This is a genomic window from Bacillus tianshenii (assembly GCA_020524525.2).
Classification (GTDB): Bacteria; Bacillota; Bacilli; order Bacillales; family Bacillaceae_N; genus Bacillus_AV.
Map to the genome: position 1 here is coordinate 518,630 of CP129018.1, position 230,686 is coordinate 749,315.

The 230,686-nt window shown below is 42.4% G+C and carries 244 protein-coding genes, 1 pseudogene and 5 riboswitches (2 of these 250 cut by a window edge); of the genes and pseudogenes, 175 read left to right on the forward strand and 70 right to left on the reverse strand.

From position 1 onward, the window contains the following. Both LC040_02540 and LC040_02545 read left to right on the forward strand, forming a co-directional pair. Positions 1-2,797, forward strand: partial view of a dynamin family protein gene (locus LC040_02540; protein ID WLR51803.1) — the 3' portion only. Its footprint begins 1,064 nt before the window's first position; 2,797 of the gene's 3,861 nt are visible here — the last part of the coding sequence; its start codon lies off the left edge, out of view; the stop codon is at positions 2,795-2,797. Between the two features lie 75 nt (positions 2,798-2,872). Then, positions 2,873-3,157 (forward strand): hypothetical protein, encoded by a 285-nt coding sequence (locus LC040_02545; GenBank protein ID WLR51804.1) that lies wholly within the window; start codon positions 2,873-2,875, stop codon positions 3,155-3,157. Positions 3,158-3,208: 51 nt separating this feature from the next. Here the strand turns inward: LC040_02545 and LC040_02550 are convergent, their stop codons facing one another. After that, a complete protein-coding gene (locus LC040_02550; GenBank protein ID WLR51805.1) occupies positions 3,209-3,970 on the reverse strand; it encodes a PRC-barrel domain-containing protein in 762 nt (253 codons plus the stop codon). A gap of 303 nt (positions 3,971-4,273) precedes the next feature. On the opposite strand from LC040_02550, the gene LC040_02555 reads away from it, so the two are divergent. The 3 genes from LC040_02555 (at position 4,274) to LC040_02565 (ending at position 8,361) form a co-directional block, all read left to right on the forward strand. Continuing rightward, positions 4,274-5,668 carry a DUF4910 domain-containing protein gene (locus LC040_02555; protein ID WLR51806.1) on the forward strand — a complete coding sequence of 465 codons (1,395 nt, stop codon included), beginning with the start codon at positions 4,274-4,276 and terminating at the stop codon, positions 5,666-5,668. A gap of 134 nt (positions 5,669-5,802) precedes the next feature. After that, on the forward strand, positions 5,803-5,970 hold the full coding sequence (locus tag LC040_02560) for a hypothetical protein (protein WLR51807.1): 168 nt from the start codon (positions 5,803-5,805) through the stop codon (positions 5,968-5,970). 627 nt (positions 5,971-6,597) lie between these two features. After that, positions 6,598-8,361 (forward strand): methyl-accepting chemotaxis protein, encoded by a 1,764-nt coding sequence (locus tag LC040_02565; GenBank protein WLR51808.1) that lies wholly within the window; start codon positions 6,598-6,600, stop codon positions 8,359-8,361. Between the two features lie 599 nt (positions 8,362-8,960). Here the strand turns inward: LC040_02565 and LC040_02570 are convergent. From LC040_02570 to LC040_02585, 4 genes are all read right to left on the reverse strand, one after another. Continuing rightward, entirely contained in the window at positions 8,961-9,101 is a 141-nt protein-coding gene (locus LC040_02570; GenBank protein ID WLR51809.1) for a YjcZ family sporulation protein, read from the reverse strand. Positions 9,102-9,158: 57 nt separating this feature from the next. Continuing rightward, the gene (locus LC040_02575; GenBank protein WLR51810.1) at positions 9,159-9,248 is read right to left on the reverse strand and encodes a YjcZ family sporulation protein; all 90 of its coding nucleotides are present in this window, start codon (positions 9,246-9,248) and stop codon (positions 9,159-9,161) included. Positions 9,249-9,389: 141 nt separating this feature from the next. Next, a complete protein-coding gene (locus LC040_02580) occupies positions 9,390-9,740 on the reverse strand; it encodes a DUF3905 domain-containing protein (protein ID WLR51811.1) in 351 nt (116 codons plus the stop codon). Between the two features lie 36 nt (positions 9,741-9,776). Continuing rightward, positions 9,777-9,956 (reverse strand): hypothetical protein, encoded by a 180-nt coding sequence (locus LC040_02585; protein WLR51812.1) that lies wholly within the window; start codon positions 9,954-9,956, stop codon positions 9,777-9,779. A gap of 135 nt (positions 9,957-10,091) precedes the next feature. Here LC040_02585 and LC040_02590 point away from each other — a divergent pair, with 135 nt between their 5' ends. From LC040_02590 to LC040_02605, 4 genes are read left to right on the forward strand one after another with little or no spacing between them, the layout of a single operon-like run. Beyond that, positions 10,092-10,274 (forward strand): hypothetical protein, encoded by a 183-nt coding sequence (locus tag LC040_02590; GenBank protein WLR51813.1) that lies wholly within the window; start codon positions 10,092-10,094, stop codon positions 10,272-10,274. Further along, positions 10,271-10,417 (forward strand): hypothetical protein, encoded by a 147-nt coding sequence (locus LC040_02595; GenBank protein ID WLR51814.1) that lies wholly within the window; start codon positions 10,271-10,273, stop codon positions 10,415-10,417. The genes LC040_02590 and LC040_02595 overlap by 4 nt, the downstream gene beginning before the upstream one ends. Further along, entirely contained in the window at positions 10,410-10,577 is a 168-nt protein-coding gene (locus LC040_02600; GenBank protein ID WLR51815.1) for a hypothetical protein, read from the forward strand. The genes LC040_02595 and LC040_02600 overlap by 8 nt, the downstream gene beginning before the upstream one ends. A gap of 11 nt (positions 10,578-10,588) precedes the next feature. Continuing rightward, a complete protein-coding gene (locus LC040_02605) occupies positions 10,589-10,789 on the forward strand; it encodes a hypothetical protein (protein ID WLR51816.1) in 201 nt (66 codons plus the stop codon). 39 nt (positions 10,790-10,828) lie between these two features. On the opposite strand, the gene LC040_02610 is transcribed toward LC040_02605, so the two are convergent. Continuing rightward, positions 10,829-12,598 (reverse strand): DUF4080 domain-containing protein, encoded by a 1,770-nt coding sequence (locus tag LC040_02610; protein WLR51817.1) that lies wholly within the window; start codon positions 12,596-12,598, stop codon positions 10,829-10,831. 167 nt (positions 12,599-12,765) lie between these two features. Between LC040_02610 and eutH the strand changes: the two genes are divergently transcribed. Together eutH and LC040_02620 are read left to right on the forward strand one after the other, a co-directional pair. Then, on the forward strand, positions 12,766-13,878 hold the full coding sequence (gene eutH, locus LC040_02615) for an ethanolamine utilization protein EutH (GenBank protein ID WLR51818.1): 1,113 nt from the start codon (positions 12,766-12,768) through the stop codon (positions 13,876-13,878). 161 nt (positions 13,879-14,039) lie between these two features. After that, positions 14,040-15,098, forward strand: coding sequence for a stalk domain-containing protein (locus LC040_02620; protein WLR51819.1), 1,059 nt, complete (start codon positions 14,040-14,042; stop codon positions 15,096-15,098). Between the two features lie 41 nt (positions 15,099-15,139). Here the strand turns inward: LC040_02620 and LC040_02625 are convergent, their stop codons facing one another. Continuing rightward, positions 15,140-16,927, reverse strand: a complete 1,788-nt coding sequence (locus tag LC040_02625; GenBank protein WLR53176.1) for an L-lactate permease — start codon at positions 16,925-16,927, stop codon at positions 15,140-15,142. Between the two features lie 554 nt (positions 16,928-17,481). On the opposite strand from LC040_02625, the gene LC040_02630 reads away from it, so the two are divergent. Then, positions 17,482-18,210 carry a FadR/GntR family transcriptional regulator gene (locus LC040_02630; protein WLR51820.1) on the forward strand — a complete coding sequence of 243 codons (729 nt, stop codon included), beginning with the start codon at positions 17,482-17,484 and terminating at the stop codon, positions 18,208-18,210. Between the two features lie 166 nt (positions 18,211-18,376). On the opposite strand, the gene LC040_02635 is transcribed toward LC040_02630, so the two are convergent. Then, a complete protein-coding gene (locus LC040_02635) occupies positions 18,377-18,877 on the reverse strand; it encodes a GNAT family N-acetyltransferase (protein ID WLR51821.1) in 501 nt (166 codons plus the stop codon). 241 nt (positions 18,878-19,118) lie between these two features. On the opposite strand from LC040_02635, the gene LC040_02640 reads away from it, so the two are divergent. The 6 genes from LC040_02640 to LC040_02665 all read left to right on the forward strand — a co-directional run bounded on the left by LC040_02640 (position 19,119) and on the right by LC040_02665 (position 26,159). Then, the gene (locus LC040_02640) at positions 19,119-19,835 is read left to right on the forward strand and encodes a (Fe-S)-binding protein (protein ID WLR51822.1); all 717 of its coding nucleotides are present in this window, start codon (positions 19,119-19,121) and stop codon (positions 19,833-19,835) included. A 20-nt stretch (positions 19,836-19,855) separates the two neighbouring features. Next, the gene (locus tag LC040_02645) at positions 19,856-21,286 is read left to right on the forward strand and encodes a LutB/LldF family L-lactate oxidation iron-sulfur protein (GenBank protein WLR51823.1); all 1,431 of its coding nucleotides are present in this window, start codon (positions 19,856-19,858) and stop codon (positions 21,284-21,286) included. Beyond that, on the forward strand, positions 21,286-22,005 hold the full coding sequence (locus LC040_02650; GenBank protein ID WLR51824.1) for a lactate utilization protein C: 720 nt from the start codon (positions 21,286-21,288) through the stop codon (positions 22,003-22,005). Before LC040_02645 ends, LC040_02650 begins: the two co-directional genes overlap by 1 nt. Positions 22,006-22,158: 153 nt before the next feature. Continuing rightward, entirely contained in the window at positions 22,159-23,304 is a 1,146-nt protein-coding gene (locus tag LC040_02655; protein ID WLR51825.1) for a sugar diacid recognition domain-containing protein, read from the forward strand. 123 nt (positions 23,305-23,427) lie between these two features. After that, on the forward strand, positions 23,428-24,837 hold the full coding sequence (gene glcD / locus LC040_02660) for a glycolate oxidase subunit GlcD (GenBank protein ID WLR51826.1): 1,410 nt from the start codon (positions 23,428-23,430) through the stop codon (positions 24,835-24,837). Continuing rightward, a complete protein-coding gene (locus LC040_02665) occupies positions 24,834-26,159 on the forward strand; it encodes a (Fe-S)-binding protein (protein WLR51827.1) in 1,326 nt (441 codons plus the stop codon). Before glcD ends, LC040_02665 begins: the two co-directional genes overlap by 4 nt. Before the next feature lie 181 nt (positions 26,160-26,340). Here the strand turns inward: LC040_02665 and LC040_02670 are convergent, their stop codons facing one another. Both LC040_02670 and LC040_02675 read right to left on the reverse strand, forming a co-directional pair. Continuing rightward, positions 26,341-26,586 (reverse strand): hypothetical protein, encoded by a 246-nt coding sequence (locus tag LC040_02670; GenBank protein WLR51828.1) that lies wholly within the window; start codon positions 26,584-26,586, stop codon positions 26,341-26,343. Positions 26,587-26,656: 70 nt separating this feature from the next. Continuing rightward, positions 26,657-27,367, reverse strand: coding sequence for a class I SAM-dependent methyltransferase (locus LC040_02675; GenBank protein ID WLR51829.1), 711 nt, complete (start codon positions 27,365-27,367; stop codon positions 26,657-26,659). 96 nt (positions 27,368-27,463) lie between these two features. On the opposite strand from LC040_02675, the gene LC040_02680 reads away from it, so the two are divergent. Continuing rightward, entirely contained in the window at positions 27,464-29,200 is a 1,737-nt protein-coding gene (locus LC040_02680) for a globin-coupled sensor protein (protein ID WLR51830.1), read from the forward strand. 663 nt (positions 29,201-29,863) lie between these two features. Here LC040_02680 and LC040_02685 read toward each other — a convergent pair. Both LC040_02685 and LC040_02690 read right to left on the reverse strand, forming a co-directional pair. Next, entirely contained in the window at positions 29,864-30,004 is a 141-nt protein-coding gene (locus LC040_02685) for a hypothetical protein (GenBank protein WLR51831.1), read from the reverse strand. An 83-nt stretch (positions 30,005-30,087) separates the two neighbouring features. After that, entirely contained in the window at positions 30,088-32,157 is a 2,070-nt protein-coding gene (locus LC040_02690) for a methyl-accepting chemotaxis protein (protein ID WLR51832.1), read from the reverse strand. 218 nt (positions 32,158-32,375) lie between these two features. Here LC040_02690 and LC040_02695 point away from each other — a divergent pair, with 218 nt between their 5' ends. Further along, entirely contained in the window at positions 32,376-33,119 is a 744-nt protein-coding gene (locus LC040_02695) for a glucose 1-dehydrogenase (protein ID WLR51833.1), read from the forward strand. A gap of 731 nt (positions 33,120-33,850) precedes the next feature. Here the strand turns inward: LC040_02695 and LC040_02700 are convergent. From LC040_02700 to LC040_02715, 4 genes are all read right to left on the reverse strand, one after another. After that, positions 33,851-34,051, reverse strand: coding sequence for a hypothetical protein (locus LC040_02700; GenBank protein ID WLR51834.1), 201 nt, complete (start codon positions 34,049-34,051; stop codon positions 33,851-33,853). A 36-nt stretch (positions 34,052-34,087) separates the two neighbouring features. Next, on the reverse strand, positions 34,088-34,831 hold the full coding sequence (locus LC040_02705; protein WLR51835.1) for a sulfite exporter TauE/SafE family protein: 744 nt from the start codon (positions 34,829-34,831) through the stop codon (positions 34,088-34,090). Between the two features lie 161 nt (positions 34,832-34,992). After that, positions 34,993-36,948 carry an EAL domain-containing protein gene (locus tag LC040_02710; protein WLR51836.1) on the reverse strand — a complete coding sequence of 652 codons (1,956 nt, stop codon included), beginning with the start codon at positions 36,946-36,948 and terminating at the stop codon, positions 34,993-34,995. A 286-nt stretch (positions 36,949-37,234) separates the two neighbouring features. Further along, complete coding sequence (locus LC040_02715) at positions 37,235-37,429, reverse strand: hypothetical protein (protein ID WLR51837.1); 195 nt, start codon at positions 37,427-37,429, stop codon at positions 37,235-37,237. A 369-nt stretch (positions 37,430-37,798) separates the two neighbouring features. Between LC040_02715 and LC040_02720 the strand changes: the two genes are divergently transcribed. The 3 genes from LC040_02720 to LC040_02730 all read left to right on the forward strand — a co-directional run bounded on the left by LC040_02720 (position 37,799) and on the right by LC040_02730 (position 40,457). After that, entirely contained in the window at positions 37,799-38,377 is a 579-nt protein-coding gene (locus tag LC040_02720; protein ID WLR51838.1) for a PilZ domain-containing protein, read from the forward strand. A gap of 46 nt (positions 38,378-38,423) precedes the next feature. Next, complete coding sequence (locus tag LC040_02725) at positions 38,424-39,803, forward strand: S41 family peptidase (GenBank protein WLR51839.1); 1,380 nt, start codon at positions 38,424-38,426, stop codon at positions 39,801-39,803. Positions 39,804-40,232: 429 nt separating this feature from the next. Further along, positions 40,233-40,457: a Nif11-like leader peptide family natural product precursor gene (locus LC040_02730; GenBank protein WLR51840.1), complete on the forward strand. Its 225-nt coding sequence runs from the start codon at positions 40,233-40,235 to the stop codon at positions 40,455-40,457. Positions 40,458-40,537: 80 nt separating this feature from the next. On the opposite strand, the gene LC040_02735 is transcribed toward LC040_02730, so the two are convergent. Beyond that, on the reverse strand, positions 40,538-40,690 hold the full coding sequence (locus LC040_02735; protein WLR51841.1) for a hypothetical protein: 153 nt from the start codon (positions 40,688-40,690) through the stop codon (positions 40,538-40,540). A gap of 198 nt (positions 40,691-40,888) precedes the next feature. Here LC040_02735 and LC040_02740 point away from each other — a divergent pair, with 198 nt between their 5' ends. Then, a complete protein-coding gene (locus LC040_02740; protein ID WLR51842.1) occupies positions 40,889-41,527 on the forward strand; it encodes a YitT family protein in 639 nt (212 codons plus the stop codon). A gap of 12 nt (positions 41,528-41,539) precedes the next feature. Here the strand turns inward: LC040_02740 and LC040_02745 are convergent, their stop codons facing one another. From LC040_02745 to LC040_02765, 5 genes are all read right to left on the reverse strand, one after another. Further along, positions 41,540-41,695 (reverse strand): hypothetical protein, encoded by a 156-nt coding sequence (locus LC040_02745; GenBank protein ID WLR51843.1) that lies wholly within the window; start codon positions 41,693-41,695, stop codon positions 41,540-41,542. 37 nt (positions 41,696-41,732) lie between these two features. Continuing rightward, a complete protein-coding gene (gene ligD / locus LC040_02750; GenBank protein ID WLR51844.1) occupies positions 41,733-42,419 on the reverse strand; it encodes a non-homologous end-joining DNA ligase in 687 nt (228 codons plus the stop codon). 12 nt (positions 42,420-42,431) lie between these two features. Beyond that, positions 42,432-43,373, reverse strand: a complete 942-nt coding sequence (gene ligD, locus LC040_02755) for a non-homologous end-joining DNA ligase (protein ID WLR51845.1) — start codon at positions 43,371-43,373, stop codon at positions 42,432-42,434. 14 nt (positions 43,374-43,387) lie between these two features. Next, positions 43,388-44,236, reverse strand: coding sequence for a Ku protein (locus tag LC040_02760; protein ID WLR51846.1), 849 nt, complete (start codon positions 44,234-44,236; stop codon positions 43,388-43,390). 86 nt (positions 44,237-44,322) lie between these two features. Further along, on the reverse strand, positions 44,323-44,646 hold the full coding sequence (locus LC040_02765) for a thioredoxin family protein (GenBank protein ID WLR51847.1): 324 nt from the start codon (positions 44,644-44,646) through the stop codon (positions 44,323-44,325). A gap of 135 nt (positions 44,647-44,781) precedes the next feature. Here LC040_02765 and LC040_02770 point away from each other — a divergent pair, with 135 nt between their 5' ends. The 5 genes from LC040_02770 (at position 44,782) to LC040_02790 (ending at position 47,628) form a co-directional block, all read left to right on the forward strand. Then, positions 44,782-44,967: a hypothetical protein gene (locus LC040_02770; GenBank protein ID WLR51848.1), complete on the forward strand. Its 186-nt coding sequence runs from the start codon at positions 44,782-44,784 to the stop codon at positions 44,965-44,967. Positions 44,968-44,979: 12 nt separating this feature from the next. Next, positions 44,980-45,540: an FAD-dependent oxidoreductase gene (locus LC040_02775; GenBank protein WLR51849.1), complete on the forward strand. Its 561-nt coding sequence runs from the start codon at positions 44,980-44,982 to the stop codon at positions 45,538-45,540. Between the two features lie 63 nt (positions 45,541-45,603). Beyond that, the gene (locus tag LC040_02780) at positions 45,604-45,882 is read left to right on the forward strand and encodes a YrhK family protein (protein ID WLR51850.1); all 279 of its coding nucleotides are present in this window, start codon (positions 45,604-45,606) and stop codon (positions 45,880-45,882) included. Positions 45,883-46,007: 125 nt separating this feature from the next. Further along, positions 46,008-46,457, forward strand: coding sequence for a MarR family transcriptional regulator (locus LC040_02785; protein WLR51851.1), 450 nt, complete (start codon positions 46,008-46,010; stop codon positions 46,455-46,457). Beyond that, complete coding sequence (locus LC040_02790; protein ID WLR51852.1) at positions 46,438-47,628, forward strand: MFS transporter; 1,191 nt, start codon at positions 46,438-46,440, stop codon at positions 47,626-47,628. The genes LC040_02785 and LC040_02790 overlap by 20 nt, the downstream gene beginning before the upstream one ends. 25 nt (positions 47,629-47,653) lie before the next feature. On the opposite strand, the gene LC040_02795 is transcribed toward LC040_02790, so the two are convergent. Beyond that, entirely contained in the window at positions 47,654-48,415 is a 762-nt protein-coding gene (locus tag LC040_02795) for a FixH family protein (protein ID WLR51853.1), read from the reverse strand. A gap of 85 nt (positions 48,416-48,500) precedes the next feature. Next, positions 48,501-48,875, reverse strand: a complete 375-nt coding sequence (locus LC040_02800; GenBank protein WLR51854.1) for a hypothetical protein — start codon at positions 48,873-48,875, stop codon at positions 48,501-48,503. Between the two features lie 108 nt (positions 48,876-48,983). Between LC040_02800 and LC040_02805 the strand changes: the two genes are divergently transcribed. From LC040_02805 to LC040_02830, 6 genes are all read left to right on the forward strand, one after another. Further along, positions 48,984-49,724 (forward strand): DUF4230 domain-containing protein, encoded by a 741-nt coding sequence (locus LC040_02805; GenBank protein ID WLR51855.1) that lies wholly within the window; start codon positions 48,984-48,986, stop codon positions 49,722-49,724. Between the two features lie 157 nt (positions 49,725-49,881). Further along, entirely contained in the window at positions 49,882-51,246 is a 1,365-nt protein-coding gene (locus tag LC040_02810) for a HAMP domain-containing methyl-accepting chemotaxis protein (protein ID WLR51856.1), read from the forward strand. Between the two features lie 20 nt (positions 51,247-51,266). Continuing rightward, complete coding sequence (locus LC040_02815; protein ID WLR51857.1) at positions 51,267-51,569, forward strand: STAS domain-containing protein; 303 nt, start codon at positions 51,267-51,269, stop codon at positions 51,567-51,569. 123 nt (positions 51,570-51,692) lie between these two features. Then, the gene (locus tag LC040_02820; GenBank protein ID WLR51858.1) at positions 51,693-53,132 is read left to right on the forward strand and encodes a PAS domain-containing protein; all 1,440 of its coding nucleotides are present in this window, start codon (positions 51,693-51,695) and stop codon (positions 53,130-53,132) included. Continuing rightward, positions 53,129-53,569, forward strand: a complete 441-nt coding sequence (locus tag LC040_02825) for an ATP-binding protein (GenBank protein ID WLR51859.1) — start codon at positions 53,129-53,131, stop codon at positions 53,567-53,569. The genes LC040_02820 and LC040_02825 overlap by 4 nt, the downstream gene beginning before the upstream one ends. A 17-nt stretch (positions 53,570-53,586) precedes the next feature. Then, positions 53,587-53,778 carry a hypothetical protein gene (locus LC040_02830; GenBank protein ID WLR51860.1) on the forward strand — a complete coding sequence of 64 codons (192 nt, stop codon included), beginning with the start codon at positions 53,587-53,589 and terminating at the stop codon, positions 53,776-53,778. A gap of 292 nt (positions 53,779-54,070) precedes the next feature. On the opposite strand, the gene LC040_02835 is transcribed toward LC040_02830, so the two are convergent. After that, positions 54,071-55,204, reverse strand: coding sequence for an alcohol dehydrogenase catalytic domain-containing protein (locus tag LC040_02835; GenBank protein ID WLR51861.1), 1,134 nt, complete (start codon positions 55,202-55,204; stop codon positions 54,071-54,073). 159 nt (positions 55,205-55,363) lie between these two features. Here LC040_02835 and LC040_02840 point away from each other — a divergent pair, with 159 nt between their 5' ends. The 9 genes from LC040_02840 (at position 55,364) to LC040_02880 (ending at position 66,401) form a co-directional block, all read left to right on the forward strand. Next, a complete protein-coding gene (locus LC040_02840; protein WLR51862.1) occupies positions 55,364-56,374 on the forward strand; it encodes a zinc-binding alcohol dehydrogenase family protein in 1,011 nt (336 codons plus the stop codon). A 163-nt stretch (positions 56,375-56,537) separates the two neighbouring features. After that, positions 56,538-56,969 carry a hypothetical protein gene (locus tag LC040_02845; GenBank protein WLR51863.1) on the forward strand — a complete coding sequence of 144 codons (432 nt, stop codon included), beginning with the start codon at positions 56,538-56,540 and terminating at the stop codon, positions 56,967-56,969. Positions 56,970-57,730: 761 nt separating this feature from the next. Beyond that, entirely contained in the window at positions 57,731-58,156 is a 426-nt protein-coding gene (locus LC040_02850; protein WLR51864.1) for a hypothetical protein, read from the forward strand. A gap of 106 nt (positions 58,157-58,262) precedes the next feature. Beyond that, positions 58,263-63,347, forward strand: coding sequence for a DNRLRE domain-containing protein (locus LC040_02855; protein WLR51865.1), 5,085 nt, complete (start codon positions 58,263-58,265; stop codon positions 63,345-63,347). A gap of 523 nt (positions 63,348-63,870) precedes the next feature. Next, entirely contained in the window at positions 63,871-64,125 is a 255-nt protein-coding gene (locus LC040_02860; protein ID WLR51866.1) for a hypothetical protein, read from the forward strand. Between the two features lie 36 nt (positions 64,126-64,161). Next, entirely contained in the window at positions 64,162-64,695 is a 534-nt protein-coding gene (locus LC040_02865) for a hypothetical protein (protein WLR51867.1), read from the forward strand. A gap of 53 nt (positions 64,696-64,748) precedes the next feature. Beyond that, entirely contained in the window at positions 64,749-65,075 is a 327-nt protein-coding gene (locus LC040_02870) for a hypothetical protein (GenBank protein WLR51868.1), read from the forward strand. 64 nt (positions 65,076-65,139) lie between these two features. Further along, the gene (locus tag LC040_02875; GenBank protein ID WLR51869.1) at positions 65,140-65,400 is read left to right on the forward strand and encodes a hypothetical protein; all 261 of its coding nucleotides are present in this window, start codon (positions 65,140-65,142) and stop codon (positions 65,398-65,400) included. A 140-nt stretch (positions 65,401-65,540) separates the two neighbouring features. Then, on the forward strand, positions 65,541-66,401 hold the full coding sequence (locus tag LC040_02880) for an Rpn family recombination-promoting nuclease/putative transposase (GenBank protein WLR51870.1): 861 nt from the start codon (positions 65,541-65,543) through the stop codon (positions 66,399-66,401). Positions 66,402-66,501: 100 nt separating this feature from the next. Here LC040_02880 and LC040_02885 read toward each other — a convergent pair whose 3' ends face one another. Both LC040_02885 and LC040_02890 read right to left on the reverse strand, forming a co-directional pair. Further along, on the reverse strand, positions 66,502-67,251 hold the full coding sequence (locus LC040_02885) for an AAA family ATPase (GenBank protein ID WLR51871.1): 750 nt from the start codon (positions 67,249-67,251) through the stop codon (positions 66,502-66,504). Between the two features lie 13 nt (positions 67,252-67,264). Then, entirely contained in the window at positions 67,265-67,669 is a 405-nt protein-coding gene (locus tag LC040_02890) for a DUF4830 domain-containing protein (GenBank protein ID WLR51872.1), read from the reverse strand. A 73-nt stretch (positions 67,670-67,742) separates the two neighbouring features. Here LC040_02890 and LC040_02895 point away from each other — a divergent pair, with 73 nt between their 5' ends. Beyond that, complete coding sequence (locus LC040_02895) at positions 67,743-68,099, forward strand: hypothetical protein (GenBank protein WLR51873.1); 357 nt, start codon at positions 67,743-67,745, stop codon at positions 68,097-68,099. A 75-nt stretch (positions 68,100-68,174) separates the two neighbouring features. Here LC040_02895 and LC040_02900 read toward each other — a convergent pair whose 3' ends face one another. After that, positions 68,175-69,455, reverse strand: coding sequence for an acetylornithine deacetylase (locus LC040_02900; GenBank protein ID WLR51874.1), 1,281 nt, complete (start codon positions 69,453-69,455; stop codon positions 68,175-68,177). Positions 69,456-69,535: 80 nt separating this feature from the next. Next, a riboswitch (TPP riboswitch) is annotated at positions 69,536-69,636 on the reverse strand. A gap of 96 nt (positions 69,637-69,732) precedes the next feature. On the opposite strand from LC040_02900, the gene LC040_02905 reads away from it, so the two are divergent. From LC040_02905 to LC040_02915, 3 genes are all read left to right on the forward strand, one after another. Beyond that, positions 69,733-69,918: a hypothetical protein gene (locus tag LC040_02905; GenBank protein WLR51875.1), complete on the forward strand. Its 186-nt coding sequence runs from the start codon at positions 69,733-69,735 to the stop codon at positions 69,916-69,918. Positions 69,919-70,018: 100 nt separating this feature from the next. Beyond that, the gene (locus LC040_02910; protein WLR51876.1) at positions 70,019-71,941 is read left to right on the forward strand and encodes a 3'-5' exonuclease; all 1,923 of its coding nucleotides are present in this window, start codon (positions 70,019-70,021) and stop codon (positions 71,939-71,941) included. 47 nt (positions 71,942-71,988) lie between these two features. Then, on the forward strand, positions 71,989-74,895 hold the full coding sequence (locus LC040_02915; GenBank protein WLR51877.1) for a DEAD/DEAH box helicase: 2,907 nt from the start codon (positions 71,989-71,991) through the stop codon (positions 74,893-74,895). A 60-nt stretch (positions 74,896-74,955) separates the two neighbouring features. On the opposite strand, the gene LC040_02920 is transcribed toward LC040_02915, so the two are convergent. Continuing rightward, entirely contained in the window at positions 74,956-75,345 is a 390-nt protein-coding gene (locus LC040_02920) for a (deoxy)nucleoside triphosphate pyrophosphohydrolase (protein WLR51878.1), read from the reverse strand. A gap of 135 nt (positions 75,346-75,480) precedes the next feature. On the opposite strand from LC040_02920, the gene LC040_02925 reads away from it, so the two are divergent. Continuing rightward, complete coding sequence (locus LC040_02925; protein WLR51879.1) at positions 75,481-76,035, forward strand: hypothetical protein; 555 nt, start codon at positions 75,481-75,483, stop codon at positions 76,033-76,035. A gap of 85 nt (positions 76,036-76,120) precedes the next feature. Continuing rightward, on the forward strand, positions 76,121-76,645 hold the full coding sequence (locus tag LC040_02930; protein ID WLR51880.1) for a fructose-bisphosphate aldolase: 525 nt from the start codon (positions 76,121-76,123) through the stop codon (positions 76,643-76,645). Between the two features lie 95 nt (positions 76,646-76,740). Here LC040_02930 and LC040_02935 read toward each other — a convergent pair whose 3' ends face one another. Then, on the reverse strand, positions 76,741-77,973 hold the full coding sequence (locus LC040_02935) for a hypothetical protein (GenBank protein ID WLR51881.1): 1,233 nt from the start codon (positions 77,971-77,973) through the stop codon (positions 76,741-76,743). Between the two features lie 188 nt (positions 77,974-78,161). Here LC040_02935 and LC040_02940 point away from each other — a divergent pair, with 188 nt between their 5' ends. The 25 genes from LC040_02940 to LC040_03060 all read left to right on the forward strand — a co-directional run bounded on the left by LC040_02940 (position 78,162) and on the right by LC040_03060 (position 96,924). Beyond that, entirely contained in the window at positions 78,162-78,641 is a 480-nt protein-coding gene (locus tag LC040_02940; GenBank protein ID WLR51882.1) for a hypothetical protein, read from the forward strand. A gap of 264 nt (positions 78,642-78,905) precedes the next feature. Further along, positions 78,906-79,040 (forward strand): hypothetical protein, encoded by a 135-nt coding sequence (locus tag LC040_02945; protein WLR51883.1) that lies wholly within the window; start codon positions 78,906-78,908, stop codon positions 79,038-79,040. Between the two features lie 306 nt (positions 79,041-79,346). Then, entirely contained in the window at positions 79,347-79,634 is a 288-nt protein-coding gene (locus LC040_02950) for a nucleotidyltransferase family protein (GenBank protein WLR51884.1), read from the forward strand. After that, positions 79,631-79,963 (forward strand): DUF86 domain-containing protein, encoded by a 333-nt coding sequence (locus LC040_02955; GenBank protein ID WLR51885.1) that lies wholly within the window; start codon positions 79,631-79,633, stop codon positions 79,961-79,963. Before LC040_02950 ends, LC040_02955 begins: the two co-directional genes overlap by 4 nt. A 475-nt stretch (positions 79,964-80,438) precedes the next feature. After that, positions 80,439-80,747 carry a PadR family transcriptional regulator gene (locus tag LC040_02960; protein ID WLR51886.1) on the forward strand — a complete coding sequence of 103 codons (309 nt, stop codon included), beginning with the start codon at positions 80,439-80,441 and terminating at the stop codon, positions 80,745-80,747. 14 nt (positions 80,748-80,761) lie between these two features. Further along, positions 80,762-81,961, forward strand: a complete 1,200-nt coding sequence (chrA, locus tag LC040_02965) for a chromate efflux transporter (GenBank protein WLR51887.1) — start codon at positions 80,762-80,764, stop codon at positions 81,959-81,961. A gap of 144 nt (positions 81,962-82,105) precedes the next feature. Next, positions 82,106-82,372, forward strand: coding sequence for a type II toxin-antitoxin system RelE/ParE family toxin (locus tag LC040_02970; protein WLR51888.1), 267 nt, complete (start codon positions 82,106-82,108; stop codon positions 82,370-82,372). After that, positions 82,369-82,674 (forward strand): helix-turn-helix transcriptional regulator, encoded by a 306-nt coding sequence (locus LC040_02975; protein WLR51889.1) that lies wholly within the window; start codon positions 82,369-82,371, stop codon positions 82,672-82,674. Before LC040_02970 ends, LC040_02975 begins: the two co-directional genes overlap by 4 nt. A gap of 759 nt (positions 82,675-83,433) precedes the next feature. Beyond that, complete coding sequence (locus LC040_02980) at positions 83,434-83,748, forward strand: hypothetical protein (GenBank protein ID WLR51890.1); 315 nt, start codon at positions 83,434-83,436, stop codon at positions 83,746-83,748. 347 nt (positions 83,749-84,095) lie between these two features. Next, a complete protein-coding gene (locus LC040_02985; GenBank protein WLR51891.1) occupies positions 84,096-84,323 on the forward strand; it encodes a helix-turn-helix transcriptional regulator in 228 nt (75 codons plus the stop codon). Positions 84,324-84,325: 2 nt separating this feature from the next. Continuing rightward, positions 84,326-84,619, forward strand: coding sequence for a hypothetical protein (locus LC040_02990; GenBank protein ID WLR51892.1), 294 nt, complete (start codon positions 84,326-84,328; stop codon positions 84,617-84,619). A 204-nt stretch (positions 84,620-84,823) separates the two neighbouring features. Next, positions 84,824-86,077 (forward strand): flagellar filament capping protein FliD, encoded by a 1,254-nt coding sequence (gene fliD / locus LC040_02995; protein WLR51893.1) that lies wholly within the window; start codon positions 84,824-84,826, stop codon positions 86,075-86,077. A 106-nt stretch (positions 86,078-86,183) separates the two neighbouring features. Then, entirely contained in the window at positions 86,184-86,525 is a 342-nt protein-coding gene (locus LC040_03000; protein WLR51894.1) for a nucleotidyltransferase domain-containing protein, read from the forward strand. Then, positions 86,480-86,893 carry an HI0074 family nucleotidyltransferase substrate-binding subunit gene (locus LC040_03005; protein WLR51895.1) on the forward strand — a complete coding sequence of 138 codons (414 nt, stop codon included), beginning with the start codon at positions 86,480-86,482 and terminating at the stop codon, positions 86,891-86,893. The genes LC040_03000 and LC040_03005 overlap by 46 nt, the downstream gene beginning before the upstream one ends. A 145-nt stretch (positions 86,894-87,038) precedes the next feature. After that, on the forward strand, positions 87,039-87,722 hold the full coding sequence (locus LC040_03010) for a phosphatase PAP2 family protein (GenBank protein WLR51896.1): 684 nt from the start codon (positions 87,039-87,041) through the stop codon (positions 87,720-87,722). 89 nt (positions 87,723-87,811) lie between these two features. Next, positions 87,812-88,354: a GNAT family protein gene (locus LC040_03015; GenBank protein WLR51897.1), complete on the forward strand. Its 543-nt coding sequence runs from the start codon at positions 87,812-87,814 to the stop codon at positions 88,352-88,354. A gap of 108 nt (positions 88,355-88,462) precedes the next feature. After that, entirely contained in the window at positions 88,463-89,554 is a 1,092-nt protein-coding gene (locus LC040_03020; GenBank protein WLR51898.1) for a glycosyl hydrolase family 8, read from the forward strand. Next, positions 89,538-90,389 (forward strand): diguanylate cyclase, encoded by an 852-nt coding sequence (locus LC040_03025; protein WLR51899.1) that lies wholly within the window; start codon positions 89,538-89,540, stop codon positions 90,387-90,389. Before LC040_03020 ends, LC040_03025 begins: the two co-directional genes overlap by 17 nt. Next, positions 90,352-91,923 carry a hypothetical protein gene (locus LC040_03030; GenBank protein WLR51900.1) on the forward strand — a complete coding sequence of 524 codons (1,572 nt, stop codon included), beginning with the start codon at positions 90,352-90,354 and terminating at the stop codon, positions 91,921-91,923. The genes LC040_03025 and LC040_03030 overlap by 38 nt, the downstream gene beginning before the upstream one ends. After that, positions 91,913-93,163 (forward strand): glycosyltransferase, encoded by a 1,251-nt coding sequence (locus LC040_03035; GenBank protein ID WLR51901.1) that lies wholly within the window; start codon positions 91,913-91,915, stop codon positions 93,161-93,163. Before LC040_03030 ends, LC040_03035 begins: the two co-directional genes overlap by 11 nt. Positions 93,164-93,210: 47 nt before the next feature. Next, positions 93,211-95,559 (forward strand): cellulose biosynthesis cyclic di-GMP-binding regulatory protein BcsB, encoded by a 2,349-nt coding sequence (locus LC040_03040; protein ID WLR51902.1) that lies wholly within the window; start codon positions 93,211-93,213, stop codon positions 95,557-95,559. Positions 95,560-95,685: 126 nt separating this feature from the next. Next, complete coding sequence (locus LC040_03045; protein ID WLR51903.1) at positions 95,686-95,934, forward strand: YuzF family protein; 249 nt, start codon at positions 95,686-95,688, stop codon at positions 95,932-95,934. Between the two features lie 106 nt (positions 95,935-96,040). Beyond that, a complete protein-coding gene (locus LC040_03050; protein WLR51904.1) occupies positions 96,041-96,382 on the forward strand; it encodes a zinc ribbon domain-containing protein YjdM in 342 nt (113 codons plus the stop codon). 136 nt (positions 96,383-96,518) lie between these two features. Further along, a complete protein-coding gene (locus LC040_03055; protein ID WLR51905.1) occupies positions 96,519-96,698 on the forward strand; it encodes a hypothetical protein in 180 nt (59 codons plus the stop codon). Positions 96,699-96,720: 22 nt separating this feature from the next. Then, a complete protein-coding gene (locus tag LC040_03060; protein WLR51906.1) occupies positions 96,721-96,924 on the forward strand; it encodes a hypothetical protein in 204 nt (67 codons plus the stop codon). 71 nt (positions 96,925-96,995) lie between these two features. Here the strand turns inward: LC040_03060 and LC040_03065 are convergent, their stop codons facing one another. The 4 genes from LC040_03065 to tnpA form a co-directional block, all read right to left on the reverse strand. Then, entirely contained in the window at positions 96,996-97,322 is a 327-nt protein-coding gene (locus LC040_03065) for a type II toxin-antitoxin system PemK/MazF family toxin (GenBank protein ID WLR51907.1), read from the reverse strand. After that, positions 97,322-97,606 (reverse strand): AbrB/MazE/SpoVT family DNA-binding domain-containing protein, encoded by a 285-nt coding sequence (locus LC040_03070; GenBank protein ID WLR51908.1) that lies wholly within the window; start codon positions 97,604-97,606, stop codon positions 97,322-97,324. Before LC040_03070 ends, LC040_03065 begins: the two co-directional genes overlap by 1 nt. Before the next feature lie 418 nt (positions 97,607-98,024). Next, entirely contained in the window at positions 98,025-99,476 is a 1,452-nt protein-coding gene (locus tag LC040_03075) for a transposase (GenBank protein WLR51909.1), read from the reverse strand. Positions 99,477-99,491: 15 nt separating this feature from the next. Then, positions 99,492-99,887, reverse strand: coding sequence for an IS200/IS605 family transposase (tnpA, locus tag LC040_03080; GenBank protein ID WLR51910.1), 396 nt, complete (start codon positions 99,885-99,887; stop codon positions 99,492-99,494). Positions 99,888-100,439: 552 nt separating this feature from the next. Here tnpA and LC040_03085 point away from each other — a divergent pair. The 12 genes from LC040_03085 to LC040_03140 all read left to right on the forward strand — a co-directional run bounded on the left by LC040_03085 (position 100,440) and on the right by LC040_03140 (position 112,576). Next, the gene (locus LC040_03085) at positions 100,440-100,565 is read left to right on the forward strand and encodes a hypothetical protein (protein WLR51911.1); all 126 of its coding nucleotides are present in this window, start codon (positions 100,440-100,442) and stop codon (positions 100,563-100,565) included. A gap of 126 nt (positions 100,566-100,691) precedes the next feature. Further along, a riboswitch (cobalamin riboswitch) is annotated at positions 100,692-100,892 on the forward strand. A gap of 179 nt (positions 100,893-101,071) precedes the next feature. After that, on the forward strand, positions 101,072-105,733 hold the full coding sequence (locus LC040_03090; GenBank protein ID WLR51912.1) for a DUF4430 domain-containing protein: 4,662 nt from the start codon (positions 101,072-101,074) through the stop codon (positions 105,731-105,733). A 64-nt stretch (positions 105,734-105,797) separates the two neighbouring features. Then, positions 105,798-106,580, forward strand: a complete 783-nt coding sequence (locus tag LC040_03095) for a DUF4430 domain-containing protein (protein ID WLR51913.1) — start codon at positions 105,798-105,800, stop codon at positions 106,578-106,580. Next, positions 106,580-107,458 carry an energy-coupling factor transporter transmembrane component T gene (locus LC040_03100; protein ID WLR51914.1) on the forward strand — a complete coding sequence of 293 codons (879 nt, stop codon included), beginning with the start codon at positions 106,580-106,582 and terminating at the stop codon, positions 107,456-107,458. Before LC040_03095 ends, LC040_03100 begins: the two co-directional genes overlap by 1 nt. Then, positions 107,440-109,098: an energy-coupling factor transporter ATPase gene (locus LC040_03105; protein WLR51915.1), complete on the forward strand. Its 1,659-nt coding sequence runs from the start codon at positions 107,440-107,442 to the stop codon at positions 109,096-109,098. The genes LC040_03100 and LC040_03105 overlap by 19 nt, the downstream gene beginning before the upstream one ends. A 44-nt stretch (positions 109,099-109,142) precedes the next feature. Further along, entirely contained in the window at positions 109,143-109,763 is a 621-nt protein-coding gene (locus LC040_03110; GenBank protein WLR53177.1) for an ECF transporter S component, read from the forward strand. A gap of 245 nt (positions 109,764-110,008) precedes the next feature. Then, a complete protein-coding gene (locus LC040_03115; GenBank protein WLR51916.1) occupies positions 110,009-110,536 on the forward strand; it encodes a hypothetical protein in 528 nt (175 codons plus the stop codon). 175 nt (positions 110,537-110,711) lie between these two features. Then, positions 110,712-110,948 carry a hypothetical protein gene (locus tag LC040_03120; protein ID WLR51917.1) on the forward strand — a complete coding sequence of 79 codons (237 nt, stop codon included), beginning with the start codon at positions 110,712-110,714 and terminating at the stop codon, positions 110,946-110,948. A gap of 73 nt (positions 110,949-111,021) precedes the next feature. Then, the gene (locus LC040_03125; protein ID WLR51918.1) at positions 111,022-111,225 is read left to right on the forward strand and encodes a hypothetical protein; all 204 of its coding nucleotides are present in this window, start codon (positions 111,022-111,024) and stop codon (positions 111,223-111,225) included. Positions 111,226-111,435: 210 nt separating this feature from the next. Next, positions 111,436-111,741 carry a nucleotidyltransferase family protein gene (locus LC040_03130; GenBank protein WLR51919.1) on the forward strand — a complete coding sequence of 102 codons (306 nt, stop codon included), beginning with the start codon at positions 111,436-111,438 and terminating at the stop codon, positions 111,739-111,741. A gap of 285 nt (positions 111,742-112,026) precedes the next feature. Continuing rightward, entirely contained in the window at positions 112,027-112,200 is a 174-nt protein-coding gene (locus LC040_03135) for a peptide-methionine (S)-S-oxide reductase (protein ID WLR51920.1), read from the forward strand. Continuing rightward, positions 112,154-112,576, forward strand: coding sequence for a peptide-methionine (S)-S-oxide reductase (locus LC040_03140; protein ID WLR51921.1), 423 nt, complete (start codon positions 112,154-112,156; stop codon positions 112,574-112,576). Before LC040_03135 ends, LC040_03140 begins: the two co-directional genes overlap by 47 nt. Before the next feature lie 58 nt (positions 112,577-112,634). Here the strand turns inward: LC040_03140 and LC040_03145 are convergent, their stop codons facing one another. From LC040_03145 to LC040_03160, 4 genes are all read right to left on the reverse strand, one after another. Next, positions 112,635-113,537, reverse strand: a complete 903-nt coding sequence (locus tag LC040_03145) for an alpha/beta hydrolase (GenBank protein ID WLR51922.1) — start codon at positions 113,535-113,537, stop codon at positions 112,635-112,637. 85 nt (positions 113,538-113,622) lie between these two features. Further along, the gene (locus LC040_03150; protein ID WLR51923.1) at positions 113,623-114,822 is read right to left on the reverse strand and encodes an iron-containing alcohol dehydrogenase; all 1,200 of its coding nucleotides are present in this window, start codon (positions 114,820-114,822) and stop codon (positions 113,623-113,625) included. Positions 114,823-115,008: 186 nt separating this feature from the next. Beyond that, on the reverse strand, positions 115,009-115,215 hold the full coding sequence (locus tag LC040_03155; GenBank protein WLR51924.1) for a YjcZ family sporulation protein: 207 nt from the start codon (positions 115,213-115,215) through the stop codon (positions 115,009-115,011). Positions 115,216-115,311: 96 nt separating this feature from the next. Then, the gene (locus tag LC040_03160; protein ID WLR51925.1) at positions 115,312-116,160 is read right to left on the reverse strand and encodes a protein-glutamine gamma-glutamyltransferase; all 849 of its coding nucleotides are present in this window, start codon (positions 116,158-116,160) and stop codon (positions 115,312-115,314) included. Between the two features lie 154 nt (positions 116,161-116,314). Between LC040_03160 and LC040_03165 the strand changes: the two genes are divergently transcribed. The 5 genes from LC040_03165 to LC040_03185 all read left to right on the forward strand — a co-directional run bounded on the left by LC040_03165 (position 116,315) and on the right by LC040_03185 (position 119,054). Continuing rightward, positions 116,315-116,746: a hypothetical protein gene (locus tag LC040_03165; GenBank protein WLR51926.1), complete on the forward strand. Its 432-nt coding sequence runs from the start codon at positions 116,315-116,317 to the stop codon at positions 116,744-116,746. A 101-nt stretch (positions 116,747-116,847) separates the two neighbouring features. Beyond that, positions 116,848-117,102 (forward strand): hypothetical protein, encoded by a 255-nt coding sequence (locus tag LC040_03170; GenBank protein WLR51927.1) that lies wholly within the window; start codon positions 116,848-116,850, stop codon positions 117,100-117,102. A 270-nt stretch (positions 117,103-117,372) separates the two neighbouring features. After that, positions 117,373-117,864 carry a hypothetical protein gene (locus LC040_03175; protein WLR51928.1) on the forward strand — a complete coding sequence of 164 codons (492 nt, stop codon included), beginning with the start codon at positions 117,373-117,375 and terminating at the stop codon, positions 117,862-117,864. 95 nt (positions 117,865-117,959) lie between these two features. After that, entirely contained in the window at positions 117,960-118,526 is a 567-nt protein-coding gene (locus LC040_03180) for a LysM peptidoglycan-binding domain-containing protein (GenBank protein ID WLR51929.1), read from the forward strand. 360 nt (positions 118,527-118,886) lie between these two features. Continuing rightward, a complete protein-coding gene (locus LC040_03185) occupies positions 118,887-119,054 on the forward strand; it encodes a hypothetical protein (GenBank protein ID WLR51930.1) in 168 nt (55 codons plus the stop codon). A 380-nt stretch (positions 119,055-119,434) separates the two neighbouring features. Here LC040_03185 and LC040_03190 read toward each other — a convergent pair whose 3' ends face one another. After that, positions 119,435-119,590: a ribbon-helix-helix domain-containing protein gene (locus tag LC040_03190; protein ID WLR51931.1), complete on the reverse strand. Its 156-nt coding sequence runs from the start codon at positions 119,588-119,590 to the stop codon at positions 119,435-119,437. Positions 119,591-119,678: 88 nt separating this feature from the next. Here LC040_03190 and tnpB point away from each other — a divergent pair. From tnpB to LC040_03205, 3 genes and pseudogenes are all read left to right on the forward strand, one after another. Further along, positions 119,679-120,798, forward strand: a pseudogene (gene tnpB / locus LC040_03195) (IS200/IS605 family element RNA-guided endonuclease TnpB). Between the two features lie 703 nt (positions 120,799-121,501). Then, positions 121,502-121,975, forward strand: coding sequence for an Lrp/AsnC family transcriptional regulator (locus LC040_03200; protein ID WLR51932.1), 474 nt, complete (start codon positions 121,502-121,504; stop codon positions 121,973-121,975). Between the two features lie 94 nt (positions 121,976-122,069). Continuing rightward, positions 122,070-122,264: a cysteine-rich CWC family protein gene (locus tag LC040_03205; protein WLR51933.1), complete on the forward strand. Its 195-nt coding sequence runs from the start codon at positions 122,070-122,072 to the stop codon at positions 122,262-122,264. Positions 122,265-122,296: 32 nt separating this feature from the next. Here LC040_03205 and LC040_03210 read toward each other — a convergent pair whose 3' ends face one another. The 3 genes from LC040_03210 to LC040_03220 all read right to left on the reverse strand — a co-directional run bounded on the left by LC040_03210 (position 122,297) and on the right by LC040_03220 (position 125,074). Next, positions 122,297-123,490 carry a cytochrome P450 gene (locus tag LC040_03210; GenBank protein WLR51934.1) on the reverse strand — a complete coding sequence of 398 codons (1,194 nt, stop codon included), beginning with the start codon at positions 123,488-123,490 and terminating at the stop codon, positions 122,297-122,299. A gap of 139 nt (positions 123,491-123,629) precedes the next feature. Beyond that, a complete protein-coding gene (locus tag LC040_03215; protein ID WLR51935.1) occupies positions 123,630-124,022 on the reverse strand; it encodes an SET domain-containing protein in 393 nt (130 codons plus the stop codon). Positions 124,023-124,120: 98 nt separating this feature from the next. After that, on the reverse strand, positions 124,121-125,074 hold the full coding sequence (locus tag LC040_03220; protein ID WLR51936.1) for a DUF3992 domain-containing protein: 954 nt from the start codon (positions 125,072-125,074) through the stop codon (positions 124,121-124,123). Between the two features lie 234 nt (positions 125,075-125,308). On the opposite strand from LC040_03220, the gene LC040_03225 reads away from it, so the two are divergent. Further along, a complete protein-coding gene (locus tag LC040_03225) occupies positions 125,309-125,722 on the forward strand; it encodes a hypothetical protein (protein ID WLR51937.1) in 414 nt (137 codons plus the stop codon). Between the two features lie 20 nt (positions 125,723-125,742). Then, complete coding sequence (locus tag LC040_03230; protein ID WLR51938.1) at positions 125,743-126,150, forward strand: hypothetical protein; 408 nt, start codon at positions 125,743-125,745, stop codon at positions 126,148-126,150. A 55-nt stretch (positions 126,151-126,205) separates the two neighbouring features. On the opposite strand, the gene LC040_03235 is transcribed toward LC040_03230, so the two are convergent. Continuing rightward, complete coding sequence (locus LC040_03235; protein WLR51939.1) at positions 126,206-126,895, reverse strand: DUF421 domain-containing protein; 690 nt, start codon at positions 126,893-126,895, stop codon at positions 126,206-126,208. Between the two features lie 122 nt (positions 126,896-127,017). Here LC040_03235 and LC040_03240 point away from each other — a divergent pair, with 122 nt between their 5' ends. From LC040_03240 to LC040_03265, 6 genes are all read left to right on the forward strand, one after another. Next, on the forward strand, positions 127,018-127,551 hold the full coding sequence (locus LC040_03240) for a DUF3189 family protein (GenBank protein WLR51940.1): 534 nt from the start codon (positions 127,018-127,020) through the stop codon (positions 127,549-127,551). A gap of 67 nt (positions 127,552-127,618) precedes the next feature. Further along, a complete protein-coding gene (locus LC040_03245) occupies positions 127,619-127,930 on the forward strand; it encodes a hypothetical protein (protein ID WLR51941.1) in 312 nt (103 codons plus the stop codon). 178 nt (positions 127,931-128,108) lie between these two features. Then, a complete protein-coding gene (locus LC040_03250; protein ID WLR53178.1) occupies positions 128,109-128,612 on the forward strand; it encodes a M15 family metallopeptidase in 504 nt (167 codons plus the stop codon). Between the two features lie 36 nt (positions 128,613-128,648). After that, positions 128,649-129,149 carry a DUF2243 domain-containing protein gene (locus tag LC040_03255; protein ID WLR51942.1) on the forward strand — a complete coding sequence of 167 codons (501 nt, stop codon included), beginning with the start codon at positions 128,649-128,651 and terminating at the stop codon, positions 129,147-129,149. Then, entirely contained in the window at positions 129,142-129,927 is a 786-nt protein-coding gene (locus LC040_03260) for a cytochrome c oxidase assembly protein (GenBank protein ID WLR51943.1), read from the forward strand. The genes LC040_03255 and LC040_03260 overlap by 8 nt, the downstream gene beginning before the upstream one ends. A gap of 58 nt (positions 129,928-129,985) precedes the next feature. After that, on the forward strand, positions 129,986-130,240 hold the full coding sequence (locus LC040_03265) for a hypothetical protein (GenBank protein WLR51944.1): 255 nt from the start codon (positions 129,986-129,988) through the stop codon (positions 130,238-130,240). A gap of 64 nt (positions 130,241-130,304) precedes the next feature. On the opposite strand, the gene LC040_03270 is transcribed toward LC040_03265, so the two are convergent. Both LC040_03270 and LC040_03275 read right to left on the reverse strand, forming a co-directional pair. Beyond that, complete coding sequence (locus tag LC040_03270; protein WLR51945.1) at positions 130,305-132,182, reverse strand: methyl-accepting chemotaxis protein; 1,878 nt, start codon at positions 132,180-132,182, stop codon at positions 130,305-130,307. Beyond that, positions 132,091-132,408 carry a hypothetical protein gene (locus tag LC040_03275; GenBank protein WLR51946.1) on the reverse strand — a complete coding sequence of 106 codons (318 nt, stop codon included), beginning with the start codon at positions 132,406-132,408 and terminating at the stop codon, positions 132,091-132,093. The genes LC040_03270 and LC040_03275 overlap by 92 nt, the downstream gene beginning before the upstream one ends. A 268-nt stretch (positions 132,409-132,676) precedes the next feature. On the opposite strand from LC040_03275, the gene LC040_03280 reads away from it, so the two are divergent. The 3 genes from LC040_03280 to LC040_03290 are packed head-to-tail and all read left to right on the forward strand — an operon-like array spanning position 132,677 to position 136,507. Beyond that, the gene (locus LC040_03280) at positions 132,677-134,230 is read left to right on the forward strand and encodes a spore germination protein (protein ID WLR51947.1); all 1,554 of its coding nucleotides are present in this window, start codon (positions 132,677-132,679) and stop codon (positions 134,228-134,230) included. A gap of 20 nt (positions 134,231-134,250) precedes the next feature. Then, a complete protein-coding gene (locus LC040_03285) occupies positions 134,251-135,351 on the forward strand; it encodes an endospore germination permease (GenBank protein WLR51948.1) in 1,101 nt (366 codons plus the stop codon). Next, the gene (locus LC040_03290) at positions 135,341-136,507 is read left to right on the forward strand and encodes a Ger(x)C family spore germination protein (protein WLR51949.1); all 1,167 of its coding nucleotides are present in this window, start codon (positions 135,341-135,343) and stop codon (positions 136,505-136,507) included. Before LC040_03285 ends, LC040_03290 begins: the two co-directional genes overlap by 11 nt. 257 nt (positions 136,508-136,764) lie before the next feature. On the opposite strand, the gene LC040_03295 is transcribed toward LC040_03290, so the two are convergent. Further along, positions 136,765-137,151: a hypothetical protein gene (locus tag LC040_03295; protein WLR51950.1), complete on the reverse strand. Its 387-nt coding sequence runs from the start codon at positions 137,149-137,151 to the stop codon at positions 136,765-136,767. Between the two features lie 163 nt (positions 137,152-137,314). Here LC040_03295 and LC040_03300 point away from each other — a divergent pair, with 163 nt between their 5' ends. Continuing rightward, a complete protein-coding gene (locus LC040_03300) occupies positions 137,315-137,881 on the forward strand; it encodes a YdcF family protein (protein WLR51951.1) in 567 nt (188 codons plus the stop codon). A 34-nt stretch (positions 137,882-137,915) separates the two neighbouring features. On the opposite strand, the gene metC is transcribed toward LC040_03300, so the two are convergent. Together metC and LC040_03310 are read right to left on the reverse strand one after the other, a co-directional pair. Continuing rightward, entirely contained in the window at positions 137,916-139,085 is a 1,170-nt protein-coding gene (gene metC, locus LC040_03305) for a cystathionine beta-lyase (GenBank protein WLR51952.1), read from the reverse strand. Next, positions 139,078-140,202 (reverse strand): methionine biosynthesis PLP-dependent protein, encoded by a 1,125-nt coding sequence (locus LC040_03310; GenBank protein WLR53179.1) that lies wholly within the window; start codon positions 140,200-140,202, stop codon positions 139,078-139,080. Before LC040_03310 ends, metC begins: the two co-directional genes overlap by 8 nt. Before the next feature lie 82 nt (positions 140,203-140,284). Beyond that, positions 140,285-140,393: riboswitch (SAM riboswitch) on the reverse strand. Between the two features lie 199 nt (positions 140,394-140,592). Between LC040_03310 and LC040_03315 the strand changes: the two genes are divergently transcribed. Next, the gene (locus LC040_03315) at positions 140,593-140,973 is read left to right on the forward strand and encodes a cbb3-type cytochrome c oxidase subunit I (GenBank protein ID WLR51953.1); all 381 of its coding nucleotides are present in this window, start codon (positions 140,593-140,595) and stop codon (positions 140,971-140,973) included. A 46-nt stretch (positions 140,974-141,019) separates the two neighbouring features. Here the strand turns inward: LC040_03315 and LC040_03320 are convergent, their stop codons facing one another. Beyond that, a complete protein-coding gene (locus LC040_03320) occupies positions 141,020-142,699 on the reverse strand; it encodes a stalk domain-containing protein (GenBank protein ID WLR51954.1) in 1,680 nt (559 codons plus the stop codon). A 223-nt stretch (positions 142,700-142,922) separates the two neighbouring features. Between LC040_03320 and LC040_03325 the strand changes: the two genes are divergently transcribed. From LC040_03325 to LC040_03340, 4 genes are all read left to right on the forward strand, one after another. Next, a complete protein-coding gene (locus tag LC040_03325; protein WLR51955.1) occupies positions 142,923-144,683 on the forward strand; it encodes a methyl-accepting chemotaxis protein in 1,761 nt (586 codons plus the stop codon). Between the two features lie 166 nt (positions 144,684-144,849). After that, positions 144,850-145,842: a potassium channel protein gene (locus LC040_03330; GenBank protein ID WLR51956.1), complete on the forward strand. Its 993-nt coding sequence runs from the start codon at positions 144,850-144,852 to the stop codon at positions 145,840-145,842. 36 nt (positions 145,843-145,878) lie between these two features. Beyond that, on the forward strand, positions 145,879-147,258 hold the full coding sequence (locus LC040_03335) for a TrkH family potassium uptake protein (protein ID WLR51957.1): 1,380 nt from the start codon (positions 145,879-145,881) through the stop codon (positions 147,256-147,258). A gap of 386 nt (positions 147,259-147,644) precedes the next feature. Next, entirely contained in the window at positions 147,645-148,145 is a 501-nt protein-coding gene (locus LC040_03340; GenBank protein WLR51958.1) for a TraR/DksA C4-type zinc finger protein, read from the forward strand. A gap of 43 nt (positions 148,146-148,188) precedes the next feature. Here LC040_03340 and LC040_03345 read toward each other — a convergent pair whose 3' ends face one another. The 3 genes from LC040_03345 to LC040_03355 form a co-directional block, all read right to left on the reverse strand. Next, positions 148,189-148,905, reverse strand: a complete 717-nt coding sequence (locus LC040_03345) for a PAS domain S-box protein (GenBank protein WLR51959.1) — start codon at positions 148,903-148,905, stop codon at positions 148,189-148,191. 153 nt (positions 148,906-149,058) lie between these two features. Then, the gene (locus tag LC040_03350) at positions 149,059-149,844 is read right to left on the reverse strand and encodes an ABC transporter ATP-binding protein (GenBank protein WLR51960.1); all 786 of its coding nucleotides are present in this window, start codon (positions 149,842-149,844) and stop codon (positions 149,059-149,061) included. Positions 149,845-149,937: 93 nt separating this feature from the next. Next, positions 149,938-151,821, reverse strand: a complete 1,884-nt coding sequence (locus tag LC040_03355) for a diguanylate cyclase (protein WLR51961.1) — start codon at positions 151,819-151,821, stop codon at positions 149,938-149,940. Between the two features lie 278 nt (positions 151,822-152,099). Here LC040_03355 and LC040_03360 point away from each other — a divergent pair, with 278 nt between their 5' ends. From LC040_03360 to LC040_03370, 3 genes are all read left to right on the forward strand, one after another. After that, on the forward strand, positions 152,100-152,927 hold the full coding sequence (locus tag LC040_03360) for a YitT family protein (GenBank protein ID WLR51962.1): 828 nt from the start codon (positions 152,100-152,102) through the stop codon (positions 152,925-152,927). Positions 152,928-153,072: 145 nt separating this feature from the next. Then, the gene (locus tag LC040_03365) at positions 153,073-154,848 is read left to right on the forward strand and encodes an ATP-binding protein (GenBank protein ID WLR51963.1); all 1,776 of its coding nucleotides are present in this window, start codon (positions 153,073-153,075) and stop codon (positions 154,846-154,848) included. A 73-nt stretch (positions 154,849-154,921) separates the two neighbouring features. Then, complete coding sequence (locus LC040_03370) at positions 154,922-155,623, forward strand: DUF421 domain-containing protein (protein ID WLR51964.1); 702 nt, start codon at positions 154,922-154,924, stop codon at positions 155,621-155,623. Positions 155,624-155,670: 47 nt separating this feature from the next. Here LC040_03370 and LC040_03375 read toward each other — a convergent pair whose 3' ends face one another. Continuing rightward, the gene (locus LC040_03375) at positions 155,671-156,471 is read right to left on the reverse strand and encodes a carbon-nitrogen family hydrolase (GenBank protein ID WLR51965.1); all 801 of its coding nucleotides are present in this window, start codon (positions 156,469-156,471) and stop codon (positions 155,671-155,673) included. Between the two features lie 103 nt (positions 156,472-156,574). On the opposite strand from LC040_03375, the gene LC040_03380 reads away from it, so the two are divergent. From LC040_03380 to LC040_03400, 5 genes are all read left to right on the forward strand, one after another. After that, positions 156,575-157,753 (forward strand): aminotransferase class I/II-fold pyridoxal phosphate-dependent enzyme, encoded by a 1,179-nt coding sequence (locus LC040_03380; GenBank protein ID WLR51966.1) that lies wholly within the window; start codon positions 156,575-156,577, stop codon positions 157,751-157,753. Between the two features lie 200 nt (positions 157,754-157,953). After that, a complete protein-coding gene (locus tag LC040_03385; protein ID WLR51967.1) occupies positions 157,954-158,088 on the forward strand; it encodes a hypothetical protein in 135 nt (44 codons plus the stop codon). Between the two features lie 114 nt (positions 158,089-158,202). Further along, entirely contained in the window at positions 158,203-158,421 is a 219-nt protein-coding gene (locus LC040_03390) for a DUF1659 domain-containing protein (protein ID WLR51968.1), read from the forward strand. Positions 158,422-158,467: 46 nt separating this feature from the next. Further along, the gene (locus LC040_03395; protein ID WLR51969.1) at positions 158,468-158,683 is read left to right on the forward strand and encodes a DUF2922 domain-containing protein; all 216 of its coding nucleotides are present in this window, start codon (positions 158,468-158,470) and stop codon (positions 158,681-158,683) included. Between the two features lie 552 nt (positions 158,684-159,235). Continuing rightward, a complete protein-coding gene (locus LC040_03400) occupies positions 159,236-159,403 on the forward strand; it encodes a YvrJ family protein (GenBank protein WLR53180.1) in 168 nt (55 codons plus the stop codon). Between the two features lie 48 nt (positions 159,404-159,451). Here LC040_03400 and LC040_03405 read toward each other — a convergent pair whose 3' ends face one another. After that, a complete protein-coding gene (locus LC040_03405; GenBank protein WLR51970.1) occupies positions 159,452-160,171 on the reverse strand; it encodes an EAL domain-containing protein in 720 nt (239 codons plus the stop codon). Between the two features lie 217 nt (positions 160,172-160,388). Here LC040_03405 and LC040_03410 point away from each other — a divergent pair, with 217 nt between their 5' ends. Beyond that, positions 160,389-161,228 carry a helix-turn-helix domain-containing protein gene (locus LC040_03410; GenBank protein ID WLR51971.1) on the forward strand — a complete coding sequence of 280 codons (840 nt, stop codon included), beginning with the start codon at positions 160,389-160,391 and terminating at the stop codon, positions 161,226-161,228. Between the two features lie 29 nt (positions 161,229-161,257). Here LC040_03410 and LC040_03415 read toward each other — a convergent pair whose 3' ends face one another. The 3 genes from LC040_03415 to LC040_03425 all read right to left on the reverse strand — a co-directional run bounded on the left by LC040_03415 (position 161,258) and on the right by LC040_03425 (position 164,066). After that, a complete protein-coding gene (locus LC040_03415; GenBank protein WLR51972.1) occupies positions 161,258-161,932 on the reverse strand; it encodes a methionine ABC transporter permease in 675 nt (224 codons plus the stop codon). After that, complete coding sequence (locus LC040_03420; GenBank protein WLR51973.1) at positions 161,904-162,944, reverse strand: methionine ABC transporter ATP-binding protein; 1,041 nt, start codon at positions 162,942-162,944, stop codon at positions 161,904-161,906. Before LC040_03420 ends, LC040_03415 begins: the two co-directional genes overlap by 29 nt. Before the next feature lie 303 nt (positions 162,945-163,247). After that, a complete protein-coding gene (locus LC040_03425) occupies positions 163,248-164,066 on the reverse strand; it encodes a MetQ/NlpA family ABC transporter substrate-binding protein (GenBank protein ID WLR51974.1) in 819 nt (272 codons plus the stop codon). A gap of 149 nt (positions 164,067-164,215) precedes the next feature. After that, a riboswitch (SAM riboswitch) is annotated at positions 164,216-164,327 on the reverse strand. A 225-nt stretch (positions 164,328-164,552) separates the two neighbouring features. Between LC040_03425 and LC040_03430 the strand changes: the two genes are divergently transcribed. The 8 genes from LC040_03430 to LC040_03465 all read left to right on the forward strand — a co-directional run bounded on the left by LC040_03430 (position 164,553) and on the right by LC040_03465 (position 175,129). Further along, positions 164,553-166,736, forward strand: coding sequence for a PAS domain S-box protein (locus LC040_03430; GenBank protein WLR51975.1), 2,184 nt, complete (start codon positions 164,553-164,555; stop codon positions 166,734-166,736). An 80-nt stretch (positions 166,737-166,816) separates the two neighbouring features. After that, positions 166,817-167,584 (forward strand): DUF3050 domain-containing protein, encoded by a 768-nt coding sequence (locus tag LC040_03435; GenBank protein WLR51976.1) that lies wholly within the window; start codon positions 166,817-166,819, stop codon positions 167,582-167,584. Between the two features lie 117 nt (positions 167,585-167,701). After that, positions 167,702-168,562, forward strand: a complete 861-nt coding sequence (locus LC040_03440; GenBank protein WLR51977.1) for a LysM peptidoglycan-binding domain-containing protein — start codon at positions 167,702-167,704, stop codon at positions 168,560-168,562. 79 nt (positions 168,563-168,641) lie between these two features. Beyond that, entirely contained in the window at positions 168,642-169,868 is a 1,227-nt protein-coding gene (locus tag LC040_03445) for an FAD-dependent oxidoreductase (GenBank protein WLR51978.1), read from the forward strand. Positions 169,869-169,976: 108 nt separating this feature from the next. Then, complete coding sequence (locus LC040_03450; GenBank protein WLR51979.1) at positions 169,977-171,293, forward strand: HTH domain-containing protein; 1,317 nt, start codon at positions 169,977-169,979, stop codon at positions 171,291-171,293. A 138-nt stretch (positions 171,294-171,431) separates the two neighbouring features. Beyond that, on the forward strand, positions 171,432-172,850 hold the full coding sequence (locus LC040_03455; GenBank protein WLR51980.1) for a YfcC family protein: 1,419 nt from the start codon (positions 171,432-171,434) through the stop codon (positions 172,848-172,850). 21 nt (positions 172,851-172,871) lie between these two features. Continuing rightward, a complete protein-coding gene (locus LC040_03460; protein ID WLR51981.1) occupies positions 172,872-174,017 on the forward strand; it encodes an amidohydrolase in 1,146 nt (381 codons plus the stop codon). Between the two features lie 2 nt (positions 174,018-174,019). Then, complete coding sequence (locus LC040_03465; protein ID WLR51982.1) at positions 174,020-175,129, forward strand: dipeptide epimerase; 1,110 nt, start codon at positions 174,020-174,022, stop codon at positions 175,127-175,129. A 490-nt stretch (positions 175,130-175,619) separates the two neighbouring features. Here LC040_03465 and LC040_03470 read toward each other — a convergent pair whose 3' ends face one another. Beyond that, on the reverse strand, positions 175,620-175,973 hold the full coding sequence (locus LC040_03470; GenBank protein ID WLR51983.1) for a DUF4870 domain-containing protein: 354 nt from the start codon (positions 175,971-175,973) through the stop codon (positions 175,620-175,622). Positions 175,974-176,109: 136 nt separating this feature from the next. Continuing rightward, positions 176,110-176,264: riboswitch (cyclic di-AMP (ydaO/yuaA leader) on the forward strand. Positions 176,265-176,365: 101 nt separating this feature from the next. On the opposite strand from LC040_03470, the gene LC040_03475 reads away from it, so the two are divergent. The 3 genes from LC040_03475 (at position 176,366) to LC040_03485 (ending at position 180,359) form a co-directional block, all read left to right on the forward strand. Next, the gene (locus LC040_03475) at positions 176,366-177,685 is read left to right on the forward strand and encodes a TrkH family potassium uptake protein (GenBank protein ID WLR51984.1); all 1,320 of its coding nucleotides are present in this window, start codon (positions 176,366-176,368) and stop codon (positions 177,683-177,685) included. A gap of 420 nt (positions 177,686-178,105) precedes the next feature. Then, on the forward strand, positions 178,106-178,237 hold the full coding sequence (locus LC040_03480) for a hypothetical protein (protein ID WLR51985.1): 132 nt from the start codon (positions 178,106-178,108) through the stop codon (positions 178,235-178,237). Between the two features lie 961 nt (positions 178,238-179,198). Continuing rightward, the gene (locus tag LC040_03485) at positions 179,199-180,359 is read left to right on the forward strand and encodes an aminotransferase A (protein WLR51986.1); all 1,161 of its coding nucleotides are present in this window, start codon (positions 179,199-179,201) and stop codon (positions 180,357-180,359) included. Positions 180,360-180,401: 42 nt separating this feature from the next. Here the strand turns inward: LC040_03485 and LC040_03490 are convergent, their stop codons facing one another. Together LC040_03490 and LC040_03495 are read right to left on the reverse strand one after the other, a co-directional pair. Continuing rightward, complete coding sequence (locus LC040_03490) at positions 180,402-181,034, reverse strand: YppG family protein (protein ID WLR51987.1); 633 nt, start codon at positions 181,032-181,034, stop codon at positions 180,402-180,404. 156 nt (positions 181,035-181,190) lie between these two features. Continuing rightward, positions 181,191-181,769 carry a histidine phosphatase family protein gene (locus LC040_03495; GenBank protein WLR51988.1) on the reverse strand — a complete coding sequence of 193 codons (579 nt, stop codon included), beginning with the start codon at positions 181,767-181,769 and terminating at the stop codon, positions 181,191-181,193. 199 nt (positions 181,770-181,968) lie between these two features. Between LC040_03495 and LC040_03500 the strand changes: the two genes are divergently transcribed. The 10 genes from LC040_03500 (at position 181,969) to LC040_03545 (ending at position 192,230) form a co-directional block, all read left to right on the forward strand. After that, on the forward strand, positions 181,969-183,372 hold the full coding sequence (locus LC040_03500) for an FMN-binding glutamate synthase family protein (GenBank protein ID WLR51989.1): 1,404 nt from the start codon (positions 181,969-181,971) through the stop codon (positions 183,370-183,372). A gap of 21 nt (positions 183,373-183,393) precedes the next feature. After that, a complete protein-coding gene (locus LC040_03505) occupies positions 183,394-184,932 on the forward strand; it encodes a spore germination protein (protein ID WLR51990.1) in 1,539 nt (512 codons plus the stop codon). Further along, positions 184,929-186,038, forward strand: a complete 1,110-nt coding sequence (locus tag LC040_03510) for a GerAB/ArcD/ProY family transporter (protein ID WLR51991.1) — start codon at positions 184,929-184,931, stop codon at positions 186,036-186,038. The genes LC040_03505 and LC040_03510 overlap by 4 nt, the downstream gene beginning before the upstream one ends. Beyond that, positions 186,035-187,177 carry a Ger(x)C family spore germination protein gene (locus tag LC040_03515; protein WLR51992.1) on the forward strand — a complete coding sequence of 381 codons (1,143 nt, stop codon included), beginning with the start codon at positions 186,035-186,037 and terminating at the stop codon, positions 187,175-187,177. The genes LC040_03510 and LC040_03515 overlap by 4 nt, the downstream gene beginning before the upstream one ends. Before the next feature lie 80 nt (positions 187,178-187,257). Beyond that, positions 187,258-187,695: a MarR family transcriptional regulator gene (locus LC040_03520; protein ID WLR51993.1), complete on the forward strand. Its 438-nt coding sequence runs from the start codon at positions 187,258-187,260 to the stop codon at positions 187,693-187,695. 143 nt (positions 187,696-187,838) lie between these two features. Next, positions 187,839-188,546, forward strand: coding sequence for a pirin family protein (locus LC040_03525; GenBank protein ID WLR51994.1), 708 nt, complete (start codon positions 187,839-187,841; stop codon positions 188,544-188,546). A gap of 121 nt (positions 188,547-188,667) precedes the next feature. After that, on the forward strand, positions 188,668-189,294 hold the full coding sequence (locus tag LC040_03530; protein WLR51995.1) for an FMN-dependent NADH-azoreductase: 627 nt from the start codon (positions 188,668-188,670) through the stop codon (positions 189,292-189,294). 137 nt (positions 189,295-189,431) lie between these two features. Continuing rightward, positions 189,432-190,454, forward strand: coding sequence for an LLM class flavin-dependent oxidoreductase (locus LC040_03535; GenBank protein WLR51996.1), 1,023 nt, complete (start codon positions 189,432-189,434; stop codon positions 190,452-190,454). After that, complete coding sequence (locus tag LC040_03540) at positions 190,454-191,095, forward strand: SDR family oxidoreductase (GenBank protein WLR51997.1); 642 nt, start codon at positions 190,454-190,456, stop codon at positions 191,093-191,095. Before LC040_03535 ends, LC040_03540 begins: the two co-directional genes overlap by 1 nt. A gap of 61 nt (positions 191,096-191,156) precedes the next feature. Beyond that, positions 191,157-192,230 (forward strand): mechanosensitive ion channel family protein, encoded by a 1,074-nt coding sequence (locus LC040_03545; GenBank protein ID WLR51998.1) that lies wholly within the window; start codon positions 191,157-191,159, stop codon positions 192,228-192,230. A gap of 179 nt (positions 192,231-192,409) precedes the next feature. Here the strand turns inward: LC040_03545 and LC040_03550 are convergent, their stop codons facing one another. The 3 genes from LC040_03550 to LC040_03560 form a co-directional block, all read right to left on the reverse strand. Further along, positions 192,410-192,895, reverse strand: a complete 486-nt coding sequence (locus LC040_03550; GenBank protein WLR51999.1) for a sigma-70 family RNA polymerase sigma factor — start codon at positions 192,893-192,895, stop codon at positions 192,410-192,412. A gap of 363 nt (positions 192,896-193,258) precedes the next feature. Next, positions 193,259-193,378 carry a DUF6254 family protein gene (locus LC040_03555; GenBank protein ID WLR52000.1) on the reverse strand — a complete coding sequence of 40 codons (120 nt, stop codon included), beginning with the start codon at positions 193,376-193,378 and terminating at the stop codon, positions 193,259-193,261. Positions 193,379-193,435: 57 nt separating this feature from the next. Then, the gene (locus LC040_03560) at positions 193,436-193,765 is read right to left on the reverse strand and encodes a YolD-like family protein (GenBank protein WLR52001.1); all 330 of its coding nucleotides are present in this window, start codon (positions 193,763-193,765) and stop codon (positions 193,436-193,438) included. Positions 193,766-193,963: 198 nt separating this feature from the next. On the opposite strand from LC040_03560, the gene LC040_03565 reads away from it, so the two are divergent. After that, on the forward strand, positions 193,964-194,425 hold the full coding sequence (locus tag LC040_03565) for a hypothetical protein (protein ID WLR52002.1): 462 nt from the start codon (positions 193,964-193,966) through the stop codon (positions 194,423-194,425). A gap of 144 nt (positions 194,426-194,569) precedes the next feature. On the opposite strand, the gene LC040_03570 is transcribed toward LC040_03565, so the two are convergent. The 3 genes from LC040_03570 to LC040_03580 all read right to left on the reverse strand — a co-directional run bounded on the left by LC040_03570 (position 194,570) and on the right by LC040_03580 (position 197,704). Continuing rightward, entirely contained in the window at positions 194,570-194,806 is a 237-nt protein-coding gene (locus tag LC040_03570) for a hypothetical protein (protein WLR52003.1), read from the reverse strand. A 431-nt stretch (positions 194,807-195,237) separates the two neighbouring features. Further along, on the reverse strand, positions 195,238-197,340 hold the full coding sequence (locus LC040_03575) for a heavy metal translocating P-type ATPase (protein WLR52004.1): 2,103 nt from the start codon (positions 197,338-197,340) through the stop codon (positions 195,238-195,240). Further along, entirely contained in the window at positions 197,330-197,704 is a 375-nt protein-coding gene (locus LC040_03580) for a metalloregulator ArsR/SmtB family transcription factor (protein ID WLR52005.1), read from the reverse strand. The genes LC040_03575 and LC040_03580 overlap by 11 nt, the downstream gene beginning before the upstream one ends. 324 nt (positions 197,705-198,028) lie before the next feature. On the opposite strand from LC040_03580, the gene LC040_03585 reads away from it, so the two are divergent. Beyond that, positions 198,029-198,568, forward strand: coding sequence for a PilZ domain-containing protein (locus LC040_03585; protein ID WLR52006.1), 540 nt, complete (start codon positions 198,029-198,031; stop codon positions 198,566-198,568). 657 nt (positions 198,569-199,225) lie between these two features. On the opposite strand, the gene LC040_03590 is transcribed toward LC040_03585, so the two are convergent. Then, positions 199,226-199,528 carry a hypothetical protein gene (locus LC040_03590; protein WLR52007.1) on the reverse strand — a complete coding sequence of 101 codons (303 nt, stop codon included), beginning with the start codon at positions 199,526-199,528 and terminating at the stop codon, positions 199,226-199,228. A gap of 418 nt (positions 199,529-199,946) precedes the next feature. On the opposite strand from LC040_03590, the gene LC040_03595 reads away from it, so the two are divergent. From LC040_03595 to LC040_03655, 13 genes are all read left to right on the forward strand, one after another. Next, complete coding sequence (locus LC040_03595; GenBank protein WLR52008.1) at positions 199,947-200,150, forward strand: hypothetical protein; 204 nt, start codon at positions 199,947-199,949, stop codon at positions 200,148-200,150. Positions 200,151-200,375: 225 nt separating this feature from the next. Then, a complete protein-coding gene (locus LC040_03600; GenBank protein ID WLR52009.1) occupies positions 200,376-201,197 on the forward strand; it encodes an electron transfer flavoprotein subunit beta/FixA family protein in 822 nt (273 codons plus the stop codon). Continuing rightward, the gene (locus tag LC040_03605) at positions 201,194-202,219 is read left to right on the forward strand and encodes an electron transfer flavoprotein subunit alpha/FixB family protein (protein ID WLR52010.1); all 1,026 of its coding nucleotides are present in this window, start codon (positions 201,194-201,196) and stop codon (positions 202,217-202,219) included. The genes LC040_03600 and LC040_03605 overlap by 4 nt, the downstream gene beginning before the upstream one ends. Beyond that, on the forward strand, positions 202,212-203,507 hold the full coding sequence (locus LC040_03610; GenBank protein WLR52011.1) for an FAD-dependent oxidoreductase: 1,296 nt from the start codon (positions 202,212-202,214) through the stop codon (positions 203,505-203,507). The genes LC040_03605 and LC040_03610 overlap by 8 nt, the downstream gene beginning before the upstream one ends. Further along, the gene (locus LC040_03615) at positions 203,507-203,800 is read left to right on the forward strand and encodes a 4Fe-4S dicluster domain-containing protein (protein WLR52012.1); all 294 of its coding nucleotides are present in this window, start codon (positions 203,507-203,509) and stop codon (positions 203,798-203,800) included. The genes LC040_03610 and LC040_03615 overlap by 1 nt, the downstream gene beginning before the upstream one ends. A 259-nt stretch (positions 203,801-204,059) precedes the next feature. Then, positions 204,060-204,236, forward strand: coding sequence for a hypothetical protein (locus LC040_03620; protein WLR52013.1), 177 nt, complete (start codon positions 204,060-204,062; stop codon positions 204,234-204,236). After that, positions 204,236-204,760 (forward strand): hypothetical protein, encoded by a 525-nt coding sequence (locus LC040_03625; protein WLR52014.1) that lies wholly within the window; start codon positions 204,236-204,238, stop codon positions 204,758-204,760. The genes LC040_03620 and LC040_03625 overlap by 1 nt, the downstream gene beginning before the upstream one ends. Before the next feature lie 287 nt (positions 204,761-205,047). Further along, positions 205,048-205,242, forward strand: a complete 195-nt coding sequence (locus LC040_03630; GenBank protein WLR52015.1) for a hypothetical protein — start codon at positions 205,048-205,050, stop codon at positions 205,240-205,242. After that, complete coding sequence (locus LC040_03635; GenBank protein ID WLR52016.1) at positions 205,235-206,869, forward strand: solute carrier family 26 protein; 1,635 nt, start codon at positions 205,235-205,237, stop codon at positions 206,867-206,869. The genes LC040_03630 and LC040_03635 overlap by 8 nt, the downstream gene beginning before the upstream one ends. 15 nt (positions 206,870-206,884) lie before the next feature. Continuing rightward, complete coding sequence (locus LC040_03640) at positions 206,885-207,439, forward strand: carbonic anhydrase (protein WLR52017.1); 555 nt, start codon at positions 206,885-206,887, stop codon at positions 207,437-207,439. A 333-nt stretch (positions 207,440-207,772) separates the two neighbouring features. Next, complete coding sequence (locus tag LC040_03645) at positions 207,773-208,345, forward strand: sulfurtransferase TusA family protein (GenBank protein WLR52018.1); 573 nt, start codon at positions 207,773-207,775, stop codon at positions 208,343-208,345. Positions 208,346-208,360: 15 nt separating this feature from the next. After that, on the forward strand, positions 208,361-208,750 hold the full coding sequence (locus tag LC040_03650) for a DsrE/DsrF/DrsH-like family protein (protein ID WLR52019.1): 390 nt from the start codon (positions 208,361-208,363) through the stop codon (positions 208,748-208,750). A 16-nt stretch (positions 208,751-208,766) separates the two neighbouring features. Then, positions 208,767-209,903, forward strand: coding sequence for an MBL fold metallo-hydrolase (locus LC040_03655; GenBank protein ID WLR52020.1), 1,137 nt, complete (start codon positions 208,767-208,769; stop codon positions 209,901-209,903). A 44-nt stretch (positions 209,904-209,947) separates the two neighbouring features. Here the strand turns inward: LC040_03655 and LC040_03660 are convergent, their stop codons facing one another. Further along, the gene (locus LC040_03660) at positions 209,948-210,622 is read right to left on the reverse strand and encodes a stalk domain-containing protein (protein WLR52021.1); all 675 of its coding nucleotides are present in this window, start codon (positions 210,620-210,622) and stop codon (positions 209,948-209,950) included. Between the two features lie 246 nt (positions 210,623-210,868). Between LC040_03660 and LC040_03665 the strand changes: the two genes are divergently transcribed. Next, entirely contained in the window at positions 210,869-211,588 is a 720-nt protein-coding gene (locus tag LC040_03665) for a YebC/PmpR family DNA-binding transcriptional regulator (GenBank protein ID WLR52022.1), read from the forward strand. Positions 211,589-211,662: 74 nt separating this feature from the next. Here the strand turns inward: LC040_03665 and LC040_03670 are convergent, their stop codons facing one another. Further along, positions 211,663-212,061 carry a DUF1259 domain-containing protein gene (locus LC040_03670; protein WLR52023.1) on the reverse strand — a complete coding sequence of 133 codons (399 nt, stop codon included), beginning with the start codon at positions 212,059-212,061 and terminating at the stop codon, positions 211,663-211,665. Between the two features lie 196 nt (positions 212,062-212,257). On the opposite strand from LC040_03670, the gene LC040_03675 reads away from it, so the two are divergent. From LC040_03675 to LC040_03730, 12 genes are all read left to right on the forward strand, one after another. After that, positions 212,258-212,725 carry a DUF4362 domain-containing protein gene (locus LC040_03675; protein WLR52024.1) on the forward strand — a complete coding sequence of 156 codons (468 nt, stop codon included), beginning with the start codon at positions 212,258-212,260 and terminating at the stop codon, positions 212,723-212,725. Between the two features lie 399 nt (positions 212,726-213,124). Next, the gene (locus LC040_03680; protein WLR52025.1) at positions 213,125-214,222 is read left to right on the forward strand and encodes an ABC transporter ATP-binding protein; all 1,098 of its coding nucleotides are present in this window, start codon (positions 213,125-213,127) and stop codon (positions 214,220-214,222) included. Positions 214,223-214,266: 44 nt separating this feature from the next. Continuing rightward, complete coding sequence (locus LC040_03685) at positions 214,267-215,340, forward strand: ABC transporter substrate-binding protein (GenBank protein ID WLR52026.1); 1,074 nt, start codon at positions 214,267-214,269, stop codon at positions 215,338-215,340. Between the two features lie 33 nt (positions 215,341-215,373). Beyond that, the gene (locus LC040_03690) at positions 215,374-216,363 is read left to right on the forward strand and encodes an ABC transporter permease (protein WLR52027.1); all 990 of its coding nucleotides are present in this window, start codon (positions 215,374-215,376) and stop codon (positions 216,361-216,363) included. After that, a complete protein-coding gene (locus LC040_03695) occupies positions 216,284-217,066 on the forward strand; it encodes an ABC transporter permease (GenBank protein WLR52028.1) in 783 nt (260 codons plus the stop codon). Before LC040_03690 ends, LC040_03695 begins: the two co-directional genes overlap by 80 nt. A gap of 292 nt (positions 217,067-217,358) precedes the next feature. Further along, positions 217,359-218,666 (forward strand): 4-aminobutyrate--2-oxoglutarate transaminase, encoded by a 1,308-nt coding sequence (gene gabT, locus LC040_03700; protein ID WLR53181.1) that lies wholly within the window; start codon positions 217,359-217,361, stop codon positions 218,664-218,666. Further along, complete coding sequence (locus LC040_03705) at positions 218,663-220,138, forward strand: aldehyde dehydrogenase family protein (GenBank protein WLR52029.1); 1,476 nt, start codon at positions 218,663-218,665, stop codon at positions 220,136-220,138. Before gabT ends, LC040_03705 begins: the two co-directional genes overlap by 4 nt. A gap of 132 nt (positions 220,139-220,270) precedes the next feature. After that, positions 220,271-221,458 carry a CaiB/BaiF CoA-transferase family protein gene (locus LC040_03710; GenBank protein ID WLR52030.1) on the forward strand — a complete coding sequence of 396 codons (1,188 nt, stop codon included), beginning with the start codon at positions 220,271-220,273 and terminating at the stop codon, positions 221,456-221,458. A gap of 12 nt (positions 221,459-221,470) precedes the next feature. Then, positions 221,471-222,685: an acyl-CoA dehydrogenase family protein gene (locus LC040_03715; GenBank protein WLR52031.1), complete on the forward strand. Its 1,215-nt coding sequence runs from the start codon at positions 221,471-221,473 to the stop codon at positions 222,683-222,685. A gap of 508 nt (positions 222,686-223,193) precedes the next feature. Next, positions 223,194-223,532 (forward strand): DUF3870 domain-containing protein, encoded by a 339-nt coding sequence (locus tag LC040_03720; GenBank protein ID WLR52032.1) that lies wholly within the window; start codon positions 223,194-223,196, stop codon positions 223,530-223,532. Between the two features lie 191 nt (positions 223,533-223,723). Next, on the forward strand, positions 223,724-225,130 hold the full coding sequence (locus tag LC040_03725) for an FAD-linked oxidase C-terminal domain-containing protein (protein ID WLR52033.1): 1,407 nt from the start codon (positions 223,724-223,726) through the stop codon (positions 225,128-225,130). Further along, entirely contained in the window at positions 225,123-226,442 is a 1,320-nt protein-coding gene (locus LC040_03730) for a (Fe-S)-binding protein (GenBank protein WLR52034.1), read from the forward strand. Before LC040_03725 ends, LC040_03730 begins: the two co-directional genes overlap by 8 nt. A gap of 54 nt (positions 226,443-226,496) precedes the next feature. On the opposite strand, the gene LC040_03735 is transcribed toward LC040_03730, so the two are convergent. Continuing rightward, positions 226,497-227,309 carry a phytoene/squalene synthase family protein gene (locus LC040_03735; protein WLR52035.1) on the reverse strand — a complete coding sequence of 271 codons (813 nt, stop codon included), beginning with the start codon at positions 227,307-227,309 and terminating at the stop codon, positions 226,497-226,499. A 320-nt stretch (positions 227,310-227,629) separates the two neighbouring features. On the opposite strand from LC040_03735, the gene LC040_03740 reads away from it, so the two are divergent. The 5 genes from LC040_03740 to LC040_03760 form a co-directional block, all read left to right on the forward strand. Next, positions 227,630-228,106, forward strand: coding sequence for an N-acetyltransferase (locus tag LC040_03740; GenBank protein WLR52036.1), 477 nt, complete (start codon positions 227,630-227,632; stop codon positions 228,104-228,106). 15 nt (positions 228,107-228,121) lie between these two features. Next, complete coding sequence (locus tag LC040_03745) at positions 228,122-228,637, forward strand: tail fiber protein (GenBank protein ID WLR52037.1); 516 nt, start codon at positions 228,122-228,124, stop codon at positions 228,635-228,637. A 14-nt stretch (positions 228,638-228,651) separates the two neighbouring features. Next, positions 228,652-229,152, forward strand: coding sequence for a tail fiber protein (locus LC040_03750; GenBank protein WLR52038.1), 501 nt, complete (start codon positions 228,652-228,654; stop codon positions 229,150-229,152). A gap of 15 nt (positions 229,153-229,167) precedes the next feature. Beyond that, the gene (locus tag LC040_03755; GenBank protein WLR52039.1) at positions 229,168-229,689 is read left to right on the forward strand and encodes a tail fiber protein; all 522 of its coding nucleotides are present in this window, start codon (positions 229,168-229,170) and stop codon (positions 229,687-229,689) included. 96 nt (positions 229,690-229,785) lie between these two features. Next, positions 229,786-230,686: the start of an S-layer homology domain-containing protein gene (locus tag LC040_03760; GenBank protein WLR52040.1), read on the forward strand. The gene runs 7,019 nt beyond the window's last position; 901 of the gene's 7,920 nt are visible here — the first part of the coding sequence; it begins with the start codon at positions 229,786-229,788; the stop codon falls past the right edge of the window.

A 230,686-nucleotide genomic window follows, 5' to 3' on the forward strand; every position in this document is an offset into this window, starting at 1 on the left:
GTTAGAGTACGCAAATATTATGCCTTATCATACGCGCGAAGGGGCCCGCTCTTTTCTAGAATCCCGTCAGCTCGGCTTTCAAGTAAGTGGTTTATTTAAGAAGCGGAAAACAAAGGAAGAGAAAGAGCGCCGTTTGGAGAACTTCTACAAAGACTTATCAGAAAATGTGAAGGTCTATATTGATATTCACTTAAAGAAGCTGTTTGAAGATTTCTTACAGCAGTATCATGTGTTTGATGACCGTCTTCGCAAGGAAATTCATGATTTCCATGTGAAGCTGGACAAAAAGTTATTAGAGCGGCATATCAACAAAGGGGCATTGCTGAGTGGAGAATCATTAATGAATTATTGTGCTCAAGTGCGGAAGGAAATCGACAGCCTTTATAAGCAGAAAACATACCGCTGGATTGAGCAAATTTCCCTTCGCGTTGAAAAGCAGGCTCACAAACGGCTTGAAACGTTGCGAGAGGAAGAGGAGCGTCTGCATCGGAAGTTAAAGGCTGCTGAACGGTTAGAAGCATTAGAAAATGGCAGGAAGGAGCTTTTTGACCGTTTGCTTGCGAAAATAAGCGATAATTCAGGGATAGAGGAGCACGAGGAATCCACTGTAACAGAGGATGTCGGCAGGTTCACGTCAACTCGCGATGTGAAGCAGAAAACATATGAGCAAGTGAACATTGGTCAGGCGGCAGAAGAATGGCTTGCAGAGCGGGTGTATCATGAAGAGCGTGAACAGGCTGTTGACCATGAACAAGTGGTGCAGCAATTAACAGAAGCATCAGCGTTGTTAGAGGGTGTGAAAGGGTTTGATTATGTAAGTCGCTCCCTGCAGCGCCGGGCTGAATCCCTTCAGGACCGCTCTTTTACGGTGGCTTTATTCGGTGCGTTTAGTGCTGGGAAGTCGTCGTTTGCCAATGCATTAATGCAAGAAGCGGTACTGCCTGTGTCGCCAAACCCGACAACTGCGGCGATTAATGAAGTGCTTCCTCCTGATGAGCAGCACCCTCATCAGCGTGTGCTTGTAAAATTTAAAACAAGAGAACAGCTGTTAGATGATGTGAACCACTTGCTCACACAGCACCAGCTGCGCTTAGGTGACTTAAGCGAGCTTTCCGGGCTATTGAATAAGCATGATGAACAGATGAAAACATGGCGTGTAGAAGAAGCTGAGCGGAATGAGCAACAGCGCGCGGAGGAAGATGGAGACGACGAGAAGGAAGAGGAAACAATTGAGTATCCACCGTTATTCTTTATGGAAGGCGTGCAAGTTTCCTTTCTGCGGGCGGTACAGAACGGCTTGGCTGAATTTGAAGGTTCGCTCGGTACGGAAATTGAAACAGAAATTCATGAGTTGTCTTCGTATGCGGCAGTGGAGGAGCGGGCGTGTTTTATTGAGAAGGTTCGCTTGTATTATGATTGTGACTTAACACGCGCTGGCATTACACTTGTTGACACGCCTGGTGCGGATTCAATGAATGCTCGTCATACAGAAGTGGCGTTTGATTATGTGACAGATGCAGATGCGGTGCTGTTCGTTACTTATTATAACCACGCTTTCTCTAGGGCTGACAGGGAATTTCTTACTCAGCTTGGACGGGTGAAGGATGCATTTTCTCAGGATAAAATGTTCTTTATTGTTAATGCGGCTGATTTGGCAGAAAAAACGTCTGAGTTGTTCGATGTATTGACACATGTTGAAAACAATTTGTTAGCATGCGGCATTCGTCATGCAAAGCTTTACCCTGTATCAAGCCATTTGGCGATCATGACAGAAAAGCATAACCGCGGCGTTCTTTCAGCTGACGAAGAAGCTCGTTACTTGAAGATTACAGGCTTTCGTGAACTGCCTGAGCGAAACGTAGGGCTGCAATATGCTGGCATTTCGGCTTTCCGGCGGGATTTTGAAACGTTTATTCAAGAGGAGCTTTCGCGTTTGGTTGTGAAACAAGCGGTTCGAGAGCTTGACCAGGTGGCAGCACAGCTTGAAGAATGGCTGTCGCTTCAACAAGAAAATGCAGAAGACCGTGAACGTCAATTAGAGATGATCAGAAAGAAGAAGACTGAAGTGCTTCACAGCTTTGAGGAGCAGGACTTTCAAATTGAATATGATCTTGTTGAGCGGGAAATAGAGGAGCTGCTTTATTATGCAAAGCAGCGGTTGTTCTTTCATCACGGTGATGAATTCAAAGCGTTATTTACACCAATGTCCTTCCGGGAAAATGAGACGCTACGTACATCGCTGCTTCGCTGTATATCTGACTTGCTTCGGTATACATCTCGTGAGTTAGCACAGGAAATGCGTGCCGCCGCCTTTCGAACAGAAACATTTGCTTTGAAGAAGACGGAAGCGATCTACGAAAAAGCAGAACAGATGCTTGAAGAGGCTGGCGAAATCTTAGCATTCACGGTGCCGCAATTTAATCGTATACCGCGACCTCATTTTGAAGAAGGCTTCCAGGAGGTTCAGCCCCATCAATTCGAAAAATACGTAAAGGCGTACAAGTCAACAGCTGCTTTCTTTGCAGAAGAAGCTCATAAAATGCTGCGCGAAAAAATCGAACTTACCCTGCATGAACCTGTAAATGAGTATGTAGAGGAAGCGGAAATACGTTTGAAGGACACGTATTTGCAATCATTTGAAGGCTATAGACAGAAGGCGAAAGCGGATATAACGGAACAGATAAATGCCCATTTTGACGGGAAGGTTGCTGTTCTTTCTGATCGTGCTGCTCTTGGGCAATATAAACATCTTTATTCTGATTTGCTTAGAATTATAAGGGATGAGCGTGCACTTTGAAAAAATTGTCATTATAATTATCGCCTCATAAGTGAAAATAAGCATGCAAGATTAAGTCTTAAATTGAGGTGATTGATGATGAATAACCTTCGTTCGCTATTTGGAAGAGGTCAGATGTTTAACTTTGGCAGAAGAAGAACAAGAGGCGGTCTTTGGTTTACATTGTTAGGGATGGGAATCAGCGCAGTTGCCACTCGTATGATGAGAGACGGTAATAATAACAACATGATGCGTCCGATGCGAAACATGGCTGAGAATGTGCAGCATTCCGTGAATAACTTCACGAATGATTCACAGATGAGACCAGCTCAAGCAACGGAATTTGCTGAAGAATTAACGCCGAAGAAAGATAAGAAATAACACAAGAGAAGGTTGCCTTAATGGGAGTGAGTCCCATAAGGCAACCTTTTTTTAATTTTCCCAGTAACGGGGTTTATCAAAGTAGTTATGCAGCTCTTCTTCGTATTCAGGCTGAATGCCTTCACGCGGATTATAGCCTGGCGCATTTTTGATCTTATGCTTTGTTAAGTCTACATAGACGTGACGGTCACTCCAGCTAATTTCTGTAATCCATTCAGGTGAGATAAGGACGTTTTTACCTGGAAGGAGTTGCTTTGTATTAATGACGACATAGCGAATTCGCCACGCATCATCTTCAATAATAAAGCCTTCCGTATGGCCGATATCGCCGTCTGCAGCAGCGATGGAATAGCTTGAAAAGGTTCCTGTCAGCTCGGTCATACTGCGTAACGTACTGTTATGCTCTTCAGCCATTGGATCGGGTGCGTGTTCCTGTACCTCTTCCATCAGCGGCTTAGGTGTTGGCTGACTTCCCCATACATATGGACCTGCCCAATAATAATGCCAACCGAAGAAGCGTGCGGTCTCACGCTCATGCTCACGCGAAACAGGCCGTTCAGTTTTCATGTCAGGACTTTGCTTAATTTGCTCCTTCGTCAAATTCATATAGATGGTTTGGGATGGAATATCGATGCTTTCAATTGACACAGGTGAGAGTAGCACTCGTTTTCCTGGAAGCCACTTTCCAGTATCGACAACAAAATAACGAAGTGCCCAAAACTTATCATCGAAATAAAGGTCAGTGATTTTACCAATATCCCCGTCCGTTGCATGTAGCTGATATGTGATTAATTCACTTGCTTGGTGAAGCATTTCCTATCCCTCCTAGCAGGATCGTTTGACTTAGTATGGAAATTTCCCTTTCATGACAGAAGTTAAACGATCTGGAGAAGAGAGTCGGTATTTTAGAAAAATTTATTTTGCTAATATTCGTAAGTGTTGAGATTTTTATGTAGGTGGTACGTTTGTAACATTTGTAAAGAACATATGGCCTAGTAAGGATGTCTCGAAAATATTTTGAATAATCATTATTTTGGTAATTTTGAATCTTTATCGAAAAGTTTTTTTAGTATATGTTTTTAGTAGTAGGATAATTTTCCAACAAGGAGTGGTAGAATGGTAAGTAAGAAAAATTTCTCAGCAGCTTTAGCAGCGAGTGTAGCTGTAGGTGCGGTTGTTGTTCCGAGCCTACATACAGAGGCTGCCCCAAATGCACAGAGTGACCATGCCTTTGATAACAAAGTGGTGAAGAAGGTCCAGGTTGATAACATTTACAACCATATCGACAAATTATCAGAACAGCCTCGAGTCGCAGGAAGTGAAGCAGAGTATGAAGCGGTTCAATACATTAAGAAACAGTTTGAATCGTATGGCTTAGAAGTAGAAGTTCAGCCGTTTCCGTTTACAAGCTATACTGAGCCCGATACTGTATCTTTCTCAGTCGAAGGTTCTGAGATGGAATTCGATGTAAATACATTTTCGTATGGTGTGAATGGACAAGTATCAGGTGAGCTTGCATATGCAGGTCTTGGTACGAAGGAAGACCTTGAAGGAAAAGATTTGACTGGAAAAATTGCTTTAATCCAGCGTGGAGAGCTTTCTTTCGCTGATAAAGTGTTAAACGCAGCGGAAAAAGGGGCAGAAGGGGTTATTATCTTCAACCATAGTGAAGGAAATATAAATGGTACGTTCGGTGAACCGAATGAAGATTATGTTCCAGCTGTCGCTCTTTCCAAAGCAGATGGTGAAGCACTGTTAGAAAAGGTGGAAGCAGGCGAAAGTGTAAGCGCTTCAATTAATATTGAAGGGGCAGAAACAAGCGAAAAAACCTCTTACAATGTTGTCGCAACGAAAGAAGCAACACACCATGATACAAATGATATTATCATTCTAGGTGCTCACCACGATTCAGTAGCAGGTGCGCCTGGTGCGAATGATGATGCATCTGGAACAGCGATGACGTTAGAAATGGCACGTGTGCTGTCAAATATGCCGACAGACACAGAGCTTCGTTTCGTCACATTTGGTGCCGAAGAGAACGGATTGATTGGCTCCACTGAATACGTGAAGACGTTAAGTGAAGATGAAATCAGCCGTACGAAAGCGATGTTCCAGCTAGATATGGTTGGCAGCCGTGACGCTGGCGAGCTCATTATGTACACTGCAGACGGCGAGCGAAATATCGTGACAGATACAGCAGCTTCAGCTGGTGCACGCTGGTCGCCAGAACAAGACCCAGTTGCATATGGCCAAGGTGGACGAAGTGATCATATGCCGTTTGCTGAAGCAGGCATTCCGGCAGCATTATTCATCCATGCACCTGTTGAGCCTTGGTATCACAGCCCAGATGATACACTTGATAAAATCAGTAAGGAAAAGCTTGAAGAAGTTGCACAAATCGTTGGGTCATCGATTTATCAACTTGCACGCAAAGACACGCCTGCATTAGAAAATGCGCAAGTAGCACCGACTGATGTTGAGTATCCGTTTGAAACGAGAGAATTAGATTAAGAGTGTACAATCCCGCATGAAAAAATGCGGGATTTTTTAACGTAAAATTCGAAAAAATATTTAGATTTAGGCTTGCTTTGCGTCATTTTGAGGGTATAATTACCTATTATAATGGCGATAGGGAGCGAGATGTTTTGAAAAACATTAAAGGGAATTTTTACGAATTGACAGAAGAGGCAGTAAGTGCTGTAAGAGAGCAGGATTTTGACAAAGCAACTAGCTTGCTGGATGAAATCGAACGCATTTCAAAAGTTGTCATTTCAAGTTTCCAAGAGATAAGAAACCAATCGTTGCCTAAGTAAAAGCTCTGCCAAATCGTTCATTGCATTAAAGGCAATGAACGATTTTTTGGTGTCGAAAAGGGGACGGAGCTTCGTTGAGTTTGTGGTGGAGTGGAGCAGAATATGAGCATTGTTCGTAAATGAGCGCTTGATGAAATTGAGTGGAACCTTCGCTCACGCCGCCTTATTGAAGTGACGGAGAAGTGAAGTCAAGGGGGGCGAAAAGGGGACGGAGCTACGTTGAGTTTGTAGGGTATTAGGGCAGAAGGTGAGCCCAGCTTGGAAAAGAGCGTTTGATGATGTTGAGTGAATCCTTCGCTCACGCCGCCTTATTGAAGTGTTCGGAGAAGTGAAGTCAAGGGGGGCGAAAAGGGGACGGAGCTTCGTTGAGTTTTAGGGATTAGGGCAGAAAGTGAGCCCGGCTTGGAAAAGAGCGTTTGATGAAGTTGAGTGGAACCTTCGCTCACGCCGCCTTATTGAAGTAGTCGGAGAAGTGAAGTCAAGGGGGGCGAAAAGGGGACGGAGCTACGTTAGGTGCTAGAAATTTGTACCATAAATACCTAATTTAGATTGATAATTAAAATAGACATCTGTAAAATGACATTGAATGTTTGGGATTAAATGTAGTTATAAATGGGGGATGTTTGAATGTTTCAACAATCGATGAAAGGTTATGATTATTTTTCAAATGGGTCTTTATCGGATATTGATGCAAATGATAGGTTAAAGGAGAAGCTGGACTTTCTAGGCATTTCGAAAATTCGTCGTGAAACTGTACATGCACTAAAAGAGGTTTATGCGAAAAATGCTGATGACATGATTAATAAGTTTTACGAGCGACTTCATCAAATGCCTTCATTACATAATTTAATTGTCAATAATACGACAGATGAACGTCTTAAAAAGACCTTTCATTTATATATGAAAAGTTTATTTGAGGACGAATTGAATTTGCAATATGTTTTTAAGAGAAGAGCGATTGCAGAAGCACATGCGAAAATCGGCTTAACGCCTGACTGGATGCTTGCGGCCTTTAATTTGTTGAATCAATTGTTTGTTCCGTATATAACGAAGGAGTACGTAAAGAAGCCGAAGATGTTAATGGACGCTCTGCTTGCGTATGAAAGTATGGTTGTACTTGATCAGCAGATCATCATGGAGACATATATTGAATTGCAAGCAACAAACTTTATTAAGGGACTTTCAAATGTGATTTCATTTAATGCTGATATTGATGAAGTGAAAGAGCTTGTTGATTATCAACAAGAACAATATGAAGCTTCTTCGTCTGTAAGTGATATTGTTGAAGATTTCAGCAATAGTATTGAAGAGATTGCTTCTTCTGTTTCTGAGATTAATACGCAGTCCCAATCTCATTTGAAGGAGCTTGATGAGAATACAAAAACATTAACAAATATGACGGCATACCTGAACCAAGTCGATCAAGGACAGCGACAAGTGCTTGGGCATGTAGGAAGCTTAATTTCTCATGTTAACAATATGCAAAAGGTAATGTCATTTATTCAAGATGTTGCTGAGCAGACGAATCTACTTGCGCTGAATGCATCAATTGAAGCTGCACGGGCAGGAGAACAAGGTAAAGGCTTTGCAGTTGTGGCACAGGAAGTACGGAAGCTAGCGGATAACACGAAGCAATCGATTTCAGATATTAGTGAAGACATTAAACAGTTGTCGACTATTTCCGAGGAAATGAACAGTCTTATCAACGATACGAGTTCGATGCTTCATAAAGGGGTAGAGGACACGCAGAATTTGTCCCATACAATTGGTGAACTGAACCATAGTCTTCAACACATTGGTGCCCGTTTTGAAAATATTTCAGCCATTACCCAACAGCAAACCGCTTCGATGGATGAAATCACTTATCGGAATAGAGGGATTACCGAAGCTGCCAAGAAAGGCGTCGATATTAGCCGAAGCACAGGGCAAGCTGTTTATGATTTGAGTAAAATTATTGACGAACACCGAATCCATTCAATTTCGTCGAACATGAAAATTAGCCAAGAGGATATTATCGAGCTTGCGATTACCGACCATATTCTTTGGCGTTGGCGCATTTATAATTTGATTCTCGGGTTTGATTCATTGTCAGAAAATGATGTATCCTCTGCTCAAGATTGCAGACTTGGACAATGGTATTACGGCTATGCAAAGCGTTTGTTTGAAAATGAACCAGCCTACCGTGAGCTAGAAGAGCCACACCGTAAACTGCACGACCTAGCGAAAAAAGCTGTACAAGCAGTCAATTCCGGCAATAAAGAACAAGCAGAACAATTGCTTGAGGAAATCACAACGGTTTCAAAGGTTGTTGTGGAAAAACTGAAATTGCTTAAGCAAGTTATCATTAAACAAAAAGAAAGCTTCCGCTCAAGTGTACACGGAAGAAATTAAGGAAAAGCCGCTCAGCAATTTGAGCGGCTTTTTGGTTGATCCAGCTGCGGCGGGCAGAAATTTGTGTTGCTTCACCTTCCCACGCCGAGGCAAAAAGCGCCTCTCTGTGTGAAGGCTCCAGCAAACAATATTTCTAAACGGCCCGCCTCCGCTTTCGACGCACAGGATGTGCTAGTGCAGGCGTTGTCACAGGACGTGACGCTCTTAGCCAGCGTTCCTTTGATGTCCAGCTGCGGCGGCTAGGGGCTCGAGGTCATAAGTCAGTCTGCTGCGGGGACAAAGAGCGGTCCCCTTCGCATTCTGCCTTATGCTTGTCGCCCCTGTTCAAGCCGCCTCCGCTTTTCTAGATGTCTAGCTGCGAAAGGCAGGCTGCGCGAGTTGCTTCACCTTTCCACGCCGAAAGCAAAGTTCGGCTTTCTCTGTGTAAAGGTTCCAGCAATCGGACAGCCTAACCGCCTTTCTCCGCTTTTCTATTGTCCAGCTACGGCGGCTAGGGGCTCGAGGTCATAAGTCAGCCTGCTGCGGGGACAAAGAGCGGTCCCCTTCGCATTCTGCCTTATGCTTGTCGCCCCTGTTCAAGCCGCCTCCGCTTTTCTAAATTAGCGCCAGCATGCGCAGCCGACGATGATTAGTAAGATGAATAGTACGACGATTAACGCGAAGTTACGACCTGGGTAGTAGCCAGCGCCTCCGACTGGTCCGTAAGGGTAGCCCCCATATCCGCATCCGTAGAAACCCATATTTAACACGCTCCTTTAATAGTTTGAGTTTAAGAAGGTTTGACAAGATGAATTAGTTTAATAGTAGAAGGATGCTCCGAGGATGATTAGTAAGATGAATAACACCACGATTAGTGCGAAACTTCCACCGTAGTTGTATGCTCCCATTGTCTCAACACCTCCTTTGACTCTACATGATTAACATATGTATTTTGCTGAATTTTGTATGGGCGTTTGACCTATGTTTTGAAAATGGGCGGAAAGAATTGCTGTTTTGACGAGAAAAATCCCCTGCAAGGGCAGAGGATTTTAGTCATTGAAATAACTTGTATCTTTTGTGCTGTGCATAAAGCGTGCTTTTGGCACGATGCGTTTGTTTTCAGCTAGTTCACGGTTTTCTTCTGTGTTCCAGCCGATATCATTGGTTGGATGCACCCATTCATCTCCAGCCATCACATTCGGATCAGTTTCGATGCTCCATTGATTAAGCGGTGAGGCTTCGGAATCATAACGACTGTCGCCAATTACAACACCATAGCTATTTATAAAAGGCTTTTCTGGTTTGATGTGACTGTTTTTAAAATCTGGCGAGTTAATTTGGTGAGGCATCACGCCATCAATTTGCGGTTGTTCAAGCTCTTTTTGGTGATTATTTTTCATGTTCTTCACCTCAAGCATAGCTTTTCCGCAGCTTGGTTAATCTATACGAACGAGGTCATGCGATGTAAAGCTCAACCAGCATGCGCCTGTTAGAAATAACGGCAGCCATGTTAAGGCAATAAACAGGAAATAAGGTGAAGCAGCATTTCGTGCAGGCAAGAAGCAAAGCATTCCAGCCATGATGCTGCCAATGAGTAAGTACATAAGAATGAGCATGTAATTCACACCCTTTTGCTTTATATCAACAGCATATGCGAATGCTAAATTAAACGTTTATCCCAAAACACATTCTTAAGGATAAGCGCTTCTTTTTTGCGCAAATTAAAGGAAAAGGAAAAAGAGGTGAACATAGTGGATAGACGTGAGCAGGAAAGTTCCTTAAGAGAAGGGACGAAAATGAGTGAAAATATGGGACTGCCAACAAATACAATGGGCGGCACGATGAGTATGGCCAAAGACCCGATTGAAACGAACCCACATTTATTTACCGAATCACCACAAACTGAAGAAAAATGGGAGAGTGCTGAGAAATGAAGAATGAATACCCAGTTGCGAAGTTAAATGAACAAGAGCTGACAAAGCTTCAACAAACAGAGAAAACGATACGCGAAGATATTGGGAAAGATATTATTTTAATCGCTTATGAAGATTCAGAAGGAGGGCAAGTGAATGGCTAAACGAAAAGCAGCACATGATGCGGCAAAAACAAACAACCAAACGCCGACTGAAAGTATGGCACATACAAGCTTGCCGAATCAATTCACAGATCGTGATGCAGCACGCGCTCAAGAAAGAGCTCGTATAGCAGACCGCGAAGAATTAGAAGGCAAGAAATAGGAGGAAGCAACATGGGAAAAAGCAAACGTAAAAGCAATCCAGAACAAAAAAATGCTCAAACGCCACGTACCCTTGAGCAAAACACAGAATTCGGTCATGAGCTTGGTGATGTAAACGTAAGCAAGCATTACGAAGCTGCTGCACAAGCGCAGGCAGAGAAAGAAAAACGGGAAAATGCTCGGAAGAATGCTGAAAAAGAGAAGAAGAAATAACAAACAAGGCGCCCCGCATGCCGCGGCGGCGCCTTAGTATTAGCTTATTTCAAGCTGTGCATGATCAGTTGATACCGTAAACAGCTGATTACCTGCTTGCTTCGGATCATAATAGATCAGCATAAGAGTATTGTTCGGTTCAATTATGCCGTCTGTGATACAGGCGTGCAGATCAAAACTTAAGCTTTCGATCATCGTGTGCTTGTGTAAGTCTTTTTCTGAAAGAGACAGCTGTGCAAAGGCATCGCCAAGCATCTCTGGTGCTTCTGCAATTTGCTTAAGCAAGGCTGATTTTTCTTTCTTTGACCATTGCTCGTTCCACCACGGTTTGCGCGGCTTGTGCTTCTTGTTCATGAGATAGTCGTATTTCATTAACCCTTCGACGATTGGCAGACAGTCTCTCGCTTCGGCGCACAAAAATTCGTGCAGTCGGCGGAATAAGTCTTCAAGCTGATGACCGATTCGGCTCCAGCCGCGCTCTTCCCAATAGGAACCAAATGATTGGAAGAAGTCAAACGGCGTGTCAAAGACATCCTTAACGAGGTAGCGAATCGTGTTATCCATACGATGGTCATTCCAATACTTTTCAAGCACATCTTCAACTTGCTTAATGCGGACAATGTCATCAAAGGAGAGGACATTGTTGCCAAGGATTTCATATGGCGGCTTATCCACAAATGTATAGCCGAACTTCTCGTGCTGAAGACGGAGGCCTGTCCCACGTAATAGCTTCAAGAAGCCAAGCTGTAATTCTTCTGGCTCAAATGCGAAGACATCGTTGAATGTTTGGCGGAATGAATGATAGTCTTCTTCAGGCAGGCCGGCAATTAAGTCAAGGTGCTGAACAATCTTGCCGCCTTCTTTCACCATTGTTACGGTGCGGGCAAGCTTTTTGTAGTTTTGTTTGCGTTGAACAAGTTCATTTGTTGCATCATTTGTTGATTGAACTCCAATTTCGAAGCGGAACAACCCTTCTGGTGCATGTTCATTTAAGAACTCAAGTACTTCTGGGCGCATAATATCAGCGGTAATTTCAAACTGAAAAACAGTTCCAGGTAAGTGATTGTCGATTAGAAATTGGAACATATCCATTGCGTATTTACGGCTGATATTAAAGGTACGGTCGACGAACTTAATTGTTTTCGCGCCGTTTTCCATTAAGTACATAATTTCTTGCTTAATCTTTTCTTTATCGAAGTAACGCACACCTACTTCAATTGAAGAAAGGCAGAATTGACAAGAGAATGGACAGCCGCGGCTCGTTTCAATATAAGAAATTCGTTTAGACAGTTCATCCCGATCTTCGGTAAAGCGGTATGGGGATGGGATTTGCTTTAAGTCAACCTTTTGACGCTTCGGATTCATCTTTGTAGCGCCTGTTTCGTCACGGTATGCAACCCCGTCTACTTCAGACAGGTTATCTCCGGCTTGTAATGCATCAAGCAGCTGCTTGAATGTTGCTTCACCTTCACCGACAACGATCGCATCAACTTCGGGCAGCTTTTCCATCCATTCAGCTGTATCGTATGTCACTTCTGGACCGCCAAGCACGACGAATAGGGATGGGTGAATTTTCTTTAACATCCGGACGACATCAATCGTTTCTTGGATATTCCAAATATAACAGCTGAAACCGAGCACATCCGGCTTTTTCGAGTGCAGGTCAGAGATGATGTTCATAATTGGGTCTTTAATGGTGTATTCAGTTAACTCAATATCGTGAGAATCCTCAGCGTACGCTTTGAGATAGCGGATAGCGAGATTCGTATGAATATATTTTGCATTTAAGGTACTTACGATTGTTTTCATTTTGCTTCCCTCACAATTGCGGAATTTCTAACACCTTATTGTAACATAAGTTTTGTGTATAATTGAAAGGAATTGGCAAGGTGAAAGATTTTTTAGAAAAAGTTATTGCTTGTTAAATCAGCTTTTTTGTATGTTTATGGTAGAGAATAGAAGGGAGGCGCTCGTTGTTGTCTGTTAATGAAGCAGTTGTATTTGTGATGATGGGTTTTCTTGTGATCGGAGCGCTTGACTATATAAATGGAAATCGGTTCGGCTATGGGGAAAAGTTTCGAGAAGGCGTGCTGACGATGGGGCCGCTTGCATTATCCATGCTTGGGATTGTTTCGTTAGCACCTGTATTAGCAAATGTGCTGTCTCCGCTCGTTGTTCCGCTGTATGAATGGCTTGGTGCAGACCCGGCGATGTTTGCGGGCAGTCTGCTTGCGATTGATATGGGAGGTTATTCGTTGGCGCAGGAGCTGGCGAGAACGGAGGAAGCGGCAAACTTTTCAGGCATTATTCTTGGAACGATGATGGGGCCGACACTCGTCTTTACAATTCCTGTCGCATTAACGATGATTCGCAAGGATGATCAGCCTGCATTTGCGAAGGGCATTTTACTCGGCTTAATGACGATTCCAATCGGATGCTTTGCAGGCGGTGTATTGGCGGGCTACTCGTTACAGATGATGGTGCAGAACCTTGTGCCGATTGTGTTATTTGCGTTACTGCTTGGCCTGGGGTTATGGAAGCTTCCTGCTCTGATGATTAAGGGTTTCGGGCTGTTTGGAAAAGCTGTGGAGGTTGTAATTATCATTGGACTGGCATCCATAGCCGTGGAAACATTTACGGGTATTGTTGTGATTCCGGGAATGGCGCCGCTTGATGAGGGAGCCGTGATTGTCGGAAAAATCGCGATTATGCTTGCCGGAGCTTTTCCGATGGTTCATTTTATTACAAATGTATTGGGTGGTTTGCTTAAGGCGGCAGGCAAGCGTGTTGGAATTGATGAAGTATCGACAGCAGGCTTGATTTCCTCGCTTGCTCATGCGATTCCAATGCTTGTGATGTTTGCAGAAATGGAGGAGCGTGGGAAGGTGATGAATGTCGCCTTTGCTGTAAGTGGTGCGTTTGTGCTTGGCGGACACCTTGGTTTTACCGCAGGGGTTGAAAAGGCGCTGATCGTCCCTATGATGGTTGGAAAGATCACGGCCGGTACGACGGCACTTTGGCTTGCGGCGGTTGTTACGTCGAAGACTGCTGCAAGAAAACATCATGCGACACATATCGTGAAGGGATGAGTGTGCTTCTACTATTCTCGGCATTTTTTTAGCCAATAAATTGTCTTCCATCTGTAACCATTTTGTCACCAATTGCGTCTCATAATTAGGTACGATTGAAGTGGTATGAGGAATAAAGCTCAGCCCTTTTTCTACAGAAAACAAATTGGAGTGAAGACAAAATGATGATGAAAAAAAGTGTCCTTTCCTTTACGATAGCAGGTGCCATTCTTGTTGGCGGAGTGAGCCCGGCGATAAGTCCGTTACAAATTTCGACTGTCTCCGCAGCAGAGCAGGGAATGACAATTGAAACAACTACGATCGAGAAAGAAAGTCAATATGTCGAGCAAGGTGTTCGTTTGCCCGTTATGAAAGGGTTAAAAGACAAAGCATTTCAGCAGTCATTAAATAAGCAGATTCAAGCATTCTATGAAGAAAGAATTCAAACATTAGAAGAAGATGCAAAGTCATTTGCGGGCGATGCTGAAGAAAAAGGCTTCCCGTTTCAGAAGTTTGGGCTGTTTATTAACTATAAGATGAAGCAAAGAGGTGACCTTGTGTCGCTGGTGTTGATAACCAGTACTTATTCAGGCGGAGCGAATATGAATAGTGTAGTGGATTCGTATAACTTTTATAATCAGAAAGATGCGAAGAGTGTGAATTTAACTGACTTGGCACCACCGCAAAAGCTTGAAAAGCTCGCTCGGCAGGCAGTGACTGAGCAGATTGACAATTATTTTGGCTTAGATCAGTTAGTTGACAATCAAGCCTTTTATGCTGAGGGAAATGAGCTTGTCTTGATTTTTGATGAATATGAAGTGGCCCCAGGTGTGGCAGGTACGCCATCAGTGACAATTCCGTTCTCAGCGCTTCAGGAAAAAGAAGAACAGCAGGAAGTGAACGTAAATGCAAGGAAGGTTTCAGTGAACGGGCAAGAGCTACAGACATATCAATCAGGCACGACAACGATGGTCGAAGTCCGAAAGCTGGCCGCTGCGTTTGGCTATCACGTGAAATGGAATGGGCCAGAACAAAGTGTAGAACTTACAAGAGGCGCGCAATGGACGAAGCTAAAGCTTGGAGAAAACCGTTATACATACGCAAAAATGGCACCATTTCAATTAGAGGAAGCACCAGAATTGAAGCAAGGAAAGACATATGTGCCAGCATCCTTTGCAGTAGAAGTGTTAAAAGCAACACCCGTGATGGATGGAGAGACACTTCAATTTATTACAAAATAAACGAAAACGCAGATCCTTTGGTGAGGATCTGCGTTTCTTTTTTATGCTGTTTTATTATTTGATGCTTGCTGGACAGCGTTTTTTCCTTTATAAGTCACCATGTAAAGGATGAAGCCAGCTACGATAGCAGCGTATAGCGCGAACCAAACGCCGCTGTAGATGATTCCCATACCGAGGGCACCAGCTGCAAAGACATAATAGGTCATTGGAACAAGTGCTTTTCGGATAAGGGAACCTTCCTTACCGACAAGACCAACTGTTGCAGAAGCGGCTACAACGTTGTGTACGCAAATCATGTTACCAGCAGCACCGCCGATTGCTTGAAGTGCTACAACAAGACCTGCACTACCTACGCCAAGTCCGATGCTTTCAGCAGTACCGAATTGGAATAGAGAGAACATCATGTTACTGAATGTGTTCGAACCTGCGATGAAGGCACCCATTGCACCGATTGTTGGTGCAAATAACGGCCATACAGAACCAACTACTTGTGAAACACCTTCTGCAAGAACAAGCGGCATGCTTGCTAAGTCAGCTGTACCTGTGTTCAAGAAAATCTTAATCATCGGAACTGCAAAGATTAATGCTGTTGCCGCACTAAGAACCGTACGGATTGTTGCACCCCATGCACGAGAGTATTCAGAAGGTTTCATACCGTGCATAAAGTATGTAATCAATGAAACGACTACGAAAATGAAGCCAGGCAAGTAAAGTGGTGACGTTCCAGCACCAATGCCAGAGCCAAATAAGTTTTCGATTTTGATTGAAACAGCTGGGTGTTTAAGAGCTGTAGTAATTTCAGGAACAATACGTGTTAGAACAAGTAATCCTGCAACGAAAACATATGGTAACCAAGCTTTTACTAGTGAGATGTGACGGCCTTCTGCAACTTCGCGGATTGGCTCGTCGTTAAGCTTACCAGCCCAGTCGCTTTCCCAGTTGTCGCGAGTTGGGAAGTCAAAGGTTTCATCTTCTTTTGGCATGAACAAGCCTGCTTTTGCACATGGAACAACAATGGCAAGACCAATTAATGCACCGATAAGAGATGGGAATTCTGGACCTAAGAATTTCCCGATTAAGAAATAAGGAATTGTAAAGCTGATACCTGCGAATAAAGCAAACTTCCAAACTTTCAAACCTTCACGGAATGAACGAGATTCACCAAAGAAGCGTGTGATCATCGCTACCATGAAAAGTGGAATAAGTGAACCAACAATTGCGTGGAACATCGCAACGTTTGCACCAATTTGATGCAAGTAATCTAAGTAAGGCATATCGCCAAGTGCTGCTAGAACTTTATCCTGCTCAGCAAGACCGCCGTTTACACCAACGATAATTGGCGTACCGATCGCACCGAATGATACTGGTGTACTTTGGATAATTAATGCTGCAAGAACGGCTGCCATTGCAGGGAAACCGATTGCAACAAGTAATGGAGCTGCGATTGCAGCTGGTGTACCAAAGCCTGCTGCGCCTTCGATGAAAGCACCGAACAACCATGCGATAATAATTGCTTGAATACGTCGGTCAGGTGATACATTAATGAAACCTTGACGAATTGTCGAAATGGCACCGCTTTCTTTTAATGTGTTAAGAAGAAGCACTGCACCGAAAACGATAAATAATACATCCATAACTGTGAATACGCCGTTAATTGCTGCACCAGCAATCACGTTAGCTTTCGTTCCCCAAGCGAACATCGCTGTTAAAACGGTTACAATAAGTGCCACTGGCATTGCTTTGTAAGCCGGCCACTGTAATAGAACTAAGAAGATAAAAATTGTGGCAATCGGCAAGAGAGCCAGTAAAGAAAGAACCCCAATACTCATCATGTTACCCCCTATTTAAGGTGTTAATAATTTAAAAATTAAGACAATTTGAACCAGAATCCATAAAGTGCAGATTGTTGACGAATAATGTCAATGTGTTGTCCCGGACACGTGCATCTGTCATAAAACAGTTTATCTGGTCATCTGATGACTCTATCATAATGTAAGCGGGTTCATATTTCAACTATAATTTTTAAAAAATGTTCACTTTTTTATACAAAAAGCGCTTTTCAAGGGGAGATTTTCCTGAATTATAGTCTTGACTCATTCGGTGAGAATAGACACACGGGTAAATATACACCTCTATCTACATTGTGCTAAAATAAACAAAAGAGGCTTTTCAAAATGAAATAAAACGCTTACAATCATATTTGTTGCATAACAGTACTTGTAGTAAAAAAGAAACAGAGGATCACTTCTCGGCTCAATCGTTTAGATGACAAGGCTACTTTTGTTATCATGGGTATGAGTGTCACGAAAAAATGACAATCAGAGAAGATAAAGGTGCAAACAAAATATATTATTTGAATGGAAAGGGTAATGGGGTGGATAACATGCAATATAAGCGAATTAAAACCCGTAAAATCTATGAGGAAGTAGCAGAAGCACTTGTTGAAATGATTAAATCAGCAAAGCTTAAGCCGGGCGATAAGCTAGATAGTGTCCAGCAGCTTGCAGAGAATTTCCAAGTTGGCCGTTCCGCTATTCGTGAAGCATTAAGTGCGTTACGAGCAATGGGGCTAGTGGAAATGCGCCAAGGTGAAGGGACTTTTGTAAGACAATTTGATCCAGAAATGCTATCATTGCCGATTCATGCGGCAGTTCTTATGAAGAAAGACGACATCCAAAACTTGCTTGAAGTGCGAAAAATCCTTGAAGTAGGAGCTGTTGAAGCTGCTGCTGAGCGCCGTACAGTTGAGGATTTGGAAGCAATCAAGCTTGCTTTAGAAGAAATGGGCAGAGCAAGTGAAAATGAAGAGCTTGGCGAAAAAGCAGACCTTGCCTTCCATATGGCAATCGCCAAAGCATCGCATAATGAATTACTGACAAGCTTAATGAACAACGTATCCGAAATGATGGTCACAACGATGCGCGAAACACGCCGTCTCTGGCTTTACTCCAAACAAGCAACTCTCGAACGGCTGCATCAAGAACACCATGATATCTATCACGCAATCGAAGCCCAAGACCCAAAAGCAGCCCAACAATACATGCTCAACCACCTACTAAAAGTAGAAGACGTCCTCATGAAATACGTAAAAGACGTCAACACAACGGTTTAAAAATAAAAGCGGAGGCGCCTTGTTCAGGGGCGACAAGCATAAGGCAGAATGTGGAGGGGACTGCACTTTGTCCCCGCAACAGGCTGACTTATGACCTCGAGCCCCTAGGCGCCGCAGCTGGACAATAGAAAAGCGGAGGCGCCTTGTTCAAAAGGTGTCTCCGCTTTTATTTAAGCCGAAGTGCCATTATCAGATCATCTGCATATGTACCATTTGAAAATTTGATGTAATCTCTTTGCCGGCCTTCTTCTTCAAAGCCGAATGATTGGTAGAGATTAATAGCTGAGGTGTTAGTGGATAGAACACCGAGAAAAATCTTTTCGATGCCATTTGTTTTTGCCCAGTCTATTGCTGCTTTTATTAGTTCTTTTCCAATTCCGTGCCCGCGACTTTGTTCATGAAGCCCGAGGAAAAGTGAGCATATGTGGCGGAGCTTTTGTAAAGGCGACCTTGAACAGCGAAGGTAACCGACAATTTGGGAATCGATCTCGACAACGAAGATGATGCCACCGCTTCCCATGACCTCGTTTAGCTCATCCATTTCATCCTCGGTAGAAGTGCTGTACTCGCCGGGGCTGCTGAAGAAATAGGGGGTAGTTTCGAATAAATGATTTTTCAATTTTGCGATGGCGGAACTGTCTTTTTCATTTGCAGGTCGAATTTTCACGTGAAAACCTCCTAATCTTTTAATTGCAAGTTCAAGCGAATTTTAATAGAATAGAACCATTGTGAATATTTGTTGAAATATTAAATTAGGCTTAAGTGATCAGATAACCTGTTGACTATTTCGTGTTTTAGCATTAAATTATTAGAAAAGTATACATGGAATTTTGTGTAGTTGTCTAATGAAAACGCAGTCATTTGAAAAAATGGCAAACTCGTTTTCGTAAAAGAAAGAGGGGGACATAATGAAAGTATCCTTGTTTATTACATGTTTGATTGATGTGTTTCAAGGCGATGTCGGTAAGGATACAGTTGAGCTGCTAGAGCGTCTTGGCTGTGAAGTTGATTTTCCAGAAAAACAAACGTGCTGTGGACAGCCGGCTTACAACAGCGGCTACGTAACAGAAGCGAAAGAATCGATGAAGCACATGATCAATACATTTGAGCATTCTGATTATGTTGTTTCACCATCTGGTTCCTGTTCAGCAATGTTCAATGAATATCCACACGTGTTCAAGGGTGACCCAGTGTGGGAAGAGAAAGCGAAGAAGTTAGCAGATAAAACATATGAACTGACACAATTTATCGTTGAAGTGCTTGGCGTTGAAAATGTTGGCGCGAAGCTGAACGCAACGGCAACTTATCATACATCTTGTCATATGACACGTTTGCTTAAAGTGCAGGACGCACCTATGAAACTATTAGCAAATGTAGAAGGGCTTGAATTTACGCCGCTTCCAAACCGTCATGACTGCTGTGGATTTGGTGGAACATTTGCGGTTAAAATGACACCGATTTCAGAACAAATGGTAGACGAGAAAGTGCGTCACGTTGAGGAAACGAAAGCGCAAGTTTTAATTGGAGCAGACTGTGGTTGTTTAATGAATATCGGCGGCCGTATCGACCGTAAAGGCAGACCGATTAAAGTGATGCATATCGCATCTGTGCTAAACAGCCGTTAAGGTAGAGGAGGACAAATCATATGGGCATGAAAATAGGCAACCACGCCTTTAATGACCGCGTGCAACAAGGGATTAGCAATGATTTCATGCGCGGAGCGGTATCAGCGGCGCAAGGACGTTTGCGCGGCGGCCGATTGAATGCAGCACAAGAGCTTGGCAACTGGGAAGATTGGCGCAAGCATGGCGAAGAAATTCGCAGACATACATTAGAGAACTTAGATTACTACTTGGAGCAGTTAAGTGAGAATGTTGCAGCCCGCGGCGGCCACGTATTCTTTGCGAAAACAGCTGAAGAAGCGAATCAATATATTAAAGATGTCGTGAAGAAAAAAGAAGGCAAAAAAGTCGTCAAATCGAAGTCGATGGTTACAGAAGAGATCAGCATGAACGAAGCGCTAGAAGAGCTCGGCTGTGATGTTGTCGAGTCAGACCTTGGCGAATGGATTTTACAAGTTGATGACCATGATCCACCTTCACATATCGTGGCACCTGCTCTTCATAAGAACAAAGAGCAGATTCGCGATGTGTTCAAGGAAAAGCTTGGCTATACGAACACAGAAAAGCCGGAAGAGCTGGCACTTTTCGCGCGTGAAAAACTGCGTGAAGAATTTCTAGCAGCAGATATCGGAATTACAGGCTGTAACTTCGCAGTTGCAGATTCAGGTACCATTTCGCTAGTCACAAACGAAGGAAACGCCCGGATGGTAACGACCGTTCCGAAAACACAAATTACGGTGATGGGGATGGAGCGTATCGTTCCGACGTGGGAAGAGATGGAAGTGTTAGTGAGCTTGCTGACGCGTGCGGCTGTTGGACAGAAGCTAACAAGCTACATTACAGCACTGACAGGACCGAAGCAGGAAGGCGATGTTGATGGACCTGAAGAATTCCACCTTGTTATTGTCGATAACGGACGTTCGAAAATGCTCGGTACGGAATTCCAAGAAGCCCTTCATTGTATCCGTTGTGCAGCATGTATTAATGTGTGCCCGGTTTACCGTCATGTCGGTGGTCACTCATACGGTTCGATCTATCCAGGCCCAATTGGTGCAGTTATTTCACCGATTCTTGGCGGCTATGATGATTACAAAGAGCTTCCGTATGCATCGAGCCTTTGTGCCGCATGTACAGAAGCATGTCCAGTCGGTATTCCACTGCATGAATTGCTTGTGAAGCACCGTCAGAACATTGTTGAAAAAGAAGGCAAAGCACCGAGGTTTGAAGAGCTGTCGATGAAAGCATTCCGCATGGGTACGGCAAACCCAGCGATGTACAATATCGGCACGAAGCTAGCGCCGACAATGATGAAGCCATTTGTCAAAGAAGGCAAGATTACAAACGGTCCAGGACCACTGAAGGATTGGACATCAATTCGTGATTTCCCTGCTCCGAACAAAGAGCGATTCAGAGATTGGTTCAAAAACCGCAGCAAAGAAGGAGGCGTTCGCTAATGGCAAAAGGAACAATTCAAAATCGTGACAGCTTCCTTGCACATGTAGCTGATACGCTTGGCCGCGAGCGCCGCACGAAAGTTGAGCGTCCGGCATGGCAGTATAACCCGCAAGCAGAAGTATTCAAAGGCTATTCACAAGACCAGCTTGTTGAAGCGCTGAAACAACAATGCAAAAACATCCACACAGACTTCGTTGAAACGAATACAGAAGGCTTAAAGCAAGCCATTTCTGAAGTGATTACACGCTATGGCGGCAAATCTGTCGTAACGTGGGATGATGAACGTTTTGAAACGAGCGGCTTAACGAGCTACTTGAATGAAGAGCTTCCAAACAATGAGATTAACGTCCATGTTTGGGACAAAAATGGTGGACAAGAGAACCTTGATATTTCTGCAAAAGCAGATGTCGGCATTACATTCAGTGATACAACGCTTGCTGAGTCGGGTACCGTTGTTCTATTCAGTGATAACGGCAAAGGTCGTTCTGTCAGCCTGCTTCCTGCAACTTATATTGCGATTGTTCCGAAGAGTACAATTGTGCCGCGGATGACGCAAGTAGCACAAGAGGTGCGCCAGAAGATTGAAAGCGGCGAGCTTGTTGCGTCCTGTGTGAACTTTATCTCAGGCCCAAGTAATAGTGCAGATATCGAAATGAACTTAATCGTCGGGGTACACGGCCCCATTAAAGCGACATACATTGTTGTAGACGACCAGTAAACGTAGAAGCATCCGGGGAATGGAGCAATCCTGCTCATTCCTCTTTTGTTTAGGGAAAAAAGGTGACGCGGCTTGTTCAAGTTAGTCGTTTTCGTTGCAAATGAACGAGCTTGAATGTTTTCAATTTTAATAGGAAGCTGAGGTGATGATTCCATGCAGTTATTTCCTGCTCTCGCCAGGCAGATTGTTGAAGAAGTAAGAGAAGTGATAACCGAACAAATTATTGTTGTGGATCGTAAAGGGACGATAATCGCCTCAAGTGATGAGAGCCGAATCGGTAATTTTCACGAAGGTGCCCTGAAGGCGTTGGATTTGCAGAAAACTGTTATGATTGATGAACAGCTTGCTTCCCAGTTAAAAGGCGTAAAGCCGGGAATTACGATGCCGATTTTATTTGAAAGCGGCTCGATGGGTGTAATTGGGATAACAGGAGACCCTCAAGTGGTGGAGCCGTTTGCAGAATTAACGAGACGGATGATTGAACTGTTTGTCAAAGAAATGCATCACTCACAGCAGCTCGAATGGCAGAGCCGTGGCGTGGAATCGTACGTCTATGAATGGGTTAATTTGAAAACAGTCGAAGATGAATTCATTGAACGTGGTGAAATTCTCGGTATCTCGATGTCTAGTGCTTATTTAGTGATGCTGCTGCAGGTAGATATGCGTAATGGTGGACATGTTGATGAAGCGGCACTGCGCCGGGAGATGATGGAGTGGTTCTATCGTTATTTTCCACGAAGTAAGCATGATCATTTGATTAATTGGGGGCGCGGCCGCTTTGTGCTGCTTAAAAATGTCGAGCGTAAAGTAGACCGCCAATTTTTACTGACACATTTGAAGCAGTGGGCTAAGCATGTCCAAACATCATTCAAGCTGCCGTTGCATGTCGGGATTGGAAAGACCATTGTGCCGAAAGTAATTGGTGAAGGCTATCATGAAGCGAAGAAAGCGTTGAAAGCTGCAGAGAAACGAAAAGAAATTGTGTTCTATGAAGATTTATTGCTTGATCTATTGCTCCATGACATTCCTCAGCAAGCCCGCAATACGTTTCTAAAACGGACGGTTGACTGCCTGCTTGGTGATGATGACTTAACGGAAACATTACGAAGCTATTTAGTGAACAATCAATCGATTAAGCAGACAGCAGGGGATTTGCATATCCACTTGAATACATTGCATTATCGTTTGAAACAAATTAAAGAACGCACAGGGATTTGTCCGAAAACCTCAGAGGGAATTGCGTTATTTTATTTAGCTTTTTCACTGTACGACAATGTTGATTCATACAAAATAAGTTGATGAAAGCGATTAAATGTTGTTTAATCATACATAGATGGTTATCAGATCATCATCTATGATGGTAGTATGATAGCTTCAAATATGTGAACGTGAGAAACGTGAAAGATGAAGGGGGAAATGGCAGTGTTAAGCCCTGAAGTAAAGAATAAGCTTATCGACATTGTCGGAGCAGAGAACGTATTAGATTCAAATCAAAGTAAATTAGCGTATTCCTATGATGCAACAGCGAATTTTCAATCGCTTCCTGATGCGGTCGTTCAACCGCGTAATACAGAAGAAGTAAGCGGTGTGCTAAAAGTATGTAATGAGCATCGTGTGCCGATTGTGCCGCGTGGTTCAGGCACGAACCTTTGTGCAGGGACTTGTCCGACAGAAGGCGGCATTGTGCTGATTTTTAACAATATGTCTGACATTCTTGAAATTGATGAAGAAAACTTAACGGTAACTGTTCAGCCTGGTGTGATTACACTTGATATGATCAAAGCGGTTGAAGCGAAAGGGTTATTCTATCCACCGGACCCAAGCTCGATGAAGATTTCAACAATGGGTGGAAACTTAATGGAGAACTCCGGCGGTCTGCGCGGCTTGAAATACGGCGTAACGCGTGATTATGTCATGGGGCTTGAAGTAGTTCTTCCGAATGGAGATATTATCCGTACAGGTGGAAAGCTTGCAAAGGATGTAGCAGGCTATGATTTAACACGTCTATTTGTCGGTTCAGAAGGTACGCTCGGAGTGATTACAGAAGCAACGATGAAGCTGATTCCACAGCCAGAGACGAAGAAAACGATGCTTGCAGTGTACAAAGACATTGAAAGTGCTGCACAGTCAGTATCGAATATTATCGCAGCCAAAATTATTCCGACAACACTTGAATTCATGGATCGTTCGACAATTGAAGTGGTGGAAGACTTCGCGAAGGTTGGTCTTCCGACAGATGCGGAAGCTATTCTGCTTATCGAGCAGGACGGCCCGGCTGAAGTTGTTGAACGTGATATTGCGAAGATTGAAGAGATTTGCCGCAGCATGAATGCGATGAATGTGGAAGTGGCGAAGTCTGAGGCAGAAGCAGATGCACTTCGAACAGCACGGCGCAGTGCACTATCTGCACTTGCACGGTTGAAGCCGACGACTATTCTAGAAGATGCCACAGTACCGCGTTCGGAAATCGCGAAAATGGTAGAGGCGACAAATGAAATTGCGAAGAAGCATAATGTGCGAATTTGTACATTCGGTCATGCTGGAGACGGAAACCTGCACCCAACTTGCTTAACAGATGCTCGTGATCATGAAGAAATTGAACGAGTGGAAGCGGCATTTGCTGATATTTTCAAAGAATCGATTAAGCTTGGCGGTACGATTACAGGTGAACATGGTGTTGGTGAAATGAAATCGCCATACCTTGAGCTGAAGCTTGGTGAGACAGGCATTCGTGCGATGAAAGGGATCAAGGATGCGTTTGACCCGAATCACATTATGAACCCAGGAAAGATGTTTGCGAAGGATGAACGGAAACGGGTGATCGTAGAATGAATAAGACACAACAACGAGAGATACAGCAGGCGTTTCAGGAGCGCATGGATTATGATGAGCTGTTAAACTGTATGCGCTGTGGATTTTGTTTGCCGTCATGTCCGACTTATACGCAAACAAACCGTGATGAAGCGGCTTCTCCGCGCGGTCGGATTGCGCTGATGAAAGCAGTCGTTGATGGGGTTATTGAGCCTGATGAGGATTTTGAACAGCAGCTTAATTTCTGTCTCGGCTGCCGTGCGTGTGAGCCTGTCTGTCCGTCAGGTGTGAACTACGGTCATCTGCTTGAAGAAGCTCGCGATATTTTAAATGAAAAGAAAAAGCATTCGATGCCAGTGAAAGCAGTACGTCACTTCGTATTTGAAGGCTTATTTCCGAACCAAAGCCGAATGCGTTCCTTGAATGGCTTGCTTTGGATGTATCAAAAGAGTGGCGTACAGAAGGCTGTGCAAAAATCAGGCGTCCTAAAGGTACTGCCAGAAAACTTACGCACGATGGAGCGCGTCTTACCAGAAATTCCATCACCGAAAGAAATGCGCAACCGTCCGAGACACCTTCAGCCTGAAAAAACAAAAGCAAAGCGTGTTGCCTTCTTCTCAGGTTGTTTGATGGATACGATGTTCATGAAAACAAATGATGCAACGTTAAAGCTCTTGCAAAAAGCAGGCTGTGAAATCGTCATTCCAGAAAATCAAAACTGCTGCGGTGCACTTCACGGACATAGTGGCGAGAAGGCGAAAGGAAAAGAGCTTGCGAAGCAAAACATCGTCGCATTTGAAAACTTAGATGTCGATTACATTATTTTAAATGCAGGCGGATGTGGCGCGTTCCTCGTTGATTACGGTCATTTACTTAAGGATGAACCAGAATGGGCTGAGCGAGCGAAAGCATTCTCTGAGAAAGTAAAGGATATTACCGAAATACTAGTCGAGCTAGACTTTCATAAAAACTATACGTTGAAGCTTCCGAAGCAAATCATTACGTATCAAGATTCCTGTCATTTGCGCAATGTGATGAAGACGGCTTCAGCACCGCGTACGTTGCTTCAATCAATTGAAGGCGCAACATATGTAGAGATGGAAAGCGCGGATCATTGCTGTGGTTCTGCAGGGATCTATAACATCGTACAGGAAGAAATGTCGATGCAGATTCTTGATTATAAGATGGAAAAAGTCCGCGATGTTGATCCGAAGGTCATTGTGACAGCAAATCCAGGCTGTCTGCTACAAATGAAGCTCGGTGTCGAACGCGAAGGCTTGAAAGACGAAATGAGCGCCGTTCATATTGTTGATTTGCTTCTTGAAGCGGTCCAACATTCATAACAAAGTGAAACTGACTCCCTAGGGAAAACCTTGTCTACGAGTCAGTTTTCTTTGTGTTTTAATAAGAAATATTTGGCTAAAATTCATAGATAAATTATTAAATTTAGTATATAGTTAATAATAGGTATAATTGCATAGAAAAAACAAAACAGGCACCTTCTTGGTACCTGTTTTATTGAAATTACCAGAATAATAGGCCGCCGATTGCGATGCCAGCGATTGCAGCTAAGGCAATTGGGTAAGCTGGATAGAACCCGCCATAGAAGCCCCAGCCGAAGCCACCAAGGTTACGGCCGCCAATAGGCTGTAAATACACGTTACGATTATCTACGCGAGCAATACGGCCAGCGTGGACGCGTCCGTATCTGTCAGTGATGCGTACATTTTGCCCGCGATATCGACAGCAAAGATTATAGTATCTTGACATGAATTTCCCTCCCCTACGGTCCTTTCAAGGCTATTGTATGAAGGGAGTAGAGGGGATGATTGTACGCTTGTCATGCATGGACTGATTTTTTCGCCCGGTAAATATAGCCGCTTATCTTCTCGGAATGGGCAAGTTGTAGCTCCTGATGCTGTTGTAATAAGTCCATGTATTGGTCAGGGATGTGTTGATCAGGAGTGAAAGCTGTATACGTTGAAGGCAGGACAGGCACGCGTGAGGCTTGCACATCTGAAAAGCCTGTTTGTCTCCACAGATCGATCCATTGCTTTGCTGTTAATAGCTTCGTGATTCCGTAAAACTCTTGATAGCGCAGTTCAAGTGTTGGTTCTGGATGGAGCGCTGTCATTTCAATTGCCAGTAGTGAACCACCAGGCTTAAGTACGCGGTAAAATTCTTGCGCTGTGACCGGTTGGTTTGTGAAAGCTGCTGTACTTTCTGATAAGATAAGATCAAATGAGTTGGGTTTAAATGGAAGGTCTTCAACATTACCTTCACAAAAATAAATAGATGGGTTTACATCTGAATGCATTTGCTTTGCTTTTTCGATCATACCAGGATGATGGTCAAGGGCATGAATATGACAGTCGAAGTTTTCTGCAAGAAAACGAGCTGTTTCGCCTATTCCACAACCTGCATCTAAGACGTCTGACGTGGGGGTAAGCTCTATCTCGTCAAGAAGTTGCTGCGTAAGTGCCATTCCTCCGGGATGAGCGCCATGTACGCCGAAAAAAGCAAGCATATCAATATATTTATTTGTCGTCATCGCTATCATCGCTCCTTCTCTTTTACGATATGCGTAAAGAATGAGGAGTGTTTTTCATATTTTATTTTCAGAATTGGGATTGAGGGGGAGAACGTATTGTTGAACAAGTTTCGTCCACGCGCGTCAGCTGTAAGCCTTGCACAAAGAGGGACAGACCTTCAGATTAATGGACGTTTCCAGGAAACAGTCAATTATAATCATTTTACGAGTGAGGATTTTGATAACTTGCAAGAAATAAGCAGGTTGTTGACGAATTCGATTGATGAAATGGTTGAAATCTTTGATTATTATTTGAAAGAACTCAAGGTTGACGCTGAGCAGTCAATTTCACCAGCTGAGGTTAAAGCATATATTACCCATTTTTGTGAGCAGGAGCGGGATCGAGATTATGTGATTCAAGCGGTCGGTTTCTTTAATGAACTGCGCAAGAAGCGCTATAATTTAGGGAAGCTGATTGTCGCGTTTAACCAATTTAACTTTTATTTAATGACCAATTTGCTTTCGAAAAAAGGCATGAAGCCAAATCGATGTATGGCGTTAATGGAGAGCTTACAGCGTGCAGTCAATATTGATCAGCAGCTGTTGCTTGAAGTGTATTCCGAGCGTCTTATTGAGCAAGTAACAGAAGGCATTGCTGGGTTAATGGATAAGAATGCAAAAATTATGTTTGTAAAAGACTTAATCCAGAACTTAGACCGGCAAAATGTTGAAATCCAATCTGTCACAGCTGCTTCAGAAGAAATGACCGCTTCTGTAACAGAAGTAGCGAAATCTGCTTCCTCTGTCTCTGAAAAAACGCAGCAGTCGGTTGAAAAAGCAGTGGAAGGTCGTAAGGTAATCGGCTATGCGCTTGATGAAATCATTCATTCTGGGGAAACGTTTGATGAAATTGTAGATAAGTTCTCTCAGCTTCAGACCTATGTACGCACAATTGAAGAGGTTGTCCGCTTGATTAATGATATTGCAGACCAAACGAATCTCCTTGCATTGAACGCTTCAATCGAAGCAGCGCGGGCAGGCGAACATGGCAAAGGCTTTGCCGTAGTAGCAGAGGAAGTGCGCAAGCTTGCAGAAAATACAGTGGACTCATTGAAGAAAGTGAATGACAATGTAACCAACTTAAAAACATTCTCTGAAGATGTTTCTGATTCGATTCATTCAACGAGTGGTGTCATTAAGAAGGCAACAAAGGATGCGGCTGACTCATTGCCATTGCTGACAGAATTTATTGAAATTATTGAAGAGATTAGTGATGATACAAGCCACACTGCAGCGGTTACACAAGAACAAGCGGCCGCAATTGATGAGATTTCAAGAAGGATGTCTGAAGTGGCTAGTCTTTCAGACCAAGTTCGTACACTTGGGCGAAATACTGGTGAAACAGTACATGAGCTTGGCGTGTCGATCGATCAGTTCCGCTTAGATGTTATTCAGCGTAACAATATTCAATTGTCAACATCGACACTGCTTCACTTGTCAAAGACCGACCATATTCTTTGGAAATGGCGCATTTATAATATGTTCCTAGGGCTTGAGGACATTCGCCCTGAAGATGTGTCCTCATCAAAGGAATGCAGGCTCGGAAAGTGGTATTATTCACAAGATACAAAGCGACGGTTCGAGAACTTGGAAAGCTTCCATCATATTGAAAAGCCGCATGACCGCGTTCACCAGGCTGCCCTGCAAGCAGCGAAGAGCTATCGTGAAGGAGACATTGAAGAAGCACATGCTCAGCTTGCTGAAATTGAAGCCGCATCAGAAGAAGTTTTACAAGGAATTAATGAACTCCTGGATGATATTGATGATGAAAGAAGAAGAGAAGGACGTCTATAAAAAAAAGAAAGGGCAGCGCTTGTTGAAAGGCGCTGTCCTTTTTGTGTGCGGAGCGGGGGCGAGCCGCCTCCGCTTTCGACGCACAGGACGTGCTAGTGCAGGCGTTGTCACAGGACGTGACGCTCTTAGCCAGCGTTCCTTTTGGATCTAGCTGTGGCGGCTAGGGGCTCGAGTCATAAGTCAGCCCGCTGCGAGGACAAAAGGCGGTCCTCTCCGCATTCTGCCTTATGCTTGTCGCCCCTGTTCAAGCCGCCTCCGCTTATCGAGATGTCTAGCTGCGGTGGGCAGAAATTTGTGTTGCTTCACCTTCCCACGCCGAGGCAAAGAGCGCCTCTCTGTGTGAAGGCTCCAGCAAACAATATTTCTAAGCGGCCCACCTCCGCTTTTCTATTGTCTAGCTGCGGCGAATAGAAACTTGTGTTGCTTTCGACGCACAGGACGTGCTAGCGTCGGTGTTGAAACAGGACGTTTCGTTCTTAACCGACGTTCCTTTTAATGCTCCGAGGCAAAGGGCGCCTCTATGCGTGAAGGCTCCAGCAAACAATATTTCTAAGCGGCCCACCTCCGCTTATCGAGGTGTCCAGCTGCGAAAGGCAGGCTGCGCGAGTTGCTTCCGACGCACAGGACGTGCTAGCGTCGGTGTTGAAACAGGACGTTTCGTTCTTAACCGACGTTACTTTTTAATACGCCGAAAGCAAAGAGCGGCTTTCTCTGTGTAAAGGCTCCAGCAATCGGACAGCCTAACCGCCTTTCTCCGCTTTCGAGATGTCTAGCTGCGGCGAATAGAAACTTGTGTTGCTTCACCTTCCCGCTCCGAGGCAAAGGGCGCCTCTATGCGTGAAGGCTCCAGCAAACAAGGTTTCTGAGCGATTCGCCTCCGCTTTTCTTTATAACTTGAATTGTTTTGTTGATTCGTGTAGTTGTTCGGTTAGTTGGCGTAGGTTGGATGCGATTTCTTTGACTTTTTTGATTGATGTGTCTTGTTCGTGTGTTGTGCCGTTGACTTCTTGGACGCCGGCTGTTGTTGTTTGGCTGATACCTGTGATGCGTTCGATTGATTCTAGGATTTCGCGGCTTCCTTCTGTCAGCTTTTCACTTTCTTCTGAAAGGGCTTCGATATCCCTTGTTAAATACTCGATAAAGTGGCTGATTTGTTCGAAGCTTTGTTCACTTTGTTGAACAATTCGTTCGCCTTCTTCGATTGATTGGCGGTTTTGTTCAATGTATTCTAGATTTTGCTTTGAATCGCGCTGAATCTCTGTAATGAGAGAGGAAACGCGGTCAACAGAAGCACTGCTTTGCTGAGCAAGGTTCTTCACTTCTTGAGCAACAACTGCAAAGCCACGTCCGTGTTCGCCAGCTTGTGCAGCTTCAATAGATGCGTTCAGTGAAAGCAGGTTAGTTTGTTCGGAAATATCTTGAATCATTTTCGTGATCTCGCTAATTTGCTGAAGACGATTATCTAATGATTGCATTAAGCGAGTGGATTCGTTGCTTTGACTGACGATCGTCTGCATGTTTCCGCTCATATTTTCCATAGCTTGCTTTCCTTGTTCAGAAGCGCCTTTCGTTTCGCGTGAGTGCTTGGCGATCTTCGCTAAGTTTTGATTCATATTGTCAATAGATGACACGCTTCCATTGACGTATTCAGACATGTGCACTAAGTCTGAGCTTAGTAATTCTGCGCCTGATGCTACTTCTTCCATTGCATCTGTAATTACGCGTGACACATTTCCGGATACATCTGATTGCTCTTGAAGTGTTAATGAATCTTTGGAAACATCTGTTGCTAAAACGTTAATCTTATTTGCAATCTCTCGTAGGCTATCAACCATTTTGTTCACTGAGAGAAGCAGCTTTCCGATTTCATCTTTTGATTTTACGTTCATTTTTTCCGTTAAATCGCCGTTAGAGACCCGTTCCATGAACTTGGATAGAGCGTTAATCGGACGGATGAAGTAACGAGCCATCAGCCAGCTGACCAAAACCGAAAGTCCGATTAGAATAATCATGACGATCCCTTGAACCGAAACCATATTTTTAAGCATTTCAGCATTTGCTTGTTTGGCATCTGCAATTTGCTTGCTCATGTTTTGTGAAATCTTTGCAGTGAAAGCGTGAATTTCTCCCATTGGGATCACCGGAAGAACCGTCCATCCGCTTTGTTCCTGTGTTAGAGGCAAGTAGCTGACTTGCTTAATATCAAGTAAAATTTTTCCTTGGTCGGTTGTGCTTTGATAGAAAGGAAGTTCAGTAGCTGACTTCTGAATCCAGTCCTCATCGGGATGAGCAATAATTGTGCCGTTCTGATCTGTAACGATCATATAGCCACTTTCTCCGACTTTCATTTCCGCAAGAGCCGTTTGGATTGGCTTCAATGTAATCTCAGCACCAACCATGCCACTGACTGTATCACCGTTATAAAGAGGCGTACTAATCATCACATATTGCTCCTGAGGTGTTCCGTATACATCAGATAGGTAAAATTGCCCATTCTTGAGACGCATTGTTTCTGTATACCACTTCTGCTGTTGTGCTGGCTTATTGGCCACATTGCTTGGATAGGACGTGTATGTATCGTTATTCGTAGCAACAAAGAGTGAACGGATCGTGTCCTCATTGTTAACAAAAGGTGCAAAAGCCGTCTGAATGCTAGCTGCATTACCGCTTCTTACGATATTCATTTCTTTTAAAATATTCAGATCATACTTAGCGGTATTAAGCTGATGATCAAGTTCTGCAAGCATTCGCTTTCCTTCTAGGTGAATAAGTGTCCCTGCGTAGTGACCAGCAAAACCACTGACATCACGTTTTACATTTTCTGAGAGATTGGCAGTTGTGTCGTCAACGTTATTCGACATATTGGTGATTGAGAAGTATGAAAAAAGCGAGCATGCAAGAATAATGATTACTGAAATGGATACAACGGCGCTTATTAATTTTGTTTTCAGTGTCATTTTCTGCCTCCTTAAGATGATAGAATCATTATACTATATTATTAATTCTTTCTATAGTATCAATTAACTGAAAAATATGTTTAATTATTGATATTTTCTGATTCTTAAAGGTTAAATTGTATAATGTTTTATAAAATTTTGTCAATTTACATGAACAATAAGAACTATTGTTGTAAAATATAGGTAGATATAATGAATTCAAAGGGAGGATAAGAAAAATGAGATTAGCAGGTAAGCGTGCAATTGTAACTGGTGGAGCAAGTGGAATTGGTGAAGCGACGGTGCGGAAGATGGTAGAGGAAGGGGCTCATGTGTTAATCGCTGATTTGAACGATGAATTAGGGGAAGCACTTGCGAGAGAATTGTATTCAGAGCAGACAAATGTGGCTTATCAACGTGTAGATGTTACAAGTGAGGCTGATGTGAAGGCAATGGTGGAAAAGGCTGTAGCTGAGTTTGGCGGGCTTGATGTGATTTTTAACAATGCAGGGATTGGTCAAATGGCAGCATCAACTGACCTTGAGGAATCCGAATGGCAAAACGTTATTTCTGTGAATCTATCAGGTGTATTTCTATGTGCAAAGCATGGGATTAAAGCGATGCTTAACTCAGGTGGGGGCAGTGTCATCAACTGTGCTTCAATACTTGGACATAACGGACAAGCGGCAACCGCTTCCTACACAGCTGCGAAGGGCGGCGTGTTGAATATGACAAAGACATTAGCGCTTGAATATGCGACACAAGGTGTTCGCATTAATTCTGTCTCGCCAGGATATATTGAAACCCCACTATTGAGAGATTTGGAAGAAGAGATGAAACAGCAGCTAATTGCTCTTCATCCGATTGGCCGTCTCGGTCGCGCAGAGGAAGTAGCCAATGCAGTCGTCTTCCTAGCAAGTGATGAAGCAAGCTTTGTTACAGGCACCGACATTCTTGTTGACGGCGGCTATTCTGCAAGATAAATAGAATGAAAAACCGCAATGGGGGAGAACCCATTGCGGTTTTTTGGTGGAAGGGGGAGGTGCAGGAACGTGACGTTCTTAGCCAGCGTTCCTTTGATGTCCAGCTGCGGCGGGCAGAAATTTGTGTTGCTTCACCTTCCCACGCCGAAAGCAAAGAGCGGCTTTCTCTGTGTGAAGGCTCCAGCAAACAATATTTCTAAGCGGCCCGCCTCCGCTTTTCGAGATGTCCAGCTGCGGCGGGCAGAAATTTGTGTTGCTTCACCTTCCCACTCCGAAAGCAAAAGACGGCTTTCTCTGTGTGAAGGCTCCAGCAAACAATATTTCTAAGCGGCCCGCCTCCGCTTTTCGAGATGTCCAGCTGCGGCGGGCAGAAATTTGTGTTGCTTCACCTTCCCACGCCGAAAGCAAAGAGCGGCTTTCTCTGTGTGAAGGCTCCAGCAAACAATATTTCTAAGCGGCCCGCCTCCGCTTTTCGAGATGTCCAGCTGCGGCGGGCAGAAATTTGTGTTGCTTCACCTTCCCACTCCGAAAGCAAAAGACGGCTTTCTCTGTGTGAAGGCTCCAGCAAACAATATTTCTAAGCGGCCCGCCTCCGCTTTTCGAGATGTCCAGCTGCGGCGGGCAGAAATTTGTGTTGCTTCACCTTCCCACGCCGAAAGCAAAGAGCGGCTTTCTCTGTGTGAAGGCTCCAGCAAACAATATTTCTAAGCGGCCCGCCTCCGCTTTTCTTGTTATTGTCGTTTTCTGAAGAAGTTGGCGATGAAGATGAGGGTGGCGCCGATTGCTACGAATGTGAGGGCTTGTTGTTGGTTTGGGACGTAAATTTTTAGGTTTCTTAGGCTTTCTAGACCTGCGAGCGGAATGATGCCGCCGATGAAGATGATAACACCGAGCCAGAAGAGGACTTTCCCTGGTGTAGTATGTGATTTCATCCTTCTCACCTCTGTGTAGAGTCTTTAGATAATGATTTACGCCTGGAGCCATAAACGTACGGCCATGCCAATCACGACAACGATTAGGATGATGCGAATCCACTTTTCCCCTTTACTGACAGCGAAACGGCTTCCGAGCCATGCTCCAATGCTTGTCCCGACGGCAAGCGTTAGGCCATATCCCCAGTGAACCTCACCGTTTATAATAAAAATAATTAATGATGAAAGCATATAAATCGCAACAACGAAGACTTTTAAGCTATTAATCTTCACGAGTGTCATGTTGGAAAGAACGGTTAAAGCTGCAATGATGATAAAGCCAACGCCTGCTTGAATAAAACCCCCGTAAAAGCCTACGAAGAAAAAGGCAACAATCATAGCGATTTTGCGGTTTCTGCTTGCTTCTTCTTGTGGTGATAAATGCTTTGTCGGCTTCCAAATAATCAGCAAGAGGACAATGATCATGACGACTGAAAGGATTTTGTTAAAGACTTCATCTGAAAGCTGAATGGCTGCATTAGCGCCGACAATAGAACCGAGTACAGCCGGTATTGCAAGCATGATGCCAAGCTTTCCGTCAAAGTAGCCGCTCTTTCGAAATGAAGTGATGGCGACGATGTTTTGAGCCATGAGAGCAATACGGTTTGTGCCGTTTGCCATCGCGGAAGGAAGGCCGAGAAAGATGAGCATCGGCATCGTAATAAGTGAACCACCGCCGGCTACGACATTTAAGAAGCCTGCCGCAACGCCTGCTACGAGAATAATAACTGCATCGATCATTAAGATTCGTTCCTTTCAATCAAAGATCATTTCCTACAATATACAATAATTAAAGGGTATTGTCTAAATATTCACTTTTTAAAGAGCTTTATTAAATCTATGTAAAAACAGCACACCCCTTGTTGAGGAAGTGTGCTGTTTCCGATACATTTAATTTAGAGTCATGCTTGGCAAATCGTGTCTTTTTTGCTTGAAAGCAATAATTCGATGATTTCTTGTTCAGGAAGAGGGCGGCTGAAAAAGAAGCCTTGCGCGTATTCACAGTTTTGCTCTTGTAAGAAATTCATCTGTTCTTTCGTTTCGACCCCTTCTGCCACAACTTTCAAGTTCAATTCATGTGCCATCGCAATAATCGCATTCGTTAAAGCGATGTTTCCTTTATTATCTGGGATATTCCAGACGAAGGAGCGGTCGATCTTTAATGTATCAATCGGCAGCTTCTGTAGATAACTTAAGTTCGAGTGGCCTGTACCGAAATCGTCGATTGAAACTTCGACACCAAGGCTTCGAAGTTGTATGAGTGTTTCGATAACGGCTTCTTCTTGAAACATGCTGATGCTTTCGGTAATTTCAAATTCAATTAATGAACGATCAACGCCATATTTCTCCAATATCCGTTGAGTGGTTTTGACAAGGTTCGGATCCTGGAACTGTTTCGGTGAAAGGTTAATCGCTGTTTTGATTGGTTCATGTCCGTCAGCTGCCCATTGCTGCTGGCGCTTGCAGACTGTTTCGAGTACCCATTCACCAAATGGGATAATAAGGCCGGTTTCCTCTGCTAGCGGAATAAAGTCAACAGGTGAAACGAGACCAAGCTCTGGATGCTGCCAACGCATTAGTACTTCAAGTCCGCAAATTTTTTCTTCTTTTAGATCAATTTGAGGCTGGAAGTATAAGAGTAGTTCATTGTTCTCTAACGCCTTATGAAGGTGCGATTCAAGCATTGTTTTTCGCTTTACATTTTCTTGCTGTTCATCGCCAAAGTATTGAATTGTCCGATGCTTTTCCTTTGAAATGGTTTTTGCAAGCATCGCATACTTGTACAATTCATCCGCATTTTTGCTGTCGTTCGGGAAGGTACTGATCCCTATATTTGCTGTAATAAATAATTCATTGTTTTCGTGCTTGAACCCTGACTCAAGGTGCTTTAATAGTTCTTCTGCTTCCTTTGTTACGGCTTGTGGGTCGATAATCCCTGGGAGGACTAATGCAAATTCTTTTGAATTAACACGGGCAATCGTATAGCCGCGATAGCGTTGTTGAATGCGTGCTGCTGCTCTTTGCAATAATTCGTCCCCAACTTTATAACCGTATGCAGCATTTAGTTGTTTGAGCTTCCCAATGTCAATGATAAATAGGCTGAAGCCGTTTTTCTCATATTCGCCGCTTTCAGTTAAGTAGTTTAAGTGTTTCATAAACAACCGCAGCTTAGGCAAGCGTGTTAGTGAATCATAGTGTGTAAGGAATTCGATTTTGCCTTCTGCTTTTCGTTGTTTGGATATATCAGTGAATACACCGATGTAGTTTGTAACCTTTTCTTCTTCGTTGCAAATTTGTGTAATACTAAGCCGCTCTGGATAGACTTCACCATTTTTCCTCATGTTAATAATTTCGCCTGACCATTGACCTTGTCGTTGCAGGTCTGTCCACATACTTTCATAAAATTCCCGTGAATGCATGCCAGAATTAAGAACGCTTGGGGACTCTCCAGTAATTTCGTCCTTACTATAGCCGGTCGTTTCTTCAAACGAAGGGTTTACATGGGTAATTCTTGATCGTTCATCTGTAATAATTAAGCCTTCATGCATCTGTTCAAACACTTTTCCATATAAGTTGAGCTCTTGTTTTGTTTGAAGCAGCTCTTGGATATGAACCCGGTCGCGGTAGATAAAGCGCAGGGCAATATAGAACATAATACACGCTGTGAAGATAAGGAAAATCCAACCTTTAAAAGATGTCAGTTCTTGATAGTGAAGTTCATTCTCAGCAATAGTCGAAATGAGCCAGTCTAGAAAGAAAATACCAACTCCTCCGACTAATACATAAATCGATGTAAATACAAAGGCATAGTACAGCCCGTTATGAAATGTAAACTGCGGCTTTTGTTCTTTCTTCACATTCGTTCACAACCTTCCAAAATGTAACTTCGGTGAAAGCCGCTTATTCAGTAATGGCTTAAGTTACGTTAATGTTAATAGTAGGGCAAGTTTATTATAATAGAAAAGGCCTTATTGTTAGTAAAAATAAGGTAAATTTCATTAAATTGACACTAGTTCTATTATATATAGATGTCTTAAGTGTAAATGTTAGACAATCCTTATTTTGCATGAGTTTACATCATTCGACAAGTACTTCTTTATAATTACTTATATAGAATGTGAAAAATATACAACTATTTCATACTTAAGGTGTGTAATCCCAATGTCCATTCATTAATTTATCCCACTTAGAATCAAGATATTTCCTTAATTCCTCTGGTAATTCTGCTAGTACTTCTTTTGATAAAGGGATTTCAAGGATTTCATTTGCTTGAAAATCCAGAATGACTGCTGTGCGTATACTTCGTTTGAAGGTCGTATGTAACAATTTATATCTCATTTTCCAGCTCCTACAGGTTTTTATCTCTTATAATTAGGTAATATATAAGGTAATAATTAGTTATTTTTGTAAAATGAGAGAACCGCTATGGTAAGAAGGTCTATACCTTCAGATTACACTATATAATTGAAGGTTTATGTGTTGACATTTCATGATATAATGGAATGCGCAAGCGTAAAAAAAGAAAAATAAGCAACAGCTCCAATGTGAATTTTTTTGGTAAGAGAACGGCAAGAAACTAGTGCAACCTTCCTTGTCAATGAAGACAGGGGACGTACGGCGTATGTGTAAGCGCACAAGTCTTTGGCACCTAGTTGTTAAGACGAAAGCGTCATTATTATGTTTTTAGGCGAAGGAGAAGACAGTTTTATGGATTACATAAAGCTCGTGAAAGATAATAAGCTTTATACGGGTGCGCTCTATTTATTTGAAGGCGAACTTATGAAAATTATCGTCAAAAACCCACAGGAATATAAGGCCGGCGATAAAATTACTTGTCTCTATACAGGGGTAAGATTTGAGTCAAAGGTGCTGAAAGTGAAAGATAATCATCTATTTATCCTTGTGCCTCAATTCTACGAACAATTTCCAAACGAGAAAAGAAAACATCCGCGCCTTAAAGTCGATTTCCCAGCACATTTACACGTTTCGCAAGAGGCTGAATCTAACGGTGAGAAAACAGATGCAAGAGTACTAGATATAAGCCGAAAAGGTCTTGGGATTGCCACGACTCATCCAATTCGAAAAGAAAGAATGTATTTGCTTTATATTGAAGAAAATGTGTTGAAATTGTGTGCAGAAATTGTTATTCGCAATGAAAGCACGTCAGATAGTATGTATCGCTACGGTTGTGAGATTCATGATATAAACGAAGAGAATGAATTTGTATTGCGGAAATTTATTCTTTCCGAGCAATTAGCGACGAATATGGCGAAAGAAATAGATTAAAAAAACAGGGCTGTGAGACTACACGAGATAAGGAGTTTGTGAACTTATGAGATTTTTAAGGTATCGCCTCAGCATCCTGTTTGCACTACTTTTGTTTTTTACAGCTTTTGTGCCTGCAGGATATGCTTCACCACTAGATGAGGTTCGTGACTTATTGGAGAAGTACTATGTGGATAAGCTTGATGAAGATGTCTTACAAGAAGACAGCGTGTCGGAGATGCTCGAGCACCTCGACCCATATACTGCATATTTTACAAAAGATGAAATGAAAATGTTCATTCAAAGTATCGAACAATCATATGCAGGGATCGGTATTATGGTCGACCAGAAAGAAGACAAAATAGAAGTGACAAATGTTTTTCCAGACAGTCCTGCTTCAAAGGTAGGGGTGTTAACAGGAGACACAATTCTTGGCGTGAACGGGAAAAGTGTAGAAGGCAATAAGATTGAAGAAGTGACGAAGATGATTAAAGGCGAAGCAGGAACATCTGTGCTTCTTACTCTTAAGCATTCAGGTGCTCGTCAGCCGTACGTCGTAGAAATTATGCGTAAAGAAGTGAAGCTTCCAAGCGTAACGACCGAACAGTTAGGCGGGAATATTGGCTACATGAAAGTGTCGGTCTTCAATGATCAAACGGTTACGGAAATGAAGAAGGCATTAAAGTATATGAATGATGTTGAAAAGTGGATTGTCGACCTGCGCAATAATCCCGGCGGCTATGTTTCTGCTGCACAACGAATGACAGGCTTGTTTCCAGATGTTGAGAAGACACTTGTGATGGAGAATCGCTTCGGTTCTTATACATTCCCAGCTTTCACACAGACAACCCAGTTTAAGGGAGAAACAGCTTTGCTTGTGAATAATCAAAGCGCCAGTGCTTCTGAAATCGTTGCAGGAGCAGTAAAGGATGGCGAGGCTGCTACCATTTATGGCGAGAAGACATTTGGTAAAGGTCTTATGCAGAAGATCTATGAATTATCGGACGGCAGTGCGCTTAAGATGACGACATCGCGCTTCTACACACCTAAGTACAACCAAATTAACGACGTAGGGGTTGAGCCGGATGTTGCCACTGAAACCCCGCTTGAAGACGCTCATTTTCAAATGCTGCTCGAAAATCATAAGAACTATCAAGAAATGGCCGAGCTTACAGAAGTCGTCCCAGATAAGAAATTTGAAATACGGTTTACTCAGCCGATTGATATCACAACATTTAACCCAGACACCGTCCAGCTAATTGAATTAGGCGGTAAAGAGATTGAATACAAATCAGAAATGACTGATAATCGAACATTAAGCATTAAGCCAGAAAAGCCGCTTGAAGTTGGCAATGAATATGTCTTATTCGTTCACCCGAATTGGAAAACGTCGAATCATAAGCTGGCATCCAAAGGGATTTACGTACAAGTAAAAGTGAAAGCTTAAACCTTCAGCTCCTGCTGGAGGTTTTTTGGCGTTGGTCTTATTTCATTGGCTTATTATAGTCTTCGTATCGTGAAGGCGATCTTTTTCCGTTATAGTGGAAGTTCTTCATTTGCAATTAATAAACTTATTTTTTCAGAAAAAGAGCAGTTCTTTAGATATAGTGTGATTTTTTGAGAAAGTAATAATTAGAACGACATATTATACATAAAATTCCAATGTAACATAAAATTTTTAAGAATATGTTTCAAATAATGTAAAAAAGGATAAAATGTAGTAGGATAAACGTATGGTGTGATAAATATCCGGTAATCCCTTTAGAATAATTCACGTTGAAGCATATTGAAATAATCGTTTATTTTGCATTAAAAAAATTAAGTACTCTACCTTTTCCAGGAAGGTGAAGAGTATGGCGTCATGGGGTGAGTATAGATGGCACTGGTCCATATCGTTCGATTTTTAGAATACGCTGATCAAGATGACCAGTTAATCCGCCGCCTAACAGAGCAGCCTTCTGCAGAAGAGATTGCTATACTGGCGAAGACATATGGTTTTTTATTTACAGCGCAGGAATGGGAATCGCTAGAGGAAGATATGAATGAGCTTAACCTTTCGTATACAGAGCTTGAAAGATTGCTAGAAAAGATGAACCCTTAGTTCACTCATTTAGAACGGTAATCACAGTAAAAAGCATGGAGAGGCTCCATGCTTTTTTGGTATGCTCGTCGCCTCTGCTTTTATTTCTTCGTGCCTGATTGGGCGCCGCCTTCGTTGTAGCGGTTAGCTTGGGTACTGCCGAATTCGTTGTTGAATTCTGCATCATGCTGTTTTTCTTCTATGCCGCGTTTATGTTTTTGTTGTGGGTCGTTCTTTTTTGTACGTTTTGCCATATTTAATCGCTCCTTCTTCGTTTAAATAAACGTGCCGCTGATGTTAGGATACTTGGTGTTGGCAGCCATGCGCGGCACTTGTTCAATAAGATAACCTGATTTATACAAAATATGTATGTGTGGTGGTTGTCAATTGCAATGTATCAGCGTATGATAGTCATGTTGAACAGCTTATTGGCAGAAGAGAGGAGGAGTCGCATGCGGCTGACGAGAGAGAAGTTTATTTTGTATATAAGTGGGCTGTTGATTCTTACGCTCGGTATTTCACTTGCGATTCAATCACGGCTTGGGACTTCGCCTTTTGATGCCTTGCTTGTCGGTTTATATCGAACGGTCGGTCTAACGGTTGGTAGTTGGGAAATTATTGTTGGTGCAGTAATGGTGCTTTGTAATGCCATTGCACTTCGAAGAAGACCGGAGTACTTAGCGTTGCTTACCTCATTTATTACCGGACTTGGAATTGACTTCTGGTTGTTTGTCGTCCGTGATTGGCTTGTTCCAGAAACAATGATTGGGCAATTCATTTGTCTTGGTGCTGGTTTGCTGCTTTCAGGGTTAGGGATTGCAACGTATTTGCAGGCTAACTTCGCTCCGATTCCAATGGATGGCTCGATGCTTGTTGTGCATGAGCTAACAGGGCTGAATGTGGCGATTTCCCGTATACTTCTAAATATTGTGCTCGTTACCTTCGCCTTTTTCTTTCATGGACCAATTGGAATTGGAACTATCATAATTGCGCTCTCTAGCGGCCCGATTATTAATTTCCTTATGCCGTATATTGCTAAGCTTGAAAAAGGAATGACAAAACAAAAACAATGTCTAACGTCATCAGGTTAGGGAATATTAGCCCTAACCTTTTTCATTTTCCTTCAGCCATTTAAGCACATGCTGTAGTGCTTGTGTGTTGTTTGTTTCTTTCAGCTCTCTCAATGGATGTTCTCCACTGTTTGTTCGCTTTCGAACTTCCTCGATTGTAAACCTTTCAATCGATAAGCTGTCATTCACTTCGTCCCAAAATAATGGTGCTGCGACAAATGGTCCTTCATTGATACGGAGGGGAGTAGGGGGCGATGATTGTTTTCCCTTCTGCGTGTTGAATGTAGTCGACATACAGCTTCTGGCCGCGCTTTTTCTTCAAACGTTCTGTCGTAAAAAGGTTCGATTCTTTCGTCGTTAAGTAGTTGGCGATAAATTGTGTAAAGAGCCTTGTATCCTTATACGTGTGATGGTTCTCCTGCAACGGAAGGTAGACTTGAAGCCCTTTGTTGCCAGATGTTTTGACAAAAGATGTAAGCTTTAGTGAATCGCAAACTTCCTTAATCAACCGAGCTGCTTTCACAGCAAGCTGGAAGTGATCACGGCTCGGCGGGTCCAAGTCAAAGACGATCTCAGCTGGCTCTTCTGAATCGATTGTTTGAAAAGGAACGTGGTATTCAATCGCAAGTTGATTGCCGAGCCAAAGCAATGTGTCGACATCGTTACAAATAATATAGTTGTTGTCATCAGCGTAATGCGTCTGCACGAAGCTTGGGGCATAGTCAGGACAATTTTTCTGATAAAAGCTTTCGCCCTTTATGCCGTTTGGAAGGCGCTTTACAGTTAAGAGCCGGTTTTCTAGGAAGGGTAGCATGACAGGAGCGACGTCATATAAATAACGGATATAGTCCCCTTTTTGCAGCTGAGGCCAGAGGACTTTATCGATATTGGTAAATTGAACAGTTGTCGTCATGGGTTGTCCTCCTTAGCTCTGTGCAAATGTACATTCTTTGATCGGTTTATCAGCAAATGCTTGGATGCTTGGCTGGCGGAGGATGTTGTCGTCTGTCCACTCCATGAATTGCACTTTCACGGTTAGTGCTGGCTTCACCCAGCGCGTTCGTTCCGTTTGTTGAGGCGGATTTGTAAACGGTGCTTCCTCAGTAAGAAGTGGTTCAATTTCATTCGTTAACGCTTTCCAGTCAGCGTGGCGAAGCTTTCCTGTGCCGGCATGGCCGATATATTGAAACTCCCCGTCTGTATACAAACCGAGCAATAACGAGTTAACGACATTGTTGCGATAGGTAACCCCGCCGACTACGGCATATAAATCAAGGTAATTTTTCACCTTCTGCCAGCGTTTGTCTTTTCCATTTACTTGATAGGGCATCCGCAAATCCTTTGAGACAATTCCTTCTAATCCTTTTGATTTAATTGCATCGAATAAGCGAATGCCATTTTCAAAATTGTGGACAAGCTGGACATTTTCTTGGGTAACGATAATCCGTTGCAAGAGCTCTTGGCGGTCACGGAGTGGCGATTCTGTCATCCATTTTCCATTGCAGTAGAGGATATCAAAAATCATATAAGTAACAGGTACTTCAAGCATCCCTTGCTTAATGCTGAAGGACGAGCTGAGACGGTCGCGCTTCATTACTTGTTGAAAGGAAGGCTTTCCATCAACGAGTGCAATGATTTCTCCGTCGAGGATCACAGACCGAGCCATACAATAGCGCGTAATATCGATGAATTCGGGGTATTGCGCGGTGCGGTTATTTCCGTTCCGGTTAATCAGCTTCACTTGTCCGCCGTCAAAATAGGTTAACACCCGAACACCGTCCCATTTCACTTGATGTATCCAATGCTCGCCGTTTGGGATCGTATCAGCTCTCACGGGTTCGAATGGTTGTATTGGTTGTAACTCCATCGTGAATCCGCTCCTTATGCTTTTTTCCGGGTCGAGGTCGATGTTTTTCGTTTCTTGGTTGTTTTCTTCTTCTGCGTTAGCGGCTTCGTTTGGTCAACGGAGGCTTTCAGCGCTTCCATTAAGTCAACTACATTTGTTTGCGGCGCGGCAGCTGGTGCGGCATGCACGACTTCCTTGCCTTGAAGCTTTGCGTTAATCAGTTCTTGAAGTGATTCACGGTATTCGTCCTTATATTTTTCAGGCTCAAATGTTGCGGTAAGATGTTCGACTAATGTTTTCGAGATTTCAAGTTCTTTCGGATCCGTTTCGAAGCTTTCAGGCAAATTTGGAATAGAGCCGATTTCGCGTACTTCATCAGGGAAGTAAAGGGTTTCTAAGGCAATCGCATTGTCAATCACACGGATAACTGCAAGCCGTTCGTTGGAGCGGATATTGATTTTTGCGACACCGATCTTTTTTGTGTCGGCCAATGCCTGGCGAAGCAGAGTATAAGCCCGTGTGCCGCCGCCTTCTGGGTTTGGTGACAAATAGTACGTCTTTTCGAAGTAGACAGGATCGATTTCGGTAAGCTTGACAAACTCGAGAATGCTGACATTTTTCTCTTCGTTTTCATTTTTTAGTTCCTCTAATTCCTCTTTGCTAAGGACGACAAATTTATTTTTCACGTATTCATAGCCCTTTACAATTTCCTCATGTTCAAGCTCTTTCTCACAGACAGGGCAATATTTTTGGTACTTAATTGGTGAATGGCATTCGTTGTGAAGACTACGGAGCTTCACATCATTGTTTTGCGTCGCCGCATGCAGGCGCACAGCGATATTGACAAGACCGAATGAAATGTTTCCTTTCCAAATCGTATGCATAGCTTTTCCCTCCTAATGAAAGGTTTTGTTTGTAGAAATCTTTTATGTGAGGAAAAAGATTGAAAAAAGCCCGGCCGAGTGCCGAGCTAGTTCATCAAGTTATAAACTTTTGAAATGTCATGTTCAAGCTCTTCCATCGGGATGAAGCGGGCTTTGCGGACAGCTTCCTTCCCGTCAGTAAATAGTAAAATAACCGGAACCGTGAAGATCGACAGCTTTCCTGAAATCTCAGTCAGCTCTGCGGCATTGACTTTTGCCGCTTGAATGGCACTATAGCGCTCAAGCAGTTCGTTCACTTTCGGATACATCGCCTCACAAACAGAGCATTGCGGACGCGTAATATAAATAAGAGCTAATGAATTGTCCTGAATAAATGCATCTACCTCTTCAATGGTGTGTAACGGTTGCATTATGAGACATCCTTTCTGATTCTGTAAATATTTGTTCCATTATAACGCATTTAAGCGGATGTGTTTCAGTTTCTGCTCAGCAGGGAAAGTAAGGAAAATAGATAACAGCAGCAAACAGAATAAGGAGGGAATTTGGTGCAGGACTTTTTATTTGATTTGCAGAAGTTAGTAGAGATTTCGAACGAAGTGAAAAAGGATTGGACACAATTAAGTGAGACAGATAAAGAAACGATTAGAAAGAGCGGCTATCCTTTTTCAGAAGATTACCCAATTATTAACGAAAAAATTACGCAATGGTACAAAACAGTCAGCAATAAATAAGGGGTTGATGGAATGAAAGAAATTATTATAGTTGGGGCAGGACCGGCCGGCTCCAGTGCAGCGCTTTTTGCGGCGAAAGCAGGAAAGACAACGCTTGTTATTGATAATGACAAAAGCATCACGAAAAAAGCGTGGATGGATAACCACTATGGTGTCGACGGTATTTCAGGTCCTGATTTAATTGAAACAGGTAAGAAGCAGGCAGAGAAGTTCGGTGCTGAGTACGTTGAGGATACAGCTGTTGAAATTCGCCCAACAGACAACGGGGTAGTGGTGGCAACGGAGAACGGTGAATATACAGGCAAGCATGTGATCCTCGCAACAGGCGTCTTACCAAGTGTTGCGGAAAAGAGCGGTCTTAAGACAACAGACGGGAGAGAGCCAAAGATTAAGACCATCTATGTAGTTGATGCAGATGGCCGGACAAATCTAAATAACGTATGGGCTGCAGGTACATGCGCAGGTGTCAGTGTCCACACCATCATAACCGCAGGTGACGGCGCCAAAGTAGCGATTAACGTCATTAGTGAACTAAACGGCGAGCGTTATGTAGACCACGATGTATTGAAATAATAAAAAAAGCAAACTCCTGACCAAATGGTTGGGAGTTTTTGCGTCCAGCAGGGGTGAAAGTAGATGGATAAGAACGCTCAACATGATGAACTCGATATCCCTATTGGAAAACAGGAATTTCTAGTTATTACAAGGCGGTATGAAGTATTATATAATTTAAATGATATTCTCATTGGGTTAATGTTTTTAGTTGGCAGTGTATTTTTCTTCTGGGAAGCGACAAAGCATGCAGGGATTTGGCTGTTTGTGCTTGGCAGCTTGCTTCTGTTGATTCGTCCGCTTATTCGAATTAAGCGGAAAATGCATTTAGAAAAGATTAGACAAAAAAGAGACTCCTCTTGAAGGGAAATGCCCTGTGCTGACTTGCACAGGGTTTTTAAACGTTTATTTCTTTACAACAGCGGGCCGCATCGTTAGAATGGGGTGTATTGGTTTATTTACTTAGTTAATTAATTGAGGTGGAAAGAATGGAAGATACAAATCAATTGTTTCACGAAATCTTTCAAACGGCGCGTTATGTGAAGAAGGAAGTCGATGGAACATTGAAACAATATGGGCTGTATCATTCGCAATGGGCGATTCTACATTGCTTGAAAAAGTTCGGTCCGATGAGTCAGACTGCGATCTGGCAGTATTTAAATGTTGAGGCACCGACAGTTACCAGAACGGTGAAGCGGTTAGAGGAAACAGGCTGGGTGCTTCGCAAGAGCGGAGCAGATAAGCGTGAGCGGGTCGTTGCTTTAACAGATAAAGCGGTGGAGGCCTTGCCTGAAGTGGAAGCTGCTGTGCGTGAGTTTGAAGGAAAGATGGTGCGCAGTCTTTCAGATGAACAGCAGGATACGTTACTCATTTTGTTGCGGATGATTGGACAGCGCAATGAGAGAGGGGACGGCGTGAATGACACATCAGGTGAATGAAAAGATCTGGACGAGAAGCTTTGTGAATATCTTTGTAAGTAATTTCTTTGTGTTCTCTGTCTTCTATGCGCTCCTGACAACGTTGCCGATTTATGTGACGGATGAGCTAGGTGGTACAGATTCACAGGCAGGGCTTGTTGTAACGGTGTTTTTGCTTTCAGCGATCATTGTTCGTCCTTTCTCTGGCCGGCTGCTTGAGCGGTTTGGGAAGAAGCGAATGCTGTTGATTAGCCTTGTTTTCTTTGCGGTGGCAACGGTTCTATACATGCCGCTTTCAGGGTTTTATGCATTGCTTGGGCTTCGGTTCTTTCATGGCATTTGGTTTAGCATTTTAACAACGGCGACTGGAGCGATTGCTGCTGATTTAATTCCGATGGCAAAGCGTGGCGAGGGATTAGGCTATTTTGCGATGTCCATGAACATTGCAGTCGTTGCCGGACCGTTCTTTGCGTTGACGCTGCTGCAGTTTCTCTCATTTACGCTGCTCTTCCTCGTGTTAAGTGTTGTAATGGCAGTAGGGATTATCGCGACAACGTTTGTTAAAACAACGGAACATCACGGGAAGGTGGAGAAACGGAAGTTATCGTTTGATGATTTGTTTGAACGGCGTGCGCTTCCGATTGCCCTTGTCGGCAGTTTCACTGCATTAGCCTATTCGAGCGTCATTTCGTTTATTTCGATTTATGCAAAGTCGTTGGGGCTTATTGAGGCGGCAGGTTATTTCTTTGTCGTGTTTGCTGGTGTGATGCTCGTTTCACGGCCATTTACAGGAAGGCTGTTTGATCGGATGGGCGGCGGTTATGTTATCTATCCGTGCCTTGTTATCTTTGCTGGCGGGTTGATTGCATTAAGTATGACTGATTCAGCTTGGATGCTGTTATTATCGGCAGCATTGATTGGGATTGGCTATGGAAATCTTGTGCCGAGCTTTCAAACACTTGCCGTAAGCTCAGCTTCTCCGCATCGGTGCGGGCATGCGACAGCGACATTTTTTACTTTCTTTGATACAGGGATTGCGACAGGCTCGTATGTATTAGGGATGCTTGCGGGAATGTTCGGCTACAGCAAATTATATATGCTTGCAACGTTTTTCGTGCTTGTCAGTATGACACTTTATAAGCTTACTCAACGCAAGCCGAAGAAAGAAATGTCCTATAACGCTGGAATCTAAAAAATAGCTGCTCCAATTGGGGCAGCTATTTTACAGTTAATTGTTCTTTTGTATGGTCATGAATATCGCCTTTTTCAATATGAATGTTTATGTTATAAGTTCCTGCTTCAGAGAATGTCGTAACAGCTGAATATTTACCATTTCCATCTTCTGTAGCATCGATGTACTCGTGGTTATGGTCATTTTCTTTCCATATTTCAAAACGGACTTTTCCTTCTGTAAGCGGCTGTTCAGTTTGCATAATCATTGCGCTGAGCGTAGTTTCTTCATTTGCTTTTACTTGTTCAGGAGATGTGAATGAAATCATCACTTCTGAGCCGTGCCCGTGTGCTTCTTCATCTTCTGACTGTTCGTCGTGTTCGTGTTCGCTTTCTGTATCAGCTTGTTCAGAAGCAGACGGTGAACCGACGACGAATTCCTCACGCGGCATATTGTGCATATCACGAGCTGTGACGTGGGAAACGACATAATAGGTTCCTTCTTCTGTAAAAGTATGTGTAAATGAATAGATGCCGTCTTCTTGGAATTCCCCTTCAATCATTTCATGTTCATCTTGGCCGGATTTCCACAGCTCAAATTGAACATCGTCAGCATCATTCACTGCTTCACCGCCTTGTGATACGTATGTAGAAATGGTTGTTTCTTCATTTGGTTTTATCTCTTCTGGCAGTTTGATTTCTACTTCAAGCGGCTGAAGCGAATCTGTACCTTCGTTTGTTTGCTTTTCCTGACCGCAAGCACTTAATACGACAAGCAGCGCAAGCAGTAGAACAGATAATTTCTTCATTTCTAGACTCCTTTCTGTCCTTTCGAGTTGTTAAAGGAATAGTATAGCGGATAAATGTGTGCAAACTGTGAAATAGCTTCACAAATTATTTTGGCGGAGTTGTCCCGTAAATCGTTCGTACAACCTCCCCGCTCTTCTGATGAATATAGTAAATCACCGCAGGGGCGTTCTTCTCTGGCTCATTTCCATGTGCATCAAGCCGGATTTCCCACGCACGTACGTCTTTTTCCTCTTCCTTAGAATAAATGTATGTATCGTACATCTCACTGCCGTATTTTTCCCACAATGTGACGTCTTCATAACCCTCTCTTTCAGCTTGTTCAATCGCAAGCTTTTCTGCCTCTTCCTTTGAAACAGATGGCTTATCTTTGAAATAAATTAGTGTGCCGATTAAAACAGCGGCTAAGCACGTAGAAAAAACAGTGATTCCGATGCTTGTCAAAAAGCGGTTTTGTTTCAATGTCAACATCCTTTCAGGTATATCCTATCAAATTTACAAATTTTATGTGCAGTTTTCGACAAAATCCTTTATTATTCTAGATAAGTAAGTTTTAAGAAGGAGAGGAAAATGAAGAAGAAGGATCCAATTCATAGATTAGAAGATATCCTCCAAGATATGAAGCAGGCACGTAAAGAGAGTGCGGCGGCTTATGCAGAACCACGGACAAGCCGTTCAGCCGAGCTTCTATCTGTTTTGTGGCATGTTTTTTTGAAAACGTGGGGAAAGTGGTTGTTTCTCTTAACGTTACTCATTCTACTCGCAGCTGGCGGGACGATTTGGTATATGACGCAGTCTTCTGCAACGAAAACGAGTGGAAGCTATGTCAATGAAGTGCGGGAGCTTGCAAAGCTTGCGACTGCTGAGGCTTACGTGAAAACAGTGATTGAAGAAGAGGATAACCGATTATTCGGTAAAAATATTAACATTAACTTCCCAGGAACGAAGCGTAAGGTGTTGTTAATTATTCCGGGCAAGGTGCTTGCTGGTGTTGATTTAAAGCAAGTTTCAGAGAATGATATCCGTGTGAATGATGAAGAAAAGACGATGACGATCATCCTGCCGCACGCTGAATTGCTTCAAGAGCCGTCACTCAACGTTGATGACGTGCAGCTCTTTTCCGTAGAAGGTGTCTTCCGCGGAGAAGTGAAATGGGATGAAGGCTTTGCATATGCAGGCGAAGCGAAACAGCAGATGACAGAGGAAGCGGAAGCAATGGGTCTGTTCACCCGAGCAGAAGACCAAGCTGTGAAAGTATTGGAAGAGTTTTTTGCGAAGACGGGATATGATGTAGAAGTTGAATATCAGTAATGGGAAGCGCCTCATTTATGGGGCGTTTTTTGCAATCGATAAAAATAGGTCTAATGACTTATTTCGAGGAGGTTGTGTGCTTAATATCACACGAAATACTTATCATTTTTGTTAAGATAAGGTAAGTTAGAGATAATGATACTAGGGAGTGGTAAAAATGGACCAAGAGGGCAACAGGGTATTTCAAAAGGTATTCCTCGAAAACAAAATGGCGAAAAACATACGTTCCTCGATCGCCAAGAAATTAAGTTTGCTTATTATTATGGCGGTTCTTACCAGCTTAATCTTAGGGGCGCCTATTGCTTATATTCAAATGCTTGTATTTGAGTCAGGGGTATTGGATTTTCTAGGGCAGAAAGTAAATGTCCTATTGCGAACATATTTTACACTAATTATTAACCTCATCATTATCATTTCATTTGTCCAGTTCGGCATCAAGCGGTTCGTCTTGCGCCCTGTAAATGAAATAGTGAAAACGATCGAAGAAATGCAAGGGGAGAAGATTGATCTTTCCAAGAAAATTAACGTGAAGACAAAAGATGAAATGAACATGCTGGCAAATGCGTTCAATCACCTTATCCATAGTTTGCGAGATGTGATCGGTACCGTTCGTCAGTCATCTAGTGAACTAGCAGCTTCCTCTGAGCAAAATGCGACATCTATTGAAGAAATGACAAGTGTAGCGAAGACGATCTCAGCAAATACGCATTCACTAGCAGAAGAAGCCGACAAAGGGCATGGTTCGGTGACAGAAGTCTCACAAGCATTATTAGAACTGTCATCGCTTATTCAAATTGCACAAAATAAAGCAAAATCAGCAGATGAGAATTCAAGCATGACGTCAGAAACCGCAACGGAAGGTAGAGATGCTGTAAACGACGTCATCAAAATTATGAAGCATATTAAGGTGAAGGCGGAAGAAGCAAAGCAAATGACAACAAGGCTTGAAGAATATAGTGAAGAAATTACTGGCATTACAGATACGATAACAAGTATTGCCGCGCAGACAAACCTGCTTGCCTTAAATGCTGCAATTGAAGCGTCACGTGCAGGAGAAGCGGGCAAGGGATTTGCAGTGGTTGCAGAAGAAGTACGAAAGCTTGCCGAGCAATCAAATGATGGAGCTGTGCAAGTCTCGCAAATTACGAAGAAAATTAGTGAAACGACAAAGTCTTCTGTACAGGCAACGTTAGAAAGTCAAGCAGAAGTAGATGAAGGTGTTGAAACGGTAAACCGCGCCGGAGAAGCACTTGATAATATTATTAAAGCTGTCAATAGTACCGTGTCTGATATTCATGAAATTGTGAATGTAACAAATGAAGAGGTAGCGACATCTGAAAAGATTGTAGCATTAATTGATGGACTAGCGACCTTTATCGAAAACACCGATACAAGTGCACATGAGGTATCCAGTTCTACAGAGGAAACAACTGCTTCCATGGGCTCAATTGCTGAAAGCTCAGAGCAAATGAACAAGATGGCCGCAGAGTTAAAGCATTCCGTTGCGAGGTTCAACATATAACAGCCAGGAGGTAGAGAAGCGTGATTCAAGAGATTAGAGAAAATGAGGATGGTATCATATTCGTCTTGAGTGGAAAGATCTACGCTGATGAAGCAACGATCCTGCGAGAAAAAATCCTAGAATATTTAGAAAATTCAAATCAACATATTATATGTGATCTAACGGGCGTCACATATATTGACAGCGCCGGCTTAGGTGTACTTGTAGCCGTACATAAGCGGACGAAAGAAAATAACCGAACATTAATTATCAAAGGGCTTAACGGCATGGTGAAGGAAATGTTCGAATTAACACGCTTAACGAAGGTATTTACGATTCAATAATCAGCGATGTTGAGAAGAGAACAGCCAGGTAATTGAGCCTAGAAATTTCATGAAAGTGGTGGGAGCAACTCACTTAGCGGCGGGAGCTCCGCCCTTTTCTAAAGAAAAGAGATGAGAAACCATATGGAGGGACAACGAACACGTCAGCAAACGCTCAATCAAAAGAATTGGATGCTGCAAGCGATCGCAAGTATGTCTGCGGGCGTGATTGTAACCGATCCGAAGGTAGCTGGTAATCCTGTTATTTATGTCAATGAAGCTTTCACCACATTAACAGGTTATTCAGAAGAGGAGATTATCGGTCGTAACTGTCGGTTTCTGCAAGGGGAAGAAAGTGATAAGCATACGATTGAGCAGATACGAAAAGCCATTCAGCAACAGAGAAGTATTACCGTGGAAATTAAAAATTATCGTAAGGATGGGACAATCTTTTGGAATGAATTAACGATTGACCCGATTTTTGCCCAGGACGGTTCGCTTGACTTATTTGTCGGTATTCAAAACGACATTACGATTCGGAAAGAAAAGCAGCAGGAAATCTTGAATGCATTCTTTGACCAGAAAGCACTGCTTGAATCGATTTCAGATATTATCTTAGTCGCTGATGAGACTGGTCAGTTAATAAAGTGGAATAAGCAGCTCAATGACTATACGGACTTATCAAACAAACAGCTTGAAAGTAAACATGTGAATGACCTTCTCTACCAAATCAATGCCAAGCAAGCTCAATCATTGTTACGTGAGATTACAGAAACAGGTGCAGTTGAGTTTGAGTGCAAGCTGCTTCGTAACAATGACCAACTGATTCCGTTTCACTGGAGCATCACGGAGATGAAGGATGCAAAGGAACGGTTTATTGGGTATGCAGCGGTTGGCAGAAATATAACAGAGCGGCTGGCGATCCAGGAAAATATGAAAGTAGCAGGAGATATTCAAAAGAATTTATTGCCTGCTGACATCGATAATCAGTGGGTAACCATCCATTCAATTTATTATCCAAATCAATATGTAAGCGGTGATTTGTTTGCTTTTCATGAAGAGGATGGCGTTCTTCAATTATTCCTAGCCGATATTATGGGGCACGGGGTCGCTACTGCTCTTCATTCCTCTGGCTTGAGAGTGCTCTTTCATCAAGTAGCGAAGAAAAGTTGTTCATTGTCAGAAAAGCTCGCGTGGCTAAACCAATCGTGCTTTCCAATATTTAATGAGGATTATTATGCGGCTGGTTTCTATGTGGTGTTCGACTTTAATAAGATGGAAATGAGCTATGCGGCTGCAGGTATTAATAAATTTCTCGTCAGCAGTTCGGAAAAAACATACGTAAAGAAAGTCCCGGGAATGTTCATTGGGATGTTTGAAGATGCTGTTTTTGAGGAATACAGTCAGAGGATTAAGAGCGGTGATCAGTACTATTTTATTACAGATGGAATACTGGAAATGATGGACAAGCAAGATGTAGAAAAGAATCTTGCGAATGATGATTTATGGGATTATATCGATAAGACTGCCAAAAAAGGCTCAGAAAAGGATGATGCAACAGGTTTATGTGTAGGGATAAAATGAAGCGAGAACGCGAGCAATATGTGTTTTCCATCGAGGGTTACAAACAGTATGTGTCATTAAGAGAAGAAGTGAATGGGTGCCTGCAGCGAAGTTTAGGCGATCAATTTTATTTTGTTGAAATTGCGATTAATGAAGCGGTTAATAATTGCTTCTTTCATGGTACGCCAAATCTTCCAGCTAAGAGTATAATGGTTCAGCTTGAGATTAGAGCGTTGAATAAGAAAACGATGATTCGTATCCGTGATAACAGTGTTGGATTTGCAGGAAATGACAGATTAAGAATCATTGGTGAGGATGTTCAAGGATTTAAGGAAAACTCGTTATATGGAGAATCAGGCCGAGGGATATTCATGATGCGAGAACTCGTTGACCGAATGATGTACAATAAGCAAGGAAATGAGTTATTGTTAGTAAAAGATCATTCGTGTTCGAAATAATGAGGTGAACGGTTAATTTGAAACAGTTGACTACGAGGTTTTTTCTTTATTTTCTTGGCATTTTTGTATTGATTCTAATCTATGGTGCTCTTTTTCAGCCAGAGGAATTACATAGAGAAGGGGTAGTACGCGCGGCCTTTCAAGCTTTCATTGCATCGTTTGCTTGGGTCGGAAGTGGTTATGTCATTGAAAGGCAGTTGAAGAAATAAGGCGGGGATACAACCTTTATCGTCAATAGAAAAGAAAAGACGAACAATGAAATATTAGTCATCAAATGGATAAGCTGTAGCGTAGTCAACATACGTAGACTCCTGCGGGAACAGCACGAGTCCGAAGGCCCCGCAGGAAAGCGATCTTTGCTTTCTGAGGAGACTGAGGCCGTGCCCGCGGAAAGCGAAGTATGTTGACGGAGCGGTCACTGCATTTGTTGTTGCATAAAGAAAACCTGAACAAAATTGTTCAGGTTTTCTTTATGCAACATTCATTCGTCCCAGCCTATTCTTATGGCTTCAAGATCACTTTAATATTATCGTCTGATTTCTTATCAAAGATATCATAGCCCTTTGGAGCATCGTCCAGACTTAGCTTATGGGTAATAATGTCTGTAGGGTCGAATTCGCCTCGTTCAATCATGTCATACAGCTTCGGCATTAAGTGGATAACAGGCGCTTGTCCCATTTTTAAGGAGACGTTGCGTGAGAAGAAATCAGGGAGCGGGAAGTTATCGGCTTCACTTGCGTATACGCCTGTCAATTGAACAGTGCCGAACTTTCGGACAGCTTGTGAAGCGGTGATAATTGGGCTGATTGTGCCTTTTTGGTTGCCGACCGCATTTTTGACTTTTTCCTTCGTTGAAACTTTCCCGTCCATTCCGACGCAGTCGATAACGACGTCTGCTCCGCCTTTCGTGGACTCATGCAGCATAGAACCAATGTCGTCGTGCTCTTCAAAGTTGTACGTTTCTACTCTGTTTGTTGTCTTCGCATGCTCTAACCGGTGCTCAACATGGTCAACTGCAATCACACGTGCTGCGCCTTTTAACCATGCAAACTTCTGAGCCATTAAGCCGATTGGACCGGAGCCTAATACAAGAACAGTGTCGCCTCTTTTCACACCGCTGTGCTCGACACTCCAATAAGCGGTCGGAACAACATCAGAGAGGAACAGCACACTTTCATCAGCAAGCTCACTGTTTTTAGGTACAACAAAAGAGGTGAAATCTGCATATGGAACGCGTAAGTATTCCGCTTGTCCGCCTGGATAGTTCCCAAATTGCTTGGAATAACCGAACAAGGCACCTGCATCACTGTGTGGGTTTGAATTGTCACACTGACTTTCCATTTGGTTGTTACAGAAGAAACAATCACCACACCCGATATTAAAAGGAATCACTACACGGTCGCCTTTTTTCACCTTCTTCACCTTTGGCCCAACTTCCTCCACAATTCCCATCGGTTCATGCCCAATAATGTAGTCTTCTTCTAGTGGGATACCGTTTTTGTATAAGTGAAGATCAGAACCGCAAATACCTGTTGCTGTTATACGGACAATCATGTCATCATCATATTGAATCTTCGGGTCATCTACTTTTTTCACTTCGACTTTGTTTTTGCCTTGGTATGTTAAGGCCTTCATGTTCTCAACACCTTTCTTATTTTTTCTCACACTTTCCTTGTTTACGATTAGCGCAATTGTTAAACATTGGTACGAAAGCCTTAGGATTGAAATGAGGCGCCAGCTGGTGGTAGTGTTAAAGCAGATGAAGTAGTGAATTTTCTTACAAGGAGTGAGGATATGAAAGCAGTTGGTCTATACAAATATTTGCCGATTGAAGCGGAAGACAGCTTTGTTGATGTTACATTGGATAAGCCTGTGCCAAGCGGTCGTGATACCTTAGTGAATGTACAAGCTGTCTCTGTTAATCCAGTTGATACAAAGGTTCGCAGTCCGAAAGAAAAGGTTGAGGAAACAGCGAAAGTGCTCGGCTGGGATGCGTGCGGTATTGTCGAAGCTGTCGGGGAGGACTGCACTTTATTTGCGCCAGGTGATGAAGTCTACTATGCAGGCGATGTCACACGTCAAGGCTCAAACAGTGAATATCAGCTCGTCGATGAGCGAATCGTCGGACCAAAGCCTGCAAATCTCTCAGTCGCTGAAGCTGCGGCCATGCCGCTTACGACGATTACGGCGTGGGAAGGACTTTATGAGCGATTAGGCATAACGAAAGAAAAGGATGAAGGGAAGTCGATCTTAATTATTAATGGTGCTGGCGGCGTCGGTTCGATTGCGATTCAGCTGGCGAAATGGAGCGGCCTTCACGTTATTGCAACTGCATCTCGTCCTGAAACAGAAGCGTGGTGTAAGGAATTAGGTGCAGATGAAGTGATCAACCATCACGAAGACTTTCTGCCCCAGCTTTCCGAAAAAGGACTTAACGGTGTAGACTATATTTTCTGCTTACACAGCACAGATCTTCATTGGCATAAGATGGGCGAAGCGATTCTTCCACAAGGAAAGATTTGTTCCATTGTTGAAAATGAAAACGACCTTCCACTCGGTGTGTTAAAAAATAAAAGTGCAACCTTCGTCTGGGAATTCATGTTTACCCGCGCCATGTACGAAACCGAAGATATGATCGAACAACATCGTTTGCTGAAGCAGACGAGTGAACTGCTTGATAAGGGTATACTCCGGTCGACCTTAAATGAAACGTTATCCCCAATTAACGCTGAACGCTTGAAGGAAGCACATCGCAAAATTGAATCAGGTAAAATGATCGGCAAGCTTGTTGTTGAAGGATTTTAAGGAGAAAGCGCTTAGGTAGAAAGCCTAAGCGTTTTTGTTTGAGGAAAAGGAATTTATGTTTTTTCGTTGAATAGTAGAAGTATCCCCTCTTATTTCCATTTTAAATGCTTCAATATTCCCTCCTGAAGCGGCGAGAATTTTCCCAAGTATGTTGTATAATAAAATGAAAAAGACACCTTCGAGATCCGCTTCCATTAAAGGATATTTGAAAGCCCCCAACCCAGCCGCGGCGGCGCTGCTTAGTAAAATGAATTACAGCAGGGCTGAACGTGTGCAAGTGAAGAAAGAATTCCTACGTATGCTTGTGAAAATGGAGCTGGATGATGCCCGGATGACGCTTATTACAGGTTTTTTTGAGCGATACTTGAAGTTAAGTGAACAGGAAGAAATCACACTTCAGGCTGAAATTAAAACTTTACCAGAAGAAGAGGAGGAAGCCGTTATGAAGATTGAAACCTCTTGGCATAAAAAAGGAAGACAAGCAAGTTTGTACGAAGTAGCTGAAAAAATGCTGCGTGAAGGGTTTTCAATTGAACAGATTAAGAAAATTACAGAACTGTCAGAAGAGGAAATCAAGAAGTTAAAGCAAACTTAACGGTTTGTAGAGAAAAGTGATTATTTGAAGTACGTTACAAGGAAACTGAAGGGAAGCGCTTAGGTAATAGGCCTAAGCGTTTTTGTTTGGGGAAAAATAGGCTCTTATATATAGACAGGCGCCAACTCGAAGGTTTGTTCCTAACATAGGCTAATAGAGGATCTTTAGAATAAAAAACCGAGGGGGCAACAATCAAAAAGTCCGATGTGTACTTATTCACATGGATGCCTGGGTGTTAATAAAAGGAAGTAAACTCAGTCAGTTGGCTGGGTTCTTTTTTTGTATTGAGAAAGGAAGGTTTTACCTGCTTCATAGAGGTGTCTAATTCTCCTCCGATCACAACTACGATAATAGTAGTCAAAAACTATCTCTTATTTCCTTTTAGGTAGTCTTTTATCTTGTCTTTAAACAAAATATTTCTAATTCGATAGAGGGAAAGGAAGGATAAATGGTTTAGGAACAATTACTGTGATTCGAAAGTATAGTTTTTGGAAAACCTCTTTATCTGTGAAAATTACCCATTAAGTGTACAACAAGGCAACTTATAAGATTATTTAGGAGTTAGAGGGAAATAACACCAAATAAAGAAGCTAGGTCTTACTTATTACGTTACTAACAGTTTTATTAATACTTGTAAGTAATCATCATTGTTACCATAAATTAATTCTAAATAAATGTGTAGAATTTGTTACATTTAACATTGTCATCCGGATGATGAAAGGTTCAACAAATTACCATTTATATCAAGAAAGGAGAATTTTATGACATTTTCTGTCAGTCGTATGAATCGAATGATTTCGGTCATACTTTCTTTTTGCTTAATTTTTGCTCTAGTAGCACCAAACGTCAGTGCGGCGCCAGGTAAGTCAGCCCGCACACCACAAAAGAACGAGGGAATTCAACCTAATATCGGGGAATTACCAAGAGAACTTCCAGAGGAAAAAGTTGAATTGAAAAGTAAACGTACAAAGTATTCAAAACGCTTCTTGAACCCAGATGGAACGTTTACAGAGGAGATTTATTTAGAGCCGCAATTTTATCAAGACTCGGAATTGAAGCAGTGGAAAAAAGTCGATAATCGCTTAAAAGCCTCGGAAAAAACCGAAACGAAATTTACGAACACCGCAAACTCATTTCAAGCTGAATTCGCAAGACAGTCGAATCAAAAAAAAGCTCATTTCAATTAAAAAGAATGGAAAAGAAATTTCTCTTAAGCCCGTTCAATCAAATTCCGTTCGAGGTGAAGTAACAGATAATTATGTTACTTATCAAGGACTCTTTGAAAATGCGGATGTGCGGTATTATGTACAAGGTGATGCTGTTAAAGAAGACATCATTCTAAATAGCAAGCCTTCGACGAATACATACACATTTGAATTAAAGCTAAATGGATACAAGGCTGAAACAAATGAAGAAGGCACAATTATCATGAAAGATGAGAAAGGAACACCACAATGGTTCTTTGAAACACCTTTTATGACAGATGCCAATGGGAAGTATTCAAGCAACGTGAGCTTGAAGCTTTACGAAGAACAAGGTAAGACACTCGTAGATGTCATTGCTGATGAAAATTTCTTAAACGCTGAAGAGACAGCATACCCTGTAACAATTGACCCGACAATCAATGATTGGAATGTCATTCGAGATAACTTTATTGCAAGTAGCTTTGCAGATTCTGTGTATTCAAGCAACACGTACATGCACACGGGATATAACTCTTACTTTGGAAAGACGCGAGGATTGACTCGTTTCTATCTTCCAAGCCTTCCAAGTGACAGCAGTATTACAGACGCATCCTTTAATGCCTACCAAACCAATAGTGATGGTCAACAAGCTTCCGTTGATTTATATCGTGTGACAAGTGATTGGACGGGTTCGGTTACTTGGAATTCACAGCCAACCATTGGTTCTGCGAAAGAATCAACAGTTACAAGCAGTACAGCTAATGACTATTGGAGCTGGGATATTACACAGCTGAGTAAAGATTGGTACAACGGCGTGCAAGCGAATTATGGGATGATGCTGAAGCAGCAGAATGAAGCATCTTCACCATACCGTACATTTAACACGGTAAATAGTGGTTCAAATACGCCACGAATTACGATTAATTACACAGTCGATCCAATCGGAATGGAATCATTCTGGATGAATACGAAAGACGGTGTGAATCCAGCAAACGGGAACTACGTAAAGCAGAAAACAGACCTTCAAATTCCAGGTCTCGGTGTTGACGTGAAGCTTTCTCGCACATATAACAGCCGCAAATCACAATACGCTGGATTGTTTGGCTACGGTTGGACAAGCACTATTGAACAGCAATTAGTGGATTCAGGAAGCGGTCCGATTACGCTTATTGATGGAGATGGAACACGTCATATCTTTGGAGAAAAAATTGGCGGCGGCTATGAAGCTGCTGGCGGCATCTATCTTGACCTCGTCAAGAATGGAGATGGCACGTACACGATCACGCGTCCTGAAGGGACAGAAATGAACTTCAATAGTGCTGGGAAATTAGCTTCAGTTGTCGACCCAGATGGCAATGCCCTCACGTACACGTATGATGTAGATGGTCATTTAACAACAATTGAAGATGCATCTGGTCGAACAACGACACTTACGTATAACGGTGATGGCTACGTGTCAACTGTGACTGACCCAGCAAATAACACAATCACGTATAACTACGATGCGACTGGTCATTTAATCGAAGTAATCGATGCAGAGACGAACAGCACAACGTATGATTATGATGCTGCTCACAACATGACTAGCATAACTGATGCTCGTAACATTACGACAACAATTGGGTATGATGGTTCAGACCGAATCACATCCATTGAGCGTCCTATTACAATCGACGGTACAGCAACAACAAGTACAACTGAGTATCAATATGATGCTGCAAACAACGTGACAACTGTCATCGATGGAGAAAACCGTCGTGTCGATTACACGTATAATGCGAATGGCAATATCATTCAAGTAACGGAGAACCCGTTAGATGCAAACAATCAAGCTGTTACGACGTATGATTACGATAATAACAATAACTTAACGCAAATCATTCAGCCGAATGAAAATGAAGCAAACGGAACAGCCGCATTTGTGTATCAATATGATGAAAATGGAAATATCATAAATGTTCAGCTTCCGGAAAGTGAATCAGCTCAATATACGTATGATAATGAAAATAACCTTACCAAAGCAGAAGACTTTAAGAACAATGTAAGCTCTTTTGATTATGACAACAACCGTAATCAAACAGAAGCGATTGACCCGTATACCCAATCTGTTTCAAAAAGATATAACAGTGTTGGGAACTTGAAATACAAAACATACCCAATGTCTGTAGCAGATAATCTAATTGTCAATTCAAGCTATGAATTAGATGCTGACGCAGATAATTGGCCTGATAATTGGTATCAAGTGACGCAATCTGGAACAACTGCGACATACGATTGGAATGCAACAAGCAAGTTTGGTGAGAAAGCTCTTCGTATTTCAAATTCAACCGGCTATGCAAATGCAACGTCTGAGAAGGTAAGCTTTGATGCTGGTGAAACGTATGTAGCAAGCACGTTTGTGAAAACAGTCTCAGCAGATTCAAAAGCATTCATTAAAGTAGACTACTATGATGCTTCTGGTGGATGGCTAGGACAGAAGTTCTCATATGGCATCTCAGGCACGAATGATTGGACAAGACTGCATTTAGTTGCTGATAATGCCCCAGCAAATACTGATCAAATTCAAGTATCAGTCGGAGTAAATGCTGCTGAAACAGGTGAAGCGTACTTCGATGGTATCCAGCTTGAAAAAGGAACTGTGGTGAGTGCGTACAACTTTGTTGAAAATTCAAGCTTTGAACGTGATCTTAATGGCGACGGCAGCGCTGATAACTGGACAACAAGCGGTAACCTAGCAGCAGCTGATGGTTTGGATACAACTGAAGTGTATGTAGGTAGTAACTCATTCAAGCTAACTGGTGAAGCAGGCGTTAATAAGTTTGTGAAACAGCATCTGAATGTATCAGGTGACAGCAATTCTTCCTTTACATTGTCAGGCTGGTCAAAACAGCAAAATGCTAATGTAAATGGCGGCTATTACAACATTCAAATTGCGATTCGTCACACAGATGGTTCGACTGATTGGTCCAATGCGAACATATTTGACCCTGGGAAAGCTGGCTGGCAGCACGTAGCGGCAGAAGTAAACCCAACGCAAGCGTTCGATTCCATCGATGTATATTACTTTTACTATGACCAAACAGGTACAGCATGGTTTGATGCAATGCGCTTGGAAGAGGGAGCTTCGCATACAAACTTCACGTACGACGCCAACCAAAATTATGTAACAGAAGTGAAGGACCCGGCTGGAAATACGGTTTCACTTGGCTATGATGAAGTTGGAAATGTCACAAGTATTACGGATGGAAAGCAAAACACAACGTCCTTTAACTACAATGCCAACAATGAATTGGCAAAAGTTACTGACCCTAAATTAAATGAGACCGTTTATAATTATGATGGGGTAGGCAATCGCACATCCGTTACGAATGCCAAAAATAATACAACAGACTACAACTATAACGAATTTAACCAAGTTTCGAGCTTTATAAACCCATTAAATCAAGCTACTTCTTATGATTACGATAAAAACGGTAATCTAACGAAGGTAACGTATGAAAATGGCGATGTGGTTGCATATACGTATAATGCCCTGAATCGTTTAGTCTCTGTTGCATATAATGGTGTGACAAAATGGGACATTGCTTACGATGCAAACGGCAATGTGACAGCAATTACAGATGAAAACAACAACACGAAAACGTATATGTACGATAAAAATAACCGTGTGACGCAAATTGATAAAGGCTCTTCCAATTCAATTGCATATGGTTATGACAATAATGCAAATGTCACATCAATTGATATCACAGCTGGAGCAACAACGGATACAGTTGGAATGAGCTATAACCCGTTGAATCAGTTAGTTGCCCTATCTAGAAACAGCAGCAACCTTGCTAACTTCACATATGATGAACGAGGCAACATTTCATCGATTAAGAATGCAAACGGTACGTATACAGCTTATGAATATAATGAAGCAAACCAGCTGCAATCAATTAAGAATTATGATGCAAATGGTAATGTGTTAAATTATTTCATTTACAGCTATGACGCCAATGCAAATATTACAAGCGTTGACACACAAGATGGTACGGTCGCTTATCAATACGATTCGTTAAATCAGCTAACAGAAGAAACATTAACAGACGGTACGACCATTTCGTATGAATACGATGCGGTTGGGAACCGTACAAAGAAAATCGTAGATGATGGCGCAAGCACAACGACAACAACATACACGTATGACGCAGCAAATGAACTAACAGCTGTGGATGGACAAGCATTTTCGTATGATGCAAACGGCAACCTAACTGATAATGGCGAGAAAACATTCATTTACAATGAAAACAATCGCTTAATTGAGGTGAAAGACGCAACAAATACAACACTCGCATCATTCGAGTACGACAAACAAGGAAGACGCATCAGCAAAACAACATCAACTGGTACAACGCACTACCATTATGATGGAGATTCAAACCGCGTCCTCTATGAAACAGATGACAGCAATAACATTGTTGCAGAGTACACGTATAATGCACAAAATCAACCAGTGACAATGACAAAAGGCGGTACAACATATTTCTATCACATCAACGGTCACGGTGATGTCACAGCCTTAACAGATGAAAGCGGAAATATTGTTGCCGAGTATCAATATGATGCATGGGGTAACATTCTTTCACAAACAGGAACAATGGCTGCAGAGAACCCATACCGTTATGCCGGATATCGCTATGATGACGAAACAGGCTACTATTACTTGATGGCTCGTTATTACGATGCTGATACAGGGCGTTTCTTGACTAGAGATACGTTTCAAGGGCTTGAAAATGATCCATTAAGTTTAAACAGGTATGCCTATGTGAAAAATAACCCGATCATGTACCATGACCCAACAGGAAATATATGGTCTTGGATTAAATCTTTGGGTGGCCTAATTAAGAAAATAGGATATACTGCAACTTTTTGGGCACTGACCTACCTTCATGATGCAGTTGTTTTATACTTTAGTAAGCATACTTCTCAATTAGACTGGTCACTATGGTGGTTTAGAGTTGTCATTACAGGTCAAGCTGCAATCGCATCTAGAAACTTTTCGAACCCTTGGATCTCTGGTGGAATCACTTGGGCTGCTGGTGTCATTTCTGGGGATATTGCAAAATGGGTAAAGTATTATTCAAATAGAATTAAATCTAAAAGATATAGTAGTCGTACAATTGGTAAATGGATAACCTACAGAATATTGTAAAAAAAGGGCATTTATTGCCCTTTTTTTATTATAAAGGGTGAGTAAAGGATGTTTTTTTCAGGGTTAACTTTGACAATAGTCATTGTTTCTATATTGTTCATCATGGCTTTGATTATTTTTCGGAATAAATTTAAGAGAAAAGAATCGTATGCGACTTTTATTGTTTGTCTAGTGTTACTCTGGCATTTTTTAATCACTATCTTGACGGATTATTTTTCAAAGGAAGAGATAACTTTTTTTCACATCGTTGATTTACTTATCAGTGATATAGAGTATTGGATATTTCTTTTCATCTGGTTGATTGTATACGTTTATAAGGTGAAAGAGAAATAGAAGGAGATTGTTGGAGTGGCGCAAATTATTTCAATTCCATTAACGATCTCAGGATATAAAATTATAAAAAATACTAGTAGAGTATATCTTTTATACCAGACTTGATGCTTGGCTCTTGTTGCGAAATAAACTAGTCATGTTAGCCCGTGAATGATAACACGGGCTACACTCATTTTATTCTAATAGGGTGATGATGGTGTCAAAGTATATAGTTAGTTCTTTTTTTATTTTAGGTGGAATGACTTTCTTTTTGCTTACTTTGTTCAAATACACAATGCAAGAGCATTTGAAAGAGAAAGAGAAATGGGAAAAAAGAAGAAGCACTAGGATTGAAAATAACTTGTTTGCAAAAGGTATGAGCCGTTCCTTTTACCTAACAAAAGCTCTTTTACTTTTAGTGGGTATGCTGATTTTTGCGTTTGGTGTTGTTTTATTTGTCGTCTAATTCAGCCTAACTTTTGTTTAGAAGGATTGGTTTGAGGTGATTAAAGTAAAGGCTATTGAAAATTTAAAACGAAATAAATCAAAAGTAGACAAAGTGTTGTCCAACTTATGGCGTATTTCTCTTTTGGTTGGATTGTTCGTTTCTATCCTTCACGAGTCATATTTTGCAATAAATCAAGCGTTCATTATACAGTATTCTTTGTTAACAGCTAATATCATAATCGCTTTCATTATCTTATTTAGAAGAGGATTTGGATTTGAAAGGTTCGGATATTTCCTTTTGACAGGAGTTTTGGTTGGGATTATGTATGGTGGTTTTCTTGATGTAAAGGATTATCTACAAGGAGATTTTACAGTAATTAAAGGGATTCCTAGTGAATTAAAAGCTACAAATATATCAAATGGTCCTGACTACTATTATGTACAAATAAAAAACGAATCTTTTCAATTGCCTATGAAAGGTATCGAAAGAAATATGAAAAATGATTGTTTTGTAATTAAATATCTTCCTCATTCTAAATATATAATTGATTACAAGGTACTGTCTTCAAAAGAGTGCTCAAATTATTAATCTGGTTGATTGTATACATGTATAAGGTCAAAGAGAAATAGAGGGAGGTTGTTATGACGTCAAACCTTTCGCCACAAGGGCAAGAGCTGATGGGGATTATTACGCTCATCCTAAGCTTTTTTGTGTTACTTATTTGTTTGTTTTCGATTTTGTATAAAGTGTCACTACTTTCTGGTAGTAGAGGAATGAAGAATATCTTTATGTTCCTAATGAGCAGATTATTGAGGCTGCCATTTCACCCTATTCGCGATAATGGTGCTCTTGATGAGGAACAAGGAATGAAAGAAGAGCTGATGAAGGAGATTAGGAAGGAAGTGATTATTGCGGCAGGTGTATTGCTCTATCTAATCATCGGTCTAATTTTGTTGGTAGTCTTTTGATGACGTTCTATTTTGGCTTAATCCGACCATATTTGCTTTTGAATTTCTAAGGTGAGGTGATAAAATGGACAGCTTTACCCTCGTTCTTAAATATGTCGCCCAGGGCTCACTTATTATCGGTGGAGTGTTGTTAGTCTACTGGCTTCAATTTACAGAAGAAGGAAAACGAGCGTGGGATAGAAAAATAAAAAACTTATCTTCCCCTGAAGTAGAGCATAGAAGCAACCTGAAAAATGGCTCAATTCTCTTGAAAGCTTGGCTGACGTTGTTTGGAGTGTTCTTTCTTAGTATTGTTGGGCTGATTATGATTGCGCTTTTCACATAAAGCAGAAGGACTTTTGACAAACAACTCGAAAGGTATAGATACCCCCTTGAAATTTCCACTTTGTATTCCTCGATTACTCTTTCAAATGCATGGATTTTCCCGAGTATGTTGTATAATAAAAGAAAGGAGCAACTGATTAATTGAATGAGTTGAAAAGTTCATATCAGGACCATGACCGTTGGTTTAAGGAGCTATTAGGAACGTTTTTTGAAGAGTTTTTTACAGCGTTTTTTCCGCATGTCGCAGAGGCAGTTGACTTTCAGCGTGTAACCTTTCTATCGGAAGAACTGTTCACGGATATTTTAGAAGGAGAAAAGCGTCGTGTTGACCTGCTGGCAAAGGTTCGCCTGCAGAAGGATGAAGCAATTGTGATTATCCATGTCGAGCCGCAAAGCTATGTCCAGAAGGCATTTAACGAGCGGATGTTCATTTACTTCAGCCGGCTGTATGAAAAGCATCGCACCCCCATTTTACCTGTTGCTGTGTTCAGCTATGATGAGAACTATGAAGAGCAGGATATGTTTGAAGTAAAGTTCCCATTTAAAGAGGTACTGCGCTTTGCCTTTGATAAGTTAGAGTTGCGAAAGCTTGATTGGCGCGACTACTTGAACGCCCCCAACCCCGCGGCAGCCGCATTGCTCAGTAAAATGAACTACAACAGGGCTGAACGTGTGCAAGTGAAGAAGGAATTTCTGCGCATGCTCGTCAAAATGGAGCTGGATGATGCCCGAATGACCCTGCTTACTGGTTTTTTTGAACGATACTTGAAGTTAAGTGAACGAGAAGAAGTCACACTTCAAGCTGAAATTACCACCTTACCCCAAGAAGAGGAGGAAGCTGTTATGAAGATTGAAACATCTTGGCATAAGAAAGGCAGAGAAGAAGGCAGGAAATCAAGTTTGTACGAGGTAGCTGAAAAAATGCTGCGTGAAGGGTTTTCAATTGAGCAGATTAAGAAAATTACAGAGCTGTCAGAAGAGGAAATCGAGAAACTGAAGTAAATAATGAAAAGGGGGAGACGCTTGGGCATTGGCTCAAGCGTTTTTTGACTGCATGAGTCAGATTGTTTTCAAATGAGTGAGGGATAACCTTTGTCCCTCCTCATTTTCTAAGCAAATGATGAAGCAGGCGTTCTCGGTCTTCGAAGAATTGCTTCATAATTGAGTAGTGATTAGTTTGCTCAAGCGCCGTGTCAGTGATTCCTTCCTCGGTCAGCTCTAGAATCTTCGCATCTGGGTATGCCATTAAGATAGGTGAATGGGTTGCGATAATAAACTGCGAATCATCTTCGACTAATTCATGAATCCTTGCAAGCATCGAAAGCTGCCGTAATGGAGAAAGAGCCGCTTCAGGTTCATCAAGTATGTAGATCCCGCTCCCACGAAAGCGGTGCAAAAATGTCGCAAAGAATGCTTCCCCATGCGACTGCTCGTGAAGAGAGGTTCCGCCGAATGAATCAATGACACGACTTCCGCCTTCAGGGTCTCGGTCCATTTCTTCGATATTTGTCGCCACATTGTAAAATGACTCTGCCCGCAAGAAGAACCCATCTTTCGGCTTGCGAATGCCTTTTATTAAGCGCAAATACTCTTCAAGCTCAGAATGAGTATCAGCCGTTGTGAAATTAAAATTAAAAGTCCCGCCCTCTGGATTAAATCCCGCCGCAATCGCAATCGCCTCAAGCAGCGTCGATTTCCCCATTCCATTCTCACCAATCAGATACGTCACCTTAGAATGAAAGCTTAGTTCAGAAAGAGATTTTACAACGGGAAGCTGAAAGGGATAGCGTGCAAAAGAAGGAATCTCAGCCCGTTTCAATTCCACTTTGCGTAAATACTGATTGCTAATCATATGAACCTCCTGCTTATGGCTTCAATACATCATCATCTATCAATCGCTCTTTATCGTCTAAGGCAAACAGCCCTGGAGCCCAGTTTTCAAGCGAGCCGTAGCCACCTATTAGTTTATCATTGATTTCATACAGTACCGCATACATCTCATCACCTGTTGCTTGCTTTTCCTTCAGCCGGTAGGTGGTGATTGTAGCTTCTTTTCCTTTATACGGTTCAAGGTCTAACCCCGCCCGTTTTATCATGTCGATTGCTTCAGGGTATAAATTAATTTTTTTCGTTTCACTGCTCTTTTGCTCAGCAATTTCCCAGCCGTATGTGCTGAGGTAGGCTTGATGCTCTTCGGGGAATTGTTTTTCAGCATTGCATCCCACCAGCACAACAACGAAACAAACTAGAAAAGCGAATAATTTCTTCAAAGGATTTTCCCTCCCATTTAAGTAGACGAACAGACAGAGAAAATGGTTTCATAATAGAAAAGGAGTGGTGGAAATGGAAAGTATCACCTTTCGAAATTCGAGTAAACTAGCTGAGTTGGAGAGGACAGGCTGTTTTACAATGAAAACGCCATCGAGAGAAGCGGTAGTGGTTGAGAAGCAAATGCTCCTTGACTTTGAAGAAATCAATCAACAAGAGCTGTTGCAGAGTGTCAGCTGTCCTGTCCTTATCATTCACGGCGACAATGATGAAGAAGAACGTCAGCTGCTTGAACGGTCAAGAAGAGGGATGGACTATTTGACGGAGGATTCGAAGCTTATTGTCATTGAAGGTGCGACCCACAGATTTCTTGAGCATATGGAGCAATTGACTAAGTTGACAAGAGAATGGTTTGAAAGATATTTAACGTAGGAAAGAGGGGTACTCATGTGGCTGTACCGCAATAAGTGGAAATGAGAACCTGCCGAAGCAAGTTCTCGTGAGCTGTTAAGTTGTTTTCGTTGAATGACAGCATTCATAGATGAACTGAACCATTACCTTTGTAAAATCAACAAGCTGCTCAATCGACACCTTCTCATTGACCGCATGGGCGTTCGTTAAGTCTCCCGGACCGTAGATCGCTGTTGGTATCCCGGCATCTCCAAGCCAGCCCCCGTCCGTAACGGTTGGAGAGACATCGACAATGGCTTCCTTGTTCATAACTGCCGTATGACAGCGGGAAAGGGAGCGGATGCCTGGGTGCTCAGGGTCAATTTCAAGAGATGGAAAGATTTCTCCCTTGTCTTCAATCATCGATGACCCGCCCCATTCAAACGTTGGCGGGTGCTCTCTTAGCCAAATATCGCCCTTTGCAACTTGGAGCAAATGCTCTTCCACTTCCTTTGCGACTTGCTTATGTGTTTCATTCGGATAGAAATGAACCGTTATCCATAAACGGCATTCATCCGCAATAAAAGCAGGGTGTCGTCCGCCTTCAATGACCGCTGGATTAATCGTGTTTGAGCCAGGCGGGAAGCCAGGATAGCACTTCGTCACTGCCCAATGACGTTCAAGCTCCTGCAGGCCATCAATCAGCTTCATCATCTTTTCAATTGCACTGGCGCCGTTCACACCGCCGCCCGCATGAATCATACTTCTTCTCGTCGCATCATGATGTGTTGTCGGGCTCTTCACTGTCACCCAGCCCGTGATTACACCGCCTTGCCCTTGAATATGCAGATCACTCGTATCAACGACCACCGCAAAGTCTGCATCATAGCCGCGTTTGCAGCATTCAAGCGTGCCAGCTTCACCAACTTCCTCCCCGATCACCGATTGGAAAAACAAATCTCCCGGAAGCGCAATCCCAGCTTCCTTCAGCAGCTGAAGGGCAAACAATGCACCAGCCAATCCGCCTTTCATATCAGCCGCACCGCGCCCCATCACATAGCCGTCCCCCACAACAGGTTCAAACGGGCCGGTTTCCCACGCTTCACCTTCATCAATCTCCGCCACATCCACATGCCCGTTAATAATGAGGCTGTTGTATGTCTCAGAGTCTGTTCCCTTTAACGTTCCAACAACATTCGGATCGTTCGGATAGACGTCCCACTGATCAATGGTAAAACCTAGACGCCGCAAGTAGTCCGCAATGAACGCTTGCGCCTCAGACGTATTCCGCGCAGGCGGGCTCGGTGTTTCAAAGCGAATCAACGTTTCAAGCAAATCAATTAACTGTTCCTGTCGTTCCTCAACACTTTCAATAATTGATGCAAGCACTGTATTCAATCGATTCTTCTCCTTTCAATAAAAAAACCACTTTCGAATTGAAAGTGGTTGAAGTATCAACATATGTAGAGGCGTCATTCGCCCGTTTCGTACCACTTCCCTTCGCTAGTATGAGCTAGATCAGGTTCATAGGGTTAAGACAATCGTCTCTCTCAGCCAGAAGGCACCCCTAGTGATGATGGATTATGAAGTTATGAAAATAGTTTACCATGTTGTCGGCCAGACGACAAAGCTTGTATGCTATACCTATACAAAATAGAGAAGGAGAGGAAGACAATTGAATTCTCGAAAAAAACAAATCATCACCGCCGCAGTGCTCATCATTCTCTTCTTCATTGCGGCTTCCGTTATCAATCATATGCAGATTAATGCTGCGGTTAACGCTTGTATCGAGACGAATGGTACGCCGCAGGTTGATAAGGATTTATTTGCTTTTAATTGGCATTTTTCCTGTGGAAAGTGATCGGAATGCTTATTGAAGAAAAATGGCGAAAATAGGAAAATATTCTGGTATAATAGGGAAAAATGACTAGCTTTGAAGGTACATAGATGAGGTGAAACGGATGGCATATATGGTTCCAGAGGGGATTCGGACGTCAGCAACTGCGGGGGAGCGGCTGTTATTTCAGACGTTGAAGCGGTTCCTGCCAGATGATTATATCGTTTATTTTGAACCGGAGATAAGAGGGAAGCGGCCTGACTTTGTCATTATAGGCCCTGACCTTGGCTTAATTGTGCTGGAGGTGAAGGACTATACGCGCGGGACCTTGCTGCAGCTGAATCAAGATGAGTGGACAATCGTCAATAAGAAAGGCGAGCAGGCTGTTGTGAAGAGTCCGATTAAGCAGGCAAGAGATTATATGTTTCATCTTGTTGATGAATTGAAAAAGGATAAGGCGCTGATACAAACAGAAGGGAAGTATCGCTTTCATCTGAAATTTCCGTGCGGGCGGGGAGCGGTTTTCACCCGATTGTATCAGCGGCAGTTAGTGGAGGATGGGCTGTACAGTGTCATTGACCCGAACTTCTGCTTAACGCGTGATGAAATTGATCCCGATTCTGACTTGTTTTCTGAAGAGAACTTGATTGAGAAGATTCTAAATATGTTCACTGTTCCGTTCAGATTGAAGGAGCCGCTGGAGGATGATGAGATTCAAGCGATTCGTTATCATCTGTTTCCTGAAGTGCGGATTAGTGCCGAATTCAAGGAGCGGGTGCCGTATCGCGATCAGCTTCTGCTTTCTCTGCATGATATTAAGACGATGGATCTGCATCAGGAAAACTTGGCGAAACAGCTTGGGGATAAGAACCGGCTTATCCGCGGCGTAGCGGGGAGCGGTAAGACATTGATTCTCGCAAGCCGTGCCAAGATGCTCAACAAACAGCATCCTGATTGGAAGGTGCTTGTGCTTTGCTATAACATCTCGCTTGCACAGAACATTAAGCAGATGATTATCCACCAGCTTAATGAACCAGAGGATTTGCTGGATTATGATGAGAATAAGCAGAATGATGGCCTGACAGGTAATATTATCGTGCGGAATTTTCATGCATGGCTGAAGCATGATTTAAAGGTGAAGGACTTTGAGGTTGCTAGGATTATAGAGAAGCTGGAGAACAATGAAGCGATCTTTCCGAAATATGATGCGATTCTAATTGATGAGGGTCAGGACTTCGCACCAGAATGGCTTCAGCTCGTCAGCAAGCTGCTGAACCCTGAAACGAAATCACTGCTTCTTGTTGAGGACCGCGCACAAAACATTTACCGCCGCAAGCGCTCCTATGTCCAGGACACAGGACTTGATTTCAGAGGTCGTTCGAAGGTGCTCACCATTAATTACCGCAACACGTCCCAAATTGTAGACTTTGCATGGCGTTTCTATCAGACAAATTCGCATCTGAAGGATAAAACCGTCAGTAAAGAAGTGGACGGAACAGAAATTATCGCACCGCAAAGCACGCGACGCAAGGGACCAGAACCAGCGATCTACCGTGCGAACAGCTTGCGCGAAGAAATCGAAATGGTCGCACGCCAAATGAAAAAACTGCACGAAACAAAGAACGTTCCATATGATGACATGCTTGTTCTCTACCGTGTTAAACGCGCCAAAGGCCAAGACATTATCGGAACCGTCCAGCGCACATTCCAGCGCCACAGCCTGCCGCACTACTGGCTGACCGAAAACGAAGCATCCAAACGCTCATTCGAAAAGAACGACGGCAAGATCAAAATCAGCACAATCGACAGCAGCAAAGGCCTCGACTTCCAGGCCGTATTCATCATCAATGTCAACAACATGCCCTTTGCGCTTGAAGAAGATAAGGAGCGGGAAGTGTCGCTGCTGTATATTGGCATGACGCGGGCGACGGAGTATTTGTGTGTGAGTTATAGTGGGGTGTCGGCGTTTACGGGGTATTTTGAGCGGGTGTTGGGGGAGCGGGGGGAAATAAAACGAGTATGTGAAATAAAGGGCGAGTATTCATAAAAGAGTAAAAGTAAATCTTGAATAAAATGTAGGAGTAGACTGCGAACATGACCAGGTTTATAGAAAATTTATCAGCATCGTTGCATAAGGGATTTATTGATCAAAGTTATAACGAATTTGGTAGCTATACGCCAAAGTTACTAGTGAATAATACGAAAAAGAACGAAAATGTATTAATCCCATTAATTGAGGAACTTCAAAACTGTCAATCTTTTATGTTTTCGGTAGCATTTATAACAGAAAGTGGATTAGCGATGCTTAAGTCATACTTCCTTGATTTGAAGCAAAAAGGTATTGGAGGGAAAATCTTAACTTCTACATTTTTGAGCTTTAATCAACCGAAGGTCTTTAGAGAATTAATGAAACTTGAAAATGTAGAGGTAAGGGTGACTAACTTAACAGGGTTTCATTCAAAAGGATATATCTTTAAACATAAAACCCATCATTCTTTAGTTGTAGGCAGTTCCAACTTGACGGCCCATGCTTTAAAAATAAATCATGAATGGAATATTAAGCTAACCTCTCACGAAAATGGTGAGATTATTAACCATTTTTCTAATCAATTTGAAGATGTTTGGAAAGAATCAGAACAGTTAACAGAAGAGTGGATAGGAGCGTATGAAAGAAGCTTTACGCCTCTTATTGATAAAAGAGCGATGGACCAAGTCATTGATTTTCCTGTCTCTTATAAAGTGAATAGATTAGAAGAAGCTTTGAAAATTAAGCCGAACAAAATGCAGCAATCAGCTCTTGAAGGTATTCAATCAATACGTGAAGCTGGACAAAATAAAGCCTTGATTATTTCAGCAACTGGAACAGGAAAAACGTATCTATCCGCATTTGATGTTCGTCGGTTTGCACCGAAGCGAATGCTTTTTATTGTCCATCGTGAGCAAATTTTACAAAAGGCTATGTCAGATTTTAAGAAAGTGCTCGGCGGTGTAGAAGAAGACTTTGGAATATTATCAGGAACTAATAAACAGATAAATGTTAAATATCTTTTTGCTACCATTCAAACAATATCGAAAACAGATTATTTAGAGAAATTTGAACCTAATTATTTTGACTATATTTTAATTGATGAAGTTCATAAGGCTGGAGCAAGTTCTTATCATAAAGTGATTAATTATTTCACACCGAAATTTTCACTGGGGATGACTGCCACACCAGAAAGAACAGATGGATTTAATATTTATGAATTGTTTGACTACAATATTGCCTATGAAATCCGTTTGCAAGAAGCACTTGAAGAAAATATCCTTACTCCATTTCATTATTTTGGAGTAACGGATTTTGAACATAATGGTGAACTTATTGATGACACTACTCTGTTATCTACTCTTGTGACTGAAGAGCGTGTTAATCATATTATAGATAAAATTCACTACTATGGATATTCAGGTGATAAAGTCCGAGGGTTAATGTTTTGCAGTAGAAAAAAAGAAGTAGAGCAATTATCAGCTGCATTAAATGAAAAAGGCTTTCGTACTTTTGCTTTAACTGGTGAGCATTCACAGGAAGAAAGAAGCGATTGTGTTAATCAGTTAGAAAATGGAGAGCTTGATTATATTTTAACAGTTGACATTTTTAATGAAGGTATTGACATACCGAGTATTAATCAAGTAGTGATGCTAAGGCAGACTCAATCAAGTATTATCTTTATCCAGCAGTTAGGGCGAGGGCTACGTCTGCATGATTCTAAGGATTTTGTTACAGTCATCGATTTTATCGGAAATTACAAGAATAACTTTCTAATCCCAATCGCTCTTTCGGGTGACAGGTCTTATAACAAGGATAATGTTCGCAGGCGAATGAAGGATACAAGCTATTTAAAAGGTGTTTCTACAGTTAACTTTGAAGAAGTAGCTAAAAAACAAATATTTAATGCAATTAATAAAACAAAATTAACATCGGCAAAAATCTTAAAAGAAGCTTATAAGCAATTAAAAAATCGAATAGGAAAAGTACCTTATTTGTATGATTTTATTATAAATCATTCCATTGATCCGGTTGTAATTGCAGAAGAGTATTCGAATTATTATCAATTACTTGTAAGGATGAAGGAAGAAGTTCCAACAATTAACTCTTATGAAAATCAAGTCTTAACGATGTTATCGCTTGAAATCTTAAATGGTAAGCGAAAGCATGAAATTGTGTTATTAGAGCTTTTGTTAAAGGAAGAACAAGTGACACATGATAAATATTTGAAACAATTAAGTGAAGAGAATTGCCGTATAGATGAAAGAACTTTAGCATCAGTCGAAGATGTTATGAATCTTTCCTTCTTCACACAAGTGTATAGAAAAAAATACGGTGAAGAACCAATTGTAATGTTAAATGAAGAGAGGCAATATTCATTTAACAATGAAATTAGAGAGCAGCTCGCTTTAAATCCTTATTTCAACCTTTTAATCGAAGATATTATTAAAAGTGCGAAAGAGAAAAGTACATTGTATGATTGTAATTCCCAACTCACACTTTATAAAAAGTATTCAAGAAAAGATGTATGTAAGCTGCTAAACTGGCGAAATGATGAAAGTTCTACTGTGTATGGCTATAAGACAAAGCATCAAACGAGCCCTATCTTTATTACCTATCATAAGAATGAAGATGTCGAAGCTAGTGTGAATTATGGGGATGAATTTCTCAATCAGAATCTTCTAAAATGGTATACAAGGAGTAACCGAAAGATAGAATCAGAAGAAGTTCAACAAATTGTACAGGCCGGAGAGAGACAAAATGATATTCATATCTTTGTGAAGAAAGATGATGATGAGGGTAGCGACTTTTATTATTTAGGAAAAGCAAGACCTGATCAACAAAGTGTTGAACAAGCAGAAATGAAAAATAAGAACGGAAAAACAATTCCGGTGGTGCGAATGAATATGGTTTTAGAGCATTCGGTTGACTATAAGTTGTATCAATATCTTGTAGATGATTCAAAAATGTCATAATAGATTTTAAGTTAAGGCAGGGAGCAGAGTAAGTTTGTCTGCATCCCTGCCTTTTTCAATTTATTCACCACACAATCGTTCAACAGCCGGCACATCCGCTTCCGCCCATTCCAACTCTTTCAGTTGATCACGCTTCACCCATTTTAACTCAGCATGTTCTCTCGCTTCTGGTGTTCCCTTTGTAATACGTGCTTTAAATGTAATCAGACGAACGATTACCTTCGGATATTGGTGGGTTGTATCTTCCACCTGTTCGAAGACATCAATCTGACAATTCAATTCTTCCGCAATCTCGCGGCGAAGGGCCTCCTGTGGTGATTCGCCGTTTTCAATTTTTCCACCTGGGAACTCCCAAAGGTTTGGCAGGCTCATTGTTTCGCTTCGTTTGGCGCAGAGGATTTCATTTTGGTCATTTTCAATTATAGCACCGACAACTTTCACTTGTTTCAACTTGTTCACTCCCCATAGCTATTCAAAAAAAGCCTACCACAACAAAAGCTAACGTACAATTCACATTGCAAACGTTGTATTCTTGCTTCTCATAACTGATGGATTTATATGGTAAAATCTAATGGTGGGGAGGAGATGTATATTCAAAAAATCGTTCTTAGCCTTGTATTTCTAATAATTTGCTCGTTATCATTTCTTTTTTATAATCATCATCAGCCACCAAATAATAATGACGTGTTTAGAGCTACAAAAAATTTCTTTCCATCAACAGAGGAAGTATATGCTGTAAAAAAAGTTAATAATGAATGGTTAACATTTTTTAGAAATAAGAATACCCTGTTTGTCGGGAAACTGGAACAAAATTGGCTTGGCACATGGCACCTAATAAATGATAAGGGAGAACAAGGAATACTAGCAACAGCTTATTATCCTCAAGAAAACGAAGGAGTAACATGGGGTGCATCAGGAGTGGGTGAACGAATAGCTTATTATTTTGGAATGGTCTCTAATCCTAATGTTGAAAAAATTATAGTAGAGGCTCAGGGAAAAGAATATCAAGATCTTCCTTTCATTGGGGCAGGTGGAGAACGTTTTTTCTTCCTCAAGACTGAAGGTGATGTCGTTCCTTACTCCTTTAAAGCACTGTCCAAAGATGGAGAAATCATCGCTCCAAGGCCACCAATTAATTAAGTTTTTATTGAAGTAAATAGGCAGAAATGGTTGAAGAACATAATGGCATTTAATGGTACATTAGTTATGGGAGGTGGGGGAATATTTGAAGAACTTATGGGTAGTACTCTTCTTATCAATTTTACTTTTGATGACTTCTGCTTGTAATAATTCAGAGAAACAAAAAATCATTATCGAAGCAGCTGTTTCAGAGCTAAGTGAAGAAGAATTTGAATATGTTGGAACGCGAGGTTTAGACAATCCTGCAATAGAAGATTTTCGCAAATTCACTTTTCATGTTGAAGTGGAACATTCACCCAAAGCTAAACGAAAAGTTGAGCTTCCAACACATAATAGTTGGAGAGAGGCTATAAACACAATCGATAATAAAGATAGATATTGGTTTGGCGACGGTTATGAAAATAACGATAGTGAAAATTTTGCTGAATATGGGGAGGAATTCGTTTTTTACTCCAAAGGGTTAAATGAAGAGGAAATTAAGAAGGCTTTTAGTTCCTTGGTGATTTCAATTCATTTAGAGACTGAAAAAGGAGAAAGCATGGAAAGGGAATATAAAGTTGGCGATATAATTCAATTCAACAGCAATGATAGCCCAAAAACAGTTCACTAAAGTTCGGACTTATTGTGTGAACGGGTGCAATCGTTGAAGAAGCCACCTGAAAATAGGCGGCTTTTCCACGGATAAAGAACTATTTTAGATATTTTTTAATCATCGCAACATGAATTAAAATAATTAGGCTTTACATATTTGCCGCATGGATAATATTTGCCCATGTCTTGCGGTGTGACGATGACGTTCTTAGGTATATCCTCTGCTGTATACGGGAAATTCGGAGATATTTGATTGTTTCTATAAAGTAGGAACAGAGGTACGTAAGGGAGCTGGCTGGCGTCAACCCATGTAAATCCATTTTCAGGGGTTACGCATGACGGGCGCGGGGCTCCAAAGCTTATAACAAGATTCACGTAGCCTTTTTCATCAATAATTGTCTGATAATCTGAGATTGTATAGAATCCTAACAGGCCAATTGGTGTTATGAAACTCATACTCCAATATTGCATGTCTTCATTACCTAGTATTCCAATATTATGATACGTATCCGGGAATGTAGGCACTTTCCAGCGAATAAGCAACAACTTGCCGGGATCTCTGGCAATTCGATTGGAAGCTATATAGACCGTATTCCCTTCAGGTTGAGCAAATTCTGGTTTGAAACGTCTCCAGGTTAAATCACAGCTTTGCCCATGATCCACCTTCTTGTTTCTTCTCTTATTATGATTGGTGAAATTGTTGAAATCACTATAAACATCAACATCCTCCTCATTCCTTTCATCGTTGTTCGGTTGACTTGTATTGAAAAATCCTTCGGAAGGATAATAACCTTCTTGATTTTCGGCATAGGAAGGGGATAGATGCCTGTCACCTTTGTTTGAAGGACAGTAAGTGATGAAGGGGAGATCGACACCTCCTGTTTTATCATAGCCCATACTTGGAACGTAAATTCTTAATATAATCAGCCCCCCAGGTCTATTTGGTTGCCCATTTTCTAAAGTTCCTGCGTAGATAACATTATTACCCGCAGCAGGAACAAAATGATCAGATCCCTCTGGAGGGCTGGTGAAACGGATTTTCAACGTATAGTTGCGGTTTGGTGCATCCCAATTCGCTCCAGGCAAAAAGGGGTTCGTACTTCCCGGATCAGGAATTAACTCGCGCCCCGCTACTGAATCAACTAAACGATGGGTTGGACTATTAGCTACAGTGAAGGAAAAATGTCTTACATAGGGATATCGTCCTTTGATCATAATCTCTGTGTCGGAATCCACTTCATAAGGGAAAATATAGTAACTAGCATTTTGGTCTCCTAAGAAAAAAAAGGTGTTGCTAGGTTGATAAATCCAATTCTGATGAGGCCCCGGCGTTGGACAATTAGTCATTTTCATACATATCCTTTCTTATTTGTTTGCTATAGTTTATGAGATTATCAATTCTATAGAAACGGCAGATGTCGATGTATTGGTTATGTTTTCATAAGAACGGGGAAGGAACTCTTGTGATTTGCTACCAAACAAAGCGGAACGAAATTTGTACCAAGGGCTTTGGATTGAAGGAAGGGGAAAGTAATGTGGCAATTCTGAAAAGGAAAAAGCTTTTATTTATCATTTTGATCATGATTCTATTTTCACTTAGTATGACAAGGTGCAGCAAGACAAGTACGGATATAGAAGATTATCTAAACACTGGAACGAACCTTGACCGACATGCAAAAGATATGATGCCTACGCTTGATGAGCTACCTGAATATGAAAATATCGAATATAGGCATACGCGTAAAACAATGCTTATGTTTCAAGCTAACTCGGTTGCATTAATTGTTAAATATGAGGATAAAACATATGAAAGCGAAACAGAGAGATTAACAGAAAACTATACATTCTTAAATGAAAAAAGATATTCTATGCCGGAATATGAATTTCCAGTCAACAGTTATACCTTTAACGTAGTGAAAGGAAATGAAAAAAGCTACACCCACTTTCCGAAATCCTTTGGAATGATTGGGACATCGGATGAGAAAAAAAAGTATTGCATATTTATATTTTTATGATTTTGATTTAGATGTAATAGAAAATGAAGATGACAGCAACCCTATGACTGATTTTGTTAATCAGTATTTTGACTATGACTTTTAGGATTGCAACATTTTTCTTCACAGCAATGTAGATTTCTTATCGTATTGGTGGAAAAATGTGTGTTGGTTCAGCGGTTGTTAAAGAATGGCGTTATATCCATAATCAAAAGACCTTCAACATAGGGCGAGTGTTGAACAAGCTAAAAAATCGTTGGTATAATAAATCTAGGTGGTGAGGATATGGAAAATAAAGAATTAATGCAAATGTTTTCATCCTTGTTAGACGAAAAGCTACAACCATTAAGTGAGCGTTTGGAAAGGCTTGAAGGTGGACAACAAGTTATTATAGAAGAACTAGATAACGTGGCTGAGTAAGTTGCTAGTAACACTGAAAAGCAAACTAGTGTCGAAAGCGTAGCTGTAAAAGTAGCTGAGCATGATATGGATATAAAGTTACTAAAAAAATTTATAACAAATTAGAAAAAGGTTGGATGAGATATTGTGTCATTCATCCTTTATTTTTTTGATTATCAATAAATTGTGAATAAATACACTTAAAGTAACGGGTGCGTTTCTGCAACAAGGAAAGATATTTGGAAAGTGATTGTTAAATATGCACAGACGCTTTTTTAGACATGATATAATATTATTAAGAGTAATGAAGAATGTGAGGGATTCTTTATGTTATATGATGTTCTTCAAGAAAAGCGTGAGCTAATTTTGAAATTAGCTGATAATCATGGTATCCAAAATGTTCGTGTTTTCGGTTCTGTTGCAAGGCACGAAGATGGACCTAAAAGTGATCTTGATTTACTTGTGGAGTTTGAGGAAGGAAGAAGTTTGTTTGACTTGATTCGGTTTAAACAAGAGGTTGAAGACTTACTCGGAATTAAAGTCGATGTTGTAACAGAAAATTCGCTTCATTGGAGTATGAAAGAAGATGTGTTAAACGGAGCTATTCAATTATGAAGAATGACAAAATCTATTTGCTTCATATCTTGGAGTGCATAGAAAATATTGAATCATATATACCGAATGGCGAAAGTGATTTTTTTAGTTCTAAACTAATTCAAGATGCGGTTATTCGTAATTTAGAAATTGTTGGGGAAGCAACTAAACATGTATCAAAAGAGTTTCGAAAGCATCATCCCCATGTACCTTGGCGTGAGATGGCAGGATTAAGAGATGTTTTAATTCATGATTATTTTGGAGTAGATAACGGAATTGTATGGAACGTGGTTGAGAAAGAAATACCACTTTTGAAAGATAAGATAAGTGATTTACTTGAGCGATACTAGAATATCTAATGGCTTGGATTAAAAAATCTAAAGCCTGTTTATCTTTTAACTATAAAAATTGCTCTTTCACTATCGGGGGCGTTTCTGGAACAAGCAGAAACGCCTTATTATTATTGGCAGTGTGGTGGAGAAAGGATTGAGCCTTCGTGCACATAACCGAATTTACACTTTTCTATTTATAAGATGTTTGGATTCTTCTCTATTTTGTTCTTCTGACTTTTGTCTTTTCAATTCTTTTATTTCTTTCATTTATATCCTCATTTTACCATTTATTTTCCTGCATAACTACTTCGTTCATGCAAGAAGTACAGCATTGATAGCTACTATTAATGTGCTAAATCACTGAAGGATTGTCTTCGCTGCTTAACGTTAACAAACAATTTACATTACAAACATTGAAATCTCTTGCAGATGATTATACACTTATTATCGAAATTCGATATAGAGTTTCGTTATTGGAAGGGGTTGGAATGGGATGAGTAATAAAGTGTTGCGGAAGTTGTTTTTAGGATTTATTCAAATACATATCCTGCATCATGCGAAGGAGGAGGCGATCTATGGGTCGTGGATGTTAGAGGAACTGCGTGAGCATGGCTATGATATAAGCGCAGGGACGCTGTATCCGATTCTGCACAATATGGAAGCGGATGAGCTGCTGAAGAAGGAAGAAGTGAATGTGGAAGGGAAGATTCGGAAGTATTATCGCACGACAGAGAAGGGCGATGAGGTTCTGACAGAAGCAAGAGCGAAGGCATATGAATTATTCAAGGAAATCAAGGAATGAATGAGGTGGACAACTTGAATCAACAACCAAAGCAGAAGAATCATTTGCAAACATTACTCGAAATTTTATTTGCTTCTACGAAGTTAGGGTTTACATCATTTGGCGGGCCTGTGGCTCATCTCGCTTATTTTAAGGACGAGTATATTGACCGGCGGAAGTGGCTGGATGATAAGACATATGCGGATATCATTGCGCTGTGTCAGTTCCTGCCCGGGCCTGCGAGCTCACAGGTTGGGATTGCGATCGGCATGCTGAGGGGAGGAATGCTAGGCGGGCTTATCTCATGGATAGGGTTCACGGTTCCTTCGATTATTGTGCTGATTCTATTCGCACTTGCCTATCAAACATTTACACTCGAAGATGCTAATTTTATACATAGCTTGAAAGTGGTCGCGGCGGCGGTCGTGCTGCATGCGCTGCTTGGTATGGGGGCGAAGTTAACGCCGGATAAGACGCGGCTTGCGATTGCGGGAGCTGCGGCGACAATTATGCTGTTGTACCCGTCGGCGTGGATGCAGATTGCGATTATTGTTGGGGCAGGCTTGCTAGGAATGAAGCTGTTTCGGGATAAGGCAGATTCGAAAGTGAAGCCGTTTAGCGTGAATATTTCGAAGCGGACTGGCATTGTGTCGTTGGGAACTTTGGTTACGATGCTTGTTGTGCTCCCTGTTCTAACGAAGCTGACAGACAATCCGCTTCTAAGCATTTTCGATACATTCTTCAGAGTTGGTTCACTCGTATTCGGCGGGGGACATGTTGTGTTGCCGATGATTGAGCGTGAAGTAGTGCCAACAGGCTGGCTGACACCTGATGAATTTCTCGCAGGCTATGGAATGGCGCAGGCGGTTCCTGGTCCGCTGTTCACATTTGCAAGCTACTTAGGAACGATGATGGACGGCGTAATAGGCGCGATTGTCGCAACAGCCGGCATCTTCTTACCGTCATTTCTGCTGATTATTGCAGCATTGCCGTTTTTGAATGAATTACGCAAACGTTCTGCATTCCAAGGCATCTTAATGGGTGTAAATGCAAGTGTCGTTGGCATTCTGCTTGCGGCGTTTTACGACCCCGTCCTGAAGAGCTCCATTTTTAACGCAGAGGACTTTGCCTTAGGCGCCGTATTGTTTGGATTATTGTACATTTGGAAAGTACCTGCATGGATGATTGTGATTTTGGGTGTTGTAGGTGGGTATGTTATGAACGTTATTGCATAAGGGATAGCGCAGCTCACAATGTGGGTTGCGTTTCTTATTGTTTAATAAATGATTGATATGATGCGGTCACTGGGGAGTGTAAATGCAATTTTGTTGCATTTACAAATGCTATACGAAATATGACTTATAAGTTATAATGAAGGTATGGATCATTTAATCTGGGAAACACTAGAATACGAAAAAGAAAATGGAGAAATCCCTGTTCAAACCTTTTTGAATTCATTGCCTGCGAAACAAGCAAGTAAAGTTGTAAGGGACCTAGAGCTGCTTGAAAGTTTTGGCCCTCGCTGGGGGGAGCCCCAAGTTAAATATATCAGTGACGGCATATATGAGCTTCGTACAAAACAAGGCAGCAATATCTTTCGAACGTTCTTTTTCCGCTGGCTTAAAAGAAAGGGGAATCAATCATGAGTTTTGCCAAGCGCTATGCTCAACAGCGCTCTGAGCGTGATCCTGAATTTCAACAGGAGTGGAAGTCGTCAACACTAGAAAGACAGCTTGCAGCTCAACTTATTGAATTGCGTTTAAACCTCGGCCTGACACAAAGTCAATTCGGTGAGTTAGTGGGAATGAAGCAGAGTGTGATTTCTCGCTTAGAGAACGGAGAACAAAATATTACGCTCAATACCCTGCAGGAGATTATTCAAAAGGCCGGCGCAAGAGTAAGTATAGATATTTCGCTTTCAGAACCACCGATGATAACTACAACTTAAGTTAATGCTAGTCAGGCATTATGGAATTACAAATGAAGCCGTACCTTATAATTGGTGCGGCTTCGCTGTTTGATGGATGTAACAAAAATAGCAATTTTGTTGCAACAGGGAAATTGATTATTTTACAAAAAAACAAATTGTATATTACAGAATTGAGAGCATTATTAGAATACCTAGTAAAATAGGTAAAGAAATTAAAAAAGTTAAGGTATCATTGAATACTAGGATTGTAGTTTTTTTAGTAGTTAGCCTTTATAATCAGGATAATGGTTATAAATGGGAGTGATTTACTTTGGTAAATGGAAAATACTTGAAGGTAATGAATTGAAATATTCGCATTAATCAATCATCATCTTTTTTTATTAATGAGGAGGATTTTATGTTATTTCTACAAATAGCCATTTTTCTGATAGTTGTAGCATTGTTACTTTTTACTTCCAAAACGATTTCAAAACGAACAAAATTAAATAAATTGCAAGTTTCTTATATCCTTTCATTAATAATCATCCTACCCATTTTAATTTCTCAAATAATGTATCATAAGGAAATTACGTCTATGATTATGATTTTTTCTATGGTCAGTATTATTTCAATCATTCGTCTTTTTCGCACCTTCATGAGAAACATTAAGGAGTGAACAATTTCAAACGCTGTTTGCCATATACCAGCGTTCCAGGTTCGTTTAGATTAGTATTAAGGTATGTTATTAAGTTGATCGCAACCATGTTATAATATAAAAAAGAAATCGGAGTGATATAAATGGAAGAAACATTGAAGCAAATACTCAGCGAACTTCAAAAGGTCAATCAAAGAATGGCTGGTTTTGAAAAACGCTTTGATAACTTAGATAAAGACATTAAAGAACTTAAGGATGGACAAGAACAATTGAAAGACAGCACAATTAATCGTGTTGGTCCATATATCGAAGAAGTTGCTAAACACATCGATGAAAGATTTGGCGAGACAAAGGATACTTTAGAAGACCAACAAAGGGTAATTGATACTTTAGCAGTTCGTTCAGTTAAGCATGAAAGTGAAATAAAAGACTTTAAACACATACTAAAAAACCAGTAAGGAGCGATTATGCTCCTTTATTCTTGCTCTCCAAATAATCTTTAAATAATAATTGTCTTAACTATGAATTAGTAGTACGAGACATATTATGAAACAAAGTTCACGATGTTTGTTCAGCTATAGGGTGGCGAATGGTTAACAACCAACACAGTGGGTTTCTTCATTAAGCAATGCCAGGTTCGTTTAGAACAGCATTAAGGCATGTTATTAACTTGATCGGATAAGAAATAGCGCAGCTCACAATGTGGGTTGCGTTTTTTTATTATTTATTAGGTAAAGTTTGCTTTACATTGAGTAAAGTTTGTTTTACAATATGTAAAAGAAAGATGACATAGAGGTGGTGATACATGTTGGGTAGCAAGGATAATGGCTTAACGAATCGGATTACGGTATTGCGGGCTGAACATAAGATGACGCAGAAGGACTTAGCTGAGCGGGCAGGTGTCAGCAGGCAAACGATTATTTCAATTGAAAAAGGAAAGTACACGCCATCGCTTGCGTTGGCCTTTGAAATTGCTCATGCCTTTGGAGTGACGATTGAGGAAGTCTTTCAATATGAGAAAGTGGAGGGATAAGGATGGAAACCTATATTAGTATTTCAAACGGATTAACTGCATTCGCGTTCTTTGCGTTTATCATTTTATTGTTTCTTGTAAAGCGGGAGGGCAAGGATGAGCGGGCACAGTACATGGGCTATAAGCTGTTAGGGTTGTTGTATACCTTTTTGTTTGGCGGATTATCGATTCTAATCTTTGTAACAGGCTGGGAAACGGTCAGCTACACAATGTTAAGAGTAAGTCTTTCGATGCTCTTGTCCCTTCATATCTTCCTCGGACTTGGTTATTGGGTTTATTTGACGAGGAAAGTGTAATGCGGTAGGTAATTTCCTGCCGTTTTTCTTTTTCTATAAAACTTTCTATAGAACGATGTCATAGGTAGGGAAAGAGGCAGAGAAATGCGACTTAGTTCTGATGAATGCTTGGAATTTTAACTCTTTTTAAAGTGTAGCATTTTCAAAAATGTGGTATACTATTTATGGATAATTCTGAAAATTAATTGAAAGGAGGCTGCCTTCGTGATTAATTTTAGCTCGGTGAATTATGTAAGTACTTACTACAATATGGTCAATCGCATGCAACGCTATCAACCTACTTACAGCCCGTCATTTCAACAGCCGTATTACCAATCACCTCAACCGACGAATCCATTTCGAGTTTCGAATGACATGCAGCAAGCTGTTTCGAATGTGTACGCAGATGCAAAGGGCTTAAAGGTCAATGCCGATGAGCTGCGGCTAGAAAACAGTGATTCACCTCTTCATACGCGTCAGGCAACGTCAACGGATACAAACGCACTGACAGCAGATGTGAAGGAAGGGGCAACAGCTAAAGAGTATAGCATCAAAGTCAATCAGCTTGCCCAAGCGCAGAAAAATGAAGGAACAGCGCTGTCAGGAAGTGCGCAAACGACGATGAACGCCGGGACGAATACGTTCACGCTCACCTCTGGCGGGGACTCACAGACATTATCGGTCGATATAACTGGAACAGAGACGAATGAAGAAGCATTGAACAAACTGTCTACAGCCATTAATGATGCAGGTATAGGTGTGAAAGCTTCGGTCGTAAAGGATACAGCAGCTGGAACAGTTCAGCTGGCATTAGAAAGCAGTGCAACAGGAACAGACGAGGCGTTCACAATTGCTGATGTAAGCGGCAATGCGGTTTCTGCAAGCGGAGCGGCCCAGACTTCCCAGCAAGCACAAAATGCAAAATATACGCTTGATAAATATTTTACAAAGGAATCACAAAGTAATACGATTTCGCTTGATGAAGGCAATGTGTCCGTTACATTGAAGGATGTAACGAGTGATGCGGAAACGATTTCAGTCGCAGGGAATACAGATGAAATCATCGAAGCCGCAAAGTCGCTTGTCACAAGCTACAATGATTTGAAGGGCACGCAAGCTGACTATGGCGGAATGCTAAGCTCAGCGGTGAACCGCAATCTTGATAGAGGTCTTTACTCGTATCAATTAGAGCAGCTTGGCATCTCAAAGTCTGCAAACGGTGAATTATCACTTGATGAAGATAAGCTAAAAGAAAACCTGCAAGAAAAAGGCTATCAGTTTGACCGGACGATAAATGCGCTGGATAGTTTGTCAGACAACTTGTATAAAACAAGCGACCGCATTTCACAGCTTCCGTCCGCCGCAATTATGAACCAAGAGAACGCCTTTGGCTTCAACTCCTACGCCCAAGCCTATTCGTCAATGTATCAGCCGTATAGCTACATGTCATCAGGCATGTTTTATGACCAATATTTCTAAAGAGGACTGCACAGATTGTTGTGTGGTCTTTTTTTCGATCGAATTTGTGAAGAAGGTATAAGGGCGGTATACTTTAGGTAGAGATTAGCTAAAGAAAGGGATTGCGATGTCAAATAATCAATTAAGAAACCAAATTCTTAACGATTTAAAACAAATTGTAATTGAAACATTGGCTGAGGACGATGTGAACATTTATCTTTTTGGTTCATGGGCTCGGTTTGAAGAAAAGCAGAGTTCAGATATTGATGTTGCAATTGAGCCGATATCTTCAGTTTCTCCCTCTAAATGGATCGAATTAAGAGAAAAAGTTGAAGAGTCTACTATTCCTTATCAAGTTGACATTGTGAATTTAAATGAAGTAAGTGAAGAACTGAGAAATAACGTACAAAAGGAGGGGGTTTTGTGGAAAGACTCTACCAACGTATCGTTTCCGCTGAAAAAGCATTAAGCTCTTTTCAGCAACTTGTTGTGCTGAATAATCCAAATGATGTGGAGCGTGATGCTTCCATACAACGGTTCGAATTTTCGTTTGAAGCTTGCTGGAAAGCAGCTAAGCAGTATTTAAATGACATTGAAGGAATTGATGTACCCTCACCTAAGGGAGTAATCCGAAGCTTGCGGGAAACGTCAATCCTTACTGCTGAAGAAACAATAGCAGGATTAACGATGGTAAACGACCGAAACCTAACCGTACACACCTATAATGAGGAAGTAGCCATAAAAATTCATTCTCATCTAGAGGAATACTATCAACTGTTAGTAACGATGATTGAGCGAATGAAAGAAAAAATATCTCTCACGACTGATAAAGACTAAGTTGGAGTTAATCTGCTCCTCATCATAAAGCACGCATTTAGCGTGTTTTTTCATGACCATTTTTTAAAGAAACCGCCTCGTTGTTTGGTTGTCTAATGAAGGGGGAAGCTTATTAACAACTGATGGCATGTGGAGAGGTGGAATAATGGATATCCAATCGAGGCTTAATCGACTAACAAAAATACCAGCGATTACTTACGTAAACATTCTCATCGCTCTCTTTGCGGTGGGAGGCTCATTTTACCTCTTTATTTCGTTGGCGGAGGATGTGCTTGAGCAGGAAAAGTTCATCGTTGACCAGCTTGGGGCAGACTTCATTACATCGATTCAATCACCTGGGCTTTCGAAGGCGATGGGGTGGATTACGGAGCTTGGCTCTGTCACATGGCTTGTGATTGCTTCGCTTGCATTAAGTGCTATTATTCTGTATTTTTACAAACAACGAATTTGGCGGTTTGTTTATTTTGCGATTGCAATGATTGGCATTAGTCTCTTAACAAAAGTCTTGAAGGTTACCTTTTCGCGCAAGCGTCCGGATATTCTCGAGCAATTTGATGGGACGGGATTCAGCTTTCCAAGTGGCCACTCAACAGGCCCGATGGTTTTCTATGGGTTTGTGATTTATTTAGTTTCAACGAGCGAGCTTAGCCGCGGGCTGAAGTATGTGATAAATGGTTTGCTGGCGTTGTTGATTATCACAATTGGATTCAGTCGTATCTACTTAGGCGTGCATTATGTGACAGATGTGGTAGCTGGCTTTTCACTAGGACTTTTCTGGTTAGTCGTTTGTATCCTTGTCTTGGAATACACGTTGAGAAGGAAGCCGTAAGCGAGGCCCGCACTGCTGTTGTGTCGGCCTTTTTTTTGATAGACAGACCGTGGAGTTTGTTCGTATCATGAGTTAAGGAGGGGAAGCAAATGTTTGTACATAAAATCAATGAACAGCTATCACTTAAGTTAATCGATACGCCTGATGCGGAGGCGGTGTTTGGGCTGACAGAACGTTCGCGGGAAGATTTGCGCACGTGGCTTCCGTGGCTTGATGGCACGACGAAGGTTGAAGATACAGAAGGGTTCATTCAGCATTGCTTGCAAGGATTTGTGGAGAGGAAGAGTCTGACGTCAGTTATAATTTTTAAGCAGGAGATCGTCGGTGTAGCTGGCTTTAACTTAATCGACTGGACAAACAAGATTGCCTATATCGGCTATTGGCTTGGGAAGGAGTATCAAGGAAAAGGGATAATGACGCAAGTTGCGGAGGCGCTGACGGATTATGCGTTTGGAGAACTGAAGATGAATAAAGTTGAAATCCGTGCCGCTGAAGGAAACCGAAGCAGCCGCGCTATCCCTGAAAGACTGAATTTCGTTCAAGAAGGACGAATCAGGCAAGCAGAGTGGCTGTATAATCACTACGTCGACCATGTCGTGTATGGAGTATTGAAAGAAGAATGGAAGAGATGAGACTGAAACAAGAGTGTTGAAATTTTTTAAAAAGGCACTCTTGTTTTTTTAACTTCATATCCGATAAAAAAATTAACTGTTAAAAAAGAGTAGTGGGAGAAAAGTCACATGAATAGAATGAAATTAGCAGTAATTAGCATTATTGTGTTGTTTATACTAGGAATTTTGACGAAACTGATTTATGATTCTTTTAAGATGGATGACGTACAATTGAAGAAACCACTTGAGCAGTTTATTTGGTCAGAGATGACTTTTGATAATGGAATGCTGAAAACAACGTTCAAATCGACAAGTGGGGAGCATTATTCGTTAGCTGAGTCACTGGGTCTTTGGATGGAATACGCTGTGATGAGTGACAACGAGCCACTCTTTCAGCATGCCTACAATCTGTTAAATAAGTACTATGCAGGTGATGTCGGGCTCGTTCATTGGCGTGTTTTAGCAAATGGAAAGCCAACGGAGGATGTGAATGCTTTCTTGGATGATATTCGGATTGTTCAAGCACTCTTAGATGCATCCGAGAAGTGGGAGGAAAGCAAGTATGAGAAGCGTGCAAAGAACATTTCAAAAGCATTAGAGAAATACAGCACGTATGAAGATACATTTGTTGATTTCTACGACTGGAAGCATGAAACGAAGAGTCATCAATTTACCACAACGTATTTCGACTTGTGGACGATGAGGCGGTTGAATGAACGAGGATGGGTAGATGAGAAGACGATTCAAGAGATGGAGCGGCTTGCTTATGAGCTTTCCCAGATTGATTCCCCGCTTCTGCCGACAGCGTATGATATCGACTCGCAGCAATTTATTTATAAGGATACTGTTAATATGAGTGAGCAAGTCTATGGTGCCTATCATTTGGCTCGTGCTGGTGTGCGAACGGAATCTTTCTATACGTTTATCAAACAGGAATTTAATACACACCAAAAGCTATTTGGACAGTATGAAGCGAATGGTGCTCCTGCGGCGAAGGTGGAGTCACCTGCGTTATACGGGCTGACGATTCTGTATGCATTAGAGGTGCAGGATGAAGAACTTGCGCTTTCATTATATGAACGAATGAAAGCATTTCAAGTACAGGAAGGAACATATGCCGGTGTCTACATGGACACCAAGGCGGTTGATACGCATATCTTTGACAATTTGGTTCCTTTAATGGCAGAGAGGAGCTTGCAGGAACGTGGTCTTATCAGATAAAACAAAGCTCTTGCTTGGTTTAGTTCTTTTCATCGTACTGAATGCAGGCATGGCGAATACTTTTTATTCCTACACAGGCCAAACGAAGGTTGATTTCTTTCTATATAGTATTTTCTTGTTACTGATGCTTCTTGGGCTTTGGAAAGGGATGATTGTGAGCCTTGGCTTGAGCCTTCTGGTGATCTTTGTGTTCGGGAGTGCTGCTTTCTGGATGCAGCTTACTGGGAGTACGCCGATTGTGCCGTTTACACAGATGATTATTTGGCAGGGGGCGTTTTTGTTCGGGTCGTTTGTTTCAGGCTTTTCTCATAGCCAAATTGAGTCGATTATGACGAAGTACAATTATTGGTCGAAGCAATATCATGAGCTTGTCACGATTGATCCTGAGACTGGCTTTGATAATGAGAAGCGGTTTTTCTTCTATTTGAATGAGCAATTTAAGCGGGCGCAGCGGTATGAGCAGTCGTTTTCCTTGCTGTTAGTTCGGATTAAAAACTGGAAGGAATTTGAGAAATATTACGGCAGTGCTGAAGCGGATGCTATTCTTGCCAAGCTTGCTGAAAACTTAAAGAACATAACGCGGGGAAGTGATAGTCATTTTCGCGTGATGGAAGATACATTTGCACTCATTTTTCCAGAGACAAATGCAGATGGAACAGAAGTGGTGATCAATAAAATTATTGAAGATAACAACAAAGGCTATGCGCTGAAAGGGAAAAATAAAATGATTACGTTAACGCTGGAATTTGGTGCTGTCACTTATCACAGTGAGATGAATGATTATATGAGGATGTTTAATGATGCGATGGATGAAGTTAATCGCTATATTTCTTAGTACACTGACCGGGGCTTTGTATTTGCTGCCTTCCCAAAGCGTGTCCGCAAGTCAGGCAGAACCGCGCACGTTAATCATTTATTCAAGTGATGCGCAAGCACCTGATGAGTATGTCTATCTAGTGGATCAGCTGATCAGTCATTTTACCGAAACAGAGATACAGGCGGACAATGAAGTAGGAGATGTCGCTCCGTATGATTATTTGGTGTATGTCGGCACGTCTGTTGCAGAGCTCGATGCTTCGTTGGTGAAGAAGATTGAACGCTTTCCGAACCCGGTCTACTTCATTGGCAATAACATTCATTTCTTTGAAGAGCGGATGAAGCTTCAGATTACCGAGGAAACGGTTCATATCAAGAGTCTTTCCTTACCTGGTGGGGAGCGAAAAGCCTCCTTTGCTTCATTTCAATACCTTCATGAAGTGGTGGCAGGTGAAGGGATAGAGCCGCTTCTTACAGGCTGGCGGGGAGCGCAGGAATACCCTTTGCTTCTTTCGAATGGAGCGGACTATTATTTGGCAACAACGCAAATGAATGAGCTGATGAGCTTCTACATGACCGAGCTGTTGCCTGATTTCTTTGAGTCACCTCAAACAGCGTCACCTTCAAGCTTTATGAAAATCGACAATATTGACCCTACGACGAATCTTGACCATTTATCTGAGCTTACAACGTACACAGCGACGAAGGATATTCCCCTTATTTTATCAGTTCAGCCAATTGCACGGGTGGCGAATACAAGCAAAGAGACGTACTTGTCTGCTGCACCTGACTTAGTCCGTAAGCTGTTAGCCCTTCAAAAGCTCGGCAGTACATTCGTTTATTCCTACCCGCTCTTTCCGCCAAACACACCGGTTGAGGAAAAAGAAAGAATCATAGAAGAAGAGATTCAAGAATTAGTAAGCTATCGCATTTTTCCAGTGGCAGTGTCCTTTCCAAGCGGGGTAGAACAGCTTTCTGAGGAGGACCTTACACTTGCGGGAGCTTATTTTACAACGATTCTTTCATCAGCTAAGCCGTCCAGTGAAAAAATCTTAAAGCACGCCACTCCCTATGTTGCGAAGCCATCTTACCTAAACGGCATGGTCTGGTTTCCTGAAACATTAGGGGCAGTTGAGCGGCAAAATCCTGTCGCACTTGTGAAAATGAAGCAACAGCTCCGTCAGCTTGAGTCGATACCTGATGCGGTGGTTGGCTTTTCGCTTCCTGTGTATACGGACCTTGATGTGCTGAAACGTGTTGTAGATGAGGTGCCAAATCAGCGCTGGGTTGAGCTGAAGAGGTGGGAGCATACGGTAACCGTTCCGTACATCACGATTCAGTCGAATGAGCAAGGGATTGTGTACGTGCAGAACGACCTTCCGTTTTATCGGGAACTGCTCGTGAAGTATCACCTCAGCTATGTAGAAATGATCCTTTGGCTATTGGCTCTTATTGTACTGCTATTTGTCGTGATGTTCTTCATCTATACATTCTACTTAAACACACAGCGCCGGAAAGCGTTGTTCTTAGAAAGGAAAAGACATGGCCAATAACCTATTCATTGTTTCATTAACGATTATTTGGGTAATGCTTCTGTACCATATGTTTCTAATGCAGGGAGGCTATTTGCATTATTTGCGGTACCGGAATGTCATTTCGAAATGGGAAGAGAATCGAAAGACACTTGAATTACCGCTCGTCAGTATCTTAATCCCTGCTCATAATGAAGAAATGGTGATTGAGCGGACGATAAAAGCGATGCTGAAGCTGAAATATCCGCGTGAGAAGCTGGAAATTATCGTGATTAATGACAATTCGTCTGATCGCACAGGTGAAATTATTGCATCCTACGAAGAGCGCTATCCTCACATTAAGCAAGTTGTGACACAGCCGCCTTATGCGGGAAAAGGAAAGTCAACCGCGCTGAATCAAGGGTTTCAAGCCTCAACAGGTGAAATAATTGCCGTATATGATGCTGATAACACACCAGAAAGTATGGCGATTTACTACCTTGTGCTGGCGATGTTAAATGACCCGAAAGCAGGCGCAATTGTTGGAAAGTTCCGCGTGATCAATGCGAAGAAGAACCTTTTAACACGGTTTATTAATATTGAAACGATTTGTTTTCAGTGGATGGCTCAAGCAGGCCGTTGGTTCTGGTTCAAAATTACAACGATCCCTGGTACGAACTTTGCGATTCGCCGTTCAATATTAGAAGAGCTTGGCGGGTGGGATGAGCAAGCTCTTTCCGAAGATACAGAATTAACGATTCGGGTCTACAACCTTGGCTATTATATTCGTTTCTTTCCTGCGGCGATTACGTGGGAACAAGAGCCTGAGAATTGGAGGGTTTGGTGGAAGCAGCGTACAAGGTGGGCGCGCGGCAACCAATATGTTGTGTTGAAGTTTCTAGTGAAGTTTCACCAAATTAACCGAAAGAGTATTCTGTTTGATTTGATCTATTTCTTCTTTACGTATTTTCTTTTCTTTATCGGTGTCTTACTGTCAGGCGGAATCTTTGTGACGAACCTGTTCATTGACCTGCAGCTGCAGTTTGGCATTATTTCAATGATTCTCTGGCTGTTAGCGTATCTCTTGTATATTACTGAAGTCATGATTGCTCTCAGCATTGAAAAAGCCGAAATGAACGGAAGAAACTTTGTTGTCGTGCTGTTTATGTATTTTACGTATTCACAATTGTGGCTTGGCTTAGTGATGTACGCGCTGCTGTTAGAAATAAAGCGGATTCTGTTCAAGCAAGAAATTCGCTGGTATAAGACGGAGCGCTTCTAAAATAATTCATCCATCGAACAATCGATGAAGTACTAAGGTGATGACAAATGAGGAAAAAAGATCGGCACCAAGAGACGGAGATGCATCTCTCTCGTACAAAAACCTATGGAAAGAAAAAAGTGAAAACCCCTTTGCTATTGTATGGCGTATTGTTCTTGGCATTCCTGTTTGTCATTGTGTTTTTCTTCAACCGTGACTTCTTCTACAGCAGTGCCGTTGTTAATAAGCCTGAAGAAACACCACAACAAGCTGCTAAAGAAGAACCGGAGCCGCCAGAGCAGCCGACACTGCCAACAGCTGAGGAAAAGGCCGCGAACCCAAACTATGAGGTTGAAGTGCTGAAGAAAAGCGAACAAAAAGAAAAGCCAAACCCAAATAAAGGGGACATTATTTTACTGGGAGAAGAGGATGTGTCCTTAAGAGGGGTGTTCGGCAACAAAGATGCGTATTTCACGATTCCGCCGAGCAATCTTGGCGACGGGAGCTATGTGGAGCTTACAATCAGTTCATCTGAGCTGTTAAATTCCGAGCGCTCCACGTTAACGGTGCTGTTAAATAACCAGCCAGTCAAAAGCATCAGGCTGAAGAAAGCTTTTCAAAATGAGTCGTTCAAAATTCCTTTAGCTAAGCAGCATATACGGGAAGGGATTAACAAGCTGTCGATTCAATCACATACGTATATAAGCAAAGACCTCTGTATTGACCAAATCGACCCTGCGAACTGGGTAATTGTTCATAAGACCTCTTATGCGTACATTGACAGCAGTGGACCGCTGATTGAGGATGATTTATTAAAGAGCTTTCCATATCCGTTCATCCAAAGCGGGGGAGAGGAAGAAGTCCACGCCCGCATTGTCATCCCAGACAACAGCAGCGGCGCGGTCATCCAAGCCGCATTCGAGCTCAGTCAGTACTTAACTTCGAAAACGGTAAGCAAGGAAGCGGTACCGGTTGAATTTGAGAGTGAGTGGGACGGAGTGAAAGCGAAAGAACATCTAATCGCAATCGGCCCGCTTAAGGCATGGTCAGGAGCAGTCGCAAACCGCATGACATTTAAGGGAATTCAATTAAATAAAGGGGAGCTCTACCTTCATAACGCGATTGAAAAAGGAAGCGGCAGCTCACGGCAAATTCTCTTCGTTACAGCCAATAATGAAGAGATACTAACTGAAAAGAGCGCCATTCTCACAACAGAAGAATTGACAGAACAACTAACAGGCAATTCAATCAGAATCAATAAGATGCCTGTTGTGAAGCAGGAAAAGAAAGAGCAAGAAACAGCGATTCCGTTAATCGACCAGTCTGTTGTGTTGAATGATGCAAAGCTTGTGAGTGAGGCATACTTCCCGAAGGTGCCTTCCTATTGGGAAATCACTGACCAAGCGACATTAGACATTGCATTTGACGCCTCACCTTTATTGAAAATGTGGGAAGACGCGGAACGAAAGGATCAGCTTGGACTGACAGTTTACTTAAATCAAACGCCATTTACCGTGCCGCTTTCAAGTGTGCTGGCAAAGGAAACAGAAGAGGAACAGTATCATTATTCCTTCTCTGTACCGAAGGAATTGATTACAAACGAAGACCTGCTTTCCGTGCGCTTTGAGTTCAATTACCCGCTTACACAAGAGGGATGCCGACAGAATTATAAGAGCGGCAATTGGGTCGTTGTACACAAGGACAGCAAGCTGTCAGTGCCATATCAAATTAATCGTTCCTTTTCCTTTACAAATTGGCCGGCCCCTTTCATTACTGACAGCGGCTATGAGCCAGTCGCATTTGTCGTACCGAATGAAGTGAAGCAAGGAACGTTAAGCCAGATCGCATTGCTTATTAATCAGCTTTCACAGTATGCGGAATTTGAAAATTATACGGTCGTGCGTGGTGGATTGGAAAGCTTCGATTCTGCTTCACTTCCGAACTATCATTTCCTTTTCTTCGGCTATCCTAGAGATGGTTTTTCTGAAGAAACCTTCAAGTCACTGATTACGTGGGATGAAGAGAATGGCTTGAACTTGCCTCAGTACGGATTTCTTGAGGAAACAGCGAAATATGTATATTGGATTCAGCGCTCAGCGTGGAATGATGAGAAAGCAGCTGTGTTCTTTCACCCGCTTGTTGACGATGCGAAGAACCCATATTTGCATGAGAACTTCTTTGATTTCTTATCGCAAATGGACCGAACGAAAGAAAGCAACATTATCGTCTTAAATAAGGCGAATCAAGCGCAGACATTTTATTACGACCGGAAACAAGATGAGCTTCTTCAGGAAAGCGGCAATAATAGCAGCGGCGGCAGTCTAATGTATGTCATCATCTTTGCAGGCATCTTCCTTCTTTCTGCTGTGCTCTTTATTCTGCTTCTAAGAAGAAAGAGAAAGAATAAACAAGAATAGCTTGTGCATGAAAGGCGTTATCCAAAGGGTAGCGTCTTTTTGCATGAGAAATAGGCCCCTGCCCAAACCAATGCTGGGTGTTCATCATAGGGTGTAGAGAGAAAAAAAGAGGGGGGACTGCTTGAGATGCAATATGATTATCGAAATTATGCAATGATGAACCCGCAAATGACAACCCAATACCACACAATGATTGACCCGTTCGTCGTCAGTACGCTGGAATCAGTCGTCGGAAAAGTACTTATCGTGCAAACAACAAGAGATACGATCAGAGGAAAACTGAAAGAAGTGAAGCCAGACCATATCGTCTTGCTTGCAGGCGACTCAACATTCTTCGTACGCATCCAGCAAATCGTATCGATTATGCCAGACTAATTGAAAAAGGAGGGGAAACCCTTCTTTTTTTTGATTTCAACGCGAACTTTCTGCATCTAAAAGGTATAATGGGGAAGAAAATCAAATTATTGGAGGAAATGAATACATGTTAGAAATGCCGAATTGCCCGAAATGTGACTCAGAATATACATATGAGGATGGAAACCTCTACGTCTGCCCAGTATGTGCCCATGAATGGACGTCAGAAGTAGAAGCTGAACAAAGTGAAGGCGAGAACGTTATCAAAGATGCGAACGGAAATATCCTAAACGACGGCGATACCGTTACAGTCATCAAAGACCTAAAAATAAAAGGCAGCTCCTCTGTCGTCAAACTAGGTACAAAAGTAAAAAACATCCGCCTTGTCGACGGCGATCATGATATTGACTGCAAGATTGATGGCTTCGGAGCGATGAAACTAAAATCTGAGTTTGTGAAGAAGATCTAACGATTAGCTATTGAAACTGCGGAAGGCACGTCTGTTTAGGCGTGCTTTTTGTTGTAGGTTTGGATTGTGGGAATAAGAGGAATTTGAGATAATCATTGTAACGAAGAGAAGGCAGAATTGTGGTGGAGGGTTCTTTTTGAAGAGCGCAGCAGAATTTATTTTAAGCTTGGTTTTAATCGTAGGGTGGTTTATATCCGCAATCGGAATCATCGGTTTAATCGTTTCGATCATTGCGAAGGGATTATTTATAATCGTACAGTTTACTATAACCGCAGTTGGCTTGTTATTGATTTGGATTTACAAAAAGGTTTCTTGAATGATGAGTGGAGGTTCCATATATGATTGATTTAGAAAAAATGAAAGAACGGATAGCGTCATTAAGTGAGTCAGATGCCAAAAGCGTGTTAATGATTACATATGCAAACTTGCAGATGGTTAAAACGGGAAATGGTAGTTTTACAAATGAAGACTGTGTTGACCAATTGCTGGAGTTGTATCAAAGTATTCCAGAGCCTGGAGGGGGTAAAGGAGAAAAGGCTTAACTAATTCTAAATGTTAATGCACAATCAGGTACTTTCTGAAGTATAGATTGTGCTTTTTTTATGGCATTAGCTTATAAAAAGGTGTGGATCAGATCAAGGCAGTCAGTTATTACATCTTCAGGCGCACGATCCTTTATGACTAATTTGCGAGCTTTCCAGTCTAGGCTTTTTATCTGATCAGTTAAAATAACACCTTCAATCGCCAAGCTGCTCGGTAAAGGTACTTCGAACGGATAGCCTTTTTGCTGTCGAGTAATAGGACAGACAACCGCAAAGCCGGTTGCATGATTAAAAGCTTGTGGAGAGAGGATAATGCCAGGGCGGGTTCCGGCTTGTTCGTGTCCGCTTTGCGGGTTGAAATTGATATATACAAGATCGCCGCGTTCAGGAGCATGCATTATATTAATTCATTCCCTTCCTTTTTTCCAAAATCAATTTCTTTATGACGGTTTTCTGGAGTTATCTTTGATAAAAGCTCATCTAATTGTGGCTTTTTCTTTTTTGGCTTAAGTACGAGCACATCATTTTCTACTGTTAGTTCTATCTCTGAGCCTTGTTGAATTGAAATGGCTTCAGCAACATGGGAAGGAATGCGAATAGCAAGGCTGTTTCCCCATTTCTGTACTTTTGTTGTCACTTGTATTCCTCCTTGATTGAGTTTCTTCAGGCGCTTTTCTTCCATTTTAACATCTCCCTTGCGCAATGTATACACATAGTATATACGTCGGAAGGCTTTTTAATAACTGAAAATCTCGCTAAATAATTCAATATGTTTAATAAAATTGTATAATAGAGGAAGAGTCATTCCTGTAGAAAAGGAAGGTGAAGATTTGTCAATCAACCTGTATCAAATTCATATTAAAACAGACAAGATAAATGACGTTAAAGGTTTTTTGGTTAGTTGGCTTGAGGATAAATATGGTGCTGATACTCCACACGAATAAATTCGGTGGGTTCTAAGGTACTTCAAGATTTCTGTCCTATTCGATGAAGAAATAGGATTCTTTTTCTTATTCCCTTAGACTTTCATGAACAACGCTTACCCTGACAGGTTACGTTGGCGTTCTGTCGGCTCATATCAAAACCGAAAATAATCATTGTTACATACCCATACTTGCTATTTTAGTAGCACTTTTTTTCAAACGTTCGATTTCTTTATCGTGAAGCATTTTAAAGATATGCCACCTATGGTTACACTTTTCTTTATCTATTTCTTTTAAGTTGTTTTTTACGTTCATAATCAAATACGCACTATATAAATCTCGTTGCACTTTCCCGCAATCAAAGTCATTCCAACGTTGACCTATAGTTTTCTTTTCATACGATTCATTGAAATGGTTGTACTGACTTGCTTTAATCTTGTAGGTATCAATCTTTTTTAACTGTTTGTTATCATAGCTTAATTTATTATCAAGAATGGTTAATAAGAGGGCAGGGGCTTTGTTTAACAATGATTTTCCAAACCGTTTTTTCTTGTTATAACGTTTTGTTTTTTCGTTAATCGTGGTTTGTTTTGCCCTTCTTTGCAACCCTTTGTAATTCATGGTTTCAACCTTTACGTTATCGCCTAATGATAGTATCCAATTTGCCATAGAATGGTGATCTTGTTTGCGGACATCAGCCATTTTTCGGTGAATGTCGGTTAATTGTTCTTTTGTTTTAAGGTAGTTCTTGCTGTGAATCCATTTATCTTTCGTTCGCTTTATCGTTCCGTCATCATTGTATTTATGTGGGTTGTTGGCTCGACGTTGTCGGTCTAGCTTTCTTGATAATAAACGTATTTCTTGTTCCATTTTATTAACATTAGGTGCTAATTCTACTAATTTTGCTTCGTTTTCGCTTACTATTGCAATGGTTTGCGTACCAATATCAATTCCGACAGTTCCTTGATTTCGAGGATGTTTCACTTCACCCGTTGTTGGATTTACTTTTTTTGGTGGAATCCCTTCTAAAATTAATTGAACAAAATAACGCTGAATGCCACGAATTTGTTTTTTGATGATTCTGCAATATTTCACTTTGTCTAACAACGCTACATGAAGGTACATATCATTCTTTTTTAACTTGATTGGAATAGTTAATCCATTCCATATTAATTGATTTTCTTTAAAACGAATCCCTTGTTTGTTCGTTTTCCCTTCAACAGAACGAAGTTCGCCTTTTTGTTTGAAATAGACTTTTTGAACGTTTTTGTCGTATCTGTATTTATCAAATGCTTTCCAAACTCTTGTTGCAATTTTTTGACTTGTATTCGCGTCAATATGTTTTCGGAAGTAATTTTGAATAGGTTTCACAAATGAATGTAACGCATATTCGCTTAAACCATAATCTTGATTTAATTGTTTGAACGCTTCTTTACGCTCTTTTGAAGGTTTTTGTTTAATCCAATATTGATAAGAGGTATCGTTTTTTAATCGCTTGTATCGTTTTAACACTTCCCCTAAACACGCATTGTACATTTGCCGAGCAATTTCAAGACGTTTAGTAAGAATATGCTCTTGCCATAATTCAGTTTTTAAGGGAATTGTCACAACATAACAAGGTTTTGTCATATTCTCACCGCCTTTTTACACATTCTTTTGATTTTGGATATAACGCTGAATGGTATCTTCTGAAATATGTCCGACTGTACAACAAAAATAACTACGAGTCCATAAAGAAGGTAAACGACTTTTCAAATGAGGATACTTTTCTCTTAATAATCGACTGCTTTTTCCTTTAAAATCTTTAATGATTTTATGTAGTAAAAGCCGAGGATCAAATTCAATAAATAGATGTACGTGGTCAGGCATCACTTCAATAGACTTAATATGAACCTCTTTTTCTTTAGCTATTTCATAAAGAATATCTTTTAAGTCTTTATCAATTCCATCAACTAAAACTTTTCTACGGTACTTCGGACAAAAAATGATATGATATTGATTTTTATAAACAATTCCGTCTTTATGAATATAGTTGCTCATATATGTCACCGCCAATTATATATAACTATATTATACCATATCTTATTAGTTTATTGTATAATAAACTAATAAAATATTCGAAAAAAAGTAAGTTCATTCGAAGAAGGCGTAATTCCACCACATGAATAAATTCAGTGGCTACCTTACGCTTTCCATTGTGTATTTCAAAATGGGGAGTTACTAAGAAAAATCGATGCGGGTGAAGAGTATGCAGGAGTCGAGCAACACGGTGAGCCGCTTCCATTTGAAAAGCATCTAATTGGCAGGCAGGCAGAAGACGAAGAATCTTGTTCTTTTGACTATCATGAATTGAGAGAATATTGTCTTCATTTCAACGTAGATCTTTCAACCGATCCTTCTGAAAAAGATGGGGCATGGGCAGTCATTCAAATTCACCCTGAACGAGAAGAGGCGAAAAGACCCCACAAGTACTCTTTCCTTCATAAAATTCTGCACCGTAGTTATAAAAGGAATTAATGAATTCCACCTCTAACCCCAGCACAGAATTACAATTTTAGACTCTCATTTTAAAAAACGACAGGAGAAAAGAAAATGATATGGCGAATTATTGGAGCTCTCATTCTTTTAGGTTATGGTAGTTATCGTCTTATTAATGAAGGTGATGAGATGATGATTGTATTGATTCCTTTGTTTCTTGTTTTTTTATTTAGGAAATAGAGAGTGGGCTATAATGCGGATTACAAAATTTGTAATAGGATGATAATTAACTCAAAAAAATAACAAATGTTACAAAAGATATAGACTATTTGCAAGTTTCAGTGTACGATGATTTCATAAATGAATAGCAAATGTAGTAATTTAGGTGCTGTCAATCTCGTTAGGTTAGATAGCTTAAATGGGAAGTCCGGTGAAAGTCCGGCGCGGTCCCGCCACTGTAAGTGAGGAGAGACCTTATATGAGGCCACTGTTTCGAGAAGAAATGGGAAGGCATAAGGAATCAAAGATCCACAAGTCAGGAGACCTGCCTAAATTCTATTCGTTCTGCTCACCTACGGGTTATTAGGAGAGAGGTATAATACAAATCTATTATTTGTATTAGTCTGTATTCTTTGGGAATAAAGTGTACAAACGCCATCTCCTTGCATTGGAGAGGCGTTTTTTTTATTTCGAGGAAGGTGAGTGAGCGCTTGCTAGAGATGATGTTAAGGGAGGGGATTTGAACGATGTTATCAAAAATGAATTATGAGAAAGTCAGGCATTATTTTTATATTCTATTATTGGTTCTTGTGGCATTAAACCCGTTTATAGCAGGGGTGAATGGAAGTAAAACGTTTGCTGAAATGAATCAAACGACAAGTAATTACGCAGCCTCAATTACTGTATATGGTGAGGCGAACAATCTAATAATAGACCAGGAAATAGAAATAAATGAAGAAGGTATTACTGCATTCGACTTACTAAAGCAGGTAAGCGAGGAGCAGAATATCGAGCTTACATACAGCGAAAGCGACCAATATGGCGCGTTTATTACCAGCATTGGAGGAATAACGCCAACGGATAATGCCTACTGGGGATTTGAGGTAAACGGAAAGGCCGCGGAGGTAGGAGTATCCTCGTATGAAGTGAAGGCGAATGATGAGCTAAGCTTTAAAATCATTCAAGCTAAGCCTTACGCAAGTCTAGCGATAATTGGTGAGAATGAAGAATCCGTGCTTGCACAAACGTGGCTGGAGGTATCAGAAGGAGCAACAGCATTCGACTTACTAAAGCAGGTAAGCGAGGAGCAGAATATCGAGCTTACATACAGCGAAAGCGACCAATATGGCGCGTTTATTACCAGCATTGGAGGGGTGACGCCAACGGATAATGCCTACTGGGGATTTGAGGTAAACGGAAAGGCCGCGGAGGTAGGAGTATCCTCGTATGAAGTGAAGGCGAATGATGAGCTAAGCTTTAAGATCATTCAAGCAAAGCCTTATGCAAGTCTAGCGATAATTGGTGAGAGCGGAGAGTCCGTGCTTGCCCAAACGTGGCTGGAGGTATCAGAAGGAGCAACAGCATTCGACTTACTGAAGCAGGTAAGCGAGGAGCAGAATATCGAGCTTACCTACAGTGAAAGTGACCAATATGGGGCGTTTATTACCAGCATTGGTGGAGTGACGCCAACGGAAAATGCCTACTGGGGATTTGAGGTAAACGGAAAGGCCGCGGAGGTAGGAGTATCCTCGTATGAAGTGCAGGCGAATGATGAGCTAAGCTTTAAGATCATTCAAGCAAAGCCTTATGCAAGTCTAGCGATAATTGGTGAGAGCGGAGAGTCCGTGCTTGCCCAAACGTGGCTAGAGGTATCAGAAGGAGCAACAGCATTCGACTTACTGAAGCAGGTAAGCGAGGAGCAGAATATCGAGCTTACCTACAGTGAAAGTGACCAATATGGGGCGTTTATTACCAGCATTGGTGGAGTGACGCCAACGGAAAATGCCTACTGGGGATTTGAAGTAAACGGAAAGGCCGCGGAGGTAGGAGTGTCCTCGTATGAAGTGAAGGCGAATGATGAACTGCTGCTTAAATATATAATAGCTGCAGATTATCCTGATGAAGGAGAAGAAGACGAGTCTGACAGCCTAGGTGAATTAAGTTCATCAAACACGGAATACGATAATGAAAACATTGAGCGTTTCAATACATTAATGAATGAAGTTCGTGATTCGATTGCAAAGGATGGTATTCAGTCAGATTGGGAAGCAATCTCCTTAGCACAGGCTGGTAACCAAGTTTTGCACAGTTATTATGAAGAAGCCATTAATAAAATTCAGGATGTAGATGATTTAGGACAGGCTACAAACTATGCAAGGCTTATTTTATTATCAGTAGCAGCTGGAGAAAACCCAGAAAATATTAATGGAAGAAACTATGTAAGTGAATTAGCAGCTCGTGAGGACTTAACTCGTTATATTAATAATGCTACATATAGTCTAATTGCTTTTGATAGTGGCGATTATACGGTTGATTCTTCCGTGAAAGAACAGCTTGTTCAAGCGATCTTGAGCGTACAAAATAGTGATGGTGGGTGGAGCTGGTCTGGTAAAATCAGCGACCCAGATATGACAGCTATGACAATCACCGCTCTCGCTCCATATTATGAAACAGACCAAGTAAAGGAAGCGGTTAACAAGGCGATATCCTGGCTTTCAAACGTGCAGCAAGCGGATGGTGGTTTTACAGTAGAAAATGGCGACCCAGGTGCTACTGTGGCTCAGGTTATTATTGGTATAGCTAGTGTTGGATATAGCCCTTCTTCCAAAGCATTTACGAAGTCAGAGGGAAATCTTGTTGATTACTTAGCATTGATTGCAGATGAAATGAAAACAGATTCAAGTATGCTTGGTTATCAAGGATTGCAAGCCTTAACAGCTTATCAGCATTTTACTCATAATAAAGAACGCATTTATCGTTTTACAATGATTGATCCAAGTGATAAAGGCGGAAATCCATCTTCTCCTAAAGAAGATGAACAAGATTCAGACGACACGCCTGATGAGGTGCCGAGTGATGATGAGATTGAGGTTCGTATATCTGTAAAAGGCTATAAATCGAAAACATTACTCGCAACCACAACGGTTAAGCTCTCTGGAAAGGCTACACCATATTCGGCATTAAGAGAAGCCATTGGTGGAAGCAGCATTAAGACGAATGGCTCCGGTAGCAACATTTACGTTGTTGAAATTAAAGGCTTAGCTGAATTTGACTATGGACCGAAAAGTGGTTGGAACTATTCGGTGAATGGCGATTATCCAAGCAAAAGTGCAGGGGCCTATCAATTAGAAGATGGGGATCGCGTTGTCTGGAAGTATACAGCGGATTATGATGATGATTCAGATTTACCTGAGACAAGCAAGGATGCTTCTGAAGCAGGCGCTTTACCTAATAATCGTTCAAAGCTTGAAAAAGATTTCGAAACGATTGCATTACCTTATAATAATCAACAGCCGATTGATAAAGTAATGAAGTCGACGAAGGTCATAGATGAACGGAATAAAATGTCTCTTAGTGAGGCAAAGGAAATCAAAGAAGTTGTACAAAAAAATATGGTGAATGTATCTAAGAAGGTAGGTTCGAACGAAAGCAGCAACATCAAAGGTGAACATGGGGAAGCATCTATTTTTATTCCTCAAGGAGCTGTGAAAAAAGAAGTACACATTCAAATACAAGAAGAAGTCCATTCAAAAAATGAAAATTCGGAATTGATTTCATCGATATACAAGTTTGGACCAAATGGCGCAACGTTCAAGAAGCCTGTTCAAATTTCCATTCAAATTCCAGTGGAGTTAGACCGTCTAGAGGATTACGTAATGGCCTGGTTAAATGAAGAAACAGGTGAATGGATTCCAATTCCAGCTGTGCTTGATGCGAATTCAGGGTGGATAACAGGACAAGTTGATCATTTTACACAGTTTGCCGTACTGAATCGTTCAATCATTCAACAAAAAATGCTCGAAAGTCATATCGATCAAACGGTTCAATTTGTAATGAAATCAACTGATCTTTCACAATGGCAGGCATTTGCGGTTGCGCGCTCAGGTAATGTGATTCCTAACCGAAATCTACAAAGAATTGAAGAGCTGGTTAAGAGCGAGCAAGGAGAATTTAGAAAAGTTACGGATTATGAGCGGATTATCTTATCTGTAAAGGCACTTGGCGGGGACCCGACGAAAGTAGCTGGTTACAACTTCATTGAAAAAGTGGTAAACCATCCACGAATGACAAGCCAAGGAGTCAACGGGCTCATTTTCGGCTTACTTGCGCTTGACAGTGGTGATTACTCCATTTCGAGTGATGTAGATTGGACAAGAGAGAAGCTTATAAAAGAAATCTTAAATCATCAACATGTAAGCGGAGGGTTTGGTCTTACTATTGATGAGGAACCAAATGTTGATCTTACTGCGATGGCTCTAGCAGCCTTAGCGCCTTATCATGAGCAAACAGAAGTCAAAGCAGCAATTGAAAAAGCAGTTGACTGGTTAGCAAAACAACAAGCAAGTAATGGCGGTTTTCGTTTAGAGGGAAAAGAAAATAGTGAAAGTGTAGCACAGGTGATGATCGCACTTACATCACTTGGTATCAATCCATTAGATGAACGGTTTGTTAAAGAGTCTGGTAATCTAATGACTAATTTACTTTCCTTCCAAACTAGTGATAAAGGCTTTTCAAACCATAGAGGAGAAGCTTCAAATCAGATTGCAACAGAACAGGCATTAATGGCGTTAGTGGCTTATCAGCGTTATTTAGAAAATAAGTCACCGCTTTATGTTTTTGATGAGCAAGGACCGGAACGCTCATTTGCATTTCGCTACAAGGATGAACAACACATTTCAAATTATGCTTATCAGGCTGTGTATCAAGCGAAAGCTCATCATTTCATGGAGGGTGTAAGTGAAGAACAAGCACGCTTTGCTCCACACGAAACACTTACGAGAGCCCAGTTCGCTAAGGTCCTCATTCATTTATTAGGTGAGCAGCCGGAGAATACTGGTCGTTCAACTTATGAAGATGTGAAACAAGGTACGTGGTATGAAGGTTATGTTAATCGAGCAAATCAATTAGGCATTGTAAAGGGTATATCAGAAAAGCAATTTGCGCCTCATAAGCCGATTACTAGAGAGCAAATGGCAATCATGATTGGTCGAGCAGTTGATTTGCAGGCAACAGATGCAAATCTAAGCTTTGAAGATGTCAACAAAATAAGCAAAGAAGCTGTGCCATATGTACAAGCACTTTATGCTGCAAGCATTTTAGAAGGATACGGCAATAAGTTTTTTCCTCAAGAACTTGTAACAAGAGAAATGGCAGCAGTTGTTTCAGTAAGATTGTTTGAAATGAAGTAAAAGTAACAGGCGAAGGGTAATGCTTTCCTTCGCCTATTTTTCTATTAAATAGGAGGAGCAAGTGATGTGGCGTAATATTTTCTTAGTTATTTTACTTCTATTAGTTGGCTGTAATCATTCAATCGAAGGAAGTGAGGAGTCTGCCAGTTCGCCGGCAACAGCGATTCAAGAGGAAGAGAACGCTGAGCCTCAAGAGGAAGAGTTGGAAAGAGAGAATGATATAGATGAAGTGAATGAAGCGGATAAGAAGCAAGAGAACAAGACAAGCAATGATGCGGAGCAAGCAGCAACAGAGCACCCGAAAGGAATAGTACAAGAGGAAGCAACAAGTAAGCAAAGTGAAAAGCCAAAGGAAGAAGCGGTTAAGAAGGAAGCCGTGAAAGCTGAGCCAGCAGCTTCAGAGCCAGCGAAACAAAAAGTACAAGCTACTTCCCCACCTGCAAAAGAACAGTCAACTCAAAATACCGTGCAGGATAAGAGGGAAACAGAAAAGCCGGTCTCAAAAGCTGTTTCAATTTCAATTACAGGTGACACAGCAATGGGTCAAATTCTCTCATCTGAACCAGTTGAACTGAAGGAAGGCGATACAGTACTAGAAATCCTTAAAAAGGTGACAAAAGCAAACCAGCTGCAAATGGAATATAGCGGGCGCGGTATGGCTGCTTATGTAGAAGGAATTAATAATCTCTATGAATTTGATAAAGGACCTAAAAGTGGTTGGATGTATAAAATAAACGGAAAATTTGTAAGCAAAAGTGCAGGTGCAGTGAACGTGTCAGCTGGGGATAAGATTGAATGGTTATATACTCTTGACTTAGGAAGAGACATCGGAAAAGGGTTCGAGTGATGGCTGGTTTTGCAGGGGTTCATCCATTTGTATCGTTCAGCTTTTATATGGGAGTTCTTTTGTTTAGTATGTTATTTTTCCATCCTATTTTTCTAGGTGCATCATTGCTAGCCGTCATTTTATTGAACCTTTGTCATGATAAAGGTGAAAAGTTAAAGCAGTTTTTCGTGGCCTATTTACTGATGGGGTTGTTCGTGTTAATTGTGAACCCTCTTTTGACACATCGGGGAAGTCATATTTTATTTTATTTATTTGACCAGCCCATCACTTTAGAGGCTGTTTCGTATGGCGTCACGATGGGGTTACTGCTGTGGACGATTTTGATTTGCTTTTTGTCGTTTAACTTTGTAATCACAGCGAACAAGTTTTTATATTTATTTTCATCAATCCTTCCAAAGACGTCATTGCTTCTCATGATGAGCTTTCGTTTTGTGCCATTGTTAAAGAGAAGGTTAGAACAAATTAGTACCGTTCAACAAACAAGAGGGATCGACTTAAGAGTTGGGTCACTGCGGAAAAGAGCGCAGGATGGCATGCAATTAATGCATATCTTACTCACGTGGTCACTAGATGAAGCGATCCAAACAGCTGATTCGATGAAAGCTCGTGGGTATGGAGTGAAAACAGAGCGCACCTCATATGTTTCCTTTCAAATTGAAAAGCGAGATAAAGTTCTACTAGGGTGGATGATGATTACATTTGTCATCTGCTTGTGGGGATGGTGGCAAGGTTATGGTCGAGCACAATTTTATCCTGTCATCGATGTTTCTGCCTTGTTACAAGTAGAATGGCATGTATTCAGCATTTACTGTCTATACCTTTCAATGCCCATTTTCATCGAGTTAAAGGAGAGATTGTGGTGGAGCAGATTAAAGTAAACCATTTAAATTTTACATACCCGAAAGAAACCGTCCCGGCTATCTCAAACGTTTCCTTGTCGATTAAGCAAGGGGAATTTATCTTATTGTGTGGCCCATCTGGGTGTGGGAAGACGAGTTTATTGCGACATTTGAAAAAAGAAATCCAACCAGTAGGGGACTTAAGTGGTCAGATTTATTATGACCAAATACAGTTAGAGCAACATCCCGAGGAAAAATTAGCCGCAGAAATTGGTATGGTTTTTCAAGACCCTGAAAGTCAAATTGTGATGGATAATGTGGCGCAGGAGCTGGCATTTTCACTAGAGAATTTAGGAATACCTTCTCAAGTCATTCGTCAGCGAATTGCGGAAATGGTTAATTTTTTTGGCATTCATCATTTATTTCATAAAAGTGTGCATGAGCTATCCGGTGGACAAAAGCAATGGGTGAACCTTGCCTCTGTGCTTGTGATGCAGCCAAAAGTTTTATTACTCGATGAGCCGACCTCTCAATTAGATCCTGTAGCGGCCAAAGAGTTTTTACAAATGATCTATCGGATAAATCAAGAATTTTCAACCACTATTGTTATGAGTGAGCATCGTTTAGAAGAAATAACGCCTTTGGCTGACAAAATGATTATGATGGACCAAGGGAAAATTAAATATGAAGGTGAGCCAAAAAAAGTAATTAAGGAAATCTATAGAAACAGAGATGAGGAAGCCTTTCTATATCTCCCGTCTATTTCAAAATTGTTTATAAATGTAATAGGCAGCTCTTCAGAAGTGCCCATTACAGTGAAGGAAGGCAGGAGATGGATTTCTAGCGATGAGATCGAGTTAGTGAAAGCGAACGAAACAAAGCTTGAGCAGAAAAAAACACCGGGTATTTTAAAAAGTGAGGAAGTAACGTTTCAATATCGTAAACATGCACCCTCTGTTCTTAATAAGCTATCACTAACTATTTTTGAAGGTGAGCTCTTAAGTATTGTTGGAGGAAATGGAGCGGGAAAATCAACGTTGCTTCAAACGTTAGCAGGGTTATTGAAGCCGATTAGAGGCTCGATCTATTTTAAAGGTAAAAAGCTAAAAAAGATCTCCCCGCGTGAAAGGTATAAGCAAATTGGATACTTACCCCAAAATCCGAAATTATATTTTGTTCATGATACGGTGGAAGAAGAGCTCTTACATGTTGGCAGAATAGTTGAAGCGGCCAATATGAAGACAGAAGTTGAAAGGTATGCGAATCTCTTTCAAGTAGAGCATTTATTAAGAAGACATCCGCATGACTGCAGTGGTGGAGAGCAACAGAAGGTTGCCCTTATCTCACTCCTTCTTTCAAATCCAGATGTCATATTAGTAGATGAACCAACAAAGGGTTTGGACCCCTATGCGAAAGAGCAATTTGCTAAGGTGTTAAAGGAATTGAACCACAATGGTATGACAATTGTGATGGTAACGCATGATATAGAATTTGCAGCAGAGCATTCTACGCGGTGTGCATTGTTGTTCAATGGTGAAATAATTTCCGAGGATGTGCCGGAAGAATTCTTTCAACATCATTATTACTATACGACTTCTATTAACCGCATATTTAGAGAAATCATACCAGGGGCTTTAACCTACAAGGATGTGATCGCAAAGTGCTCCGTTACCGTTTAATCCTCTTTATTGCTGTATTCATTTTTATCTTATCTTTAGGATTTATGGCGTTCATTTCTGATGAGCAAACCTTATTGATTAGTTTTGGCCTTGTCTTAACGGCCATGGTTCCCTTCTTTTATCGATTTGAAAGAAAACAGCTAACCGCAAGAGAGCTCGTGCTCATTGCCTTACTAGCCGCAATTGCTGCAGTTAGTCGAGTTCCATTTGCTGCTTTACCAAATGTTCAACCAACCTCATTTGTCATTATGATGACTGGACTCGTATTTGGTGCAGAAACTGGTTTTATCGTTGGTGCAACAGCAGCACTCGTATCCAATGTATTTTTGGGTCAAGGGCCTTGGACGCCATGGCAAATGTTTGGTTGGGGGCTAATGGGTTTAATGACAGGGCTATTAAAACATTCATGGCTGCTAAAAGGACAATATGGAAGAATGGTTTATGGTTTTTGTTGGGGGTTCTTATTTGATTGGATTATGAATATGTGGTTTATTCTTGGGGTAATGAAGGATTTCACATGGGCCGTCGTCTTGAGTGCATTTGTGACGAGCTTTTATTTCGATCTAGCTCATGCCTTGTCGAATGTATTCTTTATCGCCGTCTTTGCCGTCGGTTGGGTGAAGGTTTTGCAACGATTCAAGGTTAAGTATGGGTTGTTAAATTGAGTGAGTGATTTGTGAATATAAGAGACCTCACTTCGCCAAGAGGCTGACCGCAGTTCAAATATGTTAGGGGACAGAACCAAATTCTTGGTAGTGTTTTTAATTATATCGATCTTCATTAAGTAAAGGACGCACTTTTTTATGATGGCGTCCTTTTTATATTAATAGATAATTAGATATATTTACCGAAATTTACTAATAATGTATGATGGGGATAGGATTAACCTTGAAGAAAGGGAGATTACAAAATGAGGAAAAGTGTATTAGTGATGGGGCTTGTGGCTTTATTTTCAATAAGCGGATGCACTGAGCCTCAAACTCAATCAGGAAATCCGAACACCCCAGAGTACATAAATGAATGGAAGCCTTCTGAAACGACGACTGTAGTGGCCGGAGGTAAGGAATATAAGCTTCGGGGGGAAGAGATTAATAAAGAATTTAAGCTTGCTCTGTTGGATAAAGATTTCAAGCTGAAGACAGAGAATTCAACTACTTGGTTTATTTGGGAAGACGATAAAGTCAAAAGAGAAAAACTTCTAGGAAGCAAAGTTGAAATCTATGGGATAAGTCAAACAACAGAAGAGAAAGAGCTGCTTGCTGCAACTGAGGTGACAGAGCTGGATGGAAATTTACCAATACAATTGATTGATGAACACCTGGCTGTGCAATTTAATGCTCCGATCGAGCTGCCAGAGGAAGGTAAGTGGAAGCTGCAAGTTTTCATTGAAGATCAGTTATACGGTGTTGTTAAAGTGAGCACGCCGATAAAGATTTGAGCAGGGGGCTGTAAAGCAAGTGAAGAACAGAATGATTAGACGTCTTATTTTAGCTGTAATAGCCGTGCTCCTATTCTTTCTAATTGTCGGGATTCTTTCTTTCTATTCTGTATAAGGTGGAGAGGGTATCTTTTCTTTGGTGATGGTTAGTTGGTTTTACATTGGAGTGGAAAAAATGAATTATTCATATGAGGATTTTGTTAGCGACCTTCATATCGGACGGGAGATTGAATTTAAATATCGAGGAAAGATTTATGCAACGTTAAATGTTAAAGAAGGCTTTGGTATAGGCGAGCATCATAAGGTGTTTGACTATTTTCAAACAGTAGACGAAATGTTAAATAAAAGAAAAATAAATGGGCAAAAACTGATAGATATTTGGAGCGAGGTTGAGGTTATTGCTATTTTTTAGAGGGCATTTAAGGAGGCAGAAGGCGCTTTTTATGAAGAAAAGCGTCTTTTTATAATAGCTCGGAGGTTGGGAAATGGTTAGAAAATGGATTCAAATTGTATTTTGGACCTTTGTGTTAGGGCTTTTTGCTTGTACAGTTATTTTGTTTTATACAGACTATTACAAAGTAGCTGCTGTAACAGGCGGGATATTTCTTTTTATCATGTACAACGTCGCAGAATATCACTCTCATAAAAATGAAACGTATTTGCATATGAAGAATAGAGGAAAGAAGTGAGGAATGAATTCGTGAAAGCAGTTAGAGTGGCTGAAGTATGTGAAGGGAAATGTTGAGGCTTTATCAGCATGAAGTAGAAGATTCTTTAGATTTATATCTTAGTGTGATTCGTTGAAGAGGAGGGTTTTGGGGGAGTTCAAGAGGCGAATATAATTAGAAATGTGTGCTATAATAAAAAATATTCAATACCTCGAAATGGCGGTGATTATTATGTTATCGCAACAAGAAATTCTTAAAGAACTTTCGAAAAACTTGAATGTGTGGAAAGGTAAGTACGGAGTAAAGCGGATTGCATTATTTGGGTCGTATATTCGTGAAGAACAAAAGGAATCCAGTGATATCGATCTATTAGTCGAATTTGAAGATGATGCTATGACATTTGATAACTATATGGATTTAAAGATTGATATTGAAGATATTTTCCGAAAAGAAGTGGATTTGGTTATTTTTGATGATATTAAGCCAGCTCTTAAGCCAAGTATTATTAGGAGTGCCAAGTATGCAGAAGGAGCCTAAAGTCTTTTTGTATGATATTTGTATTCCCTCGTCCTATCAAGTCGTCAATTTGGCGGCTTTTTTGTATGGATAGAAAAAGGCAACATGATTACAACGCTTAACAACGCTTAACGGGGTTTGGCGTCTGGGCTTCGTTTTCTGTTATTCTTATGAGTAAGGAAAGAGATACAGAAAGGAGAACATGCGATGAGCTACAATCTTCAAGCAGATAACATTCAAACTGCCACATTCGGTATGGGCTGATTTTGGGGTCCTGATGCTCGGTTCGGGCATTTACCTGGTGTTGTGAGGACGCGGGTTGGCTATGCTGGTGGCACTACACGGAATCCAACGTACCGTCAGATGGGCGATCATTCGGAGACGCTGCAAGTTGATTTTGTCCCTGAAATTATTTCGTATGAGGACATTCTAAATGAATTTTGGGGGAAATCATCAAGCCATGAAGGATCGGCATTATAAAGGGCGCCAGTATTTATCGATTCTTCTTTATCATGACGAGGAACAAAGAGAAACAGGAGAAAGAGTAAAACGAGAGTGGGAACAGCACCTCGGTGGCGTCATTCAAACGGAAATCCAAGCTTATTCTACATTTTACTTAGCGGAAGACTATCATCAAAAGTATTTCTTAAAACGGTTTGCAAACGCAACAGCAGTCATTCAACGCCTTTTCCCAAACCATGAATCATTTGTTGATTCTACGATTGCTGCACGATTAAATGGCTTTGTAAAAGGGTTTGGAAAGATGAATGATTTGAAGCAGGAGATCGAGAATTGGGGTCTGCGTGAGGAAGAGAAGCAAGAATTATTGAATCACTTAGTTCGTGTGAAATGGTAAACGTAAGAGAAGACTCCTCCTACCTGTCGGGGGAGTCTTCTCGTCTGAAAAGAGTCTCTTAATCTCCAGCAAATTGCTTCTTCAAAAACTCTCCTAGCTCTTTGGCGGATTGATGTCCTTCTGGCATGACTTGGCCGAAGAAGGTGAAGATGTGAAACATATCCTCCCATACTTTTACTTCAGCTTCTACGCCTGCTTGTTTTGCTTTTTCCACAAATTGAAGGGAGTCATCAAGTAAGATTTCATCCTTTCCGACGTGAATGAGCATTGGAGGCAGGCCTGTCAAATCTCCGTAAAGAGGGGATAGTAAGTAATGCCCGCGGTCATGCGCTCCTGCATAGTCGTGTGCAAAGCCTTCGACACTTTCATCTGTCAGCCAAGGGTCAGCCTGTGCTCTTGTTTGATAGGATTCTCCGCTCTTCTTCAAGTCTGTCCATGGCGACATGAGAACAGCTGCTTTCGGCAATGGCAGCTGATCATCTTTTAACGCGAGCATCGTCACTAATACGAGGTTTCCGCCTGCTGAATCACCGGCAAATGTTAGGTGTTCAGGCTTCATCCCCGTCGCTAATAATTCCTTGTATACACTTAGGGCGTCCTCGACTGGAGCGGGATAAGGGTGCTCAGGAGCAAGGCGGTATCCAACGACTAGTGCTTTGCTTTTGGAAGTTCGCGCGAGGTCAGCTGCGAGATGGCGGTGAGACGCAATGCTTCCTCGACTATAGCCTCCGCCATGGAAATAGATGATCGTCTGATTGTCGTTATGTTCCGCAGGTATGACCCATTCACACGGCACACCAGAGATGCTTGTTGTTTCGATTCGAACGTCATTTCCGATTGAAAAAAACTGTTGAGCCATTTCGTCCATTCCTTGACGTTTCTCTGCTAATGTTTTAGAAGCACTTGCTTCCTCTTGTTCTTTTATCATTTTACGCAATGATTGGCTTTCTGGACTTCCCACATTCCATTCCTCCTATTTTTTATGTGTGTATATGTAATCATTACTTATTTTCCTTCTTTTTGTTAATTGTAAACGAATGGAGTGATTAGATTTTGATGATGTGGTAAAGGTGCAACAGGTCTTTCTTTGATAAAATTCTCGGCACAGGGTAGAGCGGGTTTGCTTCGTTTAGGGCCCGTTCGACCATGACTAGGATATCGGTTTCAACAATTCCGTCTGCCTTATTGGGAATATCCATTTGTGCGTTAAGCTGTTTGATTGCTTGAATGAATGCCTCTGCCTTTTGTTTATCGCTATCTTGAGATGTTCCGATTCCAACTAAATCAGCCAGCTCAGCTAGTGTCTTGTGAACTGATTTTCCATAGTACTCCAGCACATAAGGCAGAATAATCGCATTTGCTAGTCCATGAGGGGTAGCATAGAATCCACCGAGAGTATGAGCAATCGCATGCACATAGCCGACATAAGCCCGGGTAAATGCCATTCCTGCCAAATAGGAAGCCTTCTGCATATTGCGCCGCGCTTCAATATTTTGCCCGTTCGCATAGGCTTCATAAAGATTTTCAAAGATTAACGTGACTGCTTCCCGGCTGTGCTGTTTTGTTTCTGCTGTGTTACTTTTGCCGATATAAGCCTCAATGGCATGTGTTAACGCATCCATTCCAGTTGTTGAGGTTATATGTGGTGGGAGGTTGATTGTAAGCAATGGGTCAAGTACCGCCACATGTGGAATGAGCACCGGGTCATTGAGCGCATATTTTTCATGCGTTTTCGTGTTGGAGATAACCGCAGCCAGAGTAGCTTCGCTTCCTGTGCCTGCTGTTGTTGGGATTGCAAAAAGTGGGGGGAGCCTTTTTCTAATTTTCAGCTGACCTTTCATTTGCTGAATGCTCTTATCAGGTCTTGCTACACGGGCGCTGACGCCTTTTGCACAATCCATTGGAGAACCGCCGCCAAAAGCAATGATTCCTTGGCAATGATTTGAGTGGTACATTTTCAAAGCTTCCTCAATGTTCTCAATTGTTGGGTTCGCCACCGTTCTGTCATATACGAAATATTCTACGCCCTCAGCCTCTAGTCCTTTCTGCAAGTCGTTCATTAGCCCAAGTGAGACAATTCCGTTATCTGTTACAATCAACACTGTATCCAGGCCTTTTGTTTTGATAAGGGAAGGGAGTTTGCCTAAGCTGTTTTCTCCTTCTAATAATTGTGGTTGGCGCCATGGCAAAAAGCGAGCAATGAATCGAAAAGTTAGCTGGTACAGTCTGCAATATAATTTGTACATTTCTAGACTCCTCATGTTTGTTTAATAGGAAACTTTCAAACTCACAATACTAAAAAATGGTGTATATTCCTTTTATAACTTATTAATATAATGAACTTCAACTATAATGAACTTTAAAGTACTTCAATAAGCAAATGAAACCCCTGTATAAGCCATACAGGGGTTTCGGTTTCTGAAGGTTATTGATTAGCATGGAAAGCAGCAAGCGCCTACGATGATCAATAAGATAAATAGAACAACGATTAACACAAAAGTATCACAGTTAGGTGCTGGAGCAGCATAGCCATAAGAAGGAGATACATAAGAAGGCATCATTGGAGCGTAGGCACCTGCTACAGGTGCAGCGTTGACGTTTGCTCCCATTGTTAGTGGTGCATTTACATTTGCGTGCATGTTTAACACTTCCTTTTTTTGTTGGAATGGTTTACTGCTATATCATACTCGCCTAGTGGTGGATATGAGCCCGTCAACATGAAAAATGGGCAGGTGTCATCTGATGAACCGCATTGTATTTAGGTAATAGTAGTATTGTCCACATGAGATCGAGCTCATGTTATGGTGGATAACGAGATAAGGAGCTTTAACAGCTGTCTGAGCTCTTTGCGATACTGCCAATTGAGCTAACTGCTTAAATGAAAGGCTTGTGACTAAGCTTGTCAAATAAGCAGATTGATTGCTCTGTTCTTTTCTTTTTTTATTTAGACTTTGGATCATTTCCTTCGATGTTTTTATACCAAATCCATGACCGAAGAAACGGTCCTCGTTGAGAACAACAGCATTTTCACCGCGATACCATGAGGTTCTTGGATTGAAGTCTGGATTATTAAAATAAACGACATCCCCCGGTAAGTAATGATTCGCATAGGAGGTTTGGACGCCAAGATCAGGGTCAGTGTACCAGCTGTATAAGTAAATGTTTCGAAAGTTGGCATTAAATGGACGCTTGCCGATACTATTTAGCACGGCATGGTAGAAGATGATGACACAAGCTGTGGAACAATCAAACGCATATTGTGAACTGTTCTCGAAAATATCGAGAATGGCATCGGCTGGCTGAACGTCATTCCTTAACAGAAATCCGCCTGCTTTCGTTAAATACCAGTATTCAGCATTGCAGCGCGCATATTCAAACGTTGTAAATGCTGCTTGTCCTTCGTTCATGGCGTTTGCACTTTTGATGATATTTCTTCGAACGTTAACTTCAAACAACAATTCATTCGTGGAAGAGTAGGAATAGGAGACAGGCGCTTCGTGCAGCTGTTGAAGGATCATTTCTTCGACTTTTCCAATGTTAGATAAGCTATTAAGCTGAAAAAGCCTCCCGTTTATATAAATCATATGATTCCCCATTTCTTGTTAGATGTTTGCTATTAACGTATTCGCGTCTTTGTTGAATGATGTTTCACAAGTGAGGAATATATAACCAATGAAAGTATTTTCGTATTTGGTACAATTTATATCAGACATAAAACGTTTATAATGGAGGAAAAGAATGAAGCTTAATATTGTACCATATGAAAGCATAGGCCCGATTAAATTAGGAATGCCGAGGGATGAAATAAGAAGTCTCTTAAATTCAAAAGTGGTCGAATTCGAAAAGTCCGAGTTCGATAAGAATACAACAGATGCATTTGATGAATTAGGCATGCATGTCTTTTATAAGGAAGATGACACCTGTGAGAGTGTAGAAGTGTCTGAACCAGCGCTTGCTGTATTTGATGGGATGAACTTAGTTGGTACCTCATTCAAGAAAGCGAAGGAGCTCCTGCAAAAATATGATAAAGGCTTATCCATTGATGGTAATGGTCTAATCTCCTATCAGTTAGGAATTTCCTTATATCTTGAGGATACGGACGATGAAAGCCTGCCGGTAGAAGCAGTTATGGTTTTTGAAAGAGGTTATTATGATGAGATTTATAAGTAATTTAACAATTAGGGGCACTCCCCAACTGTTTTTCTTTTGAAGCGTAAAGTTTAAGGTTATAATATAATAAATAAAGTGAAGATTCCGTGGAGGTGGTAGTTGTGACCACAAAAGACATTCGAGAACTCGCACATCAGCTGGTGGATGAGCTGGAAGATGAAGAATTGTCGGAAGTTATTGAATCCATACGTCGAATTAAGACACACAACCATAAGTTATTATCGAGTAAAACCAGGTTTCCTCTTGAAAAGCCTACTCTTGAAGAATTAGAAGCGATAAAGCTTGCAAGGAAAGAACTAGCGAATGGACAATCATATTCTCACGAAGAAGTATTTGGAGAAGACGATTATGTATGAGCTTAAATATTCCAAACAAGCCATGAAGTATATTAGAAAACAAGATAAAACAACTAAAAAACGTATTGAAAAAGCACTGCTCTTGTTAGTAGACGACTTATATCAGAGGGACTCCTGATATAAGTTTACTATAAGGTGAAGCGGTGCTTTTTTCTTTTGATAGATAAGTCTATACATAATATGGTAAAATAAGTAAAAGTGAATAAGAAAGGCAGGTCCGTGCCCGTGTATGCTCAAAGAATGCTTAGGCTATTTCAAGAGTTTGCGTATTTGATTCATTGCACTCGACAAATAGGATTACTTAACGTATCGAAGACTTATGATTTTAATGATTTCGAAGTGAATGTGAAAGAAGTAGTGCAAGAAGGGTTTGTTTTAATAGTAGATGGAAGGGAGCCAAGTAAGGTCAGCATGTTCTTAGAGTTAAGGAAGATGGAGTTAATCAAGAACCCCTCCTTGACAGCTGACGACTTAAAGTTAAATCAACTTTGTATTGAATCCATTCCGTATGTTCAATCAGGTGACATAGAAGAATTTCAGGCATTAGCAAATTTCTTCCTTGAAGTTGAAGGGAACCCAGAGCATAAGCAATTGCTTTCAAAGTTATTCTATTTGCTTCAAAAGGCTGAAGTAGAAAAGCGTGAAATGAATAAACAAGAGTTCAAAAGACTGGTAGAAGAGATCGATAAGGAGCCGATTATGCCGAGGCTATCTGAACAAGAGATTGAGCAGATTTTACGAAAGGCGAAGTCGAAGGGTTAGCAGAACCTTATTTCCTCTCAGTACTTGTGAATGTTTAAATACCCTCTCATGCTGGAAAAAGATTAGTAGAAGGTATTTGAAGGAGGGGAAATGATATGAATAAAATAAAATATATAGCAATGATGTTAGCGGCAGGGATGACGTTTGGTGCTGGTTCCACTGCTGCTTCTGCTGAAAAAACAACTGTAACCTTTGATAAAGGGGATACACTTTGGAGCATTGCCCAGCAATATGACGGGGTGACAGTACAAGACCTCTTTGAATGGAATCCTGGCATTGACGCTGATGTCATTCAAGTAGGTTCTGAAATTACTTTTGAGACAGACGGAGAGATGAATGAACAAGGTCCGAATGAAGTATTTCATACAGTAACTCCTGGCAGTACACTGAAAAGCATCGCAAACCTTCATGCAGGTGTGACTCTAAAAGACTTATACGACTTAAACCAAAACATCGACCCTCGTAACTTACAAATCGGTTCAAAGGTAAGAGTCAGCACAGCTGATGGATACGATAAAGAGTACTACACGATAAAACCAGGTAACACACTAACAATTATTGCTAATTTGCATGAAGGGGTAACAATAGTAGATTTATTAGAGCTTAATCCTGAGCTGGACCCACGAAATTTACAAGTTGGAACAGAGATTAGAGTTCATTAAATTCATTAAAAAGGCTCAGTTTCAGCGTGCCTCCACCGTGGAACTGCTAAATAAAAGCAAAGGAGGAGTTTGAAATGAGATTCATTAGTTCATTGCTTCATTCGATCGTTGATATCATTTTATTCATCCCGCGAATGCTTGGAAGATTGATTCGGAAAATTGTAGCATAATAACTAAGAAAACCTCCAATAGTGGAGGTTTTTTTTATCTCGACACGCCCCCGGCTGTCTTATGAAACAGGCAGAGGGGGGTTATTTTGCTTCGTCTTGAATAATGGCGTCCATATGTTCTACCCAACGAAACAATCTTTGTCTGCTAATCGTATAGATTAGTAGACGAAGGTTGAAAGAGGTGTTCGGGATGAAAATAACGACATTTTTATTGTTAATCATAACGGTTATGCATGTAGCCACGATTATAAATATTACACTGTTCAACGGGGAATGGAACGGGATCGTGATGACCTTAAATTCGATTTTATTTATTTTGGCAATCGGTGTGAATGCAATGTCAGGAAAGAGGGATTAGTAAGGAAATATAACCCCCCCTTGAACTGAGCCTGGATATGCTAAAAGTCCATCTTTCTGTATGGTTGGGGCCGAAACGACCAGTTATTCCTGCAACACTCTGAAAATACTGGAAAGAGCCGAATAGTGTTGATGCACAATCGGTGTCCTGGAAATTCTACTATTTTTAGACACCGGTTAAGGTTTTAACAAGGTGCGTGATACATGCAGTAAGGCTAGAAGTATGTGAAGAGAGAAGCAGTTGGGATTTTTCACAGGCAATCCAATCATAAGGAGATGTTCACTTGAAGAAGAAAGTTCTTTATCGTGTTTAGGCGAGAAGACCCCCACTTCCTACGAAGTGTAAAGTGGGGGATGAATCGCCTTCGGACAAGGAATGGCTTACTTGCCATCTCGGTTGTCCGACTGTTCGAGTGCTACTTGTATTAAATGAAAGACAGCCTGTGTACGAGTTCCAAAACCCTTCTCTTCTTTGTATTTGTCTACTCTGTTCAAAAGTGTTTTAGGGAATCTTAGGACAACTGTTTGCTTCTCCATGATAAACCTCCTTAAAATGATATACAAAAGACATTTGTGAATGGTATAATATGTATATCATAACATAACATATATGGAGGTGAGAGTCATGTTGGTAAACAAAGCATATAAGTTTAGAATCTATCCAAACAAAGAACAAGCGACTTTAATTAACAAGACGATTGGCTGTTCACGCTTTGTGTTTAATCATTTTTTAGCACAATGGAATGATGCTTACAAAGAAACAGGCAAAGGATTGACGTATAATTCTTGTTCTTCTCAATTGACGACACTAAAGAAAGAATTGGTCTGGTTGAAGGAGGTTGACAGTATCGCTATGCAATCCTCACTCAAAAACCTTGCTGCTTCTTATACTCGATTCTTCAAAAAACAGAACAAAGCCCCTCGATTTAAGTCTAAAAAGAATAACGTACAATCCTACACAACCAAGCATACGAACAGTAATATTGCCATTATCGATAATAAGATTAAACTTCCTAAACTTGGTTTTGTGAAGTTTGCGAAAAGTCGTGAAGTTCAAGGTCGTATTTTGAACGCTACTGTAAGACGCAACCCAACAGGTAAATACTTTGTTTCTATTCTTGTTGAAACAGAAGTGCGAGAGTTGCCCAAAACCGATTCAGCTGTAGGTATTGATGTAGGACTCAAAGATTTTGCGATTATTTCTGATGGAACAGTGTACAAAAACCATAGATACTTTCGCACATTAGAAGAGAAGTTAGCAAAAGCACAACGCATATCTTTCAAGACGTAAAAAAGGTGGTTCTAACTGGCATAAGCAACGAATGAAGGTCGCACGCCTCCACGAAAAAATACAAAACGCACGTCATGACTACTTGCACAAAATCTCTACCGAACTTGTCAAAAACCACGACATCATCGGCATTGAAGACTTGCAGGTATCTAACATGTTAAAGAACCGTAAATTAGCCAAAGCCATTAGCGAAGTGAGTTGGTCTCAGTTTCGCACTATGTTGGAATATAAAGCAAAGTGGTACGGTAAACAGGTTGTAGTCGTTGCGAAAAACTTTGCTTCCAGCCAGCTTTGTTCAATGTGCGGTCACAAAAATAAAGACGTTAAAAATCTTGCTTTGCGTGAATGGGATTGTCCTAAGTGTAAAACACATCACCAAAGAGACATTAACGCAAGTTTGAATCTTCGTAATGAAGCATTGCGATTAACCGCAGGAACTGCGGGGATAGCCTAATCCATAACTAACCGTTAGGTTGGTGTTCTTAGGAATCTCCCGCTTCAACGAACGAAGTGAGTAAGCGGGATTAGTTCAAGATAGTGATTTCGCTGATGAAATAAGAGCACAATCAGAAGAAGGCCCTGTCCACTTTACAATCATCGACACTCGTTATGGTAAATTCTACGGTCAAGTTAAGGCTTGGAATGGGGAAATAAGCTCGATTGATTTAGAAGACCACAACAATGGCGATTCTTTTAACAAAGTAAAAGACTATGAATATTTATATGAATAAGTTTCCTATGGAACGGCTGTTGTGATGACGCAACAGCCTGTTTTTGTTATGGTTGCTTCTTTTTGAAAAGAGCTAATGAACAGCCGTATATGCAAATGGCTAAGAAGAAAATTGGGGCATCATTCGCTTTCTGCAACCACTTTACCTCGAATAAATAGGCAATTATAAATAACCCAGCTAAAGAGAACAGGGATAACGCAAGGCTAAGAAAGAACGGCTTATCGAAATATTTTCTAACTGTTTTCAAAGGTAGCACCTCGCTTATTGGGCAGAATGAACCCGGCAAGTGGATTAAAAAAGAAAGATATGATTAACTATTCGAAATCCCATGTAAGAAAGTGATAGCAACATAATATTGTAAACTTTCGAAATATTTAGTAAAATATGTAATAAAAAATAGGGGTAAAAAGGGAATGGGAGATTTTAATGAACTTAGATAAGACTGATTTTTTTATTTTGCAATCGTTGTATAAAGATGGTCGGAAGGCTTATACAGAAATCGCAAAAGAACTAGAGATAAGTGAAGGAAAGGTGCGTTTTCGTATCAATCGAATGCTGGAAAATAATGTTTTTGAATTTATTATTCATTCTAGCCCAGACAAAATCGGGCTGCCAGTGCAGGCTTTGATTGGCATCAATACCGAAAACGGCGCTCGTGATCGCGTTGCATGTCAATTGGCTGGCTTCAGGGAAATTCGAGCTGTTGGGTCTTTTATTGGAAAGTACGAGATCTTAATCCAAGCTTACTTCGCCTCTAATGAGGAGTTAGCAATCTTCATGGACCGGAAGTTAACAAAGATAAATGAAATTACAAAAACAGAAACATTCCTTCAGCTTAAACACTATAAGGATTCATTTAATTACTTTGATATATTAAGTACGGATTTAGTTCATCAATAAGCAAAAGGGCGCTTTCATCTTCTAAGGTGAATGGCGCTCTTTTTATGGTAGGATTAAAGCGTGAATAAGTCCAAATTAGCATGGGGGGATAGGTATGACCATTAATGCAAAGAAATGCCCAATTTGTCAGAAGGAAAATAATTGTGGGAATGAATTAGGAAAGCCGACATGCTGGTGCAGTGAGGAAACGTTTCCTGAAGGAATCTTTGCGCTTGTGCCAGATGAGATGCGGAACAAAGCCTGTATTTGCAAAGATTGTCTTGAAAGATTTGCAGAAACAGAGGGTTGAGAAATAGGGGAGGATTGAACCCCCTATTTCAGTTAATCGATTTTCACCTCAAGCTGCTCAAGCCCTCTTAATAAGAATACTTGCCGCCAGTTTGGTTGTTCGGATGGCTCAGCAAGCCGGATATTTGGAAATATTGTTAACAGCTTCTTAATGGCAATGTTCCCTTCTAATCGTGCTAGTGGAGCGCCGAGGCAGAAGTGAATGCCAAATCCAAACGCAAGGTGCTGGTTCGACGTTCTCGTAATGTTAAATTGCTCAGCCTGTTCAAACTTTTCCTCATCGCGGTTTGCGGAGCTTAAGGAAGCAAGCACTAGGTCACCGCGTCGGAACGTTTTACCGTGAAATTCTATATCCTCTTCAGACCAGCGTGCTGTAGAGAAGTCAACGGGACTATAATAACGCAGTCCTTCCTCAATGGCAGACTCTGTAAGAGAGAGGTCTGCTTTTAACTTTTCAAATTGATCTGGATGTTCGAATAGCGCATACATCGTGTTAGCGATGAGGTTAACGGTTGTTTCATGACCTGCAATGATAAGCAGGATAATCATTGAGTAGAGCTCGTCCTTATTGAGTTGCTCCCCTTCTTCTTCAGCTTGAATAAGCTTTGAAATTAAATCATCTTTCGGGTTACTCTTTCGTTCTTCAAATAGTTCTCTTAAATAAGCGATAAATGCTTCTACATCCTCGACAAAGTCTGTTTCTAAGTTATCAGCTGCCGCAATAATCGTATTGGACCATTTCCGGAATTTTTCCCGGTCTTCCGCAGGTACGCCAAGCATCTCGCTTATGACGATGATTGGAAGAGGAAAAGCGAATTCATTGATTAAATCCAGTGTTCCGCCTTTTTGCTTCATTTCCTTTAATAAGCGCTCAGCGATTTCTTCAATTTTTGGTGTTAATTCGTTTATCGTTCCAGGGTTAAAGTATGGCTGTACAAGCTTGCGCAGTCTTGTATGATCAGGCGGGTCCACATCAAGCATCATATTGCGGAAGATTTTAAGAACTTTATTTTGTTCTTCTTCCTGCTTAGCATCAGCAAAGATTTTCGATTGTTCTTTAATAAAGGTTGGTTTTTTCAATAATTCTTTCACATGGTCGTATTTCGTAACAATCCAAGTTGTTTGGTTGTTCTGTTCTGACATAGGAAAGATCGGGTCCTGTTTCCGCAGGTTTTCGTAAAAAGGATAGGCACCAATCTTGAAATTGGACGAATAAATCGTTTCCATACTTCTCATCTCCTATATAAATTATGACTGGCTGGTCAGTCTGAATAAAAGTATAAAGGAGATAATTGCCACGTTCAAACAATTCGATTTACTTTCACAAAAACAAAAAAGACCAAATGCATCATTTGGCCTCTTCGTCCTACTTATTCTCTTCTTTCTCTTCGTTAAACCAAAGGGGGTCATTGTTATCGACTTCACCGTTATAGTTAATAAGAATTTCTTCGCCAGCTTTAATGTTTGTGTAAGCAAAGAATTTAAACGTATGACTTGAAAAGTCGATGATGTAGTTGGCGTTCGGCTGATAGGAATGGTTGAACAGCATTCCATAACCTAACAGAATGGCTGAATGGTTTTCGCCATATTCAAACGCATAATCAGCGAGACGTGTCTGCTCGATGAAATCATGCTCTTCATTTGGATAAGAAAGGACCGGCGCTTCGTGAATCAGTTCTCCTTGTGCGATATTTCGTGTCGCGAATACCCCTCTATTGAATTCTCCGTCACTAATTTCAGACGTTTTTATTTCAATCATGTACGTCACCTGCATCTTTATAAAAAATTTTTCAACCTTATTAAGTGTGACAGGTGAGTAGAAAGAAATCAAGCTTGCATCTCTGCTGGAGAATTTTTTTATGGAAAAATGGCACATTGTTCAGGCGGAATTGGTGCTGGACACAAGGCGTTTGTAGCTGAGCTTTCACGCGAATTGCAGATATTTCCGATTACCTCAACCTTCACGTCTGCTACGGATAAGATATTTTGGCATAATTCAATAATAATGACAATTTCAATGCATGGTGAGCACTTGTCAATTGGTGGAATCACATATGCCTTACAATCAGCTTCGACTATGTCACATTTAATGGCAGTACCAGGCGGAGCACATAGAAACACAGTCTCCACTTCAGAAAATGAAAACACGCATTGAAAGCAGAGTTCACCTTTTTTATTCAAAAACTGCACGGTGACAAATCCTTGCTTCAATAAATCAATTCTTTGCAGTGTTGTGATGTTGCCTTTTGGACCGATACTTTGGATATTTGTCCTTTTTTCAGGCGGGGTGAGAACTTTGCAGGTAACAGAGCTGCGACGATTCAAAGAGACAGGTTGGCCAAGACGATCTGACAAGAAGCAATTTGTATGCTTAATCTGTTCACAATCATTTGTTGGAGAGTAGTGAAGAATAATTTTGAATTCCCCTATACAACAATCCGTTCGATCTCCAGGTTCGCTACAAACTACTTCGACTGAATGGAGCGGTGAAAAAGTAGCAGCAAATGAGCTTCCTTCTTCTACTGAAGCTTCTTTCTTTCCGTTGATAAACACATCAAGCGGTCCTCCACATCCACTTTTAAAATCAATACAAATGGAACCTCCAATCTTATTGATGCCAAAGGAAGTCCATAGTGTTGTGCGTTCTTCAACTCCGCAAGGGATATGAAAATCACAGCAAAGGTAGTCTGAAGCCTTCTTTTCATCAAGCTTGATTTTTTCTCTTAGTTTGATGAGTGTTGGCTTGCTGACCCAGTCAAATATTTTCGGAACCTTTATGCAGTGAGAGCTTTGTTTTTTCTCTGAGTCCACATATATTTACTCCTTTCGGACAGGATTTCCTTTTCATCTTATGTTGTATCTGTACAAGGTGTTCGAGAAACGGGTGTTTAATCGATCATTTCAACGTTTGCAAAAAAATAGACAATAAGGCTGAGCGAGTGGTCTATACGTCTTTCGTATGCTTTGCATTAAATGTTATTAGACAACGGGAGGTTGAGAAGTCTTAATTTCCAAGTTGTCTAAAAAAATAATGGAGGGTTTAATATGAGTGGGTGTTCATGTAAGAAAGGTCACAAGGATGATTGTTGCTTTAGCTGCTGTAAAGAAAAACACTTAGTTCAAGACAAGATGTGTTGTGAATTTACAGTAACAGGTGGAGCAACTGCTGCGGCGAATTCAATCTTTGTAACAGATGGAGCGGTCTCATGTGAGAATTTAGTCGCTTCCGGTAACATCAAAAACTGTAGCACGACGTTAAGTTTGACAGTGGAGTTTGTTCGAGGGGCAAGTGCAGCAGGTACTGGAGGTAATGTCATTCGAACAGTCGTAATTCCTCCTGGAAGCTGTGTGACATTTACAGTCGCACGCTTTGACACAATCCGTGGCTTTGGCAGCGGTGCTAGCGCCACAAACCCAATCGATGGGGAAATCTGCATTACACCACGTTATAAAGTATAAAAAGGAATGGAGGGGAAAAGATGAGCCTTATGAAGAAAAAGCATGGTGACGATTGTTGCTTTAGCTGCTGTAGCGAAAAGGATCTTGTACAAGATAAAATGTGTTGTGATTTCAACGTAAGCGTAGGGACTGCTTCGGGTCAGAGGGAAATCATTTACGCAACAAATGGAGCGGTTTCATGTGAAAACTTAGTCGCATCAGGTACTGTGAAGAACTGCAGTACGACTGCTCCACTAATTGTGGAATTCCGAAGAGGTGTCACTGATTCAGGTATCGGCACGCTCGTTCGTGTCATCACAATTCCTCCGGCAGGCTGCGTCACATTTGTTGTGGCCCGCTTTGACACAATCTTTGTGGCACGCCCAACTGGTGAAGGTGCTGCTCCAATTAGCGGGGAAATCTGTATCACACCACGTTATACGATTTAATTGAACATGCCCGATTCAAGAAGAGCCTCATCCATTATTGGATGAGGTTTTGAGGTTATTTATGAGCATACAGGTCAAGAAACAAAGACCCGTGAGTAGAAACTACCGCATAATGCACATCCTTAATTGGACGGCTTCGAAGGTTTAATTCTTGACTGAGCCATTCTTTGGAATAAGTGGCATTGAGGTTTTGTAAGAGCAGTTCTCCGTCCATAATCAGTTCGAGCGGAAAGGTTTGAATCTGCTTATCTAAGGCGGGATTGAAATCTTTGTTTTTTAGCGGTTGAAATTGGGTTTTCTTCAATACTGATAATTTTCCACTAACCTCTAAGACCGCATAATCAACCTCAAAGATATCGAAAATGCCTTGTTCCCGTAGCTGTAGGTTTAAATCATCTAACGTGTAGCGGATTTTCTTCATATTTGCATCTAAAATATTTCCTCTTTCGATAATAATTGTCGGCTTTCCTGAGAGCCATGTACGTAAGGAGCGGCTTTTTGAAAGGATAAAAGAGAGGATAAGATAAATCAACATAAGTGCAATAAACCCAGCTGTCATCGGAATAAACTTCAGTTTCGTATTAAATCCCATATTGGCAATAAAAGAGCCGATTGTAATTGACAAGGCAAACTGATAGTAATTAATATGTGAATTTACTTGCTTGCCGATCCATAATGAAAAAATCAATAAAACAAAGAATGCCCCTCCTGAGCGAACAATGGAATTTATGATATCCTCGACCATGCTAACCCTCCTAACTTTTCTCCAATAGTATGAACCAATTGATCGTCGGATATAGGGGTGTATAAATGGATACAAACGGTAAAAACTAGGTGGTATAACAAATCACCTGGTTGGAGGATACAATGATCTACATCTATCATGATTTTGGCGGGACACATACAACCTCATTAGCCGCAGCCTATCACTTAAACATTCTAAAACCATCTTCAAACGTGCTGACAAAAGAAGAAATCTTAGCTGTTCCGTATTTTAATAAATTAAAAAAAGAAGATGCAGGGAAGATTCTTTTTCACGGAATTGACGAGGATAATAACCCTGTTTATACGCTTGGCAGACGGTCTTCAAAGCTTGTTGTACCGGCGTTAAGCCACTTATGTTTGCTGATGGAATCAAGGTATGCCTTTAATGAAAAAATCATCTTCTCCAATACATCCCCAACTGTTCCGCTGCCGATGACATTAGGGGGCTTTTTCTCGCGCGGACTTGGCATTGATGTAATCGGGGTACCATTGCTTGTAAAAGGTGCACAGCAATGCAGTCAGCACATCTATGAATTAGTTGAAAAGACGAAGCAGGCGGCCAATGAAAAGACCGATCAACAGGTTATCCTTTTGAAGAATAAACGTTTTCAAGCGAAAATGCTTGCCTTTTCTTAACCTTTAGGCAGCCGTTTGCATAAAGTACCCCATAGAGGTTGAATATCTAATTGGGGAGGAAAAGGATATGCAGCAAGAGGGAAGCCCATTCATTTTTGATCAACGTAATGAAAGAGTTTTTGGAAGACCATTTGGAAGACCTTTCGGGTTTGGCCGGCCGTTTGGGTTTGGCCGGCCGTTTGGATTTGGAGGTCCGTTCGGCTATGGTCGACCGTTCTTCGGAGGACCGTTCTTTGGAGGTCCGTTTGTCGGTGGCGTGCTTGGCGGGCTGTTAGGTAGTGCCCTGTATGCGCCATATGCATACGGCGGCTATCCGTATTATGGTGTTGGCTATGGCCCAGGTTACCCTTCACCTTATTATCCGTATTATGCGTATTAAGAAATCGTTGACTGAGCGCTTTTTCTATAACAGGAAGGCGCTCTTTTTGTTTTTTTCATCTCTCACAATATGGTATTCTCAAAAAAAGAATGATTTTGAGAGGGATGCAATCATTTTGAAACTTTTATCAAACTTATTTGGTTTTCTTCTATTAGTTGTCAGTATTGTCGTGCTTGTCATGGTTATAAAACCGAATCTACAAGATAAGTTCACGACGTTTGAACCGATAAAAAAAGATGCTCCAATGCCAACACAGCTTCACCCAGCTGTGGAGAAAGCGAAGGAAAAATTAGTCGCACGCTCAGCAGATAAAGGGATTGAGATTGCGATCACAGATGGTCATCGTACAGTCGAGGAGCAAAATCAACTATACGAGAAAGGCCGTTCGAAAGGTGGTAACATCGTAACGTATGCAAAAGGCGGAGAGTCCTATCATAATTACGGACTAGCAATCGATTTTGCTCTTCAGCTTGATAATGGACGAGTTGTTTGGGATACAAGCCGGGATGATAACGGAAACGGCAAGTCCGATTGGATGGAGGTTGTGGCGATTGCGAAGGACTTAGGCTTTGAATGGGGCGGAGATTGGGAGAACTTTAAGGATTATCCGCACCTGCAAATGGATTTCGGCTTAACAGTTCGCGAGCTGCAATGGGGGAAGAGGCCCAAGGATGAAACGTAGACTGAAACAATCCTCCTAGTTTTTGGTTTTTCATTAATGGGAAAACAGCTACAAGAAACCTTGAACAGAAGGAGGATTTTCTTGTTGTATAAGAACCGCAATCTTTGGTCTGGCTTTCTTTTCGGTCTTGGAATGCTTGCTTTTATCGATGAAACGGTATTCCACCAGCTTCTCCGGTGGCATCACTTTTACGACAAGTCGACCACTGAGGTAGGGCTTATCTCAGACGGTTTCTTTCATGCATTTAGTTGGTTTGCGACGATCGGTGGGCTGTTTATGCTGGCTGACCTGCGCCGGCGACATGCATTTTTGCAAAAAAAGTGGTGGGGCAGTGTATTGCTTGGCGGAGGTGTCTTCCAGCTCTATGATGGAACAGTTCAGCACAAGTTGATGCGCTTGCACCAGATTCGTTACGTAGAGAATGTCGTGATTTATGATTGGGTATGGAATGTAACCGCGGTCGTTATGATGGTTATCGGTATTATGCTTATCCGCCGTTCAGCCAAGCAAACGCAAGGTGCAGCGGCCTATGAGTGATCACTATATGAACAGCTTTCTTAGTGATGTATTCTTCTCTGCGCTATTCGTACTTGCGTTAGCTGCTTATGTAACTGCAGCAATCTTATCAAGCCGGAAGTACAAACAATGGCCGCGCGCCCGTTATGTTTACTTATTTTTCGGTGTGTTAAGTGCAGCAGTTGTGATGGTTGGGCCTTTAGCAAATCGTGCTCATGACGATTTTGTAGCTCATATGGTCGGACATCTGTTGCTTGGAATGCTTGCACCACTTCTAATAGCCCTCGCTGCGCCAATGAAGCTTATGCTTAGAACCCTTCCCGTGCATACAGCCAGGCGTTTCACACGTCTTCTCAAAAGCTGGCCCTTTCGGTTAGCAAGTGATCCAATTGGCGCCTCACTCTTGAATATTGGCGGACTGTGGCTCTTGTATACGACAGACTTATATATGATGATGCAGCAAAGCTTTATCGTTCATTTACTTGTCCATATTCATGTGTTCCTTGCAGGCTATTTATTTACGATTTCGATGATTTATATTGACCTGTCTCCACATCGAACGAGCTATATCTATCGTACGATTGTGTTTATTATCGCCTTAGCTGGACATGGAATCTTATCGAAATATATCTATGCTCATCCGCCGGCTGGTGTGCCTCGAGAGCAAGCAGAAATTGGCGGTAAGATTATGTACTATGGCGGAGATTTGATCGATATTGTGCTTATCTTTATTTTATGTCTTCATTGGTTCAGAGCTACCCGTCCGCAAACATCCACGAAAGTGCACCAATTTCAATAACGGTATAGTTAGGCGCCAACTAATTTTAAAAATACCTCAACTCAAGGAGGGGGTTAAGATGAACAGCATTCTTCGCTGGGTGTTTGCGATTTTTCTTGTTATGCTTGCAATTGCTATGCTCAACAAAGGAATTGACTTATGGGCGCTTGGCACTGATGTTGATGGCGATGGGATTGGGGTGCACTTTATGGGGTTGGAAATCAATGACACTGTCCCAGAGCACCTCATTCCGAAATATGCGACTGGTTTCTTTATAGCCAGCGCTGTTTCAGTAGTCGCGGCTTTTCTTGTTATAAAATTCTCGCGTAGTTGATTCTGTTTCTATGATTGTATCGAGCGCATTAAGAAATAAAAAAAGCTATGGAGGATCTCCATAGCTAAACGATAAACCTACTCACTTCATGATTCAAAGATTCAGCTGCTTTGGCTAAGTCGTTTGAGCTTGCGGCAATCTCTTCGATAATCGCAGATTGCTCTTCGGCGGATGCGGCCACTTCTTGAGACGAGGCAGCTGATTGTTCAATGATACCAGATGACTCTTGGACAGCTTCTAATACTTGGCTGCTGTTCGCTTTAATCTTGTCGAACACTGCTTTCATTTCAGTTGTGTGAGCTTGGGTCATATTTACTTTTTCAATAATGTCATTTAGAACCTTTCTCTTTCTTTCGATGATCTTGCTTTGATTTTCTACTGCTGATACTTTCTTATCCATTGCTTGGATCGTGAGGGTTGTTTCTTTTTGGATATCATTAATAAGCGTTGTGATTTGCTTGGCTGATTGTGATGATTCTTCAGCAAGCTTTCGAACTTCCTCTGCTACAACAGCAAATCCTTTCCCGTGTTCTCCAGCTCTTGCAGCCTCGATTGCCGCGTTTAAAGCAAGCAGGTTTGTTTGCTCGGCAATCGTTGAAATAACGGTAATAATACTGCTGATTTCAGTTGATTGCGAGCCTAATCGTTGAATGGATTGTTGCGCAACCTCGACCGTTCCTTCGACAATGGACAGCTGATTAATAAGGTCGTTCATTGCTGTTTTTCCTTCTTGTACAGCTTCTGTTGAGGCAGTCGATAATTCTAATGCACTAGTCATAGATTCATCTGCAATCGACACTTGAGTGTTTGTATCCTCGACTTTCTCTAATACGGTTCTCATATGCTCTGATTGTAATGTGGTCCCTGAAGCAATTTCACTAATGGTTAACGCAATTTGGTTTGCAGAAGTGCCTGTTTCCTCAGCGCTGGTAGATAACTCCTCAGAGGATGAAGCAACTTGTTCGGCTACCTGCTGGCTTTGTGAAATCATCGCTCGAAACGAGTCGGCCATCTTATTAAAGGCTTTTCCGATAATTAATAATTCATCCTTGGTTGTGACATTTGCTTGTACCGTTAAATCACCATCCGCAAGCTTCGATGATACCTCTTCTAAGTGAGAGACTGTTTGATTAACAGAGACATAGAATGCAATACATAAGTACAGCGTTATCGCAAATGTGAAGGCAATCATAAGAATCATCATCAGTTGTTCATTCTGTAAGTTATCAATACGCTGGGCTAATAATTGGTTCAGTAATTCAGTCTCTAAGTCAAATAACGCTAACGTATTGTTAATCGTATCAGTGGATAATTGATAGAAATCTTTTGAATGGATGCTGACTTCTTCAATCATTTCGGTTTGCAGGACATCTAGGAATGTTTGATTCGATTCATTTGCTTTTTCAAATACAGGCTTTAACTGGGGCTCTAAGCTTGGATTTGTTTTGATTAAGATTTGGTAGGAGCGGCGTACTTCTTTCAATGAGCTTTGAATATTACTTCTTAAGGAAATCAGCTGAGCTTGCTCGCCTGCAGTGGCAGAGCGTTTGGCCGCGATTCCTGTTCCGAGTCCTCGGGCTTGCCCGGCACTTTCAGTTAACATCGGTAACTTTGTTACAACTGAGTCCATGAGATAGTATGTATCAAGCTCTGGGTCGAGAGATAAGGCGGATTGGTCAGCTACGTAATGGATAAGGTCGATTGTATCAGAAGTGATTGCTGTGTGAAGCTCAAAGCTCTTGCTTGGCTGGAGATCAAATACGACGTTAGGGACTTCAAGCCACTTTTTCTTAAGCTCTGGCCATTTTGCCGTCGTATCGAGGGCAGTGCCCATTTCTTCATTTAATGTATCAATGATATTGATTTGCTCTTGAATCTGCTTTTGCTTGTCTAGCATTTGCGGCTTGAACGATTGGTCGCCAGATAAATAACCTTGTGACATCCCCGCGGTGCTGCTGCACGTATTGAAGAAATACCTTTGCTTCACGGTTGTATTCCGCACCGACTTGTTCTTTCTTTGCAAACTGAATATCATGATTGGTTTGAGAGATGAGCATAAACAACATAAATGCAATCGGAATTAACATGAAGAAACCGATAAGTAAAAACTTTCCTGAATACTTAAGCTTTTCAATTAACCGAATCCCTGGTGCTAAAATCACTTTCATATAAGATCCCCCTTTATTACCACACAGTGATAGTGTTTTCTTTGGTTCTATTTTGCTATTATAAAGTAATTTTAGCATAAAGTGTTACGATTAACCTAATACTTACTGCTTATTTTAATGAGATCTCTAAATAAAGGAGCACGTTTCATTTGAAGCGTGCTTTTTTGCATGCAAATCCATCCAATACGAAGTAGCGAGGATATTATTGTGAGTGATTGGAAAACAATATTAAATAAGGGAAAAATAAATCGGTTCGGAGTCGGTCAGGATGAAAATCTCTGAGAAGTTTATATTTAATAAGAGTAAGGATGATAAAAAGCAAGTAGACGTAGAAAATCTCGGTCAGTTTACGCGTGATTTTGACGAGACATTACAGGTGATCGAAGAAATCTATACTGATTGTATGGATTTTGTTGTGCATGAGTTTTATATTGCTGATGCCAGAGCTGTGCTTGTTTACTTCGATAATATGATTGATAAAAGGGAAATTGACGAGAACATTTTAAGCCCTCTATTAAAGGAAAAGAAGCGGGAGAACCTTCGGTGTGAAACGATTATAAAACGGGTTACCTCTACGACGAAAGGAAAGAGTATAAGCACCTTTGCGGAGGCGGTACAGTCAATTTCGCTTGGAAGTGTTGTGTTATTAATAGAAGGAAATGAGGCTGGAATTGTATTCGGTGTTCCGCATTCCCAGCAGCGGTCAATTGAATCCCCGGAAGCAGAGAATGTGTTGCGGGGGCCGCGGGAAGGCTTCGTTGAAAATATTCATACAAATATTACGCTTATTCGCAAACGTCTGCGGAGCCCGCGTTTAAAGTTTAAGAAGCTTCAGCTGGGGGTGTATACCGAGACGACGGTTGCGATTTCTTATATTGAGGGGATTGCGGAGAAGTCATTAGTTGAAGAAGTTGAGAGTCGTCTCAACAGGATTGACGTTGATGGCGTACTAAATAGCGGGTATGTAGAGGAATTTATTGAAGACTCCCCGTTCTCGCCGTTTCCTCAGCTCATTAGTACGGAAAGACCAGATGTTGTAACAGCTGATCTGCTTGAAGGGAGAGTGGTTATTTTAATTGATGGAACCCCTTTTTGTTTAGTTGCGCCTGTTACGATCTTTTCGTTATTGCAGTCAATGGATGATTATACAAATCGGTTTATTCTTGGGACATTGATTCGTTGGCTTCGCTATGGATTGTTTGTTATCTCCTTAACATTGCCGTCAATTTATGTGGCGATCTTGACATTTCATCAAGAAATGGTGCCGACCACGTTATTAATTAGTGTCGCTGCGACCCGAGAACAAATTCCATTTCCAGCGCTAGTTGAAGCACTTATTATGGAGGTTGTCTTTGAAGCATTGCGAGAAGCAGGGTTGAGGCTTCCGAAACAAATTGGTGCAGCCGTTAGCATTGTCGGGGCTTTAGTTATCGGGGAAGCGGCTGTTTCGGCTGGGCTCGTGTCTCCACCGATGGTGATTGTCGTAGCCTTAACAGGGATTGCTTCTTTCTCGATTCCAAGATATGCATTAGGAGTGTCAATGCGCTTTCTGCGTTTTCCATTGATTATTCTTGCCGGAACGTTAGGGCTGTTAGGCGTTATGCTTGGTGTTATTTCATTGATTATTCATTTGGCGTCATTGCGTTCTTTCGGTGTACCTTATCTATCACCTCTAGGCCCTCTTCAACTGCAAGAATTGAAAGATACTCTTCTTCGTGCACCGATTTGGAGTCTTGACAAACGGCCTCACCTGACAGGGGGAACGAATGAGCGTAGACAGTCCCCAGGGCAGAAGCCAGGTCTTCGGAATAAGAGAGATTAAGTCGAACAGGAGAGAAAGCGATGCTTGAAAAAGGGAAAATTTCCGCAGTGCAAATGGCGATGATCATGCACCCGACAATTATTGCAACGGCTGTACTACTCATTCCTTCAATTGCTGGTCAGCATGCAGGCCGGGATTTATGGATTTCACCTTATTGGGCGTCGATTAGTGGATTTTTCACTTTTTTTATTGCATACAGGCTTCATAAGAGGTTTCCGAAAGAAACGCCAATTCAATATAGTCAGCACATTATTGGGAAGGTACCTGGGAAAATTTTCGGCGTCTCGTTAATGCTGTTTTATATTCATTCAAGCGGGATGATCATTAGCGAGTATGCTGAGTTTATTAACGGGGTTTTCTTACTGCGTACACCGAAAGTCGTGATCATTGGAAGCATGGTGCTCGTTTGTAGTTTTGCGATAAGAGGAGGAATTGAGGTGCTCTGCCGGGTTACCGAGTTCTTCTTCCCAATTGTCGTCGGCTTACTTGTCATTATGTTTATTTTATTAATTCCTGATTTTAACTTTATGAATGTGTTTCCGATTTTTGAAAATGGGCTTATGCCTTCGATTAGAGGGGCCATTCCACCGATTACGTGGTTTAGTGAATTCTTCTTAGTCGCATTCCTGCTCCCGTATGTGAAAGATGACGAAAAAAAAGTGCGATGGGGTATTCTTTCGATTGTTTCGGTATTAGCCGCGATGTCCTTAAGTAATTTGATTGGTCTTCTAATTCTTGGAATTTTGACGAATGATATCGCTTATCCTGTTATGGTTGCGGGGAAATACATTTCGATTGCAGATTTTATTGAGCATATTGAAGCGGTTGTAATGGCGATTTGGGTAATTGGCGCATTTTTGAAGATCTCGATGTTTTATTACGCTGTTGTGCTTGGAACAGCTCAACTATGTGAGCTTTCTGATTATCGCTCAATTGTCTTGCCGATTGGTGTCATCTTAGTTGTGTTTACATTTTGGTCTGTTCCGGATCTGATGTATTTTACAAAATTCCTTAATGTTGCTGCCCCGTTTTTCTTATCATTCTTTCAAACGGTACTTCCGACGCTTCTGTTAATTATTGCTTCCTTGCGAAAGAAGGAGGCAAAAGGATATGAAGGCTAAGTTTCTGAGTATATTTCTATGTCTATTGCTGTTGACGGGGTGCTGGGACCGAATTGAAGTAAATGATTTGGCTGTTGTCGTTGGGGTTGGGATTGATCGGGTAGATAACGAACATCTTAAGCTGACACTATTACTTATAAACCCTGGTACGTCCCAAAGCAAACAGGTACAGAGCGGTGCGGATGGAGGGAGCTTCTCAACTACTGTCGTGTCAGGAGTCGGAACATCAATTGGAGATGCGATCCCACAAATTCAAGAGAAGCTTTCACGGGAAATCTTCTGGGGTCATCACCGTATCGCGATAATTGGCAAAAAGGCTGCTGAATATGGGGTGAGAGAAGAAATTGATTTCTTCGCAAGGCATCCTGTTACACGGTTACGTTCCCAAGTATTTATTAGTGAGGGAACGGCTGAAGAGATGTTACGAACGCCTCCTATCTTAGAGCGAAGTGTGGCGGAGGTTTTACGAGAAATCGCAAAGCTCAAATTAGGGATTGATCTAACGGTAAAAGAATTCCTTGAAATGCTTGAGGATAAGTCTCAAGAAGCAGTCGTGCCGCTCGTCGTACTTGATCAGGAAGAGGAAGAAACGATGGTCATGGCGAAAGGCAGTGCTCTTTTGAAAAACGGGAAATTAATTGGCATGATTGATGACAAAGTGACCCGAGGCGTTCTTTGGCTTCGAGATGAAATCGATCTTGCGTATGTTACCGTTCAACCAAAAGGGACAGACGGTTATGTGTCGATGCTGCAGATTTTTAGTCGTACAAAATTCGAGCCTCACATTGAAAATGGGAAGTGGAGTATCACTGTTCGGATCGAGACGAAGAACGATATTATTCAAAATGGCACGCCTTTAAAGGTTAGTAGTGAAAAGGTGTATAAGCAGCTGGAGAAGGAGGTTGAGCGTGAAATCAAGCATTACACGCAACTCGCTCTTGAAGAAGCAAGAAAGCATCATGCAGATATCTTTGATTTTTCGGAACATTTTCATCAAAAGTATCCAGACAGGTGGCACAATATTGAGAAGAAGAACGGATGGGAAGAGAAGTTCAATGAGATAGAAGTAAAGGTGCATGTAAACGCAAATATTACAAGAACAGGTCTAACAACGAGCCCTCCAGCATTCCCTGATGATGAAGAGGTGACAGATTGATTTTTCTAAGTATATGCGGAATTACTTGTGTTGTTCTGTTAATCGTTTTGTATGAGTGGCACAGGCTTGAAAATAAGCGGGATAAAGTTTTCTTTGTCTTAATTACTAGTACCGGTTACTTTCTCGCCATTTTGTTACTGCTAAAGCCGAACTTGCCTGGGCCAACCCACTTAATATATCCAATCTTCAAGCCGTTAGGAAAATTCCTGCTTCAATAGAAGAGAGGCTGACATCTTGAAGTCAGCCTCTCTCTTTGTCTATACAAAGCACATAAAGTTTCGAATCTGCGAATAACGGTAACGCACTCTGCGCGCACGACCACTTTGCCACGTGTAGCCTGTTACACTTTCTGCACGGATTTCAGACGGGTAGAACCAGAAATCTTTTCCGAAGGGACCTTGAGTCCGTAAGCCAAGCAACCCCCAATTCCCTAAGCAAGCACACAAACGAGAACGGACTTGCCCTGTTTGAACAGGTCCTGCGAACGCAGCTGTTTGAGCAGGTGGGATTTGCGACGGCGGCGGTGAAGTTGGCGCTCCTTCTTGCTGACGGTCTTCTTCCTGATAGCTCTCATTTGGAACATAATAAGCAGGCTGTGGATAATAATAATTCATATATGGCATGTAATAGGGTTGTTCATACATCTATATTTCCTCCTCTTTTTTTTGAATCTCAAGATAGCGTATGTGACAGACGTGGCAAATGAAGCTCTTCCACTGGAAAAAATAAGAGGGGTTGGGGGGATTCGGGTGGGTTTTTATGGTAAAGTTAAGGGGAAGTTCTGAATCTTAGAAAGTGTGTGTAGATATGCGTCGATACTGGAAGACAGGCTTTATAATTCTGATAGGGTGGTTTCTGATTCATACAGCGCTGATCGTCATTGATGGGTTAAATGATGAATTGAAACGTGTGGATGCCGCAGTTGTGCTCGGCAATAAAGTAGAAGAAAATGGTGAAGTATCAAAGCGGCTACAGGCTCGATTGGACAGGGCAGTGACCTTGTATGAGGATGGTTACTTTCAGCATATAATCGTCAGCGGTGGGATGGGTGAGGAAGGGTTCGATGAGGCAAAAGTAATGAAAGACTATTTAATGAAGAAAGGTGTCGCAGATAAGCAAATACTTGTCGATTCAGACGGCTACAATACCGCCTTAACAGCTGAGAATGCAAGAGTAATAGCTGAGCAGTTCGAATTTGAATCGGTGGTCGTGATCAGTCAGTATTTTCATATTTCTAGAACGAAGCTTGCATTTGAAAAGCAAGGCTTCAACGAAGTATACGGAGCACATGCCCGCTATTTTGAAATGCGCGATTTGTATTCGATCGTGCGCGAGTTCCCTGCGTACTACAAGTATTTGTTTTTGTCGCAATAGAAAAGAGGCTGACATGGAATCAGCCTCTTAGGGATTAGACAGCGGCGCCATCTTGGACATGCGAGAGTGCTTGAGAGAAGTCTGCGATTAAGTCATCCGCATCTTCTAGCCCGACCGATAGGCGTAATAAGCCTTCAGTGATGCCGCAGCGGTCGCATTCATCATTTGGCACTGAGCCGTGTGACATTGTCCGTGGATACGATAAAATAGATTCAACAGCACCGAGGCTGACCGCAAAGACAGGGAGCTGACAATGTTCCACAAATGTTTTCACAGCATGCTGGTTTTCAAGCTCAAACGAAAGAACAGCGCCGCCATTGCTTGCCTGACGGTATTGAATATCGTTTCCAGGATGTGATGAAAGCCCAGGGTAAAAGATGTTTTTGACCGCTGGATGACTGGCGAGAAAGCTTGTGATTTTCTCAGCAGATTGGACGGATTGCTGCATACGGACGTGTAATGTTTTGATGCCGCGCAGCAAGAGCCAGCAGTCATTTGGCCCTAGGATCGAACCGAATGCATTTTGCAAAAAGCCGATCTGTTCAGCAAGTGCATCATCGTTTGTAACGGCAAGCCCTGCCACAATGTCACTATGTCCGCCAAGAAATTTCGTTGCACTGTGAACGACGACATCTGCACCGAGCTCGAGTGGGCGCTGAATGTCTGGCGTTAAGAACGTATTATCGACAAATGCATAACAGTTATGTGCTTTGGCGATTTCACATACGGCCTTAAGGTCGGTCACTTTCAACAGTGGATTTGAAGGGGTTTCTAAGTAAACGACCTTTGTATTTGGCTGAATGGCTTTTTCGACGTCTTCAAGCTTTGTCATATCGACGAACGTATACTCAATTCCAAAGCGTGGCAGCACTTGGGTAACAACGCGATATGTGCCGCCGTACACATCCTCTGTGACTAAGATGTGGTCACCTTGTGATAGAAGGGTGAACACCGTGGAAATGGCGGCCATGCCAGATGGAAAGGCAAAGCCTGCTGTGCCGCCTTCAAGCTGTGCGATTGTTTCTTCTAATGCCTTCCGAGTTGGATTGCCGCCTCTTGCATATTCATATTCACCGAACTGTTCAATGTCAGTTTGATGGAAAGTAGAAGAGTGGATTAACGGAACACTTACCGCTCCAGTCGTTGGGTCTACCTTATGGTTGTTGTGTAGAAGTGATGTTTGAAATGTGTAATGTTTACTCATTGATTTGCACCGCCTTTTTTGCATTTTCGAAAGCTTGTTTGAAGTCAGTTATCAGGTCATCAGCGTGTTCAAGTCCGACAGACAGCCTTAACAGTCGGTTGCACACCCCATAAGCACTTCGTATTTCTTCAGGAATATCCATATGCGTTTGCGTAGCAGGATACGTGATAAATGTTTCAGCACCGCCTAAGCTTTCCGCAAAGCTGATAAGTGAAAAGCTTTCTAACAGAGCGCCGACAACTGCTTCGTCATGAACACGAAATGAAAGCATGCCGCCGCGCTTTGGACGAAGCACATCTGTGACATCAGGGTGTGAAGCGAGAAACGCTGCGAGCGCATCGGCATTTTCTTCATGCTGTCTCATCCGCAGTGCCAAGGTTTTCAGTCCGCGTAAGACAAGGTAAGAGTCGAACGGCGACAGCACTGCACCAGATGCATTATGGTAAAGAGCAATTTGCTCACACAGTGTCTCGCCTTTGGCAACAATTAAGCCTGCTAGTACATCGTTATGACCGCCCAAATATTTCGTTGCACTATGAATGACGAGGTCGGCGCCATCGGTAATCGGCCGTTGAATGCATGGCGTGTAAAACGTATTGTCGACAATTAATAACAGGTCATGCTTATGCGCCACTTCTGCTAATGCTGGAATGCTTACTTCATGCATTAACGGATTAGTCGGCGTTTCGATAAAAATCGCTTTCGTCTTCTCGTTAATGTGTGCTTCAAACGCAGCAGGATCATCACCTTGTATGTAATGAAAGTGAAAGCCCCACTTGCGAAAGCCCTCTTCAAATAACCGGTATGTGCCGCCGTACAAATCTTGCGAAACAACAAATTCATCCCCGTGTTCAAAGATGGAGAATAACGTTTGAATAGCGGCCATACCGCTGCTACAGGCAAAGCCTGCATCTCCTTGTTCGAGCTCTGCAATTGTTTCTTCAAGAGCCTGCCGCGTCGGGTTCCCAGAACGGATATAATCATAGCCGGTTGATTTTCCAATTCCTTCGTGCCGGTAAGCAGTTGATAAGTAGACAGGCGGTCCGACCGTTCCTGTTCTCGTTTCTGAACGGTTTCCTGCCTGCGCAAGAATGCTTTCGATTTTCCAGTTCGTCATCATAATCCTCCTCAAAAAGCTCGGGTAAATAGAAAAAAGCCTTCAAGAAGAAGGCTTTTGAATGCATATAAGCAATCGCTTCTTCTTATCTTTCAAGCGTGTTGTTCGCTTGCTGGAATTAGCACCTTGCCTAAAACGGCTGGTTGCTGAGGCGTCAACGGGCCAGATCCCTCTGCCTCTCTGGATAAGAATTCGAAAAATTCAGTTGTTATTTTAGTTACTCCAATTTACAACATGTTAAAACGAAATGCAATACCTTTTTTTTCGCATGAAAAAAGTCGCCTATGCCACTAAAAAAGTAAAATTTCATGGATGAACGTGTCTTTCCCTCATATAGATAGGAATAAGGGTGAACATTTACCCTTATTTTAATAAGAAAGGCGGGGGAAGATGGGGATTAAATTTTTGAAGATCGGCACGGTTTATTTCGTACTTGGTATTTTTTTAGGGATTATAATGGGTGCGACGCATAACTTTGAATTTAGTTCTGTGCATGCACATTTGAGTTTGTTAGGCTGGGTTTCAATGGGGCTGTTTGGTCTTATCTATCATTTCTATCCCATTGCAGGGGAGACGAAGCTAGCAAAGGTTCATTTCTGGCTTCACAATATTGGCACGCCATTGCTGACAGGTGGTATTTTCATCGTGTTGAGCAGTGGCGAGAGCTTAACTTTCCTGCCAATTATCGGCTCGAACATTCTTGGGGCAGGCGTCATTTTGTTTGCGATAAACTTATTTAAGCATGTGAAGGCGGAAAATCTTAAAGCATAAGCAAAGGCAGGGAGCATATCAGAGCTCCCTGCCTTTTGCGTTGATTTTATTTCTGGATTAGAACTGTGCGCGTAGATGTCTCCCATTGCACATCTGCGTTTAACAGCTTTCCTGCTTCACGGAGCGGAACGTAGGTGACTCCTTCATGGATAAAGGGCATTTCACTTAGTTGAACTTGCTTGCCGTCGACAGTTGCGATGCTCTTATTCGGTGTTAGATGAATCACGCTATGTGCTGATTTGACGGTAATTTGTTTCGTTTCTGTATGATAATCGACGTTCGCATCAAACAGCTCAAATAAGTTGCGGAACGGGAGGTATATTTTATTTTGGACAAAGGTTGGCTTGTTGTTTAACTGCTGGAGCTGGCCGTTTATTTTAATGCGGGCATCTGCTTGTTTGAAGCCAGGCAGTGAGACATTTGCATCAGGCTTTTCGTTAGCACCTTGTGGAACAGGCAGGGCATAGAGTTGTCCCGCTGTTTCGACAACCGCTGTGCTGCCAGCAATTGTTGTTCCTTTGAAAGATGTCTCCGCCATTTTGGTTTTATAATACGGTTTGCCTGTTTGCAAATTGTATACAGTGAACTGTCCATCTGTTGTGCCGACGTAAACCGCTGAATCATACGCATCCATCGCACTGACAGGATTCAAAGTCGCAAATGACGTTTCCTTAAACTCCGCACCTAAGTCTTTTGCGTACACACGGTCATTTCCGATAGAGAAAACCTTGCCATTGTATGGACCGAATGCAAACGAGACATCACGAAAGCCTGGCAGTGTATAAGTATATGGCTTCGATTCGCTTGGATTAATGGATAAATCATATTGATAGAGTGTTTCATCCTTGCCAAGATAAATCTTTCCGTTATAGATACCCGTTTGATCAGCCATATCTTTCCCTGACATCGCGCCATCAGGCTGTTGTTCTGGGTCTTTATAGGTGTAAGTATCAACGATTTTGCCTGTTTTTAGCTCAATTAGCTCAAGAATGTATAGTTCATCGCCTTTCGCTGTCATAAACGGGTGTTTTGGAAAGTAGCCGATTCCATCTTGAATAGTAATCGGTGGGCTTAACCAGTCTTCTCCCCAATATTCCTCCCCATTAGCAGGGTTCAATGCATAGGTTACTCCGCGCGTAATTGCTCCTGATTCCACTGTATAGACAAATAACACGTCATTCTTCAATGTTGCGTGCTGGTAGCGAGATTCTGCTTTGCCATACTCCCATACCTGCTTTCTGGTTGAGAGGTCGAAGGCAGCTACTTTTCGGTTCGAGTCTTTCTTGTAAATGACATAGACACGCTTATCGTCTGCTTCTGTAACGCTTAATTGTTGTTTGCCTGTTTTGATTGTGGAGCTTGCTTGTCCAGTTGAAGGATCAAGTACATGGATGGTGCCATCCGCGGTTGTCAGATACAGGCGGTTGTTGAACAGCTTCATGCCTGTTGTTGCTTTTCTCACCGTCCATGCAGTCTTGCCTGTTGCGGCATGCTTGGCAATCACTTTACCTGTTTGGCGGTAAAAAACAAGGTTGCCGCTCACTTCAATATTATCAAGCTTGGCATCGTGCCAGAGCACACTTTTGTCGGGAATCTCAATACCTTCATCATACTGAAATTGCTGCTCGTAATGATTGTTCGCTGAGCTTGCGTCTGTGACTCCAGGACTTGCAATAAGCATGCACGAAAGACAGAGTGCTGCGATCGTCAATTGTCGTTTCTTCATCGTTTTCCCTCCAATTTTTTCATTTACCTAAGTATAAAATAGATGATTTTGAATGTAAGGGATTTGGTTTAAATGTAAATTAAATGTAATTAAAGCACAGAATATTGCAATCTTCTAAATAATATAAATTGAAATTTTTGTTACTAATTGTATATTAATGGCTTATAAGTGGTGTTTTTGTAGTAAGATAGTAGAAACTAATTATTTTAAGGGGTAGGGGTATATGTTGAAGAAGAACCTTTTTGCGCAAATTATTGCGATTACCACTGTCTTAATTTTACTCGGATCGATTATTTTGGGCACGGTGAGCTATCGATTTGGTGAACAGGAATTGACGAATAGCGGGAAGCTTGATTTGATGCACATTGCTGAAGGTGCGATCCCTGTATTAGAGGAATTGAATAAGCAAGTTGAAAGTGGGCAATTGTCGTTAGAAGAAGCACAGGAAACAGCCAGGACATACTTATCAGGACCGAAAGTAGAAGGAAATGATAATCTTCATTATGACTTTACGCAATCGCCTTACACGTATAAAGAAAATGGGTATATCTTTGCGTATAATGCAAAAGGCGAAGCAGTTGTCCATCCTGTTCTGCCGATTGGTAAGGATATGTCGCAAACACAGGACAAAGATGGCGATTATCTCGTTAAGGATTTGATGGAAAAAAGTAAACAGTCAAACCCTGAAGACCGTTATTATGAATTTGCATGGCCGAAAGCCGGCGAGGAAAAGGCAAGTAAAAAAATTGCCTATACTGTTTATTATGAGCCGTGGGAATGGACAATCATTGTCGGTGCTTATGTAGATGAATTTAACGAAGCAATGGATACGATTAAGGTTGTGACGACGATTGTGTCGCTCATCACGCTTATACTAAGTGTTGTCCTTATCTATTTCTTACTCAGAAGTAAATTAAAAGCACTGCAAGAAATGACAAACGCAACTGTAGAAGTAGCGAATGGGAATTTGAATGTAGAATCGATTACGTATAAAGGCGAAGATGAAGTTGGTAGAATGTCTGTTGCGTTCAATAAGATGACAGGGCATTTGCGCGAGCTTGTGCAAAGCATACAGACAGTTGGCGAAAATACGTCACATGCTTCTCATGAATTATCAGCTCTTTCAGAAGAAACGACAGCTTCAAGTGAAGAAATTGGAAAAGCGATGGATGAAATTGCAAAAGGTTCCGTAGCGCAGACAGCCGATATTGAATCGATCAACAATGGAACAGAATCATTAGCAGAAGTGATGAAGCAGCTAACATCTCAGAATAACAATATGATTGATTTAACGGAAACAAGTCAACATGCGGTTGAGAATGGACAAGCACAAGTGTCAACACTTCAAGATGCGAATGCAAGTTCAAAAGCAGCATTAGGAAATATTGATCAAACTGTTCAGCAGTTAAACGGACGTGTGCGTGATATTGCCGGTATCGTTTCAACCATTGATGATATTGCCGCGCAAACGAACCTGCTTGCGCTGAATGCATCAATCGAGGCAGCGAGAGCTGGTGAGCATGGAAAAGGCTTTGCGGTCGTAGCAGAAGAAGTACGCAAACTAGCGGAAGAAACAAACAAAGCAACAAATGAAATTCAAACGATGATTAAAACGATTGAAAATCAAACAGAAGTTAGTGTCAAAGAAATGGCGACAACGATTGAATCTTCTCAACAGCTCGATACCGCTGTTGCAGACACAGAGAAAGAGTTCTCGACAATTTCAAATACGATTCAAGATATTGTCCAAGCAATCAAAGAGAGCAGTGAATCGATTAAGTCGGTTGATGCGTCAATCCATAACTTATTCGCGAATGTTCAAAGTGTTTCAGCAGTATCAGAAGAAACATCTGCTGCTTCAGAAGAAGTGCTGGCATCGGTTGAGGAGCAAATTAAGTCTGTTCGCAGTACATCAGTTCAAGCAGAATCATTGAATAAATTAAGTGAAGAGTTGAATGAGCTAATCAAAAAGTTCAATGTATAGCGTATGCTCCTTGCGGTGAAGCACCTTTTTTGGTGCTTCGCCGTTTTTTGCTTAAACGCTGACAGAATGTGAAATTGAACCTATTTTTTTGCAGGGACATTTTATATAATGAAGGAAGGTCGGTTCGCAAGCGATTGTGGACCTGAACAGAAATTGAGGGGTATGGATGAGAGAATATCGACAGGTGATCGCCGCATTTGTAGGAGTGACGGCGGTGATGCTGATTGGAACAATTGGTTTTCATTATTTAGAAGGGATGACATTCTTCGATTCGCTTTGGCTGACTGTAATTACTGTCTTAACTGTTGGGTATGGTGATCTCTCCCCGCAAACGACAGCAGGTAAGACATTCACGCTTTTTCTTGTGCCACTTGGTGTTGGGGTCGCCACGTATGGCGTTGGTTCATTTGGAGCGTTAATTCTTGAAGGCCGGTTGAAGAATACATTTGGGAGGAAAAGGATGGACAAGAAGATACATCAGTTAGAAGGCCATGTCATTGTATGTGGCATCGGCCGTGTTGGCCGCCAAGTGTTGAAGCAGCTAGAAAGACAGGACATTGAGTTTGTTATTGTCGACCGTGATGAGGAGCTGCTTGAACGGTATCGCCATGGTCATTTATATGTAACAGGCGATGCGACGCGGGATGATATCTTGAAGAAGGCGGGGATTGAGCAGGCTTCAGGCTTGATTGCGACACTTCCAGCTGATGCAGAGAACGTGTTTATCACATTGACCGCAAAAGGGTTGAATCCAAAAATCAAGGTTGTAAGCAGAATTGATAGGGAAGAATCAGAAGAGAAGCTGTTTCGCGCTGGGGCCGACCAAGTGGTGAATACGTCAAGCATCGGCGGTTCAAGAATGGCGCTATCCCTTATGAAGCCAAATAGTGTAGAATATATGGATGTCTTGTTCGAGACTGGTAATAAGCAATACAGTGTGGAAGAAATTATTATCGAGGAGCAATCGATCATTGTTGGAAAAACTCTCGGTGACAGTAATATTCGCGATGAGCACGGTGTTACGATTGTCGCTATTAAGCGTGGGGATGAGATTTTAACCCATCCATCATCCGACGACCGTCTGCTTGCTGGAGACCTTGTTATTGTGTTTGGGGCGCGCACTGATTTAGACCGGTTCGAAAAAGTGTTAACAAGTTAAAGAGTACGATAGCATGAAGCAAGGATTGTGGTACATATGTTGAAACGATTAAGAAAAGAACCATCAAGACTTTATCAGAAACGAAGATTAACAAGTGTACAAGCCATTGTCCTGTACTATCTTGCGGCTGTCACATTAGCGACAATACTGCTAAGCCTTCCGGTTGCACATAAGCCGGGCGTGGAGTGGACATTTATTAATGCTGTCTTTACAGCGGTGAGTGCGGTAAGTGTGACAGGGCTGACGGTCGTTTCAACTGCGGATACATTTAACACAGCTGGGGTAATTATCTTAGCATTTGTATTGCAGTTCGGCGGTATCGGCATCATGACGCTTGGTACATTTATTTATATGATGCTTGGAAAGAAGATCGGATTGAAGGAACGTCAGCTTATTAAGACCGACCAAAACCAAGCGACCTTATCAGGACTTGTAAAATTAATGCGGTCGATCCTTGGCTTAATTGTTATTATTGAAGCATTTGGAGCAGTTATTTTAAGTCTCTATTATTTAAAGTATTTCCCGACATGGCAGGAAGCTTTCTTGCAAGGCAGTTTTGCTTCAATTAGTGCAACGACGAACGCTGGATTTGATATCACGGGTACTTCGCTTATCCCATTTGCAAATGATTATTTTGTACAATTTGTCACAATGGTATTAATTATTTTGGGCGCGATTGGATTCCCTGTGTTAATTGAAGTAAAGGAATTTTTAATTCGCTCAAAGGAAAACCGCACTTTTTTTCGTTTTTCATTATTTGCGAAATTAACGACAGTCACGTTCTTTGCACTAATTATTATCGGGGTTTTCTTTATTTTAACAATGGAATGGGCGTACTTTTTTGAAGGGAAAAAATGGCATGAGGCCTTATTTTATGCCCTATTTCAATCTGTATCAACACGGAGTGCTGGTTTAGCAACGATGAATGTAAGTGACTTTTCCGAAGCTACTTTACTTGTGTTGAGTGCACTTATGTTTATTGGTGCTTCTCCTTCTAGTGTAGGGGGAGGAATCCGAACGACGACGTTTGCACTTACGCTTTTATTCTTCTGGAACTTTGCGCGTGGAAAGAAAACAATCAAAGTTTTTCGTAGAGAAATACATGAAGATGACTTACGTAAGGCGCTTGTCGTGCCGCTGGTCGCCTTAATGCTTTGTTTTACATCTGTCGTCGTTTTGTCAGCGACCGAAAACTTTACTTTAATTGAAATTGTCTTTGAAGTTTGTTCAGCCTTTGGAACAACCGGCTTGTCAATGGGAATCACCCCAGAGCTGAGTACAGCAGGCAAGGTGATTATTATCCTGCTTATGTTCATTGGACGGATCGGTATCTTATCATTCCTATTTATGATTAAAGGAAATGACATCAAAGCTGACCCATACCGCCTTCCGAAAGAGCGGATTATTATTGGATAAAGAACGAAGCTGGACCTTATGAATGGTTCAGCTTCTTTTTGCGTGAGGGAGCCGCCTCCGCTTTCGACGCACAGGATGTGCTAGTGCAGGCGTTGTCACAGGACGTGACGATCTTAGCCAGCGTTCCTTTGATCCAGCTGCGGCGGCTAGGGGCTCGAGTCATAAGTCAGCCTGCTGCGGGGACAAAGGGCGGTCCCCACCACATTCTGCCTTATGCTTGTCGCCCCTGGGCAAGCCGCCTCCGCTTTTCGATTGTCCAGCTGCGGCGGCTAGGGGCTCGAGGTCATAAGTCAGCCTGTTGCGGGGACAAAGGGCAGTCCCCTCCGCTTTTCGATGTTTAAACCGTATTTCTTGCAGGTATAGTAGGTGTAGAGGAGGGTGTTGAGATGGGTCTTTCTGGGAAGCAAATTGAAGAGTTGAAAGCGGATTTGTTGGAGATGAAGGAACGGCTTGAACGTGATGTTGAGACGGAAAATAAAGGTGTAGCGGAAGAATCGACGGAATTGAGTTCATTTGATAATCATCCTGCTGATACAGGTTCTGAGCTCTACCGACGTGAGCGTGAGCAAGCGGAGCTGGAGACGGTAGAGGGCGAGCTTGAGCAGATAAATGAAGCGTTAGAAAGAATTGAAGAAGGCACGTATGGAAAGTGCGTTGAGACAGGTGAGGATATTTCATTTGAACGGTTGAAGGCGATTCCGTATGCAAAACGAACAATTGAAGCACAGGAGCGTGCTGAGCAATCGCAAGTACGGGCTGATGAAAGCCCCGGGCGCGGAGCAAGCAGTCGCTTCGAGGACCCAGATGAGCATGTGGAAGATTCTCGCATGCGCACCTTTGAAAACATACGTGATGAGCACCAGAGTGATCATAAATATGAAGATTAATAGAAAGAGGCGCCGGTTAATGGCGCCTCTTTTGTATGTGACATCATGCTTTTTGTTTATCGAAATAGGCAATGGCCGATGGAATGTCCATAAAGCATGGGACGTATGCGAAGTGAAGATTGTTTTTCACAAATGGGGCGGCGACTTCGGGCTTTAAGCCAATAATAACAGGTTTGACGCCTAATAAGCTTAACACTTTAATAAGGTTGTCAAGCAGTAAGGAGAACTCAGCATCAACTGCGCCGATATTGTGCATTTGAATTGCTAGAAAATTGACGTTAAATTTTACACACTCATCAGGCACCTTGTTAATCAAGATATCTTTCTGGGCGTCCATGAATAGGGGGTGGAGTGAGAGGAGGGCAAAATCGTTTGTTATCGGCACTAAGTTTGCCGTCATTTCCTCAATCCGTTGTTCATGCTGGACTTTACGGTGGGCGATATGGGTAATGTCTTCGAAATGCCCCATTATCGTTGTGCTTTCTTCTGTTTCAATAAACTTCGTATAAGCTGTTAAGATGAGTTCGTCAGATAGATAGATTTCTTCTACTTCATGCCCTTTGCCAAGACGAATCGTGTCGTTCATAATTTTTAAGTGTTCTTGAAGGGAAACCTGCAAGTGTGGAATCCACTTTCCGAGCACATCATCACGTGACACATTAAACATTTTCTCGTATGCTTTATTTATATATTGAACTTCAGAATTGAGATCCACAATCATAATACCTTCATTTAACTCTTCAAGTGCTGTTTTAAGCATGCTCTTCACTCCTTTCAATTATTGAAACTATTTGAAAAATTATGTAAGTTTTTTGCGTTCTTTTTATTCTATCATATTTTGTTCAAAATAAAAAAGAGAGTGAATCCTTCTAATTAAGGGATGTTTTTCATAGGGGCACTTTCACCCACTACCCTATATGGATCTGTCTAAGGTTAAATAAGATCGGTTTCCAATGGTGTGAAGGCGGATAGGATAGTTGAAAAATGCACTTAAACTCTCTTCTGTTAATAGCTTCTCACGTTCACCAGCCGCAAATACTGCGCCGTCTCGGATGCAAAGTACGCGGTTAAAAAGAGGTAAAATCTCATCGGTGTGGTGTGTGACATAAATAATTGATGGAGCATTTTCTCGTTTTGCCAGCTTGTCAACAGTGCCAAGCAGTTGTTCTTTTGCGAAAATGTCGAGTCCTGTACATGGTTCATCCAAAATGAGAATCTTTGGCTCAGCCATCAGTGCTCGTCCAATTAAGATGCGCTGTTTTTCCCCTTGTGATAAAGAGGAATAAGGCCGGTTGATGAACGAGTCGCAGCCAAGTTCCGTCATAATAGCCAGCGCTTTGTCGATTTGTGATTGGGAAACCTCTTCATATAGACCAAACGATGCGAATGCTCCGCTTAGAATGATATTTTCAGCATAATCATCTTCGTATAGCCGTTCTGTTAAGGAAGAACTAACCCAGCCAATCGATTTGCGCAGCTCGCCAAGTGGATAGGTACCAAAGGTTTTGCCAAGCACTTGAACTGTGCCGCTTGTCGGCCATGTATAACCGTTTATCATATTTAACAACATTGTCTTGCCAGAACCGTTCAAGCCGAGAATAGCCCAATGTTCTCCTTGTTTCACCTTCCAGCTAACATCATTCAACAGCGTTTTGCCATCTTTGCGGATCGTTGCGTGCTCAATTGAGAGTATTTCCATCGTCATTCCTCCCTATTTTTTCTAATAGTATAGCAGAATATGAGACGAAAAAAAGACAGAACGGCATGGACCATTCTGTCTTTTATGTTGACTTTAGACTGTAATGCGTTTGGTGTGAAAGGTTTTGATTTGGTTTCGGCCGTTTTGTTTTGCTTTGTAGAGGGCTTTGTCTGCTTGTTCGATTAAGTGCTCTGGTGTGATTGGCTCGCTCGCTGATGTTGTGACTCCGACGCTGATCGTGACGACATCGCTGATACTTGAGCCTTTGTGTTCAATATGCAGTTCCTCGACACGTTGGCGTAGCTTGTTGGCGACGATGTTCGCTCCTTCTTCAGCTGTTTGTGGCAGGATAATTGCAAACTCTTCGCCGCCATAGCGTGCTGCAAGGTCATATGGGTGATTGACCACTTCTTTCATTAACTTAGCGATCGATTGGAGGCAGATGTCGCCGCCTTGATGCCCATATGTGTCGTTATACGCCTTGAAATGATCGATATCAAATAAAATGAGTGAAAGAGGGGTAGCATCTTTGTATGCACGCTGACACTCTTCTTCAAGCTTCTCATCAAAGTATCGTCGATTTGCGAGATCAGTTAAGCCATCCACGTGTGAAAGATATCTTAAGCGATGTACGTGCTTCTTTCGTTCAGTAATATCGGTTCGAATGGCTACATATTGGTAGGGCACGCCTTCATTATTAAGAAAAGGGACAATTGTCGTATCAAAACAATACGATTGACCGTTTCGAGCCGTATTCCTAATCTCACCTTTCCAAACTGCCCCATTTGAAATTGTTTCCCATAAATGTTTGAAAAACTCTTTTGGATGATGTCCGCTGTTAGTAATGCTGTGCGATTTGCCAATTAGTTCATCTTTCTTGTAACCGGTAATTTCACAGAACCGTTCATTTGCATAAGTTATTTTTCCTTGGCTGTCAGCGATGGAAACGATTGATGACTCATCAAGCGCAAGCTTCAAGTCTTTTAGCTCATTTAATGTTTTCAACAGCTGTTCTTCCATTGTTTTTCGTTTCGTAATGTCACGAGAAGCAACGACAATGCTGTGCACTTCACCATTCTCTTCAATAATTGGCGTACCGCGCATATCAATGTGAATCCAATGTCCATCCGCGTGTTTCCATCGGTATTCCGTTTCCAGGGTGCTTTTGTTATTCATCACTTGCCGAAACGTTTCTCTTACGCGCTGCAGGTCATCAGGGTGGATATACTTGTGAGGATAAGACCCGATATAATCATCTACATCAATATTCAATACAGTCTGGTGTGAGGGAGAGGCATAGAGAATTAATCCACGTCTATCAAGCACTGAGACAAGGTCAGACATATTTTCTGTAATTAATCGATATTTCTCTTCACTTTCTTGAACTTGCTGGAACAGTCGGTTTGTACTCATTAAATAGCGAATTAAATAAATGACCCATAGTGCACTCAAAATAGAAATACCCCACATTAAGACGAGAACCGTTGTTAATGCTTGTATTTCTGGGATAAGGGTGATGGCGATTACCGAAATGGATAAGAGACAATAAAGGTTCATATATTTCCACTTATGTTTTGTGACATATTGAGAAATAAGACCTGTCCCGACTGCCATATTAATCGCATTCACAGCACCAAGTACAGATGATAAGTTCAAGCCGTTAATAGAAATAATCCGATTCACCGCAATAATCAGCCCTGTTGTAACCGCAGCGGGTAAGCCGCCAAAGAATGCACTGACGACAATCGCCAAATGCCGTAAATCAACAAGCGTTTCCCCGCCAATATTAAATCCGAAGAATAGAATCAACGTACCAATTACGCCGTGCACGACACCGATGATAAGCTTTCCTTTAAACGTTAATGAAGGAAATTCTCGATAGATATTCGTTTCTCGCAACGAATGTCCGATCAAAAAAATAACCGATGTAAAAAGAGCCAAATTGATAATTAAGTCTCGTAAAATGCCTGCAAACATCTTTACACATCCATTTCAAATAATCCGTTCAACTTTCAGTAGAAGGTCGCCTTTTAAGACAAAAAAAACCAACCACATTATACGTGATTGTACCTAATACATATTGTTTTCGCTGATTCTATCGCTGTAGTTTATTTACAATTATTATAATATAGAAGCTTATACTTGTACATATGGTGAGCGATTTATTGCTTTTAAGTTTATCAAATGAAAAGCTATTCATCTAAGCCTTCCAATAGTACAATGATTTGTATTGAAGAGGGAGGACGGTGTTAGGTGTGAACAAACATATTAAAAAGATTGTGTTAATTATCGTTGGATCAATTGTTTTTTCAATAGGGATTAATTATTTTGCTATTCCAAATCAGTTATCAGAAGGTGGCGTAATCGGCATCACGGTTGTGCTCCACTACTTGTTTCAGTGGTCGCCAGGACTGGTTAGCTTTATCTTAAATATTATTTTGCTAGGTGTTGGGTATAAGTTTCTCGAGCGGCAAATGATTTTCTATACGATCTTTGGAGTGATCGCTTCGTCATTCAGCCTTTGGTTAACTGAAGACCTTGGGACTCCAATTCAGACAGAGTCGTTGTTAGCTCCGATTTATGCAGGGTTGTTTGTCGGGACGGGGCTTGGTGTTATTTTTCGAGCAGGGGCAACGTCAGGCGGAACGCAAATCCTAGCGATGATGATGAACAAATACTTTGATTGGAGCATCGCGAAAGGGATCTTAATCTTTGATTTAATCGTTATCGGTGGCTCTGTTTTTGTCATTGGGCAGGAGAAGGCGCTGTTAACATTGATCGCAGTGTATGTCGGTGCGAGAGCCATTGATTTTATCGTGGATGGTCTGAATATAAAGAAGGCTGTCACGATTATTTCGAACGACCCTGAGCATGTGCTTGAGCAGATTAACGATCGGATGAATAGAGGGGTTACCGTTCTGCAAGGCCACGGGGGTTATACGAAGCATAATAAAAAAGTCCTTTATGCTGTTGTTGACAAGCAGGAAGCTGTGAAGCTGCACCGCATTGTCGACCAGGTGGACCCGAATGCATTTATCGTCACGCATGATGTTCGCAGTGCTTTTGGTGGAGGTTTTAAATAGGTGATCTGATCAATTTAAGGAAAAAAACAGTATTCTACTAATTTCGACAAATTTCTTAGGTCTTAAGTGTTACATTAGGATTGGCTTTTCTAGGAAAGTGAAAGAGAAGTTTCTATCTGATGACGAAATGGTGGGGTATACATCGATGAATTTTTATTTATTACTATCTGTTTCACTTATTCCCTTCATTTTAGGGGTGTCGATTTATTTAAATGAAAAAAATAAATTCTCACATACAATCTTTTTGCTGTTGATGTTAATTAGTTTCTGGCAAGTGGATGTATCGGTTCTTTTCGGAGCTCCTCAACTATCGAAAGAGGCGATTGAAATTCTGTTCCGGTTCTTCCGTTTCGGCTTAATCTTTATTATGCCACTCCTCTATTATTTGACTGTGGTTGTCATTGAAGAACATCAAGAAAAAGGAGGGCTCTTTCCAAAGCTCTATAATCGAAAAGGGTTAGTTGCCTTTATCGGCTATAGTGTGGTCGTTTACCTTGTTGCCTGGACGAGAAAAGGAATTGAGTACTTCGTTATTTTATCAGACAATCATGGAATCGGGGATTATTACTATCCAGTTTACGGGGAATGGTCGTTGTTTTTTTCATTAAATACGTATTTGATTTTTCTCCATATGATTGTGTTGTTATTGATGGCGTTTAAAGTAAAAGATACGCACACACGGTCATTCTTTCTGCAAATTTTCTTCGCGTTATTTATCGTGTACATAATCGGAGTCGTTAGTTTGTTTAAGTCACTTCCATTGCCTTTGACTACCTTTAATTCCATTATCATCACGGTTATAGTCACAACCGCTTATTTCCGTTTGCATACACAAAAAATCAAAGCAATGAATGAAAAACTACTGCAACAACAATATTTTTTAAAGAAAATCATTGACCTAAATCCAAACTATATTTTTGTAAAAGATGAGTATGGCCGTTTTGTGTTAGGCAATAAATCATTAACAGAATTTTATCGGGTGGAGGAAGCGCAGCTGAATGGCGCTACAGAAGCTGCTTTCACTGGAGATGAAACAGAGCTAAGCAGGCATATACAAGATGACGACCTCGTTAGGAAAAGCGGAAGCGAGCTTATTAACGAAGAAGACACGTTATCAAACAAATGGGGCGAAACAACAGCAGTCGAAACGGTGAAGATCCCATTACTTCAGCAAAACCAACAATATCACGTTCTCTGTGTTGCCCATGATCTTACGCAGCGCAAGGAAAGTGAGAAATTATTAGTGCGCTCAGAAAAGCTGAACATTGTCGGCGAATTGGCCGCAGGTGTTGCGCATGAAATTCGCAACCCATTGACGTCATTAAAAGGGTTTGTTCAGCTGATGAACAAAGAGATGACAGGGAAGTACAAGGGCTATTTAGGCTTGATGTACGATGAGCTTGAACGGATTAATTATGTTGTCGGCGAATTGCTTGCGATTTCTAAGCCATTGGACATGCCCCGCGAAACAGCAAAGATCTCAGCAATTTTGTGTGATGTGAAAGCATTATTAGATACGAAGGCGATTATGAATAACGTTGATATTCATTTGAACAAGAGTCAGAATCCAAGTGCGATCTTTGTAAACAAAAATCAAATCAAGCAAGTGTTTATTAATATCATTAAAAATGCAATTGAAGCGATGCCAGCCGGCGGTATGATTCGCATCCATATCGAAGAGAAAAAGAAAAAGCTGTATGTGAAGGTAGAAGACACTGGCCGCGGTATCTCCCCTGAACGGATGAAAACCCTTGGCGAACCATTCTATACAACGAAGGAAAAAGGAACAGGCCTCGGCTTAATGATGTCCTACAAAATTATCCGTGAGCATAACGGAAATATCGAATTTGAAAGTGAAGTCGGTGTTGGAACAACTGTCACGGTTACGATACCGATTATAGAAAGTGTGAAAACCCCTTAATCTAGATGTAGAGGGGTTTTTTGAATAGCAGAGGATGAATGAGTCATCATATAGAAGAAGGGTGTGATGACGAATGACAGTATCTGAGCTATTAATTCGCGTAACTATTGCCTTTTTTGTGTTATTTATTTTAACAAGAATCATGGGACGAAAAGAACTCAGCCAAATGACATTCTTTAATTGGGTGTCGGCTATTTCAATTGGTTCGATCACCGCCGCGCTTGCGACAAATGCGAACTTTAGTATTCGTAACGGCGTGATTACACTAGTTGCCTGGTCTATCTTTACGATCGGAATGGGCTATTTGAATCTGACTTCAAAGCCGCTTCGGAAAGTAACGACAGGACAGCCTGCCATCTTAATTAAAAATGGCAAGGTGATGGAGAATGAGCTCCGCTCGGTTCGTTTGGATATGGATTCTCTCAGTGCGATGCTTAGACAAAAGAATGTTTTTCAACTAACAGATGCTGAGCTGGCTGTCTTAGAAACAAACGGAAAGCTTTCAGTGAAGAAAATGACAAACAAGCAATCCGTCACAAAGGGAGATATGAACCTTTTGAACACCCCAACTGCAGTCCCTGCTGGAACGGCAGTGATTTCAGACGGGGCTGTGAATATGACGAATCTTGAAAAATTAAACCTTGATCAAGCATGGCTGAATCAACAGCTGCAGCAGGCTGGTGTAACAGCACTTTCAGATGTGTTCTACGGCGAGGTGCAACAGGACGGAACGCTGTACGTTGATATGAAGAATGACGAAGCAGAGCTTTCATAAATAAAACGGGTAAGTTCTTTTATTGAAAAGAACTTACCCGCTTTTTCTTAGCTACGTTTTTCCAGCTTTTCATATAATCCAGTTCGTCTGTCAGTGAAAATCGGAATCTTCTTGCGGACTTTCTTCACTTCATCGATATCGATCTCCGCGCTAATTGCTTCATCTTGTTCATTTCCTTCCGCAAGGACATCCCCCCACGGGTCGATGATAACTGAGTGGCCGGCAAATGTATTGTTCGGGTCATCCCCAATCCGGTTGCACGCAACAATGTAGCACTGGTTTTCAATCGCTCGTGCGCGTAATAGGGCGCGCCAATGGTCAACACGTGCAAGCGGCCATTCCGCGACAACGAAGATCACTTCCGCACCCTTAGCAGCGTGGGCGCGAACCCATTCAGGAAAGCGGATGTCATAGCAAATCAACCCAGCACATGTCACACCGTCCAATGTAAATAACCCGTCTGCTTCACCGCTGATTAAATGATGATGCTCATCCATCAGCTTAAAGAGGTGGCCTTTTGAATACTCAAGAATCTCATCACCACTTTTATCGTAAGCGTAGAGGGTATTTGTCACCCCATTTTCACGGATAACTGCTGTTGAACCTGCGATTAGATGCTTGTTGATTTCGCTTGCTGTTTCACTCATCGTTTTGCGGAATGTTTGCCCGTCACGGTCGCCAATTTCCTCAAGGCGTGTTAAGTCATAGCCTGTCGTCCACAGCTCAGGCAGAACGAGCACATCCGCATTATTTTTATATTTATGAATGAAGTCATTTGCTGTTTTGAAATTTTCCTCCGGCTTTCCGAAGGCGATGTCCATTTGTAGACATGTAATTTTCCATTTCATAAAACATACCCCTTTCACAAAATTTCGACTTTACAAACTACTTTCAACGATATATGATGTGTACCAACATTGGCAAGAATCTTTTATCAAAGGAGCAAAAGAGATGAATCGATTTACTCAAGCAGACCGGATGAATCGGCTTCCGAGACAGTTCTTTGCAGACTTAGCGAAGAAAGCGTTCAAAGCGAAGGGAAGCGGTGTGGATTTGATCAACCTTGGACAAGGAAATCCTGACCAGCCGACACCTCCGCATATTGTCCGCAAGCTGCAGGAAGCCGCTGACAATCCAATTAATCATAAGTATCCACCATTTCACGGGTACGGTTATGTGAAAGAAGCTGTCGCAGACTTCTATCAGCGTCAGTACAATGTAAAGATTGACCCAAACAAAGAGGTCGCCCTGTTGTTTGGTGGAAAAGGCGGGCTTGTCGAGCTTCCGCAAATCTATACACAACGCGGGGATGTTGTGCTTGTGCCTGACCCTGGCTATCCAGACTATTGGAGCGGCATTGCCTTAAGTGGCTCAGAAATGGTCATGATGCCGTTAATCGAGGAAAATGACTTTCTTCCAGATTACAGTCAACTTAAATCCGAGGATATTGAAAGAGCAAAGATGATGTTCTTAAATTACCCGAACAACCCAACAGGTGGAGCGGCTGATCAAGCCTTTTTTGATGAAACAGTTCAGTTTGCTAAGAAGAACGATATCTTTGTCGTTCATGACTTTGCCTATGGAGCAGTTGGGTTTGACGGGGTGACACCACGGAGCTTCCTGCAATCAGAAGGAGCGAAGGACGTTGGAATTGAAATCTACACCATGTCGAAATCCTTCAATATGGCCGGCTGGCGAATCGCCTTTGCGGTTGGGAATGAAGAAGTGATTGACGCGATTAATACATACCAAGATCATATGTACTGCAGCATTTTCGGTGCGATTCAAGAAGCGGCCACAGTTGCCTTTCAATATGCAGAAGAAAGCATTCCTGAGTTGAATGCACTCTATGAACGCCGCCATAAGACGTGGATGAAGGCGCTGCATGACATCGGCTGGAACGCAAAGCCGTCGAAAGGATCATTTTTCACATGGCTCCCAGTGCCCGAAGGAATCAGTTCCAACGCGTTTGCTGAAGAGCTATTAGAAAAAGTCGGTGTCTCAACTGCCCCGGGAATTGGGTTTGGCGAACACGGCGAAGGTTACTTGCGTGCGGCATTATTGGTAGAGGAAGCACGTTTAGAAGAAGCAGCAGAAAGGTTTGCGACACTGCCTTATTTTAAAAAATAGCAGAAAACCGCTTCTAACGTTGAAGCGGTTTTCTGCTGTCTAATAAAGCGAAAAAGGACCGCGAATTTTCTCATTATATTGACTAATTTTGCTAGTTGAACTTCTTTTATTGCTATTGTATGTGAAGCATTTCACAACTATAATACAGGTGAATGACAGAGTTATTGCCATTCCACACTACATTCTAGGAGGAATTGGATATGCTTACTTTATTAAAACGTCATTATCATAAGAAGTTAGCTTGCCGGGAACTAAATGCAGAAGAGTTCAATCGTTTAGAAGCAAAACATACAGTTATCAATGACTTTTACAAAAAATACAATTTGCCATTATAAATAAAAACATACATGCAGCAAGACGGCTATCGACAATCGGTAGTCGTTTTTTTTATTTTGTTTGCGCCTTTTTGTAGACAAGTTTGTATCTATAAGGTGAAGGAGGTGAAAGGCATGGCACAAGAATTTATCTTAGGTTCACGCCTCACCGTGACATATGATGCAGGCATTGATGGTGAAGGGAACCCGATTGAGAAATCAAAAACGTACAGCAACGTGAAAGAGACGGCAACAGCTGAAGCGTTAGTTGCCGTTTCCCAGGCGTTAGACAGCTTGACGCAGTACAACATGATCCAAATCGAACGCCAGAACACGTACGAGCTTGCGGAATAATGACGAAGCTACGTTCAAGCTTCCAACATAGAAGGGAGGGGAAAAGATGAAGCGACTTGAAATGAAGTTTGTCACACAATCCGGCTCAACTGCAACTGTTTCAGTTGACGTGCCAGTAGAACCGCTAGACCCAGCTGTAGTAGACGCCGCCATGAACCAAATCCTAACCCAAAACATCTTCACAACATCAGGCGGAGACTTCACAGCAAAAAAAGAAGCCCGAATCGTCCAACGCACAATAACACCAATCACACTGCCATAAGAAAAGCGGAGAAAGCCCGCTTAAACCGATCGGCTGGTGGAACTCCTGACATAGAAAGCCGCTTTTTGCTTTCGGAGGAAGGAGTGAAGCAGTCCGACGGTTTGGCTTTCGCAGCTAGACATCTTCGAAAAGCGGAGGCGCTTTGCTCAGGGGCGACAAGCATAAGACAGAATGTGGAGGGGACCGTTCTTTGTCCCCGCAACAGGCTGGCTTATGACCTCGAGCCCCTAAGCGCCGGAGCTGGACACCCCGAAAAGCGGAAGGCGCCCGCTTATCAGCGACAAGCACAAGACAAGCGCTGGCGAAGGCGCTTTTTGCCTTCAGAAGTGATTGGCTTGTGACCTCGAGCTGATGGCGCCTGCAGCTGGACATCAAAGGAGCGCTGGCTAAGAACGTCACGTCCTGTGACAACGCCTGCACTAGCACGTCCTGTGCGTCGAAAGCGCAGGCGGCTCGCCGCTTAGAAACCTTGTTTGCTGGAGCCTTTACACATAAACTGCCGTCCGTACTAACGGGCGGCTTTCCTTATACAAAGGAGGGGAGAACATGGAGCTGCAGACACTAATGCCATTCGTGCAGGAAGTAGCGTTTCCGATTGTCGTCACACTTTACCTGCTGCACCGGATTGAAGGGAAGCTGGATAAGCTCAACAATTCTGTAACAGAACTTCCGCAACGAATGCATTCATCTTCTGATGTCGAAAAACAACGGATTGTCTAACAACAAAACGCCGCTTTACCCGAGAGAAATTGGGTAGAGCGGCGTTTTTTATGCATTTTGATGGTAGTGTTCAATTGTATTTGGCTTTCCGAAAAAGAAGCCTTGCACATATTCCACACCTAAATCTGTAGCGGTGTTCAAATCCTGTTCGGTTTCAATGCCTTCTAAGATTAGTTTTGAATGGTTCTGGCAGTAATCTACGAAGAAAGAAACAATCTTTTGCTTTTTCGTTGAGTCAGCTAAATGCTTCGAAAAGAATCGGTCAATCTTAACGTAATCAGGCGCTAGTTCAATTAATTTATGTAGTGAAGCTTGGCCTGTACCGACATCATCAAGTGCAAATGGAATATTTCGCTTTCGAAGCTCATTGATTCGATCGTTGAATTCGCTTGATTTCCATGCTTCATGATCATCGTTTGATTCGTTAATTTCAAGCACAATTTGTGTGCAAATTTTATGATATTGCTCATCTAATGATTCAAGTAAGTCAAAAAATGAGTTTTGCAGCAAGCTTGATGGAAACACATTTAAGAAAACATGGTTTTTGATATAGGCGTGGCATACGGAAACAGCTTTTTCAATTGAAGTTGTATCCAGAGAATAAAGCTGATTATGACGCCTGGCATTATCAAACAGCTGCAAGGGGTTGCTGCAAGATGCACTACGCAAAAACGCTTCGTATGCGTAATGAGTTTTATCAACAGTATGAATAATCGGCTGAAATAAATGATGCAAATGTAGTTGGTCAATATTCAGGCGGTTCGGCATAAATGAGTCTCCCCTTAAGCAAAAATAAAATTATATTCGAATTGTATGTGGGGTGTTGCTCGATTTTTAATTAGGACTAATGTCTTATTTTTATTAGTATAGCATGGTTATGACAACGATTTCATCAAATTTATGTAAATTTTGCAATTTGTATGCGCCTTTTCACTTGTTTCTTCTTATATATAGGTTGAGTAAAAATGAAAGGGCGTTGAAACAAATGGCGAAATTACTTGCAAATGCGGATATAGCTGCATATAAAAGGTTGTCGAAATTTACAACTGTAAATGAATTTAATGAAACGATTCGTCATCAGCTTTATTACATAAAGAATCACTTAACGAAAGCAGATATCGCTGTGTTAAATGTTTTAAAGCGGCATGCGGTTAAAATAATCGGTGTGTGCTTTCTAAAGCTTGATACACTGGCAGCACTTGCAGACGTGTCACGAAGTAGTGCTGAGCGCGCCGTACGAAAGTTAGAAAAGCTGCATGTGCTAGAACGGAAAGCAACACACCGGGTGAACGGGGAATATAAAGGCGGGCGTGGGCATAATGTCTATTGTTTTCTTAGCATTGACGGGTCGGTTGACGCAGGGGTTTTGACGGATGGAAAAGAGCTTTCAAACCGTTGCGCCGCTAAGGAAAAGGCGCCAAAGAATAAGGTGGAAACAGCACCTTGTCAAACAAAGCCTTCTAAAGAAAAAACATTAAGATCGTTCGATCAACTCGATGAACTGAACGAACATTTTACACCATCATTTGTTCCAACTGATTTTAAAGAAACAGCCGCACCATTTTTCCGCAGTGCAAACAAGATTGTCGATCTCTGGTCACGTGCTGAATGGGCTCATCGAAGAAGTAAGCTTGATTGGCCGCTTGAAGAAATGAGTGTGATTGTATGCGATGTTTTCCGGCAAACTGTTTTCGCAAAAAAGCGCGGTTGGATTAAAAAGAGCTTTAAAGGCTACTTCTACCACTTGCTGGAACAGGAGTTTGCGGTATGGAGACGAAGGGAAGTTGTTCAGGCGCATCCGATGTATAATTGGCTAGAATCATAGGGAAAGCCAGCACAGAAGCTGACCTCCACTTATCCTTTTTTCATTTTTGCTGCTAGACGGTTTCCTAGTGACTGCAGGCTTTGTACTAATATTATGAGCAAAATCACGGTTACATACATTACATCCGCTTCATAACGGAGATGACCGAAGCGATATGCTAAGTCGCCGAGCCCGCCGGCACCGACTAGTCCAGCCATGGCAGTCGCGCCGATTAAGCCAATAACGGCAATCGTCAAACCGAGTATAATCGATGGACGAGATTCCTTCACCATCACATGCCAAATAATATCCTTTGTGCTGATGCCCATCGCTTCATACGCTTCAATTACCCCCTGGTCCACTTCAAGCAAGGCACTTTCCATCAAGCGGGCAATATACGGTGCCGTGTAGACGACAAGCGGGACAATAACCCCTTTTACACCAATTGTTGTCCCGACAATTAATTTTGTGAAAGGTAAAATGAAGAATAAGAGAATGATAAATGGGACTGAGCGAATGACATTGATTGTAATGTTTAAAATCGTGTACAGGTACTTGTTATCTAGTGCTTTTCCTGGACGTGATAATACAAGCAGCACACCGAGCGGAAGACCGATTATAATAGAGATAATTAGCGAAATAGAGACCATTTGAAATGTTTGAATAGCAGCTTCCCAAATAGAGTCACCCCATTGCTCAAGAAACACGCTTGCTTTGTTTGTCATTTGGCTTCACCTCACTTACTGAAACTTGATTTTCATTCAGCCAGTCAATTGCCCGTTTTGTTTCGTCAGTCGTACCTTGCAAATGAACGAGTAATTGTCCGTATGGCTCATGCTTTAATTGTAAAATGCTTCCACCGATGATGTTCGGATAGATGTTGAACTTTTTGCTTATTACAGCAAGCGCAGGTTCGCCAGATGACGTGCCGACGAATGAAAGCTGTACGATTGGACCATCTTTTTCAAGCTGTTGCAGCAGTTCAGTTGGGATTTGATGATCAAAAGCACTGTTAACAAACTTTTGTGTTGTGTGATGCACAGGCTTGCTGAAAGTATCAACGACAGAACCTGATTCGATCACTTCGCCATTTTCCATCACGGCAACACGGTCACAAATGCGCTGAATGACATTCATTTCGTGGGTAATCAGCAAAATCGTAATACCGAGCTCACGATTAATTTTTAACAGCAACTCCAAAATCGCTTCCGTTGTGTCGGGGTCAAGTGCACTTGTTGCTTCATCACTTAACAGTACGTCTGGTTCATGGGCAAGAGCTCTTGCGATCGCGACCCGCTGCTTTTGTCCACCAGAAAGCTGTGCAGGATAAGCTGACTTTCGGTCTTGTAATCCGACAATGCTTAAATATTTATTCACCCGTGTGTCAATTTCTGCTTTCGGCAAACCAGTCAGCTTTAGCGGAATCGCAATGTTATCGTAGACTGTTACCGTTTTAAGCAAATTAAAGTGTTGAAAAATCATGCCGATTTTGCGGCGGGCATGCTTAAGTTTTTTTGGTGATACCGCACTTAATTCCTCATCATTAACGAAAACCTGTCCGCTTGTTGGGCGTTCGAGCAGATTCACACAACGAATCAGCGTGCTTTTGCCTGCCCCGCTGTAGCCGATGACTCCGAAGATTTCACCTTTTTCAACGCGCAAGTTCACATCTTTTAAGGCCTGTACGGCGCCATCTTTCGTTTCAAACGTTTTCGTAACGTTTTTTAATTCAATCATCGTTGTCATCCTTTCCTTTAAGAGTAGGAGCCCGGGGAGGCCGGGCTCTTATCGGGTTGAACTTATTGTTTTAGCGGTTAATGGGTTGTCGCCCCAGGGCGAGCCGCCTCCGCTTTCGACGCACAGGACGTGCTAGTGCAGGCGTTGTCACAGGACGTGACGTACTTAGCCAGCGTTCCTTCGATCTAGCTCCGGCGGCTTGGGGCTCGAGGTCATAAGTCAGCCTGTTGCGGGGACGAAAAGCAGTCCCCTCCACATTCTGCCTTATGCTTGTCGCCCCAGGGCGAGCCGCCTGCGCTTTTCTTACCACCCGGCGATTACTGAGCCTTTGAATTGGGTTTTGATGTGTTGTTTGACTTCGTCGCTTTGGTAGGCTTGGATTAGTTTGTCGATTGCTGGGTCGTTTTTGTTTTCGCTTCGTACGGCGATGACGTTTACCCATGGTGAGTCTTTTGGTTCGATGAAGATTGAATCTTCTGTTGGGACAAAGCCGTGTTCGATTGCAAAGTTTGTGTTAATGGCTGCTGCTTTTAGTTCGCCGAGCTGACGTGGGATTTGGGCGGCTTCAAGCTCGATAAATTCAAGGTTTTTTGGGTTTTCGGCAATGTCTTTCACAGTTGCGGCAACACCGGCATCTTCCTTCAGCTTAATCAAGCCAGCTTGTTCAAAGAGAATGAGTGCACGTGCACCGTTTGTTGGGTCGTTCGGCAGCCCAATTTTGTCGCCTTCTTTGATTTCACTCACATCTTTTACTTTTTCAGAGTAGATGCCCATTGGGAAGTTTACCGTTTTGGCAACAGAGACGATGTCTAAGCCGCGGTCTTTGTTGAATTGGTCCAAGTAAGGCTGGTGCTGGAAGCTGTTTGCGTCTAGTTCACCTTCATCTAAGGCGAGGTTCGGCATCACATATTCATTAAAGACTTGCAGTTCAATTTCAAGCCCTTGCTTCGCTGCGACTTCTTTTACCTTCTCCATCACCTGTTCATGTGGTCCAGCTGTTACGCCGACTTTCAGATGATCTTCATTCAGTGCTTCTGTTTCTCCCTCTGCTTCTTCAGTGCCACATCCACTTGCAAATGCAATGACAAATAATGCGATAAGTCCTAACAATACTTTCTTCATTTTTCATCCTCCTAAAATTTAATTAATTTGATTGGAATAATAAGAATTATAGCTACAAAATGAACGGTTTTCCGAGCCTCCTTGTAAAAAAATTAAAACGCCTCTCTAGTAGATAGAGAGGCGGAAGTAGCGGAAAAACCGTTCGACCTCTCTTATCTTTCAGAACTTAGTTGTTCTGCAGGATTTAGCACCTTTCTTACAAGGTTGTAAGATGGTTGCCGGGCTTCACAGGGCCAGTCCCTCCGCCACTCTGGATAAGAGAATAGTATGAAAATTGTTAAATTGAAGTATAGAGAGAAATATCTGTTACGTCAACACTCTGTGAACGAAAGGTGAAAAAGTGAAATGTTATGACAATTACATGTTATTTTTGTGTCGATTATAAAAATAAAATTTAGAAAAATTGTAAAATAATAAAATTTAATAGGATTTTTTCCTATTAATATCGAATAGAGCATACTACACAGTGGTATGGGAGGGGTTAGGATGATGTCGGATGTAGCGGCTACTAATCAATTGCAGCTAAGCTTTGAGGACTTTCAGCGTTTCTTTAAGCATTCAAATAATTTAATTGGGTTTATAGAAGCAAGTGGAATGATTTATCCATTAAATGCGTGTTGGGAAAGAGTTACTGGTTATGATTTAAGTGAAATACCAGCGAGGAGCTGGCGTGAATTTGTTTGTCCTGATGATCATGAGAGAACAAGAGAAGCAATTAAGCAAGCAATGTCTACTGGGGAAGTACAGTTTGAACATCGGCTAATGGATAAAGATGGAGGGATTCGGTGGATTTCGTGGGACATCTCTTACCTGGAATCTGAAGAGAAAGCATATATGCTTGGGACGGATGTAACAGAGAAGAAAGAGATGGACAAGAACCTCCTGCAAATGAAAGAGTACTATGAGTCGATTATTAATGATGCACAGTTAGCAATTGATGTCGTTTCACTGGACGGGGAGGTGCTTTCCGTAAACCCAGAATTCGAAAGGGTGTATGGGTGGAAGAAAGAAGAGGTAATCGGCCAATATTTGCCAATTATTCCTCGCTCTCGGAGGGCAGAATTTAACTATATTTTTCATAAAATTCACACAAATGAAGTCGTTCAAGGGTTTAAAACTCAGCGCGTCAGGAAAGATGGTCGTCTCATCTCAGTGACATTAACGGTTTCGCCCATTAAAGATAAAAACGGCAAAATCATTGCGATTTGCGGCACGTCAAGGGATATTACCCGCGAAGTCGAGCTAGAAAAGCGTCTTCAGCTTAAGCGGATTAAGTTAGAAGAAGCGAATATGCGCATGACAGATATTCTTGAAAGTATTACGGATGGATTCTGTGTGGTTGATAAACATTTTTGTATTTCATATGTGAATAAGCGCTTGGGGGATTTCGTTGAGAACCATGAAGGTGATATGGTCGGTGAAAAACTTTGTGATTATTTCCCTCAAAGTCATTTGATTAAGTATGAAAATAGGTATCAACAGGCTCTTCAAGAGAAGAAAACAATGCGGTTTCAAGATTATTTTACCAATGTGGATAAGTATGTCATCATTAGCCTGTACCCTACAAATGATGGCTTATTAATCTATGTACAGGATAATACGAGCCAAATAAAGAGCATTCAAGCACTTGAAGAAAGTGAACGTCGTTTCCAGCAAATTACGAATAATATTAGTGAGGTATTTTGGGTTACTACCCCAGACTTGAAAAAATGGAATTACATAAGCCCAGCATTCGAGAAAGTGTTTGAACGCCCAGCGAGTGTGCTTCTTAACAATGAGATTGCATGGGAAGATCTCATCCACCCAGACGATCATGAGATTATCATCAATAATATAGAAAGAATGAAGTATGAAGAAATTGAAATGGAGTATCGGCTAAAGGAATCTGCCGAAGAAGAGAAATGGCTTCGTTCGAAGGGTTTCCCAGTTTTTCGTAATGGAAAGGTTGAATTAATTGTCGGGATTACAGAGGATATAACCGAGCGAAAAGAGCACGACAGCTTAATCGTTAAGTCAGAGAAGTTAACAACTGTTGGTCAATTAGCTGCAGGTGTTGCACATGAAATTCGCAATCCACTTACAGCAATTAAAGGCTTTATACAAATCCTTTCTACTAATCCCCAGGTGCAAAAAGGGTATATTGAGATCATGCTTTCAGAACTCGCCCGTATTGAATTAATTGTCAATGAATTCCTGCTGCTTGCCAAACCACAGCGTGATATCAAGTTCCAACCTTATCCAATCGACCGCATCTTATCAGAAGTTGTTTCATTATTAAGAGCAGAAGCCAACTTGAAAGGCATTGAAATTATTGAAGAATGGCCACGAAGCCTGCCTGAAATTGAATGTGAACCAAACCAATTAAAGCAATGCTTTATTAATTTAATTAAAAATGGGATTGAAGCGATGGAATCAAGTGGAAAGATTACTGTCAAAGGGCGGATATCTGGCTCCATTTTATTACTGGAGGTTATTGATCAAGGTCCTGGTATGCCGAAGGAGCGCCTTGAAAAGCTTGGAGAACCATTCTATTCAACAAAAGAAAAAGGAACAGGACTTGGGTTAATGATTACGATGAAAATGATTCAGCATCATTCTGGACGACTTCAATTTGAAAGTGAGCTTGGTGTCGGGACGAAAGCAACTGTTGCTCTGCCGGTAAATAGCTGAAGGAGGTTTTCTTCAAGCCGTCTCTGTCTTATAATGAAAAATAGTGGACATAAAATTGAATGAACGAATGAGGGATGGCAGTGAATGTGAAGGAAACATTTCGTGAAGTAGAAGCTGTAAGGGAAGAGCTGCTTGCACACCCAGTGTATGAGCAGATGACAAGCGCTGAGCGTGTGAAAGTCTTAATGAAGCATCACGTCTTTGCGGTGTGGGACTTTATGAGTCTATTAAAGCGTTTGCAGCAGGAGCTGACTGTAGTCGCTGTACCATGGGTTCCTGCGCAAAATGCAAATTACGGACGGTTCATTAATGAAATTGTCCTCGGCGAGGAAACCGATGAAGACGGTCAAGGCGGTTACATCAGTCATTATGAGCTTTATTTGAATGCAATGAAAGAAGTCAGCGCTGACACATCGGCAATCGAAACGTACATGGCTTTGTTAAGTGAGGGAGCGAATCCGCTTGAAGTATTAGAGCAGATTGACCTTGCGCCAACAACGAAAGTGTTCGTGAAGGAGAATCTCAGTCTAGCGATGAATGGAAAGAACCATGAGGTTGCTGCATCATTTTTCTACGGTCGGGAAGATTTGATTCCTGATATGTTTGAAAAGCTGATAACTGAGACGATTGCAAAGGACATGTCAGCGGATTGGCTGAATTACTACTTGCGCCGCCATATCGAGCTTGACGGAGATGAACACGGGCCATTAGCAGAGAAGCTTCTCGTTTCTCTTTGTGATACGCCAGAGAAAGAAGCAGAAGCCAAAGCTGCGGCAAAGCGTTCATTAGAGGCCCGTATTTCATTATGGGATGGCGTTGTGGCTGAGATTGAAGCCAAGCGTCTGTAAAACATTCACCCTTCTTCAATTGAGGAAGGGTTTTTCGTATTTTTAATCTGCGAATGGCAGAAAATATGGTGTAAAAGTGGTACATTAGTATTAAATAGTCAGAAAGAGGGGATGAAGATGTCGAAAAAACAAGAGGATAAATACCCAACATTGAAAGGGCTCGAAGACAAGGGCGATTTATACGCGAAAAACAGCCGTGTTGCCGCGAAGAAGAATAAGAAGCGGCGCGGTGGTGGCTTTCTCTTTACAATTGCAGGCTCTTTGTTGCTGGCTTTGCTTGTTGGCGGCGGGATTGCGTTTTTATTAGACAACCAGGGTAATGAAGCGAATGCACCTGCACAGGAAACGGCTGTGGATGAAGAACGGAAGCAAATGACAGAGGAAGCAGAAGGCAATGTAGGTGAGCTTGAGGCTGACGCGGAAGAAGCGAGTGCAGAGACAACGAGCACGGGAGCAGCTTCAGCAAGTGATATGAAGGAGCATACGGTTGCAACAGGCGATACATTGTATGATCTATCCATGCAATATTATGAATCACCGAAGTACCAAGACTTCTTAGCAGACTATAATAACTTAGATAGTCCTGATGATTTAGAGCTTGGCATGGTCCTTAAGGTGCCTTATCCACCGAAGGAAGTGGCGCGTCAAACAGCGGCAGTGAAGAAGACAGAAGCAAAGCAGGAAGAAAAGCCGAAGCAGGATTCAGCAGCTGAACAACCAGCAGAAGCGACAGAAGATAAGAAGGAAGAAGCTCCAGCAGACAGTGAAGAGGGTAAGCCGCAGGAAGCCGTTCCATCAAGCGGTGACGTGCAAATACATACAGTCAAATCAGGTGATAACCTCTATCGTATTTCACTACAGTATTACGATACACCGGCATATCAAAAGTACTTAGCAGAGTACAATAACTTACAAGAAGCGGACAGCCTTGATTTAGGGCAGAAAGTTAAGATTCCGCCGCGTCCAGCAGAAGAGTAAAATTTTCAAGCTGCATAGGGACAGGGGAAATGCAGGATACTATATAGAAGCATTTCTATGACGGAAAGGAAGAGCCATTATGAATCTGAAATCTGGCACACTGCTTTGGGTGAAGCAGTTTCCGAATGCCCCGCAGTATCCTGTTCTTGACCATGATCTGACATGTGATGTTGTCGTAGTTGGAAGCGGCGAATCAGGTGCCCTTGCAGCATGGCACTTATTAGAAAGCGGTTTGGATGTTGTTGTGATTGATAAGCGAAAGATTGGCCAAGGGAGCACGTCAGCGAACACAGGCTTATTGCAGTTTTCGAACGATAAAGGACTGGCAGGCTGTGTGAAAACATTTGGTGAAGCAGACGGGGTTCGTTATTACAAGCTTTGTCAGCAGGCTGTTGATGACTTGGAGAACATTTCAAACCAGCTTGAAATAAATACCGAATACCGTCGCCGTGACAGCTTATATTATGCAAGCAGTGAGGAAGACTTGAAGGCTCTTCAAGAGGAATATAATTTGCTGAACAAGCACGGTTTTCCTGTCACGTTCTTTGAGCAGGGTGACATTGAGGAGCATTTTTCCTTCTCAAAGACAGGCGCTATTTATGCGAAAAATGATGCTGATATTAATCCATACCGCCTCGCTGTGAGCATTATGAATCATGCGGCGAAGGCAGGTGTGCGAATTTATCAAGAAACGACGATGTCGAAGGTGAAAGCGAGTGACAACGGTGTAACGGTGCATACGAAGCAAGGAAATGTCATTCGTGCCAAGCATGCGGTCATTGCCTGTGGGTATGAAACACAGGAGATGAAACGCAATCCTTCGGCGATTATTGAGAGCACCTATGCGGTAACAACACAGCCGCTTGATTCATTTCCAGGCTGGCATAGGCAGTGTTTGATTTGGGAAACGAAGCGGCCGTATTTGTATTTACGCACAACCGCTGATCAGCGCATTCTGCTTGGCGGGATGGATGAGCCTGCAGTGCGGGCGGATGAGCGTGATGCAAAGCTGTTTGGAAAGCGCAATGCTTTGCTTCAAGAAGTACGCAACCTGTTTCCTGAGATGCCTGACTTAGAAGCGGAATATTTCTGGAGTGCGGCATTTGGCAGTACACATGATGGGTACCCGTTCTTTGGAACCCAGCCGGAATTTCCGAATTGCTTCTTTCTGCTTGGTTACGGTGGTAATGGGACGGTCTACAGTACAATCGGTTCGCAAGTGATTCGTGACTTAATTATGAAAGGCTCCAATCCTGATGCACACCTTTTTCAATTCAATAGAGGAAAATATCGGTCAGCACAATGAAGGTAGGAGGCCAGGCTCAGTTCGTTTGAGTTGGCCTCTTTCTTTTCAAATAAAGCGGTTTCTTGTATGCTGAATGGCAAACAGAATGATTGGTTAAGGGGGGAGAAAATGAACATTCGAGTAGGGGTTATTAGTTCACAGCAGTTTTTTGAACGGTTGCAGCAAATTAGCACACAGGTCGGCGGGTTAGAGCTCGTCCCGTATCTTTACGAAAAACCGAGTGAAGCGAAGGGGTTAGTTCAGCAGGTCACAAACTGTGATGTGCTCTTTTTTGCGGGGTTATTGCCATTATATATCGCAGAGGAAGAAACAAAGAAGCTGACGATTCCGCATACGGCACTTCCGCTACAAGATTTAAATGTAATTGTATCGATTTTTTATATTTTATATCATCATCAAGTCGAGCTGTCGAAGCTTTCGATCGATATTGTGGATAAGAAAACGATTGATGAAGTATTGGCGGAATTAAAGCTTCAAGAAATGCCATGCAGCATTATTGATTACATTCATATCTTAGAGCAATCACCGGAAGACTTTGGGATTGAGCGAATTTTTGAGCACCATTATCGGTTATTTAAAGAAGGGAGGATTACGTTTGTCTTAACGAGCATTCATGCGGTGGCAGAACGGTTGAAAGAAGCAGGCATCCCGTGTACCTCCATTATTGATCCGGAGAAATCATTGATTAGCGGACTTGAGCATGCGAAAGCATTGGGGGAGCTTGAACGAAGCAAATTGTCACAAACAGCTGTTGCACTTGTATCAGTCACAAATATGGCAGACAGCCGAGAGCATGACATTTTCGGACAGGAAGCACATCTTCACCTTCAGCAAATTCTTCATCATTTTGCAAAACGATTTGCTTCCACGTTACAGCATGTCGGAGGGCAGCAATACGTCATTTACAGTACGAGGGGCAGTGTAGAGCATTTAACCGAACAATTAACGACGCTGCCGTTTTTGCATGAAGCGAAACAGGAGCTAGACGCAATTGTAAGCGTTGGCTTCGGATTTGGCATGACAATAAGAGACGCAGAGAAAAATGCAAAAACAGCTCTTGATTTGGCAAGAGGAGATGCCGGGTCTAATAGCGCTTATGTGGTAACTAGTGAAAAGAAGGTAATCGGCCCGCTTAACTCCCAGCCGAAACAGTATTTTGTCCAAACACAAAATGAAGCACTGCTTAAGGCAGCTAAGGAAGCAAACATTAGCATTTCGAACTTACATAAAATTATCGCCTTTCAAGCAACACGGACGCAAAAAGGGTTTACATCTCAAGATTTAGCTGAATATTTAGAGGTAAGCCGCCGCAGTGCAGAGCGTTTGTTAAAGAAGCTTCTCGAAAAGCACTACGTCAAAATTATCGGCGAGGAAACCCCCTATCAAAAAGGACGACCACGAGCGGTTTATCAGCTTCAACTGTAAAACAAGTCACGATCTTATGTGGCTTGTTTTTTTGCTGAATTCGCTGATTTCTGTTGACAAGTTTGTGAATTTTCAGTATATTCATATCAAATAACGACATATTAACGACAGTTGACGTTAATCGAAGGGAGAGGTACGATGAATGCAAATGCTGAAATGTCCGTCACGCCGCCAGAGAAGAAGAAACGCTTCCAATTTCCTCATGTGTTCGTGCTGTTATTTGGGGTGATAATCATTGCCGCCTTTGCGACATATTTCATTCCAGCAGGCGAGTATGAGCGTGTCGTAAATGATGCAGGGCGCACGGTAGTTGTCGATGGAACCTATCAATCGTCTGAAAGCTCACCGGCAGGTTTCTTTTCTGTCTTTCAGGCAATTCATAAAGGGATGGTTGAATCTGCAAGTATCATTTTCTATATCTTTATTGTCGGTGGTTCGTTTGGAATTCTTCGCGACAGCGGGGCGATTGAAGGAGCAGTTGGATCGATTTCACGTAAAATGAGTGGGAAGGAATTAATGCTCATTCCTGTGCTTATGGTGTTCTTCTCGCTTGGAGGTGCGATGCTTGGTTTAGCTGAGGAAACCTTGCCTTATATTACGATTGTACTGCCGCTTGCCTTGATGCTCGGGTATGATTCAATTATCGGAACGGCCATTGTGCTTCTTGGCACAGCGGCAGGGTTTACGGCGGCATTTATGAATCCGTTCACACTAGGTGTTGCACAAGGCATTGCTGAAATTCCGATGTTTTCGGGGATGGGCCTTCGGCTTGTTTTTTATTTCGTATACTTAGCGTTAGCAATCTGGTATGTGATGCGCTATGCGGTCAAAGTAAAGCGAAATCCAGAGCACAGCGTTGTCTATGAAGAGGATAAAGCACGTGAGCCGATGGAGATGTCTAAGCTTGACGGCCTTTCAGCAAGGCATAAGGTGATTTTCGGAATCTTAGTGTTAACACTTATCGGCTTGGCAATTGGTGTTATCCAAGCGGGCTGGTTTATTACGGAAATTTCAGGGTTATTCTTATTGATGGGTATACTAATTGGCTTTACAGCAAAGATGTCGTTAAATGAAATTGCAGAGTCATTTATTCGCGGCTGCAAGGTACTTGTAATGGGTGCTCTCGTTGTCGGTGTTGCGCACGGTATTCTCGTTGTGCTGCAGGATGCAAAAGCAATGGATACGATTCTGTACGGGCTGTCTAATATGGTTGGAGCGATGCCGAGCGGCTTTTCAGCAGTTGGGATGTTTCTCGTGCAGTGTATGCTGAACTTTATCGTACCAAGCGGAAGTGGTCAGGCAGCGTTGACGATGCCGATTATGGCGCCGTTATCAGACTTAGTTGGCGTAAGCCGTCAAGTGGCAGTGCTGGCATTTCAGTTTGGAGACGGCATTTCAAATATTTTCAGTCCAACATCAGGCTATTTTATGGCTGGCTTAGCTTTAGCGGGAATTCCTTGGATTAAATGGGCAAAATGGATACTACCGTTAATTGTAATTCAATATACACTTGGAGCGGTGTTGGTGACGATCGCTCATCTAATTGGTTTTCAATAGTGTAATAGAGGAGTTGAGGGAATGGTAGATCAACAAACGGCAGAATGGATTGTAACACAGCGGCGGCATCTTCACGCTCACCCTGAGCTTTCGCATGAAGAGGTTCAGACGCGTCAATATATCGAAGAACAGTTGAAAGAGCTTGGTCTAGAAACGCTTTCTCTAACAGGAAAAGACGTGATTGGAATACTGAATGGAAAAGAAAGTGGCAAAACAATCGGGATCCGTTCTGATATGGATGCACTTCCGATTCATGAGGAGACAGGGCTCCCGTTTGCTTCTGAAAATGAAGGTGTGATGCATGCGTGCGGTCATGACGGTCATATGTCGATTTTACTCGGTGTGGCTCGTCAGCTTGTCGAACGAAAGGACGAGCTTGATAATACGTATGTGTTTCTGTTTCAGCATGCAGAGGAAACAGTGCCTGGTGGAGCGAGTGAATTGATTGACAAGGCCTTTCTTTATTCGCTTGATGCGATGATTGGGTATCACCTATGGCAGCCGCTTGAAGCCGGGAAGTTTGGCTTTCACGAAGAGACGCCGATGGCAGGAGCGGACAGCTTTAAGATAACCTTACAAGGTGTCGGCGGGCACGGCTCGATGCCGCATGAAACGGTTGACCCGATCTTAGTTGCTTCACAAGTGATTACGCAGCTGCATACGATTGTCAGCCGCTCGTTGAATCCAATTGATCAAGCTGTGGTCAGCATTGGTGAGTTAACAACAGGGAGCAGCTATAACATTATTCCTGACAAAGCATACTTAACCGGGACGGTGCGTTATTTCAAGCCTGAAGTGGCGGAGCGGATTAAAGGACGAATTCAAACAATTTTAAAAGGAGTTTGTACGTCATTTGGTGCAAGCTTTGATTTGGATTACAAGCAAGGGGACCCGCCAGTGCAAAATGATAAGCGGCTTGTGGACATTGTGAAGCGTGAGGCCGCAGAGATATATGGGGAAGAGCAGACAGTGATGATGGACCCTGTGCTCGGTTCAGAGGATTTTTCCTATTATACGGAAAAGATTCCGTCCGTTTATTTCTTTATTGGGGCGCACGTCAATGAATTCGGTCATCATCATCCGAAGTTTGATATTGAAGAAAAGAGCCTGATCGACGGTGTGAACCTCGTCACAAAAGCTGCAATTCGAATCGCAAAGGAGCTATAGTCATGAAAATTACTTCTATTAATCTCTATGCAATTAAACTACCATTCATTGAACCTTTTATTATTTCATACGAAACGTATCACGACATGCCGTCGATTATCGTGGAAATCAAAACAGATACAGGGATTATCGGCTACGGTGAAGGCGTGCCTGATGAGCATGTGACAGGGGAGACGTTTGAAAGTGCGTTTGCGATGCTGAAAAATACGATTGCACCTTCGCTTATTGGAGAAGATCCGTTCAACCTTGAGGGGCTGCATGAGAAAATGGATGCACTTGTCTACGGGGCACCAACAGCAAAAGCAGCGATTGACATTGCTTGCTATGATGTCATCGGCAAAGCAACCGGGCAGCCTGTCTTTAACTTATTAGGTGGCCGTTACAGTGAAGAGCTGGAGGTTGCCCGCGTTCTCAGCATTGAAGATCCAGAAACAATGGCCGCAAAAACGTCACGCGCGATTGACGCAGGCTTTCAGACGATTAAAGTAAAGGTCGGCACAGATATTGAGCTTGATATTCAGCGAATCCGTGCTGTATGTAAGGCGGCAGAAGGAAAGGCACAGGTGAAGGTTGACGCCAATCAAGGCTGGAAGACAAGTGCGGACAGCTTATATGTGCTAAAGCAAGTGGAAGACTGTCCAATTCGTTGGATTGAGCAGCCCGTAATGGCGGATAACATTGATGCACTTGCAGAGGTGAAGCGAAAAACACACCTGCCTGTAATGATCGATGAAGGCCTACACGGCATGAAAGAACTCCGCGAAACAATTGCGAAAAACGCGGCAGATAAAGTGAACATTAAGCTGATGAAATGCGGCGGCCTTTATCCTGCGCTAAAGCTTGTTGCACAAGCTGAAATGGCTGGGATGAGCTGTCAAATCGGTTCAATGGTCGAATCCTCCGTCGCCTCATCCGCAGGCCTTCACCTCGCAACAGCGAAGCGGGCAATTGAAAGCCAAGAGCTGACAGGACCGCTTATGTTCAGCAAAGATATCGGCTCACTCCCCTACCAACAAAACACAATCCGCCTCACCAACGCCCCCGGCCTTGGTGTCGAAGTTGACTTACATACGTTGCAAGAGTTAACAGTGGAAAAGGCTGAGATTGGATGAAAAAGACAATAAAATAAGCGATTCATCCTCTTAGAGGTAATGAATCGCTTATCTACAAGATATTGGAGAAATAACTATACTAGCAGTGGAATGACACGTAGACTCCTGCGGGAACCGTGACCTAAGTGAGACCCCGCAGGCGTGCCGAGGAGGCTCACGGGGAACCCGCGGAAAGCGAAGTGTCATTCCACTGCGGCAGCTAGATCACTTTTTCAGTGGTGCTCAGCTTCCTTTTCGTATGACTTATTTTAAGAGTGTGTTAAAGAATAATATTGATTTTTATACTAGGTGATTGTAGCGGAAGGCGCCGACTCCTGCGGGATAGCGGGACAGGTGAGACCCCGCAGGAGCTTTGCGACGAGGAGGCTCGATTTATAAGGAACCTCTGCTAAAGTCGCCACGTCCTGTGGCAACGCAGACGCCAGCACATCCTGTGCAAGTGCGGAAAGCGGCGCCTGTAGCGGAAATCAACAGCCACGTTTAACAGAGTCTATTTTAAAAAGCGAATGGTCATTGGATAACGGTAGTATTGCCCGTCACTTGCTTTGACAGAAGCGATGACGACAAAGATCAGTTGCAAAATCGGCAGTATCGCGAGCAGGATAATCCCGACCAGTACAACCAGCAAAATCCCCGCAATGACTGAATAGATAACAAAGCTGATTTGAAAGTTAATCGATTCACGCGCTTGGTCTGCGACAAAAGCAGAGTCATCCTTCTTCAATGCATAAACGATGACAGGACCGATAATATTACCGAATAGTGGTAAGACATAACCTGCAAAAGATGCTAAGTGTGCGATTAACGCCCACGTTCGTTCACTAGAGCTTAATTGTTCCTTCATGCATATTCCTCCTTGAGAGTGTTGCTCCTCTTATCCTTATTCCACTTATTAATATGTACGAAAAGTATCCAAAGAAGTTTCAGTAAAATAATAATTTACAAAATTCGTATCCAGCAGTATAGTATTCTCATCACAACTAAAACGCACGCTTAATTTCAGACGGACTCTGAAAGCGGGGGAACCATTTTTGCGGCTGTGGCCGCTTGGGGTGAATCCACAATTGCAGTGGTAGGGCAGCCCTCATAAGCCCGAATCCGACAGCTAACCTCGTCAGCGTTTAAGGGGGAACTAGTATGGCTATTCGTGATGGATAGGCAGCTGCCGTAGAGGAGGACCCTTTACGGTTTTTTTATTTTCTGAAATTGGATTCTATCTATAAGAAGGTGCAGGGTATGAAAGGGTTGTATGAACGGTTGACACCGCCGCAAGTACTTCTAGCTGTTTTTATCGTTACAACGCTGTTAGGTACAATACTATTGAAGCTTCCAGTTGCAGTGACAGAGGAAATCAGCTGGCTTGATGCGTTGTTTACAACTGTTTCGGCGATGACGGTGACAGGGCTTGTTGTCGTTGATACAGGTACAGTGTATACAGTATTTGGGCAGACGGTCATTATGGTGCTTATTCAAGTGGGCGGACTTGGAATTATGACATTTGCGGTACTTGTCTTTTTGCTGCTTGGCCGGAAGGTTCGTTTCCGTCAGCGGTTATGGGTACAGCAAGCGTTAAATCAATCGACCCAAGGCGGAGTGATAAAGCTTGTAAAAAGGATTCTGTTCTATTCATTTTTGATTGAAGCTGTGGCGTTTATTTGTCTGTCTGGCCGCTGGGTGCCTGAGCTCGGTTGGTCACACGGCTTATATGCAAGCTTGTTTCATACGGTATCCGCGTTTAACAATGCTGGCTTTTCAATTTGGAGCGACAGCTTAATGCAGTATGCAGGCGACCCAACTGTTAACATTGTGATTACGTTTTTATTTATTGTCGGCGGGTTAGGGTTTACAGTTATTGCTGACTTGTGGGAAACGAAGACGTTCAGAGGCTTGACCCTCCATACGAAAATTATGCTCGTTGGTACGGTTAGTGTGAATATCATCGCCTTTCTTGTCGTGTTTTTCGTTGAGTATGCGAATCCAAATACAATGGGCAGTATGTCATTTTTTGAAAAAATATTTGCTTCGTATTTTCAAGCTGTCACGACAAGGACAGCGGGATTTAATACGGTGGATATTGGAGCGTTGGATGAAGCGACGCTTTCATTCTTTTTATTGCTGATGTTTATCGGAGCCGGTTCGACATCGACTGGCGGAGGAATTAAGCTGACAACGTTTTTGGCGATTGCCTCAACGGTTGTCATGTTTGTGAGAAGCCGTGGGGAAGTGGTGATCTTTCGCCGGACATTGGCAAGCGCCGTGATTATCCGCTCTGTCGCGATTACGATGATTGCAGGCTTGCTGATTGTCGTGGCTGTTTTCATTCTTGAGGTGACAGAGGAGGCGTCGTTTTTGATGGTGCTGTTTGAAGTTGTCTCTGCATTCGGAACAGTCGGCTTGTCGATGGGATTAACGCCAGAGCTAAGTGGAATCGGTAAAATTGTGATTATCTTGATTATGTTCGTCGGGAAAGTTGGTCCGCTGACACTTGCATTCTCAATCGCTAAGCAAGAAGTGGCCAATATCCGTTATCCGAGTGAGGAAATCTTAACAGGCTGAGGGAACGAGGGCTTCTTAAGTCCTCGTTTTTTGAAGTGCACAATATTGAAAAAAAGTTATAAAAAAATAAAATTAATAGGAATATGTCGATAGAGAGTGGAATAGAAAGATAGAATGGGCTAATGTCTTTAAAACGAATATTCAGAATGTTTACAATTATATATGGCTTGTTTTATACTAAATTTACAACATAAGCAAAGGAGGAATGCGAATAAGAGCTGCCTCTTCATCTCCATCAAGTGAAAGTCTTGAGTGTGTATTCCTTAGTTAGAACCATGACTTCCTTCGGTACACGAAACTTGTAAACATCAAAATGGAAGCGCTTTAATGACTCCGCCGAGAGCTTCCATCGTACAGCGGTTGATACGAACTAACGCCTGTTTGAATGCCAGCTAGGTTTCACAGGGAGGATGAACCGTTGTGAAATTTATTCGGATTGGTTTAGGCGCAAACGCCGGTGTGTTACTTGCAATGTTGCTGTTGCCTGCATTTCTTATTACGCAGGACGTACAATTGTTTGATAACTTCCTTAACGGATTGGACCATGAATAACGTGTAAAATTGTGTTGCACCCCCTTTTAACTTAAAACTGTGTACATTGTCATGCAAGCCCCCAGAAGTGACGTTATGTATATTTGAAAGCGTTTTCTTAAGTTGACCACCTTCAATACTTAGCTCATGCGTTGACTTGAGCGGTCCTTAACTTTTACCTTTATGTAAAAAAATTTTCGCATCCCGACTCGTATATATGCTTATCAAGCACGATAACGACGGAAGGAGGTACTCGTTTACTGAAAGTACCACGTACGGAGGAACGAAATGGAACTAAGAGGAATCATGGCTGTTGGTATCGGGTTGTCTTTCTTGCTCCTCATCGTCATGATGGGCTATGTAACGGTATAGACCGTACATAGCTCTTTTTTTTGGTTTGGGAAGGGCTTTCTCCGTGGAAAGCTTCCAGCAATCGGACAGCCTAAACGCCTTTCTCCGCTTTCGACGCACAGGACGTGCTAGTGCAGGCGTTGTCACAGGACGTGACGCTTTTAGCCAGCGTTCCTTTGATGTCTAGCTGCGAAAGCCAAACCGTCGGGCTGCTTCACTCCTTCCTCCGAAAGCAAAGAGCAGCTTTCTATGTCAGGAGTTCCACCAGCCGATCGGTTTAAGCGGGCTTTCTCCGCATTTCTTTGATCCAGCTGCGGTGGCTAGGGGCTCGAGGTCATAAGTCAGCCTGTTGCGGGAACAAAGAGCGGTTCCCTCCACATTCTGCCTTATGCTTGTCGCCCCTGTTCAAGCCACCTCCGCTTTTCGATTGTCCAGCTGCGAAAGGCAGGCTGCGCGAGTTGCTTCACCTTCCCACGCCGAAAGCAAAGAGCGGCTTTCTCTGTGGGAAGCTTCCAGCAATCGGACAGCCTTAACGCCTTTCTCCGCTTTTCTTTATTCCCCTCTATGCGGTTAGTCATTTAAAGTGTTAAAATTAGATTGAAGCAATTGGAGGGGAAAAGGGTGAGGTTTGTTGGAACATCTTGTGAATAATAGAGTACGAAAGATTGAGATTTCTGGGATTCGGAAGTTTTTTAATTTAGTAGCGGATTATGAAGATGTGATTTCACTTACAATTGGTCAGCCGGATTTTTTGACGCCGGAGCATGTGAAGCATGCGGCGAAGGAAGCGATTGACCAGAACCGAACGACTTATACGCATAATGCGGGGATGGCGGCGCTGCGTGAGGCGGCCGCAAGCTTTGTACATAAGAAATACGACATGAGGTATGACCCGCAGGATGAAGTGATTGCGACAACGGGTGCGAGTGAAGCGATCGATATTACGTTCCGTACGATTCTTGAAGAGGGAAGCGAAGTGATTTTGCCTGGCCCTGTGTATCCAGGCTATGAGCCGATCATTCGTTTATGCGGCGGTGTGCCTGTGCATGTTGACACGCGTGAGAATGGCTTCAAGCTGACTGCGGACTTAATCGAGGCGCATTTAACAGATAAGACACGTGCTGTTGTGCTGCCGTATCCATCTAATCCGACAGGCTGTACGTTGAATGAAGATGAGCTTCAAGCGATTGCAGATTTGCTTGCAGATAGGGAGCTTTTCGTTGTGTCGGATGAAATTTATAGTGAGCTTGTGTTTGACTGTAAGCATCGTTCGATTTCGACGTACGAAGGTATGCGTGAGAAGACGATTGTTATTAATGGGTTAAGCAAGTCACATGCGATGACAGGCTGGCGCATCGGCTTTTTGTTTGCACCGCGGGAAATTGCGCAGCATATCTTGAAGGTGCATCAGTACAATGTGACATGTGTGTCGAGCGTCACACAATATGCGGCATTTGAAGCGTTGACAAACGGATTGAATGATGCGGTAACGATGAAGCATGAGTATTTGAAACGAATGAATTACGTCTATAAAAGGCTGTCATTTATGGGCTTTGATGTAGAAAAGCCAAATGGTGCGTTTTACATCTTTCCATCCATTAAGCAGTTTGAGATGTCTTCATTTGATTTTGCCATTAAGCTTGTAAGGGAAGCAGGCCTCGCTGTCGTACCAGGCGATGCATTTTCTGAATATGGTGAAGGATATGTACGCATTTCATTTGCATATTCAATGGAAACATTGGAAAAAGGCTTGGACAGGTTGAAAGCATTTGTACAGAAACATCATTCTTAAAGTGAAAACCACAGCTCCTTACTCGGGGGCTGTGGTTTTTTCTTATTTTGCTGGGCCAGCGAACATTTGCAGGATTGGGCTGACTTGTTTCACAATTGGTGAGATTTGCTTAACGGTTGTTGTCACTTGGTTCATCGTTGACATCATTTTGTTGAAATCAAGCTTTCCATCCTCTTGTTGAAAAGCATTCATAAATGCCGGGGCTGGGCGCGGCGGGCGGCTTCCCATCATTCCAGGTGGCGGTTGCATCATTCCGCCCATTCCGCCCATTCCACCCATTCCTCCTTGCATAGGGTTTGGCATAGATGGCGGCGCTTGTGGCGGTGTGCTCATGAATGGCATTTGTTCATATTGTGGTGAGCCGCTCATGAATGGCATCTGTTCATATTGTGGTGAACTGCTCATAAATGGCGGCTGCTGTTGAAATGGACTGAACGGCATTGGTGGCTGTGTGTAAGTTGGCTGCGTCCATTCGCTTCCATTTCCTGTTCCCCAGCTGTTGTAATCCTGATACGGATTTTCCCATTGATTAAACGTTTGTGATGTTTGAAAGGCTGGCTGATACATGTATCCTTGTTCGCTGTATGATGATGGGTAGGAAAATTGGCGATAGGACGGGGTTTGATTTCCATGTGACATGCCGGGATAGTCGTAGGAATAGCCGTACGTGTTCAAGGACATTCCCTCCTCTTTCTATGTCATATGCCTAAGTTACTTTCCATGATTAATGTATGTATGAAAGGGAGGATGTGACACATGTTCGAAAAAGTGCTTTCTCATTTTCGGGATTTTTCCAGTTTGTCCATTCAACCTCTGTTCAGCATAGGATGATTAGGTAGGGAGAAGGTGGTTTTGATCGTTATATGAAAGCACATTCCAGCGGTTGTCTGAATGCTTCATGCGGTTCAAGCAGCCGTTTTTTAAATGAACTTCCTCATGAGGCAGTGGTGTATCAAAGCCTGCATTCAATGCTGCTAAAATTGTAACGCCATGTGAAACGACGAGAATGCGCTGATTAGGATAGTCTTGCAAGATGCGGTTTAATCCAGATTTCGCGCGCTCGGAAAGTGCTTTTTCTGATTCAATTCCTGTAATTGTGCCGCGTTCCAACCCTGCAAACAGCTGTTCATAACTCCAGCCTGTTGCTTCCCCATATTCACGTTCTCCCCAATTTTTTTCTTTCATAATCGTTTCGATACCGAGTGCTGAACCGATAATTTCTGCTGTTTCAACAGCACGTTGGAGCGGGCTTGTGATGATTCGATCCCACTTTTCCTTCTGTAAGTGCTGTGCACATTGGGCAGCTTGTTGTTTGCCAGTCTCGTTAAGTGTTGTTTGTGCTGTTCCTTGAATTTTACGGGCGACATTCCAGTCTGTCTGCCCGTGCCGGATAAAGCATATTTCAGTCATTTGCCAAGTCTCCTCAATTAACATTCTGACAAAATTGTACCATTGGAAAAGGGTACGGAGCTACGCTGAAAAATATAGTGGTCAAAAAAATTAAGAGCTACGCATGTGCGGTTGACTTTTTTTGCAGAAAATGTATGAAGTGGCAGTCTGCGTTGCAAGATAAGAGAAAACTCGCCAAAAAGGAACGGGTGTGAGGAATATGTCACTGCAAACAATTTTGTTAGGAACGATGACTGTGTTATTTATTATCGGCATTTTATTAATTGTGATTCTTTGGTTTGCACGAAAAGCAATTGTGAAAAAGATGGTTGCTTCGTTTATGAAAATTGTTTTCTTGGATGATTATGAAGAAAATATTATGGAATTATTTCCGGGGCTGCGTCGCTTTGGGCTGCAGCGTCTGCTGGAGAATAGTTTGCGGGCGACAAGTGGGGAGGTGCTGCACAGGCCGCTTGGTTCTGTGCGGAAGTGGCCGACCTTTGAGCCGATTACCTTTCTTCCTGCTCAGACGACACCTTTTCCAATTAGTTCTGAAGTAGAAGTTGATACGAAAGTGAAGCTTGGACCTCGTGCAAAGAAACCACTCGAAATTGATATACCAATTATGGTAAGTGGGATGGGGTTTGGCGTTGGGCTAAGTGAGAAGGCGAAGGTTGCCTTAGCTAGAGGTTCGGCGAAAGCGAAGACAGCGATCTGTTCTGGTGAAGGGCCATTTCTTCAAGAAGAACGTGATGCGGCTAGTAAATATATTTTGCAGTATTCTAAGACACCATGGTCAAAAGAACGCAGTGAAATTCAGCAGGCCGATATGATTGAGATCAAATTTGGCCAGGGTGCGCTTGCTGCGATGGGCAGTCAAATTCAGCCGAAGGATTTACCGCAAAAAGCACTCGACCTTATGAAAGCATCTCCTGATGATGACATGGTGATTATCTATGAACGCTTTTTTGAAAACCAAAGCTTAAAGGATTTCAGAGAATTAGTAGATGAACTGCGTGAGCTTACAGGCGGCGTCCCAATCGGGGCAAAGATGATGATGGGCGGAAAGATTGAGGAAGACCTCGACCATCTGCTTGAAATAGGGGTGGATGTGATTGCGCTTGATGGCGGACAGGCAGCTTCGCATGATGCACCGACGATTACACAGGATGACTTCGGTATTCCGACACTTCATGGGTTGTTTCGTGCGATTAAACACTTAGAAAACCGAGGTGTCCGCCAAGATGTCAGTATCATTTGTTCAGGCGGGTTATCATCCCCTGGTGATTATCTAAAAGCGATGGCACTCGGCGCTGATGCTGTCTATATCGGTTCTGCCCTTGTGTTCGCGCTGGCTCATGACCAAGTGCTTAAGGCTGTGCCTTTTGAGCCGCCGACACAGGTTGTTTGGGCGAATGGAAAGTATAAAGATGATTTTGATGTGGCAAAGGGTGCGGATGCTGTGTATAACTTTTTAGAAGCATCGGCAAAAGAAGTGAAGGTCGGCCTGCGTGCAATGGGAAAAACATCACTAGATGACCTGTCGATGAAAGATCTTGTTTCCTATGATGAACATACAGCAAAAATGCTAGGCATTCCATATACCTTTAGACCGTTTCATTAAGCTAGCAAGGGAGGTGACGGTATGAAGCGATTCTTCTGGAAAGATATTGACAAGTCAGCTCAGCAGCAACAAGGCCAAGATAATATGATTATGCTTCAAGAGTATCAAACGGCTTATCATGATATGGACGAAAATGTGAAGTTTCTTAAAGACGCGCTTTCAAATCCTGATGATTTTAAAGATCGGACGATTTGGGTGAACGGGAAAAAGCTCATTCTTTGCTATATCAAAACACTTGCAGAATCAAGCACGATTGAAAAGAAAATTATGGAGCCTCTCCACTGTAGAAGTATGATTGATGAGCCGATCGAGAGCATCGTCAATATCGCTAACTATAAACGAACGGATGATTTGTATGTGGCTGTCCAAGGGATGTTGTATGGGCGATGTGTGTTAGTAGAAGAAGGGACAAATTCACTACTTCTGCTAGACGTCTTTACAAGCTTTGACCGTGCGATCGAAGAGCCGAAAACAGAGCAAGTCATTCGAGGCTCACATGAAGGCTTTATTGAAAATCTAGAAAAAAACATTAACCTTCTGCGCAAAAGGATGCACAGCCGGCATTTTATGGTGAAATATTTCGTCGTAGGTGAGCAGTCGAAGGTTCGAATTGCGCTAATGTATTTATCTAATATTGCAAATGAAGACCTTGTGAAGCGGGTGGAAGAGCGAATCCGTAGCGTTAAGATCGATATTGTCCAGTCACCAGGTCATATTGAAGAATATTTAGATGATAATAGTTATTCGCCATTTCCACTGTTGCTGAACACAGAACGGACAGACCGAGTAATCGCCCACATAGCGGAAGGGCGTCTTGCGATGATTATCGATGGGAGTCCAACTGCATTCTTAATGCCGGTCAACTTCTTTTCCTTCTATCAATCACCAGATGATTACAATACTCGCTGGTATATTGGTTCATTTTATCGGATTATACGTCTATTCAGTTTCCTTATAGCGATTGCCTTACCAGCTATTTATATCGCTCTCGTATCCTTTAACTTTGAAATTCTCCCTGTTGAATTACTCTTTTCAGTTAAGGCTTCACTTGAGTATGTGCCATATCCGCCGTTGCTTGAAGCGATGGCCATGCAGTTGACACTTGAGCTCCTGCGTGAAGCTGCTGTTCGATTACCAAGCCCGATCGCGCAGACGCTCGGTGTTGTTGGCGGTTTGGTTATCGGGACAGCTGTTGTAGAAGCGAATCTTATCTCCAATACAATGTTAATTGTCGTTGCGATTACAGCGATTGCATCTTTTATTGTACCGACAACCATTATGGGGACGACAGTACGTCTCCTTGGCTTCCCACTCATGATTGCTGCCGCGACATTTGGCTTAATTGGTATTTCCTTTGCATTAATGCTAATCCTTATGCATTTATGCAAAGCAACATCTTTAGGTGTACCATATTTTGCACCTGCAGCACCATTAAAGGTGAAAGGTTTATCAGATACATTTATTCGCCCGCTTGTTTGGTTTAAGAAAGAGCGTCCTGAAGAAATCAAACCGAAAGACAAAGTGCGTGTTAAGAAGCCGAAAGTGTGGAAGCGAAAATGAGAGCAAGGACATCATCGATTACGAAAGGTCAATTGTTTTTTATCATTATTCAAGCTCAAATTGGGATGGGAGTCATGTCATTACCGCATGACATGTTTATAAATGCAAAGAATGATGCCTGGATTTCATTGTTGATTGCAGGAGCCATTTTGGAATTGGTCGTGTTTCTCCAGTACTTGCTTGTGAAACGTTATCCCGAGCAAACAATTTATGAATTTATGCCTCAATTGCTTGGAAAGCCGTTTGCAAAGGTTGTTTCATTAAGCTATGCGCTGTTTTTTGGTTATATAGTCGTGATTGTTATCCTGCTATTTACAAGAACCCTACAAACATGGGTGCTTACAGATACCCCGCTTTGGATTATTAAGATTATTACGATATCGATAACAGCATACTTAGCAAAAGAACAATTACCAGTTATTGCGCGTTTTCTTACAATTGTAACCTTAAATCTCGTGTTTCTTGTGTTCTTTACTTTTTTAGTATTTAGAAATATCGAGATTGAATATCTTTTTCCGATTGGAACCACGGGAATAAAAGAAATCATGGGAGGGGCAAATCAGGCAATTCTAGCGCTTATGAGTATGGAAATTCTCTATGTTTATGCGTTCGTTCAAGACAAGTCGAAGGGTTTATTTAAAATTATTGGTGGAGCAATTGCTTTTACTACAGGTCTCTATCTGTATCTAACATTGCTTGTGCTAGTCGTATTCAGTCCAGGAAAGCTCCTCTTGGTTGAAGAACCACTTCTCTATATGCTGAAGTCTCTGAAATTCACAATTATTGAGCGGCTTGATTTGATTTTCATTGCCTTTTGGATGTTTTCGGTTATCACGACAACAATTATTTACATGTATGCGTCAGCAAGAGGTTTTAGCAAAGTGTTAAATTTGAAAAGCCACTCAAAATTAACGTGGTTATTGGCGGCTGTCATCTTAATTGTTGCGTTCATTCCTGACAGCGATCTTGCCGTTTCAAAAATGACGAGTGTCTTAACATACATCAGTTACCTGTTTGTATTTGTTATCCCAGTATTTTTGCTTATCTTGTCATTAGTCAAGAAAAAAGATGGTTCAGTTAAGCAGAAAGGAGGAAAACAGCGATGAAAAGGGGAGTACTCCTATTTATTTGCCTTATTTTGTTAACAGGCTGTTGGGATCAAAGGTTGTTGAAGAATGCGCGGATCGTCTTTGGCTCAGCTTATGATTTGACAGAGGACGGAGAGATAAAGAAAACGGTTGTAATCCGAACGGTTAATCAGCAGGGAGGACAAGCACAGCAAGGCGGTGGAGCTACTGTTTCCGAATTTGTAACGGCAGAAGCAAGTACAGTTCGGGAAGCGAGAAGAGAAGTTGACAGGCAAGTGTCGGGTGAAATAACGCATGTAAAGAATAATTCGTTTATCTTAGGGGAAGAAATGGCTGCAAAAAGTGATTTGCAGGAGTTATTTGACGGGTTCTATCGTGATCCGCGCTCTCCTTTAGGAACGAAGGTATTTGTCGTAGAAGGAGAAGCGGAAGATGTCCTTCGTTCAGGGAACGTTGGCGAAACAATTATTGGAGAATATTTATATGAACTGTTGAATGAAGCCGAGCTATTAGGAATGGTTGATCATATGGACATTCAGCTAGCTCATACGGTTATGCTTGATGAAGGCCGTGATGTTGCCATGCCGTATTTAAGTTATTCTGAAGAAAATGAGCGTTATATCGTCGATGGCATCGCTCTTTTCCATGACCAAAATTACACAGGAAAAGTCGTCCACCCGAAGGATGCACCACTGTTACTTATGATGGACGGTTGGTTTGCGAAGCGAATTCGTTTTGTTAAAAAAGTCAATGATGAAAAAGAAACAGATGGTGACAAAGTAGAGGACTATATCAACATCGCAGTCACGAAAATGAAACGAAAAATAAAAGTTAAAGGAACAAACGCTGATAATTTGACTGTAAATATTAATTTAAACTTAAAGGTAAGAGTAGATGAATATGCAAAAAATAACTTAAAAGACATAAAAGTGAGAAAGGAATTAGATAAAAAGCTGTCTGCCATGCTTACGAAAGATGCACAGGAAGTGATTAATACTTTACAAGAAGCGAACAGCGATTATTTAGGCATCGGCCGAAGGCTTATTGCCTATCATCCGAAGGTTTGGAAAGAATTGAACTGGGAGAAAGACTATCCGAACATCAAAATCATTCCAAACGTAAAGATCGAAATCGTGAATACAGGTATTCTTACTTAAGCATACTTGACAAGGGAATTTTCCCTTGCTACGATATATCTTGAATTCGAGATATTATTCTTTGGAAGGTTTTGATAGAGATGAAGGGGAATGACATTGCTTTAAAGCTGTTCGTCGTCATGTCACGTGCCAACCATGCGATTACAGATGCAATTAAATTAGATATAAAAAGTCACGGTCTTAATCCAACCGAATTTGCAGTCCTGGAACTTCTCTATCATAAAGGAGACGTTCCACTGCAAAAGATCGGAGAGAAGATTTTGCTTGCGAGCGGAAGCATTACGTATGTCGTTGATAAGCTCGAAGGGAAAGGCTATTTGCAGCGCCTATCTTGTCCGAAAGATCGCCGCATTACCTATGCTGTTATAACCGAGCAGGGGAAACAATTGATGGACGAAATCTTTCCAAAGCATGAAGCGAAAATCGCAGAGCTCTTCTCCGTCTTTTCAGAAGATGAGCAAGTACAGCTCATTTCAGCCTTCAAGAAGCTTGGCTATCATGCAGAAGAGAAAAAGTAAAACGTATCGGTTGACTTTACAGAAAGCAGCCGATATTCTTAACTTGTAAATCTCGAAACTGAGATATTTGAAACTAGCATATTTTTTTAGGGAGATATCTCGAATTAAGACTATTTGAATTAAAAGGAAAGGAGGAGCGAGTCATGATTACCATATATCCAGCAGAATCGCGCTATACAGCTGACCACGGTTGGCTGAAAAGTCGGTTCAGCTTCTCATTTGCGGAATATTTTGACCCGAATAATATGCAGTTCGGTCCGATGCGTGTCTTAAATGATGACATTATTCAACCGATGACAGGGTTTGGCGCTCATCCGCATAAGGAAATGGAGATCGTTTCAATTGTGCTGGAGGGCCACTTAAAGCATGAAGACAGCACAGGTCAAGAAGAAACAACGACTTTCGGTGGTGTGCAGCGCATGACTGCTGGAACTGGGGTTGTTCATTCAGAAGTGAACCCAAGCAAGGACGAAGCAGGAAACTTCCTGCAAATGTGGTTTCTACCTGAAGAAAAAGGGCTGAAGCCGTCTTATGAGCGAACGAACTTTGATGTGGAAAAACTGAAGAATAATTTGCTTCCAGTTGTGCAAAAGGGCGCGCAATCAAATGATGTCGCAAACATTCATCAAGACTTAACGATTTATCTCTCAGACTTAGAAGCACAGCAGGAATTGACATTTCAGCAGGCGGAAGGACGCAAAATTTTCTTCTTCGTCATTGAAGGAAGCGTGACGTTAAATGACGATCATCACCTTAAGCGCCGTGACTCTGCCCGTATGACAGATACAACAAGCTTGCACATTTCAGCAAGTGAAGACGCACGCTTTATGTTAATTGACCTGCCTGCATAGAAGTCATTTTGCTTTGAAAGGATAACAACATTTGTTAGCATGATATCCGGTTAACAGTCGATTATCCAAACGTAATATGATGAAAACTAACTTGAACTATCTTAGAGGAGGAACAACCGAAATGGCAAACGTATTAGTTGTAAAAGTAAATCCGAAAAAAACAGACCAATCATTCTCACTACGCTTAACAGAAGCATTCTTAAACGAATATAAAAAGCACAATCCAAATGACGAAATCACAGAAATCGACCTATACAAAGAAGGCGTACCATTTATTGATGCGGACGTATTAAACGGCTGGGGAAAATTCGCCGCACAAGAGGACTTAACAAAAGCAGAACAAGAAAAAGTCGAACGCATTAATGCGCTAACAGACCAATTCATGAATGCTGATAAAGTTGTTTTCTCAGCACCAATGTGGAACTTCAGCTTCCCTCCATATATGAAGGCATACATTGATTCAATTGCTGTTGCAGGTAAAACATTCAAATACACAGCGGAAGGACCAGTCGGCCTTGTTGGTGACAAACCAGTTGTGCTATTTGAAGCACGTGGCGGCATCTACTCTGAAGGGCCAATGAAAGCACTTGAGCACACACAAAGCTACCTTCATTCAGTGATGAACTTTGTCGGCATTGAAAACTTCAACGCTATTGTGGCTGAAGGCATGGGGCAAGCTCCAGACGAAGCAGAGAAAATCTATAATGATGCAGAGCGTAGAGCAATTGATTTAGCACACACTTTTTAATATAGAAGCAAACCCCCGGGCACTCATTCTCGGGGGTTTATTTCTGCTTTGTTTCAAAAACGAATGAGCAGTTCACTTGCAGGGAGAATGGTTATTTCCGATAATGTTTGTAGACATTAAGATAGGTGTGGATAATAATGAAGTTAAAATTAAGTGTACTTGATCAGTCGCCTGTTCTAAGTGGCATGACCCCACAGCAGGCACTGCAATCAACAACAGAACTTGTAAAAGAAGTTGAAAAATTAGGCTATCACCGCTTCTGGGTGTCCGAGCATCACAGTACGAAGAGCTTAGCAGGCTCTGCGCCAGAAGTGCTTGTTGCCCATCTTGCTGCGAATACGTCTCACATTCGTGTTGGCACAGGCGGCGTCTTGCTTCCGCACTATAGTGCTTATAAGGTAGCGGAGGTGTTTCGAGTACTGGAAAGCCTCTATCCAAATCGAATTGATCTTGGGGTTGGCCGAGCACCTGGCGGCATGCCGAATGTGAACCGTGCTCTTCATGATGGGATGCACCGGGATGTGACGCGCTACCCTGACCAGCTTCAGGAAGTAATCGCTTATTTAAAAGGGGAAGACCCGTATCACATGCGGGTGTATGCGACACCGCTTGGCGAAACGATGCCAGAGCTTTGGCTGCTTGGCTCGAGTGGTTCTAGTGCGATGCTTGCTTCAGAAATGGGTGCGCCGTTTATGTTCGCTCATTTTATTAACGGTGAAGGCGGACACCTTGCCGCGCAGCGCTACCGAGAATATTTCCGGCCATCGGAGCTGAGTGAAAAGCCGCAGGCAACGGTTGCTGTTTTCGCAATTTGTGCAGAAACAGAAGCAGAGGCTGAGCGGTTGGCAGCGTCACTGGACCTCGCTCTCTTAAAGCTTGAAAAAGGCGAAGCACGCAGTGGTTTTCCAACGCCGGAGGAAGCGGCTGATTATCCATATACGATGTTTGATCAGGCACGCATCCGGGAAAATCGTAAGCGGATGGTCGTTGGAGACCCCGAACAAGTGAAACAGCAGCTTATTCAAATGAGTGAAGAATATGGAGCAGAGGAAGTTATGGTGAACACGATTACGACACCATTCGAAGCACGTGTGAAGTCGTACCAATTGATTGCAGAAGCTTTCGAACTAACCGATCCACATCAAAAGGAGGAAGATTGATGAAGGTATTAGTCATTGGAGCAAACGGAAAAGTCGCAAGAGATGCAGTCGTTTATCTACAGGAGGAAGGTCACGAGCCGCTAGCAATGATTCGTAACACAGACCAAATCCCTTACTTTGAAGAACACGGCATCAAAACCGTTATCGCAGACCTTGAAAAAGATTTCTCACATGCTTATCAAGGCGTGGATGCTGTTATCTTTGCCGCAGGCTCAGGCCCAAACACTGGACTGGACAAGACGATCACTGTCGACCAGGAAGGCGCAATCCGAGCGGTCGAGTATGCGAAGCAATATGGCGTAAAGCACTTTGTCATGCTGAGTGCGATGCGCGCAGAAGACCCGTTAGCTGGACCAGAAAAACTTCAGCCATATTTGTATGCAAAACGCCGTGCAGACGAATACTTAAAAGCAACAGACATCGCATATACAATTGTCCGCCCAGGACCGCTTACAAATGACGCTGGCACAGGTCAAGTACAGATAGAGAAACAGATTGAAACACCTGATCACAATTCAATCCCGCGTGAAGATGTCGCGAAAGCTCTCGCAAAAACAGTTGGCCAAGAAAACGTCTACGGTGTTTCCTATGATTTGCTTTCAGGAAGTGTCAAGATCGAAGACGCCCTAAGCAAATTATAAATGGAACAGGAAGCCACAGGGGTGAACCCTGTGGTTTTTGTAAATAGTGGAGGAACAGAAAATGGACCCATATTTAGAACAGTTTGAACAGTGGCTTGTACCTGTGTTAATTTTTCTCGGCTTCTTATTGCTGCGGAAGATTTTCACGAAATATATTTTTAAACTCATATTGAGAATGGCCAAGAAGGTCAATTCGGATATTCTCACTCACGTTTTTACAGCTTTTGAAAGCCCATTACGAAGCTTGTTTGTCATCTTAGGAATCTACATTTCCATGCAATACGTTCCAGCGCTCAATCCATATGAAGAAACGATTATGAAGTTTATCCGCTCCGGGTATGTCATCTTAATCGCATGGGGGCTGTACAATCTTTCATCCGCTTCGTCGCTATTTTTCTGGGAGCTGAATGAGCGGTTTAAGATTAAGATTGATCAGATCCTCGTCCCATTTTTGTCTAAAACACTTCGGTTTATCATTATTGCGATTACAATCAGCATTATTGCCCAAGAGTTTAATTATGACGTAAACGGCTTTGTTGCAGGGCTCGGACTCGGCGGACTTGCGTTTGCGCTTGCTGCAAAAGATGCATTAAGCAACTTATTCGGCGGGATTGTAATCATTACTGAAAAACCATTTTCGATTAATGATTGGATTAAGACTCCGAGTGTAGAAGGGACAGTGGAGGATATTACATTTCGCAGCACGAAGATTCGCACCTTCGCTCAGGCGGTTGTGACCGTGCCGAACGCGACTCTTGCCAATGAGCCGATTATGAATTGGAGCATGATGGGGAAGCGGCAGATTACGTTCAACCTTGGCGTGACTTATCATACGTCAAAGGATCAAATGCAGCGCGTAGTCTCAGAGATCGAAGCGATGCTGAAAGCGCATGACGGCGTGCATCCAGAAACAATTTTTGTGAAGTTTGATACATACAATGACAGCAGTCTTGATATCTTCCTTTATTTCTTTACGAATACGACAGCATGGGAAGAATTTTTGAATGTAAAGCAGGACATTAATTTTCGCATTATGGAAATCCTTGAGCAAGAAGGTGTTCAAGTCGCCTTTCCAAGCCGTACGCTGTATGTAGAGAAGCAGGAAGGGAACGATACGATGTTCATGAACGACTGATCCAAAAAAACATTTTGACAAAATATTTTAAAATATGTTTAATATCTTGTTATAGGGGGAAGTGCATACTATCCCCCTTTTCAGATCATCTATCCCCCGTGGAACCACTCATGCCCCATGAGTGGTCTTTTTTTGTGCCCGCGTTTAGATTAAATGGGCAGATGAGGGGGAGGTGACCCTTACTGCTTTGTTTCCAATTCAATTCTTATTTTTTTCAACGCACTCCGGCGCCAGCTTTTGACTGCTCCTCGTGTCGTTTGTTCTTCCTCAGCAATTTCGGTTATCGTTTTGCCTTCAAAAAGATGTTTCTGCACCCAAATTTTCTGTCGTTCTGAACATGAATGGCACAGATCATGAACGATTTGCGCATCCAGCTCTTTGTAGATGTCAAATGTCGGGTTTGCTATGTGATTGTCTGGCACCGTAGGGAAACGCTCACAGTACTTTCTGTCTTTTTCCATGCTTTTCATCAGTTCGCCCTTTACAGTCGTATAAGCAAAGCTTGAAAAAGTCCCTAAATTTGAATTGTACCGCTCATATGCGAGCCATAACCCAATGCGTGCCTCTTGATAATAATCTGAAAAATCCTTGTAGATGTGTAAGCGCGTCAGCAAACTCTTTAACATTGGCTCATATTGTTCCAAAATAACCTCAAACGTTTCCATCTTTCGTCCTCTCCATGATGCGCATCACTTGAAAAATTCCGCGGTACAATCATCATAGAAAGTTTTAAATATCATTTCACCCGAGCAATGGCGCTGTTTCAGCCTTGGAAAGGTGAAGTTGGATTAAGGGAGAAAAATTTGTTTCGGACATGTTTCGGATGGGGAAAGAGCAGATTATATAAACCTGCGCGAAACAAGGTGTTTCACGCAGTGGGGTGGGTAGCAAGTTGCCTCTGCTATTCGAGATGTCCAGCTGCGAAAGGCAGGCTGCGCGAGTTGCTTCACCTTCGCACGTCGAAAGCAAAGACCAGCTTTCTCTGTGTGAAGGTTCCAGCAATCGGACAGCCTAACCGCCTTTCTCCGCTATTCGGTTTCCCTAGCTTCTTGTTCGAGTTGTTTGAATGATTTTACTTTGCCGTGGGGGTTTTGGGCGTTTTTGCGGGTGCGGAATTGGCGTTCTTTTTGGCGTTTGGATTGTGTCATAGTAAGCAGCCTCCTTTCTGCGTGGAATATGCTTAGGTTGCAGAAAGGAGGGGAGAGTTATGCGAGTGTTGCGTGAATAATATTGGTGAAAGAAAATGAGGTTCTGTTGTCAAAAGCATCTTCGACAAGCAGGGTTTTCTGGTGCACGTTGACGCGGCAGATCTTCCCGGTTATAAGCTTATAGTCGCCGGCTTCGAAATACGTTAAATGAATGGTGCTTTCCTCCTGTAGTGCTTGTTCAATCGTTTCATTCAATTCTTGTAACTCTTGTTCGTCGAGAATCGGCTTTGGCTTCTTTTCGTCCTCACGCCAAATTTCCTTAATCATCTCGACGTGTTCTGGAAGCATCATGGCTGTCCACTTAATTGTTCCACGGTCTTTAATCAATTTGAATCCTCCTTTCAGGAACATTTGTTCTTATTTTTATTATATCCTTTCTCTTGCAAAAATAAAACCCTTTTTCGAATATATGTTCGTAAACAAAAAGAACCAAATATGCTGACAGCAATAAAACACTACGTTTGGTTGATTTAAAATGGAATATTTTACATTAAAATGGAAGTATGAAGAAGAGGAGGCGTACAGATGAATGTAGATGCGATTTTGAAGAAAATTCATCGGTTATGCGAACGGGGCGATTACGAGCAGGCAGAGATGCTAGTCGGACGTTATCAAAAGCAATTAAGCGAGCCGGAATGGCATGAGAAAATGGAGAGTGTACCTCAGCAAATGCTTGAGTACATTATTAATCCGAAATCTAAGCACACGTATAAAGGAACATTTTCACGGTCGAAAAAGAAGCCATATGTTGGCACATATCCACGGAAAAAAGTGAGGCAGGAAACAGAATTGAGCGAGCGGGAGGTTTATCAATTAATTAAAAATATAAACCGCTGGTGCAACGACGCAAACTGGCATCCGGTCCGCATTGAATTTCAAGAGAACCGCGAGCTGTTTCAAATGGAAAAATACCGCGGTCTTCTTAATCGCTCGGCGCGCGTCTTATTTGATTCACTGGAAAAGGATGAAAACGAGCAGCGAGCGTGAAAAAATTTTTAAAAAAGTAGTTTAAATAGTTGAAAAGGGGGAATCTTATAATTAACTTCTTCATTCCCTTAAAGTTTTTATAGTACCCCGTCTGTTAGCAGGCGGGAATTTTTTTGCGCAAAAAAGAGAAGCAGGGCGCTTCTCTTATGCAAGTTGTTCTAATATTGATTGTTGCAGATAGCCTTTTTCCTGTAACTCTTGTATCCCTTCAAAGAGCGATTCCTTCGTATCAGAGGCCTGCGCTAAGAGATCATCTAATGTGACGATATCATCACTATGGACTTTCCCAAGCAGGTAGACAAGAATGCCTTTCGCCTTCCACGACAGCTCAGTGTCTTGAATGAGACGTGTTTCAATCAGTGTATAGTTTGCTTCACCCATAACAACCCTTCACCTCTCTCTAATCTTCGGAATTCTCATCAAAGCTACACCTTACTACAATAAATATCGTAAATTTGTTATCAGTATACCATCATTTTCCGAAAAAGACTGTGCACCCAACCACGAACTTTTAACAATTGTGTTAAAAGAAAAGCGGTCTATTTTAAAGCTTAAAAAAAGAAAAGGCTAGGATAATTTTGTATAAAGAAACCTGAACAAAGTTCAGGTTTCTTTATGTGGAAACAAATGCCGTGGCCGCTCCGTCAACATACTTCGCTTTCCGCGGGCACGGCCTCAGCCTCCTCAGAAAGCAAAGACCGCGCTTTCCTGCGGGGTCTTCGGACTCGTGCTGTTCCCGCAGGAGTCTACGTATGTTGACTACGCTACAGCTTAGCCATTTGATAAATAATATTTCATTGTTCGTTTTGTCTTTAGTCTTTTTGCCGTAATAAGCGCAGGCCATTAAGTGTGACAATTAATGTCGCGCCCATGTCGGCGAAGATTGCAATCCAAAGTGTGAGCAGCTGCGGGATAACGAGCAGCAGGGCGATTATTTTGATGCCGATTGCAAAGGTAATATTTTGCTTGATGATGGTAAGTGTGCGGCGGCCGAGCTTGACGGCGAACGGAAGCTTGCTTAAGTCATCCGCCATAAATGCAATATCTGCTGTTTCAAGCGCCGTATCACTGCCGGCACCGCCCATTGCAATGCCGACATCAGCAGCGGCAAGGGCAGGGGCATCGTTAATACCGTCACCGACCATCGCTGTTTTTCCTTGCTTTTGCAGTTCTTTGATGGCGGTGAGCTTTTCATCAGGCAGCAGCTTTGCTTTGACGTTTGTCATGCCTGCGTCAGCCGCAATCGCTTGTGCTGTGCGCTCATTATCGCCTGTCAGCATCACTGTATTTGAAATGCCGAGCTTCCCAAGCGCTGCGACGACATTTCGGCTTGTATCGCGGATTTCATCCCGAACAGCTATGAGGCCGTGCAGTTCGCTTGTAGTCGCAAGAATCATCACCGTTTTTCCTTCATTTTGTAACATGTGCAGTGTAGCTTGCAACTCGTCTGTTAGAAGCTCAAGATTAATGCTTTCAATTAATGCCGTATTGCCGAGGTAGTAAGGCTCACCGTCAATTGTTGCTTCAACCCCTTTTCCTGTATGAGAGGTAAAATTGTCAGCCTCCAATGCTGTCGCATGAGCGGCGTTTACAATTGCTCGGGCAAGCGGATGATCGGAGCCGCGTTCAATGGCAGCTGCTTTTTCTAACACCTCTTGTTCATTTCCAGAAAAGGCGTGTACATCTGTTACTTGCGGCTTGCCTTCTGTTAGGGTGCCGGTTTTGTCGAACGCAATGGTTTGAAGCTTTGCCATCTCCTCAAGGTGAACACCGCCTTTTATCAAGACGCCGTTGCGCGCTGCATTTCCGATTGCCGTTACAATTGAGACAGGTGTTGAAATGACGAGGGCGCATGGACAGCCGACGACAAGCACGGCAAGCCCGGTGTAAATCCACTCATTCCACGCTGCACCAAATAACGGCGGCACAATCGCGGTAAGAATCGCAATTCCGATAATCACTGGTGTGTAGTAGGCTGCGAACTTATCGACAAATGCTTGAGATGGCGCACGGTCTTCTTGAGCATCCTCGACCATATGAATGATTTTCGCAAGGGTCGTATCCTCCGCATGAGAGGTGACACGCACTTCAAGCAAGCCGGCTTCATTCAGTGTTCCTGCAAAAACACGGTCATCAATTGCTTTATCAACTGGCATCGATTCACCTGTAATCGGTGCTTCATTCACATTTGAATGGCCTTTTGTGACGACACCGTCGAGCGGAATTTTTTCACCGGCTTTGACGATAATCGTTTCGCCAATCTGTACGTGTTCTACATGAACCGTGATTTCTGAGCCGTCGCGGCGGACGATTGCTTCCTTTGGTGTCATGTCGACGAGTGAAGCAATTGAATCGCGCGCTTTATCACTTGACCATCGTTCGAGAATTTCACTAATCGCAAATAAAATGACAACGGCCGCACCTTCGCGCCATTCACCAATGAGCGCAGCGCCGATAATTGCGACTGTCATTAACGTCTTCATATCAAACCTTAGCTTCACTAAGTTTTGTAAGCCGGTTTGAAAGAGCTTCACACCGCCTGTCAGAATAGACGCCGCATAAGCGAGGATTGTCATGACATGATGCTCCCCAACGGTAAAATCAAGCGCCAAGCCGATTACGAGAAAAACAGCTGAGAGGAGCATCGGGATATTTTCTTTTCGCTTCCAGAGCGATTCTTTTTTCACTTCGGTTCGGAATCCATCAGGCTGAAGCTTCAAGCCTTCAAATGCACCTGCTTTTTCAAGTGCTTCGATGGTGGCCGAGCCTTCGACGGATAATTTCCCCGCCGCAAAATTCACTTTCGCTTCTGAGACTTCGGGCAGTTCATTCACATTCCGCTCAAACTGAGCGGCACAGCCTGCTCAGGAAAAGCCTTGTACGCGGTAAACCTGCTTCTGTTCGTTAGCACTCATCAGCTTTTCCCTCCTTTGTATGTGCTTGTGCTAATTGAATGAGCTGCACAACATGCTCATCATCAAGTGAGTAGTAGACCATTTTTCCGATCTTTTCACTTTTTGCTAAGCCAAGTTTTCGAAGAAGGCGAAGGTGATGGGATGCCGTCGCATTAGAGCCGTCAATAATGCTGGCAACGTCGCACACACATAAGCTTTCTTCTTCAAATAAGGCAAGCGCTATTTTCATTCGGGTTTCATCAGACAAGGCTTTGAACATCTTTGCCATCAGCGGCACGTTTTGTTCCTTTATCTTTTCAGAAGCACGCTGAACCTTTGCTTCATCTGTTCCATATACTTCGCATGAGTCGAATTCATTTTTCATTTGTGGACACCTTCATTCAAATGATCGTTTGAATATAGTGTATGAGAGAAGTTGAAATTTTGTCAATCGTAGTGTGTCCAAATTTCACAAATTTGGCCGAAACGAAAAATTAACCATAGAATAATACTAGGGAAAAAGATATAATAAAAGGTATTAAAAGATATAATTTCCATAATATCCGTTCATTTTTCATAGATAATCTTCAATTTACTAGTTTGAATGACATAATCGAACGGACTGGAGGGGAATCGATTGGGCTACATTAAGATTTTTACGGGGGAAAAGTTTACAATAGGAGAAGTGAACTCGCTTGAGGGGGAGTTGATGGATGTTGTGATCTACCAGCCGAAGCGCTATCAGGTTGGTGAAATCATTTCATGCTTATATGAAACGAAAAAATTTGAGTCCCGTATTTTAAAAGTATACGACAAACATATGGCAATTTACGCACCGCTTCAAATCGGAGAATTTATGCATGAACGCCGCCGCCTTCCGCGTGTGGACACGAATTTTACCGCAATGATTAATGATTATATGAGTGAAAAGGTATATGAGTTCAAGCCGTCAATTGAAGTACAGGTAATTGACTTTAATATTAAAGGGTTTGGCTTTCTGGCAACGCGCGACTTAAAAACAAATTCACCGTATTATCTGCATATCAACATTGATGACGATCCATTGCTTGAAGAAGATTTGATTGTCAAAGTCATGGTCCACCATAAGCGGATGGAGAACAATGTGTGGCGCTACGGCTGTGAAATCCTGTCGATTACGAATGAAGCCTCGCAACGCCTGCGCATGTTCATCCTTAATCAGCAGCTTATTAACTATATCTTGAAAGTGAAAGATACCGTCCAGCATTAATTTGAAAAGGCTTTCCTAATAATGGGAGAGCTTTTTTATTTTTGGGCTTTGTCCAACAAACTCCCAGATTATAGAACCTCAAACTGGGCCTTCTTATTCGGATTGTCTTTAATAAATGTACAGTTGTCCACCCTAGAGGGAAGTAATGTTCACGAATTATCGTGTGAATTGTCAGAAAATTAACGAAATGTTCGTGTTTTTATCTTAAATAAATGAAAACGCTTTCATAAAATTCGTAAAATAAACTAAAAAAAGTTTTTGAAAAGGGGTTGACGCATCGAACATTCGGGTTTAGAATTATCAGAAAATATAGCTAATTCAAAATTAACTAAACAAACAACAGGAAGGGATGAGTTAAAGATGGCTCAAACAACAGCTACTAAAAAACAACAAAAGCAAGCACAAAAGAAGGATGACAAAAAAATCATCGATTATATCAACGATTTCTATCTAAATCGTGACTAATGAATAATTTTCGTGTGGCAACGCAAATCGTAAGTTAAAAGGGATACAAAAAGGCAGCCGTCTTTGAATGGCTGCCTTTATTTGCGTAAAAAAAGTGTCCGCATGTGCTGGGTACACGGGACACCGTTCGTCTGTGGGTTTTGTAGTTGTGGGGAAGGGGGAGAGGCCGTCGGAACAACGGCGTACAACCTTCTAGTTGTGTTGACCACTGCATAGCTGTTCTGTGTACGCTTCAAACAGGGAAGAGCTTCCTAAGTCTAAGCTAAGGTCAATCAAATCCCGCAACTCTTGTTCAGACGGGAGAATTTCAAAGTCTGTATCACTGTAGCAAATAATATGGCGTTTGTCTTCAAAGGACTTCTTGAATAGATAATGGCCATATTGATTGCGTCGTAAGTACAATACAATTTCTCCCACGTCTTGTTTTTTTGGGTTCATGATGCGGCATTTTGTTCCTGTTTTCAGGTTCAACATCGGTACTGTTTTCAAGCCCATCTTGAACACTCCTTTCAGTGTTTTTATGTTCGGTGGTATCATTTATAACGTTTGTATTATTAGTATGTTATTTATTACTTATATACCACTATTGCGTAAGTCTCAAACCTTTATATGCGCCTAATTTTGAACTTGTACTATTTAATAATTATTACAAATAATGGGGTTCATTGACTTGGTATAAAAGAAATGTGTTGTATGTTGATTTAACCTGTGACTCGGATTTTTAAACATAAAAAGTCGTTGAAAACGTTTTATAGAGCAAAGATTCGGACAACGGTAACAATTCATTCAAACAATTATGTCGAAATTGTGAACTGTTCATAAAGCCTATAGCCACAAGCGGTCTGCCGTCTTACAATGAGTCCGTAATCAACAAAAACTCACTTTAAAAATGAAGAAAGGTGGCCTACCAATCATGACTGGTACAGCCGTACTCTACCGTGAAAACGAAGAGATTATGTTTTTAGAAGGTATCGAAAAATCAACTTACGAAGAGATTTGTAAACAAAGTGGAAGTGAAAAGTGTAAGTGTCAATTGGAAGACAAAACATTGGATCTTGGAAAAGTAAAGCCTCTTGGTTTCAAACTCGATACTGTTGATTGGGAATATGGCTATTAATTGACGACGATATAAAATAGATTTCGAACGACTACAGCTCTCTCTGCTGCTTGCAGAGGGGGCTGTTTTTTTGTTTCTTAAGATGATAGTCGTAGTTTGTTTTAGAAGATGGAATTTTATTCATGATCCCGCTAGAAAAATGAAAGTCGTGAATAAATGTACAAATCCCCCATATATATGAGAAGTACATATGCCGTCAATTTAAGGATGGGAGCGGGGGATACGATGCATATTGTTGTGTGTGTGAAACAAGTTCCTGATACGAAAATCATTAAGGTGAATCCGAAGACGAATACACTGGACCGCCGTGGTGTGCCGGCGATCTTAAATCCATATGATGCACATGCTGTAGAAGAAGCAGTACGCTTAAAGGAAAGAGTCGGCGGGGTTGTGACGGTGCTGTCGATGGGGCCGCCGCAAGCGACTGCTGTGATTAAGAAATGCATCGAGATTGGAGCAGATGAAGGGTATTTGATTTCTGACCGCCGTTTTGCAGGGGCAGATACGCTTGCGACAAGCTACGCGCTTTATAAAGCATTAAATCGGATTGCACAAGAAAAACCGATTGATCTCGTATTCTGCGGTAAGCATGCGATCGACGGCGATACTGGACAAGTTGGCCCAGGGATTGCAAGAAGGATGAGCATTCCGCCGGTTACGAATGTGTTTGCAGTGGACGGAGTGGGTGATGACAACATTGAGGTGAAGCGAAAGCTCGATAATGGCTATGAGCGGCTTCAAGTGACATTGCCGTGCTTAATTACGGTTGAAAAGGAGATCAATGATGTGTCGTATTCGCCGATGCCAAACATGCTTCGTGCCGCACGTTACGAGCCTGTTGTGTGGACGGTGGATGACTTAGAAGAGGTTGACCTGAAGCAGCTCGGGTTGAAAGGCTCGCCAACCATTGTTGGAAAAATGTTTCCGCCGCAGACGTCAGATGGCGGAGAGATGCTTGAAGGAAAAGCAGATGAACAGGTGAACAGGCTTGTGGAGCTCTTATTAACGGAAAAGGCCGAACTCTTTCAAAGGGCGGGGGGAGAATGATGAGCGAATCAACAGGGGTATGGGTATTTATTGAGCAGGATGATGGTGTGATTGCGAATGTGTCATTGGAATTGCTTGGGGCAGGCAGGGCGCTTGCGGATAAGCTGAATGCACCGCTTGCTGGTGTGCTGCTTGGTGACGGGGTGAAGCCGCTGGTGCAGGAATGCTTCGAATTTGGGGCAGATGAAGTCTATCTCATTGACAGTCCCGTGCTGAAAAATTATCGGACTGAGCCTTACATGAACGGCATCGGCAATTTGTGCAGAGCGTATCAGCCTGAAGTTTTCCTATTCGGGGCCACACCAAATGGAAAAGATATCGCAAGTGCGATTGCAACAGATGTCGGCACAGGCTTAACCGCAGATACGACGATGCTTGATATCGATGAAGAAAAGCGTTTGCTCGAAGCAAGCCGGCCTGCATTTGGCGGCAATATTATGGCAACGATTCTTTGTAAGAAACACCGACCGCAAATGGCAACCGTCCGCCCAAAGGTTATGAAAGCATTGCCGCGGGAAAAGGGCCGGAGCGGAAAGCTTATTGAAGAAACGCTTGCGATGAAGGAAGAAGACGTGCGGACGAAAGTGTTGGAGATTGTGAGAGAAGCAGGGGAAGCGGCCTCACTCGCAGACGCTCATATTATCGTTGCCGGCGGAAAAGGCATGCAGGATGAAAAAGGCTTTGCACTTCTGAATGAGCTTGCGGACGTCCTTGGCGCAAGTGTCGGCGGTACTCGCGATGTCGTCGAAGCAGGCTGGCTTGAACACCATCTCCAGATCGGCCAAACAGGTGAAACGGTGACACCGAAGCTTTACTTTGCGATTGGTATTTCCGGGGCTGTTCAGCACGTTGTCGGGATGAAAAACTCCGATATGATTATTGCGATTAACAAGGATGCGGATGCGGCGATTTTTAACGTTTGTCATTACGGCATTGTCGGTGATGCGCTTGAAATCGTGCCGCTCTTAACAGACGCTTTCAAACAAGCGCTGACGCGAAATGAGGTGAGTGCACATGTCTGAGAAGTTTGATGTGATCGTCGTTGGCGCAGGTCCAGCCGGAACGTCATGTGCTTATTGCTGCGCAAAGGCAGGGCTGAAGGTGCTGTTAATTGAACGTGGCGAATATCCAGGCGCGAAGAACGTGATGGGCGGTATCTTATATCGTCAACAAATGGAAGAAATTATTCCGCGCTTTTGGGAGGAAGCGCCGCTTGAGCGGCCGATTATTGAGCAGCGTCTCTGGCTGTTAGATGAAGATTCAGTTGTCACGACAAGTGTGAAAAACAACGAATGGGCGCAAGAGCCGTACAATAACTTTTCAATCTTAAGGGCGAAGTTTGACCAATGGTTTGCAGGAAAAGCAGTTGAAGCAGGTGCACTTCTTATTAATGAAACGGTCGTGAAGGAATGCATCGTTGAAGACGGGAAGGTCGTCGGCGTCCGTACTGACCGTCCTGACGGTGAGGTGTATGCGAATGTTGTCGTGCTTGCTGACGGGGTCAACTCCTTACTCGCAAAACAGCTCGGACTGCGGGGAAAAATGCGTCCTGACCAAGTCGCGCTTACAGTAATGGAGGTCATTAACCTGCCAAAGAACGTGATTAATGACCGTTTTAACGTGAATGACGGGGAAGGTGTCGCGATTGAAATGTTTGGCGATGCAACGAAAGGGAACCTTGGAACTTCGTTTATTTATACGAATAAGGAAAGCATTAATATCGGAGTCGGCACAACGCTTTCAGGCTTAATGAAGCTGAAAATGAAGCCGCATGATTTATTGGAATATGTGAAGCAGCATCCGATGGTCCAGCCGCTTATCCGTGACGGCGAATCAGTGGAATATTTGGCCCATTTGATTCCAGAAGGCGGCTATCACGCAATGCCGCAAATGTTTGCAGACGGTGTGCTCGTTGCCGGGGATGCGGCGCAGTTCGTCAACGGTATCCACCGCGAAGGCTCGAACATGGCGATGACATCTGGAAAGCTTGCGGCTGAAACGATCCAGCTTGCACATGAACGAGATGATTTTACGAAAGCAACGCTCTATAAATACCGTGACAAAATTCTAAACAGCTTTATCGGAAAGGATCTAGAAAAATACAAAGATGCGGCACATACATTTGAAACAAACCCACAATACTTCCAGCAGTACATCCCGCTTATGAACCGCGCTGTCAGTTCCTTCTTCACAGTCGACGGCGTACCGAAACGCCAAAAGCAAGCGAACATGCTTGAAATGCTAACCGCAGAACGCGGAAAACTCGGTACAATCAAAGACATGTACCGCGCCTGGAAGGTGATGAAATAATGGCAGACAAACTCGCACGCACAATCGAAGAAAAGCAATACCTCGTCCGCTACAAAGCCGACAAGGAATCACACTTAACCATTCTCGACCACGACATCTGCGCCACCCAATGCCCAGAAAAATGGTGTACCAGCTTCTGCCCCGGCGAAGTCTACAAATGGGAAGACATCCGCATGTTCGTCGGCTACGAAGGCTGCCACGAATGCGGCAGCTGCCGCATTGGCTGCCCGTTCGACAACATTAAGTGGGAGTACCCGAAAGGCGGGCATGGGATTGTGTTTCGGTTGGGGTAGTGGGGGTGAAAATAGGTAGCATTTGTGAATAATCATTTTTGGAAACAAAAAAGCTCTTATTTGACTATATAGTAATGTTCAGCACCCTCGATTATAGATAGTCGAGGGTGTTTTAAGCTTTGAGCTTAAGTTCCCTTTAGACAGGTGTACATCTATTGATTTTATTGAAGCAATTGGTATAATTAGGTTAACGAAAGCATATACTATCCCCACTATTTCAATTGGTGGTGATTGTGTGTGTGATAAGGAGGACAAGGATATGGCAACTGAATCAATTAATAAAAAATTCAGCCTTGACCATGACATGGCAAAACAAATCATACGTTCAAAGCCAACAAAGATTATACCAACCAATACATTTAACGATATAAAATTAAGTAAAGAAGAAAGAATTTCCAAAGCGAAAGGAATTCTAAAATCTAAAAGATGGAAGTAGTGAGTTTATTAAGCCTTGTAGATGCCGGAAATGAAGAAGACTTAATTGACTATTTACAATCGTTTAAATGTGAGAAAAATAAAGACGTAGAAAGCTTTTTGCATACAAAATCAATAAACAATGAAAAGCGTAGTTTTACGCGTACAAGTTTAGTCATAGATGAAGATGATGATAATATAATTGGTTACTTCACCTTGGTAATTAAGCCTTTTAACCTAGAGAGTAATGTTTCGGGGAGCCTAAGAAAAATATTAACGAGCAATAAGAAGGCGGAAGTTTTTAATTCAGTGTTAATTGCTCAATTAGGCAGGGCTGATAAATACAGGGGGATTATATCAGGAGAGCAAGTGTTAAAACTTGCCTTAGAAAATTGTCTGTTAATTAATGAACTATCTGCTTTAAGAATTGTAACAGTTGAGTATGATGGTCATCCATTCCTGAACGATTTTTATTTACGTAATGAGTTTAAAATTTTACAACACAATAAAAATGGTAAAGTCCTTGCTTTTTTAAAATTGAGTTAAGTCACCTTTTAGGGGTGATTTTTTATTTTGGGAAAATAATTTAAGGTGGATGGTGCCCCTCTTAAGAGCGATTTTTACTACCAAACATGTCCAGTTGACTTCCTTTTTGTGCGGTTTATAATATACCTATAGGGGTAATTGGTATGAGGAAATCAAAAAGGTGGTGAGCCATTTGAAGGGGCTTTTTTAAAAATAATTGAATGAAAGCGGTTTCTTTGTTGAGTGAAGTATAAAAGAAGTAAAACGTCAGAATATAAGCTAGAGCATACTTTTGGGAGGAGAACATCATGAGAAAATTTCGATCAACAGAGACGTGTCCCATTTGTCATATGCCTTTAGAAGATAGACGAGAAGTGAATAAAAAAATAACAGTTAAAGCGTGTCCGAATGGTCATTTCAAGAAGGAAGTGCATCCTTTGCTTGGAACGACGTTCGAATTTTATCAAAAGCCGGATGAGAAAGGAGTGAATGCGGATGCTTAAGAACCATTGGCTTGCAAATTATCACATGGGTTATTTGAAGAATGATTTTACAGCGGGCCTGATTGTCGCAATTATGCTGATTCCTCAAGGGATGGCGTATTCGATGCTGGCAGGGCTTCCGCCTGTGATTGGGTTGTACGCATCGACGATTCCGTTAATTATTTATGCATTGCTTGGTTCGTCCAGGCAGCTTGCTGTCGGGCCGGTTGCGATGGTTTCTTTGCTTGTTTTTTCTGGGGTATCAACATTAGCGGAGCCAGGTTCTGCTGAATTTATTTCGTACGCGCTGCTTCTATCTCTTATGGTCGGGGTGATTCAGCTTGGCATGGGATTGTTCCGATTGGGCTTTATTGTGAATTTCTTATCACATGCGGTTATCAGCGGTTTTACGTCAGCGGCGGCATTAATAATCGGATTGAGTCAGCTGAAGCATCTGTTGGGAACGGATTTAGAAGGGGGCAAGAATGTCTTCCTTATTGTTGCGGATGCGTTTCGGAAAATTGGTGAGATTAACCCTGTTACACTCGGGATTGGAGTAGGAAGTATTGCAGTGCTAATGCTTTTCAAAAAAATCCTTCCACGGTTTCCAGCACCATTGTTAGTGGTGGTTGGGAGCACACTGTTCGTGTATTTCTTAAACCTTGAGGAGCGGGGCGTGAAGATTATTCGTGAAGTGCCAGATGGATTACCAGCCTTCAGTCTTCCTGGTTTTAATATGGATTCGGTGATGGCGTTGCTGCCGATTGCGCTTACGATTTCATTTGTCGGTTTCATGGAGTCGATTGCGGTTGCGAAAACGATTGCTTCAAAGGAAAAATATAAAGTAAATTCGAATCAAGAGCTGACAAGCTTAGGTGCAGCTAATATCGTTGGTTCATTCTTTTCTGCATCTCCTGTTACAGGCGGGTTCTCAAGAACAGCGGTTAACTATCAGGCAGGTGCGAAGTCTGGATTAGCATCGATTATTACCGCGGTATTAATTTTATTGACGCTGTTGTTTTTCACGGATTTATTCTACTATCTGCCGAATGCTGTGCTTGCGGCGATTATTATGGTCGCAGTGTTTGGGTTAGTTGATGTGAAGGAAGCGAAGCATTTGTTCCAAATCAAGCAAACAGACGGCTGGGTGTTGGTGATTACGTTCTTTGCAACATTGCTTACGAGTATCGAATCGGGTATTCTAATTGGTGCAGGGGTTTCATTGTTGTTGTTCATTTGGCGCAGTGCTTATCCGCATACAGCTGAATTGGGTTACATTGAGGAAGAAAATGTGTTCAAAAATCTGGACCGCTATCCGACCGCAAAGCAGTTTGACAATACGCTTATCTTTCGGATTGATGCGTCGCTTTACTTTGCAAATCTTGCATTTCTCGAGGAGCGGCTTCGCAAAGCGATTGATGAAGACGTGAAGCGAGTAATATTAGATTTTTCAGGAGTAAATGCGATCGATGCGGTTGCGATCGATGAACTAGAGAAGTTGATTGAAGAATACAAGGACGCAGGTGTTGAGATTCACATTGCCCAAGTAAAAGGTCCTGTGATGGATTTGTTAGCAAAAGCGGGTTGGGATAAGAAATTCGGGGAGAACACAAAGCATCTAACACTTCACCAGGCATTACAGCCGTAGAAAGGGGATTGAAGGATGGCACCAGACCGTCTTATTGAAGGTAATGAAGCTTTTTCGCAAAAAGTATTGAAGCAAGACCCAGCTTTTTTCAAGGAGCTGCAAGCAGGTCAGTCACCTGAGTATTTCGTTATCGCTTGCAGTGATTCTCGCGTTAGTCCGTCTGTGATTGCAGATACGCCTCTTGGCACAATGTTTGTACACCGCAACATTGCAAACCAAGTGAACGAAGAGGATGACAGTCTTTCTGCAAGCTTGTACTTTGCCCTTGTGCATTTGAAAGTGAAGAAAGTAATTGTTAAAGGGCATACAGGCTGCGGTGGCGTTGCCGCAGCACAAGCAGGTAATGAAGAGCCTTATTTGAAGGAATGGGTAAGCGAGATTCGAAGCGGATTTGAAAACCAAGGATGCTCCGCGGAAGACGAGCTAAACGAACTTGTCAAAGCAAATATTCGCCGACAAGTTGAAAAAATGAAACAACATCCCGTTTACAAGAAATACGGAGAAAATGTCGATGTCGAAGGCTATTTATTCCACTTAAATAGCGGAAAATTAGAAAAGCTCGACGACTAAGAGGAGAAGCAAGCACATGGCTTATGTGCTTGCTTTTTTTATGTTTTCGACGCACAGGACGTGACGTTCTTAGGCGGTGTTCCTTTGATGTCTAGCTGCGAAAGGCAGGCTGCGCGAGTCCTTCCGACGCACAGGACGTGCTAGCGTCGGTGTTGAAACAGGATGTTTCGTTCTTAACCGACGTTCCTTAAATACGCCGAAAGCAAAGAGCGCCTCTATGTGTAAAGGCTCCAGCAATCGGACAGCCTAAACGCCTTTCTCCGCTTTTCCAGCTGTTTTTTTGTATGGGTGGCGGGTGTTTAACAATAATAATAAGGAAAGGAGTTGTTTTTGTTGCAGGTTACTGTGAACAAGGTTGTTGATGCAAAAGGGCTTGCATGTCCGATGCCGATTGTGAAGACAAAGAAGGAAATTGACAGCTTGGAACCTGGAATGGTGATGGAGATCCAAGCGACTGATAAAGGTTCGAAGGCAGATATTAAGGCTTGGGCAGAGCGCACAGGTCATGAGTATTTAGGTTCGCGTGAAGAAGGCGAACTGCTTAAGCACTATTTACGAAAAGCTCATGCTGAGGAAGAAAAAGCGGAAACGAAGCATGAGGATGTCGTTTCGCTTGATGATTTAATGAAGAAAATCGAAGGCGATGAAGCGGTTACCATAATTGACGTGCGGGAGCCGGCTGAGTATGCATTTGGCCATATTCCTGGAGCGGTCAATATTCCGCTTGGTGAGCTTGAGCAGCGCTTTGAAGAAATTAATCAACAAGGCGATGTTCATGTCATTTGCCGCTCAGGAAGCAGAAGTGATGTAGCGGCCAAAGTAATGACAGAAGCAGGCTTCAAACGTGTTAAAAATGTCGTGCCAGGAATGAAAGACTGGACAGGACCGACTGAAAAACATCACTAAGGAGGGGAAGCGACGATGAAAGTAGCAATTATCGCAGCAAACGGGTCAATGTTTGATGCATACAAAGTCTTTAATATCGCAACAGCCGCGGCGGCAACGGATGCAGAGGTTGGAATCTTTTTCACCTTTGAAGGCTTGAACTTAATTCATAAAGAAGGACACAAGCAATTGCCGATGCCAGAGGGAGCGGAGCATTTTCAAGAAGGCTTCAAGAAAGCGAACGTCCCGCCTGTTGAAGAGCTTGTAAGCATGGCAGCGGAGATGAATGTGAACATGATTGCCTGTCAAATGACAATGGACGTTATGAGCTTAGAAAAGGAACATTTTGTTGATGGGGTAGAAGCTGGGGGAGCCGCAACATTTCTGAACTTCGCACATACTGCAGATGTAACCTTAACATTTTAATGAAAGGGTGAGGAATATGACAGCGACAGCACAAGTGAAAGAAATCTCTGTAAAAGAATTAGTAAAGAAAATTTTCGCTGGTGAGGAAACGTTTATTTTAGACGTTCGTAATACGGATGATTTTGACGATTGGAAGATCGAAGGGCAAAATGTTGAGGTAATCAATAAGCCGTATTTTGATTTATTAGATGGGGTAGACCCGATTATTAATCACCTGCCAAAGGATAAGCCAATCTATACAGTTTGTGCAAAAGGTGGTTCTTCCCAGCATGTGGCGGAGCAAATCGCTGAGCATGGCTATGATAACGTGTATTCAATTGCAGGCGGAATGAAGGCCTACAGTGAATATCTAGAGCCGATTGAAATTGGCGCCGTAACAGGTGGAAGTATTTTTCAATTTGTCCGAATTGGAAAAGGGTGTTTATCGTATTTAGTTACTTCAAACGGGAAGGCCGCGATGATTGATACGAACCGGATGATCGAGCCTTACGAGCAGATGATTGAGGAAAAAGGGCTTACTCTTACTCACGTTTTCGATACCCACCTGCATGCAGACCATATCTCAGGCGGAAAGAAGCTTGCCGATAAGCTTGGTGCAGCGTATTATTTACCGCCAAAGGATGCAGAAGAAGTGACATACGACTATAATCCGCTTCAAGATGGCGATGAGTTCAAAGTTGGTGACGTGGTAATTAAAGCATTTTACTCGCCGGGTCATACGATTGGAAGTACGTCTTTCGTTGTAGATGATCAATATTTATTAACAGGCGATATCCTGTTTATTGATTCAATTGGCCGACCTGACTTAGCTGGTAAAGCCGAGGACTGGGTTGGTGACTTGCGTAATACACTATATGAGCGTTATAAAACATTAGCCGATGACTTATTGGTACTGCCTGCCCATTACATGAGCAAGAAGGAAATGAATGAAGATGGCAGTGTTTCTGAAAAATTAGGCACCCTTTACCGTGAAAACCACGGCTTGAATATAACGGACGAAGTTGAATTTCGAAGTGCTGTGACTGATAATTTACCGCCGCAGCCGAACAGCTATCAAGATATTCGTGAAACAAATATGGGGAAACAAAAGCCCGATCAAGAACAACAGCGTGAAATGGAAATTGGTCCAAACCGTTGTGCAATTAGAGAATAGCATAAGAAAACCGGCACCCGTCCGTTGGGCTGCCGGTTTCTTCGTTATTGGTATGAGCCTGTTACGAAAATCGAATCATCAGCACCTGGTGAGCTTTCAGCCCCGATGCGAATGTTTTTCGCACTTCCGATATTGACACTTACCGCTTCAGACGAACCAGCAGATACTGTGAAATCCTTTAAAACGGTGTCGTTCTCATCGTAAATTTTTACTCTCACACGTTCTTCGCCAAGTCCGAAGACTGTCAGTGATAGGCTTTGGTATTTTCCGTTTGGCTGTAGTGTGAAGTCTTTTTCAGCCGAGTTAATGCCTTCAAGCACAACTCCTGAACCGTAGTCTGTGCCGTTTTGGACTGTGTATCGTTTATCTTGCGTTGTCATCGCGTAAGCACCTGTGTCAATGCCGGCTGCTGTGATTGAGGCGCTTGTATTTGTTTTTCCTAAGATGACCGTTTTTGTAGCCGCATCATAATCAACTGCTGTGCCGACGGCTTCGCCAACTGCGCGTACTGGCAAGTATGTGCGGTTGTTGTATGTAATGGCCGATAATTTATCGCCGTTTTGGTCAGTTGGTGTCCAGTTCTGCCCGTCCACTTTGAAGTTAAGTGACCAATTTAAGTACGAGGAAACCTTCTCAAGCGCTGGCGCTGCCCCAACACCGAGTGAAAATGCAAACAAGAATCCGACAAAGCCTGCAAGTGCAATGATTCGTTTCTTCAAGTAATGACCTCCATTTATGTTATTTTTTTCTACTTTAATCATACAAGATTCGACATGGTTGGTTAATAGTGGGATTTACTCATTCTAAAGAGGGAAGTAGGAACATTGTCTTGAATAAAAAGTCTCCGCCAAACCTCATCCAATTGATGTATAATGAAAGCTGGTGAATAAATACAGTCTCTTCTAACTTGTAAAATGTTAGAGACAGCTGAAATAGATTCAAAGAGGAAAGAGAGTGGAACAATCATGGGTCGTAAGTGGAGTAATATTAAAGAGAAGAAAGCATTGAAAGATAAGAATACGAGCCGGGTGTATGCGAAGTTCGGTCGTGAAATTTACGTGGCTGCTAGGCAGGGTGAGCCTGATCCTGTTTCAAACCAAGCGTTAAAGTTCGTACTTGAACGCGCAAAAACGTACAATGTGCCAAAAGCGATTATCGACCGTGCCATTGAAAAAGCAAAGGGCGGCTCTGAAGAAAACTACGACGAGCTTCGTTATGAAGGCTTCGGACCGAACGGCTCAATGGTCATCGTCGATACCCTTACAAACAACGTTAACCGCACCGCATCAGAAGTACGCGCTGCTTTTGGCAAAAACGGCGGCAACATGGGCGTCAGCGGTTCTGTTTCCTATATGTTTGAAGCGACAGCCGTTATTGGAGTAGAAGGAAAAACAGCAGACGAAGTGCTCGAAATCTTAATGGAAGCAGATGTAGACGCACGCGACGTTATCGAAGAAGACGATACCGTCATCATCTACGCTGAACCAGAAGAATTCCACGCTGTCCAAGAAGCATTCAAAAGCGCCGGCATCACAGAATTTACCGTTGCTGAGCTGTCCATGCTTGCACAAAGCGACGTTTCCTTGTCAGAGGACGACCAAGCTCAATTCGAAAAAATGATCGACGCCTTAGAAGACCTCGAAGACGTCCAGCAAGTGTATCATAACGTGGATTTAGGTGAATAAGAGAGTGTGTAGGGCTGTCCCAAAAGGTTATTCATTATGACCTTTTGGGACAGTTCTTGTTTTTTCAGAAAGCTTCATCGATTAATCTTCAACACCCGAAATGCTTCAGAAATCTTTTGTGCAAACGATAATGGCGGTTCGACAGATTGAAAGTGAAGATAGAGAATGTCAGGCTTCGCAAACAGCCAGTGGTTATGCAGAGCACTGATGATAATCCCGTTTTTTACTAGAATGGAAGTGAAAAGCGGGATTTCTTTTTCAAGCAGGACGATTTCTCCAAGATTGAGCGCATTTCCTTCATGGTCCAGTGATTCAAACATCACCTCCGCATGAAGCTCGCCGCGACTTGGACGGCCTTGGATGGTCACCTCAAGTTTACGTTGAAATTCAACTGAACAAACGCCGTGCTTCATCGTTGGCTGCCCATTTAACAGCTGCCCGTATTGTTGACAAAGGGTCTGGAAATTTGGCAAAGGAACACCGCCTTATTTTACTTTTTATAAAAATATGTATTGCAAGAGGGTTTCATGACCGAAAGCCACTTGATAAGCGAGTAAGTTTGGTTTCTCGTTGCTGAGGAATCAGGCTTTTTTTCGGTTAGAGATGTAACAAAACCATTAGCGTATCGTCTAAGAGGATAGATTGGGAATAGAAGGAGGGAAAGGTGAGATGAGGAAGGTAGCAGTGGGGATTGTGATGTGTGTGATGCTGGCTGCTTGTCAACAAGCTGATGAAACGAGTCAGTCTGTCGATGGTCCGCAAGAAAAGCCATCTTCACCTTCAGAAGCGGTTCATCAAAATGATGTCATCAATATGCATGGTGAGATTAGCAACTTAAATCGCTTTGAAACGTTTATTGCGAATGTGAAAGCTGATAAAAGTGATCACATACGGGTGATAAGCTATACAACGGAAGGGGATCCGATTTTTTATCTGCTGGATTTTGATGGGAAACAGATTGAATACACGTTTGATAATTCTCAAGATGGCTATGCCGGTTCGGATAAAGGACAGAAAAGCACAACCTGCAAGGACATAACTGAAAACGCGACTACAAATGGGACAGAATATGCATTAGCTGGCTGCTCGTCAAAAGTCGGGGACACCTTTTATTTTCGTATAGAAAGTAAGGGATGACGAATGAGGGAGAGTGGGAACAGACCCTTGCGAATTTGACTGACCAGCCCCCTTCAAGTGTTAACTTATTAACCAACCAAAGATTTCTTGTCTTTGGTTTTTTATAATTAATTTTCCGAAAATTTAAAAAATAAATTGACATGTTCTGCATCAAATGTTTATAATTTTATTATAGAAATGTGCGGTACCTGCTTCTAGAAAGACTTTCTCTTTCATGGCCAGCGGGTGGAGCGTTCGATTGAAAAATGAAATGGATGGAATATTTATTTACTGAAAAGTCTATTCTACTCTGCGGGCAGCAGAGGGACCAATAGATATTTGCCAGTGATATCACCTTTGATATTGCTGGCTTTTTTTATTGGGGAAAATACTTTTTCGAAAAGGAGTGATAGTTACAATATGTCAACACACACGCATTTATCGTTGCAAGGCGCAACAAAGTACTATAAGAAATTCAAAGCCGTGGATGATGTGAATCTTGATATTAAGAAAGGCGAGTTTGTGACGATTCTCGGTCCGTCCGGCTCTGGGAAAACGTCTTTACTGAAGCTGATTGCGGGCTTTGAAGGATTATCGGGCGGAACGGTGCTGCTTAACGACCAAGATATTACGAAGAAGAAGCCGTATGAGCGGAATATTGGGATGTTGTTTCAAAATTATGCCCTCTTTCCACATATGACGGTCAAAGAAAATGTCGCCTATCCTTTGAAACTGCGAAAATATGCGAAGGATGAGATCGCCAAGCTTGTCACAAATATTCTCGACATGGTCCACTTGACAGACTTTGTACACCGCTATCCGCACCAGCTTAGTGGTGGTCAGCAGCAGCGCGTCGCACTTGCGCGGGCGATTGTTTTTAACCCGCCGCTCCTTCTCTTAGATGAGCCGCTCGGTGCACTGGATAAGAAGCTTCGTGAAGTGATGCAGCTTGAGATTAAGCATATCCAAGAAAAGGTTGGCATCACGACCATTAGTGTGACACATGACCAGGAAGAAGCATTAACGATGTCGGACAGAATTTGTGTCATGAATCACGGCAAAATTGAGCAAATTGCCCCGCCGGATGAGTTGTATGAACAGCCTAATAACCGCTTTGTAGCTGAATTCATCGGGGAAATCAATTTGCTGTCAGGCAAGGTTGTCGGTCATGAAGGTGACAGCACGATTGTTAAGCTGCTTGATGATGATTCAGTAACGATTCATACGAAGAAAACGGTGCTCGATGACGAGGTGTACATTACATTACGCCCTGAAAATGTCAAGGTGATGAATGGTAATGAACACGCTGAGAACACGCTGCGCGTAAAAGTGCAGGAGAAGATTTACATCGGGGATGCTTTGAAAGTTAAGACGGAAACCGCTTTTGGTCAAGTGCTGACAGTGAAGGTTCCTGCGTCCTATACAGACAAGCTAACACCTGGTGTAGAGATTACACTTGGATGGGACGGACAGAAGTCCACTGCCATTCCGTATGAAAGAGAAGCCGTATCAGTCTAGTGCTTGCATTGTTGTAAGTGCTTACATAATAAAGGGGGATGTATATGAATAAAAAGATGTCATTATGGTTGATGATGGTTGCTGTTGTAATGATTTTAGCTGCTTGTGGTGGAAACAAAGCGTCAAATGAAGGTGATGGAGACAGTGCAGCTCCAGCGCCGAAAGAATTAGTTGTTGTCGATTGGGGCGGTGCTTCTTCTGAAGCGGCTCAAAAAGCAATCTATGAGCCATTTGAGAAAGCAAACGATGTGAATGTCATTGTCGTATCGCCGACAGATACAGGAAAACTAATGTCGATGGTTCAAAGCGGAAATGTTGAATGGGATGTTGTGAACCATGATACAGATGTGGCGCTTCGTCTTGAAAATGAAGGAATGCTTGAGCCGCTTGATTATGACGTCATTGATAATACAAATGTTTACCCGCATCTTGTAACAGACCATACAATTGGTTTGCAGCTTTATTTTACAAATATCGCGTATAACACAGAAGCATTTGCTGAAGGAACACAGCCGAAGACATGGGCAGAGTTCTGGGATACAGATAAGTTCCCTGGCGCCCGTTCATTATACCGCAGCCCGATGGGAACGCTTGAGTCTGCATTATTAGCTGATGGTGTGAAGCCTGATGAATTATATCCACTTGATGTTGAGCGTGCACTGAAGAGTCTTGATAAGGTGAAAGGTGATATTAAAACATGGTGGGATGCTGGAGCACAGCCGCCGCAATTACTTGCAACGAAAGAAGTTGTTGCATCTGCAGCATGGAATGGCCGTATTTCTGCAGCGCAAGAAGAAGGGTCAAATGTTGCCAATGAATTTGGTGAAGCATTGATGATGTCAACGTCTTGGATTATTCCAAAAGGCGCACCGAACAAAGAGCTTGCACAAGAATTTATCGCATTTGCGATGCAGGCAGAACAACAAGCAGAATACTCGAAGCTAATCGATTACGCACCAACAAATCAGCAAGCGCTTGAACTGCTTCCTGAAGATGTGAAAGAACGCCTCGGTCAAACAGAGGAACAGTTAGCATCACAAGTGCCGATTGATACGAAATATTGGGCGGAAAACTTTGAAGAAGTGAATGAGCGTTTTAACGCATGGCTGTTAGAGTAGAAATGATTTGAAAGGAGAAGAAGGAGGTATCTTATGGCGAAGGTGAAGACGGAGGCTCCGGTACTCACGCGAGTACCTCCTCTTCAAAAAAATCAACTTGTCCACATACCAGGCTTAAAATGGTTATTGCTGATTATTCCGCTCTGTTACGTAATCTTTTTGTTATATTTCTCGATTTTTAGCGTGTTGAAATTAAGTGTAGTTAATGATGCAGGCATGTTCACCATGGAATATGTGAAGCAGATTTTTATGAGTCCATTATATATGAAGGTGCTGTGGATTACGCTTAAAATCGCTGGTCTTGTAACGCTTTTCGCACTGTTAATTGGTTATCCGATTGCCTATTTAACGTGTATCATTGAGTCGAAGTTTTGGAAGCAGATCATTCTAGGAACAGTGCTTGTAACGCTTTGGATTAGCTTGTTAGCGAGAACGTTCAGCTGGCAGGTGATCCTGCAGGAGTATGGGGTGCTGAATAAGCTTCTGATCGGCATTGGAATTATCGATGAGCCGCTTCAGCTCCTGTACAATACACCAGGCGTTGTCGTCGGGATGACGCATATCTTGCTTCCGTATATGGTGCTGAGCTTGTATTCGGTTATGGAAAGTATTGATTACAGGCTGATGCAGGCTGCTCAAGGGCTCGGGGCGCGACCGTGGAAGTCATTTGTACAAGTCTTTCTGCCGCTGTCATTGCCTGGTGTGATGTCAGGCTCGCTTATTGTATTTGTGCTTGGACTAGGCTACTTTATTACACCGGCCATTCTCGGCGGGCAGACAAATATGGTTATTGCGAAGCTGATTCAAGAAAACATCCAAATGAGCTTGAACTGGCATATGGCGTCTGCGTTGTCCTTATTGCTTTTGGTCACAACCTTACTGCTGCTTGGACTGGCCTATTGGGCCTCAAAGCTTTCACCGCTCGGAAAGGGGAGGGAAATAAATGTGGCTCCGCATTACGGTTGGCATTATTTTAGTGCTGTTGATTCTGCCGATTTTAATTATTATACCGCTTTCATTTAGTTCGGCTGTTGCATTTGAATTCCCGCCACCGGGCTATTCATTGAAATGGTATGAGCAGTTTCTTGCTAATGAACAGTGGACAAATGGATTTATCCGCAGTGCCGTGGTAGCACTGTTTACAGCGATTATTTCGACCATTATCGGTACGATGGCCTCGTTAGCTGTTGACCGGTTGAACTTTCCAGGGAAGCAGCTGTTCTTGAATCTCATGATTGCGCCGATGATTATTCCGTTAGTTGTTGTCGGGATTGCGATGTATCATTCCTTTTCTGTCTACCAAATGACGAATACGCTGACGGCGCTTGTGCTCGCGCATTCGATTATTGCGATTCCAATTGTTATCGTCACTGTAACAGCGAAGCTGAAAGGGCTTGACCGGAACTTAGAGCTGGCCGCCTTAAGTCTCGGTTCAAATCCAGTCGGGGTGTTCTTTAAAGTAACGCTCCCGCTCATTCGTCCAGCTGTTCTTGCTGGTGCATTATTTGCTTTTATTACGTCATTAGATGAAGTCGTTGTCAGCATCTTTGTCGCTGGGCCGCGCACGAAAACACTGCCGGTTGTCATGTGGGAAAATATGCGCACACAAGTGGACCCGACCATTGCGGCCGTGTCGTCCATATTGATTGTGGCAACGATTGTGCTGTTCCTTGTCCAAGCTTTCATTACGCACATGGGCGAGAAAACAAAGCAGCGGGCAGGGTAAAACAGCAAAATATCGAAAATTTTCTGAAAATTATTGACGTGAAGCTCATCTATAAAATATACTTACATTACATTCATTGAAGGAAGACCACCTCTTCCTCAGCCACTGAATGACGAAGGAACATAACAACAAAATGAATGAAACCATGTAAACTGAGTATTCTATTTCACTCCTCCACCAAGGAGTCTATCAGTAGAAGCGGCCAGTTATATCAGCACCTTTGATATAACTGGCCTTTTTTATTTTAAAAGGAGGGTTTGCGTTGAGTGAGATCGTGCAAACAAGACCAGGAATGCGGTCAGAGAGTATTCATGCGAGAAGAATGGCAGCCGTTCCGAAAGCGCCGTATAACATTACAAGCGTTTACGTGAAATCAGCAAGCGGAGCAACTGTCACAGATGTAGACGGCAATCAATATATTGATTTTGCCGGCGGGATTGGCATCCAAAACATCGGTCACTGTCATCCGAAAGTGGTGCAGGCGATTCAAGACCAAGCAGCGCAATCCGTTCATACGTGCTTTCATGTTGCGCCGTATGAATCCTATATTGAGCTTGCGGAAAAATTGAATCAGCTTACGCCTGGTCATTTTGAGAAGAAGACGATGTTTGTAAATAGCGGGGCTGAAGCAGTTGAGAATGCTGTTAAGATTGCTAGAAAATATAGCGGAAAGCCCGGTGTGATTTCGTTTGAGCGGGGCTATCACGGTCGAACGTTATTAACAATGTCCTTAACAAGTAAGGTAAAGCCATATAAGCATGGATTTGGCCCGTTCGCAAATGCGACATATAAGCTGCCATATCCGGATTACTACCGTGGACCTGAACAGATGACAGCTGAACAATATGATGACTATTTGCTGCAAGCATTGGAGCGGTTCTTCATTTCAGAAGCGGATACGGATGAAGTCGGTGCGATTATTTTAGAGCCTGTTCAAGGTGAAGGCGGGTTCGTCGTTCCGTCGAAACGTTTCGTGCAGGGTGTGCGAGCGGTCTGTGATAAGCACAATTTACTTATGATTGCTGATGAAATTCAAACAGGCTTCTGCCGTACAGGTGAATTGTTTGCGATGAATCACTTTGACGTTGCGCCTGATTTGATGACGATGTCGAAATCATTGGCTGCAGGTATGCCGTTAAGTGCTGTAACTGGAAGAGCGGAAGTGATGGATGCGCCTGATATCGGCCAGCTTGGCGGAACATTTGCAGGCAGTCCAATCGCATGTGCCGCAAGTCTTGCGGTGCTGGAAGTGATTGAAGAGGAAAATCTTGTTCAGCGGAGCAGGGAGCTCGGCGTGAAGATGATGAACGCTTTTCGAGACTTGCAAGAACGCTATGACATGGTTGGTGATGTACGTGGACTTGGCGCGATGTGTGCAATGGAGCTTGTCAAAGACCGCACAACAAAAGAGCCGGCAAAAGAAGAAACAGCCGCAATCGTTACATACTGCTGGCAAAATGGCTTATTCGCATTGAGCGCAGGGTTTTACGGCAACGTCCTTCGCTTCCTGCCGCCGGTTGTCATCAGTGATGAGGAATTTTCAGCAGGGATGGCAATTCTTGAGCGAGCCTTTCAACACGTGCTGGGGGTGAAGGCATGACACAAGCGGCAGTCACAACTGAAACCGTGCTGAACTATATTGCAGGTAAATGGGTTTCAGCGCAATCAGATGAGACGATTACGATTACAAGCCCGATGAATAAGGATGAAGTTGTCGGCACGATTCAAGCTTCACGGCAAGAGGATATTGAAGCCGCTGGAGAAGCAGCACGTCAAGCACTGCCTGAATGGCGTCGGATGTCACCGGTCGCAAGAGGCGATATTCTTCGCAAAGCGGCTGATCTGATGGAAGAGCGGGCTGATGAAATCGCTTCGCTCGCAACGCGTGAAATGGGGAAGCGCCTTGTCGAGACAAAGGGTGAAGTGCTTCGCGGTGCCGCAATCCTTCGTTATTACGCGCAGGAAGGTATGCGAAAAATCGGTGAGGTGCTCCCATCAGCGAATAAGGATAATCTCTTCTATTCATTGCGTGTGCCTGTCGGTGTTGTCGGTGTCATTTCACCGTGGAACTTTCCAGTTGCGATTCCAATTTGGAAGATTGCACCGGCATTGATTTACGGTAATACGGTTGTATTTAAGCCGGCAACTGAAACAGGCGTCACAGCCGCAAAGCTTGTAGAAGTGTTTGAGCAAGCAGGACTCCCTGCAGGTGTTTTGAATTTTATAACCGGAAAAGGGTCCGTTATCGGTGATGCGATTGTCGAGCAGTCCGGCATTGATGCACTTACATTTACGGGTTCGAACGCTGTCGGCAAGCATATTGCCAGTAAGGCGGTGGAGCGAGGCATCAAGTATCAGCTTGAGCTTGGCGGTAAGAACCCTGTGATTGTTTTACGTGATGCAGACCTTGACTTGGCAGCTCGCTTAACGGTTGACGGGGCAATGAAACAAACGGGACAGCGGTGCACAGCGACAAGCCGGGTGTATGTCGAGCGTCCTGTCTATGAGCAGTTCAAAGAAAATGTCTTAAAATATGTGAAACAAACGATTGTCGGAAACGGACTGAATGAGGACGTTACAATGGGGCCGCTTGCTTCGAAAAGCCAGTATGAAACGGTTCTTTCCTATATTGAAAGTGGAAAAGAAGAAGGTGCCACACTCTTATATGGAGGGAACGCGCTCACAGAAGGCGAGTTTGCGAACGGCTACTATGTGGAGCCGGCTGTCTTTGACAATGTGACCCATGATATGAAGATTGCGAAGGAAGAAATCTTCGGCCCAGTGCTTTGCATGATGGTCGTTGACTCTTATGAGGAAGCACTGCGATATGCAAACGATACCATTTATGGATTAAGTGCCTCGCTGTTTACACGGGACATCGCCACATGTCTCGATTTCGTTCAAAACAGTGAAGCAGGCATGGTGCAAGTAAATGGTGAAACAGGCGGTGCGGAACCACAGGCGCCGTTTGGCGGACTGAAGGCTTCAAGCTCAGGAACGCGTGAACAAGGGCAAGCCGCAGTCGAGTTTTTTACAACCTATAAAACGATTGCCATAACACCAACGAAATAAGTTTGCTGTTACGAGTTTCCCTCAATTCAAAGCCAGGATTGAACGGAATTCCAGAGCCAGCGCCATTCACTGCCTGTTTGTGCGGTTGAATTGTGCTGGCTTTTTATTTTACGAGAAAGAGAGGTGGCAGGAATGAGTGGTGCGCTTGAAGGAATTAAAGTCGTTGACTTAAGCCGCGTACTTGCAGGCCCGTATTGTACGATGACACTGGGCGATTTAGGGGCAGAGATTATTAAGGTCGAAGCGCCGGGCGGCAGTGACGACACCCGCTACTGGGGTCCTCCCTTTAAAGGAAGCGAAAGTGCGTATTACTTGTGCACAAACCGAAACAAACGGGCGATAACACTTAACTTAAAAAGTGAGCAGGGCATTGCGGTTTTGAAGAAGCTTCTTGCAGATGCGGACGTTGTTATTGAAAACTTTAAAAACGGCACGATGGCGAAATGGGGGCTTTCCTATGAGGAGATGAAGGAATTAAACCCACGGATTATCCATTGTTCGATTACAGGGTTTGGTCGCAATGGTCCTTACAGTCATCTGCCAGGCTATGATTTTATTATTCAAGCGATGGCAGGGCTGATGAGTATTACAGGAAGCGAAGAATCAGGCCCAATGAAAGTAGGTGTTGCCATTTCAGATATTATTACAGGCTTGAACGCAACGATTGGGATTCTTGCTGCCCTGCAGGAACGGAATGTTTCCGGAGAAGGGCAAAGCGTCGATATTTCGCTCTATGACTCACAGATTAGTGCGCTCGCCAACGTGGCAAGCAACTATTTGATTTCAAAGTCCGTGCCAGGCTTGCTTGGAAATCAACATCCAAACATTGTGCCGTATCAGCCGTTTCCGACTAAGGATGGCCAAATGGTTGTCGCAGTCGGCAATGACGGGCAGTTCCGTAAGCTGTGTAAGGTGCTGAAGGTGGAGCATTTAGCTTCAGATGAACGCTTTGCAACAAATACTTCACGCCTTAGCTATCGCGAGGAGCTTGTTGAGATGCTAGGTGTTGAGATGAAAAAGCGCTCAGCCCGTGAATGGCTGCTGGACTTAAATGAAGCAGGCATACCAGCCGGCCCGATTCAAAATATGGAGGAGCTGTTTGCCGACCCGCAAGTTGAAGCAAGGCAGATGGTTTACACAGTTGATCACCCTGCTGTTGGGGAGGTACAGCTCGTTGGAAGTCCACTTAAACTATCGAAAACACCTGTTCAAGTAAGGCGCCACCCGCCGCTTGCAGGCGAACATACACAGGAAGTGCTAACAGAGCTTGGGTATTCAGAAGAAGATGTTCATGCATTATTTGAAAATAATATTATTTAGGGGGAAAAGAAAATGATGAATTTTTCATTCAGTGAAGAACAAGAAATGCTTCGTAAAATGGTGCGCAGTTTCGTAGATAAGGAGATTATGCCAAATATTAAGGAGTGGGATGAGAAAGGTCACTTCGAGCCGAGTGTCATGAAGCGGATGGCAGAGCTGGACTTAATGGGCGTTTGTATTCCAGAAGCATACGGCGGAAGCGGCATGGATTACAATTCCTTAGCGATTGTCTGCGAGGAGCTAGAGCGTGGAGATACGGCTTTCCGTACAGCGGTTTCCGTTCATATCGGGCTGAATTCAATGACATTGCTGCAATGGGCAAATGAAGAACAGAAGCAAAAATATTTAGTGCCACAAGCAAAAGGGGAAAAGATCGGTGCATTCGGCTTAACTGAGCCAAACGCAGGCTCAGACGTTGCGGCACTACAGACAACAGCGACAAAGGATGGGGACGACTACATTTTAAATGGGTCGAAAACGTGGATTTCGCTTTGTGATGTAGCGGATAACTTTATCGTGTTTGCTTATACGGACAAATCGAAAAAGCACCACGGCATTTCAGCCTTTATCGTGGAGCGTGATATGGAAGGCTTCTCATCAAAAGCAATTAAAGGCAAGCTTGGTATCCGTGCTGGAAACACAGGCGAGCTGTTCTTCGATAACATGCGGGTGCCGAAAGAAAACTTGCTTGGCGAAGAAGGCGAAGGGTTCAAAATTGCGATGTCAGCACTTGATAACGGGCGCTTCACCGTAGCAGCAGGTGCGTGTGGAACGATTCTGGCAAGCCTTGAAGCAAGCTTAGATTACTGCCATGAGCGCAGTACGTTCGGAAAAGAAATCGGTAAGCATCAGCTTGTCCAGCAAATGATCGCCAACATGGAAGCAAGCCTGCAAATGTCGCGCCTGCTTGTCTACCGTGCCGGCTGGATGAAAAACGAAGGCTTACGCAACACACGTGAAACATCCCTTGCAAAATGGCAGGCGTGCGATATGGCGCTTAAAGCCGCTGATGATGCAGTTCAAGTTCACGGTGCATACGGCTTCTCGAATGAATACCCAGTCGAGCGCTACTACCGTAATGCGAAAGCACCGGTCATTTACGAAGGAACACGCGAAATCCATACCATTATGCAGGCAGAATACGCATTAGGCTACCGCAATGATAAGGCGCTATCAAAAATGCTGCCAAAATGGCCATACGAGCAAGCAGAAGTCCCTGTAAATTAAACGAAGTGAAAATGGAAAGAGGTTGACGAACATGTCAGCCTCTTTCTTTGGTTTATGGGGAGGTGTAGATTCTGCCTTATGCTTGTCGCCCCTGGGCAAACCGTCTCCGCTTTCGACGCACAGGATGTGCTAGTGCAGGCGTTGTCACAGGACGTGACGCTCTTAGCCAGCGTTCCTTTGATGTCCAGCTGCGGCGGGCAGAAATTTGTGTTGCTTCACCTTCCTGCGCCGAGGCAAAGAGCCTCTATGCATGAAGGCTCCAGCAAACAATATTTCTAAGCGGCCCGCCTCCGCTTTTCGAAGATGTCTAGCTGCGAAAGGCAGGCTGCGCGAGTTGCTTCACCTTTCCACGCCGAAAGCAAAGAGCGGCTTTCTCTGTGTAAAGGTTCCAGCAATCGGACAGCCTAAACGCCTTTCTCCGCTTTTCGAATAAAAAAAAGGGTTTTTGGTTATTTTGCTGAATTATAAGAATGATCGTAAAAATTTGTCAACTAGGGGGAGATTAGCGATGTGCTATCAAAAGACGATTTTTATTGCAGGGCATGCGAGGCTGCCGCAGGGGATGGCGGCGAAGAGTATGTTTGAAACATTGACTGTAACAGCGGAAATTGATTGTAAATATGGCGTGATTATTGATGCGTCTTGTACGCTTGCGACACTTCATGGACGGGAATATATTGGCCGTCTTCTAAAAGGAATCAGCCTGAAGGACGGCATAGAAGAAGCAACGAAATATATTCAGCATTATTATCGCGGAAAAGCAACGAATGCAATTATTGCCGCATTAAAAGACCTGCATTTTCAGTTTCAGCAAATGAAACAAGAAGGAATAGCAGAGGTGAAATAGAAGTGAAGGGACCGATGACGCAAGTGTTAAAGCTTGTGTGGTCGGTCTTTTTTTGTCATTGATGCGTCGTATTCAGTATGAAAGTCCATCTTTTTCTTGCGGGAAAAGGTGGATATTGAACCATTGATTAATACGAAAGCACTTGATATGGTGGAAGAATATATAAAAGAAAATAATAGGGGGAAGCGGTTATGGCGAAGGAATGGACGAAGAAGCTCTCAGAAATCATCGAGCCTTCCCGGGTGCTGACGGAGGAGGCGGATTGCTGGAGCTATAGCTTTGATGCGTCTTTTGGCACGTGGCTGCCTGATGCGGTTGTGCAGGTGCTGTCGACCGAGGAGACGGTTCGTGTTGTGAAATTTGCGAATAATGAGCAAATTCCGATCTATCCGCGCGGGCAGGGAACATGCTTAAGCGGTGGTCCGCTTCCGGTAAATGGCGGGATTGTATTAGATGTGTCACAGTGGCGGGCAACGATCGATATTCATGCTGATGATATGGTAGCGGTTGTTTCGCCTGGTGTGTTGACGAAACAGATAAATGATGAAGCGCAGAAGTTTGGATTAATGTATCCGCCTGACCCGAGCAGCTCGCATGTGTCGACGATTGCAGGGAACTTAGCGGAGAATTCAGGCGGTCCGCGCGGCTTGAAATACGGGGTGACGAAGGATTATGTCATCGGCCTTGAAGTGGTGACGCCTCAAGGGGAGGTTATCCAAACAGGCGGGCGGACGATTAAGAATGTGACAGGTTATGATTTAACAAAGCTGATCGTCGGTTCAGAAGGGACACTTGGTGTAATCACACAAGCAACATTGAAGCTTATCCCAAAGCCTGTCGCAACGAAAACAGCGCTCGTTGTCTTTGATGATCTCATTGATTCAGGGCGGGCGATTTCAAAGGTCCTTACATCTGGCATTCTGCCTGCGAAGATGGAAATAATGGACCAGCTTTCAACCATTGCAGTGGAGGACTATCAGCCGATGGGCTTACCGACTGATGCGGAGGCCATTCTGTTAATTGAATTGGACGGCCATCCGTTAGCGATTGCTGAGGAAATGGACAAGGTGGAGGCCATTTGCAGTGAGCTCGGTGCAAGAAGTATAAAAGTCGCCGCATCAGCAGAAGAAGCGGCAGACTTATGGAAGGCACGCAAGCTTGTCTCACCTGCGATTGTCAAAATAAAACCGACGAAAGTGTCTGAGGATGCGACCGTCCCGCGCAGTAAAATTCCTGATATGTTTGCGCGTCTGCAGGAGATTCGTAAAAAGTACGATGTACATCTTGTCGTGTTCGGTCATGCGGGCGATGGAAATTTGCATCCGAATATTATATGTGACAAACGAGATCGGGAAGAGATGAAGCGAGTTGAATTGGCAGTGGCCGAAATTTTTGAAGCGGCTGTTGAGCTTGGTGGCACACTGTCAGGCGAGCACGGGATCGGTACGATGAAAGCCCCGTTTATGGAAATGGAATTGGGCGGGACAGCGCTCGGTTTAATGAAAGCGATTAAGCAAGCGTGGGACCCGAACAACATCATGAACCCGGGAAAGATCTTCCCAGAACCTGGAGCAAAGCTGGTGTTAACGGATGACTGATTTGAAGGAACTGCAGGAGAAGATCAACTATCATAAAACATTTGACTGCGTGCAGTGCGGCTACTGCCTTCCTGCCTGTCCAACGTATGAAACAATGCAGAAGGAAACCCATTCACCACGCGGCCGGATTAATCTTGTGAAGATGGCGGCGGAAGGAAAGGTCGATGTTGAAAAAATTCGCGAGCCGATTGACTTATGCCTTGGCTGCCGTGCGTGCGAAACCGTTTGTCCAACAGGTGTCGAGTACGGGCAAATTCTTGAAGGGGCAAAGGAAGTGCTTGAAGAACATGACGCAAAGAGTCCCGTTCAAAAAGGAACAGAGCGAATGATTTTCAAAGAAATGTTCCCTTCACGAAAATGGATGAATACGATTGGAAATGCAAGCTGGTTTTATCAGAAGTCTGGTTTGCAGAAGGTGCTGCAAAAGACAGGTGTGATGAAGCTTGCGCCGCTGAACCTTGATAAGTTCGAGACGGTGCTGCCTGACCTTCCATCACCAAAGCAGCGGAAAACGATGCAGCATCATTATCCAGCGAGCGGGCAGAAGAAAGCAAAGGTTGGTGTCGTGCTCGGCTGTGTGATGGATGCTGTATTCCATCGAACAAACCGCAACACAATCGAATTGCTGCGCCGTTCAGGAGCAGAAATCATTATTCCGAAAAAGCAAACGTGCTGCGGGGCTCTCCATGCGCATGCGGGAAAAGTGGATGAAACGAAAGAAATGGCAAAGCAGAATATTCAAGCATTTGAAGAAGCAGATGTCGACTATATCGTTAATAACGCAGGCGGCTGTGGGGCGATGCTGAATGAATATCACTTGCTGTTTGAAGGTGATCCAGAATGGAGCGAGCGGGCAAAACGCTTTACCGCAAAGTCAAAAGACATTAGCGTTGTGCTAAGTGAGCTGAACGGACTCACTTTCACCCGCGAATTGGATGAGCAGGTCACCTATCAATCCTCCTGTCATATGATTAACGTGCAAAAGGTAACGGAAGAACCGCTTAGGCTGATTAAGTCGATTCCAGGCGTGCGTTATAAACCAATGGACAGTCCAGACCGGTGCTGCGGCTCAGCTGGTATCTATAACATCGTGAATTACGATGAATCAATGAAAATACTTGATCTCAAAATGGACGACGCCAAGCAAACGAACGCAGCCACCATTGTCACAACAAACCCAGGCTGTCTGCTGCAAATGAAGCTAGGCATTGAGCGCGAAGGCTTACAGGACCGCGTTCGTGCTGTACATTTAGTGGACTTGTTAATGGAAGCAGGGCCTGAATCGAAAGAACGAATACAACAGACAACTTAAATCAAAAAAGCTGCCTTTCACCAAGCAATTGGAGAGAGGCAGCTTTCTTTTTGTTTAAGCATTCTTTGCAATCACCGAATCGACGACACCTAGGACTTCTTCCCGGCTTAGCTTTTCCTTTTGAGCTTCCATTGTGTTAATCGTCGCGAACGCTAACAGCAGTGGAATTTCACAGAACTCGCGAATGGACTTTGTTTTAATGCTTTTAATATATTCTTCCGCTTTGCGCAGCTGTGTGAGCGCATAGGTAGTTAATTCTGGTTTTCCCCATTGATTTGGATAGAACGACACACCGCGTTCTTCATCCTCCTGCTTATTGCGCAAAATGTTAACAAGCTGTAGGCCTCGTCCAAATGCGATCGCTAAGTCTTTCTTCGTTTTCGTTCCGTCATACCAAATCCAAAGCTCAGAAAGCATCACACCGACAAGTCCAGCTACATAATACGTGTAATCATCAAGGTCGTCCACGGTTTCGATCTTCCAATTTTTCTCCGTCCACTTTGCCATCCCTGAGGCCATTTCGGAAACGAAGGCGCCTACTTTCGACAGAACAGCTGCCGGCAATAATTTTAGCCATTCATCCAATAACAGCGTCACCTCAGGCAAGCGATCAGCATATGGTGCAAATAGCTTTGAAAAGGATTTATTTTCCTGTATCCCATCTGCGACACGCTGAAGCAGATTGATTTTCAGTCCCGGTTCAAGCTCAGGATGATCTTCGATTTCATCAATTGCTCTCATGCAAAGGTAAGATGCCATCACCGCTGTTTGTAAATCACCCTGTAAGCGGCGAATTGGGATCACAAAGGTTCGGCTCGTTTCTTCTAACACTCGCCATGCATCGCTTGTCTCTATTTTTTTCACCAAAGTCCGTATCCCCTTTCACCTGTAAAAATCACTAGATCAATGTTACTACGCATTTTCTAATTTATCCAACGTTTGTCGTCCGTTTGCGTTGATAACGGCTCGTCTCTCTTATGCTTATTATAGCAATGGATGGGCGGGAAATAAAATCTTACGAGCAAGTAAAGGAAAAAAATCGTAATAAAAACAGTACTTTTGAGGTCAATTTAGCCAAAGAAGGGATAATTTAAACAAATTTTTAAGATTTTTTTAATATGGTTACGATATATTGGAATTAAAGAAAATGTGACATGAGGGGTGAAAAGAAAGGGGAGCTGGAGAGGATGAGTATGGTTGATACAAGTTGCGCTGATGAAGAAGTAGATGGGGACTTTCTATTTGATGTATATGCGAGTTCACGTCTGAATGAGGTGAAAGGTTGGGGGTGGACTCACCAGGAAATGCAACACTTCCTACAAATGCAGTTTCAATGCCAGCAACACTCCTATCATATGTATTACCCTGACTTAAATACGAGAATCATTTTATTTCAGAATGAAAAAGCAGGCCGGCTTCTTATCGCAAATTCAGAAGAAAGAATAAATATTGTAGACCTTACGTTATTGCCTGAATTTCAGAATATTGGGATAGGTACGCATATACTTGAAGAGGTTTTAACGGAGGCAAAGGCTTGTAAAAGAAGTGTTCAGTTAAGTGTGGCTCGAAACAATGACCGAGCGATAAGGCTTTATGAGCGATTAGGATTTCAACACGTTCATGCAGATGAGATGTATATACAGATGGAATGGCGTCAGCTTTAAAGGAGGTGAAGACAAATGGAACAATATATTGGAGAAATCCGAATGTTTAGCGGGAATTATGCTCCTCAAGGGTGGGCGTTTTGCGATGGGCAAATCCTACCTATCTCACAAAATGAAGCGCTGTACTCATTAATTGGTGGAATATATGGCGGTGATGGCAGAACGACTTTTGCCCTTCCTGATTATCGTGGACGTATTCCGCTTCATCAAGGAACAAATCCACTCACAGGGACAACGTACAACCTTGGCCAGAAGGGTGGAACTGAGACTGTTACGTTAATAGAGCAACATTTGCCTAGTCATACGCATAGAGTTGCAGCTTCCTCTCAAGCTGGTACTTCAAATGATCCGACAAATGCAGTTTGGTCAGGAAGTGGTATTAATCAATATTCCGATCAAACTCCGGATGGAACAATGAGTCAAGAAGCAATTACAGATGTTGGCGGAAATCAGGCACATGAAAATATGATGCCTTCTTTAACAATCAGCTACATTATCGCGTTAACAGGGATTTACCCACAACGCAGCTAAAAGGGGGTGAGATAATGGCAGAACCATTTCTTGGAGAAATCCGTTGCTTTAGCTTTCCGTTTGCACCGAAAGACTGGGCGTTTTGTGATGGAACCATATTACAGATTAGTGAAAATCAAGCGCTATACGCACTCTTAGGAACAACCTACGGCGGGAACGGAACGACAACCTTTGCCTTACCTGACTTACGTGGGCGTGCGCCAGTTCACTTTGGGAATGGCATTACTCTTGGGGAGAAGGCAGGAGAAGAAACCCATACACTTACTGTGAATGAAATGCCAGCTCATACGCATATGGCACAGGCTAGTTCAAGTAATGCTGATCAAACGAGTGCAGAAGGCCATGTGTGGGCAATTAATCCAACTATCGCTAACTATGCATCACAAGCAGATCAGTTAATGAGTACGAATGCACTTGCTTCTGCTGGGAGCTCACAGGCTCATTCAAATATGCAACCGTATAACGTTGCGAATTTTTGTATCGCATTAAAAGGAATATTTCCATCACGCAGTTAGAAAGGAGGTGAAGGGATGGACCAATTTATCGGAGAAATTCGGCCATTTGCAGGAAATTTTGCACCAAGAGATTGGGCATTTTGCAACGGGCAGCTGATGAGTATTTCGCAAAATACAGCGTTATTTTCAATTATAGGAACTGCTTACGGTGGAGATGGCATAACGAACTTTGCCTTGCCTGATTTACGTGGAAGAGCCCCGATGCATTCAGGAACAGGATCAGGGTTAACGCCGAGGGTAATTGGTGAGGAGGGTGGAACGACCACAGTTACATTGATTGAAAGTGAGATGCCGAATCATAATCATTTGCCGAATTGTAAGAGCGTTGCTTCCGATGCCACTCCAATTAATAATATTTGGGCAAGTGTGCCAAGCGGGAAAGGAAGTAAACCTATTTATACAGCTTCCGCGAATACAACAATGAATCCGCAAGCTTTGCAACCGAGTGGTGGTAACCAATCACATAATAATATGCAACCTTATTTAGGATTAAACTTTATTATTGCGCTAGATGGGGATTATCCAATTCGTCCATAACAGACCATTCTTTTATGGAACATTTTGAGCTATAGGCTTTGTATCTCAATTAAGGAAGTGATATAGAGTATTTATCATAAAAAGGAGCAAATAGAAATGATAAAGAAAATATTTCACTTATTGTTGGTTTTTTTTATTGTGTTGAGTTATCTTCCACAAGGGAGTTTTTTAGTTAAACAGGTGGATGCCGCAAGCACATTTAATGGCAACTTATCAAGTGGTGATAAATTCTATAGACCTATATTTCCGCATGAATCGACTTGGGACGATATGTCCGATGGTGAGGGTAATGCATATGGGTCAATAACAAATGACTATACGGTTGTTTATGGGCCAAGTGAATTACAAGAACAGGATTCATACCAACGCAACCCTAGCAATGCTGGTGAGTTCAATTACCTTAAAAAATATATAAACCCAAGTACGGACGGTCAATATACAATTGAGACTACTTCTGGTCCGGGTAGCGATACGGTTTTATTTGTTTATGAAGCTCCCTTTGACCCAAGTCAACCTTTGGTAAATCTATTAAAAGCTAATGACGATAAATCGGGGTCTGAATATCTTTCTAAAATTTCCAATATTACCTTATCATCTAGTAAAAATTATGTAATTGTTGTAACTGGTTATAATGCAGGAGATACAGGAACTGTAAATTTTAGTGTAACAGGTGCAGGGAGTGTAACAGATTCAGATAGTCCGATATCGACAAACAATGCCCCAACCTCAAGCAATGGAGCAGTAGGTGTAAAGGAAGGGCAACCGTACACGTTCCAAACATCTGATTTTTCTTTTGACGATACTGATGATGGAGATACACTCGATCACATAACGATTACAACTGTACCTAGTAGTGGAACACTTTCTAATGATACAAATTCACTTTCTAATGGGGACACAGTAAGTAAAGCAGATTTAGATGCAGGTAAGCTTAAATATTTATCAGGCGATATCGATTCTTCCTTCGAATTTAAAGTAAATGATGGAACGGATGATA

Excerpts from the sequence above, each read along its gene's own strand:
- LC040_03680 (WLR52025.1), top strand. The coding sequence starts at position 213,125 with ATGTCAACACACACGCATTTATCGTTGCAAGGCGCAACAAAGTACTAT.
- LC040_03235 (WLR51939.1), bottom strand. The coding sequence starts at position 126,895 with ATGGTCGAGGATATCATAAATTCCATTGTTCGCTCAGGAGGGGCATTC.
- LC040_02665 (WLR51827.1), top strand. The coding sequence starts at position 24,834 with ATGAATAAGACACAACAACGAGAGATACAGCAGGCGTTTCAGGAGCGC.
- LC040_03720 (WLR52032.1), top strand. The coding sequence starts at position 223,194 with ATGTGCTATCAAAAGACGATTTTTATTGCAGGGCATGCGAGGCTGCCG.
- LC040_03075 (WLR51909.1), bottom strand. The coding sequence starts at position 99,476 with ATGACAAAACCTTGTTATGTTGTGACAATTCCCTTAAAAACTGAATTA.
- LC040_03665 (WLR52022.1), top strand. The coding sequence starts at position 210,869 with ATGGGTCGTAAGTGGAGTAATATTAAAGAGAAGAAAGCATTGAAAGAT.
- LC040_03425 (WLR51974.1), bottom strand. The coding sequence starts at position 164,066 with ATGAAGAAAGTATTGTTAGGACTTATCGCATTATTTGTCATTGCATTT.
- LC040_03225 (WLR51937.1), top strand. The coding sequence starts at position 125,309 with ATGAGTGGGTGTTCATGTAAGAAAGGTCACAAGGATGATTGTTGCTTT.
- LC040_03595 (WLR52008.1), top strand. The coding sequence starts at position 199,947 with ATGACTGGTACAGCCGTACTCTACCGTGAAAACGAAGAGATTATGTTT.
- LC040_02845 (WLR51863.1), top strand. The coding sequence starts at position 56,538 with ATGAAAAAGACACCTTCGAGATCCGCTTCCATTAAAGGATATTTGAAA.
- LC040_03650 (WLR52019.1), top strand. The coding sequence starts at position 208,361 with ATGAAAGTAGCAATTATCGCAGCAAACGGGTCAATGTTTGATGCATAC.
- LC040_02655 (WLR51825.1), top strand. The coding sequence starts at position 22,159 with ATGCAGTTATTTCCTGCTCTCGCCAGGCAGATTGTTGAAGAAGTAAGA.
- LC040_03440 (WLR51977.1), top strand. The coding sequence starts at position 167,702 with ATGTCGAAAAAACAAGAGGATAAATACCCAACATTGAAAGGGCTCGAA.
- LC040_03570 (WLR52003.1), bottom strand. The coding sequence starts at position 194,806 with ATGGGTGAAGCAAACTATACACTGATTGAAACACGTCTCATTCAAGAC.
- LC040_03270 (WLR51945.1), bottom strand. The coding sequence starts at position 132,182 with ATGTCACAAGGTTATTTATCTGGCGACCAATCGTTCAAGCCGCAAATG.
- LC040_03120 (WLR51917.1), top strand. The coding sequence starts at position 110,712 with ATGAATTATTCATATGAGGATTTTGTTAGCGACCTTCATATCGGACGG.
- LC040_03525 (WLR51994.1), top strand. The coding sequence starts at position 187,839 with ATGATTACCATATATCCAGCAGAATCGCGCTATACAGCTGACCACGGT.
- LC040_03160 (WLR51925.1), bottom strand. The coding sequence starts at position 116,160 with ATGATTTATATAAACGGGAGGCTTTTTCAGCTTAATAGCTTATCTAAC.
- LC040_02790 (WLR51852.1), top strand. The coding sequence starts at position 46,438 with ATGACACATCAGGTGAATGAAAAGATCTGGACGAGAAGCTTTGTGAAT.
- LC040_03275 (WLR51946.1), bottom strand. The coding sequence starts at position 132,408 with ATGAAAGTGATTTTAGCACCAGGGATTCGGTTAATTGAAAAGCTTAAG.
- LC040_02670 (WLR51828.1), bottom strand. The coding sequence starts at position 26,586 with ATGTCAAGATACTATAATCTTTGCTGTCGATATCGCGGGCAAAATGTA.
- LC040_02870 (WLR51868.1), top strand. The coding sequence starts at position 64,749 with ATGACGTCAAACCTTTCGCCACAAGGGCAAGAGCTGATGGGGATTATT.
- LC040_03620 (WLR52013.1), top strand. The coding sequence starts at position 204,060 with ATGGCAACTGAATCAATTAATAAAAAATTCAGCCTTGACCATGACATG.
- LC040_03290 (WLR51949.1), top strand. The coding sequence starts at position 135,341 with ATGAAGGCTAAGTTTCTGAGTATATTTCTATGTCTATTGCTGTTGACG.
- LC040_02645 (WLR51823.1), top strand. The coding sequence starts at position 19,856 with ATGGGCATGAAAATAGGCAACCACGCCTTTAATGACCGCGTGCAACAA.
- LC040_03590 (WLR52007.1), bottom strand. The coding sequence starts at position 199,528 with ATGGGCTTGAAAACAGTACCGATGTTGAACCTGAAAACAGGAACAAAA.
- LC040_03260 (WLR51943.1), top strand. The coding sequence starts at position 129,142 with ATGAGTGATCACTATATGAACAGCTTTCTTAGTGATGTATTCTTCTCT.
- LC040_03040 (WLR51902.1), top strand. The coding sequence starts at position 93,211 with ATGAGGAAAAAAGATCGGCACCAAGAGACGGAGATGCATCTCTCTCGT.
- LC040_03430 (WLR51975.1), top strand. The coding sequence starts at position 164,553 with ATGATGTCGGATGTAGCGGCTACTAATCAATTGCAGCTAAGCTTTGAG.
- LC040_02975 (WLR51889.1), top strand. The coding sequence starts at position 82,369 with ATGAGTTTTGCCAAGCGCTATGCTCAACAGCGCTCTGAGCGTGATCCT.
- LC040_02850 (WLR51864.1), top strand. The coding sequence starts at position 57,731 with ATGACATTTTCTGTCAGTCGTATGAATCGAATGATTTCGGTCATACTT.
- LC040_03090 (WLR51912.1), top strand. The coding sequence starts at position 101,072 with ATGTTATCAAAAATGAATTATGAGAAAGTCAGGCATTATTTTTATATT.
- LC040_03100 (WLR51914.1), top strand. The coding sequence starts at position 106,580 with ATGGCTGGTTTTGCAGGGGTTCATCCATTTGTATCGTTCAGCTTTTAT.
- LC040_02910 (WLR51876.1), top strand. The coding sequence starts at position 70,019 with ATGGCATATATGGTTCCAGAGGGGATTCGGACGTCAGCAACTGCGGGG.
- LC040_03740 (WLR52036.1), top strand. The coding sequence starts at position 227,630 with ATGAGTATGGTTGATACAAGTTGCGCTGATGAAGAAGTAGATGGGGAC.
- LC040_03265 (WLR51944.1), top strand. The coding sequence starts at position 129,986 with ATGAACAGCATTCTTCGCTGGGTGTTTGCGATTTTTCTTGTTATGCTT.
- LC040_03755 (WLR52039.1), top strand. The coding sequence starts at position 229,168 with ATGGACCAATTTATCGGAGAAATTCGGCCATTTGCAGGAAATTTTGCA.
- LC040_03550 (WLR51999.1), bottom strand. The coding sequence starts at position 192,895 with ATGGAAACGTTTGAGGTTATTTTGGAACAATATGAGCCAATGTTAAAG.
- LC040_02675 (WLR51829.1), bottom strand. The coding sequence starts at position 27,367 with ATGACGACAAATAAATATATTGATATGCTTGCTTTTTTCGGCGTACAT.
- LC040_02795 (WLR51853.1), bottom strand. The coding sequence starts at position 48,415 with ATGAAGAAATTATCTGTTCTACTGCTTGCGCTGCTTGTCGTATTAAGT.
- LC040_03710 (WLR52030.1), top strand. The coding sequence starts at position 220,271 with ATGAGTGGTGCGCTTGAAGGAATTAAAGTCGTTGACTTAAGCCGCGTA.
- LC040_03415 (WLR51972.1), bottom strand. The coding sequence starts at position 161,932 with ATGACAAACAAAGCAAGCGTGTTTCTTGAGCAATGGGGTGACTCTATT.
- LC040_02895 (WLR51873.1), top strand. The coding sequence starts at position 67,743 with ATGGAAAGTATCACCTTTCGAAATTCGAGTAAACTAGCTGAGTTGGAG.
- LC040_03655 (WLR52020.1), top strand. The coding sequence starts at position 208,767 with ATGACAGCGACAGCACAAGTGAAAGAAATCTCTGTAAAAGAATTAGTA.
- LC040_03150 (WLR51923.1), bottom strand. The coding sequence starts at position 114,822 with ATGTACAAATTATATTGCAGACTGTACCAGCTAACTTTTCGATTCATT.
- LC040_03010 (WLR51896.1), top strand. The coding sequence starts at position 87,039 with ATGGATATCCAATCGAGGCTTAATCGACTAACAAAAATACCAGCGATT.
- LC040_03685 (WLR52026.1), top strand. The coding sequence starts at position 214,267 with ATGAATAAAAAGATGTCATTATGGTTGATGATGGTTGCTGTTGTAATG.
- LC040_03535 (WLR51996.1), top strand. The coding sequence starts at position 189,432 with ATGAAGTTAAAATTAAGTGTACTTGATCAGTCGCCTGTTCTAAGTGGC.
- LC040_03460 (WLR51981.1), top strand. The coding sequence starts at position 172,872 with ATGGTAGATCAACAAACGGCAGAATGGATTGTAACACAGCGGCGGCAT.
- LC040_03320 (WLR51954.1), bottom strand. The coding sequence starts at position 142,699 with ATGAAGAAACGACAATTGACGATCGCAGCACTCTGTCTTTCGTGCATG.
- LC040_03470 (WLR51983.1), bottom strand. The coding sequence starts at position 175,973 with ATGAAGGAACAATTAAGCTCTAGTGAACGAACGTGGGCGTTAATCGCA.
- LC040_03605 (WLR52010.1), top strand. The coding sequence starts at position 201,194 with ATGATGAGCGAATCAACAGGGGTATGGGTATTTATTGAGCAGGATGAT.
- LC040_03675 (WLR52024.1), top strand. The coding sequence starts at position 212,258 with ATGAGGAAGGTAGCAGTGGGGATTGTGATGTGTGTGATGCTGGCTGCT.
- tnpA (WLR51910.1), bottom strand. The coding sequence starts at position 99,887 with ATGAGCAACTATATTCATAAAGACGGAATTGTTTATAAAAATCAATAT.
- LC040_02700 (WLR51834.1), bottom strand. The coding sequence starts at position 34,051 with ATGAAATCACATACTACACCAGGGAAAGTCCTCTTCTGGCTCGGTGTT.
- LC040_02690 (WLR51832.1), bottom strand. The coding sequence starts at position 32,157 with ATGACACTGAAAACAAAATTAATAAGCGCCGTTGTATCCATTTCAGTA.
- LC040_02760 (WLR51846.1), bottom strand. The coding sequence starts at position 44,236 with ATGCATACGATTTGGAAAGGAAACATTTCATTCGGTCTTGTCAATATC.
- LC040_03505 (WLR51990.1), top strand. The coding sequence starts at position 183,394 with ATGAAGCGATTCTTCTGGAAAGATATTGACAAGTCAGCTCAGCAGCAA.
- LC040_03445 (WLR51978.1), top strand. The coding sequence starts at position 168,642 with ATGAATCTGAAATCTGGCACACTGCTTTGGGTGAAGCAGTTTCCGAAT.
- LC040_03060 (WLR51906.1), top strand. The coding sequence starts at position 96,721 with ATGATTGATTTAGAAAAAATGAAAGAACGGATAGCGTCATTAAGTGAG.
- LC040_03510 (WLR51991.1), top strand. The coding sequence starts at position 184,929 with ATGAGAGCAAGGACATCATCGATTACGAAAGGTCAATTGTTTTTTATC.
- LC040_03285 (WLR51948.1), top strand. The coding sequence starts at position 134,251 with ATGCTTGAAAAAGGGAAAATTTCCGCAGTGCAAATGGCGATGATCATG.
- LC040_03695 (WLR52028.1), top strand. The coding sequence starts at position 216,284 with ATGTGGCTCCGCATTACGGTTGGCATTATTTTAGTGCTGTTGATTCTG.
- LC040_02625 (WLR53176.1), bottom strand. The coding sequence starts at position 16,927 with ATGAGTATTGGGGTTCTTTCTTTACTGGCTCTCTTGCCGATTGCCACA.
- LC040_03155 (WLR51924.1), bottom strand. The coding sequence starts at position 115,215 with ATGCACGCAAATGTAAATGCACCACTAACAATGGGAGCAAACGTCAAC.
- metC (WLR51952.1), bottom strand. The coding sequence starts at position 139,085 with ATGAGTAAACATTACACATTTCAAACATCACTTCTACACAACAACCAT.
- LC040_03215 (WLR51935.1), bottom strand. The coding sequence starts at position 124,022 with ATGATTGAAATAAAAACGTCTGAAATTAGTGACGGAGAATTCAATAGA.
- LC040_03315 (WLR51953.1), top strand. The coding sequence starts at position 140,593 with ATGGGGATTAAATTTTTGAAGATCGGCACGGTTTATTTCGTACTTGGT.
- LC040_03340 (WLR51958.1), top strand. The coding sequence starts at position 147,645 with ATGGGTCTTTCTGGGAAGCAAATTGAAGAGTTGAAAGCGGATTTGTTG.
- LC040_03035 (WLR51901.1), top strand. The coding sequence starts at position 91,913 with ATGGCCAATAACCTATTCATTGTTTCATTAACGATTATTTGGGTAATG.
- LC040_02595 (WLR51814.1), top strand. The coding sequence starts at position 10,271 with ATGAAGAATGAATACCCAGTTGCGAAGTTAAATGAACAAGAGCTGACA.
- LC040_03705 (WLR52029.1), top strand. The coding sequence starts at position 218,663 with ATGACACAAGCGGCAGTCACAACTGAAACCGTGCTGAACTATATTGCA.
- LC040_03585 (WLR52006.1), top strand. The coding sequence starts at position 198,029 with ATGGATGTTGTGATCTACCAGCCGAAGCGCTATCAGGTTGGTGAAATC.
- LC040_03450 (WLR51979.1), top strand. The coding sequence starts at position 169,977 with ATGAACATTCGAGTAGGGGTTATTAGTTCACAGCAGTTTTTTGAACGG.
- LC040_03325 (WLR51955.1), top strand. The coding sequence starts at position 142,923 with ATGTTGAAGAAGAACCTTTTTGCGCAAATTATTGCGATTACCACTGTC.
- LC040_03250 (WLR53178.1), top strand. The coding sequence starts at position 128,109 with ATGGTTATAAAACCGAATCTACAAGATAAGTTCACGACGTTTGAACCG.
- LC040_03050 (WLR51904.1), top strand. The coding sequence starts at position 96,041 with ATGTTAGAAATGCCGAATTGCCCGAAATGTGACTCAGAATATACATAT.
- LC040_02580 (WLR51811.1), bottom strand. The coding sequence starts at position 9,740 with ATGAAAAATAATCACCAAAAAGAGCTTGAACAACCGCAAATTGATGGC.
- LC040_02985 (WLR51891.1), top strand. The coding sequence starts at position 84,096 with ATGTTGGGTAGCAAGGATAATGGCTTAACGAATCGGATTACGGTATTG.
- LC040_02765 (WLR51847.1), bottom strand. The coding sequence starts at position 44,646 with ATGCAACCGTTACACACCATTGAAGAGGTAGATGCATTTATTCAGGAC.
- LC040_03555 (WLR52000.1), bottom strand. The coding sequence starts at position 193,378 with ATGACACAATCCAAACGCCAAAAAGAACGCCAATTCCGCACCCGCAAA.
- LC040_03565 (WLR52002.1), top strand. The coding sequence starts at position 193,964 with ATGAATGTAGATGCGATTTTGAAGAAAATTCATCGGTTATGCGAACGG.
- LC040_03210 (WLR51934.1), bottom strand. The coding sequence starts at position 123,490 with ATGGAAACGATTTATTCGTCCAATTTCAAGATTGGTGCCTATCCTTTT.
- LC040_03545 (WLR51998.1), top strand. The coding sequence starts at position 191,157 with ATGGACCCATATTTAGAACAGTTTGAACAGTGGCTTGTACCTGTGTTA.
- LC040_02705 (WLR51835.1), bottom strand. The coding sequence starts at position 34,831 with ATGATCGATGCAGTTATTATTCTCGTAGCAGGCGTTGCGGCAGGCTTC.
- LC040_03725 (WLR52033.1), top strand. The coding sequence starts at position 223,724 with ATGGCGAAGGAATGGACGAAGAAGCTCTCAGAAATCATCGAGCCTTCC.
- LC040_02990 (WLR51892.1), top strand. The coding sequence starts at position 84,326 with ATGGAAACCTATATTAGTATTTCAAACGGATTAACTGCATTCGCGTTC.
- LC040_03750 (WLR52038.1), top strand. The coding sequence starts at position 228,652 with ATGGCAGAACCATTTCTTGGAGAAATCCGTTGCTTTAGCTTTCCGTTT.
- LC040_02820 (WLR51858.1), top strand. The coding sequence starts at position 51,693 with ATGGAGGGACAACGAACACGTCAGCAAACGCTCAATCAAAAGAATTGG.
- LC040_03255 (WLR51942.1), top strand. The coding sequence starts at position 128,649 with ATGGGAAAACAGCTACAAGAAACCTTGAACAGAAGGAGGATTTTCTTG.
- LC040_02860 (WLR51866.1), top strand. The coding sequence starts at position 63,871 with ATGATGGTGTCAAAGTATATAGTTAGTTCTTTTTTTATTTTAGGTGGA.
- ligD (WLR51845.1), bottom strand. The coding sequence starts at position 43,373 with ATGGAGTTACAACCAATACAACCATTCGAACCCGTGAGAGCTGATACG.
- LC040_03715 (WLR52031.1), top strand. The coding sequence starts at position 221,471 with ATGATGAATTTTTCATTCAGTGAAGAACAAGAAATGCTTCGTAAAATG.
- LC040_03300 (WLR51951.1), top strand. The coding sequence starts at position 137,315 with ATGCGTCGATACTGGAAGACAGGCTTTATAATTCTGATAGGGTGGTTT.
- LC040_03130 (WLR51919.1), top strand. The coding sequence starts at position 111,436 with ATGTTATCGCAACAAGAAATTCTTAAAGAACTTTCGAAAAACTTGAAT.
- LC040_03540 (WLR51997.1), top strand. The coding sequence starts at position 190,454 with ATGAAGGTATTAGTCATTGGAGCAAACGGAAAAGTCGCAAGAGATGCA.
- LC040_02570 (WLR51809.1), bottom strand. The coding sequence starts at position 9,101 with ATGGGTTTCTACGGATGCGGATATGGGGGCTACCCTTACGGACCAGTC.
- LC040_03345 (WLR51959.1), bottom strand. The coding sequence starts at position 148,905 with ATGCTTAAAACAGCACTTGAAGAGTTAAATGAAGGTATTATGATTGTG.
- LC040_03205 (WLR51933.1), top strand. The coding sequence starts at position 122,070 with ATGACCATTAATGCAAAGAAATGCCCAATTTGTCAGAAGGAAAATAAT.
- LC040_02885 (WLR51871.1), bottom strand. The coding sequence starts at position 67,251 with ATGATTAGCAATCAGTATTTACGCAAAGTGGAATTGAAACGGGCTGAG.
- LC040_03335 (WLR51957.1), top strand. The coding sequence starts at position 145,879 with ATGTTGAAACGATTAAGAAAAGAACCATCAAGACTTTATCAGAAACGA.
- LC040_02620 (WLR51819.1), top strand. The coding sequence starts at position 14,040 with ATGATGATGAAAAAAAGTGTCCTTTCCTTTACGATAGCAGGTGCCATT.
- LC040_03185 (WLR51930.1), top strand. The coding sequence starts at position 118,887 with ATGAAAATAACGACATTTTTATTGTTAATCATAACGGTTATGCATGTA.
- LC040_03385 (WLR51967.1), top strand. The coding sequence starts at position 157,954 with ATGCTTACTTTATTAAAACGTCATTATCATAAGAAGTTAGCTTGCCGG.
- LC040_02730 (WLR51840.1), top strand. The coding sequence starts at position 40,233 with ATGGCACTGGTCCATATCGTTCGATTTTTAGAATACGCTGATCAAGAT.
- LC040_03455 (WLR51980.1), top strand. The coding sequence starts at position 171,432 with ATGAATGCAAATGCTGAAATGTCCGTCACGCCGCCAGAGAAGAAGAAA.
- LC040_03410 (WLR51971.1), top strand. The coding sequence starts at position 160,389 with ATGGCGAAATTACTTGCAAATGCGGATATAGCTGCATATAAAAGGTTG.
- LC040_03065 (WLR51907.1), bottom strand. The coding sequence starts at position 97,322 with ATGCATGCTCCTGAACGCGGCGATCTTGTATATATCAATTTCAACCCG.
- LC040_02960 (WLR51886.1), top strand. The coding sequence starts at position 80,439 with ATGAGTAATAAAGTGTTGCGGAAGTTGTTTTTAGGATTTATTCAAATA.
- LC040_03405 (WLR51970.1), bottom strand. The coding sequence starts at position 160,171 with ATGCCGAACCGCCTGAATATTGACCAACTACATTTGCATCATTTATTT.
- LC040_02980 (WLR51890.1), top strand. The coding sequence starts at position 83,434 with ATGGAAGAAACATTGAAGCAAATACTCAGCGAACTTCAAAAGGTCAAT.
- LC040_03495 (WLR51988.1), bottom strand. The coding sequence starts at position 181,769 with ATGACTGAAATATGCTTTATCCGGCACGGGCAGACAGACTGGAATGTC.
- LC040_02925 (WLR51879.1), top strand. The coding sequence starts at position 75,481 with ATGTATATTCAAAAAATCGTTCTTAGCCTTGTATTTCTAATAATTTGC.
- LC040_03030 (WLR51900.1), top strand. The coding sequence starts at position 90,352 with ATGATGCGATGGATGAAGTTAATCGCTATATTTCTTAGTACACTGACC.
- LC040_03310 (WLR53179.1), bottom strand. The coding sequence starts at position 140,202 with ATGACGAACTGGAAAATCGAAAGCATTCTTGCGCAGGCAGGAAACCGT.
- LC040_03190 (WLR51931.1), bottom strand. The coding sequence starts at position 119,590 with ATGGAGAAGCAAACAGTTGTCCTAAGATTCCCTAAAACACTTTTGAAC.
- LC040_02650 (WLR51824.1), top strand. The coding sequence starts at position 21,286 with ATGGCAAAAGGAACAATTCAAAATCGTGACAGCTTCCTTGCACATGTA.
- LC040_02715 (WLR51837.1), bottom strand. The coding sequence starts at position 37,429 with ATGAGATATAAATTGTTACATACGACCTTCAAACGAAGTATACGCACA.
- LC040_03070 (WLR51908.1), bottom strand. The coding sequence starts at position 97,606 with ATGGAAGAAAAGCGCCTGAAGAAACTCAATCAAGGAGGAATACAAGTG.
- LC040_03500 (WLR51989.1), top strand. The coding sequence starts at position 181,969 with ATGTCACTGCAAACAATTTTGTTAGGAACGATGACTGTGTTATTTATT.
- LC040_03000 (WLR51894.1), top strand. The coding sequence starts at position 86,184 with ATGTCAAATAATCAATTAAGAAACCAAATTCTTAACGATTTAAAACAA.
- LC040_02935 (WLR51881.1), bottom strand. The coding sequence starts at position 77,973 with ATGACTAATTGTCCAACGCCGGGGCCTCATCAGAATTGGATTTATCAA.
- LC040_03085 (WLR51911.1), top strand. The coding sequence starts at position 100,440 with ATGATATGGCGAATTATTGGAGCTCTCATTCTTTTAGGTTATGGTAGT.
- LC040_02605 (WLR51816.1), top strand. The coding sequence starts at position 10,589 with ATGGGAAAAAGCAAACGTAAAAGCAATCCAGAACAAAAAAATGCTCAA.
- LC040_02840 (WLR51862.1), top strand. The coding sequence starts at position 55,364 with ATGAAAGCAGTTGGTCTATACAAATATTTGCCGATTGAAGCGGAAGAC.
- LC040_02970 (WLR51888.1), top strand. The coding sequence starts at position 82,106 with ATGGATCATTTAATCTGGGAAACACTAGAATACGAAAAAGAAAATGGA.
- LC040_03390 (WLR51968.1), top strand. The coding sequence starts at position 158,203 with ATGGCACAAGAATTTATCTTAGGTTCACGCCTCACCGTGACATATGAT.
- LC040_03115 (WLR51916.1), top strand. The coding sequence starts at position 110,009 with ATGAGGAAAAGTGTATTAGTGATGGGGCTTGTGGCTTTATTTTCAATA.
- LC040_03630 (WLR52015.1), top strand. The coding sequence starts at position 205,048 with ATGAGAAAATTTCGATCAACAGAGACGTGTCCCATTTGTCATATGCCT.
- LC040_03165 (WLR51926.1), top strand. The coding sequence starts at position 116,315 with ATGAAGCTTAATATTGTACCATATGAAAGCATAGGCCCGATTAAATTA.
- LC040_02695 (WLR51833.1), top strand. The coding sequence starts at position 32,376 with ATGAGATTAGCAGGTAAGCGTGCAATTGTAACTGGTGGAGCAAGTGGA.
- LC040_02720 (WLR51838.1), top strand. The coding sequence starts at position 37,799 with ATGGATTACATAAAGCTCGTGAAAGATAATAAGCTTTATACGGGTGCG.
- LC040_03200 (WLR51932.1), top strand. The coding sequence starts at position 121,502 with ATGAACTTAGATAAGACTGATTTTTTTATTTTGCAATCGTTGTATAAA.
- LC040_03355 (WLR51961.1), bottom strand. The coding sequence starts at position 151,821 with ATGTTTGCAGGCATTTTACGAGACTTAATTATCAATTTGGCTCTTTTT.
- LC040_03395 (WLR51969.1), top strand. The coding sequence starts at position 158,468 with ATGAAGCGACTTGAAATGAAGTTTGTCACACAATCCGGCTCAACTGCA.
- LC040_02550 (WLR51805.1), bottom strand. The coding sequence starts at position 3,970 with ATGCTTCACCAAGCAAGTGAATTAATCACATATCAGCTACATGCAACG.
- ligD (WLR51844.1), bottom strand. The coding sequence starts at position 42,419 with ATGACGACAACTGTTCAATTTACCAATATCGATAAAGTCCTCTGGCCT.
- LC040_03635 (WLR52016.1), top strand. The coding sequence starts at position 205,235 with ATGCTTAAGAACCATTGGCTTGCAAATTATCACATGGGTTATTTGAAG.
- LC040_03520 (WLR51993.1), top strand. The coding sequence starts at position 187,258 with ATGAAGGGGAATGACATTGCTTTAAAGCTGTTCGTCGTCATGTCACGT.
- LC040_03745 (WLR52037.1), top strand. The coding sequence starts at position 228,122 with ATGGAACAATATATTGGAGAAATCCGAATGTTTAGCGGGAATTATGCT.
- LC040_02640 (WLR51822.1), top strand. The coding sequence starts at position 19,119 with ATGAAAGTATCCTTGTTTATTACATGTTTGATTGATGTGTTTCAAGGC.
- LC040_03045 (WLR51903.1), top strand. The coding sequence starts at position 95,686 with ATGCAATATGATTATCGAAATTATGCAATGATGAACCCGCAAATGACA.
- LC040_02945 (WLR51883.1), top strand. The coding sequence starts at position 78,906 with ATGGAAAATAAAGAATTAATGCAAATGTTTTCATCCTTGTTAGACGAA.
- LC040_02555 (WLR51806.1), top strand. The coding sequence starts at position 4,274 with ATGGTAAGTAAGAAAAATTTCTCAGCAGCTTTAGCAGCGAGTGTAGCT.
- LC040_02875 (WLR51869.1), top strand. The coding sequence starts at position 65,140 with ATGGACAGCTTTACCCTCGTTCTTAAATATGTCGCCCAGGGCTCACTT.
- LC040_03125 (WLR51918.1), top strand. The coding sequence starts at position 111,022 with ATGGTTAGAAAATGGATTCAAATTGTATTTTGGACCTTTGTGTTAGGG.
- LC040_02735 (WLR51841.1), bottom strand. The coding sequence starts at position 40,690 with ATGGCAAAACGTACAAAAAAGAACGACCCACAACAAAAACATAAACGC.
- LC040_03580 (WLR52005.1), bottom strand. The coding sequence starts at position 197,704 with ATGAAAAATGAATTCGACTCATGCGAAGTATATGGAACAGATGAAGCA.
- LC040_03015 (WLR51897.1), top strand. The coding sequence starts at position 87,812 with ATGTTTGTACATAAAATCAATGAACAGCTATCACTTAAGTTAATCGAT.
- LC040_02565 (WLR51808.1), top strand. The coding sequence starts at position 6,598 with ATGTTTCAACAATCGATGAAAGGTTATGATTATTTTTCAAATGGGTCT.
- LC040_03690 (WLR52027.1), top strand. The coding sequence starts at position 215,374 with ATGGCGAAGGTGAAGACGGAGGCTCCGGTACTCACGCGAGTACCTCCT.
- LC040_03475 (WLR51984.1), top strand. The coding sequence starts at position 176,366 with ATGAAAGGGTTGTATGAACGGTTGACACCGCCGCAAGTACTTCTAGCT.
- LC040_03465 (WLR51982.1), top strand. The coding sequence starts at position 174,020 with ATGAAAATTACTTCTATTAATCTCTATGCAATTAAACTACCATTCATT.
- LC040_03420 (WLR51973.1), bottom strand. The coding sequence starts at position 162,944 with ATGATTGAATTAAAAAACGTTACGAAAACGTTTGAAACGAAAGATGGC.
- LC040_02915 (WLR51877.1), top strand. The coding sequence starts at position 71,989 with ATGACCAGGTTTATAGAAAATTTATCAGCATCGTTGCATAAGGGATTT.
- LC040_03245 (WLR51941.1), top strand. The coding sequence starts at position 127,619 with ATGCAGCAAGAGGGAAGCCCATTCATTTTTGATCAACGTAATGAAAGA.
- LC040_02825 (WLR51859.1), top strand. The coding sequence starts at position 53,129 with ATGAAGCGAGAACGCGAGCAATATGTGTTTTCCATCGAGGGTTACAAA.
- LC040_03295 (WLR51950.1), bottom strand. The coding sequence starts at position 137,151 with ATGTATGAACAACCCTATTACATGCCATATATGAATTATTATTATCCA.
- LC040_02610 (WLR51817.1), bottom strand. The coding sequence starts at position 12,598 with ATGAAAACAATCGTAAGTACCTTAAATGCAAAATATATTCATACGAAT.
- LC040_03730 (WLR52034.1), top strand. The coding sequence starts at position 225,123 with ATGACTGATTTGAAGGAACTGCAGGAGAAGATCAACTATCATAAAACA.
- LC040_02780 (WLR51850.1), top strand. The coding sequence starts at position 45,604 with ATGGATAAGAACGCTCAACATGATGAACTCGATATCCCTATTGGAAAA.
- LC040_03600 (WLR52009.1), top strand. The coding sequence starts at position 200,376 with ATGCATATTGTTGTGTGTGTGAAACAAGTTCCTGATACGAAAATCATT.
- LC040_02575 (WLR51810.1), bottom strand. The coding sequence starts at position 9,248 with ATGGGAGCATACAACTACGGTGGAAGTTTCGCACTAATCGTGGTGTTA.
- LC040_03380 (WLR51966.1), top strand. The coding sequence starts at position 156,575 with ATGAATCGATTTACTCAAGCAGACCGGATGAATCGGCTTCCGAGACAG.
- LC040_03610 (WLR52011.1), top strand. The coding sequence starts at position 202,212 with ATGTCTGAGAAGTTTGATGTGATCGTCGTTGGCGCAGGTCCAGCCGGA.
- LC040_02545 (WLR51804.1), top strand. The coding sequence starts at position 2,873 with ATGATGAATAACCTTCGTTCGCTATTTGGAAGAGGTCAGATGTTTAAC.
- LC040_03280 (WLR51947.1), top strand. The coding sequence starts at position 132,677 with ATGAAAATCTCTGAGAAGTTTATATTTAATAAGAGTAAGGATGATAAA.
- LC040_02955 (WLR51885.1), top strand. The coding sequence starts at position 79,631 with ATGAAGAATGACAAAATCTATTTGCTTCATATCTTGGAGTGCATAGAA.
- LC040_03640 (WLR52017.1), top strand. The coding sequence starts at position 206,885 with ATGGCACCAGACCGTCTTATTGAAGGTAATGAAGCTTTTTCGCAAAAA.
- LC040_02950 (WLR51884.1), top strand. The coding sequence starts at position 79,347 with ATGTTATATGATGTTCTTCAAGAAAAGCGTGAGCTAATTTTGAAATTA.
- LC040_03615 (WLR52012.1), top strand. The coding sequence starts at position 203,507 with ATGGCAGACAAACTCGCACGCACAATCGAAGAAAAGCAATACCTCGTC.
- LC040_02585 (WLR51812.1), bottom strand. The coding sequence starts at position 9,956 with ATGCTCATTCTTATGTACTTACTCATTGGCAGCATCATGGCTGGAATG.
- LC040_02725 (WLR51839.1), top strand. The coding sequence starts at position 38,424 with ATGAGATTTTTAAGGTATCGCCTCAGCATCCTGTTTGCACTACTTTTG.
- LC040_03240 (WLR51940.1), top strand. The coding sequence starts at position 127,018 with ATGATCTACATCTATCATGATTTTGGCGGGACACATACAACCTCATTA.
- LC040_02785 (WLR51851.1), top strand. The coding sequence starts at position 46,008 with ATGGAAGATACAAATCAATTGTTTCACGAAATCTTTCAAACGGCGCGT.
- LC040_03095 (WLR51913.1), top strand. The coding sequence starts at position 105,798 with ATGTGGCGTAATATTTTCTTAGTTATTTTACTTCTATTAGTTGGCTGT.
- LC040_03330 (WLR51956.1), top strand. The coding sequence starts at position 144,850 with ATGAGAGAATATCGACAGGTGATCGCCGCATTTGTAGGAGTGACGGCG.
- LC040_02740 (WLR51842.1), top strand. The coding sequence starts at position 40,889 with ATGCGGCTGACGAGAGAGAAGTTTATTTTGTATATAAGTGGGCTGTTG.
- LC040_02805 (WLR51855.1), top strand. The coding sequence starts at position 48,984 with ATGAAGAAGAAGGATCCAATTCATAGATTAGAAGATATCCTCCAAGAT.
- gabT (WLR53181.1), top strand. The coding sequence starts at position 217,359 with ATGCGGTCAGAGAGTATTCATGCGAGAAGAATGGCAGCCGTTCCGAAA.
- LC040_02630 (WLR51820.1), top strand. The coding sequence starts at position 17,482 with ATGCAATATAAGCGAATTAAAACCCGTAAAATCTATGAGGAAGTAGCA.
- LC040_03180 (WLR51929.1), top strand. The coding sequence starts at position 117,960 with ATGAATAAAATAAAATATATAGCAATGATGTTAGCGGCAGGGATGACG.
- LC040_03110 (WLR53177.1), top strand. The coding sequence starts at position 109,143 with ATGGCGTTCATTTCTGATGAGCAAACCTTATTGATTAGTTTTGGCCTT.
- LC040_02600 (WLR51815.1), top strand. The coding sequence starts at position 10,410 with ATGGCTAAACGAAAAGCAGCACATGATGCGGCAAAAACAAACAACCAA.
- LC040_02810 (WLR51856.1), top strand. The coding sequence starts at position 49,882 with ATGGACCAAGAGGGCAACAGGGTATTTCAAAAGGTATTCCTCGAAAAC.
- LC040_03365 (WLR51963.1), top strand. The coding sequence starts at position 153,073 with ATGAATTTTTATTTATTACTATCTGTTTCACTTATTCCCTTCATTTTA.
- LC040_03515 (WLR51992.1), top strand. The coding sequence starts at position 186,035 with ATGAAAAGGGGAGTACTCCTATTTATTTGCCTTATTTTGTTAACAGGC.
- LC040_03230 (WLR51938.1), top strand. The coding sequence starts at position 125,743 with ATGAGCCTTATGAAGAAAAAGCATGGTGACGATTGTTGCTTTAGCTGC.
- LC040_02775 (WLR51849.1), top strand. The coding sequence starts at position 44,980 with ATGAAAGAAATTATTATAGTTGGGGCAGGACCGGCCGGCTCCAGTGCA.
- LC040_03530 (WLR51995.1), top strand. The coding sequence starts at position 188,668 with ATGGCAAACGTATTAGTTGTAAAAGTAAATCCGAAAAAAACAGACCAA.
- LC040_02835 (WLR51861.1), bottom strand. The coding sequence starts at position 55,204 with ATGAAGGCCTTAACATACCAAGGCAAAAACAAAGTCGAAGTGAAAAAA.
- LC040_03020 (WLR51898.1), top strand. The coding sequence starts at position 88,463 with ATGAATAGAATGAAATTAGCAGTAATTAGCATTATTGTGTTGTTTATA.
- LC040_03370 (WLR51964.1), top strand. The coding sequence starts at position 154,922 with ATGACAGTATCTGAGCTATTAATTCGCGTAACTATTGCCTTTTTTGTG.
- LC040_03350 (WLR51960.1), bottom strand. The coding sequence starts at position 149,844 with ATGGAAATACTCTCAATTGAGCACGCAACGATCCGCAAAGATGGCAAA.
- LC040_03375 (WLR51965.1), bottom strand. The coding sequence starts at position 156,471 with ATGAAATGGAAAATTACATGTCTACAAATGGACATCGCCTTCGGAAAG.
- LC040_03140 (WLR51921.1), top strand. The coding sequence starts at position 112,154 with ATGAATTTTGGGGGAAATCATCAAGCCATGAAGGATCGGCATTATAAA.